General features: G+C 44.8%; 198 protein-coding genes and 1 riboswitch (1 of these 199 running past the window's edge). Of the genes, 88 read left to right on the top strand and 110 right to left on the bottom strand.

Annotation, left to right across the window (positions count from 1 at the left end; genetic code table 11):
• Together NKI27_RS01240 and NKI27_RS01235 are read left to right on the top strand one after the other, a co-directional pair.
• Positions 1-2,894, top strand: partial view of an ATP-binding protein gene (locus NKI27_RS01240; protein WP_265047885.1) — the 3' portion only. Its footprint begins 748 nt before the window's first position; 2,894 of the gene's 3,642 nt are visible here — the last part of the coding sequence; its start codon lies beyond the left edge, outside the window; its stop codon occupies positions 2,892-2,894.
• A gap of 69 nt (positions 2,895-2,963) precedes the next feature.
• On the top strand, positions 2,964-3,317 hold the full coding sequence (locus NKI27_RS01235; protein ID WP_265047884.1) for a YkgJ family cysteine cluster protein: 354 nt from the start codon (positions 2,964-2,966) through the stop codon (positions 3,315-3,317).
• 36 nt (positions 3,318-3,353) lie between these two features.
• On the opposite strand, the gene NKI27_RS01230 is transcribed toward NKI27_RS01235, so the two are convergent.
• Positions 3,354-4,154: a substrate-binding periplasmic protein gene (locus NKI27_RS01230; RefSeq protein ID WP_265047883.1), complete on the bottom strand. Its 801-nt coding sequence runs from the start codon at positions 4,152-4,154 to the stop codon at positions 3,354-3,356.
• Positions 4,155-4,378: 224 nt separating this feature from the next.
• Between NKI27_RS01230 and NKI27_RS01225 the strand changes: the two genes are divergently transcribed.
• Entirely contained in the window at positions 4,379-4,774 is a 396-nt protein-coding gene (locus NKI27_RS01225) for a TroA family protein (protein WP_265047882.1), read from the top strand.
• 145 nt (positions 4,775-4,919) lie between these two features.
• Here NKI27_RS01225 and NKI27_RS01220 read toward each other — a convergent pair whose 3' ends face one another.
• The 6 genes from NKI27_RS01220 to NKI27_RS01195 all read right to left on the bottom strand — a co-directional run bounded on the left by NKI27_RS01220 (position 4,920) and on the right by NKI27_RS01195 (position 15,314).
• A complete protein-coding gene (locus NKI27_RS01220; RefSeq protein ID WP_265047881.1) occupies positions 4,920-7,229 on the bottom strand; it encodes an ATP-binding protein in 2,310 nt (769 codons plus the stop codon).
• Positions 7,226-8,344 carry an ABC transporter substrate-binding protein gene (locus NKI27_RS01215; RefSeq protein WP_265047880.1) on the bottom strand — a complete coding sequence of 373 codons (1,119 nt, stop codon included), beginning with the start codon at positions 8,342-8,344 and terminating at the stop codon, positions 7,226-7,228. Before NKI27_RS01215 ends, NKI27_RS01220 begins: the two co-directional genes overlap by 4 nt.
• Before the next feature lie 41 nt (positions 8,345-8,385).
• Positions 8,386-10,623: a bifunctional diguanylate cyclase/phosphodiesterase gene (locus tag NKI27_RS01210; RefSeq protein ID WP_265047879.1), complete on the bottom strand. Its 2,238-nt coding sequence runs from the start codon at positions 10,621-10,623 to the stop codon at positions 8,386-8,388.
• A gap of 263 nt (positions 10,624-10,886) precedes the next feature.
• Positions 10,887-11,507, bottom strand: a complete 621-nt coding sequence (locus NKI27_RS01205; RefSeq protein ID WP_265049453.1) for a transglycosylase SLT domain-containing protein — start codon at positions 11,505-11,507, stop codon at positions 10,887-10,889.
• 46 nt (positions 11,508-11,553) lie between these two features.
• Entirely contained in the window at positions 11,554-13,824 is a 2,271-nt protein-coding gene (ptsP, locus tag NKI27_RS01200) for a phosphoenolpyruvate--protein phosphotransferase (RefSeq protein ID WP_265047878.1), read from the bottom strand.
• Positions 13,825-13,997: 173 nt separating this feature from the next.
• The gene (locus tag NKI27_RS01195) at positions 13,998-15,314 is read right to left on the bottom strand and encodes a sphingomyelin phosphodiesterase (protein WP_265047877.1); all 1,317 of its coding nucleotides are present in this window, start codon (positions 15,312-15,314) and stop codon (positions 13,998-14,000) included.
• Positions 15,315-15,622: 308 nt separating this feature from the next.
• Here NKI27_RS01195 and NKI27_RS01190 point away from each other — a divergent pair, with 308 nt between their 5' ends.
• Positions 15,623-16,978: an MATE family efflux transporter gene (locus tag NKI27_RS01190; protein WP_265047876.1), complete on the top strand. Its 1,356-nt coding sequence runs from the start codon at positions 15,623-15,625 to the stop codon at positions 16,976-16,978.
• Between the two features lie 16 nt (positions 16,979-16,994).
• Here NKI27_RS01190 and NKI27_RS01185 read toward each other — a convergent pair whose 3' ends face one another.
• The gene (locus NKI27_RS01185) at positions 16,995-17,213 is read right to left on the bottom strand and encodes a DUF3185 family protein (RefSeq protein ID WP_265047875.1); all 219 of its coding nucleotides are present in this window, start codon (positions 17,211-17,213) and stop codon (positions 16,995-16,997) included.
• 123 nt (positions 17,214-17,336) lie between these two features.
• On the opposite strand from NKI27_RS01185, the gene NKI27_RS01180 reads away from it, so the two are divergent.
• Positions 17,337-18,164, top strand: a complete 828-nt coding sequence (locus NKI27_RS01180; protein WP_265047874.1) for a mechanosensitive ion channel family protein — start codon at positions 17,337-17,339, stop codon at positions 18,162-18,164.
• A gap of 79 nt (positions 18,165-18,243) precedes the next feature.
• On the opposite strand, the gene NKI27_RS01175 is transcribed toward NKI27_RS01180, so the two are convergent.
• From NKI27_RS01175 to NKI27_RS01160, 4 genes are all read right to left on the bottom strand, one after another.
• Positions 18,244-20,277, bottom strand: a complete 2,034-nt coding sequence (locus tag NKI27_RS01175) for an NADPH-dependent 2,4-dienoyl-CoA reductase (RefSeq protein ID WP_265047873.1) — start codon at positions 20,275-20,277, stop codon at positions 18,244-18,246.
• 185 nt (positions 20,278-20,462) lie between these two features.
• Positions 20,463-20,699 carry a hypothetical protein gene (locus NKI27_RS01170; protein WP_265047872.1) on the bottom strand — a complete coding sequence of 79 codons (237 nt, stop codon included), beginning with the start codon at positions 20,697-20,699 and terminating at the stop codon, positions 20,463-20,465.
• A gap of 148 nt (positions 20,700-20,847) precedes the next feature.
• Positions 20,848-21,720 (bottom strand): hypothetical protein, encoded by an 873-nt coding sequence (locus NKI27_RS01165; protein ID WP_265047871.1) that lies wholly within the window; start codon positions 21,718-21,720, stop codon positions 20,848-20,850.
• A 48-nt stretch (positions 21,721-21,768) separates the two neighbouring features.
• Positions 21,769-22,530 carry an SDR family NAD(P)-dependent oxidoreductase gene (locus NKI27_RS01160; RefSeq protein ID WP_265047870.1) on the bottom strand — a complete coding sequence of 254 codons (762 nt, stop codon included), beginning with the start codon at positions 22,528-22,530 and terminating at the stop codon, positions 21,769-21,771.
• 186 nt (positions 22,531-22,716) lie between these two features.
• Here NKI27_RS01160 and NKI27_RS01155 point away from each other — a divergent pair, with 186 nt between their 5' ends.
• Complete coding sequence (locus tag NKI27_RS01155; RefSeq protein WP_265047869.1) at positions 22,717-24,447, top strand: vWA domain-containing protein; 1,731 nt, start codon at positions 22,717-22,719, stop codon at positions 24,445-24,447.
• Positions 24,448-24,518: 71 nt separating this feature from the next.
• Here the strand turns inward: NKI27_RS01155 and NKI27_RS01150 are convergent, their stop codons facing one another.
• The gene (locus NKI27_RS01150; RefSeq protein WP_265047868.1) at positions 24,519-25,151 is read right to left on the bottom strand and encodes a hypothetical protein; all 633 of its coding nucleotides are present in this window, start codon (positions 25,149-25,151) and stop codon (positions 24,519-24,521) included.
• Between the two features lie 347 nt (positions 25,152-25,498).
• On the opposite strand from NKI27_RS01150, the gene NKI27_RS01145 reads away from it, so the two are divergent.
• Together NKI27_RS01145 and NKI27_RS01140 are read left to right on the top strand one after the other, a co-directional pair.
• Complete coding sequence (locus NKI27_RS01145) at positions 25,499-26,200, top strand: hypothetical protein (RefSeq protein ID WP_265047867.1); 702 nt, start codon at positions 25,499-25,501, stop codon at positions 26,198-26,200.
• A 120-nt stretch (positions 26,201-26,320) separates the two neighbouring features.
• Positions 26,321-26,620, top strand: a complete 300-nt coding sequence (locus NKI27_RS01140; protein ID WP_265047866.1) for a GyrI-like domain-containing protein — start codon at positions 26,321-26,323, stop codon at positions 26,618-26,620.
• 31 nt (positions 26,621-26,651) lie between these two features.
• Here NKI27_RS01140 and NKI27_RS01135 read toward each other — a convergent pair whose 3' ends face one another.
• Positions 26,652-27,251, bottom strand: coding sequence for a MarC family protein (locus NKI27_RS01135; protein ID WP_265047865.1), 600 nt, complete (start codon positions 27,249-27,251; stop codon positions 26,652-26,654).
• 212 nt (positions 27,252-27,463) lie between these two features.
• Here NKI27_RS01135 and NKI27_RS01130 point away from each other — a divergent pair, with 212 nt between their 5' ends.
• Genes NKI27_RS01130 through NKI27_RS01115 form a run of 4 tightly spaced genes read left to right on the top strand, consistent with a single transcriptional unit; the run spans position 27,464 to position 32,642 of the window.
• On the top strand, positions 27,464-28,111 hold the full coding sequence (locus tag NKI27_RS01130; protein ID WP_265047864.1) for a TetR/AcrR family transcriptional regulator: 648 nt from the start codon (positions 27,464-27,466) through the stop codon (positions 28,109-28,111).
• A gap of 46 nt (positions 28,112-28,157) precedes the next feature.
• Positions 28,158-28,577, top strand: coding sequence for an efflux RND transporter periplasmic adaptor subunit (locus NKI27_RS01125; RefSeq protein WP_265047863.1), 420 nt, complete (start codon positions 28,158-28,160; stop codon positions 28,575-28,577).
• Positions 28,558-29,535 (top strand): efflux RND transporter periplasmic adaptor subunit, encoded by a 978-nt coding sequence (locus NKI27_RS01120; RefSeq protein ID WP_265047862.1) that lies wholly within the window; start codon positions 28,558-28,560, stop codon positions 29,533-29,535. The genes NKI27_RS01125 and NKI27_RS01120 overlap by 20 nt, the downstream gene beginning before the upstream one ends.
• Complete coding sequence (locus NKI27_RS01115; RefSeq protein WP_265047861.1) at positions 29,532-32,642, top strand: efflux RND transporter permease subunit; 3,111 nt, start codon at positions 29,532-29,534, stop codon at positions 32,640-32,642. The genes NKI27_RS01120 and NKI27_RS01115 overlap by 4 nt, the downstream gene beginning before the upstream one ends.
• A 126-nt stretch (positions 32,643-32,768) precedes the next feature.
• On the opposite strand, the gene NKI27_RS01110 is transcribed toward NKI27_RS01115, so the two are convergent.
• The 3 genes from NKI27_RS01110 to yegD form a co-directional block, all read right to left on the bottom strand.
• Positions 32,769-32,918 (bottom strand): hypothetical protein, encoded by a 150-nt coding sequence (locus NKI27_RS01110; protein WP_265047860.1) that lies wholly within the window; start codon positions 32,916-32,918, stop codon positions 32,769-32,771.
• 207 nt (positions 32,919-33,125) lie between these two features.
• Positions 33,126-33,587: an REP-associated tyrosine transposase gene (locus tag NKI27_RS01105; RefSeq protein ID WP_265047859.1), complete on the bottom strand. Its 462-nt coding sequence runs from the start codon at positions 33,585-33,587 to the stop codon at positions 33,126-33,128.
• 125 nt (positions 33,588-33,712) lie between these two features.
• Entirely contained in the window at positions 33,713-35,077 is a 1,365-nt protein-coding gene (gene yegD, locus NKI27_RS01100; protein WP_265047858.1) for a molecular chaperone, read from the bottom strand.
• A 154-nt stretch (positions 35,078-35,231) separates the two neighbouring features.
• Between yegD and NKI27_RS01095 the strand changes: the two genes are divergently transcribed.
• Entirely contained in the window at positions 35,232-35,972 is a 741-nt protein-coding gene (locus NKI27_RS01095; RefSeq protein WP_265047857.1) for a substrate-binding periplasmic protein, read from the top strand.
• Here NKI27_RS01095 and NKI27_RS01090 read toward each other — a convergent pair.
• Positions 35,969-37,573: a glycerol-3-phosphate dehydrogenase/oxidase gene (locus NKI27_RS01090; RefSeq protein WP_265047856.1), complete on the bottom strand. Its 1,605-nt coding sequence runs from the start codon at positions 37,571-37,573 to the stop codon at positions 35,969-35,971. The two genes, NKI27_RS01095 and NKI27_RS01090, sit on opposite strands and share 4 nt — an antisense overlap.
• A 279-nt stretch (positions 37,574-37,852) precedes the next feature.
• Between NKI27_RS01090 and NKI27_RS01085 the strand changes: the two genes are divergently transcribed.
• From NKI27_RS01085 to NKI27_RS01070, 4 genes are read left to right on the top strand one after another with little or no spacing between them, the layout of a single operon-like run.
• Positions 37,853-39,310 (top strand): efflux transporter outer membrane subunit, encoded by a 1,458-nt coding sequence (locus tag NKI27_RS01085; protein WP_265047855.1) that lies wholly within the window; start codon positions 37,853-37,855, stop codon positions 39,308-39,310.
• Positions 39,307-40,485, top strand: coding sequence for an efflux RND transporter periplasmic adaptor subunit (locus NKI27_RS01080; protein WP_265047854.1), 1,179 nt, complete (start codon positions 39,307-39,309; stop codon positions 40,483-40,485). The genes NKI27_RS01085 and NKI27_RS01080 overlap by 4 nt, the downstream gene beginning before the upstream one ends.
• The gene (locus NKI27_RS01075; RefSeq protein ID WP_265047853.1) at positions 40,485-43,613 is read left to right on the top strand and encodes an efflux RND transporter permease subunit; all 3,129 of its coding nucleotides are present in this window, start codon (positions 40,485-40,487) and stop codon (positions 43,611-43,613) included. Before NKI27_RS01080 ends, NKI27_RS01075 begins: the two co-directional genes overlap by 1 nt.
• Before the next feature lie 33 nt (positions 43,614-43,646).
• Positions 43,647-44,192, top strand: coding sequence for a methylated-DNA--[protein]-cysteine S-methyltransferase (locus NKI27_RS01070; protein ID WP_265047852.1), 546 nt, complete (start codon positions 43,647-43,649; stop codon positions 44,190-44,192).
• A gap of 84 nt (positions 44,193-44,276) precedes the next feature.
• Here NKI27_RS01070 and NKI27_RS01065 read toward each other — a convergent pair whose 3' ends face one another.
• Positions 44,277-44,750 carry an Hsp20 family protein gene (locus tag NKI27_RS01065; RefSeq protein ID WP_265047851.1) on the bottom strand — a complete coding sequence of 158 codons (474 nt, stop codon included), beginning with the start codon at positions 44,748-44,750 and terminating at the stop codon, positions 44,277-44,279.
• A 249-nt stretch (positions 44,751-44,999) separates the two neighbouring features.
• On the opposite strand from NKI27_RS01065, the gene NKI27_RS01060 reads away from it, so the two are divergent.
• The 5 genes from NKI27_RS01060 (at position 45,000) to NKI27_RS01045 (ending at position 48,840) form a co-directional block, all read left to right on the top strand.
• Complete coding sequence (locus NKI27_RS01060) at positions 45,000-47,198, top strand: multiheme c-type cytochrome (RefSeq protein ID WP_265047850.1); 2,199 nt, start codon at positions 45,000-45,002, stop codon at positions 47,196-47,198.
• Between the two features lie 202 nt (positions 47,199-47,400).
• Positions 47,401-47,700 (top strand): sulfatase-like hydrolase/transferase, encoded by a 300-nt coding sequence (locus NKI27_RS01055; RefSeq protein WP_265047849.1) that lies wholly within the window; start codon positions 47,401-47,403, stop codon positions 47,698-47,700.
• Positions 47,676-48,032, top strand: a complete 357-nt coding sequence (locus NKI27_RS19370; protein WP_406803115.1) for a sulfatase-like hydrolase/transferase — start codon at positions 47,676-47,678, stop codon at positions 48,030-48,032. Before NKI27_RS01055 ends, NKI27_RS19370 begins: the two co-directional genes overlap by 25 nt.
• Positions 48,007-48,150, top strand: a complete 144-nt coding sequence (locus NKI27_RS01050; protein WP_265047848.1) for a hypothetical protein — start codon at positions 48,007-48,009, stop codon at positions 48,148-48,150. The genes NKI27_RS19370 and NKI27_RS01050 overlap by 26 nt, the downstream gene beginning before the upstream one ends.
• Before the next feature lie 21 nt (positions 48,151-48,171).
• Positions 48,172-48,840: a hypothetical protein gene (locus NKI27_RS01045; RefSeq protein WP_265047847.1), complete on the top strand. Its 669-nt coding sequence runs from the start codon at positions 48,172-48,174 to the stop codon at positions 48,838-48,840.
• A 128-nt stretch (positions 48,841-48,968) separates the two neighbouring features.
• Here the strand turns inward: NKI27_RS01045 and NKI27_RS01040 are convergent, their stop codons facing one another.
• On the bottom strand, positions 48,969-50,180 hold the full coding sequence (locus NKI27_RS01040) for a patatin-like phospholipase family protein (protein ID WP_265047846.1): 1,212 nt from the start codon (positions 50,178-50,180) through the stop codon (positions 48,969-48,971).
• A gap of 430 nt (positions 50,181-50,610) precedes the next feature.
• On the opposite strand from NKI27_RS01040, the gene NKI27_RS01035 reads away from it, so the two are divergent.
• Together NKI27_RS01035 and NKI27_RS01030 are read left to right on the top strand one after the other, a co-directional pair.
• The gene (locus tag NKI27_RS01035) at positions 50,611-51,591 is read left to right on the top strand and encodes a SphA family protein (RefSeq protein ID WP_265047845.1); all 981 of its coding nucleotides are present in this window, start codon (positions 50,611-50,613) and stop codon (positions 51,589-51,591) included.
• A gap of 159 nt (positions 51,592-51,750) precedes the next feature.
• The gene (locus NKI27_RS01030) at positions 51,751-53,259 is read left to right on the top strand and encodes a phospholipase D family protein (RefSeq protein WP_265047844.1); all 1,509 of its coding nucleotides are present in this window, start codon (positions 51,751-51,753) and stop codon (positions 53,257-53,259) included.
• A gap of 155 nt (positions 53,260-53,414) precedes the next feature.
• Here NKI27_RS01030 and NKI27_RS01025 read toward each other — a convergent pair whose 3' ends face one another.
• The 8 genes from NKI27_RS01025 to NKI27_RS00990 all read right to left on the bottom strand — a co-directional run bounded on the left by NKI27_RS01025 (position 53,415) and on the right by NKI27_RS00990 (position 60,698).
• Entirely contained in the window at positions 53,415-54,002 is a 588-nt protein-coding gene (locus NKI27_RS01025) for a lipid-binding SYLF domain-containing protein (protein ID WP_265047843.1), read from the bottom strand.
• Between the two features lie 268 nt (positions 54,003-54,270).
• Entirely contained in the window at positions 54,271-55,833 is a 1,563-nt protein-coding gene (locus NKI27_RS01020) for a DUF1254 domain-containing protein (RefSeq protein WP_265047842.1), read from the bottom strand.
• 357 nt (positions 55,834-56,190) lie between these two features.
• Positions 56,191-56,949 carry a heme ABC transporter ATP-binding protein gene (locus NKI27_RS01015; protein WP_265047841.1) on the bottom strand — a complete coding sequence of 253 codons (759 nt, stop codon included), beginning with the start codon at positions 56,947-56,949 and terminating at the stop codon, positions 56,191-56,193.
• A gap of 1 nt (position 56,950) precedes the next feature.
• A complete protein-coding gene (locus tag NKI27_RS01010) occupies positions 56,951-57,976 on the bottom strand; it encodes a FecCD family ABC transporter permease (RefSeq protein ID WP_265047840.1) in 1,026 nt (341 codons plus the stop codon).
• Positions 57,977-57,987: 11 nt separating this feature from the next.
• Positions 57,988-58,842 carry a heme/hemin ABC transporter substrate-binding protein gene (locus NKI27_RS01005; RefSeq protein WP_265047839.1) on the bottom strand — a complete coding sequence of 285 codons (855 nt, stop codon included), beginning with the start codon at positions 58,840-58,842 and terminating at the stop codon, positions 57,988-57,990.
• A gap of 1 nt (position 58,843) precedes the next feature.
• Positions 58,844-59,263, bottom strand: a complete 420-nt coding sequence (locus NKI27_RS01000) for an ExbD/TolR family protein (RefSeq protein ID WP_265047838.1) — start codon at positions 59,261-59,263, stop codon at positions 58,844-58,846.
• Complete coding sequence (locus NKI27_RS00995) at positions 59,256-59,858, bottom strand: MotA/TolQ/ExbB proton channel family protein (RefSeq protein WP_265047837.1); 603 nt, start codon at positions 59,856-59,858, stop codon at positions 59,256-59,258. Before NKI27_RS00995 ends, NKI27_RS01000 begins: the two co-directional genes overlap by 8 nt.
• Before the next feature lie 6 nt (positions 59,859-59,864).
• Entirely contained in the window at positions 59,865-60,698 is an 834-nt protein-coding gene (locus NKI27_RS00990; protein ID WP_265047836.1) for an energy transducer TonB, read from the bottom strand.
• A gap of 86 nt (positions 60,699-60,784) precedes the next feature.
• Between NKI27_RS00990 and NKI27_RS00985 the strand changes: the two genes are divergently transcribed.
• The 4 genes from NKI27_RS00985 (at position 60,785) to NKI27_RS19315 (ending at position 64,749) form a co-directional block, all read left to right on the top strand.
• Positions 60,785-62,842 (top strand): TonB-dependent hemoglobin/transferrin/lactoferrin family receptor, encoded by a 2,058-nt coding sequence (locus NKI27_RS00985; RefSeq protein WP_265047835.1) that lies wholly within the window; start codon positions 60,785-60,787, stop codon positions 62,840-62,842.
• A gap of 26 nt (positions 62,843-62,868) precedes the next feature.
• On the top strand, positions 62,869-63,297 hold the full coding sequence (gene hutX / locus NKI27_RS00980) for a heme utilization cystosolic carrier protein HutX (RefSeq protein ID WP_265047834.1): 429 nt from the start codon (positions 62,869-62,871) through the stop codon (positions 63,295-63,297).
• Between the two features lie 10 nt (positions 63,298-63,307).
• The gene (locus NKI27_RS00975) at positions 63,308-63,847 is read left to right on the top strand and encodes a HugZ family pyridoxamine 5'-phosphate oxidase (protein WP_265047833.1); all 540 of its coding nucleotides are present in this window, start codon (positions 63,308-63,310) and stop codon (positions 63,845-63,847) included.
• Positions 63,848-64,014: 167 nt separating this feature from the next.
• Complete coding sequence (locus tag NKI27_RS19315; protein WP_320109439.1) at positions 64,015-64,749, top strand: lytic transglycosylase domain-containing protein; 735 nt, start codon at positions 64,015-64,017, stop codon at positions 64,747-64,749.
• Between the two features lie 121 nt (positions 64,750-64,870).
• Here NKI27_RS19315 and NKI27_RS00965 read toward each other — a convergent pair whose 3' ends face one another.
• The 7 genes from NKI27_RS00965 to NKI27_RS00935 form a co-directional block, all read right to left on the bottom strand.
• Positions 64,871-65,974, bottom strand: a complete 1,104-nt coding sequence (locus NKI27_RS00965; RefSeq protein WP_265047832.1) for a fatty acid desaturase family protein — start codon at positions 65,972-65,974, stop codon at positions 64,871-64,873.
• Between the two features lie 152 nt (positions 65,975-66,126).
• On the bottom strand, positions 66,127-67,284 hold the full coding sequence (locus tag NKI27_RS00960; RefSeq protein WP_265047831.1) for a ferredoxin reductase: 1,158 nt from the start codon (positions 67,282-67,284) through the stop codon (positions 66,127-66,129).
• 265 nt (positions 67,285-67,549) lie between these two features.
• Positions 67,550-69,661 (bottom strand): hypothetical protein, encoded by a 2,112-nt coding sequence (locus NKI27_RS00955; protein WP_265047830.1) that lies wholly within the window; start codon positions 69,659-69,661, stop codon positions 67,550-67,552.
• 219 nt (positions 69,662-69,880) lie between these two features.
• A complete protein-coding gene (locus NKI27_RS00950; protein ID WP_265047829.1) occupies positions 69,881-70,420 on the bottom strand; it encodes a TlpA disulfide reductase family protein in 540 nt (179 codons plus the stop codon).
• Complete coding sequence (locus tag NKI27_RS00945; protein WP_265047828.1) at positions 70,417-70,956, bottom strand: peroxiredoxin family protein; 540 nt, start codon at positions 70,954-70,956, stop codon at positions 70,417-70,419. Before NKI27_RS00945 ends, NKI27_RS00950 begins: the two co-directional genes overlap by 4 nt.
• Complete coding sequence (locus NKI27_RS00940; protein WP_265047827.1) at positions 70,943-71,923, bottom strand: hypothetical protein; 981 nt, start codon at positions 71,921-71,923, stop codon at positions 70,943-70,945. Before NKI27_RS00940 ends, NKI27_RS00945 begins: the two co-directional genes overlap by 14 nt.
• Positions 71,924-71,935: 12 nt before the next feature.
• Positions 71,936-73,489: a hypothetical protein gene (locus NKI27_RS00935; protein WP_265047826.1), complete on the bottom strand. Its 1,554-nt coding sequence runs from the start codon at positions 73,487-73,489 to the stop codon at positions 71,936-71,938.
• 415 nt (positions 73,490-73,904) lie between these two features.
• On the opposite strand from NKI27_RS00935, the gene NKI27_RS00930 reads away from it, so the two are divergent.
• Positions 73,905-75,287 carry an OmpP1/FadL family transporter gene (locus tag NKI27_RS00930; protein ID WP_265047825.1) on the top strand — a complete coding sequence of 461 codons (1,383 nt, stop codon included), beginning with the start codon at positions 73,905-73,907 and terminating at the stop codon, positions 75,285-75,287.
• A 62-nt stretch (positions 75,288-75,349) separates the two neighbouring features.
• Here NKI27_RS00930 and NKI27_RS00925 read toward each other — a convergent pair whose 3' ends face one another.
• Entirely contained in the window at positions 75,350-76,720 is a 1,371-nt protein-coding gene (locus NKI27_RS00925; protein WP_265047824.1) for an esterase/lipase family protein, read from the bottom strand.
• Between the two features lie 121 nt (positions 76,721-76,841).
• Positions 76,842-77,288, bottom strand: coding sequence for a hypothetical protein (locus tag NKI27_RS00920; protein WP_265047823.1), 447 nt, complete (start codon positions 77,286-77,288; stop codon positions 76,842-76,844).
• 104 nt (positions 77,289-77,392) lie between these two features.
• On the opposite strand from NKI27_RS00920, the gene NKI27_RS00915 reads away from it, so the two are divergent.
• Positions 77,393-78,775 carry an MFS transporter gene (locus NKI27_RS00915; protein ID WP_265047822.1) on the top strand — a complete coding sequence of 461 codons (1,383 nt, stop codon included), beginning with the start codon at positions 77,393-77,395 and terminating at the stop codon, positions 78,773-78,775.
• 12 nt (positions 78,776-78,787) lie between these two features.
• Here the strand turns inward: NKI27_RS00915 and NKI27_RS00910 are convergent, their stop codons facing one another.
• Positions 78,788-79,150, bottom strand: a complete 363-nt coding sequence (locus NKI27_RS00910; RefSeq protein WP_265047821.1) for a copper-binding protein — start codon at positions 79,148-79,150, stop codon at positions 78,788-78,790.
• A gap of 33 nt (positions 79,151-79,183) precedes the next feature.
• Positions 79,184-79,405, bottom strand: a complete 222-nt coding sequence (locus tag NKI27_RS00905; RefSeq protein ID WP_265047820.1) for a DUF5683 domain-containing protein — start codon at positions 79,403-79,405, stop codon at positions 79,184-79,186.
• 173 nt (positions 79,406-79,578) lie between these two features.
• On the opposite strand from NKI27_RS00905, the gene NKI27_RS00900 reads away from it, so the two are divergent.
• Entirely contained in the window at positions 79,579-80,271 is a 693-nt protein-coding gene (locus tag NKI27_RS00900) for an SIMPL domain-containing protein (RefSeq protein ID WP_265047819.1), read from the top strand.
• A gap of 10 nt (positions 80,272-80,281) precedes the next feature.
• Here NKI27_RS00900 and NKI27_RS00895 read toward each other — a convergent pair whose 3' ends face one another.
• Entirely contained in the window at positions 80,282-80,713 is a 432-nt protein-coding gene (locus NKI27_RS00895; RefSeq protein WP_265047818.1) for a universal stress protein, read from the bottom strand.
• Between the two features lie 151 nt (positions 80,714-80,864).
• Here NKI27_RS00895 and NKI27_RS00890 point away from each other — a divergent pair, with 151 nt between their 5' ends.
• Positions 80,865-81,722, top strand: coding sequence for a transporter substrate-binding domain-containing protein (locus NKI27_RS00890; protein ID WP_265047817.1), 858 nt, complete (start codon positions 80,865-80,867; stop codon positions 81,720-81,722).
• On the opposite strand, the gene NKI27_RS00885 is transcribed toward NKI27_RS00890, so the two are convergent.
• The 5 genes from NKI27_RS00885 to NKI27_RS00865 all read right to left on the bottom strand — a co-directional run bounded on the left by NKI27_RS00885 (position 81,719) and on the right by NKI27_RS00865 (position 88,403).
• The gene (locus NKI27_RS00885; protein WP_265047816.1) at positions 81,719-82,351 is read right to left on the bottom strand and encodes a LysE family translocator; all 633 of its coding nucleotides are present in this window, start codon (positions 82,349-82,351) and stop codon (positions 81,719-81,721) included. The genes NKI27_RS00890 and NKI27_RS00885 overlap by 4 nt on opposite strands.
• Before the next feature lie 32 nt (positions 82,352-82,383).
• Entirely contained in the window at positions 82,384-85,206 is a 2,823-nt protein-coding gene (locus NKI27_RS00880; protein WP_265047815.1) for an Hsp70 family protein, read from the bottom strand.
• Positions 85,207-87,147, bottom strand: a complete 1,941-nt coding sequence (locus NKI27_RS00875) for an Hsp70 family protein (protein ID WP_265047814.1) — start codon at positions 87,145-87,147, stop codon at positions 85,207-85,209.
• Positions 87,144-87,740, bottom strand: coding sequence for a DUF2760 domain-containing protein (locus NKI27_RS00870; RefSeq protein WP_265047813.1), 597 nt, complete (start codon positions 87,738-87,740; stop codon positions 87,144-87,146). Before NKI27_RS00870 ends, NKI27_RS00875 begins: the two co-directional genes overlap by 4 nt.
• A 192-nt stretch (positions 87,741-87,932) precedes the next feature.
• Positions 87,933-88,403: a flavodoxin family protein gene (locus NKI27_RS00865; protein ID WP_265047812.1), complete on the bottom strand. Its 471-nt coding sequence runs from the start codon at positions 88,401-88,403 to the stop codon at positions 87,933-87,935.
• A 224-nt stretch (positions 88,404-88,627) separates the two neighbouring features.
• Here NKI27_RS00865 and NKI27_RS00860 point away from each other — a divergent pair, with 224 nt between their 5' ends.
• From NKI27_RS00860 to NKI27_RS00850, 3 genes are all read left to right on the top strand, one after another.
• Entirely contained in the window at positions 88,628-91,066 is a 2,439-nt protein-coding gene (locus NKI27_RS00860) for an acyl-CoA dehydrogenase (RefSeq protein ID WP_265047811.1), read from the top strand.
• Positions 91,067-91,142: 76 nt separating this feature from the next.
• Positions 91,143-92,591, top strand: coding sequence for a malate:quinone oxidoreductase (locus NKI27_RS00855; protein WP_265047810.1), 1,449 nt, complete (start codon positions 91,143-91,145; stop codon positions 92,589-92,591).
• A 228-nt stretch (positions 92,592-92,819) separates the two neighbouring features.
• The gene (locus tag NKI27_RS00850; RefSeq protein WP_265047809.1) at positions 92,820-93,701 is read left to right on the top strand and encodes a Tim44 domain-containing protein; all 882 of its coding nucleotides are present in this window, start codon (positions 92,820-92,822) and stop codon (positions 93,699-93,701) included.
• Positions 93,702-93,802: 101 nt separating this feature from the next.
• On the opposite strand, the gene NKI27_RS00845 is transcribed toward NKI27_RS00850, so the two are convergent.
• The 3 genes from NKI27_RS00845 to NKI27_RS00835 all read right to left on the bottom strand — a co-directional run bounded on the left by NKI27_RS00845 (position 93,803) and on the right by NKI27_RS00835 (position 96,625).
• Positions 93,803-93,946, bottom strand: a complete 144-nt coding sequence (locus NKI27_RS00845) for a hypothetical protein (protein WP_265047808.1) — start codon at positions 93,944-93,946, stop codon at positions 93,803-93,805.
• A gap of 168 nt (positions 93,947-94,114) precedes the next feature.
• On the bottom strand, positions 94,115-95,434 hold the full coding sequence (locus NKI27_RS00840) for an NAD(P)/FAD-dependent oxidoreductase (RefSeq protein WP_265047807.1): 1,320 nt from the start codon (positions 95,432-95,434) through the stop codon (positions 94,115-94,117).
• 312 nt (positions 95,435-95,746) lie between these two features.
• Positions 95,747-96,625 (bottom strand): LysR family transcriptional regulator, encoded by an 879-nt coding sequence (locus NKI27_RS00835; protein ID WP_265047806.1) that lies wholly within the window; start codon positions 96,623-96,625, stop codon positions 95,747-95,749.
• Positions 96,626-96,797: 172 nt separating this feature from the next.
• Between NKI27_RS00835 and NKI27_RS00830 the strand changes: the two genes are divergently transcribed.
• Positions 96,798-97,571, top strand: a complete 774-nt coding sequence (locus NKI27_RS00830) for a ferredoxin--NADP reductase (protein ID WP_265047805.1) — start codon at positions 96,798-96,800, stop codon at positions 97,569-97,571.
• Positions 97,572-97,800: 229 nt separating this feature from the next.
• On the opposite strand, the gene NKI27_RS00825 is transcribed toward NKI27_RS00830, so the two are convergent.
• From NKI27_RS00825 to NKI27_RS00810, 4 genes are all read right to left on the bottom strand, one after another.
• Entirely contained in the window at positions 97,801-98,814 is a 1,014-nt protein-coding gene (locus NKI27_RS00825; RefSeq protein WP_265047804.1) for an HAD family hydrolase, read from the bottom strand.
• Positions 98,815-98,924: 110 nt separating this feature from the next.
• Positions 98,925-100,070, bottom strand: a complete 1,146-nt coding sequence (locus NKI27_RS00820) for a sulfatase-like hydrolase/transferase (RefSeq protein ID WP_265047803.1) — start codon at positions 100,068-100,070, stop codon at positions 98,925-98,927.
• A 39-nt stretch (positions 100,071-100,109) separates the two neighbouring features.
• Positions 100,110-100,577: a sulfatase-like hydrolase/transferase gene (locus tag NKI27_RS00815; protein ID WP_265047802.1), complete on the bottom strand. Its 468-nt coding sequence runs from the start codon at positions 100,575-100,577 to the stop codon at positions 100,110-100,112.
• Positions 100,578-100,887: 310 nt separating this feature from the next.
• Positions 100,888-101,892 (bottom strand): AraC family transcriptional regulator, encoded by a 1,005-nt coding sequence (locus tag NKI27_RS00810; RefSeq protein ID WP_265047801.1) that lies wholly within the window; start codon positions 101,890-101,892, stop codon positions 100,888-100,890.
• Between the two features lie 127 nt (positions 101,893-102,019).
• On the opposite strand from NKI27_RS00810, the gene NKI27_RS00805 reads away from it, so the two are divergent.
• Together NKI27_RS00805 and NKI27_RS00800 are read left to right on the top strand one after the other, a co-directional pair.
• The gene (locus NKI27_RS00805) at positions 102,020-103,567 is read left to right on the top strand and encodes a flavin-containing monooxygenase (protein WP_265047800.1); all 1,548 of its coding nucleotides are present in this window, start codon (positions 102,020-102,022) and stop codon (positions 103,565-103,567) included.
• A 40-nt stretch (positions 103,568-103,607) separates the two neighbouring features.
• Positions 103,608-104,552: an alpha/beta fold hydrolase gene (locus NKI27_RS00800; protein WP_265047799.1), complete on the top strand. Its 945-nt coding sequence runs from the start codon at positions 103,608-103,610 to the stop codon at positions 104,550-104,552.
• Positions 104,553-104,568: 16 nt separating this feature from the next.
• Here NKI27_RS00800 and NKI27_RS00795 read toward each other — a convergent pair whose 3' ends face one another.
• Positions 104,569-107,028 (bottom strand): hypothetical protein, encoded by a 2,460-nt coding sequence (locus NKI27_RS00795; RefSeq protein ID WP_265047798.1) that lies wholly within the window; start codon positions 107,026-107,028, stop codon positions 104,569-104,571.
• A gap of 795 nt (positions 107,029-107,823) precedes the next feature.
• Between NKI27_RS00795 and NKI27_RS00790 the strand changes: the two genes are divergently transcribed.
• From NKI27_RS00790 to NKI27_RS00725, 14 genes are all read left to right on the top strand, one after another.
• Positions 107,824-109,134 (top strand): nucleotide sugar dehydrogenase, encoded by a 1,311-nt coding sequence (locus NKI27_RS00790; RefSeq protein WP_265047797.1) that lies wholly within the window; start codon positions 107,824-107,826, stop codon positions 109,132-109,134.
• 170 nt (positions 109,135-109,304) lie between these two features.
• Positions 109,305-110,792, top strand: a complete 1,488-nt coding sequence (locus NKI27_RS00785; RefSeq protein ID WP_265049452.1) for a glycosyltransferase family 2 protein — start codon at positions 109,305-109,307, stop codon at positions 110,790-110,792.
• Positions 110,793-110,854: 62 nt separating this feature from the next.
• Positions 110,855-112,021, top strand: a complete 1,167-nt coding sequence (locus NKI27_RS00780; protein WP_265047796.1) for an alginate biosynthesis protein Alg44 — start codon at positions 110,855-110,857, stop codon at positions 112,019-112,021.
• 2 nt (positions 112,022-112,023) lie between these two features.
• Positions 112,024-114,807, top strand: coding sequence for an alginate export family protein (locus tag NKI27_RS00775; RefSeq protein WP_265047795.1), 2,784 nt, complete (start codon positions 112,024-112,026; stop codon positions 114,805-114,807).
• 71 nt (positions 114,808-114,878) lie between these two features.
• On the top strand, positions 114,879-116,513 hold the full coding sequence (locus NKI27_RS00770; RefSeq protein WP_265047794.1) for a right-handed parallel beta-helix repeat-containing protein: 1,635 nt from the start codon (positions 114,879-114,881) through the stop codon (positions 116,511-116,513).
• 24 nt (positions 116,514-116,537) lie between these two features.
• Positions 116,538-117,950: an MBOAT family O-acyltransferase gene (locus NKI27_RS00765; RefSeq protein WP_265047793.1), complete on the top strand. Its 1,413-nt coding sequence runs from the start codon at positions 116,538-116,540 to the stop codon at positions 117,948-117,950.
• A 17-nt stretch (positions 117,951-117,967) separates the two neighbouring features.
• Complete coding sequence (locus NKI27_RS00760; protein WP_265047792.1) at positions 117,968-119,113, top strand: alginate O-acetyltransferase; 1,146 nt, start codon at positions 117,968-117,970, stop codon at positions 119,111-119,113.
• Positions 119,113-119,796 (top strand): alginate O-acetyltransferase AlgF, encoded by a 684-nt coding sequence (locus NKI27_RS00755; protein WP_265047791.1) that lies wholly within the window; start codon positions 119,113-119,115, stop codon positions 119,794-119,796. Before NKI27_RS00760 ends, NKI27_RS00755 begins: the two co-directional genes overlap by 1 nt.
• 15 nt (positions 119,797-119,811) lie before the next feature.
• Positions 119,812-121,218, top strand: coding sequence for an alginate O-acetyltransferase (locus NKI27_RS00750; protein ID WP_265047790.1), 1,407 nt, complete (start codon positions 119,812-119,814; stop codon positions 121,216-121,218).
• A 69-nt stretch (positions 121,219-121,287) separates the two neighbouring features.
• Entirely contained in the window at positions 121,288-122,442 is a 1,155-nt protein-coding gene (locus NKI27_RS00745; protein WP_265047789.1) for a mannuronate-specific alginate lyase, read from the top strand.
• A gap of 132 nt (positions 122,443-122,574) precedes the next feature.
• Positions 122,575-124,029, top strand: a complete 1,455-nt coding sequence (locus tag NKI27_RS00740) for a mannose-1-phosphate guanylyltransferase/mannose-6-phosphate isomerase (RefSeq protein ID WP_265047788.1) — start codon at positions 122,575-122,577, stop codon at positions 124,027-124,029.
• Between the two features lies 1 nt (position 124,030).
• Complete coding sequence (locus NKI27_RS00735; RefSeq protein ID WP_265047787.1) at positions 124,031-125,398, top strand: phosphohexomutase domain-containing protein; 1,368 nt, start codon at positions 124,031-124,033, stop codon at positions 125,396-125,398.
• A gap of 267 nt (positions 125,399-125,665) precedes the next feature.
• Positions 125,666-126,139, top strand: coding sequence for a DUF2947 domain-containing protein (locus NKI27_RS00730; RefSeq protein WP_406802720.1), 474 nt, complete (start codon positions 125,666-125,668; stop codon positions 126,137-126,139).
• Positions 126,140-126,177: 38 nt separating this feature from the next.
• Positions 126,178-126,702 (top strand): hypothetical protein, encoded by a 525-nt coding sequence (locus NKI27_RS00725; protein ID WP_265047786.1) that lies wholly within the window; start codon positions 126,178-126,180, stop codon positions 126,700-126,702.
• 12 nt (positions 126,703-126,714) lie between these two features.
• On the opposite strand, the gene NKI27_RS00720 is transcribed toward NKI27_RS00725, so the two are convergent.
• Complete coding sequence (locus tag NKI27_RS00720; protein ID WP_265047785.1) at positions 126,715-127,038, bottom strand: hypothetical protein; 324 nt, start codon at positions 127,036-127,038, stop codon at positions 126,715-126,717.
• A gap of 265 nt (positions 127,039-127,303) precedes the next feature.
• On the opposite strand from NKI27_RS00720, the gene NKI27_RS00715 reads away from it, so the two are divergent.
• Positions 127,304-128,191, top strand: coding sequence for a DMT family transporter (locus tag NKI27_RS00715; protein WP_265047784.1), 888 nt, complete (start codon positions 127,304-127,306; stop codon positions 128,189-128,191).
• Here NKI27_RS00715 and NKI27_RS00710 read toward each other — a convergent pair whose 3' ends face one another.
• Together NKI27_RS00710 and NKI27_RS00705 are read right to left on the bottom strand one after the other, a co-directional pair.
• On the bottom strand, positions 128,192-128,887 hold the full coding sequence (locus tag NKI27_RS00710; RefSeq protein ID WP_265047783.1) for a trimeric intracellular cation channel family protein: 696 nt from the start codon (positions 128,885-128,887) through the stop codon (positions 128,192-128,194).
• A gap of 64 nt (positions 128,888-128,951) precedes the next feature.
• On the bottom strand, positions 128,952-129,581 hold the full coding sequence (locus NKI27_RS00705) for a LysE/ArgO family amino acid transporter (RefSeq protein ID WP_265047782.1): 630 nt from the start codon (positions 129,579-129,581) through the stop codon (positions 128,952-128,954).
• Between the two features lie 106 nt (positions 129,582-129,687).
• On the opposite strand from NKI27_RS00705, the gene NKI27_RS00700 reads away from it, so the two are divergent.
• Positions 129,688-130,581 carry a LysR family transcriptional regulator ArgP gene (locus NKI27_RS00700; RefSeq protein ID WP_265047781.1) on the top strand — a complete coding sequence of 298 codons (894 nt, stop codon included), beginning with the start codon at positions 129,688-129,690 and terminating at the stop codon, positions 130,579-130,581.
• A gap of 77 nt (positions 130,582-130,658) precedes the next feature.
• Positions 130,659-131,279, top strand: coding sequence for an FKBP-type peptidyl-prolyl cis-trans isomerase (locus tag NKI27_RS00695; RefSeq protein ID WP_265047780.1), 621 nt, complete (start codon positions 130,659-130,661; stop codon positions 131,277-131,279).
• 382 nt (positions 131,280-131,661) lie between these two features.
• Here NKI27_RS00695 and ybaK read toward each other — a convergent pair whose 3' ends face one another.
• On the bottom strand, positions 131,662-132,129 hold the full coding sequence (gene ybaK / locus NKI27_RS00690) for a Cys-tRNA(Pro) deacylase (RefSeq protein ID WP_265047779.1): 468 nt from the start codon (positions 132,127-132,129) through the stop codon (positions 131,662-131,664).
• Positions 132,130-132,267: 138 nt separating this feature from the next.
• Here ybaK and NKI27_RS00685 point away from each other — a divergent pair, with 138 nt between their 5' ends.
• Positions 132,268-132,834, top strand: coding sequence for a bacteriohemerythrin (locus NKI27_RS00685; RefSeq protein WP_265047778.1), 567 nt, complete (start codon positions 132,268-132,270; stop codon positions 132,832-132,834).
• A gap of 72 nt (positions 132,835-132,906) precedes the next feature.
• Complete coding sequence (locus NKI27_RS00680; protein ID WP_265047777.1) at positions 132,907-133,158, top strand: DUF2970 domain-containing protein; 252 nt, start codon at positions 132,907-132,909, stop codon at positions 133,156-133,158.
• Positions 133,159-133,239: 81 nt separating this feature from the next.
• On the opposite strand, the gene NKI27_RS00675 is transcribed toward NKI27_RS00680, so the two are convergent.
• Entirely contained in the window at positions 133,240-135,684 is a 2,445-nt protein-coding gene (locus NKI27_RS00675; protein ID WP_265047776.1) for an arylsulfatase, read from the bottom strand.
• A gap of 166 nt (positions 135,685-135,850) precedes the next feature.
• Positions 135,851-136,915 carry an AraC family transcriptional regulator gene (locus NKI27_RS00670; protein ID WP_265047775.1) on the bottom strand — a complete coding sequence of 355 codons (1,065 nt, stop codon included), beginning with the start codon at positions 136,913-136,915 and terminating at the stop codon, positions 135,851-135,853.
• Positions 136,916-137,332: 417 nt separating this feature from the next.
• Here NKI27_RS00670 and NKI27_RS00665 point away from each other — a divergent pair, with 417 nt between their 5' ends.
• Together NKI27_RS00665 and NKI27_RS00660 are read left to right on the top strand one after the other, a co-directional pair.
• Positions 137,333-138,871, top strand: a complete 1,539-nt coding sequence (locus NKI27_RS00665) for a helix-turn-helix transcriptional regulator (RefSeq protein ID WP_265047774.1) — start codon at positions 137,333-137,335, stop codon at positions 138,869-138,871.
• 123 nt (positions 138,872-138,994) lie between these two features.
• Positions 138,995-140,662: an electron transfer flavoprotein-ubiquinone oxidoreductase gene (locus NKI27_RS00660; RefSeq protein ID WP_265047773.1), complete on the top strand. Its 1,668-nt coding sequence runs from the start codon at positions 138,995-138,997 to the stop codon at positions 140,660-140,662.
• 342 nt (positions 140,663-141,004) lie between these two features.
• On the opposite strand, the gene NKI27_RS00655 is transcribed toward NKI27_RS00660, so the two are convergent.
• Positions 141,005-141,940 (bottom strand): MBL fold metallo-hydrolase, encoded by a 936-nt coding sequence (locus NKI27_RS00655; RefSeq protein WP_265047772.1) that lies wholly within the window; start codon positions 141,938-141,940, stop codon positions 141,005-141,007.
• Positions 141,941-142,156: 216 nt separating this feature from the next.
• Between NKI27_RS00655 and NKI27_RS00650 the strand changes: the two genes are divergently transcribed.
• Genes NKI27_RS00650 through NKI27_RS00625 form a run of 6 tightly spaced genes read left to right on the top strand, consistent with a single transcriptional unit; the run spans position 142,157 to position 147,995 of the window.
• Positions 142,157-144,955 (top strand): monovalent cation/H+ antiporter subunit A, encoded by a 2,799-nt coding sequence (locus tag NKI27_RS00650; RefSeq protein WP_265047771.1) that lies wholly within the window; start codon positions 142,157-142,159, stop codon positions 144,953-144,955.
• The gene (locus NKI27_RS00645; RefSeq protein WP_265047770.1) at positions 144,955-145,320 is read left to right on the top strand and encodes a Na+/H+ antiporter subunit C; all 366 of its coding nucleotides are present in this window, start codon (positions 144,955-144,957) and stop codon (positions 145,318-145,320) included. The genes NKI27_RS00650 and NKI27_RS00645 overlap by 1 nt, the downstream gene beginning before the upstream one ends.
• Positions 145,320-146,828, top strand: a complete 1,509-nt coding sequence (locus tag NKI27_RS00640) for a monovalent cation/H+ antiporter subunit D (protein WP_265047769.1) — start codon at positions 145,320-145,322, stop codon at positions 146,826-146,828. Before NKI27_RS00645 ends, NKI27_RS00640 begins: the two co-directional genes overlap by 1 nt.
• Positions 146,828-147,331: a Na+/H+ antiporter subunit E gene (locus NKI27_RS00635; RefSeq protein WP_265047768.1), complete on the top strand. Its 504-nt coding sequence runs from the start codon at positions 146,828-146,830 to the stop codon at positions 147,329-147,331. Before NKI27_RS00640 ends, NKI27_RS00635 begins: the two co-directional genes overlap by 1 nt.
• A complete protein-coding gene (locus tag NKI27_RS00630) occupies positions 147,325-147,594 on the top strand; it encodes a K+/H+ antiporter subunit F (RefSeq protein WP_265047767.1) in 270 nt (89 codons plus the stop codon). The genes NKI27_RS00635 and NKI27_RS00630 overlap by 7 nt, the downstream gene beginning before the upstream one ends.
• Positions 147,595-147,638: 44 nt before the next feature.
• Positions 147,639-147,995 carry a Na+/H+ antiporter subunit G gene (locus NKI27_RS00625; protein ID WP_265047766.1) on the top strand — a complete coding sequence of 119 codons (357 nt, stop codon included), beginning with the start codon at positions 147,639-147,641 and terminating at the stop codon, positions 147,993-147,995.
• Positions 147,996-148,067: 72 nt separating this feature from the next.
• Here NKI27_RS00625 and NKI27_RS00620 read toward each other — a convergent pair whose 3' ends face one another.
• Together NKI27_RS00620 and NKI27_RS00615 are read right to left on the bottom strand one after the other, a co-directional pair.
• Positions 148,068-148,481 carry a type 2 periplasmic-binding domain-containing protein gene (locus tag NKI27_RS00620; protein ID WP_265049450.1) on the bottom strand — a complete coding sequence of 138 codons (414 nt, stop codon included), beginning with the start codon at positions 148,479-148,481 and terminating at the stop codon, positions 148,068-148,070.
• A gap of 23 nt (positions 148,482-148,504) precedes the next feature.
• A complete protein-coding gene (locus NKI27_RS00615) occupies positions 148,505-149,656 on the bottom strand; it encodes an OprO/OprP family phosphate-selective porin (RefSeq protein WP_265047765.1) in 1,152 nt (383 codons plus the stop codon).
• Positions 149,657-149,831: 175 nt separating this feature from the next.
• Between NKI27_RS00615 and NKI27_RS00610 the strand changes: the two genes are divergently transcribed.
• A complete protein-coding gene (locus tag NKI27_RS00610; protein WP_265047764.1) occupies positions 149,832-151,451 on the top strand; it encodes a methyl-accepting chemotaxis protein in 1,620 nt (539 codons plus the stop codon).
• A gap of 74 nt (positions 151,452-151,525) precedes the next feature.
• Here NKI27_RS00610 and NKI27_RS00605 read toward each other — a convergent pair whose 3' ends face one another.
• Together NKI27_RS00605 and NKI27_RS00600 are read right to left on the bottom strand one after the other, a co-directional pair.
• On the bottom strand, positions 151,526-151,744 hold the full coding sequence (locus NKI27_RS00605; protein ID WP_265047763.1) for a hypothetical protein: 219 nt from the start codon (positions 151,742-151,744) through the stop codon (positions 151,526-151,528).
• A gap of 308 nt (positions 151,745-152,052) precedes the next feature.
• Positions 152,053-152,745, bottom strand: a complete 693-nt coding sequence (locus NKI27_RS00600) for a 2OG-Fe(II) oxygenase family protein (protein WP_265047762.1) — start codon at positions 152,743-152,745, stop codon at positions 152,053-152,055.
• A gap of 558 nt (positions 152,746-153,303) precedes the next feature.
• Here NKI27_RS00600 and NKI27_RS00595 point away from each other — a divergent pair.
• Positions 153,304-153,534, top strand: a complete 231-nt coding sequence (locus NKI27_RS00595; protein WP_265047761.1) for a hypothetical protein — start codon at positions 153,304-153,306, stop codon at positions 153,532-153,534.
• A gap of 35 nt (positions 153,535-153,569) precedes the next feature.
• Positions 153,570-154,352: a spermidine synthase gene (locus tag NKI27_RS00590; protein WP_265047760.1), complete on the top strand. Its 783-nt coding sequence runs from the start codon at positions 153,570-153,572 to the stop codon at positions 154,350-154,352.
• A 145-nt stretch (positions 154,353-154,497) separates the two neighbouring features.
• Here NKI27_RS00590 and nhaD (NKI27_RS00585) read toward each other — a convergent pair whose 3' ends face one another.
• Positions 154,498-155,868 carry a sodium:proton antiporter NhaD gene (gene nhaD, locus NKI27_RS00585; protein WP_406802710.1) on the bottom strand — a complete coding sequence of 457 codons (1,371 nt, stop codon included), beginning with the start codon at positions 155,866-155,868 and terminating at the stop codon, positions 154,498-154,500.
• A gap of 177 nt (positions 155,869-156,045) precedes the next feature.
• The gene (locus NKI27_RS00580) at positions 156,046-156,423 is read right to left on the bottom strand and encodes a hypothetical protein (RefSeq protein WP_265047759.1); all 378 of its coding nucleotides are present in this window, start codon (positions 156,421-156,423) and stop codon (positions 156,046-156,048) included.
• 352 nt (positions 156,424-156,775) lie between these two features.
• Between NKI27_RS00580 and nhaD (NKI27_RS00575) the strand changes: the two genes are divergently transcribed.
• Positions 156,776-158,155, top strand: a complete 1,380-nt coding sequence (nhaD, locus tag NKI27_RS00575; RefSeq protein WP_406802708.1) for a sodium:proton antiporter NhaD — start codon at positions 156,776-156,778, stop codon at positions 158,153-158,155.
• A gap of 173 nt (positions 158,156-158,328) precedes the next feature.
• Here nhaD (NKI27_RS00575) and NKI27_RS00570 read toward each other — a convergent pair whose 3' ends face one another.
• Genes NKI27_RS00570 through thiB form a run of 3 tightly spaced genes read right to left on the bottom strand, consistent with a single transcriptional unit; the run spans position 158,329 to position 161,523 of the window.
• Positions 158,329-158,934: an ATP-binding cassette domain-containing protein gene (locus NKI27_RS00570; protein ID WP_265047758.1), complete on the bottom strand. Its 606-nt coding sequence runs from the start codon at positions 158,932-158,934 to the stop codon at positions 158,329-158,331.
• A complete protein-coding gene (locus NKI27_RS00565; protein ID WP_265047757.1) occupies positions 158,927-160,486 on the bottom strand; it encodes an ABC transporter permease subunit in 1,560 nt (519 codons plus the stop codon). The genes NKI27_RS00570 and NKI27_RS00565 overlap by 8 nt, the downstream gene beginning before the upstream one ends.
• A gap of 59 nt (positions 160,487-160,545) precedes the next feature.
• Positions 160,546-161,523: a thiamine ABC transporter substrate binding subunit gene (gene thiB, locus NKI27_RS00560; RefSeq protein ID WP_265047756.1), complete on the bottom strand. Its 978-nt coding sequence runs from the start codon at positions 161,521-161,523 to the stop codon at positions 160,546-160,548.
• Positions 161,524-161,824: 301 nt separating this feature from the next.
• Between thiB and NKI27_RS00555 the strand changes: the two genes are divergently transcribed.
• Both NKI27_RS00555 and NKI27_RS00550 read left to right on the top strand, forming a co-directional pair.
• Positions 161,825-162,655, top strand: coding sequence for a phosphotransferase (locus NKI27_RS00555; RefSeq protein ID WP_265047755.1), 831 nt, complete (start codon positions 161,825-161,827; stop codon positions 162,653-162,655).
• A 106-nt stretch (positions 162,656-162,761) separates the two neighbouring features.
• A complete protein-coding gene (locus NKI27_RS00550; protein WP_265047754.1) occupies positions 162,762-163,457 on the top strand; it encodes an SMP-30/gluconolactonase/LRE family protein in 696 nt (231 codons plus the stop codon).
• A 302-nt stretch (positions 163,458-163,759) separates the two neighbouring features.
• On the opposite strand, the gene arsJ is transcribed toward NKI27_RS00550, so the two are convergent.
• The 3 genes from arsJ to NKI27_RS00535 are packed head-to-tail and all read right to left on the bottom strand — an operon-like array spanning position 163,760 to position 166,376.
• On the bottom strand, positions 163,760-164,995 hold the full coding sequence (arsJ, locus tag NKI27_RS00545) for an organoarsenical effux MFS transporter ArsJ (RefSeq protein WP_265047753.1): 1,236 nt from the start codon (positions 164,993-164,995) through the stop codon (positions 163,760-163,762).
• Between the two features lie 6 nt (positions 164,996-165,001).
• Positions 165,002-166,006 carry an ArsJ-associated glyceraldehyde-3-phosphate dehydrogenase gene (locus tag NKI27_RS00540; RefSeq protein WP_265047752.1) on the bottom strand — a complete coding sequence of 335 codons (1,005 nt, stop codon included), beginning with the start codon at positions 166,004-166,006 and terminating at the stop codon, positions 165,002-165,004.
• A gap of 16 nt (positions 166,007-166,022) precedes the next feature.
• Positions 166,023-166,376: an ArsR/SmtB family transcription factor gene (locus tag NKI27_RS00535; protein ID WP_265047751.1), complete on the bottom strand. Its 354-nt coding sequence runs from the start codon at positions 166,374-166,376 to the stop codon at positions 166,023-166,025.
• A gap of 130 nt (positions 166,377-166,506) precedes the next feature.
• Here NKI27_RS00535 and NKI27_RS00530 point away from each other — a divergent pair, with 130 nt between their 5' ends.
• From NKI27_RS00530 to NKI27_RS00515, 4 genes are all read left to right on the top strand, one after another.
• Positions 166,507-167,145, top strand: a complete 639-nt coding sequence (locus NKI27_RS00530) for a cytochrome c oxidase subunit 3 family protein (protein WP_265047750.1) — start codon at positions 166,507-166,509, stop codon at positions 167,143-167,145.
• Between the two features lie 41 nt (positions 167,146-167,186).
• Positions 167,187-167,498 (top strand): cytochrome C oxidase subunit IV family protein, encoded by a 312-nt coding sequence (locus tag NKI27_RS00525; RefSeq protein WP_265047749.1) that lies wholly within the window; start codon positions 167,187-167,189, stop codon positions 167,496-167,498.
• Between the two features lie 257 nt (positions 167,499-167,755).
• Positions 167,756-168,916, top strand: a complete 1,161-nt coding sequence (locus NKI27_RS00520; RefSeq protein WP_265047748.1) for a site-2 protease family protein — start codon at positions 167,756-167,758, stop codon at positions 168,914-168,916.
• Between the two features lie 149 nt (positions 168,917-169,065).
• The gene (locus NKI27_RS00515; RefSeq protein ID WP_265047747.1) at positions 169,066-170,451 is read left to right on the top strand and encodes a sodium:solute symporter family transporter; all 1,386 of its coding nucleotides are present in this window, start codon (positions 169,066-169,068) and stop codon (positions 170,449-170,451) included.
• Positions 170,452-170,457: 6 nt separating this feature from the next.
• On the opposite strand, the gene NKI27_RS00510 is transcribed toward NKI27_RS00515, so the two are convergent.
• The 7 genes from NKI27_RS00510 to NKI27_RS00480 all read right to left on the bottom strand — a co-directional run bounded on the left by NKI27_RS00510 (position 170,458) and on the right by NKI27_RS00480 (position 180,918).
• Complete coding sequence (locus tag NKI27_RS00510) at positions 170,458-171,399, bottom strand: sensor domain-containing diguanylate cyclase (RefSeq protein ID WP_265047746.1); 942 nt, start codon at positions 171,397-171,399, stop codon at positions 170,458-170,460.
• A gap of 144 nt (positions 171,400-171,543) precedes the next feature.
• Positions 171,544-172,602 (bottom strand): hypothetical protein, encoded by a 1,059-nt coding sequence (locus NKI27_RS00505; protein ID WP_265047745.1) that lies wholly within the window; start codon positions 172,600-172,602, stop codon positions 171,544-171,546.
• Positions 172,603-172,608: 6 nt separating this feature from the next.
• The gene (locus NKI27_RS00500) at positions 172,609-174,441 is read right to left on the bottom strand and encodes an ABC transporter ATP-binding protein (protein ID WP_265047744.1); all 1,833 of its coding nucleotides are present in this window, start codon (positions 174,439-174,441) and stop codon (positions 172,609-172,611) included.
• Positions 174,442-174,709: 268 nt separating this feature from the next.
• Entirely contained in the window at positions 174,710-175,075 is a 366-nt protein-coding gene (locus tag NKI27_RS00495) for a glutaredoxin domain-containing protein (RefSeq protein ID WP_265047743.1), read from the bottom strand.
• A 445-nt stretch (positions 175,076-175,520) separates the two neighbouring features.
• Positions 175,521-176,639 (bottom strand): ribonucleotide-diphosphate reductase subunit beta, encoded by a 1,119-nt coding sequence (locus tag NKI27_RS00490; RefSeq protein ID WP_265047742.1) that lies wholly within the window; start codon positions 176,637-176,639, stop codon positions 175,521-175,523.
• A gap of 25 nt (positions 176,640-176,664) precedes the next feature.
• Positions 176,665-179,568 (bottom strand): ribonucleoside-diphosphate reductase subunit alpha, encoded by a 2,904-nt coding sequence (locus NKI27_RS00485; protein ID WP_265047741.1) that lies wholly within the window; start codon positions 179,566-179,568, stop codon positions 176,665-176,667.
• 160 nt (positions 179,569-179,728) lie between these two features.
• Positions 179,729-179,983, bottom strand: a riboswitch (cobalamin riboswitch).
• Positions 179,984-180,033: 50 nt separating this feature from the next.
• A complete protein-coding gene (locus NKI27_RS00480; RefSeq protein WP_265047740.1) occupies positions 180,034-180,918 on the bottom strand; it encodes a LysR family transcriptional regulator in 885 nt (294 codons plus the stop codon).
• A 128-nt stretch (positions 180,919-181,046) separates the two neighbouring features.
• Between NKI27_RS00480 and metE the strand changes: the two genes are divergently transcribed.
• A complete protein-coding gene (metE, locus tag NKI27_RS00475; protein ID WP_265047739.1) occupies positions 181,047-183,326 on the top strand; it encodes a 5-methyltetrahydropteroyltriglutamate--homocysteine S-methyltransferase in 2,280 nt (759 codons plus the stop codon).
• 88 nt (positions 183,327-183,414) lie between these two features.
• Here the strand turns inward: metE and NKI27_RS00470 are convergent, their stop codons facing one another.
• Positions 183,415-184,218, bottom strand: coding sequence for an ion transporter (locus NKI27_RS00470; protein ID WP_265047738.1), 804 nt, complete (start codon positions 184,216-184,218; stop codon positions 183,415-183,417).
• Between the two features lie 212 nt (positions 184,219-184,430).
• On the opposite strand from NKI27_RS00470, the gene NKI27_RS00465 reads away from it, so the two are divergent.
• Both NKI27_RS00465 and NKI27_RS00460 read left to right on the top strand, forming a co-directional pair.
• Positions 184,431-186,899 (top strand): fatty acid cis/trans isomerase, encoded by a 2,469-nt coding sequence (locus NKI27_RS00465; protein WP_265047737.1) that lies wholly within the window; start codon positions 184,431-184,433, stop codon positions 186,897-186,899.
• Positions 186,900-186,960: 61 nt separating this feature from the next.
• A complete protein-coding gene (locus NKI27_RS00460; RefSeq protein WP_265047736.1) occupies positions 186,961-189,429 on the top strand; it encodes a fatty acid cis/trans isomerase in 2,469 nt (822 codons plus the stop codon).
• Positions 189,430-189,499: 70 nt separating this feature from the next.
• Here NKI27_RS00460 and NKI27_RS00455 read toward each other — a convergent pair whose 3' ends face one another.
• Positions 189,500-190,102 carry a Yip1 family protein gene (locus NKI27_RS00455; protein ID WP_265047735.1) on the bottom strand — a complete coding sequence of 201 codons (603 nt, stop codon included), beginning with the start codon at positions 190,100-190,102 and terminating at the stop codon, positions 189,500-189,502.
• Between the two features lie 197 nt (positions 190,103-190,299).
• On the opposite strand from NKI27_RS00455, the gene NKI27_RS00450 reads away from it, so the two are divergent.
• A complete protein-coding gene (locus tag NKI27_RS00450; RefSeq protein ID WP_265047734.1) occupies positions 190,300-191,310 on the top strand; it encodes an esterase-like activity of phytase family protein in 1,011 nt (336 codons plus the stop codon).
• Positions 191,311-191,702: 392 nt separating this feature from the next.
• Here the strand turns inward: NKI27_RS00450 and phnP are convergent, their stop codons facing one another.
• From phnP to phnC, 13 genes are all read right to left on the bottom strand, one after another.
• On the bottom strand, positions 191,703-192,467 hold the full coding sequence (gene phnP, locus NKI27_RS00445; RefSeq protein ID WP_265047733.1) for a phosphonate metabolism protein PhnP: 765 nt from the start codon (positions 192,465-192,467) through the stop codon (positions 191,703-191,705).
• Between the two features lie 18 nt (positions 192,468-192,485).
• A complete protein-coding gene (gene phnN, locus NKI27_RS00440) occupies positions 192,486-193,088 on the bottom strand; it encodes a ribose 1,5-bisphosphokinase (RefSeq protein ID WP_265047732.1) in 603 nt (200 codons plus the stop codon).
• Between the two features lie 48 nt (positions 193,089-193,136).
• Positions 193,137-194,282 carry an alpha-D-ribose 1-methylphosphonate 5-triphosphate diphosphatase gene (locus tag NKI27_RS00435; RefSeq protein ID WP_265047731.1) on the bottom strand — a complete coding sequence of 382 codons (1,146 nt, stop codon included), beginning with the start codon at positions 194,280-194,282 and terminating at the stop codon, positions 193,137-193,139.
• Positions 194,283-194,288: 6 nt separating this feature from the next.
• Positions 194,289-194,987, bottom strand: coding sequence for a phosphonate C-P lyase system protein PhnL (gene phnL / locus NKI27_RS00430; protein WP_265047730.1), 699 nt, complete (start codon positions 194,985-194,987; stop codon positions 194,289-194,291).
• A 21-nt stretch (positions 194,988-195,008) separates the two neighbouring features.
• Entirely contained in the window at positions 195,009-195,839 is an 831-nt protein-coding gene (phnK, locus tag NKI27_RS00425; protein ID WP_406802700.1) for a phosphonate C-P lyase system protein PhnK, read from the bottom strand.
• The gene (locus NKI27_RS00420) at positions 195,832-196,731 is read right to left on the bottom strand and encodes an alpha-D-ribose 1-methylphosphonate 5-phosphate C-P-lyase PhnJ (protein WP_265047729.1); all 900 of its coding nucleotides are present in this window, start codon (positions 196,729-196,731) and stop codon (positions 195,832-195,834) included. The genes phnK and NKI27_RS00420 overlap by 8 nt, the downstream gene beginning before the upstream one ends.
• A complete protein-coding gene (locus NKI27_RS00415; protein WP_265047728.1) occupies positions 196,728-197,852 on the bottom strand; it encodes a carbon-phosphorus lyase complex subunit PhnI in 1,125 nt (374 codons plus the stop codon). Before NKI27_RS00415 ends, NKI27_RS00420 begins: the two co-directional genes overlap by 4 nt.
• Positions 197,843-198,514 carry a phosphonate C-P lyase system protein PhnH gene (phnH, locus tag NKI27_RS00410; RefSeq protein WP_265047727.1) on the bottom strand — a complete coding sequence of 224 codons (672 nt, stop codon included), beginning with the start codon at positions 198,512-198,514 and terminating at the stop codon, positions 197,843-197,845. Before phnH ends, NKI27_RS00415 begins: the two co-directional genes overlap by 10 nt.
• A gap of 2 nt (positions 198,515-198,516) precedes the next feature.
• The gene (gene phnG / locus NKI27_RS00405) at positions 198,517-199,014 is read right to left on the bottom strand and encodes a phosphonate C-P lyase system protein PhnG (RefSeq protein ID WP_265047726.1); all 498 of its coding nucleotides are present in this window, start codon (positions 199,012-199,014) and stop codon (positions 198,517-198,519) included.
• Positions 199,015-199,039: 25 nt separating this feature from the next.
• Positions 199,040-199,741, bottom strand: a complete 702-nt coding sequence (gene phnF, locus NKI27_RS00400; RefSeq protein ID WP_265047725.1) for a phosphonate metabolism transcriptional regulator PhnF — start codon at positions 199,739-199,741, stop codon at positions 199,040-199,042.
• Positions 199,742-199,851: 110 nt separating this feature from the next.
• Positions 199,852-200,658: a phosphonate ABC transporter, permease protein PhnE gene (gene phnE, locus NKI27_RS00395; protein ID WP_265047724.1), complete on the bottom strand. Its 807-nt coding sequence runs from the start codon at positions 200,656-200,658 to the stop codon at positions 199,852-199,854.
• Positions 200,659-200,725: 67 nt separating this feature from the next.
• On the bottom strand, positions 200,726-201,724 hold the full coding sequence (gene phnD / locus NKI27_RS00390) for a phosphonate ABC transporter substrate-binding protein (protein WP_265047723.1): 999 nt from the start codon (positions 201,722-201,724) through the stop codon (positions 200,726-200,728).
• 80 nt (positions 201,725-201,804) lie between these two features.
• On the bottom strand, positions 201,805-202,662 hold the full coding sequence (phnC, locus tag NKI27_RS00385) for a phosphonate ABC transporter ATP-binding protein (RefSeq protein ID WP_265047722.1): 858 nt from the start codon (positions 202,660-202,662) through the stop codon (positions 201,805-201,807).
• 822 nt (positions 202,663-203,484) lie between these two features.
• Between phnC and NKI27_RS00380 the strand changes: the two genes are divergently transcribed.
• Positions 203,485-206,136: a response regulator gene (locus NKI27_RS00380; protein ID WP_265047721.1), complete on the top strand. Its 2,652-nt coding sequence runs from the start codon at positions 203,485-203,487 to the stop codon at positions 206,134-206,136.
• Positions 206,137-206,202: 66 nt separating this feature from the next.
• Positions 206,203-206,823, top strand: a complete 621-nt coding sequence (locus NKI27_RS00375; RefSeq protein ID WP_265047720.1) for a MarC family protein — start codon at positions 206,203-206,205, stop codon at positions 206,821-206,823.
• Here NKI27_RS00375 and NKI27_RS00370 read toward each other — a convergent pair.
• Together NKI27_RS00370 and NKI27_RS00365 are read right to left on the bottom strand one after the other, a co-directional pair.
• On the bottom strand, positions 206,820-207,296 hold the full coding sequence (locus NKI27_RS00370; RefSeq protein WP_265047719.1) for a DUF3124 domain-containing protein: 477 nt from the start codon (positions 207,294-207,296) through the stop codon (positions 206,820-206,822). The genes NKI27_RS00375 and NKI27_RS00370 overlap by 4 nt on opposite strands.
• A 169-nt stretch (positions 207,297-207,465) precedes the next feature.
• Positions 207,466-209,091 carry an ATP-binding cassette domain-containing protein gene (locus NKI27_RS00365; protein ID WP_265047718.1) on the bottom strand — a complete coding sequence of 542 codons (1,626 nt, stop codon included), beginning with the start codon at positions 209,089-209,091 and terminating at the stop codon, positions 207,466-207,468.
• Positions 209,092-209,592: 501 nt separating this feature from the next.
• On the opposite strand from NKI27_RS00365, the gene NKI27_RS00360 reads away from it, so the two are divergent.
• Positions 209,593-209,829: a type II toxin-antitoxin system ParD family antitoxin gene (locus tag NKI27_RS00360; protein ID WP_265047717.1), complete on the top strand. Its 237-nt coding sequence runs from the start codon at positions 209,593-209,595 to the stop codon at positions 209,827-209,829.
• Complete coding sequence (locus NKI27_RS00355) at positions 209,830-210,126, top strand: type II toxin-antitoxin system RelE/ParE family toxin (RefSeq protein WP_265047716.1); 297 nt, start codon at positions 209,830-209,832, stop codon at positions 210,124-210,126. It abuts the gene before it with no gap.
• Positions 210,127-210,178: 52 nt separating this feature from the next.
• On the opposite strand, the gene NKI27_RS00350 is transcribed toward NKI27_RS00355, so the two are convergent.
• Genes NKI27_RS00350 through NKI27_RS00320 form a run of 7 tightly spaced genes read right to left on the bottom strand, consistent with a single transcriptional unit; the run spans position 210,179 to position 216,914 of the window.
• A complete protein-coding gene (locus NKI27_RS00350; RefSeq protein ID WP_265047715.1) occupies positions 210,179-212,002 on the bottom strand; it encodes a tetratricopeptide repeat protein in 1,824 nt (607 codons plus the stop codon).
• Entirely contained in the window at positions 211,999-212,721 is a 723-nt protein-coding gene (locus NKI27_RS00345) for an energy transducer TonB (RefSeq protein ID WP_265047714.1), read from the bottom strand. Before NKI27_RS00345 ends, NKI27_RS00350 begins: the two co-directional genes overlap by 4 nt.
• An 8-nt stretch (positions 212,722-212,729) precedes the next feature.
• Positions 212,730-213,140, bottom strand: a complete 411-nt coding sequence (locus NKI27_RS00340; RefSeq protein WP_265047713.1) for an ExbD/TolR family protein — start codon at positions 213,138-213,140, stop codon at positions 212,730-212,732.
• A 33-nt stretch (positions 213,141-213,173) separates the two neighbouring features.
• Entirely contained in the window at positions 213,174-213,710 is a 537-nt protein-coding gene (locus NKI27_RS00335; protein WP_265047712.1) for a MotA/TolQ/ExbB proton channel family protein, read from the bottom strand.
• 9 nt (positions 213,711-213,719) lie between these two features.
• Entirely contained in the window at positions 213,720-215,123 is a 1,404-nt protein-coding gene (locus NKI27_RS00330) for a MotA/TolQ/ExbB proton channel family protein (protein ID WP_265047711.1), read from the bottom strand.
• The gene (locus tag NKI27_RS00325; protein WP_265047710.1) at positions 215,120-215,875 is read right to left on the bottom strand and encodes a DUF3450 domain-containing protein; all 756 of its coding nucleotides are present in this window, start codon (positions 215,873-215,875) and stop codon (positions 215,120-215,122) included. Before NKI27_RS00325 ends, NKI27_RS00330 begins: the two co-directional genes overlap by 4 nt.
• Before the next feature lie 19 nt (positions 215,876-215,894).
• On the bottom strand, positions 215,895-216,914 hold the full coding sequence (locus tag NKI27_RS00320; protein ID WP_265047709.1) for an AraC family transcriptional regulator: 1,020 nt from the start codon (positions 216,912-216,914) through the stop codon (positions 215,895-215,897).
• A gap of 195 nt (positions 216,915-217,109) precedes the next feature.
• On the opposite strand from NKI27_RS00320, the gene NKI27_RS00315 reads away from it, so the two are divergent.
• The 3 genes from NKI27_RS00315 to NKI27_RS00305 all read left to right on the top strand — a co-directional run bounded on the left by NKI27_RS00315 (position 217,110) and on the right by NKI27_RS00305 (position 219,890).
• The gene (locus tag NKI27_RS00315) at positions 217,110-218,009 is read left to right on the top strand and encodes a sterol desaturase family protein (protein ID WP_265047708.1); all 900 of its coding nucleotides are present in this window, start codon (positions 217,110-217,112) and stop codon (positions 218,007-218,009) included.
• Between the two features lie 74 nt (positions 218,010-218,083).
• Positions 218,084-218,467 carry a DUF2750 domain-containing protein gene (locus tag NKI27_RS00310; protein WP_265047707.1) on the top strand — a complete coding sequence of 128 codons (384 nt, stop codon included), beginning with the start codon at positions 218,084-218,086 and terminating at the stop codon, positions 218,465-218,467.
• Positions 218,468-218,729: 262 nt separating this feature from the next.
• Entirely contained in the window at positions 218,730-219,890 is a 1,161-nt protein-coding gene (locus tag NKI27_RS00305; protein WP_265047706.1) for a Fic family protein, read from the top strand.
• A gap of 150 nt (positions 219,891-220,040) precedes the next feature.
• On the opposite strand, the gene NKI27_RS00300 is transcribed toward NKI27_RS00305, so the two are convergent.
• A complete protein-coding gene (locus NKI27_RS00300) occupies positions 220,041-220,748 on the bottom strand; it encodes a hypothetical protein (RefSeq protein WP_265047705.1) in 708 nt (235 codons plus the stop codon).
• A gap of 53 nt (positions 220,749-220,801) precedes the next feature.
• The gene (locus NKI27_RS00295) at positions 220,802-222,124 is read right to left on the bottom strand and encodes a reverse transcriptase family protein (RefSeq protein ID WP_265047704.1); all 1,323 of its coding nucleotides are present in this window, start codon (positions 222,122-222,124) and stop codon (positions 220,802-220,804) included.
• 480 nt (positions 222,125-222,604) lie between these two features.
• Here NKI27_RS00295 and NKI27_RS00290 point away from each other — a divergent pair, with 480 nt between their 5' ends.
• Both NKI27_RS00290 and NKI27_RS00285 read left to right on the top strand, forming a co-directional pair.
• On the top strand, positions 222,605-223,210 hold the full coding sequence (locus tag NKI27_RS00290; protein ID WP_265047703.1) for an FMN-dependent NADH-azoreductase: 606 nt from the start codon (positions 222,605-222,607) through the stop codon (positions 223,208-223,210).
• A gap of 108 nt (positions 223,211-223,318) precedes the next feature.
• On the top strand, positions 223,319-224,896 hold the full coding sequence (locus NKI27_RS00285; RefSeq protein WP_265047702.1) for a BCCT family transporter: 1,578 nt from the start codon (positions 223,319-223,321) through the stop codon (positions 224,894-224,896).
• A 69-nt stretch (positions 224,897-224,965) separates the two neighbouring features.
• Here NKI27_RS00285 and NKI27_RS00280 read toward each other — a convergent pair whose 3' ends face one another.
• The 5 genes from NKI27_RS00280 to NKI27_RS00260 all read right to left on the bottom strand — a co-directional run bounded on the left by NKI27_RS00280 (position 224,966) and on the right by NKI27_RS00260 (position 230,599).
• Entirely contained in the window at positions 224,966-225,688 is a 723-nt protein-coding gene (locus tag NKI27_RS00280; RefSeq protein ID WP_265047701.1) for a 3'-5' exonuclease, read from the bottom strand.
• Between the two features lie 11 nt (positions 225,689-225,699).
• Complete coding sequence (locus NKI27_RS00275; protein ID WP_265047700.1) at positions 225,700-227,583, bottom strand: DUF294 nucleotidyltransferase-like domain-containing protein; 1,884 nt, start codon at positions 227,581-227,583, stop codon at positions 225,700-225,702.
• A 133-nt stretch (positions 227,584-227,716) separates the two neighbouring features.
• Complete coding sequence (locus NKI27_RS00270; RefSeq protein ID WP_265047699.1) at positions 227,717-228,589, bottom strand: DMT family transporter; 873 nt, start codon at positions 228,587-228,589, stop codon at positions 227,717-227,719.
• A gap of 115 nt (positions 228,590-228,704) precedes the next feature.
• Positions 228,705-230,078 (bottom strand): class II fumarate hydratase, encoded by a 1,374-nt coding sequence (locus NKI27_RS00265; RefSeq protein ID WP_265047698.1) that lies wholly within the window; start codon positions 230,076-230,078, stop codon positions 228,705-228,707.
• Positions 230,079-230,125: 47 nt separating this feature from the next.
• Complete coding sequence (locus tag NKI27_RS00260) at positions 230,126-230,599, bottom strand: peroxiredoxin (protein ID WP_265047697.1); 474 nt, start codon at positions 230,597-230,599, stop codon at positions 230,126-230,128.
• Positions 230,600-230,686: the final 87 nt, after the last annotated feature.

Raw genomic sequence — 230,686 nt, 5'->3', positions numbered from 1 at the left:
CTGTATCGGAGCTGATGAAAACGATTCACGGCATGGAAAGCGATGCCACCCACCTGAGAAACTCCATCAATATACTGGAGCAAACCGCAGAGAAGAGCGACGGTTATATACAGCAGTGGATTAACCTCAACGTACTTCACTACATCGACACCCGAATACAGTATCTAAACGATCAACAAACCTACCTGAATGCTAAGCGTCAGCAAAAAAGCCTTCAGGACGAGCAAGCGGCCAACCAACAAGAACGTGATATCTTAGAAGCCCGTCACCAACAAACGCGTAACGAACTCATTCAATTAGAAGCTAAACGTCAGGGTTATCAGCCTTTACAACAAAAAGATGATCTCGAAAAATTGGTTGAGAGTAATACTCGCTTACTGCATGACCAAGCGCCCGCACTCCTTGACCAGAGCAACCGCCTAAACAATAGTTTTAAAGCGACTGATCGCATTTTAGCGCTATTACAGCAGAGCAAAATTGCTAAAGATATCCCACGTTTAGGCCAAAAAGATTTTCTATCAACCGCCAAAACGTTTGCTCAGCAACAAGATAAAAGCACCGTCGACTTCACCTCTTTACTCGGTAGAGACTGGGTAGATATATCACCACTAGAAGCGCACCTTGAAGATGCAGTCGCCATCCAACAGCAGGCGAACCAGTGGCAAAGACTACTGCATGACAAAGAGCTTTCAGCCGATGGCATTTGCGTACGAGACAAAGTCAACAGTGTGCTATTTCAACGCCAAACTCTGAGCAAGACACTGGAAAAACAACGCCAGCAAAAACAAGCAGAAATTGAGAGTCTTGAGGGGCACCAAGCCACCTACCCTTATTACATTAAAAATGCACTTGATACCATCAGACGCGAATGCCCTAAAGCCGACCCTCGGGTACTTTGCGACTACATCGAAGTTAAAGATGAGCAGTGGCAAAATGCTATCGAAGGTTATATCGGCGGCGCTCGTTTCTCGATAATCGTCGAGCAAGAATTTGAAGCTGAAGCCATTAGCATTGTGCGAAACATGCCCGGCAGAGACAATCGCGCGCGGGTTATTCAAGGTTCAAAGGCCAGTAAAGATTACCAACGTACACAGCTTGATAAAGACTCCATTGTTAACGCCATGGCATTTTCCCATGCTACAGCAAAACACTATATTGCTGCGAGCTATGGCAGCGTCATTAGAGTTAACTCTGAACAAGAGCTTCGCTACACACGTCGAGGCATTACCAGTAACGGCCTAGGATCAGGCTCATACAGCATGTGGCGTTGTGATATTGCTGATAGTGAACTGGTGTTTGGTCAAGGCGCTCGAGAACGCGCCCTAGCCGCCAAACGTGGCGAAATGGATAAACTATTAGCGGAATACCAATCTATTGAAGACCAACAGCAACAGCTGTCATCGTTACTAAATGCCATCGACCGCATTGGCACTGTAAGCTATGCAGACCGCTTGCAACAAATGCTCAATACCCAGCGTGAATTACGAGACGCTGAAGGTAAACTAGAGCATTTAGACCTTTCAGATTTTGCTGAACTTGAGCAAAAGCTTGAGACACTCAAAGCCCAAGACAATGAATTCAGTCAGCAGATTGAAAACAAAATTGAGCGTGCAGGCTCACTTAAGACTGAAATTTCGGATATCACTGAGCGCTGCAAAAAACTTTCGAATCAGCAAGAAGTATCTGAAAAGCTACAAGAAGAGAAAGAAGAAAACCTCCGCAGCATCGTCTCGCTATGGCCTGACTTCGACAGCGAAAAAGAACTAGAGAAGGCCGATAAGCGGGCTGAAAAAACGCGCCCTGAGATATTAATTAACGATCTAAAAGACACCTATAGTAGTCTAAACGGGCTTGCTCACGATATTGAACATGGCGTAATTGAACACAACCAACACTGCAACTTAGCAGACAATATCGCCTACATGCCTGACTATGGCGAGAATCACTCTAAAGCATTCTTTAAATCTATTTGTGATTTACGCCGTGATAATGACCTGGTTCACAACCGACTGAAGAACAATATTTTGGTTGAGAAACAAGAAAAGCTCACCAAAATTAAAGAGTCCTTTAATAACGCCTTTGTCACGCATTTATGTCATGCGATCTACCAGTCAATTAACGATGGTAAAAAGATCCTCGAAAACATGAACCATGAGTTAGAACATCACCGATTTGGCGCAGACCGAGAATCGTTCCATTTTGATTGGAACTGGGTGCCAGAATTTAAAGAATACTGGAACTTCTTTAAAGAGATTATCGACTTACCTAACTTGGGTGACGGTACCACGCTGTTTGAGGCAGAACTTAGCCAAAAATCACAGCTAGTACGAGATCGCCTGATGCAAATGCTACTGTCTGATGATGAAGTTAGGTCGATGCGAGAGCTAGAGCGCATTTCAGACTACCGAAATTACCGTAGTTACGAGATATACAAGCAACCTGAAGGTAAAGCCGCTATTGCCCTAAGCCAATACGGTACCGGCTCAGGTGGTCAGCTCGAAACACCCGCGTATATTATCCGTTCAGCCGCAATCACATCTGCATTCAAGTTTAATGAAGGCAACAGCCACCTGCGCATGGTGCTGGTCGACGAAGCCTTCTCTAAAATGGATGAAACCCGCTCTCGTGAGGTCATCAAGTACCTCACCGAGACACTTGGGTTACAACTGCTGTTTATTATGCCTACCAGCAAATCAGGCCCATTTATGGACCTCATCAGCAACCAGTTTGTGTTTAGCAAATGCCCTACGACAAAAGCCATCGGTGAATTAAATACACGAGTGCTTGTTGATAGGCAGCGTTGCAATTCAGACAAGATCAAGGAACTCTGGGCAAACCATCGTCGAACCGTAAGGCATCAGTATGCACTAGACTTTATGGAGGAGTTTCAGTAGCGAGTATTGGGGATATCTAAACCCATACAGAATACCCACAACAACGAACGCTATCAATGACAGATATTAATGAACAATAATCAACAGATCATTGCACGTCTGCGCGAGGAGATTCCGACATTCGAATGTGTGCCGGGTTGCCACGATTGCTGTGGCCCGGTGACAACGTCCTCAGAAGAAATGTCACGTCTACCGATAAAGACAGATGCTGAGCATGATGCGGCGTTAGAAAATTTTGATTGCGTACACCTAGGGCCTAATGGGTGCGAGGTATATGAGGAACGCCCGTTGATCTGCCGACTGTTTGGCACAACGCCGCGTATGCCTTGCCCCAACGATCGTCGGCCAGAAGTGATGATTGATGCAAAAACTGAACGCCAAGTACATAACTTTATTGCCACTACTCGGCAGATATTGGTGTAAACGGTAGATTACAATTGAACAGTTGCAGTAAAGCGTTCAGCGAGCTTGACCAAAAGGAGTCACTTGCTTTTCGCTTTCTTTTACATAGTCCTCAGCATATATTTTAGTATATTTTTCAATAAGTCCATCAACCCACACGGTGTGGCTTTTCTTCCGAAGTGCCTTTTCTATTTCAGGGAGTAATGAGATATATTGGGACTTTTTTGACATGGATATATATAGGTTTCCATAAAGTATCGGGGTTGGTAAGTCAGTAAGTTGATCGTCTAAGCCATAAGCCCTCAACATTGCCTTACCTGAGTGTCGGCCAGTGGGCACAAAGTCAATTCGGCCCACCTCTAACATTTTAAATATCTGTAAATACTCGTTGACCTGTTGAACCCTTAAGTTCTCTTTTATAAAGTCATCAAAGCGCTGGCCGAGACTAACACCCGCGACCATACCCGCCGTTTTGCCTTTTAAATCAGGCCAGGTTTCAAATGAAAATTGATGTGCTTTTGCTACAAAAACGGCATTCTCATTGATGCCAACAGGTGTCATTACAAAGTCAGAATACTGTTGCCGGTTTTCATTAATAAACGAGCAAATATTAATATCAATCCATCCATTTTCGATATTTTTCTGGCACCGTTTCCATGGACCTCTGTACGCTAAGTCAACCGTCAAGCCAAGATCACCCATCAGAGTCTTTGTGATTTCAGCACAGACACCTACGATTTCACCTCCTTTTTTCCAGTTCCAAGGGGCATAATCATGATGGCCACAGGCTTTAAGATCGGCCGCAACGGTTGCGTAAGAAAAAAACATCAATATTACAAACAGAAACGCAACTCTCATAGTACCCCTAGGGCCATAGCACATTAACTAAATATGTATCAGCACACATAAACGTATAATTATTATAGCGCAAAATAAAAAAATAAGACTCACCTGCCCCAACAAAACGCTACACGGGTATAGCATTTTATTCAAAAATGAATTAAAACATTATAAAAATGCTTTACTAATCACACGACGAGCATCAATACAGTAGAAATCAAACATATAAGGTTTTAGTCTATATGGCGTTTATGGTTTTTTGGGAGGAGAACGGGGTTACCGTCAGTCTAGGAGGTGATTTAGATATTAATGAAATAAATAGGGCTGGTGCAGCACTATATTCAGACCCGCGCTTTCGTCAATGTAAGTACCAACTCTTTGACTTTCTAGAAGCAGATATGTCCTCTCTTTCGCTAGAAGATATTGATGGTATGGCCGCAAAAGACGTGTTTGCGTCCATTACAATCCATAACCCGAGCATTGCTCTAGTTACAAATAACCCTATTCATACTGTGCTAATAGAACATTACATTAAGGTATCTGAACAACTCGGTATTACATGGGGTGCTAAAGCCTTTAGCTCACGAAAAGAAGCAGAAGAATGGTGTAAAGAGATTGGTGAAGCCATCGAACAATAACAAACCCACTTTATCGCTATAATTGTGATCAAGGGCCGCTCGCTCACGCAACTCATAACTAGCCTCAATATCAGTAATGGGACGCATAGGTCAACAGCATTATATCTAGCTGTTCATGACTTTAAATTGCTTCAATCTTCACAAACTATACGGCAAGTGGAATAATAACCGTGAACTGAGCCCCACCCTCCGTGCTAGTTAACGCCATAGACCCAGCGAGCACATCGGTCACAATATTATGGACAATGTGTAACCCTAGGCCTGTTCCTCCGTCGCCCAGTCGTGTGCTAAAGAATGGGTCAAAGACTTTTTCCAAGTTCTCTTCAGGAATACCTTTACCATTATCTTCAACAATTATTCTCACCGTATCATCTGCTAATTTTTCTGCAGAAATAGAGATAACCCCACGTTCACCTTTTTCAAAGCCATGAATCAAGGCATTATTCACCAGGTTCGTAATGACTTGCCCTAAAGGACCAGGAAAACTATTAAGCTCGATACCCATAGGTACATTACTTTTTAGTGTCACTGTCGATTTTTTAAACTGAGGCTGAAGTGTCAGTAAAACTTCGGCAATATGCTGGCGTAACTCAAACACGCGTTTCTGAGCACTAGTTTGATCAACAGCCACTTGCTTAAAGCTGGTAATCAACTCAGCCGCCCTAAATAAATTTTTAGCCACTAACTGCTCAGATTCTTTGCTGATGGCTAAATAATCCTCAAATGTTGACCGCTTTATATCGCCTGCTTGATATTTCGCCTCAAAAATATGCGTCTGTTTCTCTAGCGTGGTAATGGCCATAACCGCATTACCGATAGGGGTGTTAAGTTCATGTGACACACCCGCCACCATCGCCCCAAGGGCTGCAAGCTTATCGGCTCTTAGTAATTCTGATTGGGTTCGCTTTAGGTTTTTAAGGGCGTGCTTGAGTTGTTCATTAGTGTTGGAAAGCGCCACCGTTCTATCTGTCACTCGCTGCTCTAACTGAGCATTTAAGCCTTGAATTTCTTCTTGAGTACGACGCTGCTCAGTAATATCTTCAACCAGGCTCAAATACCCGAGCAAATCACCGTCATCATCTATAATAGACGTATTAAATGATCGGCAGATGATGTTTTCACCCGCACTGCTCTTAAATTGATGTTCCGCGACAAAGCTAGCTTCGCTCGCAAAACGGATAGCGAGCGACGCTAATTTCTGCTCATTCTCTTCTTGAGCTAAGTAATCTACAGCACTACTGATCACCCCTTTATCAAGGAACCCTAAAATACTTTGAGCGACACGGTTCCAACCCACAATTTCCAAGTCTGGCGCCCATTCAATAACCCCTACTGGGCTTTGTTCTACCAATGCTCTATATCGCTGTTCCTTAACAACTAGCGCTTGCTCTCTATTTTTGATTTGCTGTCCGGCATTTAATATTTCATGGCCTAGTATCTCTATTTCTTTAATCTTAGAGGGAGCAGGTTTTGCATCATAATGGCCTGAAGTAATGGCTTCAGCCAAACGCATAAAGAGCCTAAACCGCCGACTAAAAACGCCACCGATCACTTGAGCGATAATAACAGCGACCACCATACCCACTAATAATGAGGCAAAAAGGATCAACCCTGAGGCAAATAGCGTATCTTGATACTGCTTTAGTGTTTTTGAAACAACCACAATCCAACCGGTTTTACCGGTCAAGACCACCGTACCAAAGTATTCAATGCCCTGAAAACTAAAAGCCCCACTCGCCCCATTCTGCTCTAGGCCTTTTTTTATAAGAGGTATGTGGCTCAAATTTAACTGCTGGTGTTCAAATCGAGAGTCGGGGTGTACCAGTAGGTGTCCTTCCCTATCGAGAATCATAATTGTTTGGCCGCTCTCTTTTGACAGAAAGGCTGACAACTCAGGTAATTGGTCAACCGACACCTCAGCCACCAACATTTTTTCTCCCATAGGAATCAAATACCCTGCAGATAAATGCCCACTAACCGCCGAAAGAAATGTTCCATAAAATCTCTCTTGCTGAGTTTTACGGCTTTCAATAATGAACGGTTTGCGAGACATGTCTAGCCCTACATAGTTGTCTCGATATGGCTGATAGAGCGCAGGCAGGCCAACATGCGTCACAAGCCCGTCACTATTGACAATATACACAGCTTCATAAACATCACTTATATCAGCTATGTTATCGAGAAACTGCTGAACATGAGATTCATTATCTAGAATAGGAAGAAGTTTCGAAAATCGCTGAAGCTCCCGTTTAGCTGATTCAAGCTGAATTTCAATTCTCGAGGTAATCGCTTGAGCCAACGCCTCTTGGTCGAGTGTTTCTTTTTTAGAAAGATGAGGGAAAAGAAATACGCCTGCTAGCATTAATACCAATGCAATAGGAATAAGAGAAACCAACAGAAAGTGCAGCGTTAAAAATGACTTAAGAGACAGTTTTCGTTGCATTTTCTGTGTCAAAGTGGTGCTCTCGACCTAAATTGACCGTCAATTATTTCGGTTACATAGGTTTTACTTTTCGCATCACCAAATGAATCAAAAACGACCAACTCAGGCACAGCTGAAAAGGTTTTAATTCTTAAAATAGCTTGCTTTAAGCTTTCATCCTTCTGCTTTGCCTCAAGCCCATCAAACACAACATTAGCCGCATTAAACCCCACTAAACCAGGAAACCCTGGCAAATGACCAAACCGCTCCGTATACACACTATGAAACCGCTGATATCTAGGGTCTTGGCTTTCGCGGTCAAAGTGTTGAGGAACTACGGTATGTTCAACATAGCGCCCGCCTAATTCTATCAAACGTTCTGTACCCGCCCACTCAGATGCCGCAAGTTGAATATCTGAATTTATCGTTTTAAGTTGCTTCGCCAGCAACGACGCATCAACAGAATTAGCCACTAATACAACTGTATCGGGTCCGCTTTTTAATACTTTTCGAGCAAGACCTTCAAATCTCACTTGGTTATTTGAAAGAAAAGACACCGTCTGAATAATTTCTCCGCCTAGCTGCTTAATGGCTGCTGCAAAGTCTCCACTCCAGCTTTCAGCATAAGAGCGGTTCTTTAAGTCATAAATAATCGCAATGCGCTTAGATTTTTTTATATTGCGGAGGTATTTTGCTGTCTCAGAAGCGTGCTCTAACGTGGCGGAAATAGTTCTAAAAAAGAAATCATTTTTACCTGTTAATTCATTGGTCGAAGGCGTGACCCCCATTGTCAGCGTGCCTGATAACTGGGTAACCTCAGCAACTTCAACAGCCATAGCGCTTGTCATAGGACCTAGAATAGCCTCTACTTTTAGTGCGACTAATTCTTCTGCCGATTTTTTTGCTTGTTCTGCGTCTTGCTTGTCATCTTTTAAGATTAACTCGATGGTTTGACCTTTTATACCGCCTGCTTTGTTTCGTTCTTCGACCGCCAGTATAATGCCATTCCTACCGGCAACACCAAGGTCAGCCACCTTGCCTGAGGTTCCACCGATAAAACCGATTTTCACTTTGGGCGGCTCTTCACACCCTAATAAGCCCGTCAGACAAAGAAACAAAATTGCAGTCGTTTGTTTTATTCTTTCCATAGCGCCCATTACATCCCTTTAGTTTTATCTTTAGCTTTCTGCTACGCGAGTCTTTGTTCTTGCTCGTGTAGCCATTCAATCAAACGGGCCTCTTCTAATGGCCGAGCATAAAAGTACCCTTGAGCTTCATCGCAATTAATCTTTTTCAACCACTCTGCTTGCTCAGCCAACTCAACGCCTTCAGCAATTACGTCTAAACTCAGGTCTTTAGCAAGGTTTACAATCATTTCTGCCAATCGAGGGTCAGCTGAATCCCCCTGCAGCTTATCAATAAATGATTTATCAATTTTAAGGCGATGAACCGCTAGCCGCTCTAAATAGCTCAATGACGAAAACCCCGTACCAAAATCATCAATGGCAATTTTAATGCCTCTACTGGCGATGGATGAGAGTATTTTATTAACCGCTATTCGATCTATCATGGCGACTGACTCTGTTACCTCTAGCTCTATACACTGCGGATTTACAGCCGTTTCTGCAATGGCTCGGTCAAGCACATCTAAAAACTCAGGGTGCCGGAACTGGTCCATTGAAACATTAATGCCCATTCTTAAGTTAAATGACGTTTGGTGTTGTAGCCGCTTGAGCTGAAGCATCGCTGTTCGCAGAACCCACTCGCCAAGATGAATAATCAACCCCGAGCTTTCTGCCAGCGGAATAAAACGATCTGGTGGCACCATCTCGCCCTCCTCAGTGCGCCAACGCAAAAGCGCCTCCACCCCGACAGGGCGACCATCTGCCACCGACACCTGGGGCTGGAACATCATAAACAACCGATCCGCATCAAATGCTTTTCTCAGGTTATGCAGCAAGCGGAACCGTGTTTCGGCCTCCTGTTCCATCTCTCTGGTAAAGTAACAGTGACTTCCTCTGAGTGATTCTTTTGCTTTTTTAAGTGCTATATTGGCTTTTTTTAACGCCTCCTGACTGTGTTCATTTTTATCATCTAGATCATATAAACCTAGTGTGACTGAAATCAACTGCTCTTGACCCGCAACCTCAAAAGGCTGGGAGAAAATTTCTTTAACTTTTTTAGGCCTGAGTGCATTTCTTGCACCGACTAAACCAAATACATCACCGGAAATTCTGGCTAGAAAACTACCTTTAAACTTATCAGCCAAACGCTGAGCCACCACACCCAATAAGAAGTCGCCGTTTAAGATACCGATGGTGTCGTTTATTGCACTAAACTGATCAACATCGACCAACACCACTGAAGCGGCTTCCGTTTTGAATTTATACTCTTCAATACAATTTACAAATGCTAGCCTATTGGGAATATCAAGCAACGAGTCAAAGTAGGCATAACGATGGAGTTTAGACAGCATCAACACGTTATTTAAACAAACTGATATATTAGAACAAAAAACATCCAACAAACGTTTTTCAGTGTCGTCTAACCGCCTTGTCTGATCTAAAAAAGCAATAAGGTCGCAGCCAGCCTGACCCGAAATATAGAGTACAATTGCATGATCTAATAATAAATTTTTCTTTTCCTGAATACACTGTTCTAAAGCACGTTTAACATTGAACTCTTTTAATTCATCTAGCGTATTGTTAATAGACGACTGATATCGCCCCGTCGCAGCAACCACGGTATAACCCGCGTCGGGATTACTATCATCATTAGCGCGGGTACACACAATGCCATCATCTGATAAATCCAAGAGTGCTGAAAGCTGCGTTATAATACCTAACGAAAACCCGTCAAAGCCTTTACTGTTTATCAGTTCGCCTGATGACTTGGTAATCAGCTCCAACCCTTTTCGGCTCGCTTCAAGTGCGCGTATTTGTGAGTATGAACGAATAACTGAGGTTAATGTGGTATAGAGTTTGGTATGGGTTAGCTCACTTTTATTACGGTAATCGTTAATATCATAATCACGAATAGCTTCTAACTCGGGTGCATATCCCGGCTGCCCTGTGCGCAATACAATTCGCAAATCAACGAGGCCTAATTCGTTACGAATTTTATCAACAATATCTAATCCCGCGTGATCATCTTCCATGACCACATCTAGTAAAACAACCGCGATACCTTTTTCGGTCGCTAATACCTCTAATGCCTCTTTTGCAGAGTACGCTCTTAGAAGTTCAACCGGCTTACCCAGTATTTCAACATGATCCAATGCTAATTGAGTCGTTACATGAACATCTTCATCATCATCGACACTCAGAACTCGCCATGGATCAAGCTTATGAGGCACTCCCCCAATTGTTGAGTCAACGTCATCATCTAAAAATGTAAGGATGTCATCTTTTACGGGGCTATCTGGCATAGGTTAGATTTATCATCTCGAAAATTGTAATAACAACCCTCTGGAGGCTGCCGGCGGAGTCGTCTCCTACAGGGTGGCCACCTAGCCCTTATCAACATATCACTACCGTGCTGTTGACTTAGTACTTGATGTCGTTTTTGATGTGACACTTCCCTGTTTAGAAGTATGGTTCATTTATGATTTTGGTCAATAAATTAACAGGTAAAAAGACGTTATCTACGCCTTTTGTCTAAGGCTCAGCATTGTTTTTGTAACCTCAAAAACTAGAAGAATGTACGCATAAACCAGTTACGACTAAGCTCATCCTTACAACCCCAATACTGCTGACTATAACGCTTGGCTCTATTGTCTACTTTGCGCGCTACTTTTAATAACCAAGGCTTCTTGTTGTAGCTTTTGCGCCGATATCCCGTTCTACCTTCGTGATAATTCAGGTATTGGTGATAGGCATCCCATTTCGATACTTTATTGACTCGACTCGTTTTATGGATGTACCACCCCATAAAGTCGATCGCATCATCGAAATCTTCTCGGTCTGCAAACCAGTTACCGGTTTCATCAATATACTCATCCCATGATACTGTTTTAGCCTGAGAATACCCCCAGGCATCGCTTGCTCGACCAACAGGGATAATCCATAAAAAATACTGCATTGGAGGGGCTGCATTATGCTTAAACGAAGACTCTTGGTACATAATCGCCATAGGCACATGAACGGGCGCCCCCCACTTTTCACGAGTATCAATCGCGGCCTCGTACCAGTCTCGATTTTCTTCAAAAATTGAGCATATATTTTCTGGGTTACTAGGAGGCGACGTTGCACAACCTGACAATAAAAAGATACCAACTATCAGCCCTGCAGCTAATGATAATTTGCTTTTCATACGGTCTATCACGTTATTGCCATAAGGCGACGATTGCTGCATTTGATTAGTTACCGGCACGAATTAGGCCTGCCAATCCAGCTTGAATGAGCTCTGACTCAAGTATCTCTCGTATACTATCTTCGCTCTCTAGCGCCAACACTTTAATTAACAAAGCTTCCGCTCGTTTTCGACTAATGGTGCGTATCACCCACTTTATTTTTGGCAAGTTAAATGCGCTCATACTCAGCGTGTCGATGCCCATTCCTATCAGCAATAAAACAGAAGCAGGGTCTGCCGCCATTTCGCCACATAACGATACTTTTAGTCGATGCTGATGAGCTATTCGAACAATTCGGTAAATACTATAAATAACTGCAGGGTTTAAAAAGTTATATAACGAAGACACTTTTGGGTTATTTCGATCTACTGCTAACAGGTATTGCGTTAAGTCATTAGACCCTATAGAAATAAAATCAATCCGTTTTGCCAATTGCCCAATAATCATCATCGCAGAGGGCACTTCAATCATGACGCCTATAGAGGGCCGCTTAATCTCGTGCCCTTCTTCTCGTAATTGAACCAATGCTTCGTCTAACAATATTCGAAATGCATCGACTTCTTCAACTCGGCTGACCATTGGCAACATTATTTTCATATTGTTTAAGCCAGCAGAGGCTTTAAGCAGCGCCCGAATTTGAGTTAGAAAAATACTGCCGTTATCAAGCGTGAAGCGAATACCTCGCCACCCGAGGTAAGGGTTTTCTTCTGAGTAGCCAAAGTATGGCAGTGGCTTGTCGCCACCGATATCCAAAGTACGCATATACACCGACCGAGGAGCATAGGCTTGTAGCACTTCACGATAGATTTGTGTTTGCTCGTCTTCCGTTGGGAAAGTTTCATGCAGCATAAAGGGGATTTCTGACCGGTACAGCCCAACACCCTCAGCACCCCGTGCCAAACCAGGTGAGATATCAGCTAATAACCCCGTATTGGCGTATAGATTAATTCTGTGGTGATCGGTGGTTTCAGCGGGCAAGTCTTTCAGCTTATCGAGACCTCTGACCAGTTTCTTTTCCTGCTCTATTAGTCTGCGATACTCTAACTGCAAAGGCTCACTGGCGTTAAAAATCACCTGCGCCCTATACCCGTCCATGACCGCTAACTGTTGATCTATTTTATGACGAGGAATATCGCCAATCCCCATGACAGCAGTCACACCCAATGCGTTTGCCAACACCGCGGTATGGGAAAGTGATGACCCTTCCATACAGACAATGCCCGCAAGTTTGTCGGCAGGGAACTGCGCAATTTCAGTAATACTCAATAACTTGGAGACTAAGATAACCGGCTCTTCTGGCAACTCAACCACGTTATGCTGATCATTCATGCGGGCATAGACTCGATTACCTATGTGACGGATGTCTTCTGCTCTTGCCCGTAGATAAGCATCGTTCATGCGTTCAAACTCTTGCGCATGCCGCTCGATGGTGTGTTTTAACGCAGATGACGCTGTAAACCCTTCTCGAATTCGCTCTTCGGTCTGCTTTACGATCATATCGTTGTCGAGCATCATCAAATAGACACCAAACAGCGCATGCACGTCTTGAGGTACACTTGATGCTAGCTTATCTCCGCCAGACTGAACCTCTAATTTTACCTCTTCAAGCGCATCGCGAAAGCGATCAATTTCTACGTCTACATTTTCACAAAGCGTATCTTTAACCGTTGCCAAATCTTTATAAGGCGCCAAGAAATGAACTTTGCCTATCGATATACCCGCCGACCCTTTAATACCCTGTACTTTTATCTGATCATTAGAGTCTTCATTGGTTAAAGCCGCGAGTTTTTCTTGGCTTAAGACCGTTTTTAGTGGGCCGGCCAATTGCGCCGCGATGGTAATCAGAAACGCTTCTTCTTCTGATGAGAAACACCGAGTTTCAAGGCTTTGAATAACCAGCACACCGATAACTCTTCGGAAGCTGATAACGGGGACACCTAGAAAACCCGCAAAGTGCTCTTCGCCCGTTTCTGGAAAGTATCGATAATTTGGATGTGTAGAGCCATCATTTAGATTGAGCAGGCTTTGGCTTTTACAGATATTCCCGACTAGCCCTTCACCTGTACGCATTCTAACTTTACCTATAGCGTCACTGGACAAACCTTCGGTTGCCACCAAAACCCAATCATCTCGTTCTTCATCTGCTAAATAAATGCTGCAAACATTTGACCGAGTAGCCTCTTTAACACGCGTAACAATCAGGTGGAGCAACTCATCTGCAGATGAAAGTTCACCCGCTTCTTGAAAGATTTTCCTAAGCGCTTGCAATGGCTCCATGGAAGGCTCCTAACTTCGGGAATATATTGGTCTCGATACTAATACTAAAGGTAATCGGCATGAACTTAAAGAATAAGATCGTCGTTAAACGCAAGAATATAAAAGAAAAAAAGAAAAAACCGGCTACTAAGGCCGGTTTTTATAACTAGTCTTCAATGTATCAATACCATGAACTACTCAGCAGGGAAGACAAACTCACTTGCAACAGGAAAGTGGTCAGAAAGATCCCATCGAGTGAAGTGCTCTGGCGCAATACTGCGTGGCACTAACAGCTTATTATGAGAATATACTGGCGCCTGATGTGCATTTGAGTACAACACATAGTCTAGGTATTCCACATACTTGTCGGTGGCATACACATTAACAGGACCTGCATATGAGTGAAGGTATTCACCTAATGCCATAGGCTCTGTCGCGTCCATCAGGGTCAAGAAATCATAATGCTCTTGTGGGAAATTCACCTTATCAACATTAAAGTCACCGCCCATCAGCACAGGCTCGTTAGCCGGTATGTTTTTACTATCAATAAATGCCTTTAATTGCGCTAGCTGGTCAAAACGAACCGAAATATCATCTGCGGTGGCATAAGCATGAGTGTGCGTGCCAAATAAGTGATAGGTCTTGCCGCCTTTATCAATCTTCGCGTAGTTCATTCCTTTTGAGGCTAAACAGCCTTCTGCTCGACATGCATCATAAACCTGATCATCTTGCTCGATAATAGGGTGACGACTCGCGATAAATGATCCACCGGTCAGTAACTTGCCGACTTTAAAAGGAATCCGAGTTAAATAAGGATATTCCGCACTGATTTTTTTGCGGAAATGGGCCGTTAAGGCAGGGTCAAACACTTCTTGAAAAACAACCGCGTCGTAGCCTTGAGCAATATCTTCGGCAATAGTATCAAGACGTGCATGTGTGTTTTTGCTTTCTATACCCGGTAGCAAAGCCCAAGTATTGTAGGTGAGTACTTTAAAGTTATTACTTGCTACTTCAGGCGTCTCTTTTTTCCAGTCATTATTAATGACGTAGTAGATATCATCGCCAGAGGCTCGAGCAGGCTGCGACCTAAAGGCCAGTGTCGATTCTTTACCATCAAAACTCATCGGTATGCTATGAATGTCGCGATCATAGTACCAAGGGTCATCTTCAGCAGAGAGCCACATTTTACTGAAGGTCATCGTACCCACAAGGCGTTGAGTCAACTCAACTGAGCTAGTCGCACCCTGAACAGTGGTCGTGAAATTATAAGATTTGCCCCACTTGATACCTTTATCGCGGTTATATCTAAGAAATTTAACCGTTGCTAATGGTGGTACCGTCTCGGCTAATTGCTGCCACTCATTACCTTCACTGATATTGCTATAACCGGTTTGAACCGTGTCTAGCGATAATGTCTCCATCGTACTGTTCGTGATATAGACATAAGACTCAGCCCAACTGATCGACGCTATCAGCATGCTGAGGATAAAAATCGATATTCTATTTAACATGAATTTTCCCTTCTAGCTCAATTTATCGAACATTACATTCGAGTTATTATTATTTTGTGAAGCATTTATTTAGAAAGTAACGAGAAAAGCCCTCCTTCTTTCTAATACGAGCATGTTAAAGACTCTTCACAACCATAAGAGGGACTAAATGCGACACATTAAGCGACAAATTGAGTATTTGTGAACAAGTCGTCAGATGCTTTACCTTTGTTCTCAATCAAGCCAGATTAGGATAGACTCCGTGCTCTGTTTATTCACTGTCCTCATCGACTATTACATTCAGCTGCTCACCTTCAACGAAGGCCATCATGACCACTAATACCTGCCCCCCAGTCTCGTTAAGCCGCGCACTGTTTCAGATGACATGGCCTATGCTGTTTGGCGTTTTATCGTTAATGAGTTTTCAATTAGCCGATAGCATATTTATTGGTCAGTTAGGTGTCGACCCGCTAGCGGCAGTGGGTTTCACGGTGCCTATGTATCAGCTAATCATTGGTGTTCAAGTAGGACTGGGGATCGCCACCACCGCACTCATTTCAAAGGCCTTAGGACAAAAGCAAACAGACCACGCAAAACAACTCGGCGGGGTCGTGATTATTATTGGCGCCACCTCAATTGCACTACTCTGCTTATTGCTATGGTTTTTACGCGCCCCAATACTCAATATGCTAGGCGGTGAGCCCTCACTACTACCTACACTATCAATTTATTGGATGCCTTGGCTGGCAAGTGCTTGGGTCGGTGCGATGCTCTACTTTGGCTACAGCCTCTGCAGAGCGCATGGCAACACTATGCTACCGGGTATCACAATGGTATTTACTAGCCTGCTCAATATTGCACTCGACCCACTCTTCATCTTTGTATTCGACTGGGGGCTTGCAGGTGCACCTTACGCAACCATCACATCGTTTTCTCTTGGGTGTTTAATCATCTACCCAAAAATAATCTCTCGACAGTGGCTCGCGTTTAACATCACACCCGATTCAATGTTTTCTTCAACTAAGCAGTTAGGCGGTATTACTGGCCCTGCGATGCTCAGCCAGTTTATGCCTTCTCTTTCTTCAATGTTCGCGACATCACTGGTTGCGGTTTATGGTACTTCTGCCGTTGCTGCATGGGGCTTGGGCACTCGTTTAGAGTTTTTCTCAATTGTGATAGTGCTTGCACTAACGATGTCGATGCCGCCTATGGTGGGGCGCTATTGGGGGGCGGGAGACCTTGAAAGCATCCGTCAACTGGTGAAGCTTGCGGTAAAATTTGTTCTACTCTGGCAGCTCGCTATTGCGGTTATCTGGCTACTACTTTCCGACAGTATCAGCGGACTGATGACGACTGACCTTTCAGTCGCAGCCGTTTTAAAAAACTACCTTCTTAGCGTCCCTCTTAGCTACGGTGCACTCGGTATTTGCATGATTATGGTATCGGTCTGCAATGCAATGGGGCTACCTATGCGCGCGTTAGTCATATCTTGTCTACGACTATTTCTCTGCTACCTCCCACTATTGTGGCTTGGCAGCAAACTGGATGGGTTGGACGGGTTAATGAGCGGCGCAATGGTTGGCAATCTGGCAGCAGGCCTCATGGCATGGGTGGTTTATCAGAAAGGATTAAAGAAGGCCGTTAAAAGGCATCAGACCGTCGATGCCTCTATAACGTTAAGCTAGGGAGTCAAACTTAACGCTAATGCTTAAGAAACAAATACAATCCAACCACCGTACTCACCGCACCACCGATATAGGTGTACATCACCTTATCAGAATGAGAACCCGTTAACGCCGATGAAAGCTGATTAACAGGTGAATTCGACATATCGTACCCCCAAAATAATAAGCCAATACCGAACACTAACAATGTTAATGCAATAATTTTGGGGATGGGGGTATTTCCACTCAAAGCCATAATATTCTCGCCTAATAATCGGTTAAAATAAGCCTTAGAAAACTCGCCAACTAAAGTGAGCAGGCTAATCTATAGTTAAAACATCAGTAATGTATCAGAAAACGTTTATCAGAGAACAGTATTATGATTGATCAAGAAGTAACGCAGGTAATGAAACTCTACGACATACTGGTAGAGTTTTTCGTCAACTATAGTTTTCAGTTATTTGGTGCTGTGGTCATCTTTATTATTGGCCTATTTGTTGCTAAAAAGGCCGCTCAGTTTTTAGTTAACGTGTGCGCCAAACATAATGTAGACATCACGTTGACCAACTTTTTGTCTAATATTTTGCGTATTGTCATTATTATAATGGTGGCAATTATCTGTCTCGGAAAATTAGGCGTCAGTGTCACGCCCTTTGTAGCAGCAATAGGCGCGGCCTCACTCGGTGCGGGTTTGGCGTTTCAAGGGCTGTTATCAAACTATGCTGCCGGGCTGACGATTATCCTCACCCGCCCATTCGTCATCGGCAACACTATTACCGTTCAAGGCATTACAGGTGTGGTTAAAGATATTGCGCTTGGCGCCACTTTCCTCACTAACGAAGAAGAAGAACTTATCACCATCCCTAATAAGTTTATCGTCGGTGAAATCTTACATAATTCACAAGAAAATACATTAATTGAAACGGGGATTGGCGTGTCTTATGACACTGATTTAGACATCGCCATCAATAAAATCCGTGAAGCCTTAGCCACCATACCCGCAGTGGCTGAACGCACACCACAAATTGGTGTCGATGAATTTGCCGATAGTTCGATCAATATCGGGATTCGTTTTTGGGCTCCGACAACACAACATTATCATACTCGCTACGAAGCAAACCTCGCGATTTACCAATCATTACAGCGAGCCAACATTGCGATTCCGTTCCCGCAGCGAGAAGTACGGATGTTAGGACGTGCAGAGTAGCGTTTAAACTCAGGTGTCAAAAAAACGCTGCATTCATGCAGCGTTTTTTGTTTTTCTATTAAACTTAATAAAAACGTAATTACAATTCAGCGGCCAATTCTGACCCTTGGCGAATAGCACGTTTAGCATCTAGCTCGGCAGCCACATCAGCACCACCAATTAAATGCACACTAACACCCGCGGTTTGTAGCGCCTCATGTAATTCACGGCAAGGGGTCTGTCCAGCACAAGTAATCACGTTATCCACTTCTAACACGCCCGCCTGACCATTAACCGTGATATGCAGCCCTTTATCGTCAACCTTGTCGTACGTCACGCCTGCAATCATTTCAACATCTTTATCAACTAACGTAGCACGATGAACCCAACCCGATGTTTTGCCTAATCCTGCGCCCACTTTAGTTTCTTTACGCTGACACAAGTAAATCTGTCTAGCGGGAGGCGTTGTCTGTTTACCTTTCTTGGCTAACCCACCTGGCTGCTTGAGGGTTTTATCAATACCCCACTCTTTCTTCCAAAGTGAGATATCAAGGCTCGGTGATTCACCTTCGTTATGAACCAAATATTCACTGATATCAAAACCGATACCACCCGCACCAATCACCGCTACTTTTTTGCCTACAGGTTTGTTATGACGAAGCACATCAATATACGACAGAACTTTTTCATGATCAGCCCCAGGGAAGGTTAATTCACGCGCAGATACACCTGTTGCCAATATCACTTCATGGAAGTTACCGTCTATCAGATCTTGCGCTTCTACACGGGTATTAAGCTTCAGACGAACACCATTTAGCTCAATTTGTTTACTGTAATAACGAAGTGTCTCATAAAACTCTTCTTTACCCGGCACACGTTTAGCCATGTTGAACTGCCCGCCAATTTCATCAGCTTGATCAAACAACGTCACCAAGTGGCCTCTTTTAGCCGCGGTTGTTGCTGCTGCCAACCCTGCAGGACCTGCACCTACAACCGCAATGTTTTTAGGCTTTAGAGTACGCATATAAACAAGTTCAGTTTCAAAACAGGCTCTTGGATTAACCAAACAGCTCGCACGCTGAGCCTTAAATACATGATCAAGACAAGCTTGGTTACAGGCGATACAGGTATTTATTTCATCACTTTTGTTAGCTTCTGCTTTGACCATAAACTCAGGGTCAGCCAAGAACGGTCTAGCCATTGAGATCAGGTCAGCATCACCATTCGCCAGTACTTCTTCTGCCTTTTCAGGGGTGTTAATACGGTTACTGGTTACAACAGGAATGTTAACTTCTTTTCTGAATTTTTTAGTCACCCAAGTGAAGGCTGCTCGCGGCACAGACGTCACGATCGTGGGCACTCGAGCTTCATGCCAGCCAATACCGGTATTGATAATGCTCGCACCCGCTGCTTCAATCGCCTTACCTAACTGAACTACTTCTTCCCAGGTATGCCCTTCTTCCACCAAGTCGATCATTGATAGGCGGTAGATAATGATAAAGTCGTCACCGGCTTCTTCTCGCACTTTCTTAACGATCTCAACCGGCAAGCGCATACGATTTTCAAAGCTTCCGCCCCATTCGTCAGTTCGTTTATTGGTGCGCGTACAAAGAAATTGGTTAATGAAATACCCTTCCGACCCCATAATTTCAACGCCGTCATAACCGGCTTTTTTGGCCAATTTGGCACAACGTCCGTATGCGTCTATTTGGCTTTTCACCCCTTTAGAGCTCAATGCTCTTGGCTTGAACGGGCTAATCGGAGACTTAATCGCACTCGCAGAAACCGCAAGGGGCTGATACCCATAGCGTCCAGCGTGTAGAATCTGCATGGCGATTTTACCACCTTCCTTATGAACAGCACGGGTTACTTTACGATGCCAAGGCAAAACCAACGAATGCGTTAAGCTAGATGACAGTGGCGCTAACGCACCTTCAAGATTAGGTGCAAAACCACCCGTTACTATAAGGCCAACACCGCCTTTAGCGCGTTCTGCAAAATAGGCTGCTAGCTTATCGTAGTTCCAAAGACGATCCTCTAACCCAGTATGCATCGACCCCATAATGACGCGGTTTTTTAGCTGGGTAAAACCCAGGTCAAGTGGTTCAAAAAGGTTTGGATATGGGTGGCTCACTGAGTCTCTCCTAAAATTATAATTAATGGCCTATTTAATACGCAATCATCGCTCAGAACGCAAGTGCCGTATTGTTCAACCAACCGTCAAGAGAGTCAATATAAGTCATACCCTCAAAACTGCGTTGACGTAAAACAAATTCATGCAGACATAAATAACCTGCAAGCAAAGCAGGTTAGCATGCGCTAATCTAGTCGCTCCATATCATCGTCACTGATTTTTTGCTTTTTAAGCTTTTCAGCTTCTTCTTTTTCATCAACTGTTTTATGGTAAGCCCGCTCTTCCATTTCAGCAGGCGCAGAAGACTTAACACTATCGACGTCTGCCGCAGGGCTGCTCGTCTCATTTGAAGAACAACCTGCCAACAACAATGAAAACACAAACGAAAATAAAAGCAGCAAAGCCTTAAAATTTTCAAACATAATAAATCCTCAATCAAAACACACAGGTATCATCACCTGTAGGCGCGCCTACTTTGGCGCGATAAAACTCAGTATTCAACCGCAAACACAGCCGTATGAGTCAGACGCCAATCGAGGCTGAGAGCAGCCCCTTACAAAAGATTAGTGCTTAAGTTTTGAGCACTTTGCAGGCCCATTCAAACTCTTTGCTTTCACTAATGGCCGGATACCCTAGCGGGCTATAGCCCAAGTCTTCAAAATAGGCGCTGGACGTCACCAGCAAACCAAAAAATCGTTCGCACTGTTCGCGCGACTTCAACAATGACCCAAAGCGTAAGCCATTTCGGGCCACCACCCACAAATAAGGCTCTTGCACTAACACTCTCTCACTTTGAGTCAAATAGTCAGAATGTGCTAGATAATTTAACACTTTAAGGTCACTTTCACGCTGCTCAGGGTCAATGGCATTCAGATAACAGGCCAGAATATTTTGCCGGACTTTATACAGTATAAACTCACTCACTTTATCGCCACTATCTTGCTGATTATGCTGCTCTATCAATGCGATAGCCTGCTGATAATAGTGAATAGCTTGTTGCTGACACGCCAGTAGCGCAGCTTTCTTCCCCACTTGTCTGTACTCACCCACGCAATCAAAGTAAGTATTGGCCAGTAGCCAACATAGACGTGAAGACCTTAATAATGGTTTATGTTCCCTTTCTACTTCAGTACTCAAAAACACCCTCAGATCAGCAATATCAGAGGCTTTAGTTACGTGTTTTTGGCAACCAATGAGGTTGTTATAAATACGCATCAATGCTTCTGCATCAGCAGGGAATGGTGATGGAAAGCACTGTTTATGCAAGGTTTCAATTAACTGCTGAGTATGACTGGCAGAGCGCTTATGCGGCTGTCGATAATGAGACTTCAATGTCTTTTCATCAACGCCCCCCGCATAAACTTGCTCAAGTTCTAATAGAAAACGATCCCACGTCCAGCCTTGTGCTTTAAGTCGGTGGATTTTACAAAATAGATTAGGCATTTTAGAAAAATCCTTTACCGTCAATCCGCTGCAAAGAAGCCTATAGCCCTATTTAGGTTGCAACCTAACCGCACTATCCAACCGCACCGTTTCGCCATTCATAATGGGGTTTTCAACCATATGTTTGACCAACTTACCAAACTCTTCCGGGTGACCTAGTCGAGATGGAAATGGCAGCCCAGCCGCTAATGCATCCTGCACTTCTTGAGACATCGCTTCCATCATCGGTGTTTTAAATAACCCAGGAGCGATAGTGTTTACTCTTATGCCGAATCGCGCTAATTCTCGTGCTGCAGGCAACGTCATAGCAACCACGCCACCCTTTGAAGCAGAATAAGCGGCTTGACCAATCTGACCTTCAAACGCGGCAATCGACGCGGTGTTAATAATAATGCCGCGCTCGCCATCGGCATTAGGGGTACGATGCTGCATCTGGTCAGCGGCTAGTCGCAAAATATTAAACGTGCCCACGAGGTTAACGTTGATCGTTTTACTAAAAAGGCCTAAATCCATCGGGCCATCTCTGCCTAATATACGTCCGGCAGTACCAATACCCGCGCAGCTTACAGCGATACCACAAGGACCATGAGCCGCAAGCGATTGCGCTAAGGCCTGCTCGGCACTTTCTGCATTAGAAACATCACACTTGATAGCAATACCGCCTAGTTCTGCAGCTAGCTGTTCGGCTTTTTCAATCTGCAAATCTAGCAACGTGATTTTTGCACCTGCTGCGGCTAACACTCTTGCAGCCCCCTCACCTAAACCTGACGCGCCACCCGATATAATTGCAGGTACACCTTGTAGATCCATGATTAAATCCTATTTATATTTTATTAGTTGTAGTCTGAACGGCGATTATAAAAACCTATATAGCTAACATACTTTATATCTTTCCGGAAGACCAATTTTAGCCCATTTTTACCTTCTAACGACTGATCTCAATCCATTAACCTTTCATCACACACTCAGACAAAACGATTGATGAAGGGTATCAACATGACCACATTAAAAAGCACACATCCGGTATTTAGTCACAAAAAGCCAAGCAAAAACCTTCTGTTAATGGCGCTTTCCGCTGCTGCGTTGACGTCTGCTTGCAGTACTAATGAAACCCAATATAACCCAGCACCACCAGCCGAAAAGGTCTCTCAAACTAAAGACATAGAATCCCGTCTGCATAAGGCAAACAATCAGAAAACCACTGAAGCAAAGCGAATCGCTCACCCATTATTTTCTGATTCAGAATCCCCAGTGCACGCGACCACTTCAAATATCAGAACAGCACCCACTTCACCGGTTAACAATGAGCGTTATAGCAATATCGAACAAAATAGCGTGATGTCTGTCAGTGAATCGCCTGTCAGTACCTTTAGCATCGATGTTGATACCGCGAGCTACGCTAATACGCGCAGGTTTATTAATAACGGACAACGTCCCCCTATTCATGCCGTGCGTACCGAAGAGCTGATCAATTATTTTGATTATCAATACGCCACCCCCTCAAACAAAGAGCAGCCATTCTCCGTACATTATGAGTTGGGGCCAAGCCCGTGGAATAGTGATAGAACACTGCTGCATGTTGGCATACAAGGGTATAAAGACCTATCAGCCGAACGCCCCTCTGCCAACTTAGTGTTTTTAGTGGATGTATCTGGCTCAATGAACAGTCAAAATAAACTTCCACTCGTAAAAAAGTCACTCCGCCTACTAGCTAAGCAACTCAATCATAACGACCGAATATCACTCGTCGCCTACGCAGGGGCTGCCCAAGTAGTGCTGGAGCCCACGGCAGGCGATAAAACGGTTGAAATATTACAAGCCATCGATCAACTGCAAGCGGGCGGTTCAACCCATGGAAGCGCAGGCATTGAACTGGCCTATCAACTGGGTCAACAAGCGCACATAGATAAAGGCATTAACCGGGTGATGCTAGCCACCGATGGCGACTTTAATGTTGGGCTCAGGTCAATTGACGAACTTAAGCAATATATCGAGGGTAAACGCAAAACCGGTTTACAGCTTTCTGTTCTGGGTTACGGTACAGGCAATTACAATGATGCGTTAATGGAAGAGCTGTCAAACAGAGGCAACGGCAATGCCGCTTATATTGATAACCTTAAAGAAGCCCAGAAGGTATTGGTTGATGAAATAGGCTCGACACTACAAACCATTGCCAGTGACGTTAAGCTGCAAATGGAATTTAATCCGCAATGGGTTCAGGAGTACCGCCTTATTGGCTACGAAAATCGCTTACTAAACCGAGAAGATTTCAATAACGATAAAGTCGACGCAGGTGATATTGGCACCGGACATAGCCTGACAGCCATCTATGAGCTCACCTTAACGGGAGCAGAAAAGCCTTGGAGCGACGCATTGCACTTCGCAACCTCACCAAAAGAAAAAGCAGAAAGCGCCCACTCAAACGAGCTTGGCTTACTCAGAATACGTTATAAATTACCTGAGCAGAGCACCAGCAAACTACTCAAATTTCCGGTCAACAAAGACCGGATTAAAACCAGTAAAGGCAGCACCAGCGACGCTTATCGTTTTGCCTCATCTGTAGCAGGTTTTTCAGAACTCTTGCGAAACAGTCAATACCTAAACGCATACACATTTAACGACGTTATTGATCAAGCTGAGAAAGCAAAAGGGAGTGATCGGTATGGTTATCGAAGTGAATTTATCCAGCTAGCTAGATTACTGGTTGGTGAATCTGTCGAACGATAACGTCGTTAAATAGAATTTAACTCTACAACGCTAAGCTAGTGAGTTAACTCTCTAGCTTAGCGTGAAAATAGCTAGCTCACATTTCGTGCTTGCTCCCACGCCAGTTTAGTCAATCCGTATTTATGCAACTGCTGATCTACTTTAGAGACGACCTGATCTTGTGTTTCACAAATATACTTTCTGACTAACCCTCCGTCCGCCAAAACCTCTACCGACCAACGAGTGTTTTTTTCATCGAATTTGCCATGAGCAATCTCAATCGTCATATGCTTTTGCTGGGGGCTTGCACACCCAACATCAATTCTGCTGAACACATGCGTTTCATAAAAACCTTTACGCAATATATGTTCCTCGCAGTTAATATGCTCACTATTAAAGCCTTTAGTTTGCTTTAGCTCAGGATATCGTTTAAACAGATAAACCAGTACCCAACCTAACTGTTCAATATAAGGGACCTGCTCACTCTTAAAGTCACTCACCACTATCGAGCTCGGCAACCGAGGTTTAACAATGTTGATATTGGCTTTTAAGATCACTCTATTGGCGTTTAATGAAACGACATCAGCTAAATATTGACGCTTCGTGCTTTTACGTGACTTTTTAATGAATTTTTCATGACTCGTAAGTAAGCTAACGTTTTCATTTTCTAGGTCATTACGAACGAGTTGATGATGCTGTGTTTTTATTTGTATGTCACTCATCATGAGTACCTCCATAGCGGTTAACGTCCTGATAGTTCTGATCAGCGAAACAATTCACACCATCATAATTATCTTTTTTGCCGCCCCTCTCAATGATGAGAAACCACCATACTTGTAAGTAGAACCCGAATAATTAAAAGCTTTATTCGTATTTATTTTTATATTTTGGAACCAAATTCAAATACGGCACATTAGTACCGATAGTATAATAACGTCCATAGAATTTTCGCTGTATTGAACACTATTGGCCAAAGCGACACCACGGATGCCCAAATCGGTCAATGAATAAAAAGGTGTACAGCGGAATACTGCACGCTATTAAACCTGTCGAATGCTAAATGGAGTCAACAATGACTGAAGTCACTGCGTTATGGGGTTTCCCTATTGATGAGCAACTACATATAGACGCTCATAATACCGTCCAAAAGATACAAAACGACTGCGGTAAAGGCACAAAACAACTCAACGAAGAAGCGGCTAAAATTATTGTAAAGCTCGCACATCATGGCCTCGAAAATTACTACCGCCGCCCTACTGAGATTGTGCCAATTCACCCGACGATGAAAAAAGTAGCCGACACCGGCATTAAAGCGGTAATGGGTGCTATTCAATTAGTCATCAAGCAATTTTTCAAAAAAAGAAATGATGAAGAGCTTAAACTTTTAAGCCTTTATATGGAGCAAATGCTTTGGACTCCTTCCGATAAAGACCAACCACACCTAGTGTTTGGGGTACATGATGAATTGCACCAAAAAGCAATAGTCCTCATTGCCCAAGTAAGAAATGAAAAAAACACCAACGCTTATATAGATGACGTCATTGATGCGATGTGTGAGCTTGTCGATCTAAGCCTTTACAACTACTACCACCAACCTATTAATAAAGTAGAAATGGGTAGTATGAGTAAAAAAACAGCAGATATGGGTATAAACCAAGCTGAAAAAGGAATCAGAAAGCTAATCGATAAGCTTTTAAGGGAAGTAAGTCATAGACAATTAGTCGAACTTTCTTACCACCTTGAAAGCATGATTCATCAAAAAGCGGCTGAATGAAGACCCTATGATCATCCCCATTGAATGTTAGGATACATGCATTAACAAGGCGATAAAATCGCCGAGAAAACCGCCTTTACCATCGCAACTAAAACAAGAACCGTATTAAACGGTCCTTTTATGTATATTTTTGAAAATGTTCAATCATTTGACCCTCAAACACTGACAGCCCAAATAGGCTGGCCGGTAGAAAAAGCCATAGACGGCGTCGATAGCTATCAATACAAAGAGGTTAAAGCCTTTAAAAGCGTTAACTTTACGCATGAAGGCCCCCACTCAGAACTTCCTCTGATATGGCAAAACTTGGCGGCTCAAGCGGTTGCAGAAGGACATACCATTACTGGCGAAGGAAGAACATTCATCAGACTCTCTCGCGCAAATGGCGATGTAGTAGCCGAGCTTCAATTGGGCATTCAATAATCGAGTAAACGGCGCGCTCTAATAGGTGAACTTAACCGCCAGGGAAAAAACCTTGCACGCCGGTAAAAATGATCTGCGCGGCAATAGCCGATACGAATAGCCCAGTAATTTTCTGCATCACTGAAATAGATTGCTCGCTGATAAATTTTTGCAGCCAACTAGACGACAATAACATAACACCGATCGTCACGGTCGCCCCCACCAACGAAACCAAGAACTCCAGCAACTGCAAAGCACTGCGGGGTTCTGCCCCCATCACCATCAAGACACCAATAACCCCAGGGCCTACGGTGATCGGGATAGCCAATGGCACAACGGCGATATCATTTTCATGCTCATTTGAACTAATCTTGCGAGTCCCGTTAACCAGAGATACCGCACTCAAAAAAAGCAGTGATCCCGCACCAATTCTGAACGCATCCAGCGTAATACCAAACAACTCAAAGATATATTTCCCAAAGAAAAACATCGATAAACAGCTAATTAACACCGTAATGGTTACTTTTAAGGACGTCTGCCTTTTCTCCAATTCATTCATATGACTGGTCATAGTGATAAAAGAAGAAAGCACAAAAAACGGTGTCATGATGAAAAGTAATTTTAGATAGTTATTAATAAGCGCGGTTAACAATGAATACTCCAAAAACTGAAATGCCTGACCAAATTAGATAGAAAGCAGTTTTGAGCATAGTCTATTATCGCACCCAGTAAAAGCAGCCTATATTCAACACTCAGTTGATCCTTCTCACGATCTTTACAATCCATTGCTTGCCATCTGCCAAACTTCGATTATGATATAGTTTATCAAGTGATTAATTAAATACTATTCGGGTCAGACTAACGATGACAAAAGAGAATAAACGCGGCCGCCCTTCTGACCCTGCGATTCAGCAACAGCGCAAAGAGCAGTTAATGGATACCGCTTACCAACTGCTCAACCAAAAAAGTTATCGCGCGATTACCATTCGCGAGATTGCCGAACAAGCAGGTATGAAGTCTGCGATGATCAGTTATTACTTCACCAATAAAGAAGGGCTTTTTACCGCCTTAATTGAGCGTTATGCTGCGACTAATTCAACTCAATTTGAAGCCATATTAAAAAGCCCTGAGCCTATCAAAGCATTTATCAAAAAGGCCGTGATCCATTTTTCTGAGAACCCGGCTTTATCCCGCCTCATTGCTGACGAGGTGTTAACCCAACAGAGTGACCTTGGGGATAAGTTCTTAACCATAATCCCCAAAAAAATCGCGACCTTCTTACCGATGCTGATTAGGGCCGAACAAAAAGCAGGCCGTATACACGCAGATCTTAACCCTAAGTGGGCGGCATTTTCGTTAATGAGCATGATTGTGATGCCGTTTATAGCGGCACCTGCAAGAGAAAAGGCATGGGGTATCAGTCTGCAAGACATCACCAGTGACGCTTGGACAGATCAGCTTTATCACCTTTATATGTCTGGCTGCAAGACACCGCACCCTGCAACCCATTAACACCCAAATTTAAAAGTTGAATTTAACGAAAAACAGGACACAAATCATGGCTGCCACACTACTAAGCCGTCGCTATATGTTTATCATCATTGTTGCATTAGGCGTTCTGGCCGCCGTTATTATCGTTAAATCCCGTCCTTCGATGCAGCATCAGCCCGAGGCTCGCATGATCACGCAGGTCACCACTATTGATGTGAGCCAGCATGTAGTCCGACCCTCAATTACGGGCTTCGGTGAAGTTAAACCCGACATACTGTTGGACGCAAAAGCAGAAGTAGCTGGAAAAATTGTTTATGTAAACCCACAGTTAAGAACGGGTAACATTCTAGCAAAAGACACTGTCGTCATTAAGATTGAAGATCACGATTACCTTCTTGCCCTCAAACAGGCTGAGGCGGATTTAGCCGTTAGCAAAGCCAACTTAAAAGAGATGAAACTTAAAAGAGATGAAACTCAACTTAAATGACACCCAAGTTAATCTAGAGTTGGCAAAAGAAAAGCTAGGCATTGCCACAAAAGACCTCCGTCGTAACGAACAGCTACTTAAAAACGGGTCAATATCACCAACCGCTATTGGGGCACAACAAACCATTGTGTTGCAGTTGAAACAAGAAGTTCAAAGCCTAACTAACCGACTTGAAACACTTCCGTCTCAGTTAGACGTTCAAGAAGCCAGAATCATTATCTCTCAGGCAACCGTTGAAACTCAGCGACGTAACCTTGAACGCGCCGTTATTAAGCTCCCCTTTAATGCACGCATTACCGGCCTTTCGGTAGAAGAAAACCAATTCGTCGGCCAAGGGGCATTGTTGTTTTCAGCACAGACTATTAACAAGGTATTAATTAACGCCCAATTCCAATTGGAGCAATTCCGAATTCTGGCGAGAGGATTTAAAGATAGCACGCTGCTGGAAGAGGCATTTGAGAGTGGTGATTCACAAGCATTATTTTCTCGCTTAGGTTTATCTGCAAAGGTCAGAATCGCTGGTGATAATTTCATCACTTGGGATGCCAAAGTAGAACGCGTCAGCGGAAACCTCGACCCAGCCTCTCGAACACTTGGCGTTATTGTCAGCGTAGACGAGCCCTACAAAAACATTCGACCTGGTATAAAGCCACCACTCATGCAAGGCATGTATACGGAAGTGATTCTTTTTGGTAACCCTAAACAATATTTTGTCGCGCCCAGAGATGCCTTACATGAGAAACAGGTATTTCTTGTCGATCAAAACAACCAGCTAAAACGAATCGACATAAAATCCGAAGCGCAAGGCGACATGCTGTTGATTGAAAACGGCTTAAATGTAGGCGACAAAATTATTACCTCCGACTTATTCCCCGCTGTTACGGGCATGAAACTCCAACCAACGCCTGATGACGCAAAGCAGCGGCAGATTGTTGATTGGCTGGAGGCTCAGCAATGATCCATTTTTTCGCTGCACACCCTACTGCATCAAGACTCATCATGGGTTTATTTCTGCTTGCGGGAGTGCTAACACTGCCTGAGATAAAGCGAGAAACCTTTCCGCAGATCAACTCCTATGAAGTACAAGTCGCCGTGCCCTACCCTGGTGCCTCGCCCATCGATGTCGAGCAAGCTATTTGCAGGCCTTTAGAGGACGCTCTAGATGGCATCAGCTTTACCGAAGAGAAGCGTTGTGAAGCTAGAAACTCTATCGGTTATATGACGATTAAAATGTTAGACGAAGGGGATTTTAGGGAGTTTAATGAGGATATAAAAAGCGCGGTCGATGGCATTGATAGCTTTCCTGATAAAGCAGAAACGCCTGTCATCACTGAGCTCGGTAGAACTCAGAGTGTCATCACTGTAGCGGTTGTAGCTGACATCCCTCGTCCCGAGTTAAAAAATCTGGCCGAAGATATGAAACAGCGTATGCTACGCGACACGATTGTCCCACTGGTCGACATACAGGGCTTTTCTACCCGCCAGTTTAAAATACAAGTCTCACAACATAATCTACGACAGTACGGCCTAAGCCTGCAAGATATCGCACTCTTGGTTAGCAAGCAGAACATTGACCTCCCCGCTGGCGACATCACCACTCAAGACAGAAATTACCAAATACGTTTTAGCGATGAAAAGCGCTCCATAGACGAGCTTAAACAGTTGGTCATTATTGGGGGCGGTCAACGTAATGAAGTCCGACTGGCAGATATTGCCACCATTACCGACGGTTTTGATAACGAAGAAGACAAAGTCACCTTCAACGGAAAACCCGCCGCCTTTTTAAAAATTAACAAAAACACCCGCGATGACAGCCTGACAATATTAGACGCCACCGAGCAGTTTATAGCAGAACAGAAACAGCGCTTGCCAGAACAGGTCGAACTTTACCTCACGCAAGATCAAACCAGTATCATCAATGATCGTATCGAAATGCTCTCCACCAATGCCTGGCAAGGGCTTATCTTGGTGTTTGTCGTCATGTGGCTGTTTTTTGGTACTCGCTATGCCTTTTGGGTGGTTATGGGCTTACCTATTTCATTTTTGGCAGGGGCGTTTTTACTTGGCAACATTGGCGTTAGCATTAATATGTTCTCGATGGTGGCATTGCTCTTGGCATTAGGCATTTTAATGGATGATGCCATTGTCATTAGTGAAAGCATTGGTAGTCAAATGAAGCGGGGTAAAAAACCGATCGACGCCGCTGTAGATGGCACTAAATTAGTTGCCAAGGGGGTGATTTCATCCTTCTTGACCACACTATGCATCTTCTCAGGCCTACTCTTCCTTAAAGGAAACATAGGCCAGATATTGGTGATTATCCCCACGGTACTAATCGCAGTTATCTCTGTATCTTTGATCGAAGCTTTTTTTATTCTACCCCACCATTTACAAAAATCATTAACTCAACAAAACAAAGCTGACAAAGCGAAGGGCTGGGAAAGCCGTTTCAGAGAGCGCTTTGACACAAAGTTTGATGAAGCCCGGGCAATGATCGACCGCTGGGTTGCTGAACTGATCAATGTGCGTTATGCGTTTATGGGAACGGTCGTCGCGGTATTTATCATATCCGTAAGCATACTCGCCTCAGACGTTATTAAATTCTCCCCCTTCCCCAATGTCGAAGGCGACCTTATTCAAGCAAGAATTTTGATGCCAACAGGCACTTCATTGAACCGCACCGAAGAAGTGGTGAAGCACTACACTGAAAGCCTGCAGCTTAGTAATGAGCGCTTTACTCAAAAAGGTAACCCTGCCGTTGAAGCGGTCACCGTTGAATTTAACACCCATGCAGACGCGTTTGAAGCGGGCCCTCACTTAGCCACTATTAGTGTTGATATGCGCACCGCAGAAGAGAGAGACTTTACGCTAAACGCGTTTATGGATGACTGGCGAGACACAGCGGGGGTTGTTCCTGACGTATGGAGCGTTGCATTTAAAGACCCTAGCATTGGGCCTGGCGGGCGCGCTATTCATATTCGCTTACAGGGTGAAAACCTTGACGAGTTATCTCAAGCCTCCCATGAGTTACAGCACTGGCTAGCAGGCTATCCAGGTGTGAACAACTTAATCGACGACTTACGCCCGGGCAAACCCGAATTTACACTCCACCTAAAAGCCGGTGCATTTTCATTGGGTATTGACGCTCAGACAGTGGCCTCACAGCTACGTGCCGCCTACCATGGCGCCAAAGTGATTGATTCAACGGTAGGGCTTGAAACCTACGAAGTCAGCGTCATGCTCGATGAAGCTTCGAAAGATGAACTGGCTGACTTTGATTCATTCCCCATCATTCATCCCAAATCAGGCGCTATTATTCCCCTTGCCCATGTAGCGGATATATCCCCTACCCGAAGTTACTCTCGTATTAACCGGGTCGATAACCAACGCACCGTCACCATTTATGGCGACATAGACAGCGACAAAAACAACACTGCTGAGGTTCTTGCCGACCTCAAAAAAGGTAAAGTAGCCGAACTTCAGGCGCAATTCCCAAATACTAAAATCAACTTTGAGGGTGAAGTAAAAGAAGCGGCAGAAACTCAAGGCTCTATGAGGATAGCCTTTATTTTAGGCTTAGCGGGGGTCTTTATTTTACTGAGTTTCCAGTTCAGATCTTATGCTGAACCACTGGTAGTGATGCTAAACATTCCGTTAGCCTTTATTGGCGTAGTGTTTGGTCATTGGCTAATGGGCATTGATATCACCATGCCCTCCCTGCTGGGGTTTGTCTCACTATCAGGCATCGTGGTTAACGATTCAATTCTACTGGTGGAGTTTGTGAAACGCCATGTATCAGAAGGTATGTCGGTTCATGAAGCCGCCGCACGCGCCAGCCATGACCGGTTTAGGGCGGTACTATTGACCTCGCTGACCACCATGGCAGGTATGGCGCCATTGTTGTTCGAAACCAGCCTGCAGGCGCAGATACTGATCCCGCTAGCAACCAGTATTTTCTTTGGTATTGCCAGCTCTACGCTGTTAGTGCTTTTCGTGGTGCCTTGTTTTTATAGCATTTTAGAAGACTTTGGGGTGGCGAAAGCGTCTCGAAAAATCCAGCCATAAAGAGTGAGGGCTTACTCCTACAAAAACTACATTCCCTGTAGGAGCTGCACTTTGCTGCGATTATTTTCAGAACCCACAGCACGAATATCACCTTCATTCGTGGCTTAGAGCCACTCCTACAAAAAACTACACACCCTGTAGGCGCTGCACTTTGCTGCGATTCTTTTCAAAATCCACCGCACGAATATCACCCTTCATTCGTGGCTTAGAGCCACTCCTACAAAACCACACACCCTGTAGGCGCTGCACTTTGCTGCGATTATTTTCAGAACCCACAGCACGAATATCACCTTCATTCGTGGCTTAGAGCCACTCCTACAAAAAACCACACTCCCTGTAGGAGCTGCACTTTGCTGCGATTATTTTCAAAACCCACAGCACGAATATCACCCTTCATTCGTGGCTTAGAGCCACTCCTACAAAACCACACACCCTGTAGGAGCTGCACTTTGCTGCGATGTTTACACCTGCATTAAGATATATCTATACCCACACGGCATTCCAAAGAGGATATTGCCCTATATGATCAACTAATCCAGCCCTTAACGGATTGGCCACAACATACCGAGCAACCGCTCGTATATCCTCTTCTTTTCTAATTCCTCTATCATGATAGGCGGCATCCCACACCGAACCTTTACGACAGAGTGATCGATTAACCGCACGGCTACTGCCAGATTTTAAACGATTAATAACTGCACCCAGGTCATAACGGTCTCCCAATTGAATTAACCAGTGTGCATGATCGGGCATTAGCACCCAACACATTAAGGTCGCATCTGCTAATAGACTTTTATTTTCAAAGCTTCTAGCGGCCACAGACCCTACCTGAAAATTAAATAGAGGCTCTCTATTGAGGGTGGAGGCTGTTACCAAGTAGATGGAATGATGAAGCGATACGCGGCCTTTGCGTAATGATTTATGGCCTAATTGTGGATTATTCATGACACCTCCTTATGTCTTTTTAGCGCCACAGTGGCGTTTCAACTCATACCTATTCGTGGCTTAAAGCCACTCCTACAAAAACCCCACACACCCCGTAGGAGCTGCACTTTGCTGCGACTCTTTCGCTAACCAAACAACTTCTCAGCCCACTTAGTTAACCCCGCCGTAACACTGCCAAAGTGGTCTCCATCCATGATAGGAATCTCACCTAATTGCTGCTGAATCGCGTCTCGGATCACGGGCGACTTTGCAGTTCCGCCCGTGACATAAACCAAATCAGGGGAACATTGGGCTTGTGTTACGGCTTCTTTCATTAGTGCAGATATTCTATTAAGGGGGCCTTGAATCGCTTCAGCAAACAAGGCTCTTGTGACAGGCTGAGTTAATCCTTGTTCTATGAACCCTAGTGCTTTGCTAATTTCAAGTGAATCAGACAGTTCAATTTTGCTTTGCTCTCCGCAACGTACTAACTGGTGATTGGTCTTATGCTGCTGCAAATCCAGTAAGCGTTTTACTAATGCAGGGTTACTCGCATCTCGGCAGAGTTGCGCTAGCAATTCAACATTAGCTCGACTACTAAACTCCATTTGAGCGTTAACATCATTAGTGCGGACCGCATTCCAATAAGGTTCGCTTGGCATGACTAAACCGCTCTTTAAGCTACTACCTAGCCCTAACAACGGCATAAACGCCTTATAGCTCAGATGAATATCCAGATCATTACCACCAACGCGTTGCCCGCTATGCCCCAAAAAATCATCTTCACGATTAGCTTTAATACGATGTGATGGCCCCATACGCACCACGGAACAATCGGTGGTGCCGCCGCCAATATCGACCACTAAAACAACCTGATCTTGCTGCATATTGGTTTCGAAATCGATGCCTGCGGCTAAAGGCTCGTATAAGAATTCCACCTGCTGATAACCCGCCCGCTGAGCAGCCGTTGTTAATATCTCAATGGCTTGTTGATTGCTCTTTTCTCCACCACTGCCCTGAAAGTTAACGGGGCGACCAATGACAGTTTGAGTAATAGACTTCTGAAGAGATGTTTCGGCCTGACGCTTGATAGACTGCATCATGGCGGTCACAATATCCTCAAAAAAGGCTATTTGCTCTTGTCGTAAACCACTCACACCTAAAAATGACTTCGGCGATTTTACAAAATAGCCTTCTTCGGGGAAGTTAATATAGTTGTCAATCGCCTCTTCACCGACAAACAAGATATTGTCTTGTTCGCCAATGTTGAGGTTTCGACGTATTTGAGAGGCTCGCTGAATCGCCGCCGCGCGCTGCTGAACATACGCCTCGCGACACGCGTCTGATTCTATATTGTGAGCTACCGACTCACAAATCAAACCGCGGTCTGCAGCATAAAGGGTTGAAGGAGCAAAACGCTGCTCACCCCATAGAGGCAGCAGTTTAACCGCACCCTGGTCCATCACACCCACTGCACAATTTGAACTACCGTAATCAAAACCCGCAAACATGACTCTGCCACACCACCTGAAAGAAAAGGGTGGGCAAACTATCATACTTAACAACACAAACAAAGGGGTGAAAATAGTTAGTCGCCTTAGGCGATGTTCTTCTATACTTTCTTAAGGGTAAGACTTTACCAACAATAAAAAATGGTTTAACTAAATGCTAAAATCTAGTTTGATTATCTTCATCATTATGCCGCTTTCTTTGTTATCGATGACACAAACGGCAACAGCACAAACATCAACCATTAACATTACCACCTTTGATCAAGCTGCGCCCCGCCTTAGTGTGAGTGAAATGGTTATGCGTGAGATCTATAGCCGACTCAATATAGAGCTTCAGTTGAGTAAACACCCAGGCAATCGTGCACTCTCACTAGCAGATGAGGGGAGGGTCGATGGAGATCTAATCAGGACGACTGCGGTCGAAGATATCACACATAACCTCATTAGAATCCCCACTCCGATAGCCCAAATCAAACATGTAGTGTATACAAAAAAAGAAAGGTCATTTGAGGTCAAAGGCTGGGGCTCACTCAAGCCTTACAAAATAGGTATTATAAGAGGTGTTAAAATAATAGAAGAACGAAGTAAATCGCTCCATCCGGCCATAATAAGCTCGCCGAAATCACTTTACAAAATGCTCTATTTAGAACGTATCAACGCGGCAGTATTTACAGAGCTTGACGGATTGTTCACGCTCAAGGCACTAAACCTACATCACGAAATTATTAAACTGTCGCCGCCTTTAGAAATAACCCCTGGCTATCATTACTTACATCGTAAACATGCGGTACTGATAGAAAAGCTGTCTACCTTAATGCAAGAGATGGAAGCCTCTGGCGAACTTCAAGCACTGATTGAAAAATCTGAAAACATGATTATAGATTCGCTACCTTAACGGCTATCAAAGTATTCATTCCACTTGGCTTCTGCCTCGTCACCAAAGAGTATTTCACATGCTTTTTTCAGCCCTAACGAGTGTTTAATATCTTCTTTTTTCACCACTAATGAGATTTTAGAGCGTCGTCTTAAAAAATCTTCTAACTTAGTCACCATCTCGCGCCGCGCCGCCTGCTCAATTTCACAGCGTAGGTATTCAGCATTCTCTATCAAGAGTTCAGCTTCTTGCGGATCAGCCCTTATCGACTCGAGTAGATTAAACGCATGCGCGCCATAGCGCCGCCATAACCGTTGCGACAAACATTCAGATGAAGAGGCATGGGTCATTTCGTCTAGCCCTATCAATCTCGCTTGGTGCATAAATTCCTTCTTTACGGGCGCAGGCGGCTCACCATACCAACGCGCCTGGGGATACGGATAACAAACACCGAGGGTTTCTACTATTTCACTCACTTCATCGCCAACATTTAAACAATCGGTGAGCTTGCCACCATAAATGCTGAGGTGTTTGTCTTGAGGATTTACATCCACGGCATGTTTTCTCGATAGCTGTAACCAGTCGGTTTCATCTGTGTCGTTGCCTTCGACCACCAACGGTCTAGCGCCACTGCGTTCTGCGACAATGTCTTGCTCAGTCAGCGGTTTATCCAATTTAAGTCGAGCATTAATATTATCTAAAACAAATTGACGATCTTCAGCCGTGACTGCAGTAATGGGGTCATCCACCTTAGTATCCGTTGTTCCAATGCAAGTTTTGGGGCCCATAGGGATAACAAAAAATAGCCGCCCATCGTCTGCAAAAAACGTCAGTACCCGCTGACTCGGTGTCAGCCGGTCAACAATGAGATGAATGCCTTTGGAGAAAATATGATGGTGATTAGTCTTCTGACCAGATAGCTGGTTATGTTCATCGACGAACGGGCCGCACGCATTAATCAACACCTTAGATCGAATAGTCATGCACTCGCCTGTGATTTCGTCTTGTGCGCGTGTCACCCAACAACCACCCTCACGCGAAGAACCCAACGAGCTAACATAGTTAGCCGCAACACAACCATAGTTCATAGCCGAACGAATAAAGTTAAAGACAAATCGAGCATCATTGTCATAAAGGTATGCATCAGAATACTCAAACCCGCCACTACAGTCTTCAGTGTTAACAATGGATTCTTCTTCATTTATTTTTTGGGCTGACAAGTATCGTGGCAGACGAGTAAACCCGTTACCCATCAACCAATAAAGCAGCGTCCCCATAAATAAAAATAACGGAGGATAGCGAAAACCTTTATTAATCGTGGTGAAAAACCGCACCTCTTTTACCGTTGAGGGATAACTACGCATTAACTTATTACGAGACATACAGAGCTTTCTGACTAAACCAAACTCATACGTCTCCATATACTTAATGCCACCCCAGGCAAGATTAGATGATTGTTGGCTGGTAAATCCGGCAAAATCACGCCTATCGATCAGCGCCACTTTCGCACCTCTGGCTGCTAGTGCTGCGGCAGATACAGCACCATTAATCCCGCCCCCAACCACCAGCACATCAAAAGTATCTTGGCTGAGTTTTTTAATATTATTCGTTCTTAATTTCATGAAATGTTCTTTGTAAAGAAAATGAGATTACCCATGAGTACCACCCTTCTTCAGAGTATAGTCATAATCAATGTGGCTGTGATATGAAGTGTCTATCGCCCCTCTGGCGATACTCAGCATAACAGCCTTGTTTTGTGGTAGCGTGTAGGACTCGGCAACGTAAATTTTGTGTAAAATGACCTGATAATCGTATCGAGCCATAATATAGTAGTGGCAACAATCAGATGACACCTCTAATTCAATATGGGGATACTCCCCTAGTAACGTGAAGTTATCTACATGATGAAGCTATACACACCCTTTTCTATGATTATTTTATTCAGCTTTGTAGTGGTTGGATGTAGCACTGTACCTAGAGAAGAATACCCTAAGGCTGAAATCCCTGTCGCATGGCAGCAGCCGGTCAGCATGCAAGCGACTCAAAAAGCGGCATGGATTAAAGATTTTAATGACCCTCAGCTTGAAGCACTCATACAGCAGGCCTTAGCTAATAACCACGATTTGAAAGCGTCTGCGGCTCGCGTTGAAGCCGCACTAGCTCAAGCTCGCATTGCAGGAGCGGCTCTAAACCCAAGTGTTAATGGCAATATGGATGCGCAAAGGCGACGTTCTAATTCAGAGAATAACGGCAACGTCAGCAATAATTACAATACAGACCTCGGCTTAGGCGTTGATATCAGCTGGGAGGTCGACCTATGGGGGCGGCTATCAAACCGCGCCAACGCTGCCACATTAGACGTTGAAGTGTCTGAAGCTGAGTGGCAAGCCGCCCAGTTATCGCTGGCTGCTAGCGTGGCAAGAAGCTGGTTTAACCTCACGGAAGCACAACTACAGCTTAACCTCGTTGAACAGCGGTTACTAAATTTAAGCGACAACTTAATCACCATTGAAGAAGACTTCAAATTAGGTCTGAGGGATGCTCTTGATGTGTATTTAGCCCGTGCAGATGTGGCCGGTGAGCAAGCGCGCATTGCCAATCGACGCTCCGACCTACTGAGTGCAAGGCGAACACTTGAAATACTGTTAGGCCAGTATCCAGAAGGACTTATCAACAGTACCTCAACCCTAACACCGCTCCGTTCACCTATTCCTAGCGGACTACCTTCTGAGTTGTTACAGCGAAGACCCGATTTAATCGCCAGCCAAAAACGCTTGGCATCAACCAATGAGCTCGCAGCCGCCGCACATGCTGACCGATTCCCACGGTTGACCTTAACTGGCGACGTTGGCACGCGGTCAAACGACCTGAGTAACTTAGTCAGTAGCGACTATTTAGTTTGGTCGGTATTTGGAGGCCTGACTGCCCCGATTTTCGATAGTGGTCGGCTTGAAGCAGAAGAAGAACGAGCCGTCGCCAATATAAAAATGGCTGAAGCCAATTATAATCAAGCGCTGTTAAATGCCTTTCAAGAAGTCGAAGCCGGCCTTATTAATGAAACCTTATTACAACAGCAAGAAGCCGCACTAAAGACCGCGTCTGAAGAATCACAAGCCGCTGAAGATCTGGCCTTTGATCAATACCAAAGTGGTTTACTAAACTTCGTAACAGTACTCGAATCACAGCGCCGTTCGTTCGATGCTCAAAGCACAGAGATTGACGTGCGCAATCAGCGCCTACAAAACCGCATCAACCTTTACTTGGCACTGGGAGGCGCATTTGTCGATGACACATCCAACCAGCAAGACGCCAAACAAAAAACCAGTACTGACCTGACCAAAGGATTTTTGAGTAAATGAACCCTCTAGCAAAACAAAGCCTAAAAGTACTTCTGCCTATCATCATTTTGGCTATCTCCGCTGCGGCTGCGTTTACCATCAACCAAAACCCGACTCAGGCCCGCAAAGCACCGCAAGCCAAACAAGCACAACTTAATGTCGATGCCATTCCCCTTGTTCGCAGTTCTTACACTGTAAAACTTAACGCATATGGTGAGGTTCGCCCCAGAACAGAAGGCACCTTGGTATCTCAAGTATCTGGCACACTCACTCAGGTTTCACCGCAATTTCAGAATGGCGGTTTTTTTGAGGCCGGAGAGACTCTTGCTCAAATTGACGATCGAGATTATATTGCTGCAGTGACGATGGCAGAATCAGACCTTATTCAAGCGCAATTTGAACTAGAAGAAGAACGCGCTCGAGGCCAGCAAGCAGAAGCCAACTGGCAGCGTATCGGTAAGGGTCAGCAAGCCTCTGAGCTGGTCCTCCGTAAACCCCAACTTGCCGCCGCTAGCGCCAAGGTCGCGTCGGCCAAAGCCTCCCTCGATAAAGCCAAACTCGACCTGCAACGTACTGAAATATCAGCGCCGTATGCGGGCAGAATTGTGGATAAAAAAGTCGATGTCGGACAGTTCGTATCAACCAATACCGAACTCGCTAATATCTACGCCACTGACTACATAGAAATACGCCTACCACTAGGCCCACAACAAGTAGGATACTTATCCATTCCTGAGCAGTACCGAGGCAACGACACTTCGCCAGTAAAAGGGCCTCATGTCGAGATGATCGCCAGACAAGGGCACAAAACGTTTAAGTGGGAGGGCTTTATCAGTCGAGCCGAAAGTACCCTTGATAGCAATAACCGCCAACTCTACGTAATTGCCCAGCTAAACGATCCTTATCGCCAGCGCGACGATGGCACCCCCCCCCTAAAAATTGGTCAATTTATCGAAGCTGTCATCACCGCCAATACGATAGACAACGTCTTTGTGATACCCCGTTCAGCACTTTACCAAGGTAAAACCGTGGTACTGGTTGAAAATAAGTTGTTAGTCCGTCGCAATGTAGAGGTTATCTGGTCGGATGAAACCCATGCGGTGATCAGCAACAACCTCAACCCCGGAGAGTGGTTGGTCACAACCCCGCTGGGTAACCCTGTGTCTGGCACACGCGTAACCATTAGGAGTCAATAATGCACGGTCTTATTGCTTGGTTTGCGCGTAACGCCGTTGCCGCCAACTTATTAATGATGACGCTGATAGGGTTAGGCAGTTTCTCCTTAGCGAAATTAATCCCATTAGAAGTCTTCCCCAGTATCGAGCGAGACGCCATCAACATCGCGGTCGGTTATGCGTCGGCGTCGCCTGAAGAGATCGAAGAAGGCGTCTCAATTCTTATTGAAGAGGCCATTTTTGACCTCGAAGGCATTGAAAAAATTACCTCCAAGTCATTTGAAGGCGCCGGTGTGGTAACGGCAGAACTAGAAGACGGCTACGACAAGCGCGACCTGCTTAATGATATCAAAAGTCGGGTAGATTCTATTAACAACTTCCCCGCTGATGCCGACCGCCCTTCGATTGCTATTTCTGAGTATAAACGTGAAGTGATCAGTGTCGTAGTGTCTGGCAAGCAGTCAGAAAAAGAACTCCGCGTCGTCGCTGAACAAGTAAGAGATGAACTCAACAGCTTACCCGAAGTTACACAGGTTTTTGTCGAATCCACTCGTGCCTACGAGATCGCTATTGAAGTGCCAGAGCGTATTTTACGTGAGTATAACCTCTCGATGGATGATATCGCATCAGCGGTTAAAGGCGGCTCCATTGACCTCTCTGCAGGCAGTGTAAGAACAGCAGGCGGAGAAGTATTAATCCGCACCAAAGGGCAGGCCTATCAACAAGAAGATTTCGAGAAAATAACCATCTTAACGCGCCAAGACGGCACTCGCATCACCTTAAAAGAGCTCGCTAATATCAACGATGGTTTTGAAGAAGACCCCGTTAAAATTCGCTTCAATAACCGACAAGGCATTCTCGTTGAAGTCTATCGAGTCGGCAACCAAAGCGCCATTGAGATAGCCGATGCCGTTAAGGCGTATGTGGCTGAAGCAGACCAAAGAATGCCCGACGGAATCTCGGTAGGTTACTGGCGCGATAGCTCCCGAATCGTCAAAGGTCGCCTTAACACATTGATTAATAGTGCCGTTCAGGGGGGCTTTCTTGTTCTCGTGTTGCTTGCGTTATTTCTCCGACCGGCCGTAGCTTTTTGGGTCTGCGTGGGGATTCCCGTTAGTTTTATGGGCGGTTTTTTAACCATGCCGTTTTTTGATGTCAGCCTAAATATATTTAGCCTTTTTGCCTTTATTCTCGTGCTCGGCATCGTGGTGGATGATGCTATCGTCACTGGAGAAAATATCTACGCTCACATCCAACGTAACGATGATCCGATGGAAGCCGTGATACGCGGCACCCAAGAGGTTTCTGTTCCGGTCACGTTTGGCATACTCACCACCATTGCAGCATTTATACCGTTAGCGCTTATCGAAGGCCGCCGTAGCGTATTATTTGGTCAGATACCGCTTATTGTCGTGCCCGTGTTACTTTTTTCATTGGTTGAATCAAAGTGGATTTTACCGGCCCATTTAAGGCATCTAAAAAAACTCCCTTCAGACCCAGCCCAACAGGGGCGCTTTATGCGCGTACAGCAAAGTATTGCGAACGGTTTAGAAAAGGCCATTCTTAAATACTACCGCCCTGTTCTAAAGCAAGCACTTGCGCACCGATACCTTACCTTATCACTGTTTATCGGCACGGGAATTATCATCATTGCGCTGATCACCAGCGGTTGGACCAAGTTTATATTTTTCCCTAGAGTGGAAAGCGAAACCGCACGCGCATACCTCACCATGCCGGCAGGCACAGCCTTTGAAACAACCGATCAATACATCCAAAAAATGAGCGAAGCCGCTCAACAACTTCAAGACAAGTATCGAGATGAGAACGGCAAATCGGTGATCAAAAATATTCTTTCCTCAACCGGCCATGCCGGCGGTACTGGCAGCGGCAATACCAATAAAGGGCGTGTGTTTTTTGAAGTCGAATCTCCCGAAACTCGAACAATGGATATTCGCAGCACCCAATTGGCGAACGAATGGCGAGAAATGATCGGTGATATCCCTGGCGCTGAATCATTAACCTATCGAGCCGAAATAGGCCGTACCGGCGACCCTATTGATGTACAGCTTAGTGGGCAAAGTTTTCAGGACTTGCGTGCAGTGGCTGATCAGTTAAAGCAATTACTGAGTAAGTATCCCAACGTGTTTGATATTGGTGATAGTCTCTCTGATGGTAAACAAGAGTTACGAATTAAACTCAAACCGACCGCCGACTTACTCGGCATTACGCTGTCCGATATTACCCAACAAGTACGTCGCGCCTTCTGGGGTTATGAGGTTCAGCGCATTCAGCGTGGCCGTGATGATGTCAAGGTCATGGTACGCTACCCTGCTAGCGAGCGCGCCTCGCTAAATAATCTCGACACCATGCTAATTCGTACTTCAACAGGCTATGAAGTGCCATTTGATCAAGTGGCAGAGCTTCAACCTAGTACCAGCCCCGCGTCTATTACAAGAATTGATCGTGCCCGCACGCTGAATATAACCGCCGATATCAACAAGCAAGAAGCGGATATTGAAGCCATCAAGCGCGACATCAATCAATTTCTTGAAGAAACATTACCCCGCTATCCGGGTGTGAGTTATACGCTAGAGGGTGAAGCCCGGGAGCAAGAAGAGTCTTTCCATAGCTTATGGCTAGGGTTAATAGGGCTGCTATTTGTGATTTACGCACTACTGGCCATTCCCTTTGGCTCTTATCTACAGCCCTTTATAGTGATGTCAGTGATTCCCTTTGGCGCCATGGGCGCGGTCATGGGTCACTGGATTATGGGGATGGATTTAACACTGCTAAGCCTGATGGGGATATTGGCACTATCTGGCGTAGTGGTGAACGATAGTTTGGTGTTAGTCGACTATATCAACCGGCATAGCAAAAATAGCCAACAGATGTTATTGGCGATTAGTAACGCAGGCGCTGCGCGTTTTCGCCCTGTACTGTTAACATCGTTGACCACCTTTGCTGGTCTTATGCCGTTGATGTTTGAGAAGAGTACACAGGCACAGTTTTTAATTCCCATGGCGGTCTCCCTTGGCTTTGGGATTATCTTCGCCACGGCTATTACGCTGATTTTAGTGCCGGTGAATTATATGATTTTGGAAGATTTAAAGGCGCTTTATCGTGGTAAAGCACCCCAAGAAGAAAGCTAAATTATGATCTTCGCTTATGAGGAATAAATGTTAATGTCGGCTGAACAAGAAATCATAACCTATGCGCACAAAAATACCGTTCTTGGCCTTATAGCGATGGCGGCAACCCAAAAAGGCGTTTGCTTTGTTCAGTTTGGTGAAGACGAAGAGGCGCTGCTGGCTGCGTTAAAAGACGAGTTCCCAAAAGCAGAACGGGTACCCTCACCCGTTCAATCGACAGCTGAATTAAATCGCTGGATAGACGCCCTTGATCAGCATATCAGCCAAGGCACCGCAAGACCCGATCTCCCGCTTGATATTCGAGGCACCGCGTTTCAGATGCAGGTCTGGCAATTCCTGCTCAGCATTCCCGAAGGCAAGGTACTGAGTTATAGCCAACTAGCCGAACAGATAGGTAAACCCAAAGCATTTCGTGCAGCCGCATCAGCCTGCGGCGCTAACCGAATTGGTGTACTTATCCCTTGCCATAGAGTGTTGAGAGGGGATGGCAGCCTTGGGGGATATCGTTGGGGATTAGAGCGAAAGCAAGCCCTATTAGATGCAGAAAAAACCAGAAACCCTAGCCCCACGCCCCTGTAGGAGCACCACTTTGGCGCGATTTTATACTTGAATTGGGTGTTTAGGGCTAACTAGGCTGCGGTTACCCGCAGCCTGTACTTTTACTTAAGCCGCTTTATCGTTTGAGCTATCTTTCATCTTATGTTCAATCACATTTTGATCTTGGTTAATGGCAATAGACCTTGGCTTCATTGCCTCGGGGATTTCCTTCACCAAACTAATCGTGAGCAACCCATCTTTCAGATCTGCTCCTGTGACTTCAATATAATCCGCTAAGTTAAATTTTCGCTCAAAGGCTCGATTGGCTATGCCTTGGTGAAGGTACTTGCGCTCGCCTTCACTTTCTTTCTGGCCGCGAATCGTCAATACGCCCTTTTCTACCTTAATATCGAGCTCATTTTCTGCAAAGCCCGCTACAGCCAACGAAATACCATAACGGTTATCGTCTAATACTTCGATGTTGTAAGGTGGGTAACCCGTTACGCTACTATCTGATTTTAACGAGCTGTCTAACAACGATGCCAGACGATCAAATCCGATGCTGCTACGGTAAAGTGGTGTTAAGTCAATTGAGTTCATAATAAATTCTCCATTAAGAAGCAAAATACAATAAAATCATGAGATTGAGTCGAAACTCTTATCAAAGACGAAGCGACTACACTTAATATATAAGGCTCTGGAATGTTTCTTCAAGTGTTGGTTAAAAAAGTTTAATCTTTTGACTTGATGTGTTTCACTTGAATAATGTCTGCGGTAACGGATTTTAATGCCATAGCCTCTGTCAGAGCCTTCTAAAATAATAACAGTAAGCTTAATTTGGTTTGAATTTTGAAAAAACTATACCTTCTCTGTACAACGTTAATCTGTTTATTTTATTGCTTTTCAATAAACGCAAAAGAACTTGCCGGACATCACTTCCAAAAAAACAAGCCAATTTCAAATCAGCAATGTTTGACCTGTCACCAGCAGGAACATAACAGCTGGCAACAGTCTGATCATGCTAAAGCGATGGCCATTGCTAATAAGCAAAATATACTGGCAAACTTTAATGATGCCGAAGCAAATCACTTTGGCCAGAAAGCACTGTTTTTTATCGACAAAAATCAGTATTTCACCACCATTTCTTATGGCGAAAAAGTTGAAACCTACCCCATAAAATACACATTCGGTTTTTTCCCGCTCCAGCAATATTTAGTCGAAACAAAGCAAGGCACACTTCAAGTATTGCCGTTTTCCTGGGACAACAGAAAAACAGCTGATGGCGGGCAGCGCTGGTTTCATAACTACAGTCACGAAGCAATTAGCCCTGACGACAGGCTTCATTGGCGTCAACCATTGCAAAACTGGAACGGTATGTGTGCCGACTGCCACTCTGATGGCCTGGTCCGGCATTACGACCCAGATACAAATAACTTCAGCAGCCAATTTGATAATATCAATGTTGGGTGCTTATCGTGCCACGGAGATATGTCCGACCATGCCAGGCTAAGAACCACAAAGGGTGACGCAACTAACCCCCCCGTAATTCAACCTACTGCCGGACAATGGATGGTAAATAAGCCCGGAGCTAAAACCGCACACTGGGAAGGCGAAGCACGAGATAACTCCTTTATGGATGACTGTTTTGCTTGTCACTCACTTAGATCACCACTAAATGATGGCATAGAACCCAAAAAACCTTTCTTAGACCAGTTCACGCCACAACTTTTACTCCCGCCTCTTTATCATGCTGACGGCCAGATAAAAGAAGAAGTTTATGTTTACGGGTCGTTTTTACAAAGCAAAATGTTTTCTGCAGGGGTTAACTGTTTAGACTGCCATGATAAACATACGATGAAGGTCAAAGTAGAAGGAAATGGGCTGTGCTTGCAATGCCACAACGTAGATACGTTCAGCCAAAAAAGCCATCATCAGCATGAAAACAATTCTTCCGGCGCACAGTGTGTTAATTGTCATATGCCAGAATCACGCTATATGGGTGTTGACGATAGACGTGATCATAGCTTTAAAATCCCTCGCCCCGATTTATCAATTGCGTTTAATACACCCAATGCCTGCACAAAGTGCCATGATGATAAAACAAATAAATGGGCCAAAGAAAAACTGGAAAGCTGGCACGGTAAACCATCACAGATATTAACCAGCAAGCAAAGGCTGATGGCATTAAATAACGGCCAAACCATTACCCTGGAGCAACACTTACAAATCATCAATGATGAAAAGCTTGATGTCATTAGCAGAGCCTCGGCCATTCAGTTACTCAGTTACTCAGCCGCAGAATTCACAGGTGATATGCTAGCACCCTACTTTAAGCACAGTGAAGCGTTATTGCGTATGTCTGCGGCAAGTGTTGCCTTACTGCTGCCAGAGAAAGATAAAATAAAATATGTAAGCCCATTATTAGATGACAAATACAAAGCCGTCAGGGTTGCCGCTGCCAAAAGTTTAGTTTCAAGCAATATTCCCGCAACTAACCGTCTGCTTTTTGATAAAGCATTCAAATCATTAATCTACGCGAATAAAGTTAATAGCTGGCGTGGTGAAGGTGCCTCCAACCAAGGCATTTTATCGATTGATTCCGGTAAAATAAGCGACGCAGAAAAATCATTTAAGCACGCTACAGAAATAGACCCTTATTTTGATGGTGGCTATATCAACCTGGCTGATTTATACCGTGCTCAGCAAAAAACACTTCAGGCAGGTTCTGTGTTGTTAAGTGGCATTAAATACAATCCAAACTCAGCAGTATTACATTATGCTTACGGTTTATATTTAATCCGCCTGAGTGAGACAGACAAAGCACTGTCACACTTTGAAAAAGCCATGGCACTAGAGCCCATAAACTCTCAGTATGCTTACATAGTTGTATTAGCAATGGATTCATCAGGCCAAAGCAAGCAAGCTTTAGAAAGATTAAAAATGCTTATAGAAAAGTACCAGGACAAGTCTCAATTGAAAGAACTCGGGTTATATTTATCACAAAAAGTAAACTCAAGATCAGACTATAACTGGTTTCTCAGTCAGTAGGCTCTGGCGGACAAAAGCTCGTATTGAAAAGCCAGTATGTCATTAGAAGATAAAGGGGTTAGGTAAAGAAGATTTCAGGTAAAAGGGATTGATGTTAATTAGTTAATAGCAATAATATAAATTTGCGTTAACTAATAAAACAACAACGTTTCTTTATCTAAAAAGGCGCTAAAAATGGAATTTAATAGACTATTAATAGGAGTTGGACTGGTTTTTTTCAGGTTTAAGCTCCTTAAGTGCAGCAGAAGGATTAGATCGTAGTATATTACCAATTGCTGACCCTACACCGACAGTGTCGACGACACTTGATGTACGAAATGCAACACCTCCACCACGGTTTGTTGTGGAGCCACCCAAAGACGCACCGAACGTGCTAATTGTATTAATCGATGATTTAGGTTTTGCCGGTACCAGCGCATTTGGTGGCCCCGTCAGTACTCCAACCTTTGACCAAATCGCAGGGCAAGGGCTTCGTTTATATACGACGGAACACACCAGGTAGAGTTACCTGATGATCCTGACTATCACTTCCTGACAGATATGACAAACCAAGCTGTCTCCTGGATTAAATATCAAAAAGCCCTCACTCCTGACAAACCTTTCTTTACTTATTTTGCCCCTGGCGCTGTACATGCTCCGCACCATGTCCCCAAAGAATGGATAGCTAAGCATAAAGGCAAGTTCGACCAGGGCTGGGACGCAATACGCAAGCAAGTTCTTGACCGCCAAATCAAACTGGGCATCGTACCTAAGGGCACCACACTAGCACCTAAACCTAAAGCAATTCCTGACGGGAATACCCTCTCAGATGATGAGTGTACTCTATTGGCCTAAGCGCATTAAAGCGGCCGGTGAACTACGCACACAGTTCCACCACGTTATCGATGTTGCTCCAACCATTTTGGAGGCCGCAGGTATCCCTGAGCCAACAACCGTAAATGGCGTTACTTAGCGCCCAATCGAAGGTGTCAGTATGATGTATACCTTCGATAATGCTAATGCAAAAGAACAGCATAACGTTCAATATTTCGAAATGTTTGGTAACCGCGCTATTTATAAAGACGGTTGGTTTGCCAGAACTATTCACCGCGTACCATGGGAACAAAAGCCACGCAGACCTTTAACTGAAGATATTTGGGAACTTTACGATACGTCTAAAGACTTTAGTTTAGTGAACGACCTGTCTGCTAAAAACCCTGAAAAATTAGCTGAAATGAAAAAGCTGTTTTTATCAGAGGCTGAAAACGGTGCTCATGGCGCGATTATCGTTCAAGGTGGTCGTTTTGGTGGCTGGTCTCTTTATGTTAATGATGGTGTGCCTGCATATACTTACAACTTCCTTGGTTTAAAAAGAACCACTGTTGCCTCTTCAAAAGCATTAAAACCAGGCAAAGCAACCATTCGGTTTGAGTTTGCTTACGACGGTGGCGGTTTAGCCAAAGGCGGTAACGGCACCTTATTTGTCAACGATAAGAAAGTAGCTGAAGGGCGTATAGAGAGCACCCAACCAATGGTCTTCTCTGCCGATGAAACGGCCGATGTGGGTATTGATTTAGCGACACCCGTTGTTGAAGCGATTGGTTCCGAAGCTAAATCCCGGTTTACCGGTAAAATCAATAAAGTGACCGTTGCTGCAAAATAAGAAAGTCGCCTAAGTCACTACGTTGTAATACTTATTAAGTATTATGCGAGGCAACAAAAAATGCGTACTTAGATAAGTACGCATTTTTATTTATTAAAATCTTCTGGAGCTCTTCTTACCAAGAAGATTTAGCGTCCACTCTTGTCATACTCATCCAACTCTATTTTGGTCTGCCAAGGGTAACCAGACAATGCTTGTTCATAGGCTAAACTAAACAATCCCTGCATTTCTTCAGGAATAAAGTCCATCGGTGAACTTATAAAATCGGTACCATTGGGTATGGTCGCCATATGGAATTTAATATTTCTCGTTTGTGCACTTTCATATATCCGATGGATCGTACGATCAAACAGAAGGTCGGTAGCGACAAGCAGAAGCGAGCCGATCACTTCAGTCGCCTCAAGGGGCGATGGTTTATAAGCGTGGCTTTCGCGGTATTTACGATTAGCAATTACATATAAATTAGCATCAAAACGATCACGATTTTTGGCGCTTACATGGAGCACATCACTCCAATTAACTAGCAGCCCTATCATAAATACATTTGAGTAAAGCCCGCCATCAACATGCATTTGATAAAACTTTTTTTCTTCAACGTCAACTTCAATAAATTGCGGTGGAAACAAAATAGGGACGGCACTGGATGCATATATAATATCCCGATAGCGCTGCACTTTATTTGGTCGGTTGCTTGACGCTATCGCTCCCATATCCCATACAACCAACTGCCCTGTATCTAGGTTTGTGGTGCCCATGTATAAACGGCGACCTTTTTTGTGCTCCGCCGCAATTTTAGCTAAAAACGGCTCATTAATACCTTTTATGAGTTTTTCTTTGAGTGGCCTTGTATCATTAATTGAGGCCTGACTAAACCAATTCAGCAAACGACTGGTGTATAGATTTTCGGTTTCAAGTGTCGTAAATATATCCTGCAGTGTATCTATATTCTCCCCACCCAGAAATGCGAAAGAAGCCATTATTGAGCCTGTAGAGATCCCCGTTACAATATCAAACTGAGGCAGGTCACCCCGTTCTTTCCAACCAGATAAAACCCCCGCACCATAAGCACCACCAGACCCGCCTCCAGATAATGCTAAAATATTCAAGGGAATGGCTGTCTCGCTACCGCTGTAATTCTTGAGCTTTATTTCTAGCGCTTCGCCCATGCTTTTTTTAAGCGTATATTCTGAGTGATCGCTTTCAATATCTAAATCTAGCGCTCCCCAAGGTAGTCGCGCAGATTCGTCGCTTGGCAGTGCGGCAGGTCTAGTAGATGCACATCCATAAATAAATATTACTAACACGATGAGAAGGCTTGCTTGATACCGTACTTTTTTCACATTAGACCCTGATAGATTCACCCGTATAGGAGACGAGTATTCAGATTAAAATTTGATAAATTCGGGGGTGAGGAATATTTATTATTCCTCAAATAAATCAGGATCTTAAACTAAAAACAGCCTATACAACAATTATAGTAATCATTTAAAATAGATTAGCCGTGTTACTTTGTGCAATATTTAACTTAATTTATTGCCGACTTAAACTCTCAAAAAGCGATCTATATACCCCCCCCTCTTTTCTAGCGTTAATTATTTGAATGCGCTATTTTTAATGGGATATTCTTGCCAATATCGTCTTCTTCCTCACGATAAAAGCTTGATACGAGCAATATTCATAAAAGACGTCGAGCTTTCTCTTTGAGTGCACAAGACACGTTCAATCGGATCAAAAGAAAAATAACGAACAAAGAATAAAAAGGAACGACTCATGATAAACCATACGATGAATCACTGCAGCCCAAAGTTCAGGAGTAAAGTGCTTCAGACTTGTACATCTCTGGTTGCCATGGCGGCACTAACGTCAACCAGCGTTTCTGCCGACGAAGGCGGCGTCGCATTTTGGTTCTCAGGCCAATATTCAAGCTTTGCCGCCGTCCCCGTCGCAACTGGCTGGTCGATGCCGATTCAAGGCTACTACTATAATGGTGGTGTTTCCGCTAACAAAGAGCTTAAACGCGGAAACCAAGTGTCTGCTAACCTAGATTCATCATTACCACTGCTGATGATACAGCCTACTTATGCACCCGAGACCCAAGTTTGGGGTGGCCAGCTCGCATTAGGGTTGGGCTTTGGATGGGGCTACGGCGATGCAGATGCCAATGTCACGGTATCAGGCTTTCCTAATGGGTTATCGCGTAGTGATTCAGTAACCGGTTTTACTGATCTATACCCTATCGCGAGCCTGGCTTGGGCAGATGGCAACAATAACTATATGACCTATGTCACGGGTGACATTCCAACCGGAGACTATGACCCAAATCGACTGGCAAACTTAGGCATCGGTCATGCCGCAATTGATGGTGGTGGTGGCTATACCTATTTTAACCCGGCCACAATGCAAGAATTTTCAGCGGTTGTTGGGTTGACCTACAACTATGAAAACGATGACACAAAATATCAAAACGGAATTGATGCTCACTTAGATTGGGCCGCATCACAATTTCTAAACGACAATTGGCAAGTCGGTGTTGCGGGTTATGTGTATGGTCAGTTATCAGGCGATTCAAGTCCAACGCAATACAATGACAACATCAAGTCCAGAATCGCTGCGGTAGGGCCAGAAGTGGGCTATTCATTTGTTATGAATAACCAGGCGGCCTATCTCAACCTACGCGCTTACTGGGAGTTCTCGGCAAAACATCGTGTCGAGGGCACTGCAGTCTTCGCTACCGCTTCGTTACCATTTTGACATCACTTACCAAAAGCTAATCAACGTACGCTATAAATGCAAAACAGCTCGAAAGAGATAATAATGAGGTATTCCCATATCATAATAATTCTAAAGCCCACTTTATTGTCGCGCCTAAAAGATTTAATACTGAGCTCAACATGCATATTTCTTCCTGTAATGATGCTAACCCTAAGTTCATGTGCGTCACTGCCAAACGACAATAGTCGAATAGAATCATATGCATTAAAACATACCGCTGACACTCAATTAGGGAAGTCACTGGCACATCTATTCTCCCAGCACCCCAGTCTATCTGGTTTTAATATGCTTTCGCTCGGGCAAGATGCTCTGGCAGCCCGCATCGCTTTGATTCAAGATGCTCAGCGTTCACTCGACTTACAATACTACATTTGGCACGATGACCTGACCGGGCGACTTCTGCATAATCGCTTACTGGATGCGGCCGATCGCGGAGTGCGAGTACGGTTATTGCTAGATGATTTAGATACGGAAGGCAAAGAAGAAACGTTATTTGCACTGGATGCTCACCCGAATATTGAAATACGGCTTTACAACCCCTTCATATATCGCAAGACGCGAGCGATGGACTTTATCGTTAGACCGTTTCGCGTCAATCACCGCATGCACAACAAAGCGCTTATTGCTGACAATCAAGCCGTTATTCTCGGTGGCCGTAACATCGGTGATGAGTATTTTAGTGTAACCAAAGAAGTTGCGTTTGATGATCTTGATGTTTTGGCGGCAGGGGGCGTTGCCAAAGATGTTTCTGCCTCGTTTGATCGGTACTGGAACAGCCCTTTGGTATTGTCTTTAGCCGCGTTTTCACCAGACGACCAAAATAAAGAGAAAGACTTACAGGCTCTACGTCTACGCTCTGCCAAATATTTCAAGGAGGCCCAGCAGTCAAAATTTGCAGAGTCGCTGAGAAACACGCAAATATTGCAATACGGAAGTGTTAACGAATTACCTATTACATGGAGCCCCTGGGTTTTTATTGGTGATGACCCAGACAAACCCGATGCCAACAATCTGGCCCTGGATAGCTATCTGGCACCTAACCTGAAAAGAGCCTTCGACCTAGCAACCAATGATTTAATTATCATTTCTCCCTACTTTGTTCCCGGTGATGCCATCAAAGAATATCTGATCGACAAGGTATCCTCAGGCGTAAGAGTCCGCATCTTAACTAACTCGTTAGCAGCCACTGATGTTGCTGTGGTGTATGCAGGGTATATGGATTACCGCAAGGACTTGATTAAAGGAGGTGTTGAACTCTACGAATTCAGAGCAACTCAGACAGCTGAAGATAAGGAAAAATACGGCTGGGTTGGCTCCTCACAATCAAGCCTCCATGCCAAGAGTTTTGTCTTTGATAAAGAGGCTATTTTTGTTGGCTCATTCAACCTTGACCCTCGATCGATATCATTGAACACAGAACAGGGAGTCTATTTTGAGAGCCCTGAGTTCAGCCAGTCATTTTCTCAGATGTTTGACCGGCAGATTTTGAAGGTCGCCTACAGACTTAAACTAAATGATGGAGACTTAGTTTGGGAAACCTTGAAAAACGAAGAAATAATACGATTCGACAAAGAGCCCGACACTAGTTGGTGGAAACGATTTTCCACACGCATGATGTCATTCATAGTGCCTGAGAGCATGCTGTAAACAAGACCTATCGCGACCTTTTAAGCGCTCCACTTTGACGCGGTAAAATGCTAAACCTAACCGAAAATCAGTCACTATAGCCCAACTCTTACCTTAGCTTAGAGCCGCTCCTACACAAGAACGGCTCGAAAGGTTATTCTGCGCAATTTTAACTATTATTCTTTAAGCTTAATGGGCTTAACCCGAAGAATACCTGCCGTCACTGATGCTGAAACACCTGCATCGGTAATCATGTGAATAGTGTAGCCCTGATCTGGCAGATCACTACTACCACCGCCACCGGCTGCTCCTGTTTCCCCTACCTTAGCAGCCATTTCTGCACCTGCTTGGGCCTCCCATTTGCCATTAATAAAGTCGTCAAACACGTCTTTTTTCTGAAATATCAGTACCGGCCTCAAGCTTCGGGCACCCCATCCACCGCCGACATCAAATCGAGCCATGTGTAAGTAAGTTCGCTTTTGGGTTTTGGTTTCAATCGCAACACCATAACCTGCACCCGCACCCACCATCGGTACTTTGGTTATTTTATTATGCATGATGATATACCCCACCGAATGGGCGACTTCTTCTTCGGTGGCAGAATCTTGCTTATATAAATCGGCCAACGTTCTATCGACTAATGAATCAATCGTTTCTACTTGTTCGGCTTTAGTATCACCTGGGATGCTGCCGCAACCTGATAGCACAAACGCGACCAAAGCTAGCATTCCGGCTAGGCGGGTTTTTTTAATATGGTTGATCATATCGTTTCTCAAATTAGATTAAAAAGTTGACTTATAAAACAGCAAGCAGTTTCAGCACAACCGTAAAATGAAGTCGCTTCATTACACAACACGCAGCGATAATTCGAATGCGACAGGTCGACTTTACAACGGCCTATCGCGGTACGATGAGGCTTTTCAGAATAATCTCACTGCCGCCACTATCAACCCATCGAATATTAAAACACTACTTCTTTGCGTTCAGACTTAATAGAGTAGAGTGCTGAATAAACCTACCAGACAACTTGCCTCACTTAACCAGTTCGATTTCACCCGGGCGCCAGGTTTTATCAAACCAAGGTTCAAGCGGTCCATAGAGGCGAAGTAGCGTATACCAACCTTTCTTGGGAACAGTCTGAGTCCAGTTGCTTTCCTTGCCGGCAGGCGCCGTTGGTCCAAAATAGAGCGTGACCGAACCGTCCTTATTCTCAATGAGTTTGTCCCGCTTGTTGTTTTTGCTGGGGAAAGGCTGGCTAGTCTGCAACTCGGAGCGAGTCTGTGGATCGTAAATCACCACCGACCAGAAGTCCTTGGCTGGCACATTAGCGGGTATTGTCAGTTTATAGTTCTTTCCACCGTCAAGATAGTCACCGCTCTTGTCACTGGCGATATAGGCATACTGAGAACCTCTACCTATCATCTTCAACACCATGGCCGGAGTGTTCACCGTAGCCTGATAGAAGAAAAGGGTACGCGCATCAAGGTTACGACCGCCCTGCCCTTTATCGCCTAGCCACTGGTAATCACCACCGACGAATGCAGTACTCCATTTACTGCCAGGATAGTAATGAACATCTTCAAGTCGCGGCTGAAAGACTAATGCTCGTGCAGTGGCATTGCCAATGGCAACGGCATCGGTCAGGATCTTCTTTTGGTGCTCAGTGGGTGCAAATGGTTTGCCTTTGTATACACCAACCGAAGCAAAGAGCCCGCGTAGTTCTGGGTCCAAAAATGAAACCGGCTCGCGCTGAATAACATGGTTAAGCTCTTCGTAGAATTCGTAGTTATTGGCGTGAACCGTGTTCCAGAATTTTTCTGAGCCAGAGATAAACTCCATCTTCGGTGGCTTAGCGGCTTTAGATAGTGGGTAAATCTTAAGCCCTTCCTTAAACATAGCGTTTGCAGCGTCTGGTTTACCATCCACGAGAAAACCACGCAAGATCAGCCAGTTGACGTAGCTAGGTGATTTAACAACATAGTACGACTCACCGTCGATTTCTGTGGATTTACCTCCGATGGGACCTTCAAGTTCGCCTTTGTAATCCGGCGGCAGAATGAGGTATTTCCCTCCCTTTCCAGCATCAGGACCGGGGGCGCCCATATCGACTACAAAACGAAAATAGGCATCGTTGACAGTACCGGGACCGCACTTAGCCGGAATCTCGACCACGGTGGGTCCGTCCTTCTGAAGGTCGAGGAATGCGGAAGTATAAACGGTGTCAGTGTTGGCGGTAAGGAATAGCGCGGCAGAATCCGCTAGCTTATCAAAGATAACCACTTTATGAGAGGCATCGGCACCAAGACTTAATTGCCCCTGACGCAGCCCTTCGATAGACGTGGCAGGAACACCATTGAGAAAGGTTTCTACCCCTCGGATATGCAGCAAGTTGTCATAAAGCTTCTCGACCGTCTCGTTGTGTGGCATTCCGTCGAAAAACTTTAGCGTCCCGATTCGAGTTTCTACCGTGTCGGGTGTCATAACCTTCGCGGGGATGTGGTAGTTATAGCCAGGCGTCGGCTCTTGAGCGAGTACAGCTGTAGACGTCAGGGTCATGGCAGCAGCCATGCCGAGGATGGAACGAGCAGTTTTCATTATAGTCTCCGGTTTTATTATTTTTTCAGGCTTGATCTTTAGCTGGCCTTTACAAAAACCGACAACTGCCAAACACCCTCCCCCGAATAGGTTTCGGTCGATGATCTCCTAGCTTATAAAAGGTCAACATTAATTGAAAATTAATCATTTTTACTGACCACATTAACTTACGCCAACAAGACATCTTTTTTAGTCAGTTAATAATAGGCTAGTGACATCTATATCGCTAGTTTTTTTGAAATAGTCTATTGAATATAATAGCTTACACAAAACAGGCATCTTTTTTGTGCGTTGAAGTTAAGTGGTTTTATGAAACGAGTTTAATTGCATCTAAAAAATCGCGACTTAGAGCAGCTCCTACAGAAAGGCTAACAAGCCTGATTCTGTCTGCACTTGCTGAGGTCGATACCCCCACTGACGTTCTACCGAATCGGGGGTTAACACTTGCTCCGGTTTGCCCACATCTACAAATCGACCGTTATCCAACATACCGACTCTATCGGTATAACGCATGCTTAAATTAAGGTCATGCATAATCACCAACACTGAGTAGCCTTTATCTGCTGTTAAGTCTTTGGTCATCTGTAATAGTTGATGTTGCTGGGCAAGATCTTGTGCGGAGGTGGGTTCATCTAGCAGCAGCAGCGGTGTCTGTTCTGCTTGGGATAGCTGCACAAGGACGCGAGCAAAGTGAACCCGCTGCCGTTCGCCGCCGGATAAACTTACATACAGTCTATCGTCAAACCTTAGAGTATCAGTCAACGCTAGCATTTTTGTGACTAACTGCTGCCCTTGTTGGTGATTGATCGACAAGGGTATTAAGCCTAACGAAACCACTTCACGCGCGGTGAACGGGAAGCTAAGCTGACTGCTTTGAGGTAGCACCGCCAAGTGGCGGGCAAGGGTTTGTTTTGGCCACTGGTCCATATCAAGCTGGTGAAGCATGCGCGTTCCAGTCGCCTTAATATCGCCGCAGATCGATTTAAACAAGGTGGATTTACCCGCACCGTTCTTACCCAACACTGCAAACACCTCCCCCTCGCTCAAGGTAAAGTGATCAATATCTAATAAGGTTTTTTGGTTGATGACGACGCTTAAATTATTGAGAGTTAACATACTATATAAATGTCTTACGCTGCTTAATCAGCAAAATAGTAAAAAACGGAGCACCCATCACGGCTGTTAGTAAGCCCACAGGCAGTTCAGATGGAGCCATCAATAAGCGTGCGCCAATATCTGCGAGCAGTAACAATAGCGCCCCTACAATGGCACTCAACGGTAGCAATGTTCGATGGTCAGGGCCAGTTAGCATGCGTACTAAGTGAGGAATCACTAACCCGATAAAGCCAATAATACCTGCCACTGACACCGTCACGCCGACACCAACAGTCGCCACAATAATCAGTTTTAGTTTGAGTCGCTCTACATCAATACCTAAATGTCTGGCTTCGGACTCCCCTAACAACAGGGCATTTAGCGCCTGAGCATGTCGCTGAAAGTACCAGGCCATCACCAGCATTACGACCAAACAAAGCAGTAAACTATGGTTGCTCACATGAGCCACCGACCCCATCTGCCACAAGGTTATATCGCGCAATGCTTGGTCATCAGCAATCACATTCAAGAAGCCCATGACCGCACCGCCAAAAGCCGTCACCGCGACGCCTGCAAGTATCAGCATCACCACTGAGGTGCCGTTTTCGCTCTGTGCTAAATTAAACACTAACAAGGTCGTTAGTAATGCCCCCACAAACGCGGCGACGGGTATCGCAAAACCTTGTATGGCGAGGGGCAATAAAATAATCGCGATAGACGCACCCAATGCAGCACCCGAAGAGGCACCAATAATGCCAGGGTCAGCCAGTGGGTTTCTGAACAACCCCTGCATCACTGCTCCGCACTGTGCCAATATCGCACCGACTAATAACGCCAGTAATGTTCGAGGTAAACGTAAATCTAATACCACGAGCTGTTGATAGGCCGCTAGACCGCTAAACTCTGTGCCCCAAAGACTATCCCAGAGGGCGAGCAAACTTTCGCTGGTAGATAGCGCCATCGCACCGCTAGTCAGCGAAATAGCAACGGCGACACAGGCACTCACCAGAAAGGCAGGCCATAAAATTGAGAATGGTATACGCGACATGGCTGACTGGCTCAATGGAGTTTCTTCGCCATATCTGCCAAGGCATCAACCGCCGATAAACTAATGCCTGCGACTAATAATCGGCCGTCTACTTCGATGATTTTTTGCTGTTGAACCGCTGGAGTATGTTGCAATAGCGGGTTATTTTTTAACAACACCTCGACTGATGATTGGCTAGCATCTCGGCCTGCAACAATAATCACATCAGGCTCTAAGCTCAACAATGCTTCAGCAGACACTGATTGGTAGCTATTGTGCTGAGCAATGTTACTGCCACCCAGTAACGCGATTATATCTTCACCGGTGGTATTTTTGCCTGCCAGTCGTAATCCCCGCCCTTCTAATTGCAACAAAAACGCCACTTTGCTGTTGGCTGGTAATTGTTGCTGATGCACTAAGGCCATGGTTTCATCGATATGACTCAATAGTGCTTGGGCTTGCGCCTTTTTATCGACCAACTCACTAATGACTTTGATGTTTTCTTTTAAGGCTTTTTCATCTTTAGCGACCGGTAGTTGTTCTAACGTAAGGTCTGCCTTTTTAATGGCTGCAATGGTTTCGGGTGGCCCCATATGCTCACTGCCAATAATGAGATCTGGGTTAAGACTTAACAAACCCTCCGCTGGCAACATTCGGTGATAACCAAGATTGGCAACTTTATCGCTAGCAACCTCTGACGGCAGTACGCTGGTTGCATCAATACCCACTAACGACGACCCCATACCCAACGCAAACAATACATCGGTAACACCTGCATCGGTACTAATAATACGGTGTTGATGGTTGGCTAACGGTTCTGCATTTGAGCCACTACTGATGATGGTTAAAGCCAGTAATAATAGTAAAGAAAGACGATAGGGGGTCATATTATTCACTCCGTTGTTGCATGATAATTTGTGCGTTGGCTATTTTGTGTTGATCTAATAGCGATAACAGCTTTAATAGTGGCTCTGTCGGAGCGGTTTTATCTGCGGCAATGGTCAGGCGTTGTTGCTTGTTTTGAGTGCTCATTAATAATGCACGCTTAAAGTCTCCCCACTCACTAAACGCCTGTTTATCCATATGCCAATAAGGTTGATCTGCCGTGATGGTGATGGTTAGTTCCGTTTGAGTCGCGACATTAAGCGTTGCATCTTTATCGGTGCTGGGCACATCAATGGGGAGTGTCAGCAGTGGTGTATTGGCGGTAATTAATAAAAATACGACCACCATAAAGATGATGTCGATCAGCGGTGCTAATTCGGGTGAGCCCAGTGTTTTGTCATCGGGCTTCTGACACTTAATCATTCTTTTTGCTCATATCAACACCGTCCATAAACAAATTCATTTGGTTCATGCCGTGTTCAACGCGATAGATAATTCGGTCAATCCAGATTTGAAAGCCATGAGCGCCCGCCAGCGCAGGCAAGGCAATAATTAAACCCACCGCAGTGGTATGCATGGCAAGGCCTAGCCCATCTGCCAGTAAAGACGGTTCAATAGGGCCGCTATGATTAGATAGGTTATCAAATACCTGAATCAGCCCAAGCACGGTGCCTAGCAACCCGAGTAAAGGGGTCACCAGCGCCATCACCTGCAATAACCGAATACCACTGGATAATTTATTGCGCTGAGAGCTTAGCCAAACAGCGGCAATCTCTTCTCGTAAAGATCGTTGTTCTTTACCGTGATGGCATAACAGATTAATGCCTCTAGCGACTAATAAAGGCCTAGACCGCCCACCCAGCACAGGGGCGTCTTCGTTAACCTTACGTGTTTTTAAAGACTCAGCCGTCAATACAACGAGTTTCTCTAATAACAGCGCAAGCGTTACCAAAGAACAAAGTAGTAGTGGAAAGGTAAGATAGCCAAGCTGACTATGAAGTTGGTCGTACAAAGACATAACAGGTTAATCCAATGAAAATTCAACAGGGATACGAATACGGGATGCCACCGCGACACCATTAATTTGATGCGCAATAAACTGCCATTTTTGAACCACAGTGAGTGCCGCCCGATCGAGTAACGACACACCGGAACTTTGATGTATTTCAGCGCGTATCTGTTGTCCGGTTTTAGCTAATAGCACTTCAATCCACACCGTTCCTTGCTGTCCTCTTTTTCGAGCAATTTTGGGGTAGCTCGGCGGTTCTGGCGGAGCGGCGAATAATGGTTTTGCAATAACGGCCTCATGAACACCTTGAACCTGATTCTGGTTCTGTGTAGGGGCTGCATCCACCGGCGGTGTAGGCTCTTCTATCACCTTTTCTTTGGGTTGAACGGGGTGTTTTTTCGCTACTTCTTGTTGGGTAATCTCAGTCGGCTTTGCGCTTTTAACGTCAGTTACCTGCTTTTCTAAACTCACTTTATTGTCAATTTTAACGTCACTCACCTTTTCTACCACTGCCTCTGGCTTAACCGCAGCAGAGGGAACGGTTTTTATTTTTTCAGCAGGTAAAACGTCTTCAGCCTTTGATCTCACATCATTTGATGCAGTGACCGGTTGATAGTTAATCGATAACGCGAAGTGGCTGGCATTGATTGCCCCACTGTTGAGATCTACCGCTTTTGACGGTGAAGCGTCTAATAACATTACGCCATGTACAGCGCATGCAACGGCAATTCCAGCTGCTCTAATTGCTCTCATATGAGTGTCAGTTGTGATCCACGGGTTATTGAATGTGGGCACTTTATCAACACTTAAAAGATAATGCAAATGATAATGATTTGTATTTACATTCATATTTCTTCGGTATAGCATGCTCCCCCTAAAATCATCACGCTCGAAAATCTCAATAGATTAATACTGCAAAATAGACGGAGTTAAAAATGAAAAGTGTTCTTCCTTTACTGGCCATTACAGGAGGCTGTAGTTTGGTCGTGCTGCCTTCTGCCCATGCAGACACGACAGAGTCTTCGGTGACCGTGTTTGATAAGGTGGTCGTCTCAGCATCAAGGATTGAACAAACCGCACAAAAAGAAACGCGCAGTATCGACAGTGTCGATAGAAATCAATTAGATCAAGCTCAGCCTGCATCTGTTGCTGAGGCGCTAAAATTTGAGCCGAATGTCACGGTCACTGGCGGCCCTATTCCAGGTAATCAATCCATTAATATTCGCGGATTAGAAGGCAATAAAATTCTGCAAGTCATAGATGGAACACGAGTTAACACCAACTTCAACCATCGACCCTCTTACTTTTTAGACCCTTCTTTGGTCAGCCAAATTGATGTCGTTAAAGGGCCTGTAAGCTCTCTATGGGGCTCGGGTGCAGTAGGCGGTGTGGTTTCACAACAAACCCTATCGGCCAGCGACCTGCTAGATAAAGACGAGACATTCGGTGGTTTTGTCAGAACCAGCTTTAATGATAACGGTAATCAATGGACCGGCACCTCAGCGATCGCGGGTGAGCATGACACCATCAGCTGGCTATTAGGGGCAAGCTACCTAGACAGCGGTAAAATGGAGCAAGGTAATGGCGATACACTCTATGGCAGCGAAACCCAAAACGCGACGGGCATCGCTAAAGTAGGCTGGAAAATAACCGAAAGTAATACCATTGGAATTAACTACAGAAACGCTAATAACGATGGCCACCCTCCTGCGGTAGGCAGTTCAGATCAGCAGCTCAATGACCCTGATAAACTGATAGACCGTCGAACAACCGATGAGAACATCGCACTTAGCTACCAATTTAACCCCGAAAGCGATGCTATCAATATTGATACTAAGCTATACCAAAATAACACCCGTATTGAAGAAGACAACCTGTTTGGCAGCGAAGACATTAGCGAGATCGAAACCAATGGATTCTCGGTGACCAATCAATCAACCTTCGGTGGTTTTAACCTGCTGGGCGGTATTGACGGCTACGAAGACAACCTTGACACCGCACGCCCTGCTAGCGGAGATGGCCGTCCCAACCCACCTGCTAACGCATCGACCACTACCCTCGGTGCCTTTCTATATGGTGATTACGCGATAGTCGAAAATGTAACCCTTGAAGCCGGCGTTCGCTACGATAGCTTTGACTCTAAAGCGCAAGGGTTTGAGAGCAGTGATGAGTCTGCACTATCGCCGGCAGCGGCTATCCGATGGCAGGCGATTGATTGGGCGGCACTATCGGTTCGATATGATGAAGCCTTCCGCGCCCCTGATGTCTATGAACTCTATATGGACGGTACACACTTTGCGTTCTTCCCAGGTGGGCCAACTAACGTATTTATCGCCAACCCCGACCTTAGCCCAGAAACGTCAAAGAATATTGAATTAAAAGGCGAGTTCAACTTCAATAACCTAATCGGTAAAGACAAACTCAACCTTGTTGCCAGTGTATTCGAGAACAAAGTGAAAGACTTTATCGAACTAAGCGTGACCGTACCCAGCACCATGCCGGGTTACTGCTTTGCACCGGGCATGGGTGCAGGTTGTGCTGGCACCTCAACCTCTGAAAACGTCGCAAACGCTCGTTTAAAAGGCTTTGAATTCGGCGCGGCATACCAAATAGACGCATTAACCGCCTCGCTTACTTACGGGCAAACCCGCGGTAAAGATGAAGACACTAACGAGTATCTAAGTGGTATTCCTGCAGACAAATGGGTGGCTACCCTCGACTATGGCGTTTGGTCGATTGATACTAATGTAGGTGTTAAAGTACTCAAGGCTAGCGATCAAAAGCATACGCCTAGCGACGACAGCCAAGGCCCTTATAACGGTTATACAACAGCTGATTTTTATGCCGCATGGGAGCCCTCTAGTCAGGCACTTGAAGGGCTTAAGATCGACTTCACCGTGGCGAATGCCTTTGATCAAAATTATCGCAATGCGTGGACCTCAGTTTACGAGGCAGGCCGCTCTGTTCGTGTAGCCGCACAATATAGTTTTTAATCGTCAAATTAAACAACATATCTACATTGGAACAAGGCAAACAACGAATGAATGACAATGCAGAAGCCAGTATGCCTGGCGATAAAGCCCAGCAACTACTAGAAACCATAAGCCAATGGCAAAACACCACCACCATCATTTTACATGGCGGGTCAGTGTTTGAATTTAAGGGCGTATTCCCTCAAGGCGAGCTAGCCCATGGTTTTTACAATTTAAAAGGTGAAAGTGGGTTCGAAGGCCATTTGAACCTAGATAAAGTTAACGTAATAAAGTTTCAAAGCAAATTGCATCGAGGACAAGAAAGCCATGCCTTTGTCTTTCACGATAGTGAAGGTGAATGCATTTTCAAAATATTTTTAGGACGCGATGCAGAAGGCCAGTTACATCCCTCACAAAAAGAACAGTACCTAGCTTATAAGCAGCAGTACACGGCCTTTACCGAAATAACAGATTAGGAGAAACCCAATGAAAAACAAAGTAATGGAAGCTAGGCTAGCCACAGAATTAGAAGCATTTTTAGCAAAGCGCCGCACGCTTCATTTATCAACAATCGATGAAAATGGTCACCCGTATGCATCCTACGCACCTTATGCAACGGGTGAAAATTGTATCTATGTATTGCTTAGTGATATTGCCGTACATGGCGTTAATTTGAAGAATAACCCGAAAGCAGCCGTACTGATTGTTGAAGACGAGTCTGAATCACAAACCATATTTGCCCGTATTCGCGTTAACTATCAGGTGGTCGCTGAGCATATACCGTTAGACGCAGGGGCTGAGTACGATCTAGCCATTGAGGCGTTGTACCAAAAACAGGGAGATAGGATTCATAACCTCAGAGGCATGACAGACTTTAATTTGTTCAAGCTAACCCCCATAGGTGGCCGATATGTCAAAGATTTTGGCCGAGCCTATGCCATAGCGGGCAACTCGTTAACAGGGGAAAGTATTGACCATTTACGCGATGGCCACCAGCAAAGAGAGGCAGTTAAAGCGAACCAGTAGCCGCTATAACCGACCAGCCCTCTCCACCACAGTCATTCCCGCCTACGTGGGAATGACTGAAAACGTGGGACATAAACAGCGTCAATAGATGAACCTTTTTGCTATTATAGATGTCAGGCACATTTAAATTATCACTCACTTTAAGCGAATAAAATGGGAATGCTTAGATGACCAGCAGGATGTCGAAAAATATGAGGCAGTTATTAATGGCTATTTTAGGCGCCTCATTCCTTCTGGCGCCTGCATTAGCATTCTCTTCTGCAGGCATTAAAAAGATAGTTCATGCCGACGGACGCATAGAGTACACCAATGTTAAAAATAGCGGGGCTAAAGTTATTAGTTCTCAGAAACGATCGTCGCTCGACAAAATATTCAAATTCCGTCATGACGATGGTGTTGTTACCTATTCTGACAAGGCCCCCGACAAGGGCATTAACCACGAGGTTTATAAGGTAGCCTGTTTTGCTTGCAGCTCTCACTCAACCGTAAATTGGCATACAACAAAGCTATTTAAATCAAAATATTCTGATCAAATTCGTAAAACAGCGACACAATATAAAGTTGATCCCGCATTAATCAAGGCGGTGATTCATGCAGAGTCTGCGTTCAATGATAAAGCGAAATCAAGCCAAGGAGCGATGGGGCTTATGCAACTGATGCCCGCAACGGCGAAAGAACTTGGCGTTGATAATGCCTTCAATAGCACGATGAATATTGACGGCGGAACGAAATACCTTGCCCAACTACTTCATAGGTTTGATGGCAATGTCGAATTAGCCTCAGCGGCTTATAATGCAGGGCCAAACGCAGTGAAAAAGTATGGGGGTATTCCTCCGTACCGTGAAACTCAAAACTATGTAAAGAGGGTGGGCATTCTTCATTCCCGATATCAAAAGCTGTAGTTTAAGCGCCGCACGTCTAAACAGCGCTTAGCTTTTAGGGGGCGGGTTCAGAGTTTGATGAGTTGGTTGTGATAAACAGGTCAAAAACCAGGGAAGACACATAAATCAACCCTGGTAGCGGTTAAACACTGGCCGCCTCAATCTTAGACGGAAAGCTGTACTTCAGCACTCGCTTAACCACCGTCAAATACTGTTTGCCAAAAGACCCTGTATTGTATGGAATATCATATTTCTTACACACCGCCTGAACCTGCTTGCCCATTTCAACATAATGATAAGCCGGCACATCAGGAAATAGATGATGCTCTATCTGACAGCTCAAGTGGCCACTTAAGATGTGCAACCAACGACGGCCTTCAAAGTTTGATGAACCCAAAATCTGGCGGTAGTACCATTCACCTTGGGTTTCGTTTTCACAGTCTTCAATACTGAATGTATGAACCTCTTCAGTAAAGTGACCACAAAATATCACAGTGCTAGTCCACAGGTTTCTTAAAATATTCGCTAAGAAGTTACCGGCGAGTACCGGTAAAAACATCGGAAAACAAAGCAACGGGAAAAAAACATAATCTTTAAAAAACTGACGCCCTGCTTTGCTGAAAAAAGCATTTCGCAACTCTTTTCGGGTTATCGGTAAACTGCTGGTTTTGCGGCGTTTACCCATAAAGATGCGTTCGCCCGCGACTTCATGATAGGCCACGCCTAACTCAAACATGGCGCTTAAGTTTAAATAGGTCAGAATCTGCCAGCGGTTTTTAGGCCTCCAAGAAGTATCATCACTTAATCTTAATAGCCCATACCCAAAGTCTCGATCTTTTCCGATAATGTTAGTGTAAGTGTGATGCTCGTGATTGTGGTAGCGTCTCCAAGAGTCTGAGTCGGCGGCGTGATCCCATTCGAAATTACGTCCATTGATATTGGGGTCATTCATCCAGTCGTATTGGCCATGCATGACATTATGACCGATTTCCATGTTGTCTAGGATTTTAGCAAACGCTAATAACAAAACACCAACCACCCACCAGACAGGACTGATAAAGCCTAATACTAATGCGACTCGACCGCCGATTTCGCTAACACGCTGCACACGAATAACATTGCGAATATAGTTGGCGTCTTTCTGGCCTACCTTGGCCATAGTATTAGATCGAATCTGGTCTAGGTCCTGCGCGAACAGCTCAAGCGTTGCGCTATCAGGTCTGGCATTATTACTGGCTGCACTCATTTTTAATCCTTAATTAAATTCATTTAAACGGCTAAAGCGTATCAAGTAAGTCGCTGGCTAGTGTTCACTTTGAAACACCGCTATAAAAATGGATCCCCACCTGCGCGAGGATGACAAGAAGTATAATTGTGGCCCTTCAGAGTCGTCGCTCACTATAGGGCCAAAACCACATCCGCTACCGGTACACTCACACATAGCTGAATCTCTTCTTGGCCGGTATCGCTATAGGTTTTGGTTTTGCTGTTGTACACCACACCACTTTTCTTCTGGCAAATGCATTGATGACATACACCGATACGGCATCCCGACAGCGGTTTTAATTGCGCGTCTTCTGCTAACGTTAGCAAGGTTTTAGGCTCGTCTTTGTTGGTGGTAACCTGCTTACCCGATTGCTGAAATAATACGCTTGATGCCTGACCTGAACCTTCGAGCGATACGGGTTCTGGGCCGAAGAATTCATAGTGGATTTGTTCTTGGTTTACGTTTTGATTTTGCAGTACCTTACGAGCATGCATAATCATCGGGCTTGGGCCGCAGATATAAATATCCCGTATAGCAAAATCGTCGCAGTATTTAAGCAAGTGAGCATCGCTGAAAAAGCCTAGTTCATTAGTATCAATAAAATTTACCGTCAAGTTGGGCACTTGTTGCTGATAAGTATTAAGCGCTTCTTTGAACAGAAAGTGTTCAGGACTGCGTGCGTAATACATTAGGCTGACAGGTTTCGAAACGGCTAAGCCATTGAGCGAGATTTGCTGCAACATTGATCTAAAGGGTGTAATACCACTGCCGCCTGCGATCATTAGAATGGGCTTTGTTGTGGGTGTTGAAGCGGTTACACCCGATATCGTTGTTGAATCTGCAAGACAAAACTCGCCTTCAGCCTGAGATAAATTAACCACCCCCCCAGCCTTTAACGCTTGCGGTAACCATGGTGTGATCTGGCCGTTTTCTTGAATACGAATACTGATTTCAATCAGGCCGCTATCGTTAAAGTAACGAGGGCTGCTAGAGATACTAAAAAAGCGACTCACCCATGCACCTTCTTTTTCGACGGTAAGCTCAATATATTGCCCTGCCCTAAACCCTTTCCATTGTTTATTGGGCTTAATGACCAACGAATACATATCATCAGACTCTCGGCGCACATCGATTACACTACTACGAAATCGATCAGCGCGCCACTGAGGAAAAAACAACTGAATCAACGGTTCAAAGTAGGCCTTGAAACTCACATTATTCGTTAGGTTTCGTGCTATCCATGACCAGATTGTGTGTCTTATATCAAGTGTGTTGGTATTGATACTCATACTATAAAAATCTCATAATTTGAGCGCACAAGTGTACCCTAGAATATTATGATTGCAACAGTAATGTGGTCAAAAAACGTACTTAATGCACAAAAAATAGTATTTTTCTGATAAACAAGAGGCAGGTCAGTCGCTGGATAATAGCTGAGTGACAAAGTGAAGGTCGGTATATAAAGAAGCTTTAGGGTAGGACAAACAAAAAAGGCGACCGTTTCGGGTCGCCGTTGGTTTACGATGTATCTATCAAGCCACTAGGTTTAACACGTTAAATAGCCGCTTTGTTTTTAACCGCTCTTAATTTTTTAATCTTAACAACTTTATTATCTTCTTTCTTTTTCAGTGCAGCACGGTTCTTTATCGCAAGTTCTTTAACACGCTGAATATCCTCATCGGAATAAACGCCATTAACACCTGAAATAGCTGCGAGCTTCATACCGTGTTTAAGGCCTAGCTTGTATATCTCCTTCACCTTTTCCCACTCGATATTACGGCCTACAGTGAAGTTCTCAAACTGTCCTTCTAGCGTAAGCACTATGGTTTCTGCAAGGCAGGCAAAGGCTACGTTAGGAGGAAGGCCGATATCTTTCATCTTCACATCGCCAGGCATTTCGATCTCGCCTGACTCGATCACTAAAACATCCGGGCGTTTGGCCACATCGCTCGCAGGGATATCGAGCGGTCTTGCGACATCCGTAATGACACAGCCTGGCTTAACTTTCATGATATCGAGGATTTTCTTACCTGCCCCCGACGTTGCCGTTACGATCATATCCATCTCGGACAAACCTTTATCTGCATCTGCAGATGTCGCCAGATGAATTTTGGCATCGGGTGTTTCTTTAAGTATGGTCTCTTTTAGCGCAAGCAGTTTAGCAGTTTCAGGCGCGACTATGTGAATCTCGATCACGGCTTTTGCCAATAGTCGGGCACAAACAGAACCAATAGCCCCTGTTGCACCAACAACCATAGCCTTACCCTGCACCTTGCCTTTCTTATCAATTCTAACAAGTCCTAAGCGTCTAGTGGCTTCATTAGCCGCCCATAATGCACCCGAAGCACTGTAGCTATTGCCGGTAGTAATCGGTAAAGGTGCTCTTTTCGCAACCGTTACACCGGCATCCCCTACTACTTTAGTAAACGCGCCAAGCCCCATAATTTGAGCGCCCAAGCGTTTGGCCATACGCGCTGCAGCTAAAAGACGACGATAAGTAAACTCAGGGCTATGCGCCATAATCTCCTTTGGTGTACCACCGACAGTAATCAACCAACCCTCAGCTTCATCGCCAGTGGGTGATTTAATACCTGACACATGGGAATAAACAAATGGAGGTGCATACGCCATCACTTTTTCAACGGTATCCATAACCGTTGGAGGCGAGAATTTAGCAACGAGATCTAGCGGTTTTGCTCGACTGAGATACTGCTGTGATAACGGATGAATCACAAATGCGAAACGGTTAAGGCGCTTATAGCCTGCTGGATATAAAATACGGGGTTCGGTATCGAGTGAGGTGAGTATTTCAAGATAGTCATCCTGCGTTAGCTCACCCGGTTTCTTATCAAGCGCCGCTAGAATCATCGCTTCAATCACGTTAATTCCGACTGTGGTGTCAAATAGCTGTGGACACATATCCACCACCATATTCACACCTTTTAACTTCAACCTATCAAGTCTCTCTTGAGAAATAGTTGAGGTTAAAAGTGTCTTACCTCCTAACTCTTCTAGTGAAAAGTCTTCTATTTCTTCATAAGCAGCCGCAATCACATCGGCTTTCTGAGCCGCCTTTTTAACAATAAAACGATTCCACTCTCTAAGCGCGACGACTTTAGGTGAAAGCACATGAGGAGATGACCATTTATTAAGTGGATGAGTACCCGCTGCAAACAACTCTAAATGTGCCAAAGAGTTAATGAATTTCGGCACGCCTAACTGAAGCACTGAGTCGGCAAATTGGAGGTTCTCGGTGTATTCACTTAATACTGCAGCCGCTTTATAGTTAGCGACACCGTTTAAAAATAGCACCCTAGAGTTATTAAAGAAATTACCTTGCTCTATTTGAGTATGTCGAATGGCCCACTCATGCAAAATACCTCGCAAAGTTGCCCCTGTTGTAACCGGTATTTGGCTAACACAATGCTCTAGGTTTCGAGTGTTTTTTTGAACGAAATTGCGGGTACCGACACTATAGTGCTCTCGCACACGCCCTAACCCAATAACGTTAGCTTTTGTCTGCCACTCTCTAAGTAGTTTCTCAGCCCGCTTAACATCGTTATTGGTACCTATTCTAATAACCCTAAATTGTTGCCCCAAAAACTCTGTTTTAAAATCATAATCCAGCGCATCCTTCCCTAGACTAATACTAACGACCGTCTTCATACTCCCTCCGAGGTTCTCTTTTAAAATCTCAATAAATTATATTTATTTTTACTAAAGAATCTAAATCTATTAATAAATAGATAGTAATCTAGGATAAAGCCACGAACTAGCACTAATTAGCTTAGCTCAGGTCAAGTAGCGAAGAAAGAGACGAAAGAATACGTAGTTCTGTGAACTAGATAGAATAAATCAGGCGGAAGGAACAAAAAGCGAGGGGCGTTACTCCCCTGCTAATACGGCTTTGACTAACTCATCAGCCTCTTCACTGGCCCAGTCTCTATCGCCCACAACTCTTGCTAACAACTCGCCTTGCTTACCGATAATATACGTCACAGGGAGCACGGATACTTGATAATCATGGCCTGCAGATTGCCCTTTTAACGCAATCGGGAAGGTCAAATCCATTTTTTTCACTAAGCTATGAATCGCTTTTTCTTTACCGTCATCAAGGGATATCGCCACCACTGACACATCACTATTTTGATGTTTCTTTGAAAATTTCTCTAAAGATGGCATCTCAATTCGACAAGGAATGCAGTAGGTAGCCCAGAAGTTTAATACCACTACCTTGCCTTGGTAATCAGACAAGCTGATCGCTTTATCATCGAGGGTTGTCAGTGAAAAGTCAGGCGCCAGTATAATCTGCTCAGGTTTTTTTGCTTTCATTCCCTCATAGCCAGGGCTTGCCAAAAGCGATGTTGAGAACAACCCCAGTAAACCTATTACCAGCAGTTTTGTAGATGTTTGGATCTTTATCATTGTAGTGTCTCCAGTACTTCAATTAGTCGGGCACCATTTTTATAGTCTTCGTTCATCAGTATTTTATTCTGGTCATCAATCACCACCGTGGTACCCATCGTGGCATTAAACTGCTCGATTAACGACTGATCGCTATCTGACAAAACCGTAAAAGACGCATAACCATTAGACACTTGTGAGTTACGTGACTGGGCAACCGAGCCCGACACATAATCCACAACGAGATATCGTACATTTCGATAGTGATCGACCACGTTACTACGAAGATGGCTCATATGGCTGTCACAGATAGGACACCACATAGTGTAATAAAGCACCACTGCATCGTTATTCATTAACTCAGAACTTAGCTGTATCGTTTCGCTTTCGGTGCTGAGCTCAATAAAGTCTACTGCTGGGGCTGAATCGTCGCCGCCTACTGATGTATCGGTTCTCAGGTCTTTACTCTCAGATTTTAAATCTTCAAGACAACCCGTTGTTGAAATTGTCATCGCAACCAGAGTCAGTGCGATGCACAATGATTTAATAAAACGCATAGCTTACCCCTAGGGTTAAAATATCAGTCGTTGGAAAGTTCTCGCCCCTACCGTCTTGTCTCAACGCATGACTGAATGTGCCTTTAAATACCCAACGCAGATCTGATGAAGCATAAGCAGTGGTCAACGCGACAGACTGTTTTTCAAACTCAGTTAGAGGGTCAGAAACACCATCAATCTCACCTTCGCCTTCTCTTAAATCGGCTAACGCTGCGGTAAAGGTCAATGTGTCGAGTTCTTCAAGAAAGTAGGTGTAACCCAATGAGGCAGAGACGAAAGTGCGATCCCCTAGGTTCTTTTTATAAGGTGCAACGGCGGTTCCGTATTCCTGATTTACATCTCGCTCAAGGTACTTACCGTAAGAACCTTGCAAGGTAACGGTAAACGGATACACGGTTTTTTCAATCAATAAATTCGCATCAAACCGGTATAAGCCTCGACCGGTGATATCAAAACTACTTGTTGCGTCATCACCATAGGCCGACTTACCCGTAGGAAGAGTGAGTGTACCGCCAATGTAAATAGCCGGCCTTAAATCGGCAAGGCTATTAACCTGATAAACACAGGTGACTTGGTCAAATGTTTCATACCAAAAACTGGCACTCATATCGCCAACACCGTTTTCTTTTGATACGACGCCAGGATAGGTATTGTCATTCCAAACATACGGCAGTGTTACGCTCGCCTGCCAGTTATCGGCAACGCGGTGAGCGTAGCCTAGGTTCAATCGATATTGGTTTAAATCTGAACCCGCAGGGTCTTTCGTATAGTCGCCTTCCTGATTCCAATAGCCCTTGTAGTCTTCCATATCAAATGAAACATCGATCATTTGATTGCCAAACTTAGGGAGCACCAGTGAAGTGGCATTACCGCCACCACAACAAGAGGCGGCGTAAGCGGTTGAGGAGGATAACAACAACGCGCTGATTGACAGCGCGTTGTTGACCCATGTACGTCTAATTCTCATGGGGCGTCCTGTTTACATGCTTGTTGGGGTGATGTTGAAGGTGCCTGCAGGCTTTGGTTCACCATTAACCGTTAACACTAGCTCTAAATCACTGAGGCTTTCTTTGCTCAGACCAGTTATTGCCCAAACGCCATTCGCTTCAAAGTCTGCAAGCTGGCCATCAACAGTGAGAGATACCGGAGCATCTAACCCTCCACTGGCTGCACCATCATTATTAACGGCAGGAAAGCTCATCATAGACTCTTTAGTTGCTATAAAAAACTTAACGGTATAGTTGCCTGCAACTTCTGCAATAGATTCTTTATAGATAAAGTAAGAACGGCCCGCTCCATTAATATTATCGAGATCAGCCGCGCCTCCTTCCAATCTAAGTCTGGTTGTATCATCACCCATTGCCATCTTAACGTCTGGGAAGAAATGCACTTCATTGGCATCGTCGACCGTAAATTTAAGATCCCAGTTTCCCATTACACTGCCATTCGCCATTGAAGAAGCCATGAGGAAGTAAACCGTACACTCTGCCACCCCATCCTCATCGGTTAATGTACAACCTGAATTAGGCGTACTATGCGCATGCCCGCCAGCCATATACATCATAGGCATCATGTTAGGCTGTAGATCTTTCTTAGGCTCCCCTGGAGAGCCATCTGTATCAGCGCTTTTAATTGTTAAATCAAAAGTCACTTTACCTTCTGTAACCATCCCTTTGGGTGATAATTCGTAGACGAAATCGTCACTTTGAGCCTTAGGGTTAAACTTGATCAAGCCGACTTTTCCTGGGTTTAACCCTGTTTTGTTCTGTGTTCCTTTAGCAAAGTTCAGCAGCGCTAGTGAAAACTGAGCCGCCATGTCTTGACGCATATCGCCACCTTTAAGCTGAACAGCGGCCCCCGCTTTATTCACCCCATCGACATCCCCATCAGCCAAGTCTTCTGCTAATGCATCTAGCAAAGCTGAGTGTGCGTTTTTAGGTAGCTCAAGCTCAGCCAGCAACTGACTAAAAGCAGCAGCCCTAACCCCTGCTAACTTTGATGCCTCTTCTGCGGTACTTTCTTTCGTCGCATCAACTGGGGCTACGGATGTATCTGGCAGATAACCAAACGCAGCTTCAAATAATGTTTCTGCGTCCTCTTTCGTTAGGCCATGCTTAGTTATTAACTTCTGAATGATCGAAGATGAAGGCGTGGCATGTATGGTTGAACCTGCTTGTAGCGTCCCCGCTCCGGCAACCACTGAAAGCTCTTCTGACGCAGCTTCTTCACCCGTCGCTTCATCTGTATAAGAACCACCCGTTGCAATAAACACCAACTGACTTCTTAAGTGCTCATTCGGTATTGCTAATGTAAAACCACCATTAGCCGCAGTAGTAACAGGGCCTGCAATCTCAGCCGTACCATCCATTGCGACGACACTCGCTCCCGAAACATAAGACGCAAACGCACTCCCTGTCACATTCGTCGTGGTCGATGCTGCAGAACCTGAACTAGAACCACCGCCACACCCCATTAAAAAAGACGAAGCAACCGTTGCAGCAACCACTTGAGAAAGCACTTTGAGTTTGAACATAATGAGACCTTTACCGTATTAAAAGTTTTGGAGACTGTATAATTTATATGCGACGGATTGCTTGATAAGCATCAAGTATTTTTTACAAAAAGTACTTGTATTTCAACTAGATAGGGTATTATAACGATCTTAACAGGGTAGATTAACAGCTATCAACCGGCCCTAAAAGTGACAAAATGTCGCACCTCTTGGTATAACTAACGCGATAAAGCACGCTAACAGCCTCGAAACGCAACAAAAAGAGACACAATAGACCTTATTGGCGTGATGCAATTCGCAAAAAATTACGTATAATGCGTCCCAGTCGCTCAGGTAACGCCTTAAAACAAATACAATATCTTAAAAGGTGCTCGCGTAAAGAGTGCTTCACTCCTGAGTATGTCTTCCTATATCAATGTATTAAGGTAGTTGTAGTATGTCTCAAAGAGTAAGGTCAATTTCCGCGTTAGCGAGTGCATTATCTCTCGCCGCACTTCCCACTTTATCACTGGCTTCTGGTTACGCATTAAACGAGCAAAGTGCCTCTGCATCAGGTATGGCCAATGCGGGCTCTGCAGCAAACCCAGAGAATGCAACTATCCAGTACTTTAACCCTGCGGGCTTGACTCATTTAGATAAAGCTCAAGTAACCGGCGGTGTTGCCTTTATTAATGTAGATACCAGCTTCAAGGGCAGCGCAACCAATACTATTGGTCAGCCAGTCAACGGTTCTATGGGCGGTGACTTTGTCGGAACAGCCGTAGTACCGAACCTCTACATGTCTACCCCAATCAATGATAAATGGGCCGCAGGCATCGGCATATTCGCGCCCTTCGGTACATCAGGCAACTATAACGATGACTTCGTTGGGCGTTTTTTCGCAGATGAAACTGAACTGAAGGCGCTAGCTGTTCAACCGACCATTGCCTACAAAGTGAACGATCAATGGTCTGTGGGTTTAGGGATTGATTTTATTCATGCTGAAGGCACGTTAACTAAATTTCAGGACTACTCAGCATTATCTGTAACAAATAGCATTCCTTTGTCCATGATTAAAGAAGGTCATTTTGACGTTTCAGGTGACGACAACGCCGTAGGTTGGAACTTCGGTGTGATGTATCAACCCACAGCGGATACTACTATCGGATTTAACTATAAATCTAAAGTAGATATCGAACTGAACGGTGATGCGTCTATCACCAATGTACCCGCAAAAACAGGCAACCCAACCGCCCCTATTGCCTATGTAACGTTAAAAGAAAAAGCATTGGTTCCATTAACACTGCCAGAAAGTGTGACGTTGAGTTTAAAGCAGCAGATTAATACTGACTGGGCATTTTATGCGGGCGCAACCTGGACTCGTTGGTCTCAGTTTGAGAACCTTGATATTTTAAGTGGTCAGGGTACAGGCCCTGTGTCAGCTCTAGCGGGTCCTAAATACGGCCAAGCTGGCATGATTGGCCATGTACCTGAGCAATGGGAAAACGTGTGGGCATTCTCTGTAGGTACCTCTTACGCATACTCAAATGCCGTTACACTTAAGGCAGGTTATGCATACGATGAGTCTCCTATTCAGAAAGAGTTCCGTACTGCGCGTGTACCGGCAACCGATCGTAACTGGTTCACGGTAGGTGCTCAGTATAAGATGGAAGGCGACTGGGTATTAGACGGCGCGCTGGGTTATTTGTTTATTGATGACGTGAAAATTGATGAACATGACTACCGTGTCGATGGTAGCCAAATAGGTTATTCAAACGCAAAAGGTACTTATGAGCTAAGTGCTTACGCGTTGGCTTTGCAGTTAACTAAGCGTTTCTAAACATTAGTTGATTTGTTCTGGCTCTTTATCGTGATAACGCTATAAAGAGCCAGTAATCCCCGCTAAATTTTTAATAGTTTGGACGCCGTACGGAACAGTATTCCGCCCAACTTAACAGACTCATACACCCCCTCCGTTATTCCTACCTGTGAACGTTCAACTATAGTGGATACCGAGTTCACAACGGGTATTCTGCTCAAGACAGCATGTGGTTCTTTTGCAATCGAGAGATGAACTTTCTCAACCGCCTCGACTGTTTTTTCGTACCCTACCGCCATTAAATCAAACGCCCCTGCAACCATCTCTCGCTGTTCAGTATTCAACCCTGATAAATTCCCATCAACATGGCTTAACTGCATTACTTTCGGCGGAACGGTATAGTCGATTTCTAACGGGTGGTAAGTCATTAGTTGCGTTGTTGTGGCAGCCTCTTCAATCCATTGTTTAATTTGCTGATAAACCGTCTCGGTATGAGCTAAGGGGATATGAGGAATACCTTCAAAGTGGGTAAACTGGCTACCTTCTGGCGCGGAGTTAGGGTTTGCACTGTTCTTTGAAACCAATGCATCACCAAATAACTTATTTAATACGCTATTACTTTCTCCTGACAACGAACCACTAATAAAGTGGTGTCGAGCATGTTGATAAAAACTTCCACACGAGCCATGAGCATCATCCTTCTCACTCTCTACATTTCGTAAATGCGCTAAGCCATGTTTAAGGTCTTGAATTCCTTCACTTCTCACATCAATCCAGTCAGCCCAGTGATTAATATATTCTTTGGGCACAGAACGTACGACTGAACTGGCCAAATGGCCAAAACGCTCAAAATAAGACCCTTCGTGTGGCGTGCCAAGATAAAAACATTGAGTAAGTTTTTCTAACCAGAGAGCTTTGGCGGCAATGGCATTCTTTTGAGCATAACGCATCAGCAAACCACCCAAACTAAAACCGACAAAGATAATCTCATCAATTGGTTTTGGGTATGCCGTAATAAGGGCATCCATTAATTGAGTAAACTGCCTGCCATTTTCTTCTATAGACAGACCCGTGTTATAACGCAAAAAAAGCGGCGTATAACCAAAGTCACGTTGTAAGTAGGCGCCATAATTAGCTATTTTAGAACGAGCCTCGCCCCCTTCGACATCTATACCTGAATCAGCATTCAGGCCTGTATCGATATCCCAAATTGTTTCAAGATTGGTTAAGCCATGTAATAGCACTGCAACTTTATTCGTCACCGTCATGTCGGGGTTTGGCAACGATAACGGTTTACCCTGATGGTAAAAGCCCATATCGATCGCTAAAGGATTGTTCTGTGAGACGAGGTAATCCCCTACAACACCATTAAGCACTGCCCTGCTAACATTGCCCCAATAACGGTAGTCAACGTTTGACGATCCTTTTTTCGCTTTGTATTCTGCGTCACTCATGAGCAGGCTCCTTTTAACGGTGTCATTATCTCTAGTGTACAAGTGTACACACAAAGACCATCATACATCGCTAAAAGAACATTTTCACCGTTTATATCAACAAAAATGTATGTTTTTTAACCTACCACCAAATAGAAAGTAGTGCACCTACCCCCAATACCGCACTGCCACCCACCTCAGCAATAATCAGTAATAGCATAAATAGTGGGGTAAGCCATGCAGGTAGTTTAGTGTTTCCTACTCGATGAGGTTCTTCCAACTGATTGGTAGTATCTCTCAAAACGCCATGAACAATATAAGTAAAAATAGCCGCAGCAAAGAATATTAATGTCGCTAATGCTGCAGTATTATTAACCACCGCGGGGAAAACGCTTAGCTCAGCAAATTTAGCTAGCAAAATAGCAGCAAATGAATACATCAGCGAAGATCGGTGCGTGATATCAACATAATAACGCGCACGGTGGTCAAACCCTTTGACCATAAGTCGGTACTTCCATATTCCTGACACTAAGCCAGTCATAAAGAAAATGAATGCAGCGGTAAGGCAATATTTTTCAGCTAAAGACATAGGTAAGTTCTACAACATTGGTTAAAGTACTGGACATTATTTAAAAATTGTCGCATTCAGAATACTACACCAGTTAGCGACCTTATTAACCATTTCGAGGAAAAATGAACTCACATTCAAAAATTTCGTCACTCGTTTATGTCATCGCGTTAACTCAGTTTGCCATGCCTTTTATGTTTTCAGGCGTAGGAATCACCCTACCTTTAATGGGAGTAGAACTGCATGCAAGCGCGGTCGCCCTAGGCTTAATTGAGACGGGCTATTTAGGTGCAGTCACAGCTTTTCTTTTACCTGTTGGCCGACTCGCTGACGCGACAGACAAAAAGACACTTTTTAAAGTGGGGTTACTCGGATATGGACTTCTAACGCTTTCTATTGGCTTTGCGTCTAGCCCCGCCCTTATTATTACGCTAAGGATCATCCAAGGCGTTTTCGGAGCTATGGTCATGGCCACAGGAATGGCGCTTATCACTGAAGTTGTTGCAAAAGAGAATCTTGGGAAGGCGATGGGGTTATCGATTGGCGCTATCTACGCGGGGTTAGCCGCAGGGCCTTTTATTGGCGGTATTATTACCTCTTCGTTTGGCTGGCGGTGGGTCTATTTTATGACCGGCGTAGTCCTTTTACTCTCGTTTTTACTCACGCATACCCTTATGAACAGCCAGTGGAAGCGGCCTCAAATGAAAGTCGACTGGCTAGGTAGCGCAGCGGTGATTGCTATCATTATCTGTTTAATTGCCGGCAGTGCTATTTTAGATGAGACTCATTGGGGAGGGGTTTTATTAGTTGTTGGCCTTATCAGCATTCCAGTGTTTTTCTGGATCGAAAAGAGAGTCGATCAGCCTCTTCTTAGATTTGACAGACTTCGCTCAAATGCAGTGCTATCTAATGCATTACTGTCACAATTATTGATGTATTCTGGATCGTTCGGCATGACTTTTCTTTACAGCCTGTATTTACAAGAAGTTAAAGCGCTGTCCCCTCAAGAAGCGGGTCAAATACTGGTGATAGGCCCGGTATTAATGGCCATAACCGCCCCACTATTTGGTCGCTTAGCCGACCGAGTACAGCCCACAAAAATAACACTAGCAGGCATAATTTCAACTGCTATTAGTTTAATGATGGCCACCCAAGTGGGCGCGGATACCTCTCTTGTTTATATTTGCACTACCATCATTTTACAAGGCTTAGGGTTTGCGATGTTTTCATCCCCTAATATGACTATGATTATGAGCAGCGTAGCTGCCGAGCACTATAGTATGGCGTCAGCATTAGCCTCAAAAACGCGCTATTTAGGAATGGTGATCAGTATGGTGATTATCACTCTATTGATGTCGTCACTGATCGGTGTAGGCACCATAAGAGCATCGTTAGACCGTTATCTATCAGTTATGCAGTATTCATTTGTAGCGTTCTCTGTACTGTCTTTGGTGGGGGTAACGCTTATGATTAAGCTGATAGCGCAGCATGCAACCAAACATAGTTAACCGATGAAGATACTAGTTTGCTAGCGCTGATAGGGCTTTAATTCGATAATTTAACGCTTGGTCTACTTCTAAAACAAACTGCACTTTGTCGCCCCGCTTAAAAGGCGATAAATCAACACTCTCAGCAACATTAAAATTCATGACCATCGGCGCCCAGTTCATCTCAGGTATAGGTGCATGTTTAATGTTCACAACATGGGTTGCTACCGATACTTGGGTAATAAAGCCATAAGCAGATACCTCTCGTACAGGTTGCCCCATCGACGCTATAGATGCCCCATGACCGCTATTGGTTGGCTGACTATTAACCGCACAGCCGACAAGGGTCATCATCAATAATGCAACGACTACTCGTATATTCATCTTAACCTTCACTTATATGCCCCATAGTACTCAGCTTATCACCGCCTAACCATCCACCGCGTCTTGCGCCAGTTTCTCTTCCGCTTTTTGATACGCTGTGTATGCGGCAATAAGATGACAAATCCAGCCTAACATCCCCCCCGAACCAATCCAAAAGCCAGGCGTGATAATCAGCCAGAATATGCCTCTTAAAAAATAACCATTATAAATTTGCCCGACACCCGGAATAATTAAGCTCAATACCGCTGCGATACCTGCACTCGACATTACAAACTCCTTAACTTAGGTTTTACAGAACGTTTAACATAGCTTAGCAATACTCTGTGGTGCTGAATACTATTTTACCCTAGAAGTAGTTATCTAAAACAACCCACTATAACCAAAGCTCAAGAACTGCTAGGATTCAATAGTCTATATAGCTCGACCACAAGGAATTTTTTATGAGATATACATTAGTAATCACAATGATGGCGACATTGTTTTTATCGCTGCCCTCTTACGCTGAAGACCTCAATTACAACCTGTACCAACTATCTGTTAGCGCCGAAGATGAAATAGACAATGACATCATGAAGGTCACGCTGCTAGCAACTCATCAAGCATCCCTCTCATCAGAAGCCAACAAAGTCGTCAATAAGCAAATGACCTCTGCATTAGAGGTACTCAAAAAAACATCAAACATTAAATACGAGACCGGCAATTACCAAACACAGCCTATTTATCAAAACCAACAAATAGCCGGATGGAAAGCCTCTCAAGAAATTGAGCTCAAAAGCGCTGATTTCAACCAGTTATCCACTCTTGTGGGCAAGCTACAAAAGGACCTTAAGATATCATCAATGGGGTTTGAAGTGAGCAAAGTCGTTCGTCAAAAAGCGGAACAACGCCTTGCTGTAGACGCGCTCAGTCAGTTTAAGGCGCACGCTTTGCTGGTACAAAAAACCATGGGCGCAAGCGGTTATCAAATTGTGACGGCGGACGTTAATACGGGTTCTAGCCGCCCACCTATTCGCTATTCGATGATGCGATCTGAAATGGCAATGGCATCAGACTCACCAGGGCCCGCGGTTGAAGGCGGCAATAGCACGATTAACGTCAGTGTATCGGGTCAGGTTCAGCTGACATTTAATTAAGTATTGGTTTTTAGGGTTTAATAACCATTACTGACACTTTAGCGCGCTCAACCACCCGACTAGTGGTTGAGCCTAGCAGCGCTTTATCGACCCTAGTATAGTTATGGCTAGGTATCACAATAAGGTCTGCACCCACCGCTTTTGATTCTTTTAAAATTTCTTTATGCGATTTACCCTGCAACGCTTTAATACTAACCTTAATCGACTTGGGTACATTTTTTTCGACATACTGTTTTAACCGCTTATTGACTGCGGTTATCGCCTTCTCCATCGCATCTTCTGGGAAGAACGACCCTACCATCGACATGCCAAACCCCGGAATAACGGTCACCACATGCAAACTAGCCTTTGAGCTTTCCGCCTGCTGAATAGCCACGGATAATGCCTTTTCTGCAAACAGTTCATTTTCAAGGTCTACCGGAATTAAAATCTTATTGAACATGGAACACCCTCTGTTATTCAGTGAAATCGTTCTATTTAGCATGCTGCGAGTAAAGCATAGACCCTTTCTATGCCTTATTCTAAATAATCAATATATTATATTCATGCTAGACTACTGAATAGATCACTAAACTCCACCTATTGGTATGCTGATGCCCTTTGCTCTACTGGTACACATTTTACTATTATCTATTTTCACTTCGTCATTAGCGTATGCTAATGACGTCACCATCGTTAAACATTATCAGCAACATGCCCGTTACGCATTCGGCCTTAAAGTATTAGATCTCTCACTCAGCAAGCTAGACGCTGACTATAAAATTATTGGCCCAGGCCTTCAGCGTGTCAATGAAGCTAGAGGCGAAGCCCTCGTAATTAGCGGCTTTTATGATATTGAGTTTTTATCTGCTACCACTCAGCGAGAAGCTCAAATGATCCCCATTAAAATACCGATATATCAAGGTCTTTTAGGTTTGAGACTATTACTCGTCACGCCAGAGTCGAATACTCAAATAAGTAAAGTGAGTAACCTAAACGCGTTACAAGCATTCATCGGAGGACATGGCCGGCACTGGGCAGATTTACCGGTTTATGAAGCCAATAACCTAAAAGTAGTCACTGCCGTTAAATATGAAAAACTTTTTGAGATGCTCAAAAATAAACGGTTCGACTACTTTCATCGTGGCGTAAATGAAATTTGGGGAGAGTTAGAAAAGTATGGGGATGACGTGGTGGTTGCCGATAATATCATGCTCTACTACCCACAACCGGTCTACTTTTTTGTCAGCAAGCATCGGCCTGAACTGGCTCAACAGCTTGAAAAAGGACTTCAAATAGCTAAAAGGGACGGTTCTTACAAGGCGCTATTTTTAGCTTACTACCAAGATACATTAACGCGGTCTAACCTTGCATCAAGGAACCTAATAACACTAATAAACCCAACAGTGCCAAGCGACGCTCCGACTATTGATACCCATTGGTGGATGCCACAAGACAAAACAGTGCCTTAATCAGCGTCTAATGCGAGCTTTACTCCTAACCCCACAAACAATGCACCCGCAACACCCTCAAAAAACCGACCCATTTTAGGTTGCATCATGACGTCTTTGGCTTTAATAACAATAAGCGCTAACATGCACTGCCAAGTCATCGCAATCAAGAAGTGCAACGCGGCTAAGAACAAAGATTGAGCCATCGCAGACGCTTGCGGATTAATAAATTGCGGCAGAAAAGCCATATAGAAAATAACAGTTTTGGGGTTGAGCACATTCGACAATAAACCTTCTCGAAATGAGCGATAAATATTAAAGGCCTGAAACGGCGCCACTGACTTAGGCTCTAGAGAAATACCACGCTGAAACGCGCTACGAAAGCTACCAATGCCTAACCACACCAAATAGCACGCGCCTGCGAGCTTTAAAGCATTAAACGCCCACGCTGTTTGCAGCAATATTAGCGAGATACCTACAGCAGAAACCGTCGCATGAACAAAAAGACCAAAGCAAATGCCCAAACTACTGACGGCACCGTCTTTCCAACCACCTCTCGTGGTATTACGTACAATCAGCAGGGTATCGACACCCGGCGTAAGGGTCAATACCGTAATGGATATCACAAAGGTCCAAAGCCCTAGCTCCACGATTCAAACCCTCTCTACTAAATACGCCACGATTACTGGATCAATTTAAGGCCAACAGGTAAGCCTTCACCAAATACCCGCTTGGTTTCTGCCTCGTCCAACTCTTTAACCGTTTCAACCATCTCAACCCAGCTGGCGGGCGCTTTTGCGAGCGTGAGCTTTTCGACAACCTTATTACGCCAATCTTCGTCAATATCCCGACTTCTATCACCACTCATTCGGGTCATCAATACCGCCGCAAAGGCGACTTGCTGATTTTTCTTCCAGTCGACTTTTAACAACTGTGGTAACCAGCGTTGCACATCGTCTTTAGCAATCACATTATGCGCGCTACCATGAAAAGGCATGCGCGAGGCGATACGGCCAACAGCCCACCAACTGGTAATGGTTTCAGCAGGTTTTTCTAGTCTTTTCAATAACCACTGGGTCAGTTCCGTTTTATCTTCAACCGGTAAATGCTCAAGCACAGCGGCCAGCTTGACCATATCGTCGTATGATTTCTGCTTCGCTTCGGCTTGTAGCTTTCGACTCGTTAGCGCGGCAGGTTTTAGGTATTTTGCAATATCTTCATAAATACTGACCTGTTGAACGGCGTTTAGGCCGCCTGCGGCTCTTCTCCAAAACGTCCACCAATCTATCCAGACTTGAGTTTCTTGACCAAACTGCAAACCCGGTTGGTACAGATCCCACACTTGCTCAATGCGCCAATCATCAATCGGATAACCAAAGCCTGGTCGCAAACCATAGCCTGCTAGATTAAACCAAATGCGTTCATGTGCGGCAGAGCGGCGACGGCGCTTTTTGCCTTCTAATAACTCGTCAAACAGCGCCCGTAGTACGGGTACTTCCCAGCTATCACGTTTACCCAGCGCTTTTTCAATATCAACTCTCAGGGTTTTAACCGCTTTGGGGTTTGCTTCTTTTTTGCTGTTGCCAAACACCTCTTCCACTTTTTGGCGTGCACGTTCAAACCCTGCAGGAAGCTTTTCTGTAGCCTGGTGGACTCGCTGGCTAGATAGCTGTTTTCGTATTTCAAACTCTACATGCCAACGCTGTTGATTTTCGCCAACACAATCAATCTGTAATGTGCCGACTTCTGTCAGGCTCGTCGCGAGTGACACCGTGACTGAGTCTAATTCAGTCTTCTCTAGCACAACCACTAAGGGCGGTAGCGAAATAAATGTCTGCTTGGCGAACATTTCATCATCAATCGTGATAATTTCGCCAGGTTGGTAAACATGATCTGCCGTGGTTGATAACAAATGAAACTGTACTGGCTGCCCTAGCTGTAAGGCAAACTTTCGCTCGCTTAATGTCAGTTCTTGATCTTCTTCAGTGCCCTTTGGCATCAGACAAATAGCCTGTTTAGCCGTCTCAGTTTGTTCTAATACCAAAAAGAAAGTACGTGCAGAACCTCCGCCAATTTTAAGCTGAGCACCGCGTCTGGCTTTAGCATAAGCGACAGCACCTTGAGCCACGGCAAGGTTCGGATTATTGTTAGTCAGCATTGTGACCTTATCGCTACGCCAATCAGTCAGCACACTTAATGCACGTTCACTCAGTATTGAGCTATTAAAAACACCGCCATTAAATAACACTGCATCGGGTATCGCGACATCATTGCTATCAAAAGACGCATCACCCACTAATGATGCCTTACAAGCATCTTGGTGATCAGCAATAAACTCAGCTAGGTACTTACTCACCGCGGGGTCTGGGGCATAAGGCAAGCCAAACTCAACCATGCCACTGCGGCGAGCGACAGGTCGTTGCTCAAAACTAATCTTAGGGAAAAACCCATCTAGCGCAATATCTCTGACTTCTTGCTGAGTGAGGTGACAGCTTTTGGCGCCCCCTATCAACTTAGAGCCACTCCCTAATACCGTAACCTTAGCGCTTTCGGGTGCATTCTCGCCTAACAATAACTCTTTAGCTTGACGGGTTTGCTGTATTAACTGCGACAAGTTGGCGGTACTAAGTTTTTTAGCAGATGAACCACCATTGATTTGATACTCTGCTTTATGAGCCAATGCGAGATCAACATTGTCCCCGCCAAGCATCAAGTGATTGCCCACGCCTACGCGGGTTAATGTAAGCTGGTCATCTTTACCCTTAGCCACCTTGATCAAACTAAGGTCTGTCGTGCCACCACCCACATCGCAAACAAGCAATAATTTAATGTTAGCGAGCGCAGTTTGTGCATCTTCACCCTGTCGTGCGTACCAGTCATAACAAACCGCTTGAGGCTCTTCTAACAATAAGACCTTACCGAACCCAGCTCGCTCTGCGGCTTCTACGGTTAGCGCTCTTGCGCCTTCGTCAAAAGAAGCGGGGACAGTAATCACCACTTCTTGATGCTCGATCAACGCACTAGGGTGAGCCGTATTCCAGGCATTTCGCACATGGAATAAATAACTTGAAGACGCTAATACCGGCGACACTTTATCCACGCCTTCGGCGCCCGCCCAAGGTAATATATCAGCACTGCGATCAACTTGAGGATGAGACAACCAGCTTTTAGCACTCACTACTTGTCGCCCATCAACCTTGGCGCCTAGCTCTCTCGCCCACTCACCCACAACCACTTGCGAAAGCTCACCCGATAATTCACTCTCTACAGAGCCTGACCACGGCAAAACCAAATCGGACTCACTCAACTCGCCCTTGGTTGGGTGATATCTAAAAGACGGTAACAACGGTCGTTTAGCGACTTCACCTGCCGCCACTAACTGCTCTATTTCAAATATCTGGCAGTTATCCGGTGTTAACGGCCGCTGCATATCCGCATAAGCTACGACGGTATTCGTGGTGCCTAAGTCGATACCGATAAGGTATTGGGGCTGTTGATTTGTCATTTAATCCCGTACATCCAATTCAATCTGCCAACGTTCTGATTCGCCACTGCTGTCGGTGCTATTAACCGAGATAGCTTCTAGTTTAAGTGTGCCGACCGCTGTCACTTTTGACATCAATCGCACCGGTACCACGTCACCTTTGCGACGCCCGTTGGCAGAACCACTTGCGTCAATCGAGAGGGTCGCCTGAAGTTCTGGTAGTTCTTCTAACTCACCGTCTTGCCAATGATCCAGTTGAACGCCCGCTTCGTCGTGACGTCGTGTATTGGAACCAAAAAATCTAAAACGCACCGGCTCACCGACCACTAAACCAAACTCTGCACTGCCAGCATTAGTTTCAGAACCTTCTTCCATACCAAAAGGCGCAATACATAATGCTTCTAGGGGCGGCTCCATACCGGGTATTGCAGGCATTGCGCTTTCAATGCCTACATAGTATGTACTCGCCAACCCACCTCGAATGCGCACACCCTGACCTTGTCTGACATAACCGTAATAGCTCGCGCCACTAGCCACCGCGAGATCTAAATTAGCATCAGAGAGCAAACGAGCAGGCTCAGCACCGGCATCGGTAAGCCACTGGTTAATAATTGTCAGGGTCCGTTCAGACAATACAGGGGCTTTAAGTACGCCGCCATTAAACAGAATCGCGGTTGGCTTAATAAAGTGAGTGGCTTGTGAGGTGTCAAAAGCACCAGCAAGTGGGTCAAAAGGCATTTCTTCTGCGCTTTCAGCACCCAATACATCATTTGCAGCATCGACTTGCCTGCTTAAAAAAGCCGCCAAGTGTCTTGAAACAGCTGGGTCTTGTGCGTATGGCAAGCCTTTCTGGGTTAATGCACTGCGGCGAGTCGCTCTAGGGTGGTCACTGATTCCTACCTTCGGGAAAAAGCCTTCTACTAACGTTTCACGCACTTCAGTTCGCGTCAGCTCTGTACGTAAGGTATTGCCTAATAACTTAGACCCTCGACTAGGCACCGTGATGGGCATGCTTTCGGTATCGTTATCTAGCAACAACTGCTCTTTTGCATCACGACAGGCATGGGTAATCGCTTGAATTTGCCAGGGCTGCAACTCTTTACCTTGTGCTGCTAATTTGGCTTTAACACGATAGGCGAGTGCTAAATCCATATTGTCGCCGCCCAGTAATATATGATCGCCGACTGCGACTCGATTAAGTGTTAAATTACCCTCTTCTTCTGTCACCGCCACTAACGATAAATCAGTCGTGCCGCCGCCCACATCAACGACTAAGATGATATCGCCCACATTCACTTGTTCACGCCACGCATCACCACTGGCATGTATCCAGTTATAAACTGCTGCCTGTGGCTCTTCGAGTAATGTTAGGTGATCAAGTCCCAAGGCACTGGCAGCTTCTGCTGTGAGTTCGCGAGCAGCGGGGTCAAAAGAGGCCGGTATAGTAATGGTGACTTCTTGCTGTGCCAGTGGAAATTCAGGAAACTGATGCTCCCACGCAGACCGTAAGTGATCTAAGTATTCAAATGTCGCCGTTAAGGGTGATATTTTATTCACCTCCTCTGGGCTACCCGCAGGTAGAAAGTCTTCATGACGATCAACACCGCTATGGCAAAGCCAGCTTTTAGCGCTCGCCACCAATCTGATAGGTGTTTTACTGCCCAAATTTCGTGCAATGCTGCCGACAATCTCATCGGGCTTATCATTCCACGGTAATGCAATATCTGATGGGTTAAGTTCAGACTCATGCGGTCTGTAAATAAATGAAGGCAACTGTTTTTTCTCTTCTACCAACCCTGGCTGGCTGAGCTGCGGAATCGACATAATCGTCAATTCTGGTTCAGCCGTAGGGTTTTCAGCTGCCTTTTCTAAATCTAAATAAGACAATACACAGTGTGTCGTACCTAAATCGATACCAACAGAGAAACGGGCTCCCTGCCCTGCGGTTACTGGGTCTATCATAGTTCCACCTCTGCAGGCGCAACAATGGATGTGTCATGCCCTTCGGCCAGCTTAGGCAATCGAATATCGGTTACTTTCCAGCCTTTATGGATAAGCGAGCCGGTAAACGGTGCTTCGCCCACCACATTTCCAGTTAATCGAACTTCTGACGCATTAAACCCTACGGGTAACGTAATACGTGTCTCTTCGTCTTCACTTCTAACCGCGGCAAAGGTGAAATAAGTTTCTAACGCTTTTTTGCTCCCTTCGTGAACAACACGCGCCGCTGCACCAATATCTGCATCAGAATAGCCAGCGAGGTCTTCTTGAGTAAAATCGATAAACCGCGCTTCTTGCTGCAATAACGTCAATAATTGTAGCGCAGCATCTGGCGTGGCTTCTTTTAGCTGCGCAGGCTTAGCTTTTTCAACCGCCGGTTTTTCAGCAACTGGTTTTACAGCCTCAGGTGCAGCTGCAGTGTTTTCGTTGGTCACAACATGACTCGTTGATCGCGGTTTAACTAAGAACAATACAAAAAATAACACCGCTAAGATGGCCAGCCCTAAATGAAGCATATCGAATGTAGTCGGGGCTGCGGTTAGATTAATGTTCATTATTCATTTCCTTGTTGTTCGCTGAAAGTAATCGCAAGATATTTTACGGGGCTTTTAAGGGTAATCGTAAGCCCATTGGACATTAGCGCGCTATTTTAGCATGACATTAGATAAAAACTGAGTATTGAAGAGGTTAGTTAAGGTGAGAATGATAAAAACGGGGGATGATGACGAAAAAACTAACGCTTGGGCTTAAATAATACCCGCATCGAGGCTAGCAGCCATGGTTAAACCCAACTCTTCGCATTGCGCAATAAAGTCTTCGCTAAATTCGCCTCGGCAAACTAACGGCTCCTGAACCCAGCGCCATTTTAGCCCTGTAAGTATGGTTTCCAGTGCTCGCTTGGTACCGGTGCCATCTTGCCCTGCTCTAATATACGCTACAGCCGGTAGCCCCTGTTTCTTTTCAAGCACCGCGTAATACGTCCTATCGAAAAAGTCCTTCAAAGCCCCGCTCATATAACCAAGGTTTTCTGTGGTGCCCAGAATAATCGCATCAGCAGCCAATACATCTTCGGCATTCGCTTGCAAAGGAGGGATATGCGTCACCTCAACATTTTCGATGTCTTCATGACGCGCCCCTTTCAACACCGCGTCAACCATTCGCTGAGTATTTTCAGAAGGCGCATGGGCAACGACTAGCAATTTCTTTTTAGCAGACATTTACCACCTATTCATTGTTATTCAGTTGAACAACCTATGTTTGGCTACCGTTACTCGAAATATAGTCCATAACACGGCAAATCACACTCAATCACATTAACAGTTAAAACTTGTCTAGGCTTAAAATATATCGCCCATTAAACACGCAAAGCAAACAATGTGTACTAAACTCAGCATTACTTACAGAACAATTTCTGCCTACGTTAAATGCCAAGGAGGCCATAATGTTAGTCTTAGTAATGTTCTTGCTTATTGTCATCGGTGCTGCCTTCTATGGCATCGGTCCGGTTGGTTGGAGTGCGTTTTTTGGGTTAAGTCTGGTGTACTACAGTTTCTTCACCAGCCCATCGTTAATCTGCCTGCTATTACTCTGGCCTCTCTTTATTGGCCTTGTGCTGTTTCTTAACTTCACCGCATTACGTCGTCAGTATATTAGTACCCCGATAGCAAAGTGGGCGAGAGACGTATTGCCGGAGATATCCGACACAGAAAGAGAAGCCCTTGAGGCCGGCACAGTCAGCTGGGACGGCGAACTCTTTTCAGGCAACCCTGATTGGCGAAAACTCCATGAACTCAAAAAACCAGTCTTGACCCAAGAAGAACAGGCCTTCATTGACGGACCGGTAGAAACGCTCTGTGAAATGCTCGACGACTGGGAAATAACCTACCAACGCTATGATCTGAGCCCTGAAACCTGGCAGTTTCTTAAGGACCATGGATTTTTCGGTATCATCATTCCTAAACAATACGGCGGACTTGAAATGTCAGCCTTGGCGCACTCAACCGCCGTTATGAAAATCGCAACCCGCAGTATCACTGCAGCGGTAACGGTCATGGTGCCTAACTCATTAGGCCCTGCAGAACTGCTGTTAATGTATGGCACACAGTCTCAACGAGACGACTACCTTCCTAAACTGGCAAAAGGAGAGGAGATTCCTTGCTTTGCACTTACAGGCCCTAAAGCGGGCTCCGATGCAGGCGCTATGCCGGATAAAGGCATCATCTGTAAGGGCGAATGGGAGGGTAAAGAGGTGATCGGCCTTAGGCTGTCTTGGAACAAACGCTATATTACACTCGCCCCAGTGGCCACGGTATTGGGGCTGGCATTCAAAACCTATGATCCCGACCACTTACTGGGTGAGCAAGCGTCATTAGGCGTGACCTGCGCATTAGTCCCTACATCAACGCCCGGTGTTCACATTGGCGATCGTCACCTGCCTCTCAATATGGTCTTTATGAATGGCCCCACCTGGGGAGAAGATGTTTTTATCCCCATGGACTATCTTATCGGTGGAGAAGAGAACATTGGCAAAGGCTGGTCTATGTTGATGAACTGCCTGTCGGTGGGTCGCTCTATTTCATTGCCTGCGCTGAGTACGGGGGCTGGCAAGCTGTCTTGCTTAACGACCGGCGCTTATAGCCGCATTCGAGAACAATTTAATACGCCCATCGGTTACTTCGAAGGAGTTGAAGAAGCACTAGCGCAGATTGGCGGACTGAGTTATCTGATGGACAGTGCTCGAACGCTGACCACCTCGCTAGTTGACCAAGGTGAAAAGCCGTCCGTTCCGTCCGCAATTCTCAAATATCACAATACCGAAAACATGCGACAAGTCGTCAGCCACGCCATGGACGTTCATGCCGGTCGCGGTGTGATTAAGGGGCCCCGAAATTATATCGCCCGCGTATACCAAGCCGTCCCGATCAGCATTACGGTCGAAGGGGCTAACATCTTAACCCGCAGTATGATGATTTTTGGTCAGGGCTCTATTCGCTGTCATCCATTTTTACTAAAAGAGATGGACGCGTTACATAACCCAGATACCAATCAGGGATTAGTTGATTTCGACAAGGCCTTATTTTGCCATATCGGCCACAGTACGCAGATGGTTGTCCGTAGTCTTGTACTCGGGCTCACTCACAGCCGTTTGGCGTCTACCCCTGCGGGCATTAGTTACGGTCAGCATTATTATCGCCACCTTAGCAGACTGTCAGCCGCTTTTGCTGTCGTCAGCGATTTCACGCTGATGCTTCTAGGTGGAGAGCTCAAACGACGAGAAAAGATCTCCGCCCGCTTGGGTGATTGTCTCAGTCAACTCTATTATGGCTCCGCCGCATTAAAACGTTTTGCTGACGATGGCTGCCCCGAAGAAGATCAGCCTCTGTTGGACTGGGCAATGCAGCATAGTATCTACCAGTTACAAGATGCACTGATCGCGGTACTCAACAACTACCCCTCAAAGCCCGTGGCAGTATTGCTTAGAGGCATTGTTTTCCCTCTAGGACGTCGTTATAAAAAGCCCAATGACGCGCTAGAACATAAAATCGCACAACTTTTAATGAACCCTTCTAAGGCCCGTGATCGTTTGGTAGAAGGCGTTTATCGCAATACCCGACCCGATGACCCTATAGGCCGTGTCGAAAATGCGTTTTTGAAGAAATTAGCAAATAAAGAGATAGATCAAAAGATAAAACAGGCGGTTAAATCAGGTCAACTAGAGCATTCAGATGACCTGGAAGTGTTCGCTAAACGAGCCCTTGAACTAGACGTTCTTTCAGAACAGGAGGCGACACTGTTTAGGGAGGCAGAAGAGGCCGTCAATGATGCTATTCAGGTAGACGCCTTTGCAGCAGATGAGCTTCCCGGCTTTCAGTCTGATTAGATCAACTGAAATTTTGTTGGTTTTAGCTCTACAGGGGTCGACCTCGGTCTTTCGGTATGTCACTAGGAGGTAAAAAATGAATCTTGTTATTGTTGGCGCGGGCATTATGGGGGTGACACTCGCCACCTTAGCGCGCGAGCTTTCACCATCGCTTGAAATAACCTTGATTGAACGGCTTTCTGGCCCTGGCCAAAGCAATTCGAGTGTATTTAACAATGCGGGGACGGGCCATGAAGCCAACTGCGAACTAAATTACACGCCAGTGGACGGAGAAGACATTGCGCTACACAAGGCGCTCAAAATACACGCCCAATTTAATGTAGCTAAGCAGTTTTGGGCCTATTTAGTTAAAAAAGGCATCATCGACGACCCTGCCTGCTTTATTCACCCCACCAAACACTGCACCATAGTCAGCGAAGAAGGTATCGACTTTCTCAACCTACGCTTTAAGGAAATGTCTACTCACCATTTTTTTGAGGACATGCAATATACTGAAGACTTCGACGAAATTAAGTCGTGGATGCCTTATGTCATGGAAAACAGGCCCACAACCGAACGAATGGCGGCTACCAAAATTGATACCGGCACTGATGTAAATTTTCAGGTCATAACAGAAAAAATGGCCGCTTATCTGGCTACACAAAAGGGCGTTAACATTCATTATGATACGCAGGTAAAACGTATACATAAACGCCCGACTGGGCGCTGGTTAGTCGAAGCTAAAAAAGGCGAGGAAGATATAAAGCTTAGGGCCGACGTTTTGTTTGTTGGTGCAGGTGGAGGTGCCTTTCCATTACTGAAACAAAGCCATATTCCGGCAAGTAAACGTTTTACAGGCTTCCCCGTAGGCGGCCGTTTTCTCTTAGCGCCCATCGACGAACTAACCGCAAAACACTACAACGCTAAAACCTACGGAAAAGCAAAAGTAGGCGCTCCACCTATGTCTGTACCGCACCTCGACCTGCGTGCAGCCAAAGGCAAACATTTCTTATTGTTTGGTCCTTTTGCGACATTTATGCCAAAACTCGAAAAAGATCGGGGCGTTTTAGAATATATACGGTCTATGCGTTGGCATGATATTCCTGGACTACTAAACGTCGCAATGAAACATTTCCCACTAGTGAAATACCTGATAACTCAAACAGTTACCAACAAAGATGGTATGTTTGACGAACTCGAGCGATTTGCGCCAGGCCTTAGTAAACAGTTCGACTGGCAGGTAATCCAAGCGGGTCAGCGTGTACAAATTATCAAAGATGGTGATTTACAGATGGGTACAGAAATCGTCATTTCAGATGATAACACCTTCGGTACCTTACTAGGCGCATCTCCTGGGGCGTCTGTGTCACCCGAAATCATGCTACGTTGCTTAGAACAACTTATGCCGTCACTAGTAGAGCACGAAGAGAGCCAAGCAAAACTAAACGAGATCTTTGCCGTTCATGACTTACAAAAACTAGAAAACGATGCATCGCTCTATCGTAAGACTCGGGATGACGTGAATAAAACACTTAAAATATCCTAGTCAAACTGACCGGCAATCAACCAAACCACCTATGCCTCCATAGTTGGAGGCATAGGTGGTTTACCAACACTTAACGGTCTAAACATATTAACGGCCTGTTAGCGCCCTTCGTCATAATCTACTTATTGACATCGCAGCCCTTGTCGGTAGGATGTTCGGCAACCCATTTAGACTGACGAACTTTTCGTCTTGCGCTCGTTCACCAAATCTAGCAGGTATAAATAACTAATGAAAAAATTCTGGGTCATTATGACCATTCTATTTGCATTCACGCTAACCACTTCGCACGTAGAGGCTAAAAAGTTCGGCGGCGGAAAATCGTTCGGAAAATCATTTTTCACCTCTCCTTCAAAAAAATCGGCACCTGCGTCATCAGGCTCAAAGCAACAGGCTGCACCGACATCTCCCGCTAAAGGCGGCATGATGAAAGGTATGCTAGGCGGGTTACTCGCAGGCGGGCTTATTGCCGCAATGATAGGCGGCGGCGCGTTTGAAGGTATTCAGTTGATGGATATTATCCTCATCGCATTAGTGGCGTTCATTGCCATTCGACTCTTTAAAGGCATGGCCCAAGCCAAAATGGCGCAGGCACAACCAGCCTATGCAGGCAACCAAACACGCCAAAGTCCAGGCGCTGATATGTTCGGTTCTAGCGATAGTCACAACTCAAACAATAACGACGCCTCGTTCAACGATGAAAAACCAACAGGCTTTGCGAATGAAGAGTCTGTACCTTTCAATCTACCTGCCGATTTCGATATGACTAACTTTCTATCTGGTGCTCGTGATCACTATCGCACCATTCAACAGGCGTGGAACGAAAATAATATAGCAATGATTGAAGAGTATGTTAATGCAGAACTTTTCACCCAGCTTAAAGAAGAGCGTGCAGCGTTATCGGGCGAACAGCATACTGAAGTAATGTTTGTGGATGCAGAATTAGTACGGGCAGACCAAGCATTTGGTATTGCTGAACTAAGCATTAAATTTAGTGGTCGTTACCGTGATACGGTTGAGAATATTGAAGAAGATATTACCGATGTTTGGCATCTTGAGCGCGACACAACACAAGACAATGCACCTTGGTTGATTGTCGGTATAGAAGCCTAATTTAAATTAGCAAAAAGTAGGCGGTGGTACTGCTAACACGCCGCCTATTTAACATCTATCACACTTCGCTCCTCGTCTTACTTCTAGCTATTATCTACTGTCTAAAGAGGCTCAACCAATACGAGTCTCATTTCACGCCCTTTAAAGATCTCTCCTAGCGCCTTTCTAACATCCAAAATGCTATCGCTTTTTATACGAAAACGAAATTTAGTGCCTTTCTCAGTAAATGCATTCACTCTAAACATAACACTCTCCTAATGATCGTTGGGGTGGTTCTTTTTTGTCTACGATAAAGAGTGTATGCATTGAAACGACATATTTTGTCGCTGAAAATAATGTATATGAGAAATTTTAAAGAAATCGGGGCAAAGTGCCCCTCCTACAAGGGAGGGGCATGAATACTGCGAGTTACCTCAATGTAGTTTTAATCGAGGATGTAAGGCCTTATTGATTTTATCACCCAACCAAATCAACGAAGTACGGAAGAACCCGTGCAGTGCAATTTGATGCATTCGGTAAAGCGAAATATAAAACAAGCGGGCAATACGCCCTTCAACCATCAAGTTTTTGCCGGTTAGGTTACCCATCAAATTGCCTACCGCCGAATAGCGGCTAAATGAGATAAGCGACCCTCGGTCTTGGTAAACATAGGGAATAGCTTGCTTATTAATTAACCTTAGCTTAATCGACTTAACTAACGTAGCAGCCTGTTGGTGCGCAGCTTGCGCCCTCGGCGGTACGGGGTGCTCTTTACCCGGTTGTGGGCAACTAGCACAATCGCCAAAGGCAAATATATTCCGGTCATAAGTCGTTTGAAGGTCTTGCCTGACCACCAACTGATTTATACGATTGGTTTCTAGCCCATCTAAACGCGTTAAAAATTCAGGCGCTTTGATACCCGCAGCCCAAACCTTTATCGTTGCAGCTAATCGCTCACCATTCGCAAACTCGATATCAGAGGGTGAGATATTCACCACTCGCTGCCCTGCCAATACATTGATATTAAGCTGCTTGAGTTCGCGAGTGGCCGCACTGGATAAGTGCTCTGGCAGCGCGGGAAGAATACGATCCGCGGCTTCGATGACGCTAATATGTACATCTTTTTCTTTAAGGTGGCTCAAGCCATATACCGGTAACTCTTGTGAAGCTAGATGAAGCTCTGCCGCCAGTTCAACGCCTGTAGCGCCTGCTCCTATAATGGCAATATCAAGCGAATGCTTTTGCTTCTTTTCAGCATCATATTCTGCTTTAAGATAACTATTAAGAAGGTGGCGATGAAACTTACGCGCCTGCTCAAGGCTATCTAAAAAGATACAATTTTCTGCTGCACCTGGGGTACCAAAGTCATTAGCTGTACTGCCTACAGCAATCACGAGCGTATCGTACGTTATAGTCCGAGATTCAACGACCACAACGCCTGACTCATCAAATAATGGCTCTACAACAACCTGCTTTTCTTCTCGGTTTAGCCCTTGCATTCGCCCGAGTTGGAATTCGAAATGATGCCTTTTGGCGTGAACACGATAATTCACTTCATTTGAACTAGAGTCCAATGACCCTGCAGCGACTTCATGCAATAAAGGCTTCCATACATGAGTCAAACTCGCATCAATTAACGTTACACGCGCTTGTTCTTTGCGCCCAACACTGTTGCCTAGCGAAGTCGCCAGTTCTAAGCCTCCGGCTCCTCCCCCGACAATCACCACATGATGCAATTCAGATCGCTTATTCATATTAAGCCTTCTCTCTATAAATGATAAATGCACAGTTCGCGCTCTGCATTTATCACTCTTCATCAAGTATGTTTATAAATCGCTATAAACCGAACGGCCTAAAAACGGCTGCAGTAAAACAAAATTTTGCTGCTTTATCTAGTCATTACAGGACAGTTTGATGAATCAGAAGAAGAGTACAGTTGCAACACCATCTACACTGCGTTGCATTGATTGAAACCTCAAAGTACTGGGTTTTGGGCTTAAATAGCAGCTTAGTTCATAGGGAACGATAGTAAAGCCACAATGTCACGGCATCAAGCCAGGTTGTCATTAACTGCTCCGGCACAGCTCCAACCAACTCTCAATACCTGCACTACGATACTTATCTTTATGAAGGATAAAGTAAAAGCGACGATGGAAGTTTCGGTGAGGAACATCCAACCTAACCAAACTACCTCGTTCAAACGCATCTTCTAAGGTGATATTTGATAAACACCCGATTCCCAACCCAGTCTCCACAGCCCGCTTAATGGCTTCGGTGTGTTGTAGCTCTAATAAAATATTCAGCTCAGGCAAAAGCCCATGCATGGCCCAGTCGAATGCCTGCCGCGTTCCAGACCCAGATTCCCTCATGATCCAAACTGCATTCAGCAGATCCTTGTCCGTCAAATTCACGTGTTTAGCCAACGGATGAGAAGGCGCACAAAATACACACAACTCATCATCCCGCCATGGAATCACCTCTAATTCAGGCCGGTGAAGCTCGCCTTCCACCAACCCTACATCTAGCTCGAAATTAGAAATTTTATTGGCGATAGTAGTGGTGTTAGCAACCTGCAGCGAGACCTCTCCTTTAGGGTGTAGTCTCATAAACTCTGCCATAATATTCACCGCCAAATAGTTACCAATGGACAACGTCGCCCCGACTTTTAGCGCACCAATATCCTTATGCTGCCTAAACGCATTCTCTAAGTCTTCTGCCCGCTCAATTAACGCTTCTGCTTTTGGCCTCAATAGTCGACCTAACTCATTTAACTGTAAGCGCTTACCCACACGATCAAAGAGCTGGATATCAAATTGTTTCTCGAGCCCTTTAAGGGCCTCACTTGCCGCTGATTGAGACAGTGAAATACTTTCAGCCGCCTGAGTAATATTTTCAAAGTGGGCAGTCGCTAAAAAAACCTCAAGCTGTCGAAGCGTATATCTCATAATCAAGTCGCTTATAAAGGGTGAACAGTTACAAATCGGAAAAACCGATTAATTTAATTTATAAAACCTGTTTCACAGATAGGTTAGCGCGAGTGTATATTGGTTGCAATTAAAAACATCAGCATACGTCCAACGCTAATACTGTAGCGGACGCTCTATTTAGGAAATGACAATGGCTGGATTCGTAAAAGAAAAAGTAACAAGCGTTCATCACTGGAATGACACCCTATTTAGCTTTAAAACAAGCCGAGATCCAGGGTTTCGTTTTAAAAACGGTCACTTTATTATGATCGGTCTTGAACAAGAAGGCCGCCCGTTGATGCGTGCGTACAGTATTGCTAGCGCCAACTATGAAGAAGAATTAGAGTTCTTTAGCATAAAAGTACAAGACGGCCCATTGACCTCTAAGCTACAAAAAATCCAGGTCGGTGACGAAATTTTAATGAGCCGAAAGCCAACAGGTACCTTGTTAATTGATAATCTTCTTCCTGGCCGAAACCTCTACTTGGTAAGCACCGGTACAGGCCTAGCACCCTTTATGAGTATTATCAAAGACCCAGAAACCTACGAGATGTTTGATAATGTTATTTTGACTCATGGTACGCGTGAAGTATCGGAGTTAGCGTATCAAGATTTGATTCAATCAGAGTTACCAAGCCATGAGTATTTTGGCGATATGGTTAAAGATAAACTCATTTACTACCCTACCGTCACCCGAGAGCCTTATGTGAATCAGGGTCGTATCACTGAATTACTCGATAGCGGAAAGCTAGCTAACGATATTGGTTTACCACCAATTAACTTAGAAGACGACCGGTTTATGGTTTGCGGGAGCCCTAGTATGCTTAAAGATACTTGCGCTATTTTAGATGCCAAAGGGTTTAAAGAAGCTAGGCATGGGGAACTTGGTCACTATGTGATTGAACGGGCGTTTGTTGAGAATTAACAGAAAACCCTGATTCCGCTTCGAGGTTGAGGAAGTATCTACCTACAAACTTATTAACGCGAAAGTCGTGATAAATTGAACCCTTTTTCGCGCCAAAGTGGCGCTCCTACACGAGCTTTCGCATGTTTATTAAGCATTTGTAGGAGCTGCTCTTAGCCGCGAAGCACTGTTAATGAATACTTTCACAGCCTCTTCGCTGCTTCAAAACTACACGCCTGCCTGATCAACCTTACTTCTTCGGAAACACCTTCAACCAATCGCCTTTCATATCAACCACTAACCATTTTTGTTCAGCGGCCGCATCTAAGGCTTTATCAAGTTTGCCCATCGAAGATTTTCTGTCATAAGCAAACTCACGCTCAGCATCAGTGTGATGAACAATTAAACCCAGTGTCGGTGTTTTGTCATCTGCATTTCGTGCCATCGTCGTGTACTGCAACATGGCCATATCACCATCAGAGTTACCGGCAGCAAAAATAGGGCGACGGCCAATATGGCGGTAGATACCAACAGGCTTTCCACCCTTGTCATCAATCAGTGTGATGTTGCCTTCTTTAACAATGGTAGGAATACCGTCACGTAGCTCATACTTGGCATCAGCTGTGGTACCCACTACTTGTTCAGGCGGTACGCCGTAACGCTCCTCAGAAAAAACGCGCAAAAAGTCGATACCACCACCAGAGACAATAAATACTTTAAACCCATTAGCGCGTAAATAGTCTAGCAGCTCTAACATAGGTTGGTAGACCATATCGGTATACAGCATATTGGTTTTTGGGTGGTGTGATTTGGCTAGCCAGTCAGACACTGAGCTTGCAAATTCTTCAGCGGTAATATCGCTGTGCGCTGCCATCAGCATCTTTAACAGTGGGCCCTTCCCTTGTGCCATCATGCCTTTCATATCGCCAGCAATAGCACTTTTATAAGGCTCTTGCTGCGTCCACTCAGGGTGGTCTTTAGCTAACGCTTTAATACGATCTAACGCCCATAGGCCTTGAAAGTATAAAGGCTGCTCACTCCAGAGAGTGCCATCGTTATCGGTGGTAGCAATACGCTCACTTGGCGGAACAAAGTCATCAGATTTTGGATCGGTAACGCGTTTAACAAAGTCAATAATAGTCGCTTTAGTAGGCCCTTCTTTCCAGCTAGGTAGTGGGTCACTTGCGGCTTTTGCAGAAATGGGTAGTGCTATGGTAATAGATAATAATAAGACTAAAACGTGTCTTGTTAGGCGTGTTCTCATGGTGGTGTTCCCAGCAAAAAGAGACATGGCATAGAATCTAAGACAAGGATCGCTATGCTAAAATGAGAGTCATTGCCCCTAGCGCCTTGTAGCAACTAGGGGCACCTTGATTAGTTACCCGTCGGCATCGGAAGGGAGAAGCCTTCTTTAGCTAACTGTTCGCGCACATGTTGTAAACGCTGGTATTGCGTTATGGTAATAGGGCCCGTATAGGTTTCGCTTTGTAGCTTTCTTGGTGGGTACTCAATATAGGTTTTCATTTTGGCCTTAATCGCCTCGTTAATGGTAACCAACGTCCAGGTACGCTCAGTATAATTATTCATGAAAATATCGTAACGCTCTTGTGGGTCGGCCCACAGGTCGAACACTTGAGGTACGGTAGCTGCGTACTTCTCTGGGCCTTTCCAGCCTAGATTAGAATCAACGGCTAAACCACCAGTAGACTGGCCGTTATCACCACGTAGGTTAAACACGGCTTTATAATTACCTACACGTGTCGCACCCGGCGTTAGCTCATTTTCGGTAAAGTAGAACCAAGACTTACGCTCTGACTTTCCAGTGCCAAATAAGAGAGGTGACATATCATAGCTATCAAATATGATCGGCTCGCCTGCTCTGTCTTTTTTAGGTAAGTCAATACCTGCAACAGAAGCAAATGTCGCCATTAAATCTAAACCACCCACGATATCGTGATTTTTGCTGTTAGCAGCAATCTTTTTTGGCATCCAGGCAATGGCAGGTACACGGTTACCGCCTTCACGCACGGTGCCCTTAGTGCCACGAAACGGCGTGTAGCCTGCATCGGGGTAAACATCTTGCCATGCACCGTTATCGGTGGTGTAAACAACAAGGGTATTTTTATCCATATCTAAAGCACGTAACTTATCCATAATTTTGCCGATGTTAGCATCCAACTCAACAACAGAGTCTGCATAACGTGATTTAGACAGTGACTTATGCTTATAGTCGGGGTGAGGCATGTTAGGCTGATGCACTTTCATGAAGTTAACGTTGATAAAGAACGGTTCATTAGGCTTCTTCGCTGCATCATCAAGAAAATCTATCGCAGCTTGAGTAACATAGCTATCGTAGTAAGGAATTCCCACCACACCGTTAGGGTATTCTTTGGTTTTCTTATCAGGCGTATCGATATACTGACCATTCACAGCAAAGTCTTCTTTGGCTTTTTCGCCCGCTTTACCTGACAGTGCGCCTTGGGTCACTTTTTTGAACATCGCTCTCAACTCAGGGTCCATATCTGGAAACCAAGTAGGGTCAGCATAGGTATACGCATTTCAGTGGTACAAGCCGACATAACGCATTTCATCATAACCTTGTGCGTTAGGCAGTGCATAATCGGCCTCACCAAGATGCCATTTACCCGTGAAGTAGGTTTTATAACCGGCTTTTTTAAGTACCGAACCTAGCGTCCACTCTTCTTTAGGTAACCCGCCGCCTTGGCCTTGGAAGGCTACGGTGGTCATACCACTACGATTTGGAATTCGACCCGTTTGCATAGCGGCACGACCGGGTGTACAACTTGGTTGAGCATAGAACGAGAAAAACGTCATGCCTTCATTGGCTAACTGATCAATACTCGGTGTTGGCATACCGCGCCCTTCGCCACCACCATAAGGGCCAAGATCACCGTAGCCGGTATCATCAGAAACAATAAATAATATATTGGTTTTATCGGCCGCTTGCGCCTGCCACGCCACAAGGGTAAAAATTACCACACTGATTAGCTTTGTTATCGTTTTCATGTACACCCCTCCTAGGGTTATCAACATATCCATCGAAGTCTGACTTAAGTAGTTAAACACTAACGATTAAATTACCTTGCCTTCGCTTGAATGGGAGAGAGTGAAAAGCAACAACGCTACGGTAACCACATCCCGTATTTATACTTTCCAAGCAAATTAGAATAGTTCGACATTGTTCAATTTTCAAGCTAAAACTAGTAAAAAAATCTTTTCAAAACAATTAATAACCACTATTTGGTAATTCCATTTTAACGTGGGACTATCGCTTTAACATTTTAATTAATTCTGCACTAAAAAGATCAACGTCGGCTCAAGTATTCTTTCTGAATTTTGAAGGGGTCGTTCCTGACCAACGCTGAAAGGCATGATTAAAACTGGCCGCTTCTTGATACCCTAGGCGGCTGGCCACTTCATCAATCGGCAGGTTCGTCGTCTGCAATAACTGTTTGGCTTTATCAAATCGTACAGAGTCTAATATTTTCTGGTAAGACGTTTCTTCATTTTTTAACTGCCGTCTTAGAGTCCGCTCTGCCAGTCCAAAGGCTTCTGCCACGTCGACGATTGACGGTAGTTCATAGGCAAATAATTCAAGATGCTTTCGGACTTTGCCAGAAAGATGCTCGATGGATTCTGTTCGTTTAGCAATCACCTGATCACATTGAGCACGGTAATAGTCATACGCCGTCTGGTTTGCATTAGGAAATGGCGTACTCAATTCGGTATTTTTAATCGCTATACGACAGTAGGGTTGATCGAACTTAACCTCACATTGAAACATCGCTTCATAAGGGTTTACGTCATCAGGTTTGGGGTAAGAAAACCAGACTTCGGCTAGGCTGACCTCCTGCTCAATGTTCAATAATATATCTTTAATTAAACGGTAAGTACCTGATACATCTCGATCAATAATAATACGATTAAGGGCGTTAGGAAGTGCCGCAGGCTGTAAACACAGTGCGGTGACTTCGGTACCGGTGTCTAATCGAATTTCACCGTAGGAATAACCAACACTCTGGTATCGGACGCCAGCTCTACAGGCCTCATAAGCATTTTGGCACGACATAAGCAGCATGGTGAAAGGGCCATAGCCCGCTAAGCCAATGCGGATGCCCATTTCGAGACCAATATGAGGCGACGCCACCGGCGCAAATAACTCACTGAGTATTTGTAACTCTAGCGAACGCTCGATTTCAGCAAAAGGGTCCAGTGTTTCGAGCTTTATGCCGTGGCGTTCAAGTACCGGCTGAGGCAAATAGCCAAGAGACTTCAGGCTATTGACCGTATATGCCAGCCCCAGTATTGAGCGTGTCGTCATGTTATTTTTCATAATGGCCGAAATTATCAAGTTAGGCTTCAACCTTAGCATATCTTTCAACGTAACAAGGCGACTATACTGCTTAAAATGTGACATCTAACCGCAAAATAAAAAAGGAGAATTCACAATGGCCGAAGGCGCTCATAACCAAGCCTTAGACGTTCAAGGCGAAGAATACGATATCGTCATTCTAGGGTCGGGGTTTTCGGGTCTATGTATGGCTATTAAGCTCAAAGAAGCCGGTATCAGCTCCTTCATTATGCTAGAGAAATCTAACGATGTAGGGGGAACCTGGCGCGAAAATACCTACCCCGGTTGCGCCTGCGATGTGCAATCGCACCTTTACTCTTACTCGTTTGAACCAAATCCTGACTGGACTAAGTCTTATCCCGGAGGGAAAGAAATACAAGAATACATTCTTCGCTGCACCGAAAAATACAATCTACGCCCCTCTATCCGCTTTAATAGTGAAGTCAAAGACGCCACATTTGATGAGACTAACGCAAGGTGGAGTATTCGCACCAGCAATGGAACGCTCTACAAAGCAAAGTCTTTTATCATGGGGTCGGGGCCTCTTCATGTGCCCTCTATTCCGTCGATTAGAGGGTTAGACACCTTCAAAGGCAAGGTTTTTCACTCCGCCCAGTGGGATCATAGCTACGACCTTAAAGGTAAAAATGTGGTATCTATCGGTACGGGCGGTAGTGCCATTCAGTATGTGCCTGAGATCGCGCCGGACGTTAAGCAGCTTTATGTGTTTCAGCGGACGCCTGCTTGGATATTACCGCGATTTGAGAGTCGCTATTCTAATTTCCGAAAAAAACTATTTAGGCGCATTCCTCTTTTCCGCAAACTACATCGCGCTCGTCTCTATTTCAGTAATGAGATACGAGTACTGCCTATTTATAACCCGACCTTTGCAAAATTTTTGTCTAACTTTGCCAAGTGGCACATTAAAAGCAGCTTAAACGACAGCAGCTTGGTTGAGAAAATGACGCCTGATTACACCATTGGCTGTAAGCGAGTGCTGATATCGAACAAATACTACCCTGCCTTTAATCGAGACAACGTTGAGCTGGTGACCGATGCCGTTAAAGAAGTAAAAGAAAACAGCATCGTCACTCAAGATGGCAAAGAGAGGCCCATTGATGCGATCATCCTAGGCACAGGTTTTATCACAGACCCTCGTATCTATATGAAAGACTTCACCATCACCGGCCTTAATGGCCGAACACTGTTACAGCAGTGGGAAAAAGGCGCGGAGTCTTACCTTGGCATCAACGTGTCAGGGTTTCCAAACCTCTTTCAGTTGGTCGGCCCTAACACCGCGCTAGGCCATAATTCGGTTATTTTTATGATCGAGTGCCAAGTGCATTATATTATTGAAAGCTTAACGCTACTTAAGAAGAAAAATGCGCGCTATATGAATCTTCATCAAGATGCATTAGAGTCGTTCAACCAAGAAATAGCAGCCGGATTAAACGATACCGTTTGGTCTTCGGGCTGCAGTAGCTGGTACACCCAAGATGACGGTAAGAATTTTACACTCTGGCCCGGCACGACCATCAAGTACCGTGCACGTACCCGGCGTGTAATCACCGAACACTATCACTGGGAAGGCGCTGATAGCGGCAATAACGTTTCTAACACCGATATCGCCACGCAGGTGCCATAACTAATTTACAACCTAACATGAACAAAGGACTTTCAATTTTATGCTCAAGTCAAAACTACTCTTTGCTATCCTGCTAATTGCGGTGTTATGCAGCTCATTGTACTGGGCAGGCTCACATTATAAGTATGACATTTATGACGCTGCTATATCGTTTGAACGCAAGCAAGCTCAGCTGACCGCCAAGCACATTCAAGTAGACAGTCTCGATATTGCCTACCTTGAAGGGCCTCGCCGTGTGGGTGACCAAACGTTGTTACTGATTCATGGCTTTGGCGCGGCAAAAGAAAACTGGATACGCTTTTCTGCTCAGCTCACCGACCGCTTCCATGTAGTGATTATTGATCTTCCTGGCCATGGCGAAAGCAGCCAAGACCTAACATTCAACTATGGTTTAGAACATCAAGTTGAGTTCGTTCATCAAATAGTTCAGACACTCGGCCTTGGCCAATTTAATATTGCAGGTAACTCTATGGGCGGGGCGATCGCAGCACTCTATGCCGCAAACTACCCCAACGAGATCAGAACCGTTGCATTGTACGACCCTGCAGGAATCCATGATGTAGAGAGTGATCTTGAAAAACACTTGAGAGAAGGCGTAAACCCACTCATCGTGTCAGACACCGAAAGCTTTGAACGCTTACTCAAATTTGCGATGGAAAAACCACCTTTCATCCCTTGGCCAATCACCGAAGCCGCAGCTGCAAAAGCAAGTCAGAAACAGAAAATAAACGCCAAAATTTTCACCGACATCAGCAGTGGTGACAGAGCATTATTCAAAACAGAAATTGCCAAAATCAACACGCCGACATTGATTATTTGGGGTACTGAAGACCGCGTTATCAATGTTAAAAATGCCGATGCGTTTGAACAACTCATCAAAGGGTCTACAAAAATTATCATGCAAGGCATTGGCCACGTGCCTATGATGGAAGTACCTAAAGAATCAGCAGAGATGTTAGCGGATTTTGTGAATAACCCGGCTTAACATTAAGATATATTCGCTATTGGCCAGCGCTCAGGGGGACATTAACAGAAACCCTATTTGAAGAATCGCTAGCCAATCCCTGCTGATCTACTGCTTTAATGACAAACTGATAATAGCCCTCAGTAAGACTATTTAAAGCTAGCGCCCGTCGCTGAGGGCCAACCTCAATACGATGCCCTTCTCCTGTTTGCCCTCGCTGATACTCGATAACATAGTGACTAATTTCAAAGTCATTCAACGCTGAACCATCTAGCCTTTTATCGGGTGCCGCCCACCTTAAAGTAACGTTGTGCTCCCCCCTAAATATTGTGTTATCACCTACTTCAAAATACTGCCATTGACTGTAACCCCCTTCAGGCATTTGAGCCCTAACCTTCCAGCGATAACGATGACCGAGCTCAAATAAAGCGTTATGTCGATAACGACTCTCCCCGCCTAACACGTTGTTAGTCATCTCACCTGTATCTATGTCCTGAATAATAATCCTGTACTGAGCTGCCGTGTCAACTTGGCTCCAGGTAAATGTAGGGGTCAGCTTATCAGTGCTACCTAACGGTAAAGACGGCATAGGAATACCTACTTCGGGGCGATAGCTAATGCTCGCCCAATCACTGTACACCCCCGTTGGCGATTGCACCCTAACGGCATAGGAATACTCCGTACTAGAGGCGAGTTTAAACGGTAACGTGTGAGCCGCCACATCGCCCACCACTTCATTAACAATCACCTCTCTGGTCATCTTATCGAGCACCAGTATGCGATAGCTAACCGCATCTGCTACCTTATTCCACTTTAAGGTCGCTAAACTCCCTTCAGGAATACTCAACGCCTGAGCTACTGGGGTTTCAGGCCGTCTATAAACATATAGAGGGGCAGCTAATGGCGATAACTCTCCTCGAGCAGTCACAGCCTGAACATAAAGGGGGGTTAGTCCATAATCTAGTTCCGTTAGTGGTGTAACAGCACATCGACTGCTTGTAGCGCAGCCTAAATCTTCAGCTGAAAGCCAGCGGGTGATAGCGCCATCATCACTTAACACTCGGTAGGCAACTGCACTAGATGACGCATCCCACGAATAAGTAGGGTATGGTTCAAATACATTATAGCTAGGTGAAAGCAACGTTAAAGCTGATAAATAAGTCGGTTCCGCCAGATAAAGGCGCCTCGAAATACTATTAGGCTCAAAAACAGAGGTAAATGTTAAACGACGCCCATCCGCGGAAATTGATGGGGCTATGGAGCTTTTATCAAGAGGAAATCCCGCCTCATCGGTTGATATCAGCTGCATATGATCAAGCAATCGATCATAACGAAAAATTTGACTGGTCCCTTGCCAAAAACAACCGCTACTCAGCCCTCTTTTTTCACACATTAGTTGGCCATCATCAGTTAAATTACTGGCCTTTGATGAAAACGCAATAAAACGCCCATCGGGGCTCATATCAAACACTGGACTAACCTCGGCATTAGGCCAATCTCGATTTGCAGAGGTCAACAGCTGGGTTGTAGCTGACGTTAGATCTCGTATATAAATACCCTTTACAACATCAGGGTTACTGGGGTTTAACATATCTGATGCCGCTAAATTACTTGAATCAGAATAGAACGATACATAACGACCCGCTTTTGAAATCTTAGGTCGAAACGATGATCCATTACCTTCAATTCCTTTTGTATTAAGGCTTACCGGTATAGCTTTATTTAGCTCTCGGTCAAATAAAAGCACGCGAGTCAGTGTACTACTTTCACCTATCCCACTGTTGAACGCCGTTAATTCAAATGCCACGTACCGGCCATCTTCAGAGATTGCAGGGTGCCTAAAATCGCTTTGAGAATGCCCCTCTATATGTAAGACCTCAATATGCTGGCGATCTCTATCAATGATAAAAATTTGTGACCGCATATCTGAGTTCGAGCCTAGCCCAAGGTCTGCACTTTGACCTTGGGCAGTATCAAAAACAACAATTCGCCCATCTCCCGAAAGATCAATGTTACCTGGCCACTGCAGTTTATGATCAAAATTGGCTTTAGCGAAATCAGCAAATTCTACTAATCTTTCGAGTTCACCTGAGGCTCTCTGATACAGGAAAATATCAACAGCGTTATTCTGATCGCCTAATACCAAATTACCCGCAACTGAAGCAAAAGCAACATAATGGCCGTCAGCTGAAATAGCGGGATTAACGCTTGCTCCATTACTTTTAGCACCCGCAAGGCCAGATGAAAGTAACGTTACATTTCCACTGCGGATATTCTTTAAAAAAACATCTGATACCTTTTGCGTGCCGGCATCGATTGAATTAGCCGAGTTTGACGCATAGACGATATATTGGCCGTCAGCCGAAATACTAGCGGGAACTCGGTGCTCCTGACTTGCATCCCCCGCAACATTATCTATGAAAACTTTTGCCGCTTGCACTGAGAAAATTGAGCAGAATAACGTGGCACCAAGAAATATTAAAAACAGAATTCTCAATGAAGCCTCCATGGCAAAATAGAATTAACGTAAAAAATAACAGTCAATCAACACTCCAGCAGATTGAAAGCGCGACAATGATTACATAATTAATATAGATAATTCAATCAATTAGTAATGATAGGTACATTATAAGCCCACGTTAAATAAAGTGTTTTCACAAAAATGATAGTTCAAGCCTTACGTAGAGTGAATGCCAGGAAGTTACTCTGGCGTCAGAATCATATTTACCTATCTCCATTAACCGTTTTAAATCCATATAACGATCAAACTATAAGGCAAACAAAATTAATATTAAAAATATTTTGACCTATGGTGTCACCTGTCATTAAACTGTAGTCATTAAAAGGCAGGATGCTGACATTCAAAACAATATGTGATGTAAACGGTATTATTAATTACATGTTCGAGAATTCAAAAAAGATGCATATAGTTTGCCTCTGCTAAAAGCGTATTTAGTCAACTAATAAAAATAATATCATTAAAGGATTTAACTCATTCGAAAAGCGACAGCTTTCGAAGGGTTTAAGATGCACATGGAGTGTAGCTGTCATTTATTTCGCCTCCACGATGCTCAGAATTAGACAATCAAAAGAATTAAAGCAATTCGTTCAATCAAATTGCCTATATAGCGATCCAATAAAAATAAAACCCGCATTGAAAAAAGGATTTGGATTAACCAGACAGAAAGATTATTTCTGCTTGGCGTTCCATGCGTTAGGACAGATGACTCCAAATAGTCTTTTGCCTAACTAGCATAACAATGATGGTAATAGCGTATTAAAGGAGATAAAAATGCGTGTTAGTGTATTAGGTCTAGGATATGTAGGTGCGGTTTGTACAGCTTGTTTAGCCGCTCGAGGACACTCTGTTCTGGGTGTCGATATTGCTCAAGTTAAAATTGATTTAATCAATCAGGGAAAGTCCCCTATCGTAGAGCCAGGCTTAGAGGAACTCATAAGCACAGGCCTTACTAAAGGGTTAATTCGCGGCACCACAGACTTCTACCAAGCCGTATCTAACACTGAAATGTCTATGATTTGCGTGGGCACTCCTAGCAAGCGCAATGGAGACCTAGACTTAGACTATATCGAGGCCGTATGCCGTGATTTAGGGCGTGCCATCAAAGATAAAGACGAATACCACTTGGTTGTCGTCAGAAGTACCGTTTTACCGGGCACCGTTAAAAACGTTATTCAGCCTATACTTGAAGAGTATTCTGGCAAGAAAGCAGGTAAAGATTTTGGTTTAGCCATGAACCCTGAATTTCTTCGTGAAAGTACCGCCATCCAAGACTATGACTTCCCTCCAATGACCGTAATTGGTGAGTTTGATAAGCAGTCAGGTGATATGCTTGAAGAACTTTACAAAGAACTTGATGCGCCGATTATCCGTAGAACCATTGAACTAGCAGAAATGATTAAATATACCTGTAATGTTTGGCACGCGGCTAAAGTCAGCTTTGCCAACGAAATAGGTAACATCGCTAAAGCTGTCGGTGTTGATGGTCGTGATGTCATGGATGTCGTGTGCCAAGATAAAGAACTCAACATCTCTAAATACTACATGAAGCCAGGATTTGCCTTTGGTGGATCTTGCTTACCTAAGGATGTTCGCGCGTTAACCTATAGAGCATCACAGCTTGATGTGGCTCATCCGCTACTTAGCTCAATCATGAACAGCAACGCCAGCCAAGTTCAAAATGCGGTCAGAATGGTCACAGCATCAGGCGGTCGTAAAATCGCTATGCTAGGTCTTAGCTTTAAAGCGGGTACAGATGACCTGCGAGAAAGCCCGCTAGTTGAACTAGCGGAGCAGTTAATCGGTAAAGGTTTTGATCTTAGCATTTATGACCGAAACGTAGAATATGCACGGGTTCACGGCGCTAATGCCGACTACATCAATGCCAAAATCCCTCATGTTTCGTCATTACTTAAAGCAGACTTGCATGATGTAATTGACTCTGCTGACGTTATCATTCTTGGTAACAAAGATGAGTTATTTGAAACTATTCTCACCAACCTGCCACAAGGCAAGAAAGTGATAGATCTAGTGGGTTTCATGGAGCACGCCTCCAATGGAGAATTAGAAGGCATATGCTGGTAGTCCAGCATACCGACTAAATCGTTGAGTTTTATTCCCTTTAGCCTAACGCTATCGAGGCCTGTTAAAAAATAGGCTTGGATGCACACTCAACACCTGTGTATTAATTAAGGTTTTGCCGATGACTAATAACGTTATTTTGTAGTCGGCAAAACTTAATCAGCTAGTAATCTATTATGAGTACTTTTAAACATCTACTGGACAATGCATCCGGCTGGATATTTTATTTGGTAGTGCTATCAGGTATCGCTCTGTTACTGCCAGAAGAAACGTTCATACCCAGTTCCAAAGAATTTTTATTTGTGATTGGTGCCATAGGTATATGGCGTTATTCAATGGGCGTTATTCACTTTATCAGAGGAATGATATTTCTACATATCGTATTTCCGCACTATCGCCGTAAGGTACGAAAGATGGGGGAGGCAGCAAACCCGTCACACGTTTATCTCATGGTCACAAGCTTCCGTATTGATGCAAAAACCACAGCGATGGTTTATCAGTCAATTATAAGAGAAGCGATTGAGTGCGAACTGCCGACAACGATTGTCGCGTCTATTGTAGAAAAGTCAGATGAGCTGATCTTTAAAGCGCTTTGGCAAGATATGAGCCCACCTGAGCGAGTTCGTATGAACTTTGTCAGGATACCGGGTACCGGTAAACGAGATGGTCTCGCGCAAGGGTTTCGCGCTATTTCACGCGACATGCCCGACAAGCACGCGGTTGTTGCCGTCATCGATGGCGATACGGTTCTTGAGCCAGGCGTTGTTAGAAAAACCGTCCCCTATTTCCATTTGTTTCCCAACCTTGGGGGGCTAACCACCAACGAATTCTGTGAAGTCCGTGGCAGCTACTTAATGAGCGAATGGCATAAGCTACGCTTTGCACAGCGCCACATCAATATGAGTTCAATGGCGCTATCAAAGCGCGTTTTAACCCTAACGGGAAGAATGTCAGTATTCCGCGCCCAAGTGGTAACGGACCCTGTTTTTATCGCCGATGTAGAAAATGACTCACTTAACCATTGGCGTTTGGGCCAGTTCAAGTTTTTAACCGGTGATGATAAATCGAGTTGGTTCAGTCTCATGCGTCTCGGCTACGACACATTTTACGTGCCTGACGCAGCCATTAATACTGTTGAGCATCCGCCTGATCCAAAATTCGTCCGTGCAAGCCGTCAGTTGATGTTTCGCTGGTATGGTAACTCATTACGTCAAAACAGCCGAGCAACCAAACTGCTTGGGCCTAAGCGCTTAGGGTGGTTTACCTATTACGTGCTGTTTGATCAGCGTATTTCGATGTGGAGTAGCTTATTAGCCCCCGTCAGTGCCGTTATCGCCAGTATCAAATACTCGATTGTATTTCTGTTGGCATACATTCTTTGGATTGGTATTACGCGGCTCATCATGACCGTAATGCTATTGGCCTCGGGCCACCAGGTGGGGCCGGCCTATCCAATCATACTGTATTACAACCAGCTATTCGGTTCATTAGTCAAAATCTACGTATATTTTCGCTTAGATCGGCAGTCATGGACTCGCCAACCGACCAAGCTAACAAGGGATCTAGCATCATTCCAGCAATGGTTTAACCGCTGGTCATCTAGAGCCATGACATTTTCAGCAGCAAGCTTGTTTTGCGCAATCATGCTGGCAGTTATTTAAGGGAATCTCGGTTTGAGGCTCTCAAAAAAAGACAACACTAATTATCATTATAGGGATTTACCATGGGTATAGCAGCCAACACTAACCTTGTTCATGAAGCCGAGGCACAACGCCAGCATGCTCGAATAAAGCTGCCAGCCAAGTTAGCCGTCAAATTGGATAATGGAAAGATCATTCGATTAGCTGTGCAGGATATTTCCGCGGGCGGCTTCAGCTTAGAAACGTCTGAGCCGACCTTCTCTTTAGGCAGTCTTCACAAAGGAAGCCTCAAGTTCAGCATCAATGCTATTGAATTTCAAATAAAGATATCCTTCTTAGTAAAGGCTAGCGATGAACAAGGCCGTTTGGGTTGTGAGTTTCAAGGCATGGGCCAACAAGAAGTATCCGCACTTCGCCTGATGATCACATCCTTCCTTAGTGGCGAACTGGTCACCGCAGGAGATGTTATTAATACCCTCGCTCGTCAAAACTTTACTAAAGATCGTAATAATAAAGCTGCGCTACCTGCCATGAGTGGCTTTGCCCGCGCTAAAGCACTTTCAATGAGCCTGTTGGTTTTCCTAGTGGGGCTCGGTGCTCTTGGTTTCATCGCAAACAAACTCTATAGCAATTACTTCTTAACCCATGCAGAAGCAGCCGTTATTCAAATAGAGTCTTTTAATGTCGAAATGCCACGAGACGGAAAGCTGCATAGCTTAATTCCAGACGATGGCCAAGTTAAGTTTGGGGTCCCTATTGCCAGTTACGAAACCGCCATGCTGGATGCGTTAAAAGGACATTTAAACGAAGATAATTTATCGGCTGAAAAAATTGGAGCACTATTTAATCAATCACTGACCGGGACTATATCAAGCCCATGCGACTGTGTTCTGCAAAAGCAGTTTATTGTCGATGGTCAGTTTTTAGCCAAAGGAAAAACAGCGTTCCAGTTGGTACCTGTAGACGCTGAGCCATTTGTAGAAGCCCGATTTAATCTAAAAGATAGTCAATATGTAATACCTGGTAGAGTGGTAGATGTCGAAATACCAGGCTCTACAGGTACCGCAAAAGGCACAATACAAGACGTTGCAATGGCTGAAGTTGGTCAAAGCCTAATCGCGACCATCAAGCTTGAAGATAACATACCCGCAGGACTTAACGGCCGACCTGTTGCGGTAACCATCAACGACATGATCACCAGTAACACGATCTCTACAGCAACTGCTGCACACTCAGCAACGGAGCTTTAGTCTTGAATCAACGGATGAATGCGTCTCCTGTTAAGGCTCTTTCGTTAGCCTTAGCAGGCGTACTGACAATGGAAGGTTGCAGCACGTTACCCGACATGCGCTTAGCCAAACAATCAAAGATAAACGGCGATTATGCGCTAGCCATCGAGAACTACAAAGCACTAGCGGATAGCGGCTATTTTGATGCAGCTATTTATCTGGGTGATACCTACCTGCAACAAGATCACGCAAACGCTGAGCGTTTAGCAGAAGCGAGCTATCGAAAAACGGCAGTAGATGGCACTAATGCTAAGACCAGAGGGTATGCAGAAGTCCGGCTCGCAAAACTGCTAGCAAGAAAGCAGAACGCCACGGTTGCAGAGCTCAAAGAGTCTGACGAAATATTCCGTAAGCTATACCAGCAGGGCAATGATGAAGTACTCCCTCTAATGGTTAAGCTGCATATGGCGCATCCACAACTGTGGCCAGATGAAGATACTTTAGGAATTATTAACGAAGCTAAACTGAGAGGTTTGCCTGACGCTAACCTAGCATTATTACTACTGTATAAGCGGCAAGGCTATGAACAGGCGAATTTATCTGAAATGGCCTTGCTTTGTGAAGAGGTACTCAGTCAAGTAGTCGGCTGTTATCCTGAATTAGCTGAAATATATCAAGTATCCAATGATAGTGAATCAATCAGCATTCTTTTCAATAAAGCTAAACAGCAATATCAGCTGAAGCTTTTAGAGCCCTCGATTCTTTATCGTATGGCAAATGTGCTCGTTAAAACTAAGCAGTCAGAGATTAGACCTACACTAGCAGACGACACCTACCAACTCGTACAAGACGAATACCCAAGAGCACTCCTTGCCCGAATTCGCTTACGACTGGACAACCCCTACTTCAGCAATTCAGAAGAAGTCCTTCACCTTTTAGCACAAGCAAAACAATTGCATTTGCCTGAAGCAAACATGCTAACGGGGAAGCTCTACTATGACGGTAAACTTGTACCACTAGACCCAGTGCTAGCCGAGAAAAATCTACTAAAAGCGAGTGGACAGTTCGCAGCAGCCGATTATTGGCTCGGCCAAATATACCTAAGAGGCTATCTAGGCAAAAGTGATATCCAAAAAGGGCAACGCCACCTTCTATTAGCCGCGCGAGCAGGCTCAAAAAGCGCTGATTATGCTTTGGCAGAGATGTATAACGGTGGTGCAGGCGTAGCGCCTAACCCTACTTATAGCTACCTTTTTTCAGGACTTGCTGCCGAAGCAGGTTCAACTAAAGCCTCGTTGCTGCATGAAAATATCAAGCAGACTCTAAGCCTCAAGCAACAATCAGAAGCTGAAGGCTTATTAGCGCAAGAAAAACAGTTCCGAGCAGGCGATCACCAAGACGCAATAGCGCTTTCTACGCCTACGGTGTCTTCAGTCGCTACAACCGACTTTGAGGCCTCGCCTATCGACTACCCATCTTATGAATGGGGCGTAAGCACTCAGTTCTCATACCGTTGGGATGATGACCGTTATTTAGGCCTAAAGCCGAACGGAGATACTAACGAATTTCAAATCAACCTAAAGCCTTGGATTAAAGCCGAGCTCAATGAAGACTGGCGTTTCTTTACTGAATTACAGGCATTTGCTGCCACAGACGTCACTGAGATTGATTCAGACCAAGGCGGAGGAAGCTCAGACGGGTTCTTGGGTGCCAGAGAGTTCTGGTTTGATTATAAAGGTATTACCTCTTACCCAGGTGAAACCTTAAGACTAGGTTTACAAAGAATACGAGAAGATGACGGTATCTGGTGGGATAAAAATATTGAATCTATCCGCTGGATATTTGATACCACAACCTTTTTTGCTTTTGCAGGCGTTGCTCAACAGTTTTATCAATATCGAACCGATGAGAATGAACTGAGCGATAGCGATAAAGATCAGCTTAACCTGTTCACAACCCTGTCGTGGCAGTGGCAACCGGGTCACCATATCGGCTCGCGAGTGCTTTATAAGAACGTAGACGCTGACCCTGAAGCAGTAGGTCAAACAGCCTCGCAAGATGATTTAAATAATCTAGCAAGGGGCGACTTTTACTGGTTCGGCTTAAACACAAAAAGTGACTACTTCAACTATCGTAGCGAAGAGAACATACATTACTACGCTGAATTAACCTGGCTACATTTTGATGGTGATAATGCAACACTATCACCTGGCAGCCAACCATCAACCATTGCAGGTTATCAGTCCGAAACCGCCGATAACGTTGCGATTGACCTAGGCCTTAGATGGAAGTTACCGGTAGCCCCTCGTGTTCACCTAGGTGCAGCCATGGCGATGGGCTCTGGCGGGAATGGAAGCGATAAGCCCAATAGCTTTGTTCAGACAGGTCTACAAAGCAACCGCTCTCGATTTACCGGTACTCGAGCGAGCTTTCACCGCTTTAACGAAGCCTACCGTGCTGAGCTGACTAACCTGCAAGTAGCAACGCTATACGGCACGCTAGCTGATCCGAGCCAATTCGATTTAAGCGTTGTCTACCAGTACTTTCAGCGAGACAACGCCGATCAAGGTGTTGTTGCGAGTGGTGTAAGTGCACCCCTCGTTAATGGCAGTAAAGACCTAGGGCATGGTGTAGACATCGTCACCTCTTATTACTTTCGCCAAATTCTACCACTAGTAAATTGGCGGTTTGAGCGCGACGCTTATGCGCGCCTGCGTGCGTCGACTTTTAAGCCCGGTGACGCCTATGGCAATGACGCTGACAGCTTAAAATACCGTATTACGATGGATGTATCATTTCAGTTTTAGTAAAGAGGGTCGCCTATGAGGTGGCCCCCAATTGAGCATTCATGATGGCAAGGATTGAACGGAGATTACGGGTGGATAACCTAATAGATAATGCAGTAAAACAACGACGAAGCCCCCTTAAAAAGGGATACCCTTGGATAATGCTCATTCTTTTTTATCACGTATTAGGGTTTTCGTCTGCAGCGCATGCAGACGCCTTGGCATTGAGCAAACAACCAACGGCCACCCATGCCGTCAACGAAATACCCGTGTCCCAATTTCAATGGGACTCACCCAGTATTCCAGATAGTTCAGCCTATAACCTAGAGGCGATTAAGGCGAAAATACCCGCTAACAAAAAACCGGTGATAACCATTCAAAGATTAGTACGAAGCGGGCCACTTAAAGATTTTGTTCGGGGTAAGCGCTTACTCGAATGGGCAAAGCGACAATTGTCATCACCTAAAATTATAGAAGTTGAAAGTGGCTTAGCGACGCTTGAAGACATTGCTAACGCGGTAGATAGCCAGTATTTCGAAAAGCTTCCGAACGGAGCTTATATAGCGCGATTACCTATTTTAGTCGGTAATAACGCCACATTATTAATAGATGGAAGTGATTCGAATACCGATAGCCAGAACAGTGAATCTCAAAAGCCCCAAGTAACACTTTTACTGTCACAAGATCGAGGCGCTTTTTTAGTTAATGACGGCCTATTCTTCGCCATTAACAGCCGAATAGTCGGATGGAACGAGAAAAATAATACTAATGCTTACTATAAAGAAGACACGGAATTTCGACCCTTTTTTGTTTCATGGGGTGGCAGCGAAACCTACATCGCAGACTCAGCTATAGAAAGTTTTGGTTACTTCCAAAGTAAGTCTTACGGCATCACATTTACCCAATATAAAGAACACGACAACATGCACCGAGCGGCACCAAAAGGTTGGATCATCGACTCGGAGTTTTATGATACTTACTATGGGTTTTATTGCTATGAAGCAGAAGATGTCGCATTAGTCGGCAATACCTATCGAGACAATATTCTATACGGGATTGACCCTCACGACAGATCATCTCGATTATTGATTGCTAATAATCATGTATATGGCACCCGAGAAAAGCACGGCATCATCATCTCACGAGAGGTCAATGATAGCTGGATTGTTAACAACCGGACCCATGACAATCACCTGTCAGGTATCGTATTAGACAGAGACAGCCAGCGAAATGTTGTCGCTAACAACACCGTTTACAGCAATGGCGGCGACGGCATTACGCTTTATGAAAGCGACAATAACCATATTATCAACAACGTTATCGCCGACAATACCCGGCAAGGTATTCGTGTCAGAAACAGCAATAATACCCGCATTAGCCACAATGCCATTGTAAAAAGTGGTGGTTACGGAATTTTCGCTGAGGTACAAGATCTCTCAGCTACAGACAGGGATATGTCGATGGATGCCTACCAAACAGCAACCACTATCTGGGTCACTCAGGATAGTCTTTCTGAGAACCATAGTGGCCCTATTTTTATAGGGCCTAAGGTTATCGCTCGACTCTACAATCCCAGTTTTATCAGCAGTAGTGCATCTAAAAACCTGTCACTTAAAGGGACTCTCGCGGCTTACCAACACAAAATACTCGACATTATTTACCGCAAAAAATCTGCCGTCATTATTGAGCCCATTGAGTATCCACACGTCAATCATTCTGGCAGCTAACTATCACCTCAAGGAAGAATAGAGATGGTTTTTTCATCAAATGTATTTTTATTTTTGTTTTTACCGCTGTTTCTCGGGGTTTATTACTTAACCCCAGCAAGGGGTAAGAACTTAATAATACTATTAGGTAGCTATGCATTTTATGCGTGGTGGAGAGTTGATTTCTTACTGTTATTTGTCGCGGTGACACTCTGGAATTACCTGATCGGACTCATGATCTCAAAAACACTTGATACGCCATCAGCCAAGCGCTGGTTGACGCTCGGCGTTATCGGTAATCTCAGCACGCTAGGGTATTTCAAGTATGCCAACTTTGGTGTCGATAGCTTTAATGCCATATTTAGCAACCTAGGGTTCGAACCCTTTGTTCTTACTCAGGTTATTCTGCCAATCGGTATTTCTTTTTATACCTTTCAGGCTATTAGTTACATTATCGACGTCTATCGTAAAGATACGCCACCTACAAAGCATATTATCGACTTTGCGGCCTTTATAGCGCTATTTCCACAACTTATTGCGGGTCCTGTTTTGCGTTATAAAGATTTAGCCGATCAATTTATTGAACGTAAACACAGCATGGCCTTGTTTTCAGAAGGCGCGACCCGCTTTATGCAGGGGTTTATCAGTAAAGTCTTTATAGCTGATTCAATCGCACCTATTGTTGATGCCTGTTACTCAACGGCGAACCCAACGACAGCCGACGCATGGCTCGGGGCTTTAGCCTATACCTCTCAGTTATTTTTTGACTTTGCGGGTTACAGCGCCATGGCTATCGGCTTAGGGTTAATGATGGGGTTTCGGTTTATGGAGAACTTCAACCACCCTTATATTAGCCAAAGCATTACAGAGTTCTGGAGACGCTGGCACATCAGTTTGTCTTCTTGGTTAAGAGACTACCTCTACATTTCACTAGGCGGAAACCGCCACGGCACCTTCAAGACCTACCGTAACTTGTTTTTAACCATGTTTTTGGGTGGCCTTTGGCATGGAGCCAACTGGACATTCGCACTATGGGGCGCATGGCATGGCGTGATTCTCTCAATAGAACGTGCACTCGGCGTCACCGTCTCAAAACAGCATTTTAATATCTTCGCTTGGGGGCTCACTTTTTTACTGGTGGTCATTGGCTGGGTGATGTTCAGAGCCCCAGACGTTACCACCGCTATTTACTTTTATAAGGCTATGTTTAGCTTCACGTCACTCTCGTTAAGTGAGCCACTCATGGACGGCATCACTAAGCTACAGCTGTTTATATTGGTGCTGTCTTATCTCGTGGTATTTATTACTGGGTTTAAAGAACCCATTATGCGCTGGCTAGCCCAAGGCGGACAAACCATTTATAAAGCAAGCCAAATTGCGGTGATACCGTTATTCGCACTGAGCTTACTCAAACTGTCTGCCCAAAGCTTTTCACCCTTTTTGTATTTTCAGTTTTAGGCTCAAGGAGACGCATAATGAAAAAGATATCTTATAATTTCCCTGGTTTGGCCTTTGGCGCAAGTTTAATCTTGATCGGGGGGCTCTCTATTGGGGGTTATGCCAATTATACAATACAAGATAAAAGCTGGATTACCGGTGATCAAGCCGCCGCTTTTGAAGACCATTATGACGACCAACTCCCGATCAAAAACATCGGCGTTAATGTATGGGCCGCTATTGAGTATGCACTCTTTAACGAAGGCCGTAGCGGCGTTGAAATAGGCAAAGAGGGTTGGCTTTTCAGTTCGGAAGAATTTAAAGCCTATTCAGCAGACCAAAACCATACCGCTCAGAACCTCGACACGATCAAAGCTATTGCTACGCAGCTCAAGCAGCAAAATATACAGCTAGTCGTCGCGGTGGTACCTGCTAAAGCAAGTATCTATCCAGAATATTTAGGTGACCATCGGCCGAGTAACAGTGCTTCACAACGCTACCTTTCTTTCACGCAATGGCTTCAAGCCGAAGGCATTCATTGGACAGGCTTTAAAGAGCCCATGCTGCAAACCAAAGATGCGCAGCAAATGTATTTAAGAACCGATACCCACTGGACACCCGCCGGTGCAAAAATAGCCGCCACTCAACTAAAAGAGACGATCGCATCACTTGATGCAGAAATCCTGGGTGATAGTACTCAATTTTCAACCTCGGTATTAACAAGCCAACAGCACGAAGGGGATTTAATGAGCTTTATTCCCTTCCGAGATTACTTTAGCTGGATGGGACCGCAACCCGAAACGATTGAGCCACAAGTCACCCAAATTAACAGTGCTACAAGCCTAGACGATGCTGACGCACTATTGTTTGCTGATGAACCAAGCTTTGATATTACCTTAGTCGGCACGAGCTATAGCGCGAATAAGTTATGGAACTTCCCAGGGGCTCTCGAGCAACAGCTTGGCCAAGAAATTCTCAATTATGCAGAAGAAGGAAAAGGCCCCATTGAGCCGATGATAACGTATCTATCATCGGAGGACTTCGCCAACGCACCTCCTCGTATTTTAATTTGGGAATTTCCTGAACGTTTCTTGCCGATTAAATACAAAACTCATACCGAAATGGCATTAACCAAAGCCATCGACGACAAAAAACCAACCACAAACCAGGAGCCATCTGCATAATGAACAGATTGAGTCTTTACTTATCTCGCACAGGTCGCAACCACAAAGGTAGCACCACACGCTTTTTACTTTTGTCGCTCTCTACAATGGCTGCACTGCTACTTACAACGTTAAATGTTAATGCCGATGATGAAGCATTATATGGCCCCAAAGCGCCTCCAGGCTCTGCGTTTATTCGCATCTTTAATAGCAGCCAAGCCGCTATGCTCACAGCCAGTATTGGTTCTAAAACACTAACGGCAGAAGGCGTATATAGCGCTAGCGAGTATCAGTTTTTACCTGCTGGTGAATACACGCTCAACCTTAAACAATCACAGCAACCTTTAGTGTTAGAAGCAGGTCACTATTACACTGCGTACCTTAATAAATCAGGCGCAATTTCCACCATCGAAGGCCAAGCATTTAGCCAGAGAAAGAAAGCGCTTATCGCATTCTACAACCTGACAGATGCGCCTCTCACCCTTAAAACAGACAACGGTAAGGGTACCGTTATTAAAGGCGTTGACTCCAATAATAGCGGCTTTAGAGAAGTCAATGCGGTTAAAATTTCGCTAGCGGTCTTTAACGAGCAAAAGAAAATTGCTTCCGCCAGCCCTATAGCCCTTAAACGCGGTGAAATATTCAACTTATTTGCCATCAGTCAACCCAATGCGCATCCGTCATTAGTTTGGGTTCAAGAATAAACGAGAAGTATAACCATGAAAACAATGTCTATTTTTCGTCCTTCTGCTGTTAAAAAAGCACTGACGGTCTCGGCACTAATGGCTCTTTATGCGCCCTATTCAGCTGCGGAGCCTCATTATGCACTAGAAGCCTGTTGCTCCTTGTGCCCAGAGGTCAATGACCCTGCGTCATACAACACAGAGTTTCTGAAAGTCAGCCAGCATTTAGTGGCAGGGACTGATGGCTGGTTATATCGAACAAAACTGGACCTCGACGAAAGCTTTGAAATTAACCAACGCACCTTGAATGAAATGAATCGGTTTCGTGCTGCTTTGGCTGCGAAGGGGACTGAGCTAGTCATGGTATATCAACCCACTCGAGGCTTGATAAATCCAGACGGAGTAGTCGATGCTCAGTATGATTTTATCGCGGCATCAAACAGTTACAACCAAGCACTACAACAAATTAGAGACACGGGCATTATCGTACCTAACTTAGAAACACTGATTAATGATGGCAGCACACCAGATTTTTATTTTCGTAGAGATGCCCATTGGACACCCTATGGAGCAAAACTAACGGCTCAGTTGGTTGCTGATACCATCACAAAGCTTAGTGTTTACTCATCTATTACAGAAACGAAATATAAAAATAATCGAGTAGGCTTGCTAAACGTTAGCGGATCTCATCAAAAAGCGGCTTATCTAATCTGTGGCACGCAATTCCCAGAACAGTATGTAAATGAATTTGAAGCCTCTACCATTGAAGAAGGTGAATCAGACCTATTTAGCGATGCTAGTTTGCCCGAGATCGTTGCCGCTGGTACTAGTTTTACGAAAGCGCAAACCAATTATAATTTTGTGGGTTACCTAAAAGAATTTTTATCCAGAGACGTTTTGAATATAGGTCAAGCAGGAGGTGGCGTTATAGGCTCACTCTTACAGTACCTTCCAACCGAAGATTACCAAGAAGCCCCGCCTAAATTACTAATCTGGGAAGTGCCTTCATACACCTCGTTATCGAATAGTTTTAATTACCGTCAGCTCATCCCTTTAGTCGACAATGGATGCGCCGCAAAGCCCAAAGTATTATCTAGCACCATCAGCCTAAAAACAGGCAACAACGAAGTGCTATTTAATGGGGGAGGTCAGGTTAAGAACCTATTAAGCGGTGATTACTTATTAGATATTCAATTCAATAACCCCGACATAAAGCGCTTACAGGCAAAAGTCTGGTACCACAACAGTCGTAAAGAAAACATCACATTAAAGCACCGTGATCGAGTGAATAGTAATGGTCGTTTTGTATTCGAGTTACGTTCTGAAGATGAGTGGAAAGACTTTATTTTCACATCATTCGATATAAAGGTCGATGACAGTTACCCTCAGGATTTAAAAGTAACGGCTAGCTTGTGTCAGAGAAGCGATAGTGAGCTACGCTAATAAATGCTCAATAACGCATCCAAGCAATCACAAAAAAACCGTACTGCGACAACGTAAGGAGGAAACACCATGAAAACTAAACGTTTACTATGGATATCCACAGCAATGATGGCATTGACCTTAGGCAGCTATGCAGCTACGAAGCTAGATACCGATACAATGCTTAAAGCACCTAACGGCTACTATCTGCCTGTAACAGAGGGCAAAGGTAAAGACGAAAACAGTCGCTATACCTGCGAAATGCCGCCAACGCCTTACACCGGACCATTACAGTTTACGAGTAAATACGAAGGCAGTGATTCATCAAGAGATGAATTGAGCGCCGACGCCGAAAGCCGCTATCAAGAAGCCACATCTGACATTACTCACCTAGAAAAAAGCAGCGTTCAGTTGGCAGAAGACTACCTGCAAGGAAAACCCGGAATTGCCAGTCGTCACTGTCTAATTAGCTGGCTAGAAACTTGGGCCCAAGCAGGTGCACTTTTATCTGACGACCATAACCACACTGGCAAGTCCGTGCGTAAATGGGCGCTAGGCACGGTTGCGTCATCATACTTTCTAGTTAAAGCGCCTGAAAATGCGCCAGAAATTGAAGCTAAAAAACGCAAGACCATAGAAGATTGGCTCGCTCAAGTTGCTCAAAAAGTTGTTATTGACTGGAGTAACCGTCCAGAGAGCAAACGCAACAACCACGATTACTGGGCCGCTTGGTCTGTCATGATAACGAGTGTTGTACTTAACCGTCAGGACCTATTTGATTGGGCAAACAATGGGTTAAGTGAAGGCTTAGCGCAAGTAGATTCAGAAGGTTTTTTACCCAATGAGCTAAAAAGGAGCACTCGAGCATTAAGTTATCACAACTACGCTATTCAGCCTTTGGTTATGCTTTCTGCCTTTTCAGAAGCCAACCACAACGAACTCAAGACCTCTGAGCGTTTAGCGCTGATCAAGCTTGTGACCCTTACCGTTAAGAGCCTCGCTAACCCAGCACCTTTTGAACAAAAGACAGGGGAAGCACAAGTTACAGACGGCTTGCTAACAAGCTATGCACTCTCTTGGATGGAACCTTATGTGAAATACTTCCCCGAAAGTGAACTTTTTTCACCCTACTTTGAGGCCTTACGTCCAATGAAAACAACACGATTGGGTGGTAACTTAACTCGAATATTCAACACCAGCGTATCTGCATTAGCGGCACCTCCCGCATATACCGAAGTAAAGTAATTAAGCGTATTTATACCGTCATATCCAACGTCTATATTCTAATCGGCTACCCAATATAAATAGCCGATTAGAAATGCCCCGTCAGATATTTCGGCATTACCAGGAAATCAATTTAAAACAAGGAGCGTCATTATGATCCCAGTAATTCTTTCAGGCGGTAACGGCTCACGCCTATGGCCTATATCTCGTAAACAAAACCCTAAACAGTTTTTGCCATTAGTGGGACAACAGACATTATTTCAACAAACCATACAGCGTCTTTCTCTTGAAGAGGTCTCCGCACCGGTAGTGGTTTGCAACGACGCTCACCGCTTTCTTGTCGAAGAGCAACTCGAGGCCATAAACTGCGCACCTCATAGCATTCTATTAGAGCCTTTTGGTCGCAATACAGCACCAGCAGTGGCTCTCGCGGCATTTAGTATTCTTGAAAATGGTCAAGATGATGTCATGCTTGTACTACCCGCAGATCACGTTATCGAAAACATCGAGCCCTTTCATCACGCCCTTAAAATAGCGTCTGCAGCGGCTCAATCAGGTGAAATGGTACTGTTTGGGATCACCCCTGATAAACCTGAAACAGGGTTTGGCTATATTCAAACCACCCCCTCTGCCACAACCGAAAATGGCACTCTGCGTGTAGAAGCCTTTGTAGAAAAACCAAACGCAGAGAAGGCGCAAGCCTATTTAGCATCTGGTGACTACTTTTGGAATAGCGGTATGTTCATGTTCCAAGCCAGCTGTTATCTTGAAGAGCTAAAACAGCATGAGCCTTCGATCTATGAAAAGGTACTCTCTACTTTTCAACGTAGCCGTAAAGAAGACAAAGTACTGCACATAGACTCAGATATTTTTGCTCATTGCCCAGATGACTCAATCGATTACGCGGTAATGGAAAAAACCACCAAAGCCTGCGTCGTTCCGCTACAAGCAAACTGGAATGATGTGGGCTCTTGGTCTGCATTATGGGATGTGCACGCCAAAGATGAAAACGGTAATGTGGCAAAAGGCGATGTGTTACTTGAGCAAACGAGTAACTGCTATGTCCATGGTGAAGATCGCATGGTTGCACTGCTGGGTCTCGATAATGTCGTCGTGGTCGATACCAAAGATGCGTTGATGGTTGCGTCAAAAGATAAAGTACAAGATGTTAAAAAATTAGTGCAAGCTATCGAGAAAAAGCAGCGACCTGAAGCCAATGCTCACCGTGAGGTTTATCGCCCTTGGGGGTGTTATGACTCTGTCGATAATGGCAGTAGACACCAGGTTAAACGTATCACTGTAAAACCCGGTGCTCGTCTATCACTACAAAAGCACCACCACCGAGCAGAACACTGGATCGTTGTAAGCGGCACAGCAGAAGTTACTTGCGGTGAACGCACGTTTTTAATGTCTGAAAATCAATCGACGTATATTCCAATAGGCGAATTACACAGACTTGCCAACCCGGGTAAAATCCCATTGGAGATTATTGAAGTTCAATCAGGCAGTTATTTAGGCGAAGATGATATCGTTCGCTTTGAAGATATATATGGCCGTGTTGATTCCAACATTTCAGCGCCCACCAAAATTAATGTAGAAGAGGTATAGCATGGATTTAAGCTGCTTTAAGGCTTACGATATTCGCGGCAGAATTCCTGATCAGCTTAACCCTGATTTGGCTGAAAAAATAGGGTTTGCCTATGCGACTATTCTGGGCACAGAAAAAGTAGTTGTGGGGTATGATATTCGTGAATCTAGCCCAGAATTAGTTGAAGCCTTGTGCAAAGGGCTGCGTAGCGCGGGGGCAGATGTCTATAACATCGGGATGGGCGGTACTGAGCAAGTCTATTTTTCTACCTTTCATTACCAAATGGACGGCGGCATCATGGTGACGGCTAGCCATAACCCAAAGGACTATAACGGCCTAAAAATGGTGATGAAAGACTCTCGTCCCGTCAACGGTGATACCGGCCTCAATGCCATCAAAGAAATGATTGCCTCCGGCGGCTGTGACGCCATGCCTGAAATGTCGGGAGCAGAATACCGATTAGACGCTATGGATAGCTATATCCAGCACCTACTGGGTTATATCAACCTTAAAGACCTTAAGCCGTTAAAGATTGTCGTCAATGCAGGCAATGGCGGCGCTGGCATAGTGATTGACGAAATTGAGCGCCACCTACCCTTTGAGTTTATAAAAATTCACCACGATCCAGACGGCTCATTCCCTGCAGGAGTACCCAATCCGCTACTGGTTGAAAACAGAACATCGACTCAACAAGCAGTGATTGAACACGGCGCAGATTTTGGGATCGCTTGGGACGGTGATTTTGATCGTTGCTTCATGTTCGATGAAAACGGTGATTTTATTGAGGGTTATTACATTGTAGGCTTACTGGCTCAACAATTTTTAAGCCATCACCCTGGTGAGAAAATAATTCATGACCCACGGCTGACTTGGAACACCCAAGCGGTGGTAACAGAATTTGGTGGCACCCCGATAGAAAGCAAAACAGGCCACGCATTTATCAAGCAAGTGATGCGTGAAACCGATGCTATCTATGGCGGTGAAATGAGCGCGCATCATTACTTCCGCTCATTTGCCTACTGCGATAGTGGGATGATTCCGTGGCTATTGATTGCCGAATTACTTGGCAGAACCGACGCCGCTTTTTCATCGCTATTAAAAGAGCGCATGTCTGCATTCCCTGCCAGTGGTGAAATAAACCGAACGCTCACTCAGCCACAAAAAGTACTCGAAGGTATTGAGCAACAGTACACTGAACAAGCCGATGTCGTCTCTTTTATTGATGGTTTAAGCATGGAGTTCGCCGATTGGCGCTTTAACTTAAGGCTTTCTAATACCGAGCCTTTAGCGCGGCTAAATGTAGAGTCTCGGGGCAATCCGGCGTTAATGAAAACCCGGACAGATGAGCTACTAAGCGCTATTTCGGCGCTTGATAACTCAACTGATTAGAAAAACTCCCGCTAATTAGAGCCCATCCTGAGACACCGAAATTGCACCTTCTTGTCACCCCCGCATTGTCATCCCCGTGAAGGCGGGGATCCAGTGTACTCTGAATGGACTCTAACTAGATCAAAATTGAACCCTAGCTAATGCGGGGTAAATAGCTCGTTGTTAATACCTATCTTATTAATACCTATTCTTATTAATACCTGCTCCTGTTAAAATCTATCGCAAGTAACTATACAGCGCTCTATTTAACCACTATCAGGTATCTGGATGAACTACATCGACCTTTCTGAATATCGCAATGCTTGGGTTTTCCGTCACCAAGATATGCCTGTTAGCGCCGAAGATTTAGCCCAAATTAAGCCCTTGTCTGAGTCCAGTGCTTATCAGCTCTGGCGTCAGCGTATTAGTAAAGAGGCTGACCTCCCGACTGAGTGGGAGAGTGGTGACTGGGCTGCGAATGAAAACGCTTGGCAACACAAAGAGATTTGGCAAAAAGCTTGGGACTCCTCGTCTCCCGATTTACCTGAGCTGATAACAGAGCATATAGATTGGGCTGACAATGTCACCGTCTTTTTCTGTTACGAAAGTAGTAAAATTATTGAAACATCATGGGCGGTATTTAAACGGAACTGGAAAAACTTTCTGTTTTTTGATGATGGCCCGATATTAATCGCTCGGAAGAAAAAACAAGCCGTTCAGTTCTTCCAGAATGGCGCCTTCGCAGTTGGCGAGATGCCCTAAGCCAAATTTAGACAGACAATATTTATAAAAGGACAGTAATGAGTTTATTGCCACAAAGTATTTCAATCCGTTCAGTATTTGCCAGCCTGTTTTCTATTATTTTCTTTGGGCTGTCGTTGGTCATGGTGCTGTCTGTTTTCGCGATGATGGCAAAAGGCATTATGGAAGGCCAAGAACTGATGCAACTTTGCCTAAAAGCCATCAACACAGGCGTGATTTCATTAGCGGTATTTGAGCTTGCGATGGTTATTAATAAAGAATATGGCGGAGACAAAGAAGAGCATGATGTGGTAGTGATGCTAAGAAGAACGCTACCTCGTTTTATTGGCACCGTCTGTGTCGCTCTGGCACTAGAAGGTTTGATTATGGTGATCAAATACAGCCAGTTAGATTTGGCGGGCAACCTATATTACCCTGTTGCTATTATTTTTAGTGCTGCATTTTTATTGGCTGCATTGGGCGTATTCTTAAAGCTCTCGCCGGTTAGATCTAATATCGCGGTAAGCCAAGTTATCTCCCCAGGAGGCAACGCCACTCCACCGGTTACAGATGGCCCGTTATAACATTAACTAAACCTACTCTTCTACCCACTCCCAACGAAGTGGTTCACCAAAATCGTCATAGATCAGTTTCTTTTTAGGTGCTGATCGACGAACTGGCTTTTTAACCGGTTCTGGATGTTTGCGCGCTTCAATCGTTGCAACGACTTCATTAAGCAACGTTCGACCTTCTTTAGGCTCATCAAATACAATCGCATTGGATTTAATCGGGCCATTTTGATCAAACCGGCCGCTCACACCTCTCTCAACCTGCTCAAGATTTCCACCTTGGTCTAAGAAATCTTGCACCTGAGATTCGAGTTCATTTCTGATGTCTGCTTTAGTTGGCCGTTTATTCACGTATTTGCATCATTTAGTTGATTAAACATAAAATTAAGCGTTGTACTACTTGATACTAGAGTAACAGAATCTTGCAGTAAGAGCCCACGCGTTAAAGTCCCCATCTACGTTAACAAATGGAATATCCTTAACTCATACAGCTAATGTACCTTAAAAAAACCTAAAGCCAAAATTCGCTACGCATCCTCTTTATTTGTTATCCTCCAACAACCATACCAATAACGTATATCTACTTCACCAACACCTCCAAAGCCGAGCGATTCACTTGCCAGATCAACAACACTTAAAAGCAGACGTTCTCTTAATAATCGTGACCTTACTGGCTGCTGCTGGTTGGATATTTTCTAAAGAAACACTCCAAGGCATGCCGCCGATCCTTTTTATAGGGTCTCGTTTTTTAGTAGCGGGGATTGTATTAGGACTACTAGGCCTACCCGAATTCAAAAAATTATCCGCACAAGCACTAAAGCGTTCCCTAATGACGGGCGTTGTTTTTTCAATCGCTATGGTCTTCTGGGTTATGGGGCTATTTGAAGCTGAGCATGTAGGAGAAGGCGCATTTATTACCAGTATGGGCGTAGTACTGGTGCCGATTATGGCACGCTGGGTGTTTGGTGATTCACCGCCCAAAAGTACCTGGTTTTCGCTGCCAGTGGCCATTGCAGGGCTTGCGTTACTCTCACTCGATAACGGACTCCACTTAGATAGCGGCCAGTTATACTTTTTAGCGGCCGCTACGATATTTGCACTGCACTTTAACCTCAATACCCGCATGGTGGCTGAAGTACCAGTATTGGTGCTTACCTCGATACAACTGATGGTGGTAGGTATTGTAGCGCTCAGTGTTTCATCGAGTATAGAGGCATGGCCAGACCAGATATCTCTCAATATATGGGCGTGGTTTTTGGCCAGTGCCGTAATCGCCACTAGCCTTCGCTTTTATCTTCAAACATTTGCCCAAGGGCTCGCACCCGCTAGCCATGCAGCGGTGATTTTAACGCTCGAACCTATTTGGACAACGCTACTGGCAGGTTGGTGGTTTGGTGAAGTCATGAGTTTCATGCAATTGGTTGGCTGCGGGCTGATATTTTCGGCACTGCTGATCAACCGCTGGCAATGGGTTAGATTGGCGATAAAAGGGCTAAGGCCATAATTAAGTTTGATTGTCGTTTTTGGCTGATGCCGTTTTAGCGGCTCGTTTTTTTGTCGTATGAAACCACTCTCCGGGCTCCCCTAGCTCAATACCGTATATGATCGCCGAACCACGCAGAACCAGTGTCGTTACAAAGCCGCAGATCATTGCGGTAGGCGTGGTAAACGCTAGTGCCACGAGACTAACAAATATTCCCGCCCCCGCTAAGGCGGTTGATGCATAGAGCTCTCCGCGCAGCACAAACGGCTGCTGGTTACAGAGCACGTCGCGTATTACACCGCCGCCGGTCGCCGTCACGACACCCATCGCGATGGCAATTTGCCAACCAGCACCCGCTGATAACGTTGCCTGTGCGCCAGTCACCGAAAAAGCCGCTAGCCCTAATGCGTCAAACCATGTCATCGCCTTCCATCGAGCCGTTCGTCCCGGAATAAAGAAGTAGGTAAGCAACGAAACAAGCACCACAAAAAGCAGCAGATTAGGGTCAACGACCCAAGAGACAGGCTCATCAAGTAGCAGGGAACGCATCGTGCCACCGCCAATGGCAGTGACCGCCCCCAACACCACAAACCCCACAGGATCCATCTTATAGCGCCCTGCCGCCAGCGCGCCACTAATGGCAAATACCACTAAGCCGAAGGTGCTTGCGCTATCAATAAAAAGGGCAGCCCAGTTTTCTCCGGCAAAATTTATCATTAAGGGGTCTCAGGTTAGGAATATTATTCGCATTATCTCTCACAACCTCCCCTTATTCATAGCCTCAGGCTACAAACTCATACGCCAGCATAAATAGCGATACCGCTATAGACCACATCATTAGGCAAATAACACTGTCCAACACTCTCCAGGTCATCGGTTTTTTGAACAATGGCGCTAGTTTTTTTGCCCCCCAACTTAGCGAGAAAAACCATACAAATGAGGCTAAGGCGGCGCCTCCTGCAAACCACCAACGCTGAGGTATCGGGTACTGCCCTCCAATACTGCCAATCAGTACGACTGTATCCAAATAAACATGAGGGTTAAGCAGAGAGATGGCTACAGTAGCCAACAGAGCTGACGATCTTGAGTTAAAAGAACTCGCTTCAGCGTTTAATGGTTTTGGATAAATAGCCGACTTCAGGGCCCTATAGCCATACACCGTCAAAAACACTCCTCCAAACAGCGCCGCAGCCAACATTAGATTAGGCGTATTCGTTATCAACGCGCCCATGCCGGCAATACCGGCAAAAATAAGCAGCGTATCCAGCGAGGCACAGGTGATGGCGATCAAGCCATTATACTGATGCCGTAACCCATGAGATAACACAAACGCATTCTGCGCACCGATAGCTATAATGAGGCTGCCGCTTGTCACAAAGCCTTTTACCAAGGGTAATAAGAGTTCTTGCATTAATATGGCCTTTTAAAAAAGTACGTTTTTACTTGATGAATTGAAGTCTATCCCCCACCCTATAATAAGTTAAATTAATTAATCTACTTCTACATAAGTTTTGCTAATGAGTATTGAGATCCCACAATTAGAAGCGGTCGCACAGATCATCGACGCCCAGAGTTTTGAAAAGGCCGCAGAACGCCTTTGCATTACTCAGTCAGCCATATCACAACGCCTGCGACAGTTAGAAACACAACTAGGGCAAAGACTCATCATCCGCTCAAGCCCTCCCACACTGACCAGTGCGGGCGTTAAAATACTGAAGTACTACCGACAAGTCAGCCACCTACAAGAAGACCTGCTGAGTAATCTCGCGGGCAACAGCGATGACGGTATAGCGTCAATTGCGATAGGCTCAAATGCAGATAGCTTGGCCACCTGGCTGCTGGACGCGTTAACGCCCCTCTTAAAAAATGGTAAGACCTTTGTTGAAATACATGTAGACGACCAAGACCGAACCCATGACTTATTGCGAGATGGCACCGTCGTAGGCTGTATTAGTGCCAGTTCGGCACCGATACAAGGGTGCAACTGTATTCCTTTGGGGATAATGACCTATCGCTGTCTGGTTTCGCCTGATTATAAAGCACGCTACTTTCCTTCTGGCATTAATAAAGCGTCAATTTTGGCGGCACCTTGTGTTGAATTTAGTCATAGCGACGACTTACAACGGCAATACCTTACCCAATACTTTGGCGGAGGATACCCTCAAATCAGACATCGAGTCCCCTCCACAGAGTCGTTTCTGGAGTTTATAACCAGGGGCTTTGGCTGGGGAATGGTGCCTGATGTTCAAAGCCAAAAGCATTTAAACGAGAAACGTGTTATCGAATTAGTCGAGGGTAATACGTTGGATATACCGCTCTATTGGCATATATGGAACCTTCGAACAACACTCAGCCGCACACTCACAGACTCACTTCGTGACGAAGCTGCAAAAGTGCTAAGCCCTATATAAAAGGGCTGACTCCAAATCATCAACGTAACATGATAAACTGCCCTCGCATTTTTAATTTTAAACTTTAAGTGAGAAATATGTCTGATAAATACACTACCGTTGAAGAACGCGTAAGCTACGGCATCGGCCGTCAAATGGGCGATCAATTAGCTAGCAATCCATTTGAAGGTTTACACATCGATTCCGTACTAAACGGTCTTGCGGATGCGTTAAATGGTCAGGCGAGCCCTGTTCCACAAGAGCTAATGGAAGCAGCCTTCCAAGAAATCAGCGCTAAGATGCAAGCTCAACAAGCTGAGCAAGCAAAAGCACTATCAGCAGAAGGTGAAAAATTCCTTGCTGAAAATGCTAAGCGTGATGAAGTAACTGTCACTGAATCTGGCTTACAGTACGAAGTGCTAACTGCTGCTGAAGGCGAGAAGCCAAGCCAAGCATCAACCGTGCGTACTCATTACCACGGTACGTTAATTAACGGTGAAGTATTTGATAGTTCATACGATCGCGGTCAACCTGCTGAATTCCCAGTGGGCGGCGTAATTGCAGGTTGGACTGAAGCACTTCAAATGATGAGTGTGGGTTCAAAATGGCGTTTATACGTGCCATATAACTTGGCATACGGCGAGCAAGGTGCTGGTGGCGCAATTGGGCCATACTCTACATTGATTTTTGATGTTGAGTTATTAGCGATTGTTGGTTAATAGCTAACACGCTTCACGTCAAAGTGGCGCACCTACAAATGCTCAAAAGCATACGAGAGCTCATGTAGGAGCACCACTTTGGCGCGAAAAAGAGTCGCGGTTTTTAAATCGTCCATCTCCCCGATACACCCTGTTACACTCCCTTTCAATTGCTCACGCACCCTTACTCTTTTGTCGTAGAACATTCGCCGTTCTTCTCTTATCCTTTAATTGTGGATTTGAGTAGTATCCCCCTTATAAGCGGCGGGTTAAGTTGTACCGCCGCTGTTTTTTTCTGGGAATTCAAGTCCAACCCTTTTTTAACGTTTCATGCCTTTCTGTTATTTTCTGGCGACGCCTCATAGAGCTGTCGCCTTTTTTATGCCTGCGATTTAATGACGCATCATTTTGCCAGTGAAGCAAAAGAAGCCTGTAGCATCATCGCTAAATCATTAGGGGATAACTCTATCTCAAGCCCTCTACGCCCTGCACTAACAAATATAGTATCGAAATCCAGCGCCTGTTGATCAATCACCGTCTTTAGTAACTTCTTTTGCCCCAGCGGGCTCACCCCCCCCAATACATAGCCAGACGATCGTTCAACCGCTTTAGGCTCGGCCATTTTAGCCTTTTTAGCTTTGACCGCAGAGGCCATTGCTTTGAGGTTTAACTGATGCGAGACAGGAATAACAGATACCGCCAAAACACCTGAATCTAACGCCACCACCAATGTCTTAAACACTTGAGACGCCGATATATTAAGCTTTTGAGCCGCTTCCTCACCATACGATGCCGCATTTGAATCATGCTCATATTGGTGTACTTTAAAAGGTAGTTTAGCTTTTTCTACGCTGTTGATTGCTGGCGTCATGTCGTGTCTCTTACTAGATTCAGGTCAAATAAAGACCGTTAAATTGATCTAAACCAATTCTAATATCAGATTTCGAACTAAGATAGTAATTATCTACTTTTGCGTCTAACACCCGGCTCGCTCTATACGGAGACAACAATGAATAAAAAGCTCAAAGCTTTTGCACTAGCATTTTTACTTTTAACACTGGTAACCGGTATTCTCCTAGGCTTTACCTTAGGGCTTACTCACCCACTTCCTTGGATTTTGATCGTTGCATTAGCCCTCGTTATTGTCCTTAACAAAAAAGCGACGGATAGCCAGTTTGTTACGTGGAAAGATGAGTACAGCGTAGGTATTGAATCCATCGATAATGACCATAAGAACCTATTAAAGCTCATCAACCAACTACAAACTTCATCGCTTTATTATACTGGCGAGAACTTCGATAAAGATGCGTTAAGTGAGCTTATCGATTACACCAAATTTCACTTCGCCCGCGAAGAGAAAATGATGGAAGAGCATGGCTACCCAGACTTTGAAGCTCACCGCCAACAGCATCGAAAAATGACAGATTCAGTCGTCAGAAAAGTACTAGAATATGAAGCCGATAGCGAAAAAACAGTCGAAGATCTTTTAGAGTATCTCAAGAGCTGGTTGATCAATCACATTAATGGTACCGACAAAAAATACAGCTCATTTTTACGTGAGAAAGGCGTTAAGTAGTTAAAACATAAGCCTCTGTCTATACTGTATCAAGTCATTAATCACTTGATACAGTATAGCCTCCGGGGCCTTATGATGAATAATCCTGATAACACTCCCTCCCCAAACACGTCAGACACCACTCAACCCAAGACGAAGCTCACCTTTTGGCAAACCCTTTCTAGCGTTTTATATGCTTTGATTGGTGTTCAAGGACGAAACAATGCCCAGTCAAGCCTCGAAGAAGGCCATATCGGGATGTTTATTTTTGTCGGATTATTAGTGGTGGGCTGTTTTATTTTTATTGTTTCATTAGTCGCTTATTTGGCTGTTTCGAGTGGCTAGCTTTGCTCACTCAAGAACAGAGCAAGCGTTGACTTACCTAGGGCGAACCTAGGCAAGTCGATAAAACTATCTCTGCTGAATTTACTCCGTGTACTTAACATGCACCTCAGCGATATCACCGTTAAACTTGAATGGAGCATGATCGTAATAGTCGATTGATACGGGCGAGCCCAAGTCAGTGCCGATATCCAGACAGTCATTAGCCGTAAAGAGCAGCGGCGCGCTGGTGGGTACTCGGCCCTTTGCAACCTCCTTGCCATTCACCTTCATTACGATATCTAACGGTCCTGCTGGCTTCTTCTCGGCATATTTGGTCACAATTTCGATCTTCACCTTGCCTGTGGGCAGCTTTCCCTTCGCCTTGATCTGTGTACGTTCGATTTCAAACAAGTTGTACTCGTAGCTGAGCACTCCGTCCTGCACATAGGTGGACAGACCACCGCCGAACGAGCCAAGCGCATAGAGCACACCGTTTGCATTTTCGGGAATAACCGCGTCGATAGTAACGATGTTTTCTGTATTACCCAATGCTGGCGCAGTAAACTCCGGCATGCGGGTGATGTTTCCGGCAAAAGTCCACTCCGTATAAGGCGCGGTGACTTTAAGATCAGGTCGCACCAAAGTAAGCAATCCTCCGCCTACTGGGAACCCCTTGTTCTCGGCAAACTCCTTGATGAAAAGCTGTTTCATCTGCGCTAGCTTTTCGGGCATTTTTTCCGAGAGGTCGTTGGACTGTGTCCAGTCTTCATCGATATTGTAGAGTTCCCACTTGTCCTGATCGGGTGTCCAGGCAATATTTCCTTTCGCATCAAAGAACCCCTTTGGCAGACCTGGCGTCCAAGGTGTACGTGGGCCAAATGCGCCAGCAAACCAACCGTTGTGATAAATTCCCCGGCTTCCCATAATTTCAAAATACTGAGTGTGTCGAACTTCTTCGGCCTTGGCATCATTGAACGTGCTGGCAAAGCTGACGCCATCCATAGGATCCTGCGGGATACCGTTAACTTCCTGCGGTAATGATATGTCTATAAGGTCATAAATGGTGGGGACTAAATCGACGACATGCAAGAACTGCTTACGCGGGGTGGTGTCGTGTTTGATCTTCGCAGGCCAACGGATTGCCATTGGGTTTCGCGTGCCGCCGAAGTGTGCGGCGACGAGTTTTGTGGACTGGTAAGGCGTACTACCCGCCCAAGCCCAACCGGCATGATACTGGTTGTCCGTCTTAGCGGTTCCAAGTACTTCAAGACCGCCGAGTTCGTCTAGCGCCTTGATGTGTTGTTCAACAGTACTTGGAATACCGTTCTGTGCGAGCAATTCACTGATAGTACCGTTTTGGCCTTCAGCCGATGAACCGTTATCACCCCATATGTAAACGATCAAGGTGTTATCACCATAACCAAGTCGGTCGACTTCATCCACCAAACGACCGATTTGTGCATCAGTATGCTCAGCAAACCCTGCAGCTACCTCCATCAATCGTCGCTGGAAAGGTTTTTCCGACTCCGGAATGCTGTCCCAAGAAGCCAGCGACTCCGGACGTGGTGTAAGTTGTGCATTCTGTGGAATCCAGCCCATTTTCTTGGCACGAGCAAACGTGCGCTCACGATACTTATCCCAACCATTATCAAACTTACCTTTGTACTTGTCAGCCCACTCATTGGCGACCTGTTGCGGCCCGTGAATAGCACCAGAGGCCCAATACATCAAGAATGGTTTATCTGGAGAGAAGGCCCTATGCTCGTTTAGCCACTTAATAGCATCGTCGGCGAGATCCTCACTGAGGTGGTAAGGCTTTCCGTCTTTAGGCTTATTGGGGTGCACTATCGTGGTGTTGCGAACGAGATTTGGTTCGTATTGCGATGCCTCTCCTGCAAGAAATCCATAAAAGTATTCGAAGCCGTAACCAGTAGGCCAGTAGTCAAACGGGCCTGCGGCCGTAGTCTGATCAGCAGGCGTATTGTGCCACTTGCCCCACGCACCGGTGTGATAGCCATAGTCCTTCAGCACTTCAGCGATCATAGCACTGCTCTTGGGCTGAATACCGGAGTAGCCATCCCAGTCATTAGCCAGTTCAGCGATCTGTCCGGCACCAACGCGGTGATGATTCCGCCCCGTTAGCAGTGCGGCGCGCGTTGGCGAGCACATAGCAGTGGTATGAAAGCGGTTGTAGGTGACGCCTTCATTCGCAAATTGGTCTAGCGTCGGCGTGTGAACTTCTCCACCGAAGGTAGACGGCAATCCTGGACCTGCATCATCAACAAGAATGATAAGGATATTGGGCGCATCCTCTGGCAGGTGGCTCTTAGCCGGAAGCGGGCTGTAAACCGAGTCCTGCATTGTGAGGCCAGCTGTACTACCTGACTTCTTAGGTGCAAAGGGCAGAACTTCCTGCGCAAATGCCGTCTGCGAAATTGCTACCATTAGTGACAGCGCCAGCATGACGGGTGCACTAACGAAAAGCGACGCAGTAGATGGTTGAAAATTACAGCCGCCACCTCGTTTATTGTTTCTAAATATTTTCATGGACTATCCTTTGCGAATGAATTTTTAGAGGCAGCCGGTTCACGTCATAATCTCCAGCGTAAATGCCAACCGGTATTATTATAGAAAGGCAGTCGCGTTGCTGCCTTGCATATTCGGTCATATTCTCATGCAAGGGTTTTCGTTTAAGAAAAATATTCGGTGTAGATTAGTCCACATGATTTCTCTGTTGTGCGCGCCACTCTGTCGGGCATATGCCCTCCCAATTATGGAAGGCCCGTGAAAAGACATTAGGATCGTCGTAGTGCAACGACAGAGCAATAGCGGTTACCGACAACTCGGTATTATGCAATAATTTCTTAGCGATCTCGGACCGCGAGTTATTGATGAGTTGTCGTAGGTTCTTTCCCTCCTTTGACAGCTTTCGACGCAGCGTCCGCTCCTGGATTGCTAAGAGCTGAGTGATCGCTGCAGTCGATGCATTACCGCTCAAAATCAACTGAGGAAGAATGCATTCCGTCTTATCAGCAAGCGTCATTGGTGCTAAGTTTGCTTCTCGCTGAAATGCTCGGACTATGCTCTCGTAACGAGTGGCATTGGCCCCTTGAACCGTTTTTTCGAGCCAATGCTCTGGAAAAACGATGCCGCAAACATCAGCATCGAAGCTTACTCCTGACTGAAAAAATCGGCGATAAGGTGCAATATCACGTGGCCGTCGACACGAAAAGGTCACCTTCGATACCTTGCATCCAGGGCCATAAAGCTCTGCGAGCATGCGGTAAGCAATAGCGATGGAGACCTCCTCAATCTGGTCAGTCGCCGGTGTGCTATGGCTGAATATCGAGTATCCGAGTAAAACCTCATCCGGCCAAGGTGTAAGCAATAGAGGTGCTGCAGCCCGATCTTCTAAATGAAAGAACTGCACAAGGCTTCGCATTGCCCCCCCCAGTGTTGGCGCGTTACGCAACAAGTCACCGAGCATACCAAACCCGCTCAGATCAAAGCGACCAGCAACCAACAGGCCAAAATGCTCACAGCCAGTTTGCGCAACACACTCGGCAAGCAAATGTCCAAGCACATCTATTTGGGCTCGGTTTTCCGCATCATCGAACAGACTTAGATCCAACCCGACTTGTGCAAATACTTGCTCTGGATTGCAGCCCTGTTCAGCTAGAACATCAGGCAAAGCCTGAATCGCACCGATTCGTACATCCCCACGCGCATTAACCGTCGCAGAGCAGGCTGCTTTTCTGTTTAATTTGCGATGACTCAATCTTTGCCCCCGACTTTACCTTTTAACAATACAGCGGCCGAGCGGCTAACTGCGATCGAACGAGCAGCCAAGATAACGCTTAACCGAACCTGCAAGATTACAAAGTAACAGTGCCGATATATTAAGACCCAAATACCGCGTCTCTCAGCAATGGGGTCAGCCTTTCCACGTTCGCTATTGCGAGCGTTATAAAAAATTATTATTGTAAAAGTATATCGCTGTTTGAATTGGAGAAACATAAAAAATGCTGCGTTGCTTTATGTTATTATTTCGCTTGCAGCTTATCTGGCTGTTCCAAGTGGATAATCCTTTAAGAAAACAATCAATCTCTCTTCTGGTATAAAAATTTCATTTTATCTTCCAGCCCGTTTAAGGTAGCGTTGTTCTCTCAAGGATAGAGCAAACACCGATAACGATATGCTATTAAAAACGCGTTTTTACTTACCTCCATTGCGAGAGCAATCGGTACTCCGTAACACCCTAATAGATAAGCTCAACCAATCTACCGGCGGACAATTGGTTCTAATCTCCGCGCCTGCAGGGTACGGAAAGTCGACATTAGTGAGCCAATGGCTGCACCATACGCCTCACACATTTGCCTGGCTTACGCTCGATAAAACCCATAACTCTCCCTTACAGTTTTGGCGTTATATTCTAAATGCTCTACAAGGTATTCAACCTACTGTAGGCGTAGAAGCTAAGGCTATGATTGAAAGCAACCGTAGCCAAAGTTTATCTGATGTGGTTATTTCTTTGCTTAATGATCTCGACCAATTAAGCAGTCATAGCGACTCGACACAGGCAGTATCACTTGTTCTCGACGATTTCCATCTTCTTGAGAACAAACAACTCATTAGCCTGATATCCCTGTTTTTAGACCACCTTCCGTCCGGTATTCGTCTAGTCATTACCTCTAGGGAAGAGCCATCACTGTCGCTTGCCAGACGTAGAGCCAATAACCAACTGGTTGAATTCAACATCAAAGATTTAGCCTTCAATTATGATGAATCCAGCGACTTTTTTACCCATTCAATGGCACTCAAACTTGCACCCGACACTATCTCGTCTTTACATAAGGGCACAGAAGGCTGGATTGCGGGGCTGCAATTAGCCGCGTTATCTATTCAAGGCAGCCACAGCGATCTCGACAAAAACAGAGCTGAAGCACTGATTAAGCACTCTAGTCTAGACCGTCATATAGAAGACTACTTATTCGAAGAGGTGTTCTCTCAACAAGCTGAAAATGTTCAGTTGTTTTTAATGCTGACATCGGCTCCAAGCCGTTTTTGTGCAGGCCTCGCAAACGCACTCACTTCAAACCACAACAGCCAGAGTCTATTACTCACACTAGAACAGGCTAATCTGTTCTTGGTGCCGCTCGATAATCACCGCACCTGGTATCGCTATCACGATCTTTTCAGGCAATTCCTTTTGCAACGATTGAAACAACTCCCTTTAACCAAACAAGCTGACTGTCACCGCAGTGCAGGAGACTGGTTCGAACAGTTTGGCTACATTGAAGAGGCGATAGAACAGCACATTATCAATGAGAATTGGGAAAAGTCGGTGTGCCTCATTAATGAGGTGTTGGCCAATATCGAAGGCTTACCTGACGCTAGCCAGCTAACCCGCTGGACGAGCCTTCTTCCTGGTGCGCTATCAGCGCCCATTACAGCACGGCTAAAATCAGCTAGCCAAGAGCTAGCTATTGAAATAGAACACCAAGCCAGTACACCAGTGAATGAAGTACTGATTCAGGGGGCAACACCCTTAACTCAACGAGAAAGCGAGGTGCTTTCGCTGGTGACGCAGGGCCTATCCAATAAACTCATTGCCGAAAAGCTCCACATATCCCTCAACACACTTAAAGTCCATATTCGCAATTTGTACGGAAAAATAGGTGTTGAAAGCCGTACTCAGGCACTCGTTAAAATCAATCAGCACAGCAGCGAATAGTAATTTCACCCCTCAGTTCACCCCCACGGGTGATGTTCCCTCTGCCTATACCTCGTAGACTGGCTATACCGCTTTGGTTAAGCGGCTAATAACAACAATTATCAGCCACTGAGGAAATACATTATGTCTACGCAGCATACGATTAGAGAACACATGGAGTACGATGTTGTTATCGTCGGGGCCGGTCCCTCTGGGCTTTCTGCCGCTTGCCGGATCAAACAACTCAGTCAGCAACACAATAAAGACTTCAGCGTTTGCGTGGTCGAGAAAGGGTCTGAGGTAGGCGCACATATACTGTCTGGTGCTTTAATGCAGCCTACCGCACTCGATGAACTTTTCCCAGACTGGAAAGCGCGCGGTGCGCCACTAGAGGTACCGGTTACGCGTGATGAGGTCTATTATTTTAATAGCTCAAGCCGCGCGATTCGCTTTCCGTCACTTCTAGCCGAACGCGTTATTCACAATGAAGGCAATTATGTAATTAGTTTGGGTAATTTTTGCCGTTGGCTAGCTAAACAAGCTGAAGAGCTTGGCGTTGATATCTATCCCGGATTCTCAGCGAGCGAAGTGCTCTATGATGACAGTAACCGAGTGATGGGTATTGCTACAGGTGACATGGGACGCGATCAGCAAGGCAACAAAAAAACCCATTTTCAACCCGGTATTGAGCTTCGCGCCAAGTACACGTTATTCTGCGAAGGTTGCAGAGGCAGTTTAGGCAAACAACTTATCTCTAAATATAACTTAGACCGTGATTCAGGCACGCAGCATTATGCGTTAGGCATAAAAGAGCTTTGGCAAATAGACCCCGACCTTCATCAACCAGGCAAAACACTTCACAGTTTTGGTTGGCCTTTATCAGAGAATGGCGCGACAGGCGGTGCATTTCTTTATCATGCGGATAATAACCAAGTTAGCCTTGGCCTCATTACCGACCTAAACTATGCAAACCCACACCTAAGCCCGTTTGATGAATTACAACGTTGGAAACACCACCCTCAGATAGCTCAGTACCTAAAAGGCGCAAAGCGCATCAGCTACGGTGCTCGCGCCATTAATAAAGGCGGCCTTCAAGCACTGCCGAAGCTTAGTTTCCCAGGAGGTTTATTGTCGGGCTGTGAAGCCGGCTTTATGAATTACCCTAAGATTAAGGGGTCTCATACCGCCATGAAAACCGGCATGGTAGCGGCAGAAACGATTTATGAAGCGCTGAACACAAACAGCGTAGGCCAACAAGACCTCAGCCACTACGAACACGCCATTAAAAACGCCTGGGTATACGACGAGTTACATCAATCACGCAATGTTGCCCCCGCAATGCATCGATTTGGAATGCTACTTGGCTCGGCTTTTTCGTTTATTGATTACGGGGTGTTTAAAGGCACGCTACCCTTCACGCTACAAGACCCACAAGAAGACCATCAATCGTTAAAGCAGGCGTCAGAATGCTCGACGATACGCTACCCAAAGCCCGATAGTATCATTAGCTTCGATAAACTCAGCTCGGTGTTCCTGTCGAATACTAACCACGAGGAAGATCAGCCCTGCCACTTAGTGCTTAAAGATCAACAAAAGCCGATGACTTATAACCTTCCTCTCTACGACGAGCCCGCACAACGATATTGCCCTGCAGGTGTATATGAAGTAGTAGACGGTGATGATGGGCCGTTATTTCAAATCAACGCGCAAAACTGCCTACACTGCAAAACCTGCGACATTAAAGATCCAACACAAAATATTGAGTGGGTTACACCAGAAGGCAGCGGGGGCCCCAATTATCCAAACATGTAGATCATCCGTAAAAGGGCATATCCATCAAGAAGGCGTTTAACGTTGTTGGCGGAGTAGACCGTGTTGAGTGAAAAGAGCGGGCGGCGTAAGTAGGTTGTGTAGGAGGCTAAGTATTCTACGTGATACTCCAATAAGAAGGTGTCACACACACGTCAGATGCATACTAAGCAATCATCCCACACAGATAAAGACTCGGCCATTAAGGCTAACGGAATCTTTCGTTCCAAGCTCAATACTGAGCGATCCTTATTAGCCGAGTCACATCTCAAATATGGGTCAGAGTCACCTAAAAATCAAGATTATCTAAAGTACAAATTGTCATAACAACGCTGATTAACATACTCAATGCTTATGAGATGAGTGCTTCACTTTTTGTTTTGCATCTTGCGTTAAACTGCTATGCACAATGCTAATCCAAACTTTCTCGTTCAAGAAGCCGTTGCCCCATGCTTTCCACTGCTCACTCAGGCCTTTATTTTGAATCGCTTCCACGGTCATTGAATTTTCCATCATCGTTTCAACTTCATTGGTCGTGCCGATTAACATATCTTTAAATGCGATCAATTCTTTCTTATTTGAAATAGCACCGTGACCAGGGACGACAATCGTGTTGTCATCAATTTTGCTGAGCATCCCTTCGATATTCTTAGCAACCCCACGTACACTGCCGTTTGAGCCCACATCCACAAAGGGGAACATGCCGTTAAAATAATGATCGCCCATATGCACGATATTCGCATTCTCAAAAAAGATGATGCTGTCACCATCGGTGTGGCCATTTGGTAAATGCAGTGCTTTTATGGTGTCGTCATTAAAGCGCAGTGTTAGAGAGCGATCAAAGGTGATACTAGGCAGTGCATGCGCCTCGTATGGCTCAGACACCATGTTAAACAATTTTACTTCCTGACGACTGTTTAGACGGGTATAGACGTTATCATGTGCCACAATTTCAGCCTGATGACCCAACACTTGATTCCCTTGAGTGTGGTCGCCGTGCCAATGCGTATTGAGCACATACTTCAGACCGCCCTCATAGTTTGCCAAGGTTTTTTCGAGTGCAGGTGTCATTTCACTGTAATCACTATCTACAATCAACAGGCCATCTTTACCTTCAGACAGCAAAATATTGCCGCCCTTCCCTTGCAGAAAATGAAAACCCGACTTGATATCTGTAACACTAAATATCTTTTTATCTGAATGGTGCTCTTCTGCATAGCTAACGTTGATAGAAAAGCAGAGGGTTGCGGCAACAACGGGGGCAAATAATTTATTCATCATCCTTTCACTTCCTTGAGTTTTTAGTGGCCTTAATGAGAATAACAAACTACGCCCATAAGATCGATTAGTGCATATTAATTAAGGGATTTCCGGCCTGCGATTGCTTTAATAATGCGGTTCGTATCCGTATTGTTTTCTTTACTCCTTTCCTTTTTATTAGTATAAATCAGTCTATTATTAGTCTTAATCGCATTTAACCCGGAGTCATCCCCTCTTATGAACCTGCTATGGGTCGTACTATTACCGCTTATTGGCACATTAGTCCCCCTGTTAACAGAGCGTTTCGGCCGCAGTTTCTGTGCTTTATCCGTTGCAATATTACCTGCTTGGTCCCTTGCTCTGGTATTAATGTACGCAGGAGACATATTTGATGGTCAAGATCTTCGTCAGTCCATTGAATGGATTCCCTCAATGGGGTTGGACCTTTCTTTCCGGTTAGATGGGCTATCGCTGCTTTTCTTGCTATTGATTCTTGGCATCGGGCTATTAGTGATTTTATATGCTCGTTACTACCTTTCTTCAAATGATTCGATGGGGCGGTTCTATGCCTATCTAATTTTATTCATGACCTCGATGGTCGGTATTGTCATATCGAATAACTTGATTCAGTTGTGGATGTTCTGGGAGCTAACCAGCATAAGTTCGTTTTTGCTCATTAGTTTCTGGTCTCATAAATCAGAAGCGCGAAAAGGCGCGAGAATGGCGCTTACCGTCACCGGCGCAGGCGGCCTTGCCCTGCTCGCAGGCCTGTTATTAATCGGCAACATAGTCGATAGTTATGACCTTGATACAGTATTAGCCAATGGCGACCTGATTCGTTCACACGCCATCTATCCCGTCGCATTAATACTGGTGCTATTAGGCGCCTTTACAAAATCTGCACAATTCCCATTTCACTTCTGGTTGCCACACGCCATGGCGGCACCAACACCAGTAAGTGCTTACTTACACTCCGCCACAATGGTAAAGGCAGGCATTTTCTTAATGGCTCGCTTTTACCCCGTATTAGCCGGTACCGATCTGTGGTTTATGATTGTGAGTCTCACGGGGCTTACCACGTTACTATTGGGGGCCTATATCGCCCTCTTTAAGCACGATCTTAAAGGCCTTTTAGCGTACTCAACCATTAGTCACCTAGGGTTAATTACCCTGCTATTAGGCCTAAACTCTGACCTTGGTGCAGTGGCTGCCATATTCCATATTATTAACCATGCGACATTTAAAGCGTCACTCTTTATGGCTGCGGGTATTATTGACCATGAATCAGGCTCACGAGATATGCGTAAACTCAATGGTCTGTGGAAATATATGCCCTACACCGCAACGCTGGCGATCGTAGCCGCGCTATCGATGGCGGGTGTGCCATTATTGAATGGCTTTTTGTCGAAAGAGATGTTTTTTGCCGAAACACTTAACCAAAGTATCTTAGGCTCCCTGTCTTGGATCGTGCCATTACTAGCAACGGTCGGCGCTGCATTTTCGGTGGCCTACTCCTTGCGCTTCATTCATGACGTGTTCTTTAACGGAGAGCCGATAGATCTACCCAAAACACCTAAAGAACCGCCTCGATATATGAAGGTTCCGGTCGAGATATTGGTCGCACTTTGTTTACTCGTGGGGATCTTCCCTGCCTACGTAGTGGGTGATTTACTAAGCGTGGCATCTTTTTCAGTACTGACTCATGGCGTACCTATCCATAACTTGGCAATCTGGCATGGGTTTAATGTTCCACTGTTTATGAGTCTTCTAGCAATGGTCGGTGGTGCAACGATTTACTATAACCGCCGTCACCTTTTTCAATTTCAATCACACTTCGATGAACCAGATGCCAAGCACATCTTTGAAGGCGTTATTCAATCTATCGTGAAAGCCACGCAGCGCATTACCACAACCCTAGAAAATGGTTCACTACAGCGATATATCTCGTTTTTACTATTATTCACACTAGTGATGGGTGCACTACCACTACTCGACTTGACCCAAAATTCAGGCTCGCGCCCACAACTACCTGTCGACGGTATGACGCTCACAGGTGCGCTACTGATGATTTTGAGTGCCATAGCGACGGTAATATGGCATCGAAAGCGTTTTCTTGCGCTTATATTTCTATCTGTTGTAGGGTTAATCGTATCGCTCGTGTTTGCTCGGTTCTCAGCACCTGATCTTGCGTTAACGCAACTTTCGGTCGAGATAGTCACCGTTATTCTATTGCTATTGGCACTATACTTTTTACCGCAAAATACCTTAAAAGAATCAAGCCCAAGCCGCCTCAGTCGCGACTTATTGGTTTCAGGGCTTTTGGGCTGTGTGATAGGCACTATTTGCTATGCCATGCTGACAACCCCCCTAGACAGTATTTCAGACTTCTTTATTGCCAATAGTAAAACAGGCGGCGGGGGCACCAATGTCGTTAACGTTATTTTGGTTGATTTCAGAGGGTTCGATACGCTCGGAGAAATCACCGTATTAGGCATCGCGGCATTAGGTATTTTTAAACTCATCGCCAAAATGCGTATATATATTCCCATTAGCGATGACAAAGGTCGCACTTGGAGTAATGATCCGCACCCTATGATGCTTGAGATGGTCTCTCAAAGCCTTTTACCTTTAGCGCTACTGGTTTCGGTTTATATATTCTTACGCGGGCACAACGTACCTGGCGGTGGTTTTATAGCCGGTCTTATTACCTCTGTAGCCATTATTCAGCAATATATTGCCCACGGTGTTAAGTGGATAAAGCCTCGAATTACCACTAATTATCAGTGGATGATTGCAGGCGGTATCTTGATGGCAACATCAACAGGGCTAGGAAGTTGGCTCTTTGATAAGCCATTCCTCAGTACATGGTTTGACCACTTCCATTTACCCTGGATTGGCGAATTCGAACTCGCTAGTGCAATGGTATTCGACTTAGGCGTTTACTTTACTGTCGTCGGCGCCGTAATGCTGATACTCGCCAACCTGGGCAAGTTATCGACCAGCGAACGCTTTGATGAAACAAAGGAGAACGATTAATGGAGGCTGTTTACGCTTTCTGTGTCGGTGCATTAACTACGTGCGGATTTTTTCTAGTATTAAGGGGACGAACATTCACGGTTGTTATGGGTCTAACCCTACTGTCTTATGCCGTTAACTTGTTTCTTTTCGCCAGTGGTCGCCTCACTCTCGATGGCGCCGCAGTACTCGGACAATCAACCGTTTACAGCGATCCACTACCTCAAGCGCTGGTGCTAACGGCGATTGTAATCGGCTTTGCCATGACTGCTTTTGTAGTAATTTTAGCCATGCGTTCTCGTGCAGATCAGGGCAATGACCATGTTGACGGTACGGTTCCTCCTCCCCCTCCTCGGGCGACTGGGTCATACCGGAGGAATAGCTAATGCAGCATTTACCTATTCTTCCCATATTAATACCGATGCTCGCGGGAGTATTAATGTTACTTCCGCCGATAGGCAACTCAATCAACCGCCACCGTTTTTTCTCGGTTTCGGTGATGATTGGACTTGTCATCGCATCCGCTCTGCTATTACTGACTAGCCACCAACAAGGAACACAAATGTACGTTCTAGGTGGCTGGCAACCGCCCTTTGGCATCGTACTAGTCGCTGACAGACTCTCTACTATGATGGTATTACTAACATCAGTACTGAGTTTAGGTGCATTACTTTATGCTTGTGCGGGCGATGATAACGACGGCATGTATTTTCATCCGCTGTTTATGTTTCTGGTAATGGGTGTGAATGGCGCATTTTTAACAGGGGATATATTTAACCTATTCGTTTTCTTTGAAGTGCTACTCATTGCCTCCTATGCACTGCTCATACACGGGGGCGGTAAGCAGAAAACCAAAGCCAACGTTCATTATGTCATTTTAAACCTCGTTGGTTCGAGTATCTTCTTATTTGCACTCGGTATTTTATACGGCACCATCGGTTCGCTAAATATTGCAGATATGGCCGTGAAAGTACGGTTATTGGACGAGCCTGGACAAGCCCTCGTAAAAGCGGGTGGTTTATTATTGTTGGTTGTCTTTGGGCTAAAAGCAGCAATGTTGCCGTTACATTTTTGGCTTCCCCGCACTTACGCCGCGGCTAGCGCTCCCGTGGCTGCACTATTCGCAATTATGACAAAAGTCGGTATTTATAGCATTTTACGGGTACATACCGTTATTTTCGGCGAAGATGCTGGTGCGCTTGCCAGTATAGCAGTGCCATGGTTATGGCCGTTAGCGCTGTTAACGTTAGTAATTGGTGCCATTGGCGTTTTAGCCAGCCCGAGTTTGCGATTAACCGTTGCCAATTTGGTGATTGTCTCGGTAGGCACGCTATTAGTGGCCATTGCCATGCACCGCGAATCAGCGACTTCAGCTGCACTTTATTACATGATACATACCACGCTTGTTACAGGCGCACTGTTTCTGCTTGCTGATCTTGTCAGTAAGCAACGAGGAAAAGCAGAAGATCGCTATGTTATTGCGCGAAAAATGAAACGAGGAAAAATCATTGGTATTGCATTTTTCATTGCCGCATTAATAGTGGTAGGAATGCCACCATTATCAGGCTTTGTGGGTAAAGTGCTAATTTTACAATCTGCTCAGGGGCTAGATGAAATAGCTTGGGTTTGGCCTATTGTTTTACTGGCAGGCCTCGCATCCTTGATAGCAATCTCTCGTGCTGGCACGACTATCTTCTGGCGATATACCGAAGACAGTAATATTGATATCCCCATTGCCCCTCTAAGGGTCATTGCTATAGTGCTACTGCTATCGGCATCACCATTGTTGGTTATATTTGGCGGACCAGTAACAGATTATACTAATATGGCAGCAACACAGCTACACGACACCACTCAGTCAGTTGATGCATTAATTCCAGGAGGGTCAGAATAATGAAAGCTCAACCTCGTTTTCGTTTATTTCCCATGCCGGCCCACTCCATTTTGCTATTTATTATCTGGCTATTGCTTAACAATACGTTGGCACCTGGCCACTTAGTGCTAGCCGCTTTTTTAGCCATTACTATTCCACTACTGACCTCAGGCTTGCAAACCCCTCAACCGAGCTTTCGCAAGCCTTTACTCACCACCCGGTACGCGTTAATGGTCGTCTGGGATATTATTGTCGCTAACTTCGAAGTCGCCTTACTGGTACTTGGGCCTTCAAAGAAGCTGGCACCCGCTTTTATCGCTGTTCCTTTAGATATTCGACACGAGTTCCCCATTACCATTCTTGCCAGCACCGTTTCTTTAACCCCAGGAACTGTCAGCGCCGAAGTATCTGAAGATAAGCAATGGCTTTATGTGCACGTATTACACCTAACCGATAAAGAAGCACTTATCGCACTCATTAAACAACGCTATGAGAAGCCTCTTATGGAGATTTTCGAATGCTAAGCATCGCAGCAACGATTGCTACCACGTTGGTTTGTTTATCGCTCATTCTCAACTTGTGGCGCTTGTTCAAAGGCCCCAGTAGGCCTGACCGTATTTTGGCCCTCGATACCATGTACATTAACAGCATTGCATTGATTATCTTGTTTGGTATTTTTTCAGCCACAACCCTTTATTTTGAGGCGGCACTCTTGATTGCCATGCTAGGGTTTGTGAGTACGGCAGCCATGTGTAAATATATTTTACGCGGCGACCTTATTGAATAATCAGCCGTAAGAAGCCCCACTAAGAAGCGTATTAGGATACTAGAATGGAATTTTGGATTGAGTTAATCGTATCAGTATTTCTTGTGACCGGTGCCGTATTTGTCTTTATTGGCTCACTTGGGTTAGCCAAACTACCTGACTTTTATACCCGTCTTCACGCCCCTACAAAAGCGACAACGCTTGGCATGAGCTGCCTGTTGATTGCGTCTGTCGTATTGGTATCTTTTCGAGGCGGTTATCTGAGCCTTCATGAACTGCTTATTACGCTATTTTTATTGATTACAGCCCCTGTTACGGCTCACATGTTGGCCAAAACAGCCATGCATCACAAATTAGATATCGTTGACAGAACGTCAGATAAAGAGCTTGCAAAAAAAGCGCGGGAGAGGATGGCGCCATAAACAAAAATAGAGATTTACACAGCCCAATAACAACATCTTGTTATTGGGCTGTGTAAAGGCTAAGTTAGATCATTAGAACGTTGCTAACACCTTAACGCCATCGGTAACACTGGCGCTACTAACATATCCAATGCTACCTGGATCTGCCGCTACTGCAGCAACAACATCAGCATCACTTGCTAGCTCGCTAGGTGGCTGGCCTTTTCCGGTAAACACTAATTTTGACCAGTAAGACTTGAGTTGGCTGTCTGATTTACCTAACACCTTATCATTAAACTCATCTCGTGCAGCATTGCCTTCTGGCAAGGTCACGGGAGTCACTTTTTGTCCGCCCGGTAAGCTTTTTGACTTTCCTAAAAAGATTCTGCTTATATCTTTTTCAGAAGCTGTATCAGCTACAGATGGGTGAACGATAACCGCAACTTCAGCCCAGCTTTGTGCCACAAAAAAAGAGGAAAACAGAACAGCAACAATTAACTTAAACATACGAGTATTCATGTTCATCCTCCTTAAAATACAAAGTCTATGCCAGCAGAAATTAGATCCGCATCTGCAGTTTTATCTAGATCGTCGCTATACGTGGTGTAATCGGCTTTTAGTGCTACACCTGAATCTACATCCCACCTAACACCTAGCGAATAAGTTTCACTATCTTCTTCTTGTGCAGAGACAGCTGCTTTTACCAGCCCACTCAGCATGGGGTTAGATATTTTTTTGTAGACATCAGAACTAGGCTCGTTGTCATCTAACCCATAAGTACCATGTATAGTGAGCTGGTTAATTCGGACACCCCCAGAAACATAAAACGACTTTTGATCAGCCAGTGCATTCGGGTCATCAAACTTACCATAAGTATATTCAGCTAGTACAAACCAATCGCCAGGATCATACCCAATATAAGCACCAAAGAAGTTCATGGTCTCATCTTCTACCAAAATCTCAGACAAGTATGAAGCCGGCAAAACAGTTTTTAACGGCTCAAGCCTCGATGCTTCATAACTAAGCTCTGGAACCAACCCATAATTCATACCAAAGTTCAGGTCACTCCAAGTAAAGTCAAAATTAAACAAGTGACTCATAGTGGTCTTAAAATTTGCCGGCTCCTCATCGGTACCCGAAGGGACGTAATCCGAAATTTCTTCACCAACAAACTTATAAGTAAAGTTAAAATCAACATCACCTAACGCAGTATTATATAAAAAGCCTAGACCATTACCTGAGTTAAAGGGTATAGAGTAAACGCCTTGGGGTGGACGTACCCAATGATAGGCATAACCCACATCAACATAATCCGAGTATTTATAAAGGCTAAAACGTTGCCGACCAGCCATCACCATAAAGTTGTCGGTCGCCTGATAACTTATATAGGCCCATTCAAACTCAGGTGAAAATTCATCTGAACCTCGCGCCATAATCTGAGCGGTGGCAGAGAATTTCTCTCCAATAGGTGCGGCTACCTGCAACGCAAATCTGGACTCATTTTCAAACGATAAATCATTATCGTTTCCGTACAGTGTTTCATCACTATCTAACGTTTGTGCTGCAATGACTGAACCAAAACCATTAATCGAAATCTGTTCGACATCATAGGCTAAGGCGGGTAATGCGAGGGTTGCGCCAACAAGCGCTGCACCCTGCATCATTCGGTTTTTAATTGACATTTATATACTCCTGACTGGTAGACTCTGTCGACTTATAAGCAAAGTACCGAAACCCGTTTTTGTCAATTGAAAAAACAAGTGAATTTCAAGCAGATATTGGACGCACAGTCAGATATCAGCTACATTTTTATTAAACCTCTATAATAATGTCATCTTTATAATTTCAGGATTCCACATGAGCTGGTTCAAAAACCTAAAAATCTTTTACAAGATTATGCTAATTCTGGTTGTTTATGTTGTAGCTCTGGGCATCAACACCACCATTGGCGTCAATTCATTACTTTCAACCCAAGAACACTTGGTGAAGCTTGAACAGAAAATATATGACTCAGTTCGTTTAGCCACGGTTAACGATACATTATTAAAACGTGCTGATGAGCTACTGACTCAAGCCGTTAGCTTCTCTGAAGATGATCTTAAACTTCAGGGCATTGAAAGCATTGTACAATTGACTGAGAACCTCGAGCAGTTAAAACAACTCGACACTGAGCGCTTGGCAGAGTTAGAGAATATCGATAGCAATGTTAAAAAGTATCAAGCAATTGCGGTCCCTTTAGTTGAATCAATGCTGAGTGACGAAGCTGACTTTTCAGTATTACAGGGCCAGATAAAAGCTAAAGCAGCGCTATTTGAAACCACTAATAAAGCGCTGACCAATTACCAAAAGATTATTAACGATGAATTTAAAGTTACCATTGGCAAAGCTGTCGCCAGTGGTGAAGACGCGCTGTATAGCAGTAGCGCTATCAGCGCCATATTCTTTGTAGTCTTAGCCCTGTTCATTACCTATATTGCCTCAGCCATCAGTAGCACCGCTAACCAGTTAAGCAGCTCGTTAAAAGAGCTCGCTGAAGGCGAAGGTGAATTAAGTCAGCGCATTCCTGTGAATGGTAGCGATGAACTCGGTTCAACAGCCTCCAATTTCAATAATTTCATGGACAAGCTAAGCCGGATTGTTCAAAACATTATGAATGTTTCTAATCCGCTGGTTGAAACTGCCAACGACCTCGACTCTAACACTCAGTTAGTGAGAGGCGTGACGGACCAACTAGGCATTAAGGCACGTGAAGCCAAAGATGCAATGGATGAAATTACACAGTCTATTGCTGAAATCAGCACCTCTGCCTCAGCAGCCAGTGTGGCGATGCAAGATACAGAAGAAAGAACCAATAAAGGTTTAGAGATTGTCACCACCACTATTTCTAACTCTAAAGATCTAAATTCGCAAATTATTAATGCCGCAGAACTCGTTGAAAGACTGGCTAAAGATACTGAGAACGTAGCCAATATTTTGGATGTTATCTCCAGCATCGCGGAACAAACTAACCTACTGGCTTTAAATGCCGCCATTGAAGCCGCTCGAGCCGGTGAACAAGGCCGAGGGTTCGCAGTAGTCGCAGACGAAGTACGCGCTTTAGCATCAAAAAGTGGTGACGCCACCACCGAGATACGGAACGTACTTAACCGCCTAGAAGATGCTGCAGCCTCTACCGTTAGCGCTATGCAGTCTGCTAAAGGGCAGTCTGAAATGAGTGAAAAGTGTGCAGTCGAAACAGGTGACTATCTACAGCAGATAAAGAACCAAGTAGAGCAAGTTAATGGTATGAACATGACGATTGCCGCGGCGACCGAAGAACAGACCATGGTAGTGGCGAGCGTGAGTGACATCATTACAGCGATGGTTGATTCAGTAGAATCTACGGAAGTCTCATTCGGTGAGCTAGCGGTATTAGCCCATCAACTGCTAGGCGCATCGGACTCACTGAAAGACTCTACTAATCAGTTTAAGTTATAGGTCATTTACAAAAACCCTGCCGGATGTGCAACTATAAGTCCGGCAGGGTTAGATCACTTACTTGAATCGAGCGACTAACGTACTGCCCGATCAGCCATTTCCCAATCACGCATAAAATGCTGTTTCTGATCGATCAATTTTTGATAAACAGAAATAATAACTTCTCTATTTTGACTGGGGGAATGTTGAAGTTGATTAACTCGGTGCTGAAGCTCAACCACTTCATTGACCAAGCGAGTTTTGACATGATTCCGATAAGAATCAAATTGGTGCATATTCGGCGTAATATCCATAACTCATATCCCTTTTGAGTAGTGCAATCTAATTCATTTAGACCTTGGTGCTGCTAGTTTAATATCGACTATTAATTCATATGACGGCTTTCTTCATATGTACTACTAGCTTAATAGCTTGTTGTTATAGTTATATTCACCTGAAGTATAGAGTGTCAATCTAAAAAAAACACTACTATCCGTATTAAAAACACACATTTAACGCATAAATTGATTAATTTATATACGAGTTCTCATTATTTACGCCTTTTATCCACCTAAAAAGAGGTGAACCGTGAGAAGTTACGTTAATTTTTCTGCCGTTTAAATTAACGTTTTGACTGACTAACTCGACAATTAAATGCAATCACGACCCGGTCTTTTTCACCAAAATAGGGCAATGCCGAATGCGTTAAATAAGAAGGAAACACCACGACCTGGCCACTCTTTGGCACAAAGTCCCACACGCCTGTGGCATCAAGATATTGTGTACCGGCATCATGGTATTGATTAGCGCAGTTACGAGGATCATAAAAACGGTTCACCCCACTGCGGCTATTAAGCTCACAATCACCTGCATCGAGATAGTAAATACCACACCATGAGCAGTTGGGGTGAGAATGGGCGTCATGATAACCACCGTTTTCGGTAATATGGCACCAAGACTCCACTATAGTCGCATCAAGCCCCTGCCCTTCTTCTAAACAGCCGCTGTTAACTTGCTCGGCCACAGCCGATACGAGCTCTTCCAGAATTGACCTTAGCTCACTCACGCCTTGCGCATCAGATTCAAGAAAATTAAGTCGACTTTCAAATAGGTTGTTCTTGGCACTCACCGCCACTTGGCTTGCGATTGCGCAGTCAGCAGACGCTCGTACTTGATAGGCATGCGCTAACAAGTCCTCTTTTAGTACCTCATGCTCAGGAAGCTCAACCACAAACATAGAGGTTGCCCAAGCGGCGATGCTTTCTACATTAGGCTCTTGCTGCACATGCAACGCTTGTAAATCAACTGGCTCCATCGCCTTAACACCATTTCTTTATTCATTAAGTTCTGCATTCTACTATGCGATACCGACGACTTCATCAGCTCTAAAGCTTATCTGTCACGAGAAATCGCCTTACCGTAGTATTTCTTTACATTAACACATAAAACACCAACAGACTTCTAAGACCAATACCACTAATCTATCAGTATTGAATTTCAAGAGACAGACTTCAGGCCCTGTCTCTCAGAACCTTTCATTTTCTACCCTTCTTAACCCGGCAAATTGCCGGGTTTTTTTATGCCCTCACGTTCTCAACGTTGACGCATTACCCGTAAAGCAGCACCCAACATATGAACCTTTAAATACATTTTATGGGTATTTGTTACGGAGTATCATTGACATAATATGCCGTAAACATAGAATACAACTGAGTTAAGTATCTTTTAGACGTCGTCTCAACCTAACACTTGGCATTTATAAATGTCATCAGGCAGTGCGCTAAAGCAATGTTTGCGTTAAAGAGAGCACACCTTTCTCGCCCTCCATTAAGTATTGTTCTACCGTAAATTATTTCGTATTAAAGAGTCTTGAATGAGATTAGAAGAAGCCAAAAAGAGTAATAACGAGTCTATATTAGTCGCAGCAGATATTGTGCCTAACTCAGCCAAAAAAGGCGATTGGGTTTTATTAATGAAAGAACGCGATGGAAAAAGTCATTTTCTAGTCACCGATAACGATGAAATTCAAAGCTTTAAAAGCATCGACGATGCCGTAAAAGCACTTCAACACATCGGTTATAGACGAGCAAAGCTATTTTTTTAGCCTTTGTAGTTTTTCCGTTACATGAGTCATAGAAGATGCAGCCATTTATCAAAATAAAAGATATAACTCACCACATACGTTATGGCCGAAACACCTTCAAAACAGAAGATGACTTTGGGGAAATTTTCGTATTTGATCGAAAAGACAAGCGGGTATTAACATTCGGTTCGATTTATGAGCAGAGCTGCATATCCAAAAGTCGCCCTCACATTCTACTGCATCAATATACTCAAGCAATGATCACAGTGTTGCTGTTCAGCCACCCGAAAAAAGCCACCATGCTAGGCTTAGGTGGCGGCGCACTCGTTCACAGCTTGCTTCACACCATCCCTGATTTAGAGCTTAAGGTCGTTGAACTACGATCGGCGGTCATTGACGTTGCTACAAAGTACTTTTTCCTACCACAAGAAAATCGCCTTGAAGTCATTCAGCAAGATGCATATGACTACTTAAACCAAAAAGCCACGGGCAGTACTCAACTTATATTGAGTGATACATACCTTTCTTCAGGTATGGATATAAGGCAAGCATCAAAACTCTTTGTAAAACAATGTCATCGCGTACTTAGTCATAATGGCTGGCTTGTCTGTAACCTTGCAGCAGCAGAGGGTGTCGCGCATACATTTTTGCAAACCATATTAGAGAGTTTTAAAACGGTATATGTGTCTACACTCCCTACAGGAAACATCATTTTATATGCTTGCACTGAAAACTACGATCTTGATAAAAAGGCACTAAAAGCAAAAGCCAGTGCGATGGAAGCAATATTTGAATTTCCGGTAGAGCCCTTTATATCTAGGCTTACCCGGTTTTCTTAGGTACTCTGCCAAATAAACATGGCCATCAAAAAAGGCGCATTTTCTGCGCCATAATCTTGCTGACAATGTTAGCCCGAAGGGAGCTATTTTATAGTTATTATTCTGTAAGGTGCCGTCCAAAAATCATGCATTACCTTATTAATGGCTAACCATTAATAAGGTAATGTGCATAAATACTGGCGGCGTAGCCAAGTGCTATCGCCCAACTCCATTTCATATGGCTAAAGAAGGTGTACATGCCTCTCGACTGCCCCATCAACGCGACACCGGCTGCAGAACCTACAGAAAGCAAGCTACCGCCCACGCCCGCAGTCATCGTCACTAATAGCCATTGGTAGGTATCCATTTCAGGGTTCATGGTCAAAATCGCGAACATGACTGGAATATTATCGACCACCGCTGAAAGCAAACCTGCAATAATATTGGCATTGGTTGCACCGAGCCCCTCATATAAAAAGTGAGAAACATAAGCAAGATAACCAATAGTGCCCAAACCACCGACACAGAAAATAACACCGAAGAAGAACAGTAACGTATCCCACTCGGCACGCGCTACTTTAGTGAAGATATTAAACTCAGAGACCGTATCGCTCGCTCGGTGTAACGTAATTTTGAGGTAATAAGAGAAGAAGAATAGGTAAGACAACCCCATCATCATGCCTAAAAAGGGTGGTAAGTGTAGCACTTGTTCAAAGCTAACGGCGGTCATGATGGTACAAAGAAACAACAAACAAATGACCAAAGCACCTTTTTTAAGCGCTACGCTTTCTTCTGCTGCAGTCGGCGTTTCGTTCGGCACTGCAAAATTCATAATAATAGCGGGCACCAAAAAATTGACTACAGCGGGAATGAATAAACCAAAAAAACCAAAGAAATCGACATGCCCAGATTGCCACACCATCAGCGTAGTGATATCACCAAATGGGCTAAACGCACCACCCGCATTTGCCGCCACCACAATATTAATGAATGATAACGCAACAAATTTCGGTTTATCTGCGCCTACTGCAAGGACCACAGCGCCCATTAGTAGCGCGGTGGTGAGGTTATCGGCAATAGGGGAGATAAAAAACGCAAGAAAGCCGGTTATCCAGAATAATTGGCGATAGCTAAAGCCCTTACGCACCAGCCAAGAACGTAATGCTTCAAATACATTTCGTTCGGTCATGGCGTTGACGTAAACCATCGCAGTGAGTAAGAACAGCAACAACGCGGCATATTCTAATAGGTTGTGATTAATGGCCACTTCTACTAACTCTTTACCGTGTTCACTCCCTCTAGCAAGTAAAGCCACTAATATCCAGATGATCGAAGCAGCCAAAATGACCGGTTTGGATTTTCGTAAGTGGATAAACTCTTCAGCAATCACTAGTCCATACGCTAATACAAATATAATTAGGGCCACAATGCCTAGAGAAGCCGTCGTCATATCCAAATGTCCCATTACGCCTTCAGATGCTTCGGCGGGTAGAATCACTACTAGCGATAACAACAAACTCGTTAATATATTTTTCAAGGTTCGTCCTCATATTTCAGCGCAATAGGTTCTATTGAGAACTTATCGTCACTGTTTAACCCTTAGGTACTAATGAAACCTATAAGTACTATTTAAAATTTCATAAAAATTACGGTCGATTCATCAGCCGTACTTAATAAGTCGCTGTCATCAGACCATTTGTTTAATTTTTAGAGATTATGCAGGAGGCGCTTGAGGGGTCAGTGGCGAGAGCGTAACACGTGTTCTTTTCCACTGAGCTGGACTGGCAAAAGACTTGCCGATTAAGCGTTCGTTCTGGGATCCATTGATATAATCATAAGAATTGACAGCTGCATGGGTGTCATTTTCATCATCATGACCATCAAGTGCATCGACATTATGGCAGCTGACCTCTAGGTAAGTCGGCGCATCAAAAGACAAAGATGTAGCAGAGCCCGCAAACAAAAGCGTCACTAAAATGAGTAACAATATTTGGGTTGGACGCATAACGGAAGCTTCAGTGTGCCAATAATCGTGCAAAAATACTCTTAATAGGCTGCAAATGCAATGGCTAAAAAACCACTCATTTTTCATGGTTTCATGCCCCTTTACGCAAAATAAAATACTTAGGGTCACCTCACTTTAGCGGCAGTGAAGAATAATGTTTGAAAAATTCAAAGCAGGCATATCCAAAAAAGTATAAAATAGCGCGCCCGAAATTGACGGCCGTTAACTTGAGTTACCTTGCTGTCTAACACCTAACGGTCTATATGATTAATGACACTTTTTAATAAAAATGCCGTTTAACTTGGTCAATATCAATTACAAATGACGAGAAATGATCAAAATACACATATTTACGTATTTTGAGGCTGGGCTTGATCGACTCAAGGCTAATCCCTAAACGTTTCAAACACGATTTTTAGCTTAAAAATGAGGACGAAACTTGAAAACCTTCCTGCACACTCTGTTGCTATTTTTTGCAACAACACTCCCTGCAGCCGCATCTGGATCTTCTTCTGGTGGTGCTAGCTTAGATATGATGGCCACCGGCTTAGGTATTGCCGCACTGGTAATATTTATAATTGCCTACGGTTTAGTTATTGCCGAAGAATTTATTCACCTGCGAAAGTCCAAGCCCGTTATGTTAGCCGCAGGGTTAATCTGGATTATCGTAGGCCTTCTCGCCAAAGAAGTTGAAGGTGGTAAAGCTCTAATAGAAGGGGCTATTAACCACAACCTATTAGAATATGCTGCCTTATTGCTATTTTTGCTCACCGCAATGATCTATGTAAATGCCATGACTGAACGAAACATTTTTGAAGCATTACGCTCTTGGTTAGTGCGTAAGGGCTTTAGCTATCGTCAGTTATTTTGGATTACTGGATTTCTTGCGTTCTTTATCTCCCCTATTGCCGACAACCTCACCACCGCGCTACTAATGGGCGCTGTGGTCCTTGCAGTAGGCGCAGATAAACCGAAATTTGTTGCGGTTGCCTTTGTGAATATTGTGGTGGCCGCAAATGCGGGTGGTGCATTTAGCCCGTTTGGTGATATCACCACATTAATGGTATGGCAGTCAGGCCATATCGACTTCTTTGGCTTTTTTGTATTATTCTTCCCATCATTGGTTAACTTTTTGATCCCTGCTGTCATTATGAACTTTGCTGTACCTAACGAGACCCCCCCTCCAGGTAGCGAAGATGTATCGATCAAGCGAGGCGGCATTCCAATCTGTATATTGTTTATGTGTACCATCATTACTGCCGTCAGCTTTGAGCAAGTACTACACTTACCGCCCTTTTTAGGCATGATGATGGGGCTTTCATATTTGTTCTTCTTCTCTTATTACATCAAAATTACCGAAAGAAGATCTCTAGAACAAACCGTTGAATTCAATATTTTCACCAAAGTAGCCCGCGCCGAGTGGGATACCTTACTATTCTTCTTTGGTGTTATTTTCTGTGTGGGTGGCTTGGGTACTATTGGCTATTTAGGCTATGTTTCACACTTCATGTACGAAGGTTGGGGCCCTACTAATGCCAACATCGTTGCAGGTTTACTATCTGCCGTAGTCGATAACATTCCGGTCATGTTTGCTATATTGTCAATGTCGCCTGATATGGACAGCTACCAGTGGTTACTAGTGACCATGACAGCGGGTGTCGGTGGTAGTTTACTGTCTGTGGGATCTGCTGCAGGTGTTGCTCTGATGGGGCAATCACAAGGTATGTACACCTTCTTCAGCCATATGAAATGGAGTTGGGCCATCGGCTTAGGTTATGCCGGTAGTATCTATACTCACTATTTAATTAATGGGGTTTAATAGTTCCGATTAATCAGTGTTTTGATAGGGAGCATGATATATGCTCCCTTTTTTATTGTTTGAATATTTTTCTTGGCGGGTTAAATCGCGAGCCGAATAACGCAGATAGGCACCACCGCGTCGGGCTTTAACCCGGCCTACATTTTAGAACGCAACCAATATACTGCAGTATGTTATATCCCCCCCAATACCAAGCACTCATCGGCTAACTGCTCTGCATCTTCTGCCTGATGCGTTACCATTAATATCGTTTTACCTTTCGCACTAGCCGTCTTTTTAACCCAATTAACAGTCAAATGCCTCGTTTTAGGGTCAAGCTCTGCAAAGGGTTCATCCAATAGCACTAATGGCTGTAACCGCAATAGCGTGCGTATTAACGCAATACGTTGCCGCTGCCCTCCCGAAAGCTCTCCCGGTCGTTTTGCCAGCTGATCTAATACCTTTAATTCTCTCGCCGCTTCAATCAAGTCATCTTTAGGTGCGCCACCAGAAAAGCCTAACGATAGGTTTTCCATTACCGATAGGTGCTCAAATAAATTGTGGTCTTGAAACAAATAACTAACGGGGCGCTCTTCCACTGACAGCGCGTTTAATGTCTCCCCGCGCCAGTTTATAGTGCCAGCCAACAGCTCTACAAAACCTGCAATTGCGCTTAGTAATGTCGACTTACCGACACCACTTACCCCCTGAATCGCGAGTATTTTGCCTTCAGCTAACTGCAGATCATACGCCAAGATTTTATCTTCTCGGGCTATTTTTAAGCCGTTTATATTAAGCATGACGAGACTGCACCTTTTCAAATAACCACAAGATAAACACACACAGCACTAACAATACGATCGATGCAATACTGGCTTCTGCAATACGGTAGGTACCCGCATAACCATAAATAAGCCAAGGTAGCGTGGTCCAATCACTCGTACCAAAAATAGAAAATATTGCGACATCGCCCATCGAAAGCACCAGAACTAGTGCATAGGTCGACAAAAATACCGAACGAATAAACGGCCACTCTATTGCCCAACGCTGCAAACCTTTAAGCTTCAATGATCGGGTCAGCGCATCGTATTGATCATCAAATTGATAAAGCCTTGGCTTGAGTTTTTGTATCGCGAACGGCACAACCAATGCGGTATTTAAAATCGCCACAAACACGATCCCCCATCGGTCGATATCAATAATCGGCAATAAGAATATAAACAAACCGACTGAAATCACCATTGCGGGAGCAACCAGTGCATGAGTGGCCAACCATTCGAGCAACACTCGCTTACGCGGTTGTGCCGATACACTCAACTGTCGAATAGGGGTTAACATCGCATAAGCTAACCCCATACCTAAAGAAGCAGAGAGTATCCCCAACCCCAGTGTGATTAGCGTGGGTTTGATGAATGCCCCCCAGTCAATGCGCAATAAATCTCCTTGGGTCACACCAGCAAATAGCGCTAACACCGGTAATAAGAGAGCGAGCCAAACGAGGTAATAACTACCTTTCATCAACCATGATCGCCAGCCAGTGGGTATCGGTCGCCAATCTTCTCGTGCAGTGTCAACCGACAACCAATGACTGTTACCAAAGCGCGAGACCATTAAAAATAGACCTCCCGCTATCAATAACTGAACCCAAGCCAGCATTAGGGCCTCAGCGATATTAAAGTCATATTTTAATGCTTGGTAAATCGCCACTTCAAGAGTCGTCGACTTTGGCCCTCCACCTAGCGCTAGCACAATGGCAAAACTGTTAAAGCACAGCACAAAAATAAAGCCAAACATAACCAGCGCTGAGCCTCGTAAACTCCGCCATTCAATAATTCGCAAGCGTTGCCAGCGGCTCAATTTAAGCTGCATCGAAAGCGTCCAGCTACTATCTGGAATATTTTTAAACTGTTGGTAAAACACCCTAACCGCAAAAGGCATATTGAGGTAAATATGCGCGAGTAAAATGCCATTAAGTCCATAAAGATTCCAGTCTCCTAGGATAGTGACCAGCCAAGGTGAAACCACTCCCGACCGGCCAAGCAATGAAACCAACCCTGTAATCAACACCAGTGTAGGCATCACAAAACAAAGCAAACAAAACGCTAAAAAAACACGGTGGGCGGGCAAATTAGGAAGATAATACAGCGCTCGAGCAATCGGCCATGCCAATACAACAGACAATAGTGCACTTAATAACGCCTGCTTGAGTGAAAAGATCAGTATGCTGTGAAAGTAGCTATCAGTTAACAGCGCCCAGTCAGCGCCATAGTCACTAAAGCCAATCAACCCCTGAAAGGCGAGCACAGTGATAAGAGTCGTCAGAAAGAAACTGACCCATCCGGCTACTTTCATGGGCTCTGAAGCCGGTCTGCTCGAACATTAAGTTTGAGTACTAATATCATTACAAAGCCTTATCGAGTGGCAGCACTACGCCATTCTCTAACCCAAAACTGTCGCTGTTCGGCTACTTCTTTAGGTGTAAAACCAATCCGTTTAGGCGTGATCAGTTCGGCGAATACCGCGGGTAATGTGAGGCCATCGACGACGGGTAACATCCAATTATTAGTCGCAATAATCGTCTGTGCCTCTGGTGAAATAAGAAATGTTAAAAACGCCTTAGCAAGAGGTGTATTTTTTGATGCTTGAGTGATCGCCGCCACTTCTATTTGTGCTACATGGCCTTCAGAAAACTCAGCGGCTTTGTATTGTGTCTTATTTTCTGTCACCACATGATAGGCCGGTGAAGTGTTATAGCTCAAAACGTAATCAGCATCGCCTTTCAAAAACATACTATAAGCTTCCCACCAGCCTTTAGTAACGGTAACTGTATGCTTTGCAAGTTGCTCCCAAGCAGTATCTGACTGATCACCGTACACACGTTTAACCCATAACATTAACCCCTGTCCTGGCGTACTGGTTCTGGGGTCTTGGTAAATAACAGGAGCATCAGATTCAATCAATGCTTTTAGTGAAGTAGGCGGTGTCGTGATTTTCTGGCTGTCATAAATAAATGAAAAATAGCCGTAATCAAACGGAATAAAATCAGCATCAGACCAGTTAAGTTCTTGCTTTAATCCTGTGACCGTTACACCATGCGGCTGAACCAGTTCTTCACCACGCGCCACCTCAATTAAGGCATCATCAATACCTAAAATAACGTCAGCTTTAGTCTTGGTTTTTTCGATGCGCAAACGATTAAGAATACTAACGCCGTCATCAACCGCAATAAACACCATGTCACATTGGCACTGCGCTTCAAATGCCTTTTCAAGCTTTGGCCCGGGGCCCCATTCTGATACAAATGAGTCATAGGTATATATAGTGAGGTCGGCTGCATATGAGGAGGCCGATAATAGAAGCGCGCCGGTAACAGACAATATTTTTTTCATACGTTCCTCAAACACAACAATCAAGAAAAACGTGGAGAGCAAGAGACGCGCAGAAATTTTAAGCTGGCATCGCTCATTCCCTACGCCGGTATTAGCCGAATCAGGTTCTACGGGTAAATTCTCAGCCTGTAAGATAGACTCTAACCTGTGCCCATTCTGTAACGTCTGTCATTCCCGCCTTCGCGAGGATGACAAGAAGGTGCATTTACGGTACTTATGGATGGACACTAACTATACTTTTCAGGCACCCCGATAAGAGATGCAAAAATTCTAACACACTCCCCTTGGAGGAGCTATCAAGGTGACCCCTTCCCCAAAATCAGACAGCACAGAATCAGACCGCCTTATGTTTGAATCCGTCAATCAATTTCTTGGTACGCCTTTGCCTTGGCGAGCCATTGCGTCGAAAGGGTCCACCAATCGCCTTTTAAGTGCTCAATGGGGGGAAGAAAAACTCATATTAAGGATTAATGCAGCGGCAGATTTAGCCTTTGGTGTATCTCGGGAATCTGAGGCGCAAATATTAGCGCTAGTACAAGGCTATCGTTGGGCTCCCAAGGTGATTAAAAATCATTGGCAAGAAGGCTGGTGCGTGATGCAACATCACGGTGAAACAATCAGTCGAACGGCGTGCCAAGCAATTTCCCCCTTATTGATTGAGTCCGTTACACAATGGCAGCGAATACCGCCTGTTGATTCCGCCCGTTTTGACTATACAGCCTTATTTAATGCCTACCGAAGCCGCCTTCTCAACGATCTTGTTGATTCCGCCCAGACAAGCTATCTCTTATTGTTAGATGAACTCATCAATAGGTTTGGCGAGCTCCCCGAAGTCCCTTTGTGTTTAACCCATCACGACCTTCACCCCGGCAATATTTGTGGCCATGAAAAGCAACTCACGGTACTGGACTGGGAATACGCGGGGTTTGGCAACCCTTGGTTTGATGCTGCTTGTTTGCACGCTAAACTGGGCGCCCCCATCGCCATGGTTAGCGCTTTACCTGCGTTCCAACACCTATCACACAAGACACTCAAACAAGGTATGACAAACGCAATAAAGTTGACTAATGTACTAGAAAGCCTATGGTTTTCAGTAAGGTCTAGTGTCACGAGCAACACCTATAATGAATAAGTGGCCTCTCTTATAACAATAATAAAGGTATCTTATGCCTCACTTTTTCAAATTATTATCCATCGGTATTATTACACTCATCTGCATATTAGCTTATAGAGGCTATATGAGTGTCAGCCCTTTCTACCCCATTGAACCGCATTTTTCAGGTCAATGTAAGCCTGTTACAGGCGTCACCGGCGCAGAAGATATTACCATTGATCATGCCAATCAATTTGCTTATATCTCAGCCGATGATCGCAGAGCCACTATGGCCAACAAACCAGTTAGCGGCGGTATTTACGGGTTAGACCTCTCAAAGCCTGATGCGCGCCCCCTGTTATTGACCTCAAGTTTCTCTAAAGACTTTCACCCACACGGCATCTACCTTTACCATAATGATAAAGACGAAGACGTGTTATTTGTCATTAACCATCGAAACAATGGTGAGCAACAGATTGAGATATTTGATATCAATGACGTTGATACACTCACACATCGTCAATCCATCACTTACCCTGAACTGGTGTCACCCAACGATATCGTCGCAATAAGCCCAACTCAATTTTACGCCACCAACGATCATGGCTACCCTCCAGGTCATTGGATGCAACCACTCGAAGACTATCTCGGCTTACCTCTATCGACTGTTAGCTACTATGACGGCAAGCAGGGGCACATCGTTGTAACAGGGTTACAATTCAGCAATGGTATTGCCATCAGCCCCAATTTAAAAACACTGTATGTCGCTGAAATAATGAATCGAAAAATCAGTATTTTTGACCGAGATACTAGCAACGGGTCACTCAGTAAACGCGGATAAATTCTGGTTGATACCGGCGCAGATAATCTCGAATGGGACGAGGTAGGCCACCTATGGCTAGGCGCCCACCCAAGGCTACTAGACTTTCTAGCACACGCCAGTGATGCCACCCACCCATCCCCCTCACAAATTATAAAAATCAACGTTGAGGCAACACCGCCTACGTTTTCTGAGGTCTATTTAAGTGCAGGAGAAGATATTTCAGGCTCCACCGTAGGTTCTGTGAGTGGCAATCTATTGTTGATTGGATCAGTGTTTGAAGACCGCTTGCTCAGGTGTCAGCTTTAACATAGCGATTGAGATTAACTTAGGCCTGAATATGACCTTGGCAGTTTCACTGAAATAACCGCTGTCACCAATAAGAACAAGCCCGATACTAGCAAGCAGGCTTCCAACCCTGCCAGTTGATACACCGCCCCTGACAAAATGGTTCCCAACAAACGTCCCATCGCGTTCGCCATATAGTAGAACCCTACATCCAGCGAGACACCCTCTTCTTTGGCGTAATCTAGAATCAAAAAAGAGTGCACGGATGAGTTAATCGCGAACAACACGCCAAACAATAACAACCCCCCGACCACTAACCATTCATAATTAATGAGTTCACCGAACAGCTCATCTGCGGTTAATGGCGCAGCAATCAATAGCGGAATCAGCATTAAGGGTAACACCCATAAAAACGCCGTGCGTCCATCAGGAATGTTCCCGTGTTTAAGGCCTGTAATCTTCGGCGCGATACCCTGCACAAAACCATACCCCATAATCCACACCGCCATAAACACGCCTACTTGAGTATGGGACCACCCCAATACCACCTCAAAGTACACGGGCAATGCCACCACAAACCAGACATCTCGTGCTCCAAACAAGCACATGCGAGCGGCGGATAAGATATTAATCGAACGGCTTTTTGAGAAAATTTGCGTGAATTTGGGCTTATATTGGGTTTTACCCATATCCCCCTGAAGCAGCAGCACACTGAGTATAAACACCCCAACCAGTGCCGCACTCATACCCAACAACGATGCTTGAAAACCCACCCATGAAAGTAACGCAGCGCCCAAGAAAAATCCCACGCCTTTTAAGGCATTCTTAGACCCCGTAAGAATGGCGACCCACTTATACAACGCCCCTTTCTGCTCTTGGTTCGGCAACAGAAACTTGATCGCACTTTTGGCGCTCATTTTATTCAAATCTTTAGCAATACCCGACAACGCCTGTGCCGCCATCACATAAGGTATCGACAACCAACTGGGGTTAACGGCTAACATCGCCAGCGCGATAATTTGCAGTAGCACACCTAAATTCATGGTTTTGTTAAGCCCCAACCGAGCACCTAACCAGCCACCAAACAAGTTAGTGACCACACCAAAGAACTCATAGAGCAAAAACAGCATGGCTATTTCAAGCGCGGAATAACCCAACTGATAGAAATAAAGCACCACCAGCATCCGCAACGCGCCGTCGGTAATGGTAAATGCCCAGTAAGTTCCAGTGACGACTAGATACTGTTTTAAACTCTGGCTCAACCCACTCATGTTGCTCTACACACTTTTCCCAACTTTAATCGCTAACTCCATCATACGATTCACATAACCAATTTCATTGTCATACCAAACCAGCAGTTTCACCTGACGCTTGTTAATGACCATCGTTGAAAGAGCATCCACAATGCCTGAACGCTTATCGCCCCGGTAATCAACCGATACCAAAGGCCGCTCGTCATAACCTAAAACACCTTTTAGCTGATGTTCAGACGCATTTTTAAGTAGCTCATTCACCTCTTCGACCGAGGTATCCCGCGATACTTCAAAAACACAATCAGTCAATGATGCGTTGGCCAAAGGCACCCGAACCGCAACGCCATTTAACTTACCTTGCAACTCAGGAAAGATAAGCCCAATCGCCGTTGCAGACCCCGTTGAAGTAGGGATTAACGACATACCACAGGCACGTGCACGGCGCAGGTCTTTGTGAGGTTGGTCAAGAATACTTTGGGTATTGGTGAGATCATGAATAGTGGTCATAGAACCATGAGTGATACCTAACCCTTCCTGGATTACCTTGACCACGGGTGCCAAGCAGTTTGTGGTGCAGGACGCTGCAGTAACAATATCAGGCTGATCAATATCATATAGGTGATCATTCACTCCCATCACAATATTCAACGGGCCATCTTTTACTGGACAGGATACCACGACCTTTTTTATGCCTTGGCTAAAATATGGCTGCAAAGCAGGTGTCGTCTTATGCACACCCGTACAATCAACAACAATATCCGCACCCTGCCAATCTGTTGCGGTTATATCGCGGTTCATTGAATAAGAAACCACCTTCCCATCAATCAACAACGACCGCTCATCTTGGGCTTCCGCTTGCAGCGTCCAAGGCCCATGAACGGAGTCAAAGTTAATCAGGTGCGCCGCGGTTTTGGCATCGCCACGGACCTCGTTGATATGAACAATCTCAATTTCAGGCCACGCCCACGCTTCACGCAAAGCGAGTCGCCCCATGCGGCCAAAGCCGTTAATCGCGATTTTAATGGTCATGTGGATTACCTCAATACTAACAACAACTGTTCGATGGCTCGGAAAGCCTGCTTATATCATTTAGAAACTGATCAGAATTTTCGCCATCTTTAACAAAAACATTCATAACTTCGTTTAAAAATACATGATCATCGCTTAACGTGTAATAGATCCAAGCACCTTCTCGACGAGAGTTCAACAACTCATGAGTACGTAAATAGGCCAAGTGGCGAGACACCACACTCTGCGATATTTCAAGCGTATCGACCAAGTCACACACGCAGAGCTCTCCTCGTTTATGCAATAAGAACAAAATTCTCAGGCGCACAGGTTCAGAAAGACATTTAAAAAACTGAGCATAATATTGGGTGGTTTGGGTATTGTTATTCATGGGCTCGCATCATATTTGGCTAAGCAAATATTGTCAACAAAGCATCCTTGATGCATATCTATTCCACACTCAACATTCAGGCGTATGATGGTAGGTACGTAAAGCTGTACTAAAGATGTTAGGGCTGAATATGAGTCAATCAAATAACCACCCACAAGATGGCACATTGGCGCTAGAAACCGCACCGACAGACAACCTTAAGCAAGCCTTTGACCCTCAGGTTATCCCTGGCAACCCCGCGATATGGGTGGGCATTTTTTCTGAGCTTACAGAATTTGCTATCTTTTTTGTGATCTACTTTATTGCCCGCGTTCACTACCCAGACGAGTTTTTGGCAGGGCCGCTTGAGCTTCATACTACGGCAGGCACCATTAATACTTTAGTGCTTATCACTAGTAGTTTTTTTGTGGTTAAAGGGATTTTTGCCTTACGCGAAAACAGGCCCGAGGCCGCTGTTCGGTGGCTATGGATGACCGTTGGCGCCGGTATGCTTTATCTGATTATTAAATACTGGGAGTACCAGTGGAACATTGATAGAGGCATCGAAGTTAATACCAACAATTTTTTTGCTGTCTACTACTACACCACCTTTAACCACATGCTTCACGTGGGGTGGGGTAGCGGCGGCATTATCTGGGCGATCTCACAGATTAAGTCAGGGCGATACACCGCAGACAACCACGCAGGGCTAATTGCCGCCGCTTGCTATTGGCATATGATCGACCTTGCTTGGATTATGATTTTCCCACTGCTTTACGTATTGCGCTAACAGCACTAAAGAATGTAAACACCAGTCTACAGGGTGACGAGATGAGTAAATTGGCAGGTTCAACCGCAGGTGGCAAACACCTCAACGTGTATTGGTTAATACTAATGGCGCTAACACTGTTGAGTGCCTCCATCGCAGAACAGGCCGAACCCGGCCTGCTTATCACTATTGTTATTAGTGCGATGATCGTGATTAAAGCACGACTGGTCATCGACCACTTTATGGAACTAAAAAGCGCGTCTCCTTATATCTACCATTTGATGAACGCTTACTTTTATTTTTTCCCGCTCGCCGCGGTGTTGGTTTGGCTGTTTCCCGAAACACTAGCCGAATGGACTCGTTTAGGGCCTTGAAATAACTCACTTCAACCAGTCATAACCCGTTGCCGTGATGCAGCGGAGTCAAGGAAATTCCCCTCAAAACCCCACACAACCTAATTTCAAACTTCGTATGTCACATCCCTCCTCGATTCCAGTCGCGCCTCCTTTCATCGCGGCTACGAGCCAACGGTGGTAGTGCGGCTGCTGGCTATCGCGTAATGGCTTGGCTCCTTCCCCTATAACAGGCATAATCTCGCGCAGTTAACAATGATTAAACGGGTGATATAGCAGTGGAATTATTAAAGGTCGAGTTCTTGGGTAAAAACCTTCGTTTAGAGGGCTCGATGGCGGGCTGGCAGCAGCTTTTTTGGGGAGATAACTTAGTATCTGAAATTGCGGCATCTGCTGATGATTCTGACTCTAAAGTTCATCATTTTGAAATGAAACTTGTTCGTAACGCCCCGCTTAATCAAGCCAGGGAGTCTCCTACTGAACCCACACATAACGATACAGTGCCGACAGAGCCTTTAATAGAGCTTGTTCAGTGCCGCCTTGAAGTCGACCTGCAATGGCAACCCTTCAACATTCAATACCGCGTACTTGTTAACGGTGAAAACTACACTACAGGCGCTCGGAATAGTAAAGATATCGAACAACAAGTACCTGAGCGCCCGGTTGATACTAAACGAAAGCTCAGCCTGATTGGTTTGGCGTCACTCGGCATGAAACTACTGAAAAGCGCGAAGTTAATCAAGGTTATTTTAGCCGGCGCCAGTCTCGCGGCTTATTCGTGGTTCTTTTCATTTCAATTTGCGTTAGCCCTGCTCGCTTGTCTGGTGTTCCATGAATATGGCCATATTCGTGCAATGAAATACTTTAACATGCCGACTAAAGGCATCTACTTGATTCCTTTCTTTGGTGGTTTAGCGCTCACCGACGGAAAAATAAACACCCGCTGGCAAGATGTGGTGATCTCAATTATGGGGCCATTTTTTGGCCTTATTATGTCTCTGGCCTGTGTAGTGGCTTATTGGATAACCGATAATATCTTCTTTGCCGGCCTTGCCACATTTAATGCTTTGCTCAATATTTTCAACCTACTTCCTATTTTACCCTTGGATGGCGGGCATATTTTAAAAAGTGTTAGCTTTTCAATGAATAGCAAAATTGGGTTGGTCGTCTGTGTGTTAGCTGCGGCGTTTGGGGTTTGGTTGAGTTATAGCCTTGGCTTAGCGCTTCTTGGTTTTTTATTACTGATTGGCAGCATTGAAATCTTCTTCGAGTGGAAAGGCCGACACCAAAGCCATTTGCTGCCTCTTGATCGCTATGGTCAGATATTTACCACGGTTTGGTATTTAGGCACAGTGGCCAGCTTTGTGGCGATTATTTGGTACTTTGCAAGCTCTGGCGACACACTGTTGAGTTTGCCGTTACAAATATTGCAGAGCTAACATTGTAATTACCGGCTGCAATATATTGATATTTTTAGGGAACTAATCACATATTCTCTACTCTGAACCATTTATTACCAGCCCAATATGATATATCGCTAATTTATTAATGGCGGCCGGATGTTAACCACCCAAAAACGGAGCTTTGAATGAGCCTTGCATTGCCGATAACCATTGCCATTATAGCGTTGGTATCTATATTACTTTCACCCAAGGCACGAACTGAATCAGGTTTCTTTGCGGGTCTCTCTCCCAATGGTCAGTCACCCAAGTTAATGACGATGATCCTCAGCCAGGTGACCACTTGGATATTCGCGCGCTCTCTTCTAAATGCCGCTATCTTAGGCTTTTATTATGGCATTTGGGGCACCATCGCGTATGCCGCATATTACCTATCGTTTCTGACCGGTGGTTTGATTATTGACTCACTCAGATTCAAGCATGGGTTTAACAGTATTCAAGATTTTTTGCGCGCGCGTTTTAGCTCTGTCGGCACTCGCTGCTACAACTTCGTAATTGGCTTACGACTCGTCAGTGAGGTGTTTGCCAATATACTGGTGATTGGCATTTTATTTGGCAGCGCAGGCAGCTCGGCATATACCCTGGCCGTAATGGCGTTTGCTGCAGTGACGCTACTGTACTCCATGTTAGGCGGTTTGCATGCCTCATTACGCACCGATGTTTTTCAGATGGTGGTATTTATTGCCGTACTGGTGATGCTGGTCTTTATGGTTTTTTCAGATGGACTTGTGACTGCTGAGAATCTTTTGGCAACACCGTTTGTCATGTCAGAGCCTGGGCCGATATTGTTGCTAGTAGCACTATTGCAGATATGGAGTTACCCGATGCACGACCCTGTCATGATGGATCGTGGGTTTATAGCCGACCGTCAAACCACCCGCCTTAGCTTTTTCCATGCAGGCTGGGTCAGCGTAATATGCATCATGATTTTCGGTTCATTTGGTGTGATTGCAGGCGCTAATGCCAGTGCAGGCGAAGCGATGAATACGGTACTTAATCGCTTATTAGGTGATATGCCGATGTTTCTTTTTAATGCGGCGCTGGTGATCTCTGCGATGTCGACATTAGACAGCACGTTATCTAGCTCTGCAAAATTGGTGGCCGTGGATATGAGGGTGATCAAACCAACGATTCAAAATGGTCGCATCGTGATGGTTTTATTCATGCTGCTAGGTTTAGCGATGGTATTTTTCGGTAATAAAGACTTGTTCAGCGCTGTAGCCGTTAGTGGTACTGCGTCAATGTACTTAGCGCCGGTAGTTTTCTTTTCACTTTGGGCTGGTATTCGCGAAATTCCGGTTTGGAGTTATGTCGGCGCATTCTCGCTCGCGGTAGGCGGGGCGCTGCTCTACTTTATGGAGTCTTCTGGCCATAGCCAGTGGCTTGGAGAGGCCCATAAATACACTAAGTTATTGTGGATATGCTTAACCGTACTTGGTGGCGGCATTATGCTGTTTTTTATCGGGGCGATAACCTGCATTGGTTCAAATTCGATACTTCAATTTCAAAAATAGGCTGGGTCACGCTTCAATTACAGTGTTTCTGCCTTTGTCCTTTGCTTTGTACAAGGCCTTATCTACTCGAGAAATAAGTCTCTCAACACTATCCCCCTTTCTGAAAATAGATATGCCAAGGCTTGCAGTAACGGTTACCGCTTGGGGAAAAGAATAGGACTCAATATTCTCTCTAAGGTTTTCTGCTATTACTTTAAGGCCTTCGAGGTTTGTTTCTGGCGTAATGATCAAAAACTCTTCGCCGCCCCAACGCGCCACAGTATCGACATTTCGACAATGTTGCTTTAGTAGCTTTGATACCTCAATCAACACTTGATCACCCACTTGATGACCGTATGTATCATTAATCTGTTTAAAGTAATCTAAATCAATCAGTATCACTCCAAATGTATTAAGATAACGCTCAAAACGGTGCTGCTCCTGTTGAAGAGTCTCATCCAAATAAATACGATTATATAGGCCAGTAAGCCAATCTGTTTTTGCCAAGTGCTCTAATGCTCGATTCTTTATTTCTAGTTCTTTTGTGCGCGCCTTAACAAGTCGATCGAGCCTTCTTTGCTCTGAAATATCATGAATAGATGCACGAATCATATCCTCATTATTAAAAGAAATTACGTCCAACGTGACATAAGATACGAATTCGCAGCCATCAAGCTTTTTATGCGTCCACTCAAAACTACACTTTCCTTGCTCAAGCACTTGTTGAATCATCCTGCGTGCTTTTTCAGTCGAGTTACTGCCATCTGGCTGTTCTAAAGGCGATATATCACTCGGATGAAATTGGCCCATAACAGGCTTATCTATATAGCCCATCAAGCTATAGTAGGCCTTATTGCAATCGTTGAAATTACCCTCTCGATCAACAATTATTATCGCGACTTCTGCTTCGTTAAACAGGCGTCTATAATCACGCAGCTGGCGCTCGAGAGCCTCTATATCGTTATCCATTAAGTTTTACCAAACTAGTTTGTTGTAACTAAATACAGCCAAAACTAACACAGCACTTATTATTTAAGTGTAGTGGTACACCATACCCTAACGTTTTATTATGGTTGATAATGGATCTTTATCAAACAAGACTTGTGACAACGTTTAGATATAACGATGATCTTCATAACGCTCTTCTAACACTGTCTTTAAATTATTGAGGTTACGTAAGTATTCCACTAACTTGAACTTACGCTTAATACTGGCTTGAACGTCATCTAAATGTTCTTTTAACTTTCTATCTCGAGCTTTTTGGCTGACCGCGTACAGTTTGTCATGCACGGCATAATGCATCGGACTTTCATCAATTAAAGCGACTCGATCCATGTCCAGTATATCTTTTTGCTTTTCTAGTAAATCGCACAGATTCTCGATTTCTTCTGATTCAAGGGATAACGCCCCATCTTCAGTATGCTCATTGTAAAGCATCATCATCGTCATGATATCTTGTTGGTCGCGAGCATCTAGCAACTGCGTCATCAGCTTTTGCTTATGTAAACGCTGCGCGGGATCTTGCTCTTTATCAGGATGAAGTGCACGAGCGGTTCGACGAAACAAGTTGCGGATCCACTTTTCGTTTATCGGTTGCTCTTTTCGGTCTGCGCTTTTCTTGGGCCCTGCTGCTTCATGCTCAAAAAAAGCACGATCTTCATCGTCATCAAGTCCAAACAGGTCTTCTTGACCAATTGGGGTTTCATCATCGGTCGTCATCGATTCAAACGCTTCACGCACAGCTGCGTCGATGTCATCTTCTATCTCTGGAGGCCCCGTTAACTCTTCGACCGATATATCATAATAGTCCGCAATGACTTGGTTATAATCATTACTAATAGCGTCTGCTTCAGCCGCATTGTATTGACTCACTTCATGCAGCGTTTCTGCAATCCAATCTTGTAACTCGCCACGCTGCCAGTCGGCGAGACTTTTTCGGCTGGCGAAATCAACTAAACGACGCGCCAATAAAATCAACGGTTCTTCTATACCTAACTCAACCGGCATCACCTTTGCGGTATACGTCGCCATCAACGCGTCCATCTCTTGCTTGAGCTTTTCATTGCGCGCTTGCTTCTTTTTTACCTCTTGCCAGAGTTTATTAAAGCGCGCTTGCTCAACCGTTGGTTCGGGTTGGAGGCTGCCTGCATGGTCTGATAGTGTAATATTCATGAGTGTTTATGCCTCAACCCCAATAAACCCACCCGATTGGTGCGCCCATAGCTGTGCATAAATACCGCCACTGGCCACAAGTTCTTGATGCGTACCCTGTTCGACAACGTTGCCATCGTCCAATACGATCAGGCGATCCATAGCCGCGATGGTGGATAAACGGTGTGCGATAGCAATAACCGTTTTACCCTCCATTAGTTTAGTAAGACTATGTTGAATCGCCGCTTCTATTTCTGAATCAAGTGCTGATGTTGCTTCATCTAATAACAGTATCGCTGCATTTTTTAGCAACACTCGGGCAATAGCGATGCGTTGTCGCTGACCACCCGATAACTTAACGCCTCGCTCACCTACTTGAGCATCATAGCCCGTGCGACCTTCTGCATCGGTTAACCCTTGAATAAATTCATGAGCCTCAGCAAACTTCGCAGCGGCAATCATCTGCTCTTCGGTGGCATCAGGGTGGCCGTACAGGATGTTGTCTCGTACAGAGCGATGCAGCAGTGAGGTATCTTGTGACACCATACCAATTTGGGCGCGCAAGCTATCTTGCGTAACGGTTTTGATATCTTGTCCATCTATCAGTACACGCCCTTCTGCTAAATCATGAAATCGTAATAACAGATTAACCAACGTAGATTTACCCGCTCCTGATCGCCCGACCAAACCGACTTTTTCACCAGGTTTGATGTGCAGATTCAGGTCATCAATCACACCTCCCTGCTGCCCATAGTGAAAACAAACTTGATCAAATCGTAGCTCGCCGTTAGTCACTAAAAGGTCTTTAGCATCAGGTGCATCAGTCACTTCAAGTGGCTGCGATAATGTTGTCATACCATCGTTGACTGTACCGATATTTTCAAACAAGGCGCTGACTTCCCACATAATCCATTGGGCCATGCCATTAAGTCTCAGCGACAAACTCACGGCAATAGCAATAGCGCCAACAGTAATGGCGCTTTCCATCCACAGCCAAATAGACATCGCTGTTACACTGAAAACTAAAGCGTAATTTAGCGCATGAACACTGGCATTAAGACCGGTTGCTAAACGCATTTGTTGATAAACAGTTCCCAGAAACTCATCCATGCTCTCTTTAGCATAATCCGATTCACGCTTGCTATGAGAGAACAGTTTTACCGTCGCAATATTAGTATAGCTATCGACAATCCGACCGGTCATTGAAGATCGTGCATCCGCTTGGCGTGTCGCAACTTTTTTGAGTTTCGGGATAAAATAATACTGCAGGCAGGCATAAAGCATTAACCACACCACCAAAGGCAGCATTAACCGTAAGTCAGCTTGAGCGATTAACACCAACATTGCAGCAAAATAAATGACCACATACACCATCACATCAAGCAGCTTCATAACGGCTTCACGCACGGCTAAAGATGTTTGCATCACCTTAGTTGCAATACGTCCTGCAAAATCATTTTGATAAAACGACATACTCTGGCGCAGCAAATACCGGTGCGCCATCCAACGAATCTGCATGGGAAAGTTACCCAATAACGCCTGATGCACGATAGCGGCATGTAGCAGCACGATCAGCGGTAAACCAACGAGCAGCAGAAAGCCCATACCCAACAACGTTGCGCCTTCTTCTTGTAATAATGTTTCGGGGTTTTTAACACTTAACCAATCGACTAACTCCCCTAAAAAACCGAATAAGGCCACCTCTAAAATAGCAAGCGCAGCAGTGAGAATGGTCATGAGTATTAAAGGCGCTTCCATTCCACGAGTATAATGACGACAAAAAGCCAATAGCCTGTTAGGTGGCTGGGTAGGCACAGTAGAGGGAAAGGGCTTAATGAGATTTTCGAAAAAGCGAAACATAATAAAACCAGATAGATTCTTAAGACGGCAAAGACTGAACGACCTATTGTAGCCTGATATGAACACCAAAACATTCAAAAATCATGTCTCACCCTGCTAGTCTGGTGATTAATGCCAATGAGTCAGTGAAGACGAGAATCAAGTGCTTTACTGTCGTTCAAATCATCGATTCCCGCCCACCGGAGTGCGCGTTCTTACGTTGCAATTCAGCTTACTTGCGGGAATGACTGTCGTTTTTGGGTAGGCACTCGTTACCTAGAAAGCGAAACTATGCCTGAGAGGCTTTATATTCAAGAAAGTTAATAATCTCTGACGACTCATACATCCAACGTACTTCGCCTTTTTCTTCGATTCTCAAACAAGGCACTTTAAGCTTACCACCCTGTTCTGATAGCTCATTTTTGTAAGTTTCGTTTCGCTTGGCGTCACGAAGCGCTACTTTAAGTGAGTTACGCTTCATCGCACGACGAACCTTCACACAAAACGGACATGCTTCGTATTGATAAAGCGCCAAATTAGCGGTTAGAGCATCGACAGCGCGCTGATCTTCTGCAGACCTTTTGATGCCTCTAGGGCTAAACAACCAATTCAAAGTTAAAATCAAACGCCCTAGAACCCAACGAACAACAGCCATCTCGTATTCTCCAAAAATCAAACACTATCAAGTTAGATATCATCCAACCTGCAAAGGCCGCCATTCTATCACAAATAAACCATGCCAAAGAAATTAGGAAACGGAGTGATACATGGTAAGAGGGGTTCGTTGATTCCGCTGCGCTGCATCACGGCTACAAGGGCCAAATCCTCACCCTCGCGAATGTGGGGAACTGTGGGATTTTAGGCTAAATCAACAGAAACATTTTAAGTCATGACCTGTAGCCTTGATGAAAGGAGGAACGACTGGAATCAGGGAATGGTGGCTGAGCGCACAGGTTGGATTCCTTGATTCCGCTGCGCTGCATCACGGCTACAAGGGCCAGCTTGTCATCCTCGTGGTCGCGTGATGTATGTTGGGATGGGTGGGGGCTGTGCTTCTTTAAAGGTGTTGACCTTTAAAGAAGCATTTTGTTGGTTGCTGTCTACCAGTTTAAAGAAGACCCCGTCTGATACTCCGTCACCCTCGTTTCAAAGAAGTTTTTCTCCTTACGCATATTGGCCTGTTCATCTAACCAAGGCAGGGTGCTTTTTGCGTTGGCGAACGGTACAGCTAATTTTAGCTGTTTAGCCCTACGGTTGGCGATAAACCTGAATTGAGCTTTATGCTCCTCAGCCGAGTAGCCGAGTATCGGATCTTTTAGAATGTAATCTGCATAAGACTGCTCTGCCGCATCTGCTTCTTCAAACATCGCTTGAATCGCTTTTGGGTCTAGCGTTAAGTTTTCTTCTTTTACAATCTGGTTAACCACACGAATACCAAAGGCACAGTGCATAACCTCGTCTCGCATGATGTATTGCAATTGCTCCCCGGTGCCTTTCATTAACCCTCTGCGCTGCAACGCAAATATAGGGCTAAAGCCGTTATAGAACCAACACCCTTCAAAAATACCCGCAAAGAAAATATAGGCCATGACGAACTGCTCTAAATCGTCACGGTTATGTAAATCAATATCGCTGCGCATCACCGAATCTAAACGCGTATTAGCCAGTTTTATCTTACGATAAATAGCAGGCACCACACGGTAGCGATTATAGATTTCGCCTTGGTCTAACCCGATGGTTTCAATACAGTGCTGATACGTCCATGTGTGCATCGCTTCTTCATAGACTTGACGGGCCTGATAAATTTGCAACTCAGGCGCGGTCATTTTCTCCATCACCGCGAGGCCGATATTACGCATGGCCATAATGTCAGAGGTAGTGAGATAAGAGAGCACGTTTTCATATACATGCTTTTCTTCCACCGTGAGTTTGTGGTTGTAATCGTGAACATCTTGCGACATGTTGATATCTAAAGGCGTCCAATGGTTTTTATTGGCATTTAAGAAAAACTCCCACGCCCATGGGTACTTAAACGGGGCGAGTTGGTTTACATCCGTCAGGCCGTTAACCACCCGCTTATCATCTGGGTTCACGGGGGGTAATTTTTCAGCCAATTCACTGATGTTATCCATAATGTTTTTATGCTGCCCTTCAAATATAACCGACGCTTTTGATGGAATGGCTGCGGCGAGTGGGTCGTCCCAGTTGGGTGTATTCATAATCATTCTCCAGTCGATGAGGGGGTTATTGGCACGCTTCGCATTCAGGATCGAGTATTGAACAAAACTGTGGGGCTTCAGCCGCTTGGTTTAATTCAAAGTCGGTGCTTTCAGGCTCTGACGTCATGGTGTTGGTTGAATGATCGACACTGGCCATATTGGGGCTTGCTTCACTGGTGGTTTTTTCCATGTGGGTCGCACCTAGCGATCGGAGGTAATAGGTGGTTTTCAGGCCTCGCGTCCAGGCCGTTTTGTAGAGGTTATCGAGCAGTTTTCCTGACGCTTCTGACATATATAAGTTTAGGCTTTGCCCTTGATCGATCCATTTTTGGCGTCGTGAGGCGGCTTCAATTAACCAACGTGAGTCAATTTCAAACGCCGTCGCAAAGCGCGCTTTTAAGGCCTCTGGTATGCGCTCAATATGTTTGAGAGAGCCATCGTAATATTTAAGGTCATTAATCATCACCGCATCCCATAAACCTAAAGCTTTCAGCTCATCCACCAGCCACGGGTTTACCACGGTAAACTCACCCGATAAGTTCGATTTAACAAATAAGTTTTGATAGCTCGGTTCGATGGATTGCGAGACACCCACGATATTCGAAATAGTCGCCGTTGGCGCAATAGCCATCACATTTGAATTACGCATACCGTTAGCTTTAATTAAATCTCTAAGGGGCTGCCAGTTGAGCTGTGTGGAATCATCAAACACTGAATAATGCTCACCCCGCTCTTCACTCAAGCGTTTAAGTGAATCAATGGGCAATATATCCTGACTCCACAGAGAGCCCTCATAACTTTCATAAGCCCCCCGCTCTTTTGCCAAGTTGGCTGAGGCTTCAATCGCGTAATATGAAATTAACTCCATAGACTGATCAGCAAAATGAACCGCTTCGATACTGCTATAAGGGAGTTTTAGCGCATAGAGGGCATCTTGAAACCCCATAATGCCCATGCCGATCGGACGATGACGCAAGTTCGCGTTTTTCGCCTGTGGTACGGCGTAGTAGTTAATATCAATCACGTTATCGAGCAGGCGAATCGCGGTCTTAATGGTTTTTTGCAGGTGCGCCTCGTCTAACTTGCCATCATGAATATGGTTAACCAAATTGACCGAGCCTAAGTTACAGACGGCAATTTCATCTTCGCGGGTATTGAGGGTGATTTCGGTACACAGGTTAGATGAATGCACGACACCACTATGTTGCTGAGGCGAGCGGATATTGCAGGGGTCTTTAAAAGTGATCCACGGATGGCCTGTTTCAAACAGCATCGACAGCATTTTTCGCCATAAATTTTTGGCAGACACCGTTTTGAATAAGCGCATCTCGCCATTCGCCGCCATGGTTTCATATTCTTGATAGCGAGTTTCAAACGCTTGGCCGTATAAGTCGTGTAGGTCAGGTACGTCATTAGGCGAAAACAGCGTCCACTCTTTATCTTCAAAGACGCGTTTCATAAACAAGTCTGGAATCCAGTTGGCGCTATTCATATCGTGGGTGCGACGTCGCTCATCGCCGGTATTTTTGCGTAGTTCTAAGAATTCTTCGATATCTAAGTGCCAGCTTTCTAAATAAGCACAGACCGCCCCTTTCCGCTTGCCGCCTTGGTTGACGGCAACCGCCGTATCATTGACGACTTTTAAGAATGGAATAATGCCTTGAGATTGGCCATTGGTGCCTTTAATAAGTGACCCCAAAGCACGTACCGGCGTCCAGTCGTTACCTAAACCACCGGCCCACTTTGACAACAAAGCATTATCTTTCATGCCATCATAAATTCCCGCCAGATCATCGGGAATAGTGGTTAAATAACAGGATGACAACTGAGGCCGGTTAGTACCTGCGTTAAACAAGGTGGGTGTTGAGCACATGTAATCAAATGTCGATAACAAATGATAAAATTCAATCGCCCGCTCTGTCGGATTATCTTCTAACAGCGCCAAGCCCATCGAGACTCGCATAAAGAAGATTTGCGGCAACTCAAAACGGGTTTCTCGCCAATGAATGAAATAACGGTCATACAGGGTTTGCAGGCCAAGATAGGTAAACTGAAAGTCTCGTTCTGGCCTGATCGCCTCGGCTATGCGCTTTAAGTCAAAAGCCAATAAGTCTGCAGACATCAGCTCTAGTTCCACCCCTTTATTCAAGGTCACGCTGAGCAAATCAGCATAAAGGCTTTTCATATCTTGAAAGGAGTCTGGCGTCGCGATATCCAAAAACTGGCAGGCTTCTTGTTGCATCGAGTCTAATAATAGCCTTGCGCTTACATAGCCATAATTAGGCTCTTCTTCTATACGTGTACGCGCCGCCATAATCAATGCCGTGGCGATGTCTTTTTGTTTAATGCCGTTATAGAGGTTGTTTTGTGCTTTTTCGAACAAATCATTAGCATTCACATCGTCTAAGCTTGCGCAAGCTTCGTGAATAATGGTTTTGATTCGGCCGATATTGAGTGGCGATTCGGACCCATCGGCATTCAATACTTTAATGTTGGCGTGGGAAGAGGTCTTAGACTGAGCCGAGATGTCTTCGTCACTGGCTCGGGTTTTACTATGTTCTTCGCGGTACAATACATACGCTCGCGCCACTTTGTGTAGACCCTGTCGCATCAGGCCCAATTCGACCTGATCTTGAATTTCTTCAATGGAAATCGCACTGCCTTCAGGCTTATTTTTGTAGAAGTTAGCGCTAATCGTTTGAGTCAATGCATCAACGGTTTCTTTGACCCGTGTTGAGCCGGAGGCAGAACTGCCCTCAACCGCTAAAATCGCTTTTGTTATCGCCGTCGCAATCTTTGAGTCGTGGTAAGGAACGGCTTGGCCATTACGTTTAATGACCTGAAATGAGCTAAGCCCTTCGGTGCTAGTTATTGAAGGAGTAGATATGGAGGGGTTAACCCCCACTTGGGCAGATAATTCTGAAGACATGATCAACGCCTTTGTTTTCAATTCGCGGAAAAGACAATAACTTCACGAAAGGGCTGAACGTCTAGATGACCAGACAGCACAAAACAAAAACGTAGCAACACATTTTCATTACCCTTTTCGCGAAGGTATGATTAATTCTCAGAACATAGTGATAACGCTCACCATGATGAGATCTTAGGCAGGTCTTCGGACTTAGGGGCCATCAAAAGCATGATGCTTTATCGCCTACAACGACGGCTTGCTGTTTAATGATTACCAACCAAAAACAGTGCCTGAGTGTTAACCACTCGTGTCGCGTTCGTTCCCCAATACCGCTGCGCGTCAGTTCCGGATTCTCACCGGATTCCCTCTTAGTTTTACGATGTTGTACAAATAAAGAACACAACATAGACGTAAAAAACCAAAGAATGGGCACTATATATGGGGCCAACTCAATTATCAACGTTTGATTGTGTCTTTGCTGAATTAGCCCGCTTTGCAGGCAGACTCGATAAAATCTTGCACATAAATTAAGCGGGCATCGGCTTCTCGAGTACAGAGCGAGATATGTTTTGCGATACCCTCTGACCCCAGTCGTAACGACTTTATAGGAAGTTGGTCTGCATACTCATCAATCAACCAGCCCGGCAGAGCCGCAACGCCTCTGCCTGCGGCCACCATATGCATCATAATATCGGTGGTTTCTATTTCTTTATGCTTTTTAGGGGTAAATTCAGACAATGAAAAGAACTGGGTATAAATATCGAGACGGTCTTTCTCAACGGGATAACTGATTAATGTTTCGTCTTGCAGGTCTTCTGGCAATAAGTAAGGTTTGTTGGCTAATGGATGTTGCGCGCTGATCGCTAATCGCTGTTCATACTCAAATACAGGCGTAACAATGAGCCCTGGCCGATAAAGTGGATCTGGGGTCACTAATAAATCAATTTCATGATTAAACAACGCCCCAATACCGCCAAACTGAAACTTTTGTTTTACGTCGATATCCACATCAGGCCATCGCTCTAAAAAAGGCCCTACTATTTTCAATAGCCATTGATAACACGGGTGGCATTCCATCCCTATTCTCAACTCGCCCCGCTCGCCGCGCCCTAGTTGAGACATTAACTGTTCGGCATGCTCAAACTGCGGTAACAAACGCTTGGCCAGTAACAGTAAATAATGTCCTGCCTGAGTTAAACGCAAGGTACGGCCTTCTCGCAGCCATACCTCCGTCCCCATGTGTTGCTCAAGTTTTTTAATGGAGTGGCTTAAAGCTGACTGCGTCAAGCAAAGCGCATCGGCGGCTTCGGTTAACGTACCTTTATCATCCACGGCGCGGATAATGGCTAAATGAGCGCGTTCTATCATGTCATGACCTACGATTGATCAACCCAAATAAAACCATGAGTATAATTCATAGATATGTGAAAATTAACCATTATCATTCATGAAAAAAAGCCATTAATCTGTTTTATAACATTCAAAGGAGACAGATCATGGCCATTACACACAACCTTGGCTTTCCTCGTATTGGGGCAAACAGGGAACTTAAATTTGCACTAGAAGCTTATTGGAATAAACAAGCGTCATACGACGCATTGAATGAGACGGCAAAACGATTACGCCAGACTCACCTGCAGCAGCAAAGCAATCTGAATTATGTACCCGTGGGTGATTTTTCATTGTACGACCAAGTATTAGATATGAGCTTTACCTTGGGCAACGTACCTGAGCGCGCACAGGCAAAAGAAGCCAACACACTAGATCAATACTTCCGCGTCGCTCGTGGCCGCTCAGGGCATGAAAGTGACTGCCAGTGTGTACAAGCAGGTGAAATGACCAAGTGGTTTGATACTAATTACCATTATATAGTGCCAGAAGTCACCGCTGACACTGACTTCAGCTTAGATGCCTCACGTTTGTTAGATCAAATCTTGGAAGCGCAAGCCACTCACCCTCAGGTAAAACCCGTTATTATCGGGCCTGTGACTTATCTTTGGTTATGCAAAGAAAAAGACAGCGCTTCAAAACTAGACCTACTTGAACGCCTTTTGCCCGTGTATGGCGAACTCCTTAATGTATTGAGTCAGCAAGGGGTTGAATGGGTTCAGATCGATGAGCCGATTTTAGTCACCGAGCTCGACCGAGATTGGGTATACGCCTTCCATCAGGCTTATCATCATTTAAAAAGTGCGCCTATCAAGTTATTACTCACCACCTATTTTGGCCAACTACAAGAAAACCTACAGCTAGCTTGTGAGTTACCGGTAGCAGGCTTACATTTGGATGCCGTAAATGCGCGCGATGAAGTCCCTAGGCTCGTTGACTGGCTCCCCACTCACAAAATATTATCACTCGGCGTTGTGAATGGTCGTAATATTTGGAAAGCAGACCTCAACAGCCTGCTTGATTGGTTAGAACCTGTGGCCGCCAGACTGAAAGACCGATTATGGTTGGCTCCCTCATGCTCTCTATTGCATGTGCCTGTTGATTTGAATAAAGAGCAAAAACTCGATAGCGAAACTACATCATGGTTGTCATTTGCGCTACAAAAGCTAGAAGAAATCAGGCTATTGGCCCAGGCGATCAACCACGGTCGTGATTCAGTAGCCGATGCGCTAGCCGAGAATGCCGCTGCTATTGCCAGCAGAAAAAACTCTACACGAGTGCATAAAGCCGAGGTCAAAAATGCCATATCGAACATTACAACCACATTGGGGGAACGTAACAGTCACTATAAGGTAAGAGCAGAAAAACAACGCAGTAAGCTAAAACTGCCCGCCTTCCCCACCACCACGATAGGGTCTTTCCCGCAGACGCCTGAAATACGTAAAGTCAGACAAGCCCTTCGGCAGGGCAACCTAACAGAAGATGAATACCAAACTCTGATTGAAAAAGAGATACGCTACAGCATTGAGCAACAAGAAGCCTTAGGACTCGATGTGTTAGTGCACGGAGAAGCCGAACGTAATGACATGGTTGAGTACTTTGGCGAGCAGTTAGGTGGCTTTGTGTTTACCCAGTTTGCATGGGTGCAGTCTTATGGCTCACGTTGCGTTAAACCACCGATTATATTGGGTGATATCACGCGGCCTAAACCCATGACCGTGAAGTGGACACAGTACGCTCAGTCACTCACCCAAAAACCAATGAAAGGCATGCTGACAGGGCCTGTGACCATTCTAAACTGGTCATTTGTACGAGACGATCAACCGCGTAAAGACACCTGCCTTCAACTGGCACTGGCGATTCGTGAAGAAGTACAAGACCTTGAAAAAGCGGGCGTTAGAATTATTCAAATTGATGAAGCCGCCTTGCGTGAAGGCTTACCGTTAAGACGTGCACAATGGCAACATTATCTTGATTGGGCTGTTGAGAGTTTCAGAATCACCGCCAATGGCGTTGCCGATGACACGCAGATTCACACGCATATGTGTTATTCCGAGTTCAATGACATTATTGAGTCCATTGCCCACATGGATGCAGACGTGATCACCATTGAAACGTCGCGTTCAGACATGGAGCTATTAGATGTCTTTGACCACTTTAAGTACCCCAATGAAATTGGGCCCGGGGTGTATGACATCCACTCGCCGAATATTCCCAGCGAGCAGGCAATAGTGGAACTAATGAACAAAGCCGCCCAGCGTGTGCCCGCTGACCGCTTATGGGTCAACCCGGACTGCGGGTTAAAAACCCGAAAATGGGAAGAAGTTGTACCCGCGCTTAAAAACATGATGTCGGCAGCGGCCACGCTACGGCAGGCAGCGCTGTAACAAAAAGCCCATAGCAAGTGTGCAGCAATAATATGCACCTTGTTATGGGCTTCAATCTAAATAAGCGAACTCGTGTGTTTACGCTAAATCACTGTTTCTTTTGCAGCTCCACGATCATCTGTTTTAGCTCTTTTATCTCACTATGAAGGTCAACAATCGTTGGCTCGCCTTCATGCTCTTCTGCTCGCGCTTTAGCATGCTCTTCTTCCATGACATTGACCACTATGCCAATCACCATATTTAAGAAAGCAAAGGCGGTAAAGAAGATAAAAGAGAGATAGAAAATCCAGCTATACGGATAAACTTCCATGGTTTCATATTGAACATCAGTCCAATCTTCAAACGTCATGACCCTAAACAGCGTTAACATTGAGATCGCGATATTGCCCCACAACACAGGATTGATCGTATTAAATAAGAAACTACCAATAGCTGCGTAGATGTAAAAAATGATAAACATCAGCAACATAACATACCCTAGCTGGGGTAGTGCTTTGATTAATGAGTTGATCAGAATCCGCAGTTCCGGAATGACCGAAACCATTCTCAACACACGGAACACCCTAACCAGACGTGCAAGCAGCGCCATTTCAGAATCACTGATGGGGATTAAACTGATCACCACCACCAATGTATCAAAGATATTCCAACCACTTTTAAAAAACTGCTTCTTCTCAGGTTCAGCAATAAAACGAATGGTGATCTCAACCAAAAAGAAAAGCGTGATGAACAGGTCTAAAAATTGGGTAAAGGTAACAGCAGTGTCAGGTAGCTGATAGGTTTTAGCACCGATCTCAAGCGCTGAGACAATAATGATAAATATAACGAATAATTCAAATAGTCTATTACTTTTAAGTTTAAAAAAGGCGTCTTGTATAGCGTTGTAATTCATTAGTCAGTACGTTTATAAATTTAAGGGATGTTAAGCGTCGCATTCTACCCGATTATTAATTTTCTTATTAATTAAATCTGCAAGCACCACCTCAGCTGCATGCATTAAATTCAGGTAAAACGTATTCAACTGCCGCTCTACCCATGATTGACTGACTATCGTTTTACTCTATAATTCAACAACCTTAGGCTAATATTCGTCGATAATATCTTATGCTAACCAATCAACTTTCTCGCTCCTTTTTACTGATTATTATAACCGCCCTTGTCGTTACGGGCTGCGCATTCGGATACAAAACAAACTATGATCAGATGTTTGGCCCTGCCGAAGTGCAAGAGCGTGAAATTAGCGCCGATGAGTCTAAAGTGAGGACTCAGCAAGGCAAGTTATCCTTTGTAAACGATGTTAAACCTATTCTCGATGCTCGCTGTATAGCTTGTCACGCATGCAATGATGCCCCTTGCCAACAAAAATTAACATCTTCTGAGGGCATTGACCGAGGTGCCAGTAAAGCGATGGTTTATGACGCAGCTCGGCTGACCTCAGCAGACCCTACGCGGCTATTCATCGATGCAAAAAGTACTCAAGGGTGGCGTGACAAGGGGTTTTATCCGATTCTGAATGAGCGCACTCAAACTACAGATGCAGACCAAATGGGCTCGTTATTATTTCGTGTGCTTAATCAAAAAATGGCTAACCCTCTTCCTGATCACGGCGGCACGCCTCAGCCGCTCCCAGAGACATTTGATCTTAGCCTAGACCGAAGCCAGCAATGCCCAACTATCGAAGAGTTTGACCACTACGAGAAACAAAACCCACTTTGGGGTATGCCGTTTGGCCTTCCAGGCTTAAGCTCCGCTGAGTTTTCAACAGTAAGCCAGTGGCTTGCTGAAGGCGCAAAATTTGACCCAGTACCGCCCGTTTCAGAGCAGGCGCAAAAAGCGGTGACGGAATGGGAAGCCTTTCTCAACACGCCATCATTAAAGCAACAGCTTGCTTCACGCTATATTTACGAGCACCTTTTTCTTGGTAACCTCCGCTTCAATAGCAGCCCTGGTCGTGAGTTTTTCAAGCTAGTAAGGTCTTATACGCCTCCTGGAAAAAGTATTAATGAAATACCTACCGTTCGCCCTTATGACCACCCAGGTGTTGAGCAATTTTACTACCGCTTACGCCCCATCACGTCAACGATTGTGGATAAAACACACTTAGTCTACGAGCTTAGTGATGATCGTATGAAGCGCTTTAAAACGCTCTTTATCGAGCCAGAATATACGGTTGATTCACTGCCTTCTTACGACACCACACAAGCATCAAACCCGTTCATAACCTTTGCGGCTATTCCCGCAAGATCAAGATACATTTTTCTACTAGACGAAGCCCAGTATTTCATTAGCGGGTTTATTAAAGGGCCAGTTTGTCGCGGCCAAGTCGCTCTGAATGTGATTGATGACCAGTTCTGGGCACTATTTTTAGACCCTGATAAAAGCGCTATTAGCAAAGACACCGCCTTTATTGCGCAGCAAGCAAACAACCTTCGCCTTCCTGCTGCTAGTGAAGGCTCTTTACGCTTTTACGATATATGGATTAAGTATGCCGAGGGCCAAAAGACCTACCGTGAGGCTAAAGAGAAGTACTTAGACGCTCAATATACTAACGGTATAGAAAATAGCCTAGAGAGTATTTGGAGTGGCAGCAACAATAACTTGAAAGACGCCGATAATAACGCGTTGGCAAATGATAATGCCGCCCTCACTATATTCCGTCATTATGACAGCGCCACCGTCGTAAAAGGGCTAATTGGCAGTGAGCCCAAAACCGTTTGGGTGCTCGACTACCCTCTTTTTGAACGAATCCATTATTTGCTGGTCGCAGGCTTTAACGTGTATGGCAATGCCGGTCATCAGCTATCGACCCGTCGATATATGGATTATTTGAGAATGGAGTCTGAAAATAACTTTCTCGATTTTCTACCAATAGCACAACGAAAACCGATAAGAAATAGCTGGTATAAAGGCACTAAAATCAGAGTGAGAAACTACTTCGATAGACAATTCACAGGAACAGAACGAAAAACACGAGTAACGTATCGAACAGATAATAGTAAAACTGAATTGCTAGGTTATATGCAAGGCCACTTATCAAGTCTAGATCTATCTGACCCGATAAATCGTTGTGATACAAAGGCCTGTATACCTAACCATTTACCCGCTTTTGAAAAGCGCATTCTCCCAGAAATTCAGCGACTAGCGAGCATAACGGGAACTCAATTAAACCCGATCCCTGAGCTAGCCTATCTAAGAGTTGAGCCCTCTAATAAAGATGAATCAGCCGTTAGCTACTCGTTGATTCACAATCGTGCTCACTCTAATGTTTCATATTTACTAGACGAAGACGCTAGATTAGAACCCGAAAATGATACGCTGACGGTCACACCCTACTATGTCGGCAGTTACCCGAACTTCTATTACAATGTAAACGAAAGCCAATTAACTGATTTTGTAGACCAATTGGTCGCGATTCAAACACCTGAAGATGAAACAGCATTTGTTCAACGTTTTGGTATAAGAAGAACAGATCCACGGTTCTGGGCTATTAATGATTGGGTTAACGAAGACTATTTAAAGCAAGAACCCATTAGATCGGGGTGGTTTGACCTAAACCGGTATGAGAACAGATAGTAAAATAGATGACATTCGATGAAAGCAGGTTGACCTGCATATACAAAGACATTGATACCTTATGCTGATTCGTTCACTTTCTCGCTATGGTTGTATCGCCACTTTATTGCTCCTTATCGTTGCCGGATGTAGCAGTATATATACTACTGACTACGACGAGCTTTATGGCAGTGCTGAAGTAACAGACCGAAATATTGATTGGAGCGAGTTTCAAGGGCGAGCAAAACGTGGTCACGTCTCCTTTATCCACGATGTTAAGCCTATACTCGACTCTCGCTGCGTAGCCTGTCACGCATGTAATGATGCGCCTTGCCAACAAAAGCTAACGTCTTATGAGGGGATTGATAGAGGCGCCAGTAAAGCCCGAGTTTATGAAGCGGCACGGCTCTCTTCAGCCGACCCTACTCGCCTGTTCATAGATGCGAAGACCACCCAAGAGTGGCGTGATAAAGGGTTTTACCCCATTCTGAATGAGCGCATAGAAAGTGCTGAAGCCGACCTAATGGGGTCGCTATTGTTTCGCGTGCTTAATCAAAAGTTTATAAACCCATTATCAGATCACGGCGGCACACCTAAACCTCTCCCTGACACCTTTGACCTTAGCCTAGACCGAAGCCAACAATGCCCAACCATTGAAGAGTTCGATTACTACGAAACGCAAAAACCGCTATGGGGAATGCCCTTTGGTCTACCCGGTTTAAATACGAAAGAGCTTTCAACCATTAACCAATGGCTCGCTGAAGGCGCAAAATTTGACCCGCTACCGTCCATTTCTAAACAAGCGCATCAAGCAGTTATCGAATGGGAAGCCTTCTTCAATACCCCGTCATTAAAACAACAACTTGTCTCACGCTATATTTACGAACACTTGTTTCTTGGCCATATCCGTTTTGATACAAACCCTAAACGTGAGTTCTTCCGACTCGTGAGGTCTTACACGCCACCAGGAAAAGCTATTGAAGAAATACCGACCGTTCGCCCTTATGACCCTCCTGGGGTTGACCAGGTCTACTACCGCTTACGCCCGGTCAAATCAACGATTGTAGATAAAACGCATCTCGTGTATGCGCTAAATGACGCGCGAATGAATCGCTTTAAACACCTGTTTTTAGCGCCAAATTATACCGTTGAGTCGCTCCCCTCTTACGACCCAGAGCAAGCATCAAACCCTTTTACGACATTTGCGGCAATCCCTGCAAAATCAAGGTACACCTTTCTGTTGGACGAGGCCCAATACTTCATCGGTGGGTTTATTAAAGGGCCTGTCTGTCGAGGCCAAATCGCCCTAAATGTGATTGATGATCAGTTCTGGACGCTATTTTTAAACCCTGAAAGTGACACAATTAGTAATGACACAGGCTTTATTACACAGCAAGCAGAAAACCTCCGCCTACCCGCTGCCAGCGAAGACACACTAAGCCCTATTGATATATGGTTTCGCTTTGCCAATGCACAAAAAGACTATCGCAAGGCTAAAAATAAATACTTAGATGCTCGGTATAAAAGCGGCATAGAAAATAGCCTAGATAACATTTGGAGTGGCCGCAATACCAACCTTTTAGACGCAAGCAACAACCCTGTTGCCAACGATAACGCAGCGCTTACCATCTTTCGACACTACGATAGTGCAACCGTCGTAAAGGGATTGGTTGGTCGCGAGCCCAAGACTGTTTGGGTGCTCGATTACCCTATTTTCGAGCGTATTCATTACCTTCTGGTCGCGGGCTTTAACGTCTATGGCAACGCAGGTCACCAGCTATCAACGCGTTTATATATGGATTATTTGAGGATGGAGTCTGAAAATAATTTCCTCGATTTTCTACCTTCTTCACAACGTAAACCTGTCAGGGATAGCTGGTATAAAGGCACACACAATTCCATGATCAGCTACTTCGATAAGCCGCTCGCAGGCTCAGAGCGTGAAACACGAATTGCCTATCAAACAGAAGACAGCAAAACAGAATTACTAGGCTATATAGAGAACCATCTCTCACCGCTAGACTTATCAGACCGGTTAAACCGATGTGATAAAAAGCCTTGTACGCCCACCCAATTAGAAGGGGTGGAAAAACGTGTTTTTCCTGAAGTACAACGGTTGGCAAGCATAACCGGAACTCAGTTAAACATTATTCCTGAGTTGGTATATCTTATTATTGAGCCATCCAATACGACTGAGTCAGCAATTAGTTACTCTCTGATTCACAATCGTGCTCACTCTAATATTTCATACCTACTGGATGAAGATTCACGATTAGAGCCTGAAAACGATACCCTCACAGTCACACCCTACTATGTAGGCAGTTACCCGAATTTTTATTTCCACGTAAATGAAGCTCGACTGGCAGATTTTGTCGACCAACTAAGCGCCATTCATACCCCCGAAGACGAAGAATCATTCATCCAAGAATTTGGAGTTAGGCGAACAGACTCTCGGTTCTGGGCCATTAACGATTGGTTGAATCAAGATTATTTAAATCAAGAACCCATCAACGCAGGATGGTTTGATCTAAGTCGATATGAGAATAAGTGATCTAATATTCAGTAGCCGATTGAAGGCATAGCCTGCCTTCAATCTAACATTAACGTATTAGTAAGCTCGATTAACTCACATAAACAGGTCCGACACCGACACTCCAAACAATAACAGTGATGGCTAATAACCCTACCAGCATGACAAGCCCTACAGTCAGCACTGATGTTGCGAACATAAAACCACGCTCTTCTGGAATTTTCATCAAGATAGGTAACCCTTCATATAAAAGGTAAACCGAGTACGCGACAGCCGCGACACCTGCCAACATATTCACCCATAACACTGGGTAAACAGCAACAATGCCCACCACTAACAAAGGTGTTGCCGTATAAGCGGCCAAAATCACGCCATTATGCTCGTGTTCTCCGACCCCATAAGTTGTGGCAAAAAAGTCGATAGCTCTACCTATCATGTAAATACCCGTCAAGGTTGCCAAATAAAACAGCGCACACAACTGCAAAGCACTACTCGACGTTAGTTTAACGATTTCACTGCCACCTACCTGCCAACCCACTTGAGTTGTGCCATAATAAGCCGCCACAGCAGGCAACAGTGCTAAAATAAAGAGATGCGAGAGATAGAGTTTACTTACAGACTCATGCTCTTCACGGATTGCTTCCCACTCTTGATCGGGATGGGTCAATAGCCCAACAGTATGTCCTAAGCTCATAAAACCACTTCCTCTATCTATTGTTTTTATTAAGGTACCTCCTTAGTCTTGAGAACTTGAGTGTTTTAGTCAAGAAATTGGTTAAATTATGATCGTTTAAAAAACGCCTTCCTTATCGTTAAAAGAGATATAGGAATTACAATATTATAACATTTATGCTCACCTGCTTAAGAATAAGCCTATGATCCGGAACCATTATGCGTGACCTACCCTTATATCAAGCACTCGCTCTGGCACTGTCTTTAGCAACCTATTCTATTGAGGCTAAAGAGCTGATCGACACACCTTCGTTGGTACTCGAACAATACTGGACGCTTTCGGGTGTCAGCAATCTTCAACCTTCAGGTCTCTCTTTTTGTGGTTCACACTTAGTGATGATCTCAGACCGCCATAGTCATACCATTTTTTCTGTTCCTCTAAACAACACAAAATCAGCACAACATACAGCACCTGATAAAAGCTCAACACACGCTCAGATAAAAACCTTTAGAAAAATCTCACCGTTTACTGATTTACCTGACAACATAACTTGGCAAGTGCGCCTAATTGACTGGGCTCTAAGATGGACCAGTAAGCGATTTGATTGGGAGGGCATTCACTGCAACATCGACGGTTCCCTCTATTTAGCTAGCGAATCTCTTACAGCAATAGCCAAAATAGATCCTACTGGCCACCCTAGCTGGATCACCCAGAGTCTAACGTCTAGGGTGCAAAGACTAGGCTTCGCAACCACATTAAACACAGGGTTTGAAGGCATTACCGCCAACTCAGCACGCATACTAGTAGCACTAGAACGAGAACCTAGGGGCTTAATGAGCATCACTAAAAAAACACATCCTCCATCGATGAATAAACTTAAGCTCATCAGCCATGAAGAGGTCGTTAGTCCCTTAAATGCGGACTTTACTGGATTATGGCTAGAAACAAATGCTCAGGGCCAACCCAAGATCTACACCCTAGAGCGGAATTACTTCAGGGTTTGCCGCCGCGACTATGAAAACTGGACTGTTGAAGTTTGCTGGAGCTACCGTGCGACTGAACAATCACCCGAATTTAGATTTGAGAATGACCGCTATGGGTTAGCAGAAGGGATTGCTCGATCAGGCGAGCATATTTACATTGTGTTGGATAATAACGGAGAACCCAGGCAACAATCAGGCGATAAAAGCCCATTATTATTTAAGTTCAAACGCCCAGATAACTGGTAATCCCATACCGAGTCGTTGACGCTCATACACGCTAAAGCATCATTAATGTGTTCAAATACAAATTTTACGCCCTTAATACGCCCTATGGACGATTACAGTACGCCCCACCCCCTCTTACTATAGACTCATCTTTTCAAAAGAGAGAAACGACATAAACCTTCAGGCCGTTTATGTCGTTTCTTTCGAAGATTTTTATAAGGGCCTCCCTACAATATTAGCCCTATCGTATAGCGGTAAACATGACTAACGTTCGGCGTCATGTTTACCGCTTTTTTTTGCTTTTCATCCCACCACATTTCTAAATATCTAATAACCCAAGACGTTGTTAGATCATCTACAATAATGAGCGACCTAGCGCCCCTCCCTTGAAGGAAGAACAGACCCGTTAATGATTACATTTCAAGGGTCAAATCATCATAAGCGACGGAGACACCAAATGGCAGTTTATTGTTCAGCAACCATTCATCCATTTCGTGACTGATATGTGTTAACCAAGTGTGACGAGGATTTAACTGAGAAATAATCAACTCAACCATTCTCCAGTCATTATGGTTCAACGCTTTTTCAACCTCACTACCATAGTTCTGTGGCGGGTGAGAGCAATCAATAATTAAAGTATCTGCGTTCCACTCTGCTAAAAAATCTCGACTGTTGTCTGGAAGACCAACGGTATCTGTCAGATAAGCAAATTTTTGACCTTCATGTTCCACGCAGAAGCCTAGGCAAGGTTTTGAATGGTTAAGTGGGATAGGAGTAATATTAAGTCGACCAAAAGAAATCATGCTAAATGCTTCTAAGGGCGACTTAAAATCAAGAATTCCAGGGTGTTTAAAAAGGTCATCACAGCCATTTTCATCATTAGGCCCCCAAACAGGAATCTGTGTATTGACCCCCCACCGAAGGTGAAAAAGCCCTGCAACATGATCCATATGATAATGGGTCAATAAAATACCTGTTAACGTATCAGGCGGGAAACGCTCAGCCAAATCAGTCTGCCCAGCATCTAATAATAACGTCACACTGTCTGTTTCAAGCAATAGGCCAGAAGGGCCGCGTCGCTTAGTCTTATCGACTCTAGCTAAATAACAGCTTTTACAGTCACAGCCATAAACGGGAACCTGACGAGCATCACCCGTACCCTGAAATCTTAAGTTCATTGGCAACAACCTCCCGCATTATAGTGCGGTGACACCGCAACACTCTGTGTTCATAATATCGAAGAACGAGTCAACGGCTGCAGACAAGGAACCATTATTATCAATGGTTTGCACATACGAGCCCAGTCCTTCATTTAATTTTTTGGCTCGTTCAATTCGTTTTTCGATTTCTTCTGCCGATTCACGACCGCGCTTAATTAATCTGGCTCTCAAGTCATTAGGGTCAACGTGAATATGTACAGGCACTATAGCATTTGAGTATTTTTCCATTGCGCTGGGTAAGTAGCCTCTCGACCCGTTAAGAATAACGTTTATGCCATTGGCTAACCAATTATCTACCTCTACACCCACACCATAAGAAAAGTTATTAGCCTTCCAATACATTGAAAATGCTTGACTTTCTACTCGCCTACTAAACTCTTCGTCACTCAGCCAGACATGATTCTCGCCTCGTAACTCAGGCCTTCGAGTGATATAGCGGTGTGCTATAAAACAACGCAAGTCCCGATAGAGTCCCTCATTAGAAAGGCGCTCTCGGCAACCCGATAAGATTGAATCCTTACCTGACCCCGATGCACCCATCAGATAAAATAGTCTTCCATGCTCATTTATCATCGCCATTAACCTAGCTTTTTAACTTATCATTATTATTTAATGGGTACCTTAGCATTAATAAACCCTAAGGCCTTTATTCCAGACATGCCTGATCAAAGGATGATCTCCCTCAGATTTGACCCAAGCCAAATCTGCTCGTTTACCCACTTCAATAGCCCCCCTATCACTGAGCCCCACTGATTTTGCAGGTGTATCAGTAACCGTTTTAATCGCTTTGGGTAGATCGTAACCATTTTCAAGCTTAGCTAGCTTGAATGCTGCATCCATCATGCTAGCGGGATAATAATCAGATGAAAGAATATCTAGCACCCCGTTTTCAGCCAGTTCTTTAGCCGCAACATTACCGGAATGAGACCCCCCTCTTACGATATTAGGCGCCCCCATTAAAACACTCAGGCCATGTTGATGAGACGCTTTAGCGGCCTCAACGGTGGTCGGAAATTCAGCTACTGTCATTCGGTTGTCTCGCGCCTCATCGGCATGAGCAATAGTGGCATCATCATGACTAGCAAGTGGAATATCATTCAAGTGGCAACGATCTACAATAGAGTGACGTGATGAAGCACTATACAGGGCACTCGCCTCCTTTTGTTTACGAATAAACGCCACTAACTGCTCATCACTAAAACCATATTTACCCTGATAATATTCTCGATACTTCTCTTCTTTCACAAATTGGCGCTGCCCAGGTGAGTGATCCATCACCGACACGAGATGAACCATTGGATGATCAACCAGAGCATCAAACAACTCCAAGACTCCGGCATAACTCACCTCGCAACGAAGATGGAGGTAGTGGTTAGCTCGATGAACATTTTCATCTTCTGCTAATTTTAGAGCGCCTATCATATCTTCGAGGTTTTTTAGGCGGCTACTGCCATGAACCACATCCCCCAACGATAATGCATCAAACACAGTGGTAATACCCGATGCGACTATCTGCGCATCGTGGGTCACAACCGCTGAGCGTGAAGGCCACGTTACACCAGGTCTTGGGGTAAAATATTTTTCCAAATTATCCGTATGAAGTTCTACCAGCCCTGGCACCAAAAAATCACCTTCACAGTCAATCGCCCCTTTTACCTGAGAGGTTGATTGTGAAATGTCTTCAATCATCCCATCTTCGCCAACAACAACGGTACCCTTAAACATTTCAGTGGGGGTCACAACAGAAGCATTGGTTAATATCATCTTATTCATAGTGCTTTACTCTACGTCTGTTCTATTAGTCAGGTCGATCAAACGGTTTGCTACCTCTGAACGCACCTCTTCATCGTGAAATATGCCAACTAACGCGGTGCCTTTATTTTTTGCTTCACAAATCATCTCAACGACAACATCTCGATTTTTGCTATCCAGCGATGCCGTTGGTTCGTCTAGCAGTAATATCGGATAGTCTGAAATAAACCCTCGAGCAATATTCACTCGTTGCTGCTCACCACCTGAAAACGTCGAAGGCGCCAGCGCCCAAAGACGCTCTGGTACATTTAGTCGTCTCAATAATGCAGCCGCTCGCGCTTCAGCTTCATCACTCCCAGCCCCTTTCATTCGTAAAGGTTCCATTACCACATCTAAGGTACTCACTCTGGGTATCACTCTCAGAAACTGGCTAACATAACCGATCGTATGCTCTCTTAGTCGCATAATCTGCCGGGGTTCTGCGTTGGCAATATCAATTGTTTGAACGCCGTTATGCACCCAAATCGCCCCTGTTTGTGGTTTGTAGTTAGCATACAATGAGCGCATCAGTGTGCTTTTCCCACTACCTGATGTGCCATGTAGCGCAACACATTCGCCACGTCTGACATTAAAACTTACGTCATCCAATACAGTGAAATTAATCCCACCTTGGTTATGCAATGTGAATTGCTTTGATAGATTCTGAACATCAATCATTACAGTCATGTGAATCACTTCATCCATTTGTTAAGGGGTCAATACTGATGAAACCAGCAATTGAGTATAAGGATGCTGCGGGTCATCCAGTATTTGATCAGTAAGCCCTTGCTCTACGACACGGCCTCGCCTCATCACCATCAGCCGATCGGCTAATAACCGAGCGACCGCTAGGTCATGAGTCACAATAATGACTGACAACTGAAGCTCCATAACAAGGTTGCGTAACAAGTCCAACAATCTTGCTTGCACTGACACATCAAGCCCACCCGTTGGCTCATCCATAAAAATCAAGCGGGGACTGGTCACTAGGTTTCTAGCGATTTGAAGGCGTTGCTGCATCCCTCCTGAGAATGTTCTTGGTTGGTCATCGATTCGGCTTTCGTCAATTTCAACCGCTTTTAACCATTCAAGTGCAACGCTTCGTATATCTCCGTAATGTCGATGACCTACGGCCATTAAACGTTCACCAATATTGGCTCCGGCGCTTACATTCATTCTCAGCCCATCTCGTGGATGCTGGTGTACAACCCCCCAGTCACTCCTTAAAAGTTGTCGTCTTCGCGACTCACTCATACTATAAATATCTGCAACGGAACCTTCTTTTTGATGGTATCGAATACCGCCACTGTCAGGTTGTAAACGCGCAGAAAGCGTTTCAAGTAATGTGGTTTTACCTGACCCTGACTCACCCACAATACCCAGCACCTCGCCAGGATAAAGGTTGAAATCCACATCCATGCAGCCTTTGCCTGGTGCATATAACTTGGTTAACCCTTCAACGGTCAGTAATGGCTGGTCATCTTGCATTTGGATGGCCTGATCAGCAGTCTGCACAAAATCCGTCATTGCATTATTCACAGGTCATCTCCGGTGCGTTGGTTTTATTGGATGCTGAGGTTTCCTTCAAAACGGTTTGTGTTGATCGAGAGTGGCAGTAGTCTGTATCTGAACAGATATAAACTCTTCCACCTTGGTCATCCGTTATCACCTCATCAAGAAAGCTGTTGTTTGAACCGCAAATATCACACTGTTCATCCCATGTCTGAATTTCAAAGGGGTGGTCTTCGAAATCAAGACTCTCTACACGGGTATAAGGAGGAACCGCATAAAGCCTTTTTTCTCGGCCCGCACCAAATAACTGCAACGCTGGAGACTCGCTTAATTTAGGGTTATCAAATTTAGGGATAGGCGATGGGTCCATCACATAATGACCATTCACTTTAACGGGATATGCATAAGTCGTCGCAATATGGCCATAACGAGCAATATCTTCATATAGCTTTACATGCATCACACCGTATTCCTGCAAAGCATGCATCTTTCTCGTTTCAGTTTCACTCGGCTCAATAAAACGCAACGGTTCTGGAATGGGAACCTGAAACACAATCACTTGGTCTTCTTTCAAGGCCGTTTCAGGAATGCGGTGACGGGTTTGAATTAACGTCGCCTCTGCTGTTTTTTCGGTTGTTTTAACCCCTGTTGTTTTAACAAAGAAACGACGAATACTCACGGCATTCGTGGTGTCATCTGCGCCCTGATCAATAACCTTTAACGTATCATCATCACCGATAACCGCCGACGTAAGCTGGATGCCACCCGTTCCCCAACCATAAGGCAACGGCATTTCACGTCCGCCAAAAGGTACCTGATAGCCCGGAATAGCAATGGCTTTAAGAAGCCCTCTTCTGATCATTCGCTTGGTTTGCTCATCAAGATAAGCAAAGTTATAACCCTGTATGGCTTCACTCATGATACAACCTCCTTACTTGCCGAGAACTCCTTACGAAGCCGCCTCAGCAATTCAAGCTCTGACTGAAAATCAACGTAATGAGGTAACTTAAGGTGAGATACAAACCCATTCGCTTCGACATTGTCACAGTGTGAAAGTACGAACTCCTCATCCTGTGCTGCTGATGATTGTTCTTCCCCTAACTCTTTTGCTCGAAGCGATCGGTCAACCAACGCCATTGACATGGCCTTACGTTCACACTGACCGAACCCTAATCCATAACCTCGGGTAAAACGGGGTGCTTCGGTTTTAGAACCACTGAACTGGTTTATCATTTCACACTCAGTGACTTCAATATCGCCAACCTCTACGGTAAAACCTAATTCTTCAGGTACTATCTCAACAGCGACTTCTCCCATGCGAATCTCTCCGGCAAAGGGGTGATTGCGACCATAACCTCGCTGAGTTGAGTAACCCAAGGCCAGTAAAAACCCTTCATCACCTCGCGCTAATGACTGTAAACGAGCAGCCCGATTCGTCGGAAAAGATAATGGCTCTCGTGTGATATCCGTTTCTGTTGCTGAAGACATAGATGGACTAGAAGCTGACTCAATCAACCCTTCATGATTCAACAAGTCGAGAACACGAGGGCAGCCCTCAACAAGGGCTTCAGGTTCCTTAAACTCACAGGCGCTGACATCACTCATAGGCTGAGCCATATCAAGGGTCTGCTCTTCGGCTAATAATTTAAAATCCAACAACCGGTGCGTATAATCATACGTTGGGCCTAATACCTGACCACCTGGTAAGTCTTTATAAGTTGCTGAAATACGGCGATCTATAGACATATCAGCCGTTTCAATAGGCTCTGACTGACCTAATCTTGGTAACGTTGTTCGGTAGGCCCGAAGTAAAAAGATAGCTTCAACTAAATCTCCACTTGCCTGTTTAATCGCCAACGCAGCAAGCTCAGGGTCATAAAGTGAACCTTCTGTCATTACTCGAGCAACGGCTAACTTCAACTGCTGCATAATCTGCTTAACTGACAACTCAGCAATGTCTCGATCACCTCGACGCTGCTCAGCTAATAGTTGGTGAGCGTTATCAATTGCTTTTTCGCCGCCTTTAACCGCTACATACATGATGACGCTCCCTTATTGATACTTGACTCCACCACATTAGATTGGGTTAACTGAGTGCTTCTAGGTAACGCCATTAACTGATCTGCATGGGTAAAAATAAAGTCATACCCCATAGGAAAGCGCTGCTGGTTATTCTTTAAAAGATCAATATGCTGCTGATGAATACCGGTAATACCAACAGATCGAAGGCCTTTAATACCCGGGCCTCGCAACTCAATATCACCTTTTTCCTGCAACCCCTCAGATTCAATAATCAACGTTGGAAAGCGATCAGGGTACTCTTCTGTACCTTGCTTATAGCTTTCAAGGTCTTGCCATTCCGATAATTTAATAAATACAAAATCGGCATCGAGTGGTGATGATGTCAGCCGGCAACCGCAATAAAAGCGTAAGTTATCAATAAATTCGCGGCTTGATAGTTGAGGTGAAACCCACACTGAAATATCTTGATCAATTAACGTCAATGCCACACTAAACGTTGCGGATGAAATATTGCCAGTGGTGTTGAGTGGCTCAAGTGTCACCAAAAAACCTGGCTCAGACATCGCCTTCATAATTTTTCTAAAGCAATGCTGTGCATCAATGACCTCATTCTGAAACCCATGCCACAAACCCTGCGTATTAATTGCGCCATGACTCTCAGGTGCTATAGATGATTGCATTGTCACTCCCCTCTCACCATCGTAAAGAAATCAACTTTTGTAGAGGCCGCAGCCTTTGAACGCTTATCTCGTGCCGCCTGCCAAGCTTTATGAAGTGGCTTTAACCAACCGTCCACTAGCTCGACATGCTGGCTTAGATCATGCTCGTTCGTATCTTGTAAGAGCGCATCAAACGAGGCCGCCAGCTCTGCATGTCGCTTGCTCCGACCCTTAACGTAGCCAAACCCTGATGTGCCATTTTCTAGCTCAACCACACAACGAGTCATAGTCATTTCACCTAAGTTAAAGGGCGTTCCACTACCTCCAGCACGACCACGTACCATCATTAGCCCTATTTCAGGCGTTCGAATAAACCTCGTTTTTGGCGGATGCTCCATTGCCTTCCAACGACGTTCAAGTTCATCAACAGGTGCCTTGGATAGCACGCTCATCCATTGCTGACGCGGAGTTTTATCCACTTTCTGTGTGTCAGCAGCCTGCTTTTTAACATCTAGTGTCATTTCAAATGTCCTAACGGCTAAGCCATTACTCTTCTGGGTTAATTTTCATTTCAAAAACGTCAGACCGGCTTCTTGAAACTGAATATTCAATAATCTCATTACTCTCTTTTAACCTGTTGTTCGAACGAACAATGATCAGAGGTAAACTACGAGAGCATTTCAGTTGTAATGCCTCCGCTCTTGTAGGAAGGCTGGCACCAATCAAACTTTGGTCTCGCCTTATTTTTTTCTGATACTGCATCTCTATCCACTGATGTAATGAGCCTTCCTTAAACGTCTGAGCAATACCCGGCAATAAATGGGATACTAAATAATGACTAATCAAACAGACGGGGGCTTGCTCAATACAACGGACTGTTTCGATATGAGTAATGGGAGTACCTACCTCCACCCACATCCGTTTAGCCAATTTAATATCTGCGGATATTTCACGTATAGAAATCACCTCACAACTTGCCTGTAGACCTATATCTTCAAGGGACTCAGTAAATCGACCTTTGGATCTAAGGCTATATTCAATTTTATTGTCTACCACCATGGTGCCCTTACCATGCTGTCGTAATAACAACCCCGCATTGACCAGCTCATCAACCGCTCTTCGCAAGGTATGGCGGTTAATCGAAAACCGTTCGGCTAATTCCATTTCAGATGGTAGAAACTGCCCACTATCAAAATGATTTCTGATGTCACTCTCTAGTGCTTCAGCGACCTCTAAGTAAACGGCCATGTACCAGATCTCCCCACTCTCTAGCGATCATAATTCCCTTAACCTTGTCTAGAGGTATAGATGTCTAGACAATCCTGATAAACCAAAAACCTTTTTCAAGGTTTTTGGTTTTATATAAACTGTCTACGGATCTGCTGAGATAACATATCTAACAGGGTTACAGTGGCAATGATGACAATCATCACGGCACAGGTTTCAGCGAACATGAAGCCTCGAACACTTTCCCATAAAATAACGCCGATACCACCCGCTCCAACCATACCAAGCACGGTAGCGGACCTGACATTCGACTCAAAGCGATAAAGAGAGTATGAGATCCAGAGAGGTAAAACCTGCGGAATCACACCATAAATCACTTCTTGTAAACCTGAGGCGCCAGTGGCTCTAATGCCTTCAACAGGCCCCTTATCAGTTGCTTCTACAGCCTCAGAGAAAAGCTTTGCCAATACCCCTGTTGTATGAATAAATAAGGCTAAGACACCCGCAAATGGGCCTAACCCAACGGACACAACAAACAACATAGCAAAGACCATTTCGTTAATGGCACGAAAGGCATCCATAACTCGCCGCGTTGGTTGATAAACCCACCAAGGAACAATATTCTCAGAAGACATAATGCCGAGAGGGATAGCCAAAATAACGGCTAATACCGTTCCCCAAATTGCAATTTGAATCGTTATTAGCATTTCACTTAAATGAAGCTTCCACTGAGAAAAATCAGGTGGAAAAAAATCTGCAGCGAATTCGGCCATATTTCCGGCATCGTTAACCAAGCTTGCGGGGCGCATCTCTGCTCCCTCCCAAGACCAAGCCAAAATTAAAAAAGCAATCGCCCAGATAATCCAATGGCTCCAATGCTTTTTAGGTGGCGCCACATCAATATTGGGATGTTTATCTGCTGTCATCACATGTTGCATAATCAATCTCTTTAACAACTGAGCGGAGGTACAAGCCCTCCGCAGCTACTTGATTCTTACCGGTTGATTATTTACGAGCATCTAATGCAGCAAGACGACGCTCAAGGGCACCCAACTGAGCATCAATTGAAGCCGTTTTTTCTGCTTTTTCAGCATCTGACAATGAGTCATTGTTTTGTATTTTTAGCTTATTCTTATAAAGAACTAACTGACGGATAGGTAATAACTGATCATCACTTGAGGCAATAAAAGGAGCCCATTGAAGGTCAGCAAGTACTTTTTCTTCATGCTTATCCCCTCTTGTTCCATACTTAGTGAAAAAGCTATATAGCTTGGCCTTAACTGACTCAGGCAAATTCTTACGCCATACAATAGGGTCAGCAGGGATTAAAGGAGACTTCCAAATAACTTTTACTTGGCTAGCCTTTTCAGGGTTAGTAATTTCTAAACGACGAAGGTTCTCAGTATTGTTAGTTGCAAAATCAACTTGCTTGTTCGCAACAGATAATAAGTTAGCCTCATGACCCGCATTCAATACACGTTTAAATGCTTTTTTAGGATCAACCTTATTCATTGCAAAAACATAATAAGATGGGATCAAAAAACCCGATGTAGAATTTGGATCACCATTACCAAAAGTCAATTCCTTGCTGTTTTTAAAGATATCTTCAAGTTTATTTAAATGGCTATCTTTATGAGCAACCAATAGACCCCAGTATCCTGGATTACCATCAACATCTACAGTTTGTGCAAATATTTCACCACCCGCACGGTCAACAGCTTCCATAGCAGATTTGTTGCCGTACCAAGCGATATCAACCTTGTCAAAGCGCATTCCCTGAATGATTCCGGCATAGTCAGACGCAAAAAATGGCTTTACTTCAACCCCCAATTCTTTCCCCATATCATTAAGGAAAGGCGTCCAAACCGCTTTCAAATTTTGACTGGATTCGGTGGAGATAATACCGAAATTAAGTGTTTTCATTTGCTCTGCAAACGCAGTACTCACCAATGTAACGACCATCATAGTAGCGATCATTAAGCGCTTTGTTATCCGTAAAATCATTTTCGACTCCTGAAAGTCATTAAGTTTTAATAAAATTTTAACTTGAAATAATTCATTCTGAGACGATCACTACAACCTTCTCAACCTGCTTCAGCAAAAGCCATCGATCCAGAAATACCTAGATCAACTGACCCTTTCTCTGAATCTTTATGTGCTTCTTGAGTATCAACAGATAACTGAGAAGCACCGTAAATATTAGCGAGCCGCTTATCGCTTAGTTCTTCACTTGGCCCATCAAAATACAGTTCGCCATTTTTTAGGGCGACCGCTCTTCCACAGTACTTTCTTGCGTATTCCACTTGATGAAGCGTCACAATGACGGTTTTTCCATCTTTCTCATTTATGTCTTTAAGAATATCCATTACGATGCGCGAGGACTCTGGATCTAAGGACGCAATAGGTTCATCAGCAAGGATTATTTCTGCTTTCTGCATTAATGCTCTAGCAATAGCAACCCGTTGCTGTTGACCACCGGATAGCGTATCAGCCCGTTGATAGGCATACTTCTCCATTCCCACTCGAGCTAACGCTTTAAGTGCAAGGCTTCTTTCTTCTTGAGTAAAAATACCCAACGTGCCTCTCCAGCTAGAAATGCGGCCTAAACGACCCATTAACACGTTATTAATAACGCTCATGCGATTAACTAGATTAAACTGCTGGAAGATATAACCGATTTTCGCGCGTGAATGGCGTACGGTATGAGCAAGTTTTCCCTGCTTTTGAATGGTTTCACCTAAAATGGACACCGAACCTTGCCCACCTCGGTCCCCCCAAGTTAACCCAGCCATATGTCTTAACAGAGTCGATTTACCGGATCCGGAAGGCCCTATTAACGCAACCATTTCACCCTTTAAAACAGACAGATCTATGCCTTTTAGTGCCCGATTAGAACTATTAAATGTTTTATGAAGTGATTTTATCTGTACGACGTTATCCATCTCTTCCTCGCTTACTTGTCTAAGCAAGTTGGAAATTTATTAACCAACTTGTCTAGACATCATGCGAGAAGAATGTGACAGTTTCTTTTAGGGAATATTAAGATAAGATGAACAAATAATGACATTAAAAAGACAAACCTATAGCCATTGGCTTAGCTAGCACCAATGGTTCTTCTAGGTACTGCTTCGTTAGCTTTCCATGAGTATTATAGCTAGTAACGGCATTTACTTTTATCGAGTGTGAGGGTCGATATTATGAATAGTGACCGTCGAAAAGCCTTTCACTTTAAAACCGCTAGACATATATAGTTCAGTATAACTGGGCACATAAACCGTCTGACCAGTACTTTTGGTAAGCGAATCATGTGACCAGACTTTAGGCTTAGCATGATAGCCATCGCCATAAGCAGCGATCGAGTGAACACTCTCATGTTTCGTTCTCCCAGTTACACTTACTAGATTATTTTGATGTTAGTGTATCCAACCTCAAAAAACCATAACCCTGAGTATTTGTAGGCGCTGCACGTTGCTGCAATCATCACCCAATCGGGGCTAAGCGCCCCACCCCCTCTTACTATAGACTCATCTTTTCAAAAGAGAGAAACGACATAAACCTTCAGGCCGTTTATGTCGTTTCTTTCGAAGGTTTTTATAAGGGCCTCCCTACAATATTAGCCCTATCGTATAGCGGTAAACATGACTAACGTTCGGCGTCATGTTTACCGCTTTTTTTTGCTTTTAATTCTTCAATTATCTCAAAACTTCTCATAACCTGAGCCGTTGCTATACTCAATAAAGATATATTCAACCGTTGAGTAGTTAATGCCTAACAATAAGTTATCACCCCGCCCCAAATCAACACTGGTTAACGCAGGCTACCCCGCGAGAGTCATGGCTTGCTTGGTGGTTATAGGCATACATCTATCTCTATTTTATAGCTCTTCGAACCCATTTTTATGGGCCTTTATCATTAGCCACACACTCATTTACCCTCATTTAGCATACTTTCTATCATCCAAAAAACAGCACGAACAACGCAATATACTATTTGACGGTTTTTTATATGGCTGCTGCATAGCACTTTGGGGATTTAGCCCGCTATCAACTGTCGCGTTTATTAGCGGTATGTGGATGACATCCTTTACCGCAGGCGGTGTTAACCTGCTATTAAAAAGCATACTCACGATGTCTGCAGGAGCCTCAATCTGCGTATCTATAATAGGGTTTGAGTATCGAGATACGCTGCCGTTAATCTCGACCCTAATCACCTCAATTGGCTTATTAGGGTTTGGGTTATCACTAGGCTATGCGGTGGTAAAAATAAATACCGACCTTATCAAAGCGCAAAAAAAATTATCTAAGCAAACGGAATTAATGCAAGAAACCAGTGAATTGGCTTACGCGGTTAATGCCCACCTTGAACTCGACACGATCATGCATCGCGTTATTGAAACACTGAACCGTCTGCACCCATTTGAGCAAGTGTATATAACCTTGATAGACAAAGACCAACAAAACCTCGTCATGATAAAGAGTTACGGTGACACATTGAGTGACTACGAACACGCTCAATTTGAAGGTTTTAAGCTATCATTGACACATGATCGAAACAGCATTTTTGTTGCGCCAATTTTGCAAAATAAGACGCTTTACCTTAAACGACTGAGCTCTGAGTTTGTTGCCCAAACGGGCTGCGCCATTGATATAGAACTTTATGAAGCTAAGCCCGCTAAAAGCATTATTTATTTCCCGCTTTCCGTCGAAGGAAAGGTCGTTGGTGGTTTAGGCCTTGTTAACTACCAAACCCCATTAGATATCGACGAAGATGATATAGAGAGAATATCTAACTATTTGGTTCAAGTCGGAACAGCTATCCGAAACTCACAACTTTTTGAAGAAGTACAAAAAGCCAGTGACTCAGCGCTAATAGCAAAACAAGCCGCCGAAACATCAGAAGCCGCTAAAAGCCACTTTTTAGCAAATATGAGTCACGAAATCAGAACGCCAATGACAGCGATTATTGGATACTCCGAGTCTCTACGAGACGACGATATTTCAGCAGAAGAAAAACAGCATTTTGTTGATACCATCATCAGAAGTGGCAAACACCTTCTCACGATTATTAACGATATCCTTGATCTATCTAAAATCGAAGCTCATAGACTTGAAGTAGAACAATTAGCGGTTCCGCTCGTGAACTTAATAAGGGACTTAAAAGCACATGTTAGCCTTAAAGCTGAAGAGAAAGGCCTCTCATTTAATATCTCGCCTATTTTTCCCTTACCGTCTTATTTCATATCAGACCCCACACGCATCAAACAGATTTTATTTAACCTTGCCAGTAATGCCATAAAATTTACCAACCAAGGGTCGGTCAATATTTTGATTCGCTACGAAGAAGAGTCAGACACACTTTACTTTGAAGTAAAAGATACAGGTATTGGCCTAACACCCGAGCAACAAAAGCGTGTGTTTGACCCGTTTGTACAAGCTGACGGCTCTACTACTCGAAAATACGGTGGAACAGGGCTAGGCCTATATATTTCAAAACAATTGGCAAGCTTGTTAAAAGGAGAGCTTTATGTCGATAGCCAGCCTGGGCTAGGCAGTGAGTTTGTGCTAGCAATACACCCTGGTAACTTGTCAGATGTGGAGTGGCTTAAGAGTACCATCAGCCTAGACAACGAAATGAAAGCGGCTGATTTAATGAACCCTTTTGATGAAATTAAGTTAAGCGGTAACGTGCTAATTGCAGAAGATAATATTGAAAATCAAGCGCTGCTAACACACATTCTTAATAGAATGGGGCTTGATATTGTAATGGTAAACAACGGTATAGAAGCGTTAGAACAAGTCGCTAAAGCAAACTTTGACCTCATTTTATTAGATATTCAAATGCCAGAAATGGGAGGAGAAGAAGCGGCAACAACACTCAAAGCCCAAGGCATAACAACACCGATTCTGGCTCTCACAGCCAACGTTATGCCATATCAAGTACAAAATTATCGCAAAATTGGCTTTGTAGATTTTATTGCGAAACCATTTGAGCGTCAGCACTTTTATCAGGTTCTAAAAAAATATTTAGCCGAAAAACAGTATAAACTGAGCGGACGCGTTCTCATTGCCGATGATAATCCGGTAAACTTAAAGCTACTTAAACGCCAAATAGAACATCTAGGTGCGCAGATTGATGTCATCACGGCTGAAGATGGTACCGAAGTGATAGAGCAGATAAACCATCATTCATTTGATCTCATTCTGCTAGATATGGAAATGCCTGTCGTGGGAGGCGTTGAAGCGTTAACAACATTACGCAACAACGGTAACACCACGCCAATCTATATCGTTACAGGCAATACATCGGTTGAAGATATAGCATACTGTCAGTCAAAAGGCGCAACCGGACATATTGCAAAGCCGATCAATCAACAGACATTGCAAAAAACGTGTATAAAACACTTAGAGGAAACTTGATACCTCTAACGGCTAAAGCAGTGGTGCACTTAATCACTAATTTTTCCACTCTAAACAAGGATCTGCATGAACTGGGACGCTATCATTAAAGAGTTTATTACATTATGGGTGGTCATCGACCCTATTGGCTCTATCCCTGTTTTTATTGCAGTCACGGTAGGGCTAAAAGCTTCGGTGCAACGCAAAATTGCTTTCAAAGCGGTATCGATTGCAGCGATTATATTACTTTTCTTTCTTACCTTAGGTCAGCTGCTGCTTGAGAAACTCAGTATTTCGCTTGATGCGTTTCAAATTGCAGGGGGAATTGTGCTGTTTTTGTTTGCCTTAACGATGATATTTGGTGAAGGTAAGCCCGAAGAAGAAAAGAAACAAATTCAAGGAAGTGTTGCGAATTTAGCTATATTCCCACTGGCTATTCCTTCGCTGGCATCACCGGGTGCAATGCTGTCCGTTGTGATGCTAACCGATAACCACCGACACTCTTTAGAAGAGCAGATCATCACCGCGCTAGTGATGCTTTCGGTGCTTATTTTCACGCTGGTGTTGTTCTTATTAGCTAGCCCGATTCAACGTGTTATTGGCAACGCGGGGGCCAGCATTATTAGCCGAGTGATGGGGCTTATTCTAGCATCTGTCGCTGTCGATAATATACTCGCCGCTATTACAGCTTATTTTGCCCTAGGCTAATTATCAGAGACCTCTTCTACCACCCGGCCCTGACTGCTTAGTGAGTAACCCTGCGTACCAGATGTTGCTAACATGCGCGACTCGATTAAAGGTGCCACAACAGGTTGAGCAGCCGTCCAGCGCACAATAAAGTTAGCACCAGAACCATCAAAGCCCTTCTCATACCTAACAAAATAGTTCTTCGAAGCAAATGAAGCTAGCACTAATGGTTCTTCCAGGTACTGCTTGGTTAGCTTTCCATGAGTATCATAGCTGGTAACCGCATTTACTTTAATCGAGTGGTGAGGGTCGGTATTATGAATAGTAACCGTCGAAAAGCCTTTCACTTTAAAACCGCTAGACATATATAACTCAGTATAACTGGGAACATAAACCGTCTGGCCGTTACTTTTGGTAAGCAAATCATGTGACCAGACATTTAGGCTTAGCATGATAGCCGTCGCCATAAGCAACGATCGAGTGGACACCCTCATGTTTCGTTCTCCCAGTTACACTTACAAGACTATTCTGATGTTAGTGTATACAACCTCAAAAAACCATAACCCTGAGTGCTTGTAGGCGCTGCACGTTACTGCAATCATCACCTAGTCGGGGCTAAGCGCCCCTCCTACAAAAGTACAATCAACCTATAATCAACGAAGATTATTTATCAGCCAACAACTTTTTATTGATAGATGGCAATCGACCACCATGTCGAATAAAGTCTGCGTAACCGCCAACATATTCGTTAACCACGCCATCACCTTCAAATACGATACTGCTAGTGACCACGTTGTCGAGGAATTCACGGTCGTGGCTGACCAATAATATAGTGCCATCAAACTCAAGCAGAATCTCTTCCAGTAGTTCAAGCGTTTCCATATCAAGGTCGTTTGTAGGTTCATCCAATACCAGTACGTTGGCAGGCTTACTGAACAAACGCGCTAGAATCAAACGATTTTGTTCACCGCCCGAGAGCGCGCTCACTGGCTGGCGGATACGTTCAGGCGTGAACATGAAGTCTTGCAAATAACTAATCACGTGGCGATCTTTGCCGTTAATCGTGATGAACTCACGGCCTTCTGCCATATTTTCAATCACGGTTTTGCTCAGATCTAATTGGTCACGTAGCTGGTCAAAATAGGCCAGCTCCATCTTGGTCCCAATTTTCACGCTACCTGCATCAGGTTGTACTTGCCCTAACAATAATTTTAACAGCGTTGATTTACCCATACCGTTGGCGCCGATAAAACCAATACGATCACCGCGCATAATAACGGTAGAGAAATTCTCTACAATTTTTTGACCATCATAGGTTTTTGATAAATTCTCGACTTCCACTACAATTTTGCCAGACCGACTCGCCGTTTCCACTGCAAAATTAGCCTTACCTTGACGCTCGCGACGTTGGCTACGTTCATCACGCATTTTCTTTAGGTCACGTACTCGGCCTTCATTACGGGTTCGACGGGCTTTAACGCCTTGGCGAATCCATATTTCTTCTTGTGCTAAGCGCTTATCAAACTGACTATTGGCTGTTTCTTCTGCCGCTAACTGCTCTGCTTGGAAGGTCAAGAAGCCCTTATAATCACCATCCCAATAACGCAAATTGCCACGATCAATCTCGATAATTGAAGTCGACATACGCTGCAAAAAAGCACGATCGTGAGTCACTAGCATCAACGCGCCACGAAACGACTCTAGCTGCTTCTCTAGCCATTGAATGGTAGGAATATCAAGGTGGTTTGTCGGCTCATCCAGTAGTAATAAGTCCGGCTCACTGACCAATACACGCGCCATCGCAACTCGACGACGCCACCCGCCAGATAGCGACTTCATCGGCGTATCTGCAGGCAGATCCAAGGCTTCGATAATCGAGTCGATCTTTTGACCAAAGCTCCAACCATCTTTCGCTTCAAGCTGATCTTGAACGCGGGTTAGCTGCTTCATGCTCTCATCATCAAAATCACCCATAACCAGATGGTGATACTCTTTTAAAAGCGCGCCAACCTCAGCCAAACCGTCCGCTACGATGTCATAAACAGTCGATTCATCAGCACTGGGTAGGTCCTGAGTTAGATAACCCACGCGAATACCAGGACGAATCCACAGCTCACCGCTGTCGGGGATATGTTGACCATCCAGCATTTTCATAAAGGTAGATTTACCTGCGCCATTGCGGCCCAAGATACCTGTGCGCTGGCCACGATGGACAGTCAGGTTAATTTTATCAAAGAGTATATGAGTGCCAAATGCGAGAGAAACATTTGTGAGAGACAGTAAAGGCATGGAGTCTGGTTACCAGCAAAAAATAAGGGGGGTGATTATCCCATACTTTAGTTAGAGTTCCTTTATTAAATCGAAAAAGCGATGTAATTGATTACTAGTATCCTCCCAGAAACGACCATCATTCCCGAGAAGGCGGGAATCCATGACCTCGATCTACACTAAAACACTGGATCCACGCATTCGCGAGGATGACAAGAAGGCACAATTAGGTGTTTCAGGGTAGGCTCCAACTAGAGCAGATAAACCATCTTTCCAGAAAACAAACCCATGGGATGAGCACATATTACCTTTGGCTTATAAAAACAACCATAATTAAACTTTAAGTTTAATTATGGTAATGAGCGTTTTGCATGAAGCTAAAACTTCGGCGCTTTTGTGGAGGCCGGGCTTCTCTAGTAAGTCTATTGGTCTTTTGTACACCTCAACAAAAAGTAATGGCAAAGTTTGCCATTACTGCATAAACTAATAGGATAAATAGACAGCCTTATAGGAGCATTCGTCATGGCAACAATGAATATATCCCTCCCTGACCCTATGAGGGATTGGGTTGAATCTCAGTCAAAAGAAGGCTCTTATGCGAATAATAGCGATTACGTGCGAGACTTAATTCGTAAAGATCAACGTCAGTCTGAAAAACGTAAAGCTATGCAAGATGCAATTACCAAAGGCATTGGAAGTGGTGAGGCTAAACCTTTTAATAAGGAAGCTTTCAAGCAGCGTATGCAGGATAAGCTATAAGTGAGTAGTTTTAGATTACGGCCCGAAGCCGAAAGTGATTTAGAAACTATATGGTTATACACAGAGCAAAATTGGGGTATTGAGCAAGCACACGCCTACATTGATGGCATGGTTGACATATTTCAGCTTTTATCTAACAACCCACTAATGTGCCCCGAAAGAAGTGAGTTTACCCCTGCCGTACGTATTCATCATCATGCTTACCATTTAGTTGTTTTTGTTTTGTCCGATGCAGGGATTGATGTAGTGCGCATTCTGCACGAGTCAATGGACATTGACACACAGCTTACCTTTTAAGCCAAATATACAATGTAGTGGCCAGACCTGAGCGACTACAGATAAAAACCGCTTACAAAATCCCCAACTGCAACTCATAAACCGGCTCTGCCGTTGGGTCACTCGCATCCATCGTCAATATCATTCTGCTCTCGCCGGTGGGCGTATAACCGGCCCCTATTACTTGTTTTATCAACCGTTCCCAAGCGGCAGGTAGCTCTTGTGCAGGGCCGTTGAATGTCAGGTAAGCACACTTGAAGGCCGCTTCTTTTTTAGCTCGATAAGCGCCTTTATTTCTGGGTTTGCCTTGATAGGGAAACGCGAGGCGGAATGTTAGGGGTTCGCCTGCTGCCAGACGTTCTTCAGAAGCACCACTCTCAAACACTATATGCAGTGGCCCGTCGATGGAGCCGCCCGACTTCACTAATGCAACACCTGCTCTAAACGCGTTCTTTTTAATCGAGGCGGCTATCTCTTCGGCCTTAACCGATAGATTTAAGCCATATAGCGACTGAGCGTCTATGGTTTTGATCTCTACCGGTTTACTCTCTACCGCTTCAGTGTCTTGTTGATCTTGATTACTTTCAGCCACGCTAGCGGTCACTTCAGCCTTTGGCTGCCGTTTAATATTGGCGTATCTCACCTTACGGTCTTGAGGATGACAAGGGCCTGTTATCTCTTTCAGCTCTGCATCAGTAGCCGGTTCAGCCTCCATAAACTCAAGCCATTGCCGTGCTTTTTCGCCTTTGCCGCCGAGTAGTGTTGCATTAATAAATGAGCGTCGTGCCGTTGTTTTATCGCCTAATTTGAGCTGACTAACCCCTAACAACAGATTAGCTTGGCTAACATATTTATCTGCCAATACGTTACGACAGGCCGCTAGCATAGTGCGGTTCATATCTTTCCACTGCGACTGTTCCATCTGCAGTTGAGCAAGCCTAATAAACAGATCGGTGTCGTGGATTAAGTGGATAGATTGCTTTAGCGAATCCGCAGCCTTTTCTTTCTCTCTGGCTTGTAACCAATACTCGAAGATGCGCTTTCGGTGTTGCTCATTGTCTTCTATCTCACCCTGAGCAATCGCCTGCTCTAGTGTTCTCGCGCCTTTTTCTGCGGCTTGATTGGCTACATATAAGTCTGCCAACAATAGAATATCTTGTGATTCAAACGGCAATTTCTTTTGTCGTGCTAAGGCGAGCTGATCAAGCGCGGGTTTGTGCTTATTTTGGGCTAGTAATATTGAGGTTAACTGCCGCCAGTATTTGATTGTTTGTGGATGTAGATAAATCAATCGTTGTAATACTTTCTCGCTTTGTGGATAACTGCCTGCTTTATAGTAAAGCGCTAGCATCTGATTAAGCTGCTGTTCGCTGAGATCAGTTTCAGTCGGCGGTATTTTATCGAGTGTTTCAACGGTTGATAGATAGTCCTGCAGTCCAAAATATGACTGTGCCAATAGTAATTGTGAGTCGAGCTCTAATGTTTGCAGTTGCTTAAATGTCGCAACGGCCTGCTCATACTGTTCTTCGAGCACATACACGCCGGCCAACTCTTTTAATAGTTCTTGATTGGCGACACTTGAAAGCCCTTCTGCCTCTAGCGCTGTGTTGTAAAACGCTATCGCCTTTGCGTAGTCTTTTTGATTAACGTATTGATGAGCCAAATAGCGGCCAGTGCTGGACTTGCCATACGCATCCGTCATGCTATTGAGCTGCTGTTCTAGTTCTTGTAACGAGAGGTTGGCTGTTTCATTGAGCTTTTTGTTGGGGTCTAAGTAGAGTTTACTGCGATAAGTTTCAGCCGCAACGCCTTGGCTGAGTGATAGCATGATGGCTAGCACCGCGATTAACCTTGGTGAATTTAAAAACGGCCTGTTCCACTCGTGCATGATGCTCATTGGTAGGCCACATTATCAGGATAGTGCTTCCAATAGAGCGAGACTTTTTGCGTTAGTATCATGTCACCTGAATAGCCTTTGATGGCACTAACATTGTAGCGCCATAGGCCAACGGCTCGCTTAACCTCTTCTTCAAAAATACCTTTTGGGTTGGCATCGAGCATAAGGATATTACGGGTATAACCCGATTTATCGACGGTAAACGCGACCAATACCCAGCCATTGAGTTTGTTTTCCCACGCCAGTTTAGGGATGTTCGGTCGACGGGTCGTATATGGTGTTATTTCTACATAGCCTTGGCTGTCTTTTCCCTCATCAAACACGCCCAACCCTTGGCCTGTCACCGGCATCGCCCAATCACCTGCTGATGAGCCTACATTGATAGACAAAGACCCCATATCAACACTCGGCATGGCCTGATCTACCTGAGCCACTGGCTCAACCGACACGGCTTGTAAGGTGTCCATCTTAGGTTCTTCCTTCACCTCTGATATGGGCTCAGGTTCAGGCTCGGGTTCTAATGTTTTGGGCTTGGGTTGCTCTCGATATAGGTCTACAAACGCGGCTAGCTCGACCGTTTCCACCGCATCATTATCGGCATGAATCAGGTTTTGCATAAATAGAAATATAGCGAGGGTAATCAGCATTGAAAGGCTAAGAATAACCAGCACTTTGCTGATTTTATATAATGGCTGAAGAGGGTTAGCAGGCATTGTCATCAGATCAACTACGGCGCGACGCTGTTCGCCGCAATGGCGATTTTGTCGATGCCTGCCAGACGGATTTGATCCATTACCGCCACCAAAGTGCGCGTGGCCGCATCCTGGTCTGACTGAATCACCACAGAGCCTTCTGGGTTTTCGGCATGCAGCCTTGCCACTACGGTTCTTACCGAGCGAATATCAACGGGGCGTTTATCAATCCAAATTTCGCCTTCTGCGTTAATCGCAACAAACACATTGGCTTTCTCTTGCTTCGAGGCGGTTTGCGCTTTGGGGGTGTTCACCGTAATGCCTGACTCTTTGACAAACGAGGTGGTGACGATAAAGAAAATCAACATAATAAACACGATATCGAGCATTGGTGTCATATCCAGCTCGGCATCTGATTTATTAGTGTTGTGTCGTCTTGCGGTCATAAGTTAAGTCGTCTTGCAGTCATAAAAAGTCCATTAAAGCAGCATCAGTTTATCTGCTAATTTGCTAGTTTCGTTATCGGCTATTTGCTTTAACCTAACCGAAAAATAGTATCCCGAGAGGGCTACCACCAGCCCTGCCATCGTGGGAATGGTCGCGAGGTAAACGCCTTGAGCCATACTTTGCGCATTACTCGTTCCATTGACGGCGATAATCTCAAACACTTTAATCATGCCCGTGACCGTGCCTAACAACCCTAACAATGGGCACAGAATAATTAAGGTTTTGATGACTGATAATCGAGCATGTAGCTGAATGCGTACTTCTGAAATAATGCCTTCCCGAATTTTATACGCTCGCCATGATTGATGATCACTCCGCCTTTGCCAATCCACAATGGTTTTTTTAGCCAGCTGAGGAAAGCCCATCTTATAAAACCAATAGCGATCAACAATGCACAGCCAAAGCAAAAAACAGGTCGCGAAGACGGCCCAAATAATCGGCCCTCCTTGCTCAATAAAGGCCTGTATATCATTCAGCGAATGCAGTATCGACGTAACTAAAGTCTGCATATCAGCCCGTTAACCTTCATTGGGTTTATCGAGATTAGAATTAGATTTCGATTCCATCAACCGCGCCATAATGCCTGCACTTTGCTCATCAAGTCGCTGCACCATATTGCCGGATAACGACGACACCAAGCTGTGACCAAATAACAGAGGAATAGCCACAACCAACCCTAGTACGGTGGTCACCAATGCTTGTGAGATGCCGCCTGCCATTAATTTGGGGTCACCACTACCAAACAGGCTAATCGCCTGAAAGGTGACGATCATGCCCGTTACTGTACCCAGTAATCCTAACAAAGGGGATATAGCCGCCAGCAGTTTGATAAGATTATGGCTACGTTCAAGCCGAGGTATTTCAGCCAACACCGCTTCATCGAGCGTATATTGAATTTTATCGTCTTCCGCTTTAAAACCAGCGGCACTGAGCAGCACCCGACCCAGTGGGTTTTTGTTAGAGGGTTGATCAAGCCGCGCTCGCTGACGACGCATCGCTAAGTGAATAACCGCTAAGTAAAGCGCACGCCATAAGGTGATCAACAAGCCTAATAGACCAATGCCGATAATAATATAACCAATAATGCCCCCCTGCTCTACACGCTCCTGCAACGTCGGCACATAGGTCATTAAGCCCATCAAACTGCCGCCTGTCGGGTCAATAACGACAGGAAGCACTTGACCAGATGAGGCTAAAAACGCGTCGGCATCTCTTACATATCGACTGGAAGGTTGGCGACTCAGCTCAAGCAATTCGCCGGTTTCAGGTATATAACGTAAAAAATCTCCTTCACTAAAGGCGGTGAAAGTACCCACACGTAAAATAGGCCGGTTTTCCACATGGCCATCGCGAGTGACCACGGGGCCCTCAAAACTGACAATCTTGCCTGACTCGGTCATTTCTTCTTGCACTAACAACCAGAGCTGTTCCAGGTCTTGCATACTCGCTAAGCGTTCCGTTTGCAGTAACGCGGCCAACTTTTCAGTACGTTCTGGTTTCTGCGCGGTCACCATTGAGTCTTTTAAGGCGGCTGAGAAGTCACCGGCCATGGCGGTATAAATACTGTAGATATCCCCTAGCTCTTGCTTCTTTTTAAGCAAGGCTTGCTGCGCTTGCTTGATCCGTTCAGCATTCTCGGTGGTCTGTTTTTTGAGTGGGTTGTTACCTTTCTGTGAAGCTTCAAATTGTTTCTTGGCCTCCGCTAACAGCGCTTGTTGGCGGCTTTTCTGCTCTATAAACTTCTGTTCTCGCTGCTTGTTTAGCTGTGCTTCTTGCTGGCGATTTTGTTTAACGGTTTCAAGTAGTTCATCTAAGTTGCTAATCGGCTGAGACGGGCTAGCAGGCTGCTGCGCTAATAACAGGCTAGGCAACGAAAACAACATCACTAATAGAATAGACGATACGTTGATTGAGGTTTTCATTCAGGCTTCACCATCGGCAACTGCAATAGTTGCGGTGCGACTTGGTTGCCGGCGACGCGGATAGCATCTGAGATATTTCGTCCAAACGCTGCAGGTAATACTTCCCACTCGCGAGACGCCATATTCCAGTAAGCCGAGGTTGCGCCATCCAGGGTTCGATAATAAAGCGCTACCCGGCCAATTCTCAAGAACTCAACCGATAGGCTTTCGCCTTCGACGTCTAAACTATCGCGATACGTTTCCACCGAGCGGCCATAATCATTTTCAATTTGATACGCTTCTAGCAATAATCGATATTTATCAGGCAGTGATAGGCTGGGGTTTCTTAAATGCTGCTTGAGTTGAATCACCCCGTTCACCCGTTGTTCCTGATGAAACGGCAAATCCAATACCACAAATTTCTCTAATGAATCAGCCATGCTGTTCATCAACGGCATAATTCGCAGCTGCGTCACATTGATTTCGTCGATTTGTTTTTGTAGCGACTCAAGCTCGGCTTCTTGATCTTCTTTTAACTGTTTAAGCTCATAGTTGTAGGTGTTTTGATACTCCGTATTGAGCGTAATATTTTGATATTCTTCTAACATTTTCTGCGTCTGCAGCGCCATGCTATCAATACGCTGCTGAGAGGCAATCGCACTTTGATTGGTTTTGCTGACCACCTTGAGACTGTCATCTACTGTTGCCGCGCTTAGCGAGGCAGATTCCCACCCCACCAATAACAGCCATAGCATCATGAGTTGTTTTTTCATTACGTTTTTATACCGTTCATTAATTAGTTGAAGGGCGATTTATTTGGCTTTTACGATACTGCCCGGGGGTTAGTCCTGTCCACTTTTTAAAAGCACGTTGAAAGGCACTTTGATCAGAGAAACCTAACAAGAATGTGATTTCAGAAAAGTCGATCATATCATCGTCTATCTGTTTCAGCGCCAGACTTTTACGCGTCTCGTCCAGTACTCCCTGATAAGTTAACCCTTCTTCTTTAAGTTTTCGTTGCAACTGTCTTTCAGAGAGCGCTAATGTCGCAGCAATATGCCCGAGACTCACTTCTCCGCTTTGTAGGTGTGTTGATATAGCCATCGTAACCTTATCAACAAACTGGTCAGAGTGATTGAGTTCTAATAATAACCGCTCAGCGTATGTGTCTAACATGCAGAGCATCGCAGGGTCATACTGCCGAAGGGATAATGTTAGAAACTCCGTAGGAAAGACCACACGTACGCGATCAGCCGAGAACTGCACTGGACAACGAAAAATACGCTCATGTTCAGCCGTGCTATCTGGCGGTGCATGCTGGAATTCAATTAAGCTAGGCGACAGGTCGGTGCCACTGATCCAACGGGCAAACGTCACCCAGCTCGCCACATTTTCTTCGGCAATATGTCGGGTTGCCTCAGGTGCACAGGTATCCCAGATCAGTTCGACCTGATCACCCGTCACCTGATAACGAGAGATTGCCACATTGCACACCAAGTTTTCATAACGAGTATGCCGCTGAACCGCTTCTTCCAGCGTTTTACAGTTCATAATCGATAAGCCCAATACGCCGTACTGATTCGGCTTAATCTGCTCGCCCGCATGAAGCCCAATATCTGCATCACCTGTTAAGGCTTCTGCTTCATAGAGCATTTGATTAAAACGGGCAACCGGTATCCGCGCCTGAAAATTCTCAAGCATCGCATCATCAATCTCATAACGCTCAAGAAAGCGTTCAGTATCGATATTTCGAAGCCTCAAAAAATCAATCAGACCCCGAAGATAAGCAGCAGATATTTGGCTCGTTATCATTGTTTTGGTGTTCACTTCTGGCAGTCACGCCGTCATGTCAAATGGAATGGATTGTCGTATTTTGTCAAAAAACGTGGCGTATATATTCTATATATGCCAACGACCTTACCCCAAAATATGCCATATCATCAAATAATAGGCAGGCATTTAACGTCGCGCTAATAAATTTAACACCCTTTCAGGAGTATCAGAGCAATGGAGTTTAAGGTTCAATACATATTGCTGGCATTTGCACCGGTTTTTTTCGGTTTTATCTTATGGGAAGTCTGGTATTTAAGAAACCGACAATCTGAATTCCCTACCGCTCAATACAGCTGGGTTGATACGATCTCTAATGGCGTGCTGGCCGTGATGCATGAAGCCACTGATGCCATTGCCGCACTGGGCATCATGGTGCTCTATCATACGTTATTCGATTTTCGCTTATTTGATATTGAAAACTCTATTTTGAGCATCCTGCTGCTATTTGTCTTGCAGGATTTTCTGTATTACTGGTTTCACCGTGCCAGCCACCGCGTTCGTTGGTTTTGGGCGTCTCATGTGGTCCATCATTCCTCTGAATCACTCAACTTCTCAACCGCCTTTCGTCAAAGTGCCACCTACCCCATTTCTGGCATGTGGGTATTCTGGTTGCCGTTAATCGCGCTTGGTTTTCAACCTGAAACCGTTATTGCCGTAGTGCTATTTAACTTGGCTTACCAGTTTTTTATCCACACTCAAGTCACGCCCAAACTTGGATGGATAGAGTTTATTTTTAACACCCCTTCTCACCATAGAGTCCACCATGCTCGTAACCCTGAATATATCGACCAAAACTATGCGGGTACACTGATTATCTGGGACCGCTTGTTTGGAACCTTTGTTGAAGAGAAAGACAACCTAGCCTGCGAGTACGGCATCACCGATCAGATACAGACACATAACCCTATTACCTTAACGTTCCATGAGTGGCGAGCCATGTTGAAAGATATGCGCGCGCCCAACCAAAGCCTGTGGCACCGATTAAAGCATCTATGGGCACCGCCAGAATGGGCTAAGAGTGAAGAAGCCGCAGCGGGTGATAAAACACAATTTCAAACGAAGTTGCATAGCTAAAGCCTCGCTAACCGCCTCAACATTTGATATGTTTCAAAAGACGATATTCTTACAATCAAATATTGAGACATTATATGAGCGATAACGAGCTAAAAAGCATACTGGAACTAGATTGTGAGGAACGATACGACTTCTTTTTAAGTGCAGTCGGCGAAGAGAAAGAGGTCTGGATACTGATTAATAGCGATAAGCAGTTTCTAAAGATCTACGCAGAAGATGATGGCTTCGAGTACTTACCGGTTTGGCCTAATTCAGAATTTGCGACTGAATACGCTAAAAACGCGAAAGAACTCACGCCAAAGAGTATCTCATTGCCTGAGTTCTTTGAAAAATGGGTGCCTGGCCTAATGAAAGATAGCATCGAAATAGGTGTCATCCCTGGGCTAGATTCAGACATATGGGTGACGCCTCCCACCGAGTTGCAGAAAGACCTGCAAGAAGAGTTATCTAACTTTTAATCAACGCCTCTAAACCCAAGTCAAGGGCAGACACATAGGTCTGCCCCTTCGGGGCGGGGTTTACCCTCCTTCCTCAGACCACTCAATGCGATTAAATAACGCGTTCAGCTTAAACGCCTTTCGCGGGTTAACCGAATGATAATGAGCCATTCTTTCATCAAAATGACTTTAAATGGGTCAATAAAAGACCCGTTTAATTAGACTAAACGGGGCATGCTTGCTATTCTATTTCTAATCAACAGAATAGCAACGACACTGCATTATGGCTACAGCGAAACACTATTGGGCATGGCAACGAAAAGATTGGGGGAACTGGAACCTTTCAAATATCCATGCTTCTGATCAGCTTGAAAAATCTGTACGCACGGTATCAAAAATACAGACATTATCTTCACAGCTTTCAACTAAAGACAAAAATAATATAAAAGCAAAGTTGCTTGAAGAAGAAACCATTCATACATCTGCCATTGAAGGAAAAATACTCGATAGGGACTCTGTAAGGTCATCAATTTCCCGACGCTTAGGTATTGCTTCCGATCACATTAAACAAGCTAAAAATAGAAGTATTGATGGAATAATAGAAACACTACTCGATGCAACAGAAGGCTATGAGTCACCTTTAACTTATAATCGTTTATGCAGATGGCAATCCAGCCTGTTTCCAACAGGTAGAGATGAATACGGATACCCAATAGAAACAGGTTGCTACAGAACATCCAACGAAGACATGAAAGTAGTTTCACTTATTGGAAACAGAGAAGTTACACACTATATCGCACCACCCAGTGATACGGTTCCCGTAGAAATGGATACATTTATTAGTTGGTTTAATCACACCGCTAAAAAACCAAGTTATATCCGAGCTGCCATTGCTACCTACTGGTTTGTATCTATCCACCCTTTTGATGATGGAAATGGTCGATTGTGTAGAGCAGTAGCAGATATGGCCATTGCTCAAGCCGAAGATACAGGGTTAAGACTATATAGTTTTTCTAGCACCTTACGGGCAAGCGCACCCTTAATGAAGGAATATTATAACTTACTTGAGGCCTGCCAACGTGGTGAGAAGACGCTGAATGATTGGGTTATTTTTTTTCTGGAAGTGGTCGAACAAGCCGCCCATGATGCGTCTGTCCTACTTTTCGACATCAATAAAAAGACCGCATTCTGGGATAAATGCAGAATAAGAGAAACCGTACTCAATGAACGCCAGATTAAGTTCCTTAATGTCGTACTAGATCAAGGAAGCTCATTTGTAGGGAATATTCAACGCAAACGATATCACAAAATAAATAAACACGTATCTGAAGAAACAATCAAAAGAGACTTACAAGACTTACTAAAAAAAGACGTTATTATCAGTATTCAAACGGTTGGTCGCAATGCAGGGTATCAATTAAACCCTGAATGGTTTGAAACATAAACATTCAGTGCTTCCTTCGCATTTTTATGTCGATCTACTTATTCAACAGTGAGCAGGGTAATTGCAAAATGCAAGGCCTGACCCGCGCTTGTTCTTTAATCCGTCACTCAAGGGCAGTACCCTTAACGACAGCCCTTGTTGCTCATCTTTTTACTTCGAGTCACTCCCAAATAGCTCCCCTGCTCTTTCTGCAATAACCTCTACACCGGCATCGATAATGGGTGATATAAAACCCGAGGCTTTGTCCATTAACGCTTCACCAGTGTCCGAGGCTAATTTACTGGCCATCTTCTTTAACGTAGCCTTTAGAATGCCTTTAAAAGAGGTATCCGGTGCCCCTGCGGCCACTAATGCAGACTTAATCTCGTCTCTTTCCTGTTTAGATAAGTATGACTCAATAAGAGCCGTTATCGCGTCAATACCTAGCTTTACAATGTTTGGTGAGAATGACCCATCTGAGACATAACCCAGCTTTTGTACTTTTGATCTTAGATGATCAGACACCAACGGGTTTTCAACCTCAAGCACATATAAGTCACCATTCTTTTGAATTAATGGCCGCTTTAATAGATTTTTAACCTTATTGTTGAGTTCCTCTTCAGACGATCTTCGAAGTTCACGGTCATAAATTAAACCTCTGGCTTTAGAGCGAGTGACCTTTAGCTTTGAGACAAACTCATACAGTTCAGGCTCTTCATCTATCGCTTTTAATTTTTCGAGCACATTCAGCACAATCAGTTCTACTTCATTTTTTGGTAGTGCTCCAAACGCAGGCGTCATGTAACTTTGCAAGAAGTATGAAAGTGCAGATTTGGCCTCTGCTTCAGTTGCGTCATTGACAATTTGATTGATATCCATCCAGTTTTTATTCCTTAATTATTCTATTAGACATAATACGGTTCAAAAGTGTTCTAAGGCCACTCTATAAGACTAAACAGCCTTTTTAACTTGAGCGTTTTTTGGGGATTTATCCCGTGGTAATGCGCTATTTTTCCTTTAATATGCGCTTTGAAATGTGTAATACCGTCCTTGTTTTGTGATGCAGGGCCGAATCGAGCGCAATTAAATAGTAGTGCTTTGAATGCATCAAATTCTTCTCTTTTTATATTGGTTTTTTTATTTACAACAATATGAGTGACCTGTTGCCGCTGGGAGTGTTTAATTGCTCGGTTTTTGCGTGTATTAAGCGCAAAGCCTTCTTCCAGCACGATGGCACCTACTTTATCTTGAAAACGGCCTATAGCATTCGCCGACAGTCGAGGGCCTGAAATAACCATGTCATCAGCATACCGACTATATCGGTAACCCAATTTATGCGCTAAAGAGCCTAATCGTTTATCAAGATGCCTAGCGGCCAGATTGGCTAGCATGGGTGACGTTGGGGCGCCTTGCGGCAAATGGCGTTGGTTGTATAAGTTCAAATCGGCATCCACACACTTAGGTGAAGGCTGTTTCACTATGTCGCGAGGTGTTTGGTGAGTGCAAAGTGCGGCCAGTGAACGAGCGACCTCATGAGAATAACCCAAGCCAGAAAACTGCGCATAAACCTTTCGATAGTGAATGGAGGGAAAAAAGTCCTGAAGGTCAAATTTAAGTATTAATGCTTGCCCGACATGTAATTGAGCATGACTGACAATGGATCGACCGGGGACAAAACCATGCACATAACCTGACTGCGGCAAAGGTTTCAGTATCTCCTGATAAATGCGTTTCTGAACACGTTTTAAACATTCTTTTGGCGCTTCTATTAACCGATATTGGCCCTGTTTTTTCGAAATCCATGTATAGCAATAATGGTTCATTTTTGTTTGCGACTGAGGGCGTGTTCGAAACACATTTTGAAGCCAAAGAAAATCATTCGAACTTAAATTAAGCCACCTAATCAGTTCCCCTTCTGTAGGAATAATGGGAAGCCCCAGTTGCATGATCGTTGAATCGCTAGGCGGTATATTAGCAGGCCACAGATAAACATAACGAATAATCAATTTTGATTGAGGGAAACAACTAGCTAACTTGAATTCGCTATGCTGTAAAATAAAGAGTGTGACTTGAGCGAGGTGGCTGGATTGCCAAGCATGTTTGAACTGCTTTACCGTATCTTTGGCCAGAACAGCTAACCATTGCGGGCTTTCACCCAGCGTCTTAGCCCCTCGGCTGTTGAGTTGCGCATCCGTTAAGTCACCCGCTTTAAATGCGCCAGCAAGGCATTGGGCCACCCATCGTCGATAACTCACGTAGACACACTCCTTGTCTTTAAAGAAACCAACACCCCAACCTGGCTGAAGCTGTATGTACTATTCGCACTGCAAGTGCGCGTCGTACATGCCTTGATAAAAGCACGTTACAAAATACTTCGGGGTTACCCCGAAATGGTCATGGCAATTCATGACCCGCTTGAGGTGTTGGTAAAACCACGTTAAAGGATATCTGGAGGTTCTGTCAACCTATGAGGAAGACTATCGGTGTCATATAGGCTCCCCCCCGCGATGAAAGGTAAAGCTGCGGGTGAGAAGAAAGATAGTGCTTCCATATATCCTGTCTTAGAGTGGAGCCGAAAAAGCCTACAGCCCTAAAAAAATCCAATTATTAGATGGTAATTAGCTATTATTCAATACATTAATCAAATTTACTTATGTATTCTTATATTATTCTTTGCAAAGAAACACGCCGAGCCGAACATTAACACTGATAGAACACTGAAGGGAGCCTCACTCATGAACACACTACTAAGACTCGACACTAGCCTTTTTTCTGGACAAGGTGTTTCAACCCAACTTTCTGATGACCTGCTTAACCAGATTAAGAAGAACAACTCAGAACTGACCATTATCCACCGTAATTTTGCTCAGCAGCCTATCCCTCATTTAGATGGCGACTGGCTACAAGCGTTGATGACACCAGACGAAAAACGTAGTGTCGAGCAGCAACAAAAAGTTGAATTTTCTGACCAGTTGATCGAAGAGTTGCGGTCGGCAGATACCATTATCATCGGCCTACCTATGTACAACTTCAGTATTCCTTCGATGTTAAAAGCGTGGTTCGATCACGTCGCCAGAGCGGGTACCACCTTTAAATACACCACTTCAGGGCCTGAAGGGCTACTCACCGACAAAAAAGTATATTTGGTTACTACCCGCGGAGGCATCCATAAAGACCAACCAAGCGATACACAAATGCCCTTTGTGAAAATATTTTTAGCATTTTTAGGGTTAACCAATGTCGAGACCATATATGCCGAAGGACTTAATATGGGAGATGAGGTGAGAGACGCGGCCATAGTCTCTGCTAAACAGTCTATTGAAGCTCTTGCTTTCGCCTAGTTTGCTGAAAACTTTTCCCTCCTCAGCTGCACGTTAGCTCACCCTTAACTTGCAGCTTTGCGTATAACCCCCTATTTTATATAGACCTACCAATTAATAGAGGATCATATGCCAAATCCGAAAGATAAATACAGTATTCACAGTACCGACTATACCGTCGGTCAAAACAACATTCAGCGTTGGGGGTTTGATATCCACAACCCTGTATTCGGCACCAGTGCCGGCCTTATTCTCATCTTTATCATCGCCGTTTTAGCTGTAGATCCAGCAACAGCTAAAGCCACATTAGACGGTATAAAGTGGGACATTATTGGCAGCTTTGATGCGTTCTTTATGTGGTCTGCCAACCTCTTCGTGCTATTTTGTCTTGCCCTTATCGTATCCCCTTACGGTAAAATTCGCCTCGGCGGTGATGAGGCTAAGCCAGAACATTCAAGAATATCTTGGCTTGCGATGCTGTTTGCTGCGGGCATGGGAATAGGCCTAATGTTTTGGGGGGTTGCTGAGCCCGTTGCTTACTTCACCGGCTGGTACGAAACACCGCTGGGGGTTGAAGCCAATACACCCGAAGCCGCTCGCCTTGCACTAGGTGCTACGATGTATCACTGGGGGCTTCACCCTTGGGCGATCTATGCGGTAGTGGCCTTATCGCTGGCTTTTTTCACCTACAATAAAGGGCTTCCTTTATCTATTCGCTCAGCTTTTTATCCTATTTTAGGTGATCGCACATGGGGCTGGGCTGGTCATATTATAGACATTCTTGCGGTACTCGCCACACTGTTCGGCTTAGCCACTTCTCTAGGGTTAGGCGCTCAACAAGCCGCTGCGGGTATTAATCATATCTTTGGCTTTGAAAGTGGTGTCGGACTACAAATAGGCGTCATTATTGGTGTTACCTTATTAGCGACCTATTCTGTTATGCGTGGACTAGAAGGCGGCGTTAAGTTACTCAGTAATATCAATATGATAATCGCGATGGCACTATTAGCATTTGTTACGTTGGTTGGCTTTGCTGTTGCGTTAGGCACGATTCCTACCACTCTCATGGCTTATGTCGAGAACATCATTCCTTTGAGTAACCCTCATGGTCGTGATGACGAAGCATGGTTTCAGGGTTGGACGGTATTCTATTGGGCATGGTGGATTTCATGGTCCCCATTCGTAGGTATGTTTATCGCAAGAGTCTCTAAAGGCCGCACCATCCGTGAATTTATCATTGCCGTGCTGTTAATCCCTACGACTGTAACGATTATTTGGATGTCTGTGTATGGTGGCTTAGCCATTGATCAGGTGATTCAGGGTGTGGGTGCACTCGGTACAGAAGGCTTAACCAAAGTACCGTTAGCGATGTTTCAAATGTTTGATGAATTACCTTTCGGCTCCATTCTATCGATGGTAGCCATTGTATTAGTATTGGTGTTTTTCATCACGTCATCCGATTCTGGCTCACTGGTAATAGACAGCATTACTGCAGGCGGAAAAATTGATGCGCCCGTTCCACAGCGAGTTTTTTGGGCGATCATTGAAGGTGTAATTGCCGCTGCATTATTGTGGATAGGCGGAACAGAAGCGATTCAAGCGTTACAAGCAGGCGCTATTTCAACGGGGCTGCCCTTCACGCTGGTATTGTTATTAATGTGTGTTAGCTTAATGATGGGGCTTAGAACTGAGCCTCGTGCTAGCTAGATCATTGAACCTAAAAAAGCCCATACGTGTCGGCGTATGGGCTTTTTTATTGCCTGAATAAACCTGAAACTAACACCAAAGCTGCGATATAGGCGTCTTATCATCAAAGTGATGTGCAATTTGCGCTTGCAGAAGCTCCGCTGTTGCTAAAGCGTCGGTCAACGCGTGGTGTAAGTTATAACGGGGTAAACCATAACGCTCACGTATATCCGGTAAGCGTAGCGACAACGTCGAGCGCTGCCCTAGTAAACTGGCAACAACACTTCGCTGCTTTTGCAGTATCTGCTCTTCTAGTAGCATGGTATCAATCACAGGGAAGAACATCTCTTCTTGAATCCGCGTCAACAGGGCTAAGTTTAAGAAATCTCGCTCAATATGCCGGTAATGCACCACCACAACCTGCTTTGCTAACATCGGCAGAACGTCATGCAGCACCTCATCAAGGTCTGGCGCTGATTTCACATCAGAATGGGTAATACCGTGAATGGTGACTGACTTGGGCAAAAGTGTTTGCCGAGGCTTTACGATAAAGTGGCTAGCGTTGCGACAGCGAATACGTGACAACGTGAACGGCACCATTCCCACACTTACGATGCCATGCTCACGGGGGTCCAAACCGGTGGTTTCGAAGTCCATCGCCAAAAAAGGCACTTCATTCAACGGGGTTTGGGGGTCTACCACACCCGCATCAAAAAACGCTTTTAGGCGTGCATCTTTACAACGTTTAGACTGCGCGGCGTAATAGTTTGGCCAGGCTAATGGCGACGGAACGTTGGATTCATAATCACTCATTCAATATCGCCTTACTTTAAAGAGGTCTGAGCAGTGTATCTATATTTTAGAAACTGCTGGGCCTTGTCTAAAATCTGGAAAGCCTCTCGTAGGTTTCGTTTCTCAAAGGTCGATAAATACTTTGGGTTGATGGTGTTATCGGGGGGTTCACCCTGCTCTACGTCTTGTGCCTGATGTCGAATACGCACCATAGAAATATACTCTAGGGCATCACTCAGCTCTCGCCCTTTCCCGTCGGGCAGTATCCCTGCTTCTATAACGTCGTCCAACCGATCAAAGGAGTTTTGTGAGCTGGATCCTACTGCCAAAGCATGCACACGTATTACGTCGCTCAAGGGCGCAGTCCCCCGACGTTTAAGATTAATAGACTGGCCATGCCGTCCATCAGGTTCCATTACAAAATTCTTAAAAAAACCAAGCGGGGGGGTTCTGTTAAGTGCTGTTCGTGCAAGACTGGCTAAAAAACGGGGGTTACTTTTTGCGTGTTGCGCCACAAATGCCTTTAAGGTGTCTGCTAGTTTTATTTCTCCATACACGCCATCCAAATCAAAGAAGATGCTGCAATTAAGCAAGGCCTGAGGATCAGGGTTATCTATCCAACCTGCAAAGCATTCCTGCCACTCGGTGAAGGTTTTACGCCACTGAGGGTTGGTCGCCATAATATCGCCAGTGCAATAGGTGTATCCGCACGCAGCTAAACCATCACTGACGAACTTAGCTAGCTTGATAAAGTACGCTTCGTGCTCTTCCGCTCTATAGTCGTTATCGAACAATAGAGCGTTATCTTGGTCTGTTATCAATAGCTGCTCATCCCTCGCCATCGAGCCTAATGCTAGAAAACAATAGGGTACAGGCGGTGGACCGAACACTTCTTCTGCCAGCGTCAATAAGTGCTGCTTAATCGACCGACCAATCACCGCCATCGCAGTGCCGATCATATGGGAGTTAGCATCTTCATTGACCATCCGCACATAGACCGCAGGTAGTTGTTTGGCATAAACAGTTAGGTCTTTTACTGTCTGTTGCGCAAAAATCCCTTTAACAAACAGTAAGCTGCTTTGGGATTCATGCCGAAGAATATCAGAAAGCGTCAACGCACCAATGGGTTCTTGCCGATTCATAACCGGCAGGTGCTTCTGATTAAACCTCAACATCATTAGCATGGCTTCAAACATGTAGTCATTAGAGTCGAGTACTTTATAGTCTGTCGACATGACTTCGCTGATCAGCGTCGTGAGCGGCATCCCTTCAGCAACAATGCTGTGTCGTAAATGATCTTCCGTTAGTACGCCAACCAAATTCAGCACGTTTTTGCCCGACTGAACGTCTGTCGTGCAGATCAACAAAAAGGAGACGTCTTCTTCACCCATATGCCTAGCCGCTTCTTGAACGGTCCAGTCTGGTGAAGCGGTCACAGGCGACCTTGTTAAGATAGTCTTTACTTTCACCGTGGTCAGGTCACTCAATTCTACAGAGCGAGATACAGTGCTCCTTAAAATGCCAACATCATCTGCTTCAAAATAATCGGCGAAGTCATCATATTCGGCGCAGTAATGTTTAAACATTTCATCTGGAATGCAGTACACCAAGGTATCATCAAGTGCCGTTACCGGAAAACGCACCTTGCCGTTCATTAACAAGCCCATCTGCCCAAAAATACCGCCTTCATCCAAACGGTTATGTAGCTCTCCGTTACGACGAAACACCTCCACCGAGCCACTACGAACGATATATAAATCTTCAATCGTGTCACGAAAGTGTAAAATTTCGGTGCCTGCTCGAAAGTAAGCAATTTCTATCGACTGCGCCAACGCATCACGCGCTTCGGTAGTTAACTCATCGAACGGACGATACTGGGAAAGAAAGTTTGAAATCTCGACCTGCTCGGCTTGCACAGACTTATTCCTGTAAAATGAAGGTATTAAGAAGTATGCACCGAACAGCCAACAAAACAAGCACCTATTTAATGCACCTTCATCACTAAGAGGACAACTAACATCGCGCCAAAGTGGCTCCTACACTAGATGTTTAGTTTTTTCTCAATAAATACAGCACCGGCATGACAATCCCCAACATCACAATCGCCCCCCCCATCATCTGCTGAATCGTCGGAAATAATCCTAATAATCCCCACGACAAAATAGCCGTAAAGACCGGGCTCAGCATAATAAACAATGTCGACTGACTAACCGGAATATAACGCACAGAGTACATATAAGAGACGCGTGAAACCAGCGGTCCAAAAAAGGCTGATGCCGCTGCATACCACCAAATATCAGCACCAATCTTTATAATCTCGGCCATTACACCTGGAATAAATGCAATAAAGGCACAACCCATTAACAGCCTAAGAAAGTTAAGCGTAATCGGCTCTATTTGATGAATAATCGACTTTAAAATTACCTGACTTACCCCAAAGCAAAACGCCGCCATCAATGCCCACAAATAAAAGGCCAACTCGCCATCCAGCGACACCTCTTCGCTATAGCTCATCAGAAAGAAACCCGCAAAGGCGGTCAATGCACCGGGTATTAAAAACCTCACCATTTCTTCACGGAGAAACAGCCAGCCCATAAACAGCACCATGATGACTTGGGTGCGGGTAATCAGTACTGTAATCGAAGGATCAATACCTTCCATTGAACGGCCGATTGCATAGTTACCAACGACCGACAAAACCGCAAATAGTAGTGCGCCCCACAGGGTGGTTTTATTGATTTTGATCGTATTTTTCTTAGCGACGCTGCCGACTAGGCTAAACAAAAAGCCAATGATATACACCGCAAATAAATAGGTTTGCGGGTCAGTGGTTTCTAGCGCTTTTTTGTAGGGTACAAAAAATAGAGCCGCAGAGAGGGAGCCTAACGTGGCAAAGAGAAAGCCTTTGGTTTGCGGTTGCAAGGTGAAAATCCTTTTTGGTAAAAATCAGGTATTCGAGGCTATTAAACTAGATCTTTACCCAAAAAGCGCGACATATCCTAAATAAGTCATGAGTGAGAGGCTACCTACGATAAGGCTACCCGCCCTTGGTCAGTTTAATCGGATCTAATAAGCCTTCTAATTCTTCCCTACTCAAGTCGGTTTCTTGTTCGGCGACATCAATAATAGGCTGCCCTGAGGCATACGCCTTTTTAGCGATTTTGGCGGCTTTTTGGTAGCCAATAATTGAATTAAGCGCGGTGACTAGAATAGGGTTGCGTGCCAAATTTTGTTCTAAATTGTCTTTCCGCACGGTAAAGGAGTTTATCGATTTGTCAGCCAGTAATCGGGCAGCGTTAGCTAACAGTTCAATGCTTTGCAGCAGGTTGTAAGCGATCACTGGTAGCATCACATTTAGTTGAAAGTTACCTGACTGCGCAGCAATGGTCACGGTGGTATCGTTGCCCATTACTTGCGCGGCGACCATGGCGACGGCTTCTGGGATTACGGGGTTAACCTTGCCGGGCATAATAGATGAACCCGGTTGTAGTGCTTCTAGCTCAATCTCACCTAGCCCTGCCAACGGGCCTGAGTTCATCCAGCGTAAATCATTGGAGATTTTCATCAAACTTACGGCCAGAACTTTAAGCTGGCCCGATAAAGCCACTGCCGTATCTTGGCTGCTGATGCTGACGAAAAAGTTGGGACTAACGGAAAACGCTAAGCCACAAATTTGGCTGAGTTCTTTAACAAATAATGACGCGAAGTCAGGGTGTGCATTAACCCCTGTGCCGACGGCAGTTCCGCCTTGAGCCAACGCATGTAATTCTGGTTTGAGGTTTTCTAGTCGGTTGATGGCATTCAATATTTGCTCTGCCCAACCGCCCAGCTCCTGACTTAGTCGCACCGGCATAGCATCCATCAAATGGGTACGCCCGGTTTTTACGCAATCGTCTACTGATTGAGCTTTATCTATCAAGCACTGATGTAAGTGGTTAAGCGCGGGGATTAAATGCTGGTTTAGAGCTACGGCAGCGCTGACATGAATGGCGGTTGGAATTACATCATTACTACTCTGCCCCATATTAACATGGTCATTAGGGCCCACCGGTTGGCCAGAGCGCTCGCTGGCTAAGGTCGCAATGACTTCATTCATGTTCATATTGGTACTAGTGCCTGACCCCGTTTGGAACACATCAATAGGAAACTGATCAAGATGTTGGCCGCCCGCAACCTCTTCACAGGCAGCGGTAATCGCTTTAGTCATACCGCTATCTAATAAACCCAACTGACCATTACTGATAGCCGCCGCCTGTTTAATCTGTGCCAGCGCAACGATAAAACAGGCAGGCATTGGTTGGTCGCTAATCGGGAAGTTATTAACAGCACGCTGCGTTTGCGCGCCATAAAGCGCCTGTTTGGGTACTTTCACCGGCCCCATACTATCGGTTTCGGTTCTAAATTGAGACATTCGCTATACCTCCTCAAAAACCATACTTCCACAAGCGCGTTCAGCTATTACAACCAACCCAGCATGACTTCTGCTTTGCTGACTTCAAACTGTTTCGGTTGTTCCACATTAAGTTGTTTAACGACACCATCATCAACCAGCATTGAATAACGCTGAGATCGAGTGCCACCAAATGTGCCTGTATCCATCTCTAGCCCAATGGACTTAGTAAAAGCCCCATCCCCATCTGCCAGCATAATAAGTTCTTCGGCATTTTGCGCCTTGCCCCACGCGCCCATTACAAAGGCGTCATTAACGGCCAAGCAGATAATACTATCGACCCCTTTTTCTTTGAGCTTATCAGCATTCACCACATAGCCAGGCAAATGAGCCTCTGAACAAGTGGGTGTAAATGCACCCGGTACTGCAAACAAAACCACCTTTTTACCTGCAAACAAGTCACTGGTTGTGGGGTTTTGCATACCGTCTTTAGTTAATAGCTGAAAATTTACTTCAGGGAGTTTATCGCCATTTTTAATCATAACAGTTCTCCTTTTTCTAAAAATGTTCTATATAAGTACAGGAAGAAAGTAAATTTCATGCTAAGTCACACAGTCAGCATAGCTCTT

The sequence above is a fragment of the Alkalimarinus alittae genome (assembly GCF_026016465.1).
GTDB classification, from domain to species: domain Bacteria; phylum Pseudomonadota; class Gammaproteobacteria; order Pseudomonadales; family Oleiphilaceae; genus Alkalimarinus; species Alkalimarinus alittae.
The sequence above is the reverse complement of the archived record's forward strand: the minus strand, read 5'-3'. Positions and strand labels throughout refer to the sequence as shown.

Excerpts from the sequence above, each read along its gene's own strand:
- NKI27_RS00960 (WP_265047831.1), bottom strand. The coding sequence starts at position 67,284 with ATGAGTATCAATACCAACACACTTGATATAAGACACACAATCTGGTCA.
- NKI27_RS00435 (WP_265047731.1), bottom strand. The coding sequence starts at position 194,282 with ATGAATAAGATGATATTAACCAATGCTTCTGTTGTGACCCCCACTGAA.
- NKI27_RS00300 (WP_265047705.1), bottom strand. The coding sequence starts at position 220,748 with ATGGATATCAATCAAATTGTCAATGACGCAACTGAAGCAGAGGCCAAA.
- NKI27_RS01170 (WP_265047872.1), bottom strand. The coding sequence starts at position 20,699 with ATGTTTGAAAATTTTAAGGCTTTGCTGCTTTTATTTTCGTTTGTGTTT.
- NKI27_RS01125 (WP_265047863.1), top strand. The coding sequence starts at position 28,158 with ATGGCTGCCACACTACTAAGCCGTCGCTATATGTTTATCATCATTGTT.
- NKI27_RS00375 (WP_265047720.1), top strand. The coding sequence starts at position 206,203 with ATGAACTGGGACGCTATCATTAAAGAGTTTATTACATTATGGGTGGTC.
- phnF (WP_265047725.1), bottom strand. The coding sequence starts at position 199,741 with ATGGCCGTTTACTTAGAGGTCGCTGAAGCACTAGAGAGTGACATCAGA.
- NKI27_RS00895 (WP_265047818.1), bottom strand. The coding sequence starts at position 80,713 with ATGTTCAATAAGATTTTAATTCCGGTAGACCTTGAAAATGAACTGTTT.
- NKI27_RS01215 (WP_265047880.1), bottom strand. The coding sequence starts at position 8,344 with ATGGAAAGAATAAAACAAACGACTGCAATTTTGTTTCTTTGTCTGACG.
- NKI27_RS00420 (WP_265047729.1), bottom strand. The coding sequence starts at position 196,731 with ATGAGTGAAGCCATACAGGGTTATAACTTTGCTTATCTTGATGAGCAA.
- ybaK (WP_265047779.1), bottom strand. The coding sequence starts at position 132,129 with ATGACGCCAGCAATCAACAGCGTAGAAAAAGCTAAACTACCTTTTAAA.
- NKI27_RS00790 (WP_265047797.1), top strand. The coding sequence starts at position 107,824 with ATGCGTGTTAGTGTATTAGGTCTAGGATATGTAGGTGCGGTTTGTACA.
- NKI27_RS01225 (WP_265047882.1), top strand. The coding sequence starts at position 4,379 with ATGGCGTTTATGGTTTTTTGGGAGGAGAACGGGGTTACCGTCAGTCTA.
- NKI27_RS00830 (WP_265047805.1), top strand. The coding sequence starts at position 96,798 with ATGGCTGGATTCGTAAAAGAAAAAGTAACAAGCGTTCATCACTGGAAT.
- NKI27_RS00870 (WP_265047813.1), bottom strand. The coding sequence starts at position 87,740 with ATGAACATTAATCTAACCGCAGCCCCGACTACATTCGATATGCTTCAT.
- NKI27_RS00755 (WP_265047791.1), top strand. The coding sequence starts at position 119,113 with ATGAACAGATTGAGTCTTTACTTATCTCGCACAGGTCGCAACCACAAA.
- NKI27_RS00680 (WP_265047777.1), top strand. The coding sequence starts at position 132,907 with ATGATGAATAATCCTGATAACACTCCCTCCCCAAACACGTCAGACACC.
- NKI27_RS01165 (WP_265047871.1), bottom strand. The coding sequence starts at position 21,720 with ATGCCTAATCTATTTTGTAAAATCCACCGACTTAAAGCACAAGGCTGG.
- NKI27_RS00925 (WP_265047824.1), bottom strand. The coding sequence starts at position 76,720 with ATGAGTGACGCAGAATACAAAGCGAAAAAAGGATCGTCAAACGTTGAC.
- NKI27_RS00665 (WP_265047774.1), top strand. The coding sequence starts at position 137,333 with ATGCTATTAAAAACGCGTTTTTACTTACCTCCATTGCGAGAGCAATCG.
- phnN (WP_265047732.1), bottom strand. The coding sequence starts at position 193,088 with ATGGCGATGATAAATGAGCATGGAAGACTATTTTATCTGATGGGTGCA.
- NKI27_RS00315 (WP_265047708.1), top strand. The coding sequence starts at position 217,110 with ATGGAGTTTAAGGTTCAATACATATTGCTGGCATTTGCACCGGTTTTT.
- phnL (WP_265047730.1), bottom strand. The coding sequence starts at position 194,987 with ATGACTGTAATGATTGATGTTCAGAATCTATCAAAGCAATTCACATTG.
- NKI27_RS00760 (WP_265047792.1), top strand. The coding sequence starts at position 117,968 with ATGAAAAAGATATCTTATAATTTCCCTGGTTTGGCCTTTGGCGCAAGT.
- NKI27_RS00700 (WP_265047781.1), top strand. The coding sequence starts at position 129,688 with ATGAGTATTGAGATCCCACAATTAGAAGCGGTCGCACAGATCATCGAC.
- NKI27_RS00985 (WP_265047835.1), top strand. The coding sequence starts at position 60,785 with ATGAAAAGTGTTCTTCCTTTACTGGCCATTACAGGAGGCTGTAGTTTG.
- NKI27_RS01185 (WP_265047875.1), bottom strand. The coding sequence starts at position 17,213 with ATGGCTTTGAGTGGAAATACCCCCATCCCCAAAATTATTGCATTAACA.
- NKI27_RS00695 (WP_265047780.1), top strand. The coding sequence starts at position 130,659 with ATGTCTGATAAATACACTACCGTTGAAGAACGCGTAAGCTACGGCATC.
- NKI27_RS00525 (WP_265047749.1), top strand. The coding sequence starts at position 167,187 with ATGAGTAAATTGGCAGGTTCAACCGCAGGTGGCAAACACCTCAACGTG.
- NKI27_RS00330 (WP_265047711.1), bottom strand. The coding sequence starts at position 215,123 with ATGAAAACCTCAATCAACGTATCGTCTATTCTATTAGTGATGTTGTTT.
- thiB (WP_265047756.1), bottom strand. The coding sequence starts at position 161,523 with ATGAAAAAAATATTGTCTGTTACCGGCGCGCTTCTATTATCGGCCTCC.
- phnP (WP_265047733.1), bottom strand. The coding sequence starts at position 192,467 with ATGAACTTAAGATTTCAGGGTACGGGTGATGCTCGTCAGGTTCCCGTT.
- NKI27_RS01160 (WP_265047870.1), bottom strand. The coding sequence starts at position 22,530 with ATGGATCTACAAGGTGTACCTGCAATTATATCGGGTGGCGCGTCAGGT.
- NKI27_RS01005 (WP_265047839.1), bottom strand. The coding sequence starts at position 58,842 with ATGACCCCCTATCGTCTTTCTTTACTATTATTACTGGCTTTAACCATC.
- NKI27_RS01205 (WP_265049453.1), bottom strand. The coding sequence starts at position 11,507 with ATGAAAAGCAAATTATCATTAGCTGCAGGGCTGATAGTTGGTATCTTT.
- NKI27_RS00305 (WP_265047706.1), top strand. The coding sequence starts at position 218,730 with ATGGCTACAGCGAAACACTATTGGGCATGGCAACGAAAAGATTGGGGG.
- NKI27_RS00915 (WP_265047822.1), top strand. The coding sequence starts at position 77,393 with ATGAACTCACATTCAAAAATTTCGTCACTCGTTTATGTCATCGCGTTA.
- NKI27_RS00565 (WP_265047757.1), bottom strand. The coding sequence starts at position 160,486 with ATGAAAGTAGCCGGATGGGTCAGTTTCTTTCTGACGACTCTTATCACT.
- NKI27_RS00730 (WP_406802720.1), top strand. The coding sequence starts at position 125,666 with ATGAACTACATCGACCTTTCTGAATATCGCAATGCTTGGGTTTTCCGT.
- NKI27_RS00625 (WP_265047766.1), top strand. The coding sequence starts at position 147,639 with ATGGAATTTTGGATTGAGTTAATCGTATCAGTATTTCTTGTGACCGGT.
- NKI27_RS00725 (WP_265047786.1), top strand. The coding sequence starts at position 126,178 with ATGAGTTTATTGCCACAAAGTATTTCAATCCGTTCAGTATTTGCCAGC.
- NKI27_RS01025 (WP_265047843.1), bottom strand. The coding sequence starts at position 54,002 with ATGATCAACCATATTAAAAAAACCCGCCTAGCCGGAATGCTAGCTTTG.
- NKI27_RS00500 (WP_265047744.1), bottom strand. The coding sequence starts at position 174,441 with ATGTTTCGCTTTTTCGAAAATCTCATTAAGCCCTTTCCCTCTACTGTG.
- NKI27_RS00460 (WP_265047736.1), top strand. The coding sequence starts at position 186,961 with ATGCTGATTCGTTCACTTTCTCGCTATGGTTGTATCGCCACTTTATTG.
- NKI27_RS00875 (WP_265047814.1), bottom strand. The coding sequence starts at position 87,147 with ATGATAGACCCAGTAACCGCAGGGCAGGGAGCCCGTTTCTCTGTTGGT.
- NKI27_RS00450 (WP_265047734.1), top strand. The coding sequence starts at position 190,300 with ATGCGTGACCTACCCTTATATCAAGCACTCGCTCTGGCACTGTCTTTA.
- NKI27_RS00320 (WP_265047709.1), bottom strand. The coding sequence starts at position 216,914 with ATGATAACGAGCCAAATATCTGCTGCTTATCTTCGGGGTCTGATTGAT.
- NKI27_RS00265 (WP_265047698.1), bottom strand. The coding sequence starts at position 230,078 with ATGTCTCAATTTAGAACCGAAACCGATAGTATGGGGCCGGTGAAAGTA.
- NKI27_RS00645 (WP_265047770.1), top strand. The coding sequence starts at position 144,955 with ATGGAGGCTGTTTACGCTTTCTGTGTCGGTGCATTAACTACGTGCGGA.
- NKI27_RS00600 (WP_265047762.1), bottom strand. The coding sequence starts at position 152,745 with ATGGAGCCAGTTGATTTACAAGCGTTGCATGTGCAGCAAGAGCCTAAT.
- NKI27_RS00835 (WP_265047806.1), bottom strand. The coding sequence starts at position 96,625 with ATGAGATATACGCTTCGACAGCTTGAGGTTTTTTTAGCGACTGCCCAC.
- yegD (WP_265047858.1), bottom strand. The coding sequence starts at position 35,077 with ATGTTTGCGGGTTTTGATTACGGTAGTTCAAATTGTGCAGTGGGTGTG.
- NKI27_RS00880 (WP_265047815.1), bottom strand. The coding sequence starts at position 85,206 with ATGACAAATCAACAGCCCCAATACCTTATCGGTATCGACTTAGGCACC.
- NKI27_RS00710 (WP_265047783.1), bottom strand. The coding sequence starts at position 128,887 with ATGATAAATTTTGCCGGAGAAAACTGGGCTGCCCTTTTTATTGATAGC.
- NKI27_RS00780 (WP_265047796.1), top strand. The coding sequence starts at position 110,855 with ATGGGTATAGCAGCCAACACTAACCTTGTTCATGAAGCCGAGGCACAA.
- NKI27_RS00675 (WP_265047776.1), bottom strand. The coding sequence starts at position 135,684 with ATGAAAATATTTAGAAACAATAAACGAGGTGGCGGCTGTAATTTTCAA.
- NKI27_RS00550 (WP_265047754.1), top strand. The coding sequence starts at position 162,762 with ATGAGTGTCAGCCCTTTCTACCCCATTGAACCGCATTTTTCAGGTCAA.
- NKI27_RS01085 (WP_265047855.1), top strand. The coding sequence starts at position 37,853 with ATGATGAAGCTATACACACCCTTTTCTATGATTATTTTATTCAGCTTT.
- NKI27_RS01230 (WP_265047883.1), bottom strand. The coding sequence starts at position 4,154 with ATGAGAGTTGCGTTTCTGTTTGTAATATTGATGTTTTTTTCTTACGCA.
- NKI27_RS00840 (WP_265047807.1), bottom strand. The coding sequence starts at position 95,434 with ATGAATAAGCGATCTGAATTGCATCATGTGGTGATTGTCGGGGGAGGA.
- NKI27_RS00260 (WP_265047697.1), bottom strand. The coding sequence starts at position 230,599 with ATGATTAAAAATGGCGATAAACTCCCTGAAGTAAATTTTCAGCTATTA.
- NKI27_RS00800 (WP_265047799.1), top strand. The coding sequence starts at position 103,608 with ATGCTCAAGTCAAAACTACTCTTTGCTATCCTGCTAATTGCGGTGTTA.
- ptsP (WP_265047878.1), bottom strand. The coding sequence starts at position 13,824 with ATGGAGCCATTGCAAGCGCTTAGGAAAATCTTTCAAGAAGCGGGTGAA.
- NKI27_RS00940 (WP_265047827.1), bottom strand. The coding sequence starts at position 71,923 with ATGAGAATTAGACGTACATGGGTCAACAACGCGCTGTCAATCAGCGCG.
- NKI27_RS00650 (WP_265047771.1), top strand. The coding sequence starts at position 142,157 with ATGAACCTGCTATGGGTCGTACTATTACCGCTTATTGGCACATTAGTC.
- NKI27_RS00610 (WP_265047764.1), top strand. The coding sequence starts at position 149,832 with ATGAGCTGGTTCAAAAACCTAAAAATCTTTTACAAGATTATGCTAATT.
- NKI27_RS00935 (WP_265047826.1), bottom strand. The coding sequence starts at position 73,489 with ATGTTCAAACTCAAAGTGCTTTCTCAAGTGGTTGCTGCAACGGTTGCT.
- NKI27_RS01045 (WP_265047847.1), top strand. The coding sequence starts at position 48,172 with ATGATGTATACCTTCGATAATGCTAATGCAAAAGAACAGCATAACGTT.
- NKI27_RS00615 (WP_265047765.1), bottom strand. The coding sequence starts at position 149,656 with ATGTCAATTAAAAACCGAATGATGCAGGGTGCAGCGCTTGTTGGCGCA.
- NKI27_RS00370 (WP_265047719.1), bottom strand. The coding sequence starts at position 207,296 with ATGAGGGTGTCCACTCGATCGTTGCTTATGGCGACGGCTATCATGCTA.
- NKI27_RS00815 (WP_265047802.1), bottom strand. The coding sequence starts at position 100,577 with ATGAAAACGATAACAAAGCTAATCAGTGTGGTAATTTTTACCCTTGTG.
- phnE (WP_265047724.1), bottom strand. The coding sequence starts at position 200,658 with ATGCAACATGTGATGACAGCAGATAAACATCCCAATATTGATGTGGCG.
- NKI27_RS00350 (WP_265047715.1), bottom strand. The coding sequence starts at position 212,002 with ATGAGCATCATGCACGAGTGGAACAGGCCGTTTTTAAATTCACCAAGG.
- NKI27_RS00380 (WP_265047721.1), top strand. The coding sequence starts at position 203,485 with ATGCCTAACAATAAGTTATCACCCCGCCCCAAATCAACACTGGTTAAC.
- NKI27_RS00635 (WP_265047768.1), top strand. The coding sequence starts at position 146,828 with ATGAAAGCTCAACCTCGTTTTCGTTTATTTCCCATGCCGGCCCACTCC.
- NKI27_RS00920 (WP_265047823.1), bottom strand. The coding sequence starts at position 77,288 with ATGTCTTTAGCTGAAAAATATTGCCTTACCGCTGCATTCATTTTCTTT.
- NKI27_RS00325 (WP_265047710.1), bottom strand. The coding sequence starts at position 215,875 with ATGAAAAAACAACTCATGATGCTATGGCTGTTATTGGTGGGGTGGGAA.
- NKI27_RS00535 (WP_265047751.1), bottom strand. The coding sequence starts at position 166,376 with ATGAATAACAATACCCAAACCACCCAATATTATGCTCAGTTTTTTAAA.
- NKI27_RS00540 (WP_265047752.1), bottom strand. The coding sequence starts at position 166,006 with ATGACCATTAAAATCGCGATTAACGGCTTTGGCCGCATGGGGCGACTC.
- NKI27_RS01150 (WP_265047868.1), bottom strand. The coding sequence starts at position 25,151 with ATGATGAGTGACATACAAATAAAAACACAGCATCATCAACTCGTTCGT.
- NKI27_RS00865 (WP_265047812.1), bottom strand. The coding sequence starts at position 88,403 with ATGTCTGCTAAAAAGAAATTGCTAGTCGTTGCCCATGCGCCTTCTGAA.
- NKI27_RS01195 (WP_265047877.1), bottom strand. The coding sequence starts at position 15,314 with ATGTTAAATAGAATATCGATTTTTATCCTCAGCATGCTGATAGCGTCG.
- NKI27_RS00905 (WP_265047820.1), bottom strand. The coding sequence starts at position 79,405 with ATGTCGAGTGCAGGTATCGCAGCGGTATTGAGCTTAATTATTCCGGGT.
- NKI27_RS01115 (WP_265047861.1), top strand. The coding sequence starts at position 29,532 with ATGATCCATTTTTTCGCTGCACACCCTACTGCATCAAGACTCATCATG.
- NKI27_RS00495 (WP_265047743.1), bottom strand. The coding sequence starts at position 175,075 with ATGGCTGTTGTTCGTTGGGTTCTAGGGCGTTTGATTTTAACTTTGAAT.
- NKI27_RS00685 (WP_265047778.1), top strand. The coding sequence starts at position 132,268 with ATGAATAAAAAGCTCAAAGCTTTTGCACTAGCATTTTTACTTTTAACA.
- NKI27_RS00990 (WP_265047836.1), bottom strand. The coding sequence starts at position 60,698 with ATGAATGTAAATACAAATCATTATCATTTGCATTATCTTTTAAGTGTT.
- NKI27_RS00335 (WP_265047712.1), bottom strand. The coding sequence starts at position 213,710 with ATGCAGACTTTAGTTACGTCGATACTGCATTCGCTGAATGATATACAG.
- NKI27_RS00845 (WP_265047808.1), bottom strand. The coding sequence starts at position 93,946 with ATGTTTAGAGTGAATGCATTTACTGAGAAAGGCACTAAATTTCGTTTT.
- NKI27_RS01145 (WP_265047867.1), top strand. The coding sequence starts at position 25,499 with ATGACTGAAGTCACTGCGTTATGGGGTTTCCCTATTGATGAGCAACTA.
- NKI27_RS00705 (WP_265047782.1), bottom strand. The coding sequence starts at position 129,581 with ATGCAAGAACTCTTATTACCCTTGGTAAAAGGCTTTGTGACAAGCGGC.
- NKI27_RS19315 (WP_320109439.1), top strand. The coding sequence starts at position 64,015 with ATGACCAGCAGGATGTCGAAAAATATGAGGCAGTTATTAATGGCTATT.
- NKI27_RS00955 (WP_265047830.1), bottom strand. The coding sequence starts at position 69,661 with ATGAAGACGGTCGTTAGTATTAGTCTAGGGAAGGATGCGCTGGATTAT.
- NKI27_RS01080 (WP_265047854.1), top strand. The coding sequence starts at position 39,307 with ATGAACCCTCTAGCAAAACAAAGCCTAAAAGTACTTCTGCCTATCATC.
- NKI27_RS00415 (WP_265047728.1), bottom strand. The coding sequence starts at position 197,852 with ATGTATGTAGCGGTTAAAGGCGGCGAAAAAGCAATTGATAACGCTCAC.
- NKI27_RS00340 (WP_265047713.1), bottom strand. The coding sequence starts at position 213,140 with ATGACCGCAAGACGACACAACACTAATAAATCAGATGCCGAGCTGGAT.
- NKI27_RS01035 (WP_265047845.1), top strand. The coding sequence starts at position 50,611 with ATGATAAACCATACGATGAATCACTGCAGCCCAAAGTTCAGGAGTAAA.
- NKI27_RS00860 (WP_265047811.1), top strand. The coding sequence starts at position 88,628 with ATGTTAGTCTTAGTAATGTTCTTGCTTATTGTCATCGGTGCTGCCTTC.
- NKI27_RS01090 (WP_265047856.1), bottom strand. The coding sequence starts at position 37,573 with ATGAAATTAAGAACGAATAATATTAAAAAACTCAGCCAAGATACTTTT.
- NKI27_RS00630 (WP_265047767.1), top strand. The coding sequence starts at position 147,325 with ATGCTAAGCATCGCAGCAACGATTGCTACCACGTTGGTTTGTTTATCG.
- NKI27_RS00930 (WP_265047825.1), top strand. The coding sequence starts at position 73,905 with ATGTCTCAAAGAGTAAGGTCAATTTCCGCGTTAGCGAGTGCATTATCT.
- NKI27_RS00975 (WP_265047833.1), top strand. The coding sequence starts at position 63,308 with ATGAAAAACAAAGTAATGGAAGCTAGGCTAGCCACAGAATTAGAAGCA.
- NKI27_RS00735 (WP_265047787.1), top strand. The coding sequence starts at position 124,031 with ATGGATTTAAGCTGCTTTAAGGCTTACGATATTCGCGGCAGAATTCCT.
- NKI27_RS00620 (WP_265049450.1), bottom strand. The coding sequence starts at position 148,481 with ATGTTTAAGTTAATTGTTGCTGTTCTGTTTTCCTCTTTTTTTGTGGCA.
- NKI27_RS01015 (WP_265047841.1), bottom strand. The coding sequence starts at position 56,949 with ATGTTAACTCTCAATAATTTAAGCGTCGTCATCAACCAAAAAACCTTA.
- arsJ (WP_265047753.1), bottom strand. The coding sequence starts at position 164,995 with ATGAGTGGGTTGAGCCAGAGTTTAAAACAGTATCTAGTCGTCACTGGA.
- NKI27_RS00740 (WP_265047788.1), top strand. The coding sequence starts at position 122,575 with ATGATCCCAGTAATTCTTTCAGGCGGTAACGGCTCACGCCTATGGCCT.
- NKI27_RS01190 (WP_265047876.1), top strand. The coding sequence starts at position 15,623 with ATGACCACTAATACCTGCCCCCCAGTCTCGTTAAGCCGCGCACTGTTT.
- NKI27_RS00590 (WP_265047760.1), top strand. The coding sequence starts at position 153,570 with ATGCAGCCATTTATCAAAATAAAAGATATAACTCACCACATACGTTAT.
- NKI27_RS00850 (WP_265047809.1), top strand. The coding sequence starts at position 92,820 with ATGAAAAAATTCTGGGTCATTATGACCATTCTATTTGCATTCACGCTA.
- NKI27_RS00745 (WP_265047789.1), top strand. The coding sequence starts at position 121,288 with ATGAAAACTAAACGTTTACTATGGATATCCACAGCAATGATGGCATTG.
- NKI27_RS00810 (WP_265047801.1), bottom strand. The coding sequence starts at position 101,892 with ATGACGACACGCTCAATACTGGGGCTGGCATATACGGTCAATAGCCTG.
- NKI27_RS00945 (WP_265047828.1), bottom strand. The coding sequence starts at position 70,956 with ATGCGTTTTATTAAATCATTGTGCATCGCACTGACTCTGGTTGCGATG.
- NKI27_RS00485 (WP_265047741.1), bottom strand. The coding sequence starts at position 179,568 with ATGTCTTCAGAATTATCTGCCCAAGTGGGGGTTAACCCCTCCATATCT.
- phnD (WP_265047723.1), bottom strand. The coding sequence starts at position 201,724 with ATGATTTTACGGATAACAAAGCGCTTAATGATCGCTACTATGATGGTC.
- NKI27_RS00365 (WP_265047718.1), bottom strand. The coding sequence starts at position 209,091 with ATGCCTTTACTGTCTCTCACAAATGTTTCTCTCGCATTTGGCACTCAT.
- NKI27_RS00825 (WP_265047804.1), bottom strand. The coding sequence starts at position 98,814 with ATGAGAACACGCCTAACAAGACACGTTTTAGTCTTATTATTATCTATT.
- NKI27_RS00360 (WP_265047717.1), top strand. The coding sequence starts at position 209,593 with ATGGCAACAATGAATATATCCCTCCCTGACCCTATGAGGGATTGGGTT.
- phnG (WP_265047726.1), bottom strand. The coding sequence starts at position 199,014 with ATGACACTAGATGTTAAAAAGCAGGCTGCTGACACACAGAAAGTGGAT.
- NKI27_RS01155 (WP_265047869.1), top strand. The coding sequence starts at position 22,717 with ATGACCACATTAAAAAGCACACATCCGGTATTTAGTCACAAAAAGCCA.
- NKI27_RS00515 (WP_265047747.1), top strand. The coding sequence starts at position 169,066 with ATGAGCCTTGCATTGCCGATAACCATTGCCATTATAGCGTTGGTATCT.
- NKI27_RS00310 (WP_265047707.1), top strand. The coding sequence starts at position 218,084 with ATGAGCGATAACGAGCTAAAAAGCATACTGGAACTAGATTGTGAGGAA.
- NKI27_RS00995 (WP_265047837.1), bottom strand. The coding sequence starts at position 59,858 with ATGTCTTTGTACGACCAACTTCATAGTCAGCTTGGCTATCTTACCTTT.
- NKI27_RS01020 (WP_265047842.1), bottom strand. The coding sequence starts at position 55,833 with ATGAAAACTGCTCGTTCCATCCTCGGCATGGCTGCTGCCATGACCCTG.
- NKI27_RS01120 (WP_265047862.1), top strand. The coding sequence starts at position 28,558 with ATGAAACTCAACTTAAATGACACCCAAGTTAATCTAGAGTTGGCAAAA.
- NKI27_RS01030 (WP_265047844.1), top strand. The coding sequence starts at position 51,751 with ATGATGCTAACCCTAAGTTCATGTGCGTCACTGCCAAACGACAATAGT.
- NKI27_RS00510 (WP_265047746.1), bottom strand. The coding sequence starts at position 171,399 with ATGGATAACGATATAGAGGCTCTCGAGCGCCAGCTGCGTGATTATAGA.
- NKI27_RS00855 (WP_265047810.1), top strand. The coding sequence starts at position 91,143 with ATGAATCTTGTTATTGTTGGCGCGGGCATTATGGGGGTGACACTCGCC.
- NKI27_RS00530 (WP_265047750.1), top strand. The coding sequence starts at position 166,507 with ATGAGTCAATCAAATAACCACCCACAAGATGGCACATTGGCGCTAGAA.
- NKI27_RS01000 (WP_265047838.1), bottom strand. The coding sequence starts at position 59,263 with ATGATTAAGTGTCAGAAGCCCGATGACAAAACACTGGGCTCACCCGAA.
- NKI27_RS00455 (WP_265047735.1), bottom strand. The coding sequence starts at position 190,102 with ATGAGCTTAGGACATACTGTTGGGCTATTGACCCATCCCGATCAAGAG.
- NKI27_RS00285 (WP_265047702.1), top strand. The coding sequence starts at position 223,319 with ATGCCAAATCCGAAAGATAAATACAGTATTCACAGTACCGACTATACC.
- NKI27_RS00660 (WP_265047773.1), top strand. The coding sequence starts at position 138,995 with ATGTCTACGCAGCATACGATTAGAGAACACATGGAGTACGATGTTGTT.
- NKI27_RS00480 (WP_265047740.1), bottom strand. The coding sequence starts at position 180,918 with ATGATAGAACGCGCTCATTTAGCCATTATCCGCGCCGTGGATGATAAA.
- NKI27_RS00595 (WP_265047761.1), top strand. The coding sequence starts at position 153,304 with ATGAGATTAGAAGAAGCCAAAAAGAGTAATAACGAGTCTATATTAGTC.
- NKI27_RS00605 (WP_265047763.1), bottom strand. The coding sequence starts at position 151,744 with ATGGATATTACGCCGAATATGCACCAATTTGATTCTTATCGGAATCAT.
- NKI27_RS00640 (WP_265047769.1), top strand. The coding sequence starts at position 145,320 with ATGCAGCATTTACCTATTCTTCCCATATTAATACCGATGCTCGCGGGA.
- NKI27_RS00505 (WP_265047745.1), bottom strand. The coding sequence starts at position 172,602 with ATGAATATTACACTATCAGACCATGCAGGCAGCCTCCAACCCGAACCA.
- phnH (WP_265047727.1), bottom strand. The coding sequence starts at position 198,514 with ATGCAATCATCTATAGCACCTGAGAGTCATGGCGCAATTAATACGCAG.
- NKI27_RS01210 (WP_265047879.1), bottom strand. The coding sequence starts at position 10,623 with ATGCCAGATAGCCCCGTAAAAGATGACATCCTTACATTTTTAGATGAT.
- NKI27_RS00765 (WP_265047793.1), top strand. The coding sequence starts at position 116,538 with ATGGTTTTTTCATCAAATGTATTTTTATTTTTGTTTTTACCGCTGTTT.
- NKI27_RS01130 (WP_265047864.1), top strand. The coding sequence starts at position 27,464 with ATGACAAAAGAGAATAAACGCGGCCGCCCTTCTGACCCTGCGATTCAG.
- NKI27_RS01180 (WP_265047874.1), top strand. The coding sequence starts at position 17,337 with ATGATTGATCAAGAAGTAACGCAGGTAATGAAACTCTACGACATACTG.
- NKI27_RS00655 (WP_265047772.1), bottom strand. The coding sequence starts at position 141,940 with ATGATGAATAAATTATTTGCCCCCGTTGTTGCCGCAACCCTCTGCTTT.
- NKI27_RS00900 (WP_265047819.1), top strand. The coding sequence starts at position 79,579 with ATGAGATATACATTAGTAATCACAATGATGGCGACATTGTTTTTATCG.
- NKI27_RS00465 (WP_265047737.1), top strand. The coding sequence starts at position 184,431 with ATGCTAACCAATCAACTTTCTCGCTCCTTTTTACTGATTATTATAACC.
- NKI27_RS01140 (WP_265047866.1), top strand. The coding sequence starts at position 26,321 with ATGTATATTTTTGAAAATGTTCAATCATTTGACCCTCAAACACTGACA.
- NKI27_RS01105 (WP_265047859.1), bottom strand. The coding sequence starts at position 33,587 with ATGAATAATCCACAATTAGGCCATAAATCATTACGCAAAGGCCGCGTA.
- NKI27_RS00345 (WP_265047714.1), bottom strand. The coding sequence starts at position 212,721 with ATGACAATGCCTGCTAACCCTCTTCAGCCATTATATAAAATCAGCAAA.
- metE (WP_265047739.1), top strand. The coding sequence starts at position 181,047 with ATGGCCATTACACACAACCTTGGCTTTCCTCGTATTGGGGCAAACAGG.
- NKI27_RS01050 (WP_265047848.1), top strand. The coding sequence starts at position 48,007 with ATGATGAGTGTACTCTATTGGCCTAAGCGCATTAAAGCGGCCGGTGAA.
- NKI27_RS00805 (WP_265047800.1), top strand. The coding sequence starts at position 102,020 with ATGGCCGAAGGCGCTCATAACCAAGCCTTAGACGTTCAAGGCGAAGAA.
- NKI27_RS00570 (WP_265047758.1), bottom strand. The coding sequence starts at position 158,934 with ATGCTTAATATAAACGGCTTAAAAATAGCCCGAGAAGATAAAATCTTG.
- NKI27_RS01010 (WP_265047840.1), bottom strand. The coding sequence starts at position 57,976 with ATGTCGCGTATACCATTCTCAATTTTATGGCCTGCCTTTCTGGTGAGT.
- NKI27_RS01095 (WP_265047857.1), top strand. The coding sequence starts at position 35,232 with ATGCTAAAATCTAGTTTGATTATCTTCATCATTATGCCGCTTTCTTTG.
- NKI27_RS01065 (WP_265047851.1), bottom strand. The coding sequence starts at position 44,750 with ATGAACTCAATTGACTTAACACCACTTTACCGTAGCAGCATCGGATTT.
- phnC (WP_265047722.1), bottom strand. The coding sequence starts at position 202,662 with ATGGATAACGTCGTACAGATAAAATCACTTCATAAAACATTTAATAGT.
- NKI27_RS01235 (WP_265047884.1), top strand. The coding sequence starts at position 2,964 with ATGAACAATAATCAACAGATCATTGCACGTCTGCGCGAGGAGATTCCG.
- NKI27_RS00580 (WP_265047759.1), bottom strand. The coding sequence starts at position 156,423 with ATGAAAAATGAGTGGTTTTTTAGCCATTGCATTTGCAGCCTATTAAGA.
- NKI27_RS00820 (WP_265047803.1), bottom strand. The coding sequence starts at position 100,070 with ATGGACCCTGAGTTGAGAGCGATGTTCAAAAAAGTGACCCAAGGCGCA.
- NKI27_RS00490 (WP_265047742.1), bottom strand. The coding sequence starts at position 176,639 with ATGAATACACCCAACTGGGACGACCCACTCGCCGCAGCCATTCCATCA.
- NKI27_RS00470 (WP_265047738.1), bottom strand. The coding sequence starts at position 184,218 with ATGAATTACAACGCTATACAAGACGCCTTTTTTAAACTTAAAAGTAAT.
- NKI27_RS01070 (WP_265047852.1), top strand. The coding sequence starts at position 43,647 with ATGTCGGCTGAACAAGAAATCATAACCTATGCGCACAAAAATACCGTT.
- NKI27_RS00965 (WP_265047832.1), bottom strand. The coding sequence starts at position 65,974 with ATGAGTGCAGCCAGTAATAATGCCAGACCTGATAGCGCAACGCTTGAG.
- NKI27_RS00890 (WP_265047817.1), top strand. The coding sequence starts at position 80,865 with ATGCCCTTTGCTCTACTGGTACACATTTTACTATTATCTATTTTCACT.
- NKI27_RS00280 (WP_265047701.1), bottom strand. The coding sequence starts at position 225,688 with ATGAGTGATTATGAATCCAACGTTCCGTCGCCATTAGCCTGGCCAAAC.
- NKI27_RS01075 (WP_265047853.1), top strand. The coding sequence starts at position 40,485 with ATGCACGGTCTTATTGCTTGGTTTGCGCGTAACGCCGTTGCCGCCAAC.
- NKI27_RS00750 (WP_265047790.1), top strand. The coding sequence starts at position 119,812 with ATGAAAACAATGTCTATTTTTCGTCCTTCTGCTGTTAAAAAAGCACTG.
- NKI27_RS00950 (WP_265047829.1), bottom strand. The coding sequence starts at position 70,420 with ATGATAAAGATCCAAACATCTACAAAACTGCTGGTAATAGGTTTACTG.
- NKI27_RS00290 (WP_265047703.1), top strand. The coding sequence starts at position 222,605 with ATGAACACACTACTAAGACTCGACACTAGCCTTTTTTCTGGACAAGGT.